Annotated in this window: 209 protein-coding genes, 4 tRNA genes, 3 pseudogenes and 1 riboswitch (2 of these 217 running past the window's edge); of the genes and pseudogenes, 120 read left to right on the top strand and 96 right to left on the bottom strand. The window is 70.7% G+C overall.

The features are described from left to right. Nucleotides 1–1218, top strand: the 3' portion of a protein-coding gene (locus ACWD5F_RS15395) for an MFS transporter (protein ID WP_451254540.1). It extends 672 nt beyond the left edge of the window; 1218 of the gene's 1890 nt are visible here — the last part of the coding sequence; the start codon falls outside the window, past its left edge; its stop codon occupies nt 1216–1218. A gap of 27 nt (nt 1219–1245) precedes the next feature. Here the strand turns inward: ACWD5F_RS15395 and ACWD5F_RS15390 are convergent, their stop codons facing one another. Next, nucleotides 1246–1749 (bottom strand): glutathione peroxidase, encoded by a 504-nt coding sequence (locus tag ACWD5F_RS15390; protein ID WP_451254538.1) that lies wholly within the window; start codon nt 1747–1749, stop codon nt 1246–1248. Between the two features lie 9 nt (nt 1750–1758). After that, entirely contained in the window at nt 1759–2742 is a 984-nt protein-coding gene (locus ACWD5F_RS15385; protein WP_451254536.1) for a helix-turn-helix domain-containing protein, read from the bottom strand. Between the two features lie 71 nt (nt 2743–2813). Here ACWD5F_RS15385 and ACWD5F_RS15380 point away from each other — a divergent pair, with 71 nt between their 5' ends. Further along, a complete protein-coding gene (locus tag ACWD5F_RS15380) occupies nt 2814–4037 on the top strand; it encodes an MFS transporter (protein ID WP_451254535.1) in 1224 nt (407 codons plus the stop codon). Here the strand turns inward: ACWD5F_RS15380 and ACWD5F_RS15375 are convergent. The 4 genes from ACWD5F_RS15375 to ACWD5F_RS15360 all read right to left on the bottom strand — a co-directional run bounded on the left by ACWD5F_RS15375 (nt 3985) and on the right by ACWD5F_RS15360 (nt 7881). After that, nucleotides 3985–5169 (bottom strand): DUF2235 domain-containing protein, encoded by a 1185-nt coding sequence (locus ACWD5F_RS15375; protein WP_451254533.1) that lies wholly within the window; start codon nt 5167–5169, stop codon nt 3985–3987. The genes ACWD5F_RS15380 and ACWD5F_RS15375 overlap by 53 nt on opposite strands. A gap of 200 nt (nt 5170–5369) precedes the next feature. Continuing rightward, on the bottom strand, nt 5370–6299 hold the full coding sequence (locus ACWD5F_RS15370) for an N-acetylmuramoyl-L-alanine amidase (protein WP_451254531.1): 930 nt from the start codon (nt 6297–6299) through the stop codon (nt 5370–5372). Nucleotides 6300–6520: 221 nt separating this feature from the next. Then, nucleotides 6521–7030, bottom strand: a complete 510-nt coding sequence (locus ACWD5F_RS15365; RefSeq protein ID WP_451254529.1) for a hypothetical protein — start codon at nt 7028–7030, stop codon at nt 6521–6523. A 113-nt stretch (nt 7031–7143) separates the two neighbouring features. After that, nucleotides 7144–7881 carry a phosphatase PAP2 family protein gene (locus ACWD5F_RS15360; protein ID WP_451254527.1) on the bottom strand — a complete coding sequence of 246 codons (738 nt, stop codon included), beginning with the start codon at nt 7879–7881 and terminating at the stop codon, nt 7144–7146. 162 nt (nt 7882–8043) lie between these two features. Here ACWD5F_RS15360 and ACWD5F_RS15355 point away from each other — a divergent pair, with 162 nt between their 5' ends. Continuing rightward, nucleotides 8044–8451 carry a BlaI/MecI/CopY family transcriptional regulator gene (locus ACWD5F_RS15355; protein WP_451254525.1) on the top strand — a complete coding sequence of 136 codons (408 nt, stop codon included), beginning with the start codon at nt 8044–8046 and terminating at the stop codon, nt 8449–8451. After that, nucleotides 8448–9407 carry a M56 family metallopeptidase gene (locus ACWD5F_RS15350; protein ID WP_451254524.1) on the top strand — a complete coding sequence of 320 codons (960 nt, stop codon included), beginning with the start codon at nt 8448–8450 and terminating at the stop codon, nt 9405–9407. Before ACWD5F_RS15355 ends, ACWD5F_RS15350 begins: the two co-directional genes overlap by 4 nt. A 400-nt stretch (nt 9408–9807) precedes the next feature. Here the strand turns inward: ACWD5F_RS15350 and ACWD5F_RS15345 are convergent, their stop codons facing one another. Beyond that, on the bottom strand, nt 9808–10386 hold the full coding sequence (locus ACWD5F_RS15345) for a universal stress protein (protein ID WP_451254522.1): 579 nt from the start codon (nt 10384–10386) through the stop codon (nt 9808–9810). Nucleotides 10387–10704: 318 nt separating this feature from the next. Between ACWD5F_RS15345 and ACWD5F_RS15340 the strand changes: the two genes are divergently transcribed. After that, complete coding sequence (locus tag ACWD5F_RS15340) at nt 10705–11106, top strand: SAV_915 family protein (protein WP_451254521.1); 402 nt, start codon at nt 10705–10707, stop codon at nt 11104–11106. Nucleotides 11107–11121: 15 nt separating this feature from the next. Further along, entirely contained in the window at nt 11122–12456 is a 1335-nt protein-coding gene (gene lysA / locus ACWD5F_RS15335) for a diaminopimelate decarboxylase (protein WP_451254519.1), read from the top strand. A gap of 259 nt (nt 12457–12715) precedes the next feature. Here lysA and ACWD5F_RS15330 read toward each other — a convergent pair whose 3' ends face one another. Then, the gene (locus ACWD5F_RS15330; RefSeq protein ID WP_451254517.1) at nt 12716–13657 is read right to left on the bottom strand and encodes an endonuclease/exonuclease/phosphatase family protein; all 942 of its coding nucleotides are present in this window, start codon (nt 13655–13657) and stop codon (nt 12716–12718) included. Nucleotides 13658–13810: 153 nt separating this feature from the next. Between ACWD5F_RS15330 and ACWD5F_RS15325 the strand changes: the two genes are divergently transcribed. The 7 genes from ACWD5F_RS15325 (at nt 13811) to ACWD5F_RS15295 (ending at nt 20701) form a co-directional block, all read left to right on the top strand. Then, on the top strand, nt 13811–14956 hold the full coding sequence (locus ACWD5F_RS15325; protein ID WP_451254515.1) for a DUF475 domain-containing protein: 1146 nt from the start codon (nt 13811–13813) through the stop codon (nt 14954–14956). A 159-nt stretch (nt 14957–15115) separates the two neighbouring features. Continuing rightward, nucleotides 15116–15775, top strand: coding sequence for an O-methyltransferase (locus tag ACWD5F_RS15320; protein ID WP_451254513.1), 660 nt, complete (start codon nt 15116–15118; stop codon nt 15773–15775). 186 nt (nt 15776–15961) lie between these two features. Further along, nucleotides 15962–16690 (top strand): ferritin-like domain-containing protein, encoded by a 729-nt coding sequence (locus ACWD5F_RS15315; RefSeq protein WP_451254511.1) that lies wholly within the window; start codon nt 15962–15964, stop codon nt 16688–16690. Between the two features lie 25 nt (nt 16691–16715). Continuing rightward, a complete protein-coding gene (locus ACWD5F_RS15310) occupies nt 16716–17372 on the top strand; it encodes a class I SAM-dependent methyltransferase (protein WP_451254509.1) in 657 nt (218 codons plus the stop codon). A 467-nt stretch (nt 17373–17839) separates the two neighbouring features. Further along, nucleotides 17840–19099 (top strand): nucleotide sugar dehydrogenase, encoded by a 1260-nt coding sequence (locus ACWD5F_RS15305; RefSeq protein ID WP_451254507.1) that lies wholly within the window; start codon nt 17840–17842, stop codon nt 19097–19099. Between the two features lie 112 nt (nt 19100–19211). Then, nucleotides 19212–19385 (top strand): peptidase, encoded by a 174-nt coding sequence (locus tag ACWD5F_RS15300; RefSeq protein WP_124003915.1) that lies wholly within the window; start codon nt 19212–19214, stop codon nt 19383–19385. Further along, a complete protein-coding gene (locus ACWD5F_RS15295) occupies nt 19382–20701 on the top strand; it encodes a glycosyltransferase family 2 protein (RefSeq protein WP_451254505.1) in 1320 nt (439 codons plus the stop codon). Before ACWD5F_RS15300 ends, ACWD5F_RS15295 begins: the two co-directional genes overlap by 4 nt. A 98-nt stretch (nt 20702–20799) precedes the next feature. Here ACWD5F_RS15295 and ACWD5F_RS15290 read toward each other — a convergent pair whose 3' ends face one another. Further along, entirely contained in the window at nt 20800–21099 is a 300-nt protein-coding gene (locus tag ACWD5F_RS15290) for a hypothetical protein (RefSeq protein ID WP_451254503.1), read from the bottom strand. A 278-nt stretch (nt 21100–21377) separates the two neighbouring features. On the opposite strand from ACWD5F_RS15290, the gene ACWD5F_RS15285 reads away from it, so the two are divergent. From ACWD5F_RS15285 to ACWD5F_RS15275, 3 genes and pseudogenes are all read left to right on the top strand, one after another. Further along, on the top strand, nt 21378–22376 hold the full coding sequence (locus ACWD5F_RS15285) for a LysR family transcriptional regulator (protein ID WP_451254501.1): 999 nt from the start codon (nt 21378–21380) through the stop codon (nt 22374–22376). A 143-nt stretch (nt 22377–22519) separates the two neighbouring features. Next, nucleotides 22520–23260, top strand: coding sequence for a DUF1275 family protein (locus ACWD5F_RS15280; protein ID WP_451254499.1), 741 nt, complete (start codon nt 22520–22522; stop codon nt 23258–23260). Between the two features lie 158 nt (nt 23261–23418). Then, nucleotides 23419–23829: pseudogene (locus tag ACWD5F_RS15275) on the top strand (aquaporin); the annotation flags it as partial. A 62-nt stretch (nt 23830–23891) separates the two neighbouring features. On the opposite strand, the gene ACWD5F_RS15270 reads toward ACWD5F_RS15275, so the two are convergent. Beyond that, nucleotides 23892–24998 (bottom strand): helix-turn-helix domain-containing protein, encoded by a 1107-nt coding sequence (locus ACWD5F_RS15270; protein ID WP_451254498.1) that lies wholly within the window; start codon nt 24996–24998, stop codon nt 23892–23894. Between the two features lie 370 nt (nt 24999–25368). On the opposite strand from ACWD5F_RS15270, the gene ACWD5F_RS15265 reads away from it, so the two are divergent. After that, a complete protein-coding gene (locus ACWD5F_RS15265) occupies nt 25369–25683 on the top strand; it encodes a hypothetical protein (protein WP_401716349.1) in 315 nt (104 codons plus the stop codon). Nucleotides 25684–25746: 63 nt separating this feature from the next. On the opposite strand, the gene ACWD5F_RS15260 is transcribed toward ACWD5F_RS15265, so the two are convergent. Beyond that, nucleotides 25747–25983, bottom strand: a complete 237-nt coding sequence (locus ACWD5F_RS15260) for a cold shock domain-containing protein (protein WP_451254496.1) — start codon at nt 25981–25983, stop codon at nt 25747–25749. A 57-nt stretch (nt 25984–26040) separates the two neighbouring features. Further along, nucleotides 26041–27318: an MFS transporter gene (locus ACWD5F_RS15255; protein WP_451254494.1), complete on the bottom strand. Its 1278-nt coding sequence runs from the start codon at nt 27316–27318 to the stop codon at nt 26041–26043. Nucleotides 27319–27429: 111 nt separating this feature from the next. Here ACWD5F_RS15255 and ACWD5F_RS15250 point away from each other — a divergent pair, with 111 nt between their 5' ends. Then, the gene (locus ACWD5F_RS15250) at nt 27430–28524 is read left to right on the top strand and encodes a DUF5937 family protein (RefSeq protein WP_451254492.1); all 1095 of its coding nucleotides are present in this window, start codon (nt 27430–27432) and stop codon (nt 28522–28524) included. A gap of 75 nt (nt 28525–28599) precedes the next feature. Here the strand turns inward: ACWD5F_RS15250 and ACWD5F_RS15245 are convergent. Together ACWD5F_RS15245 and ACWD5F_RS15240 are read right to left on the bottom strand one after the other, a co-directional pair. Then, nucleotides 28600–28672: transfer RNA gene (locus ACWD5F_RS15245), tRNA-Arg, on the bottom strand. 174 nt (nt 28673–28846) lie between these two features. Further along, complete coding sequence (locus tag ACWD5F_RS15240) at nt 28847–29536, bottom strand: ScbR family autoregulator-binding transcription factor (RefSeq protein ID WP_451254490.1); 690 nt, start codon at nt 29534–29536, stop codon at nt 28847–28849. Nucleotides 29537–29812: 276 nt separating this feature from the next. Between ACWD5F_RS15240 and ACWD5F_RS15235 the strand changes: the two genes are divergently transcribed. Then, the gene (locus tag ACWD5F_RS15235) at nt 29813–30775 is read left to right on the top strand and encodes a ScbA/BarX family gamma-butyrolactone biosynthesis protein (protein ID WP_451254488.1); all 963 of its coding nucleotides are present in this window, start codon (nt 29813–29815) and stop codon (nt 30773–30775) included. On the opposite strand, the gene ACWD5F_RS15230 is transcribed toward ACWD5F_RS15235, so the two are convergent. Continuing rightward, nucleotides 30748–31305, bottom strand: a complete 558-nt coding sequence (locus tag ACWD5F_RS15230) for a TetR family transcriptional regulator (RefSeq protein WP_401716365.1) — start codon at nt 31303–31305, stop codon at nt 30748–30750. The two genes, ACWD5F_RS15235 and ACWD5F_RS15230, sit on opposite strands and share 28 nt — an antisense overlap. Nucleotides 31306–31382: 77 nt before the next feature. Between ACWD5F_RS15230 and ACWD5F_RS15225 the strand changes: the two genes are divergently transcribed. Then, nucleotides 31383–32531 (top strand): acyl-CoA dehydrogenase family protein, encoded by a 1149-nt coding sequence (locus ACWD5F_RS15225; RefSeq protein ID WP_451254486.1) that lies wholly within the window; start codon nt 31383–31385, stop codon nt 32529–32531. Here ACWD5F_RS15225 and ACWD5F_RS15220 read toward each other — a convergent pair. The 7 genes from ACWD5F_RS15220 to ACWD5F_RS15190 form a co-directional block, all read right to left on the bottom strand. After that, nucleotides 32462–32956 carry a MerR family transcriptional regulator gene (locus ACWD5F_RS15220; protein WP_451254484.1) on the bottom strand — a complete coding sequence of 165 codons (495 nt, stop codon included), beginning with the start codon at nt 32954–32956 and terminating at the stop codon, nt 32462–32464. The genes ACWD5F_RS15225 and ACWD5F_RS15220 overlap by 70 nt on opposite strands. Before the next feature lie 20 nt (nt 32957–32976). Beyond that, on the bottom strand, nt 32977–33216 hold the full coding sequence (locus ACWD5F_RS15215) for an acyl-CoA carboxylase subunit epsilon (protein WP_451254482.1): 240 nt from the start codon (nt 33214–33216) through the stop codon (nt 32977–32979). Continuing rightward, entirely contained in the window at nt 33213–34829 is a 1617-nt protein-coding gene (locus ACWD5F_RS15210) for an acyl-CoA carboxylase subunit beta (RefSeq protein WP_451254480.1), read from the bottom strand. Before ACWD5F_RS15210 ends, ACWD5F_RS15215 begins: the two co-directional genes overlap by 4 nt. 145 nt (nt 34830–34974) lie before the next feature. Continuing rightward, nucleotides 34975–36417 (bottom strand): MFS transporter, encoded by a 1443-nt coding sequence (locus tag ACWD5F_RS15205; protein WP_451254478.1) that lies wholly within the window; start codon nt 36415–36417, stop codon nt 34975–34977. A gap of 69 nt (nt 36418–36486) precedes the next feature. Beyond that, complete coding sequence (locus ACWD5F_RS15200; RefSeq protein ID WP_124003895.1) at nt 36487–36717, bottom strand: tautomerase family protein; 231 nt, start codon at nt 36715–36717, stop codon at nt 36487–36489. 79 nt (nt 36718–36796) lie between these two features. Further along, complete coding sequence (locus ACWD5F_RS15195) at nt 36797–37600, bottom strand: SDR family NAD(P)-dependent oxidoreductase (RefSeq protein ID WP_451254475.1); 804 nt, start codon at nt 37598–37600, stop codon at nt 36797–36799. A 281-nt stretch (nt 37601–37881) separates the two neighbouring features. Further along, nucleotides 37882–38484 carry a TetR/AcrR family transcriptional regulator gene (locus ACWD5F_RS15190; RefSeq protein WP_401716384.1) on the bottom strand — a complete coding sequence of 201 codons (603 nt, stop codon included), beginning with the start codon at nt 38482–38484 and terminating at the stop codon, nt 37882–37884. 221 nt (nt 38485–38705) lie between these two features. On the opposite strand from ACWD5F_RS15190, the gene ACWD5F_RS15185 reads away from it, so the two are divergent. From ACWD5F_RS15185 to ACWD5F_RS15170, 4 genes are all read left to right on the top strand, one after another. Further along, on the top strand, nt 38706–39539 hold the full coding sequence (locus ACWD5F_RS15185; RefSeq protein ID WP_451254473.1) for an AfsA-related hotdog domain-containing protein: 834 nt from the start codon (nt 38706–38708) through the stop codon (nt 39537–39539). Nucleotides 39540–39662: 123 nt separating this feature from the next. Next, complete coding sequence (locus ACWD5F_RS15180; protein WP_451254471.1) at nt 39663–40295, top strand: hypothetical protein; 633 nt, start codon at nt 39663–39665, stop codon at nt 40293–40295. A 133-nt stretch (nt 40296–40428) separates the two neighbouring features. Next, the gene (locus tag ACWD5F_RS15175) at nt 40429–41310 is read left to right on the top strand and encodes a hypothetical protein (protein WP_451254470.1); all 882 of its coding nucleotides are present in this window, start codon (nt 40429–40431) and stop codon (nt 41308–41310) included. Nucleotides 41311–41320: 10 nt separating this feature from the next. Then, the gene (locus ACWD5F_RS15170; protein WP_451254468.1) at nt 41321–42427 is read left to right on the top strand and encodes a 3-oxoacyl-ACP synthase III family protein; all 1107 of its coding nucleotides are present in this window, start codon (nt 41321–41323) and stop codon (nt 42425–42427) included. A gap of 270 nt (nt 42428–42697) precedes the next feature. On the opposite strand, the gene ACWD5F_RS15165 is transcribed toward ACWD5F_RS15170, so the two are convergent. The 3 genes from ACWD5F_RS15165 to ACWD5F_RS15155 all read right to left on the bottom strand — a co-directional run bounded on the left by ACWD5F_RS15165 (nt 42698) and on the right by ACWD5F_RS15155 (nt 46581). After that, nucleotides 42698–43504, bottom strand: a complete 807-nt coding sequence (locus tag ACWD5F_RS15165; protein ID WP_451254466.1) for an HAD family hydrolase — start codon at nt 43502–43504, stop codon at nt 42698–42700. Nucleotides 43505–43549: 45 nt separating this feature from the next. After that, nucleotides 43550–45211 (bottom strand): IclR family transcriptional regulator domain-containing protein, encoded by a 1662-nt coding sequence (locus tag ACWD5F_RS15160; protein WP_451254465.1) that lies wholly within the window; start codon nt 45209–45211, stop codon nt 43550–43552. Nucleotides 45212–45285: 74 nt separating this feature from the next. After that, nucleotides 45286–46581, bottom strand: coding sequence for a M6 family metalloprotease domain-containing protein (locus tag ACWD5F_RS15155; protein WP_451254463.1), 1296 nt, complete (start codon nt 46579–46581; stop codon nt 45286–45288). A 291-nt stretch (nt 46582–46872) separates the two neighbouring features. Between ACWD5F_RS15155 and ACWD5F_RS15150 the strand changes: the two genes are divergently transcribed. Together ACWD5F_RS15150 and ACWD5F_RS15145 are read left to right on the top strand one after the other, a co-directional pair. Next, entirely contained in the window at nt 46873–47517 is a 645-nt protein-coding gene (locus tag ACWD5F_RS15150; protein WP_451255099.1) for a TetR/AcrR family transcriptional regulator, read from the top strand. Between the two features lie 204 nt (nt 47518–47721). Continuing rightward, on the top strand, nt 47722–49263 hold the full coding sequence (locus ACWD5F_RS15145; protein ID WP_451254461.1) for an MFS transporter: 1542 nt from the start codon (nt 47722–47724) through the stop codon (nt 49261–49263). 103 nt (nt 49264–49366) lie between these two features. On the opposite strand, the gene ACWD5F_RS15140 is transcribed toward ACWD5F_RS15145, so the two are convergent. Further along, nucleotides 49367–49861, bottom strand: a complete 495-nt coding sequence (locus ACWD5F_RS15140) for a MarR family winged helix-turn-helix transcriptional regulator (protein ID WP_450350011.1) — start codon at nt 49859–49861, stop codon at nt 49367–49369. A gap of 97 nt (nt 49862–49958) precedes the next feature. Between ACWD5F_RS15140 and ACWD5F_RS15135 the strand changes: the two genes are divergently transcribed. Further along, entirely contained in the window at nt 49959–50750 is a 792-nt protein-coding gene (locus ACWD5F_RS15135) for a dioxygenase family protein (protein WP_451254459.1), read from the top strand. Nucleotides 50751–50768: 18 nt separating this feature from the next. On the opposite strand, the gene ACWD5F_RS15130 is transcribed toward ACWD5F_RS15135, so the two are convergent. After that, a complete protein-coding gene (locus ACWD5F_RS15130; RefSeq protein WP_401716415.1) occupies nt 50769–51287 on the bottom strand; it encodes a GNAT family N-acetyltransferase in 519 nt (172 codons plus the stop codon). A 192-nt stretch (nt 51288–51479) separates the two neighbouring features. Between ACWD5F_RS15130 and ACWD5F_RS15125 the strand changes: the two genes are divergently transcribed. Beyond that, nucleotides 51480–52478, top strand: coding sequence for a sigma-70 family RNA polymerase sigma factor (locus ACWD5F_RS15125; RefSeq protein WP_401716417.1), 999 nt, complete (start codon nt 51480–51482; stop codon nt 52476–52478). A gap of 416 nt (nt 52479–52894) precedes the next feature. Beyond that, on the top strand, nt 52895–53674 hold the full coding sequence (locus tag ACWD5F_RS15120; protein WP_451254457.1) for a TetR/AcrR family transcriptional regulator: 780 nt from the start codon (nt 52895–52897) through the stop codon (nt 53672–53674). Between the two features lie 306 nt (nt 53675–53980). On the opposite strand, the gene ACWD5F_RS15115 is transcribed toward ACWD5F_RS15120, so the two are convergent. Then, nucleotides 53981–54946, bottom strand: a complete 966-nt coding sequence (locus tag ACWD5F_RS15115; protein WP_451254455.1) for a helix-turn-helix transcriptional regulator — start codon at nt 54944–54946, stop codon at nt 53981–53983. 62 nt (nt 54947–55008) lie between these two features. Here ACWD5F_RS15115 and ACWD5F_RS15110 point away from each other — a divergent pair, with 62 nt between their 5' ends. From ACWD5F_RS15110 to ACWD5F_RS15085, 6 genes are all read left to right on the top strand, one after another. Beyond that, the gene (locus ACWD5F_RS15110; RefSeq protein WP_451254453.1) at nt 55009–56517 is read left to right on the top strand and encodes an MFS transporter; all 1509 of its coding nucleotides are present in this window, start codon (nt 55009–55011) and stop codon (nt 56515–56517) included. A 1132-nt stretch (nt 56518–57649) separates the two neighbouring features. Continuing rightward, a complete protein-coding gene (locus tag ACWD5F_RS15105; protein ID WP_451254451.1) occupies nt 57650–58399 on the top strand; it encodes a Crp/Fnr family transcriptional regulator in 750 nt (249 codons plus the stop codon). Between the two features lie 261 nt (nt 58400–58660). After that, nucleotides 58661–59422: a DeoR/GlpR family DNA-binding transcription regulator gene (locus ACWD5F_RS15100; protein WP_401716429.1), complete on the top strand. Its 762-nt coding sequence runs from the start codon at nt 58661–58663 to the stop codon at nt 59420–59422. After that, nucleotides 59419–60366, top strand: coding sequence for a 1-phosphofructokinase (pfkB, locus tag ACWD5F_RS15095; protein ID WP_401716432.1), 948 nt, complete (start codon nt 59419–59421; stop codon nt 60364–60366). The genes ACWD5F_RS15100 and pfkB overlap by 4 nt, the downstream gene beginning before the upstream one ends. Nucleotides 60367–60589: 223 nt before the next feature. Then, nucleotides 60590–62647 (top strand): PTS fructose transporter subunit IIABC, encoded by a 2058-nt coding sequence (locus ACWD5F_RS15090; RefSeq protein WP_451254449.1) that lies wholly within the window; start codon nt 60590–60592, stop codon nt 62645–62647. A gap of 83 nt (nt 62648–62730) precedes the next feature. Continuing rightward, complete coding sequence (locus tag ACWD5F_RS15085; protein ID WP_451254447.1) at nt 62731–62988, top strand: hypothetical protein; 258 nt, start codon at nt 62731–62733, stop codon at nt 62986–62988. Between the two features lie 27 nt (nt 62989–63015). On the opposite strand, the gene ACWD5F_RS15080 is transcribed toward ACWD5F_RS15085, so the two are convergent. The 4 genes from ACWD5F_RS15080 to ACWD5F_RS15065 form a co-directional block, all read right to left on the bottom strand. After that, nucleotides 63016–63762 (bottom strand): DUF6227 family protein, encoded by a 747-nt coding sequence (locus tag ACWD5F_RS15080; RefSeq protein WP_451254445.1) that lies wholly within the window; start codon nt 63760–63762, stop codon nt 63016–63018. Between the two features lie 157 nt (nt 63763–63919). Further along, a complete protein-coding gene (locus ACWD5F_RS15075) occupies nt 63920–65149 on the bottom strand; it encodes a L,D-transpeptidase (RefSeq protein ID WP_451254443.1) in 1230 nt (409 codons plus the stop codon). A gap of 224 nt (nt 65150–65373) precedes the next feature. Further along, nucleotides 65374–66402 carry a P1 family peptidase gene (locus ACWD5F_RS15070; protein WP_451254441.1) on the bottom strand — a complete coding sequence of 343 codons (1029 nt, stop codon included), beginning with the start codon at nt 66400–66402 and terminating at the stop codon, nt 65374–65376. Between the two features lie 93 nt (nt 66403–66495). Beyond that, complete coding sequence (locus ACWD5F_RS15065; protein ID WP_401716450.1) at nt 66496–67725, bottom strand: low temperature requirement protein A; 1230 nt, start codon at nt 67723–67725, stop codon at nt 66496–66498. Between the two features lie 77 nt (nt 67726–67802). On the opposite strand from ACWD5F_RS15065, the gene ACWD5F_RS15060 reads away from it, so the two are divergent. Then, complete coding sequence (locus ACWD5F_RS15060; RefSeq protein ID WP_451254439.1) at nt 67803–67991, top strand: hypothetical protein; 189 nt, start codon at nt 67803–67805, stop codon at nt 67989–67991. A gap of 55 nt (nt 67992–68046) precedes the next feature. Here ACWD5F_RS15060 and mscL read toward each other — a convergent pair whose 3' ends face one another. From mscL to ACWD5F_RS15030, 6 genes are all read right to left on the bottom strand, one after another. Beyond that, the gene (gene mscL / locus ACWD5F_RS15055; protein WP_451254437.1) at nt 68047–68511 is read right to left on the bottom strand and encodes a large conductance mechanosensitive channel protein MscL; all 465 of its coding nucleotides are present in this window, start codon (nt 68509–68511) and stop codon (nt 68047–68049) included. A 147-nt stretch (nt 68512–68658) separates the two neighbouring features. After that, nucleotides 68659–69180 (bottom strand): hypothetical protein, encoded by a 522-nt coding sequence (locus ACWD5F_RS15050; RefSeq protein ID WP_451254435.1) that lies wholly within the window; start codon nt 69178–69180, stop codon nt 68659–68661. A gap of 175 nt (nt 69181–69355) precedes the next feature. Next, nucleotides 69356–70189, bottom strand: a complete 834-nt coding sequence (locus tag ACWD5F_RS15045; protein WP_451254434.1) for an S-methyl-5'-thioadenosine phosphorylase — start codon at nt 70187–70189, stop codon at nt 69356–69358. Between the two features lie 121 nt (nt 70190–70310). Then, a complete protein-coding gene (locus ACWD5F_RS15040; RefSeq protein ID WP_451254432.1) occupies nt 70311–70655 on the bottom strand; it encodes an FmdB family zinc ribbon protein in 345 nt (114 codons plus the stop codon). Nucleotides 70656–70722: 67 nt separating this feature from the next. After that, a complete protein-coding gene (locus ACWD5F_RS15035; RefSeq protein ID WP_451254430.1) occupies nt 70723–72015 on the bottom strand; it encodes an MFS transporter in 1293 nt (430 codons plus the stop codon). Between the two features lie 250 nt (nt 72016–72265). Then, nucleotides 72266–73801, bottom strand: coding sequence for a potassium/proton antiporter (locus ACWD5F_RS15030; RefSeq protein WP_451255097.1), 1536 nt, complete (start codon nt 73799–73801; stop codon nt 72266–72268). A gap of 240 nt (nt 73802–74041) precedes the next feature. Between ACWD5F_RS15030 and ACWD5F_RS15025 the strand changes: the two genes are divergently transcribed. Continuing rightward, nucleotides 74042–76798: a penicillin acylase family protein gene (locus tag ACWD5F_RS15025; protein WP_451254428.1), complete on the top strand. Its 2757-nt coding sequence runs from the start codon at nt 74042–74044 to the stop codon at nt 76796–76798. A gap of 98 nt (nt 76799–76896) precedes the next feature. On the opposite strand, the gene ACWD5F_RS15020 is transcribed toward ACWD5F_RS15025, so the two are convergent. Further along, nucleotides 76897–77511 (bottom strand): 5-formyltetrahydrofolate cyclo-ligase, encoded by a 615-nt coding sequence (locus ACWD5F_RS15020; protein ID WP_401716471.1) that lies wholly within the window; start codon nt 77509–77511, stop codon nt 76897–76899. Nucleotides 77512–77605: 94 nt separating this feature from the next. On the opposite strand from ACWD5F_RS15020, the gene galU reads away from it, so the two are divergent. From galU to ACWD5F_RS14985, 7 genes are all read left to right on the top strand, one after another. Continuing rightward, complete coding sequence (gene galU / locus ACWD5F_RS15015) at nt 77606–78508, top strand: UTP--glucose-1-phosphate uridylyltransferase GalU (protein ID WP_124003860.1); 903 nt, start codon at nt 77606–77608, stop codon at nt 78506–78508. A 4-nt stretch (nt 78509–78512) separates the two neighbouring features. After that, the gene (gene glp, locus ACWD5F_RS15010) at nt 78513–79835 is read left to right on the top strand and encodes a molybdotransferase-like divisome protein Glp (protein WP_451254425.1); all 1323 of its coding nucleotides are present in this window, start codon (nt 78513–78515) and stop codon (nt 79833–79835) included. Nucleotides 79836–79965: 130 nt separating this feature from the next. After that, the gene (gene moaC, locus ACWD5F_RS15005) at nt 79966–80445 is read left to right on the top strand and encodes a cyclic pyranopterin monophosphate synthase MoaC (protein ID WP_124003858.1); all 480 of its coding nucleotides are present in this window, start codon (nt 79966–79968) and stop codon (nt 80443–80445) included. Next, on the top strand, nt 80442–80984 hold the full coding sequence (locus tag ACWD5F_RS15000; RefSeq protein WP_451254424.1) for a MogA/MoaB family molybdenum cofactor biosynthesis protein: 543 nt from the start codon (nt 80442–80444) through the stop codon (nt 80982–80984). Before moaC ends, ACWD5F_RS15000 begins: the two co-directional genes overlap by 4 nt. A 20-nt stretch (nt 80985–81004) precedes the next feature. After that, complete coding sequence (locus tag ACWD5F_RS14995; protein WP_401716483.1) at nt 81005–81628, top strand: GNAT family N-acetyltransferase; 624 nt, start codon at nt 81005–81007, stop codon at nt 81626–81628. A gap of 209 nt (nt 81629–81837) precedes the next feature. After that, nucleotides 81838–83124, top strand: a complete 1287-nt coding sequence (gene sepX / locus ACWD5F_RS14990; protein ID WP_451254423.1) for a divisome protein SepX/GlpR — start codon at nt 81838–81840, stop codon at nt 83122–83124. Nucleotides 83125–83248: 124 nt separating this feature from the next. After that, nucleotides 83249–83322: transfer RNA gene (locus ACWD5F_RS14985), tRNA-Ala, on the top strand. 114 nt (nt 83323–83436) lie between these two features. On the opposite strand, the gene ACWD5F_RS14980 is transcribed toward ACWD5F_RS14985, so the two are convergent. The 3 genes from ACWD5F_RS14980 to ACWD5F_RS14970 form a co-directional block, all read right to left on the bottom strand. Further along, complete coding sequence (locus ACWD5F_RS14980) at nt 83437–83892, bottom strand: hypothetical protein (RefSeq protein WP_451254421.1); 456 nt, start codon at nt 83890–83892, stop codon at nt 83437–83439. Nucleotides 83893–83966: 74 nt separating this feature from the next. After that, nucleotides 83967–86546, bottom strand: coding sequence for an ABC transporter permease (locus ACWD5F_RS14975; RefSeq protein WP_451254419.1), 2580 nt, complete (start codon nt 86544–86546; stop codon nt 83967–83969). Beyond that, nucleotides 86540–87277 carry an ABC transporter ATP-binding protein gene (locus ACWD5F_RS14970; protein WP_451254418.1) on the bottom strand — a complete coding sequence of 246 codons (738 nt, stop codon included), beginning with the start codon at nt 87275–87277 and terminating at the stop codon, nt 86540–86542. Before ACWD5F_RS14970 ends, ACWD5F_RS14975 begins: the two co-directional genes overlap by 7 nt. 180 nt (nt 87278–87457) lie before the next feature. Here ACWD5F_RS14970 and ACWD5F_RS14965 point away from each other — a divergent pair, with 180 nt between their 5' ends. Together ACWD5F_RS14965 and ACWD5F_RS14960 are read left to right on the top strand one after the other, a co-directional pair. Further along, nucleotides 87458–88750, top strand: a complete 1293-nt coding sequence (locus ACWD5F_RS14965; RefSeq protein WP_451254416.1) for a sensor histidine kinase — start codon at nt 87458–87460, stop codon at nt 88748–88750. Continuing rightward, on the top strand, nt 88723–89391 hold the full coding sequence (locus ACWD5F_RS14960; RefSeq protein WP_451254414.1) for a response regulator: 669 nt from the start codon (nt 88723–88725) through the stop codon (nt 89389–89391). The genes ACWD5F_RS14965 and ACWD5F_RS14960 overlap by 28 nt, the downstream gene beginning before the upstream one ends. A 6-nt stretch (nt 89392–89397) precedes the next feature. On the opposite strand, the gene ACWD5F_RS14955 is transcribed toward ACWD5F_RS14960, so the two are convergent. Beyond that, nucleotides 89398–89880 carry a GNAT family N-acetyltransferase gene (locus tag ACWD5F_RS14955; RefSeq protein WP_451254412.1) on the bottom strand — a complete coding sequence of 161 codons (483 nt, stop codon included), beginning with the start codon at nt 89878–89880 and terminating at the stop codon, nt 89398–89400. A gap of 70 nt (nt 89881–89950) precedes the next feature. On the opposite strand from ACWD5F_RS14955, the gene ACWD5F_RS14950 reads away from it, so the two are divergent. Then, the gene (locus tag ACWD5F_RS14950; RefSeq protein ID WP_451254410.1) at nt 89951–90754 is read left to right on the top strand and encodes an exodeoxyribonuclease III; all 804 of its coding nucleotides are present in this window, start codon (nt 89951–89953) and stop codon (nt 90752–90754) included. A gap of 44 nt (nt 90755–90798) precedes the next feature. Here ACWD5F_RS14950 and ACWD5F_RS14945 read toward each other — a convergent pair whose 3' ends face one another. The 3 genes from ACWD5F_RS14945 to ACWD5F_RS14935 form a co-directional block, all read right to left on the bottom strand. Beyond that, the gene (locus tag ACWD5F_RS14945; protein WP_451254408.1) at nt 90799–92160 is read right to left on the bottom strand and encodes a recombinase family protein; all 1362 of its coding nucleotides are present in this window, start codon (nt 92158–92160) and stop codon (nt 90799–90801) included. A gap of 149 nt (nt 92161–92309) precedes the next feature. Then, a complete protein-coding gene (locus ACWD5F_RS14940) occupies nt 92310–93137 on the bottom strand; it encodes an SDR family oxidoreductase (protein WP_451254406.1) in 828 nt (275 codons plus the stop codon). Between the two features lie 37 nt (nt 93138–93174). After that, entirely contained in the window at nt 93175–93795 is a 621-nt protein-coding gene (locus ACWD5F_RS14935; protein ID WP_401717002.1) for a MerR family transcriptional regulator, read from the bottom strand. 160 nt (nt 93796–93955) lie between these two features. Here ACWD5F_RS14935 and ACWD5F_RS14930 point away from each other — a divergent pair, with 160 nt between their 5' ends. From ACWD5F_RS14930 to ACWD5F_RS14915, 4 genes are all read left to right on the top strand, one after another. Continuing rightward, nucleotides 93956–95515 (top strand): flavin-containing monooxygenase, encoded by a 1560-nt coding sequence (locus ACWD5F_RS14930; RefSeq protein ID WP_451254404.1) that lies wholly within the window; start codon nt 93956–93958, stop codon nt 95513–95515. Beyond that, nucleotides 95512–96468, top strand: a complete 957-nt coding sequence (locus ACWD5F_RS14925; RefSeq protein WP_451254403.1) for an alpha/beta fold hydrolase — start codon at nt 95512–95514, stop codon at nt 96466–96468. The genes ACWD5F_RS14930 and ACWD5F_RS14925 overlap by 4 nt, the downstream gene beginning before the upstream one ends. Further along, complete coding sequence (locus ACWD5F_RS14920) at nt 96465–97349, top strand: SDR family oxidoreductase (RefSeq protein WP_451254401.1); 885 nt, start codon at nt 96465–96467, stop codon at nt 97347–97349. The genes ACWD5F_RS14925 and ACWD5F_RS14920 overlap by 4 nt, the downstream gene beginning before the upstream one ends. An 88-nt stretch (nt 97350–97437) precedes the next feature. Then, on the top strand, nt 97438–97623 hold the full coding sequence (locus ACWD5F_RS14915; protein ID WP_451254400.1) for a hypothetical protein: 186 nt from the start codon (nt 97438–97440) through the stop codon (nt 97621–97623). A 400-nt stretch (nt 97624–98023) separates the two neighbouring features. On the opposite strand, the gene ACWD5F_RS14910 is transcribed toward ACWD5F_RS14915, so the two are convergent. After that, on the bottom strand, nt 98024–101272 hold the full coding sequence (locus tag ACWD5F_RS14910) for a S41 family peptidase (protein ID WP_451254398.1): 3249 nt from the start codon (nt 101270–101272) through the stop codon (nt 98024–98026). Between the two features lie 202 nt (nt 101273–101474). Between ACWD5F_RS14910 and ACWD5F_RS14905 the strand changes: the two genes are divergently transcribed. From ACWD5F_RS14905 to ACWD5F_RS14895, 3 genes are all read left to right on the top strand, one after another. Beyond that, the gene (locus ACWD5F_RS14905; RefSeq protein ID WP_451254396.1) at nt 101475–102077 is read left to right on the top strand and encodes a TetR/AcrR family transcriptional regulator; all 603 of its coding nucleotides are present in this window, start codon (nt 101475–101477) and stop codon (nt 102075–102077) included. A gap of 159 nt (nt 102078–102236) precedes the next feature. Further along, nucleotides 102237–104459 carry an MMPL family transporter gene (locus ACWD5F_RS14900; RefSeq protein ID WP_451254394.1) on the top strand — a complete coding sequence of 741 codons (2223 nt, stop codon included), beginning with the start codon at nt 102237–102239 and terminating at the stop codon, nt 104457–104459. 162 nt (nt 104460–104621) lie between these two features. Beyond that, nucleotides 104622–105023 carry a hypothetical protein gene (locus ACWD5F_RS14895; protein WP_451254393.1) on the top strand — a complete coding sequence of 134 codons (402 nt, stop codon included), beginning with the start codon at nt 104622–104624 and terminating at the stop codon, nt 105021–105023. Here ACWD5F_RS14895 and ACWD5F_RS14890 read toward each other — a convergent pair. Both ACWD5F_RS14890 and ACWD5F_RS14885 read right to left on the bottom strand, forming a co-directional pair. Beyond that, nucleotides 104990–105945, bottom strand: a pseudogene (locus ACWD5F_RS14890) (protein kinase family protein); the annotation flags it as partial. The gene ACWD5F_RS14895 and the pseudogene ACWD5F_RS14890 overlap by 34 nt on opposite strands. Before the next feature lie 24 nt (nt 105946–105969). Next, nucleotides 105970–106374, bottom strand: a complete 405-nt coding sequence (locus ACWD5F_RS14885) for an ATP-binding protein (protein ID WP_451254391.1) — start codon at nt 106372–106374, stop codon at nt 105970–105972. 137 nt (nt 106375–106511) lie between these two features. Between ACWD5F_RS14885 and ACWD5F_RS14880 the strand changes: the two genes are divergently transcribed. From ACWD5F_RS14880 to ACWD5F_RS14855, 6 genes are read left to right on the top strand one after another with little or no spacing between them, the layout of a single operon-like run. Next, a complete protein-coding gene (locus tag ACWD5F_RS14880) occupies nt 106512–107357 on the top strand; it encodes a helix-turn-helix domain-containing protein (protein WP_451254389.1) in 846 nt (281 codons plus the stop codon). Then, nucleotides 107354–107533, top strand: a complete 180-nt coding sequence (locus ACWD5F_RS14875; protein ID WP_451254387.1) for a DUF397 domain-containing protein — start codon at nt 107354–107356, stop codon at nt 107531–107533. The genes ACWD5F_RS14880 and ACWD5F_RS14875 overlap by 4 nt, the downstream gene beginning before the upstream one ends. Then, the gene (locus ACWD5F_RS14870) at nt 107530–108084 is read left to right on the top strand and encodes a cysteine hydrolase family protein (protein WP_451254385.1); all 555 of its coding nucleotides are present in this window, start codon (nt 107530–107532) and stop codon (nt 108082–108084) included. Before ACWD5F_RS14875 ends, ACWD5F_RS14870 begins: the two co-directional genes overlap by 4 nt. Before the next feature lie 25 nt (nt 108085–108109). Continuing rightward, nucleotides 108110–108628, top strand: coding sequence for a YbaK/EbsC family protein (locus ACWD5F_RS14865; protein WP_451254383.1), 519 nt, complete (start codon nt 108110–108112; stop codon nt 108626–108628). Next, nucleotides 108625–109470 (top strand): EamA family transporter, encoded by an 846-nt coding sequence (locus ACWD5F_RS14860; protein ID WP_451254381.1) that lies wholly within the window; start codon nt 108625–108627, stop codon nt 109468–109470. Before ACWD5F_RS14865 ends, ACWD5F_RS14860 begins: the two co-directional genes overlap by 4 nt. Before the next feature lie 24 nt (nt 109471–109494). Then, nucleotides 109495–109785, top strand: a complete 291-nt coding sequence (locus tag ACWD5F_RS14855) for a hypothetical protein (RefSeq protein ID WP_451254380.1) — start codon at nt 109495–109497, stop codon at nt 109783–109785. Between the two features lie 17 nt (nt 109786–109802). On the opposite strand, the gene ACWD5F_RS14850 is transcribed toward ACWD5F_RS14855, so the two are convergent. Beyond that, on the bottom strand, nt 109803–110837 hold the full coding sequence (locus ACWD5F_RS14850) for a prolyl oligopeptidase family serine peptidase (RefSeq protein WP_451254378.1): 1035 nt from the start codon (nt 110835–110837) through the stop codon (nt 109803–109805). Here ACWD5F_RS14850 and ACWD5F_RS14845 point away from each other — a divergent pair. From ACWD5F_RS14845 to ACWD5F_RS14835, 3 genes are all read left to right on the top strand, one after another. Next, the gene (locus tag ACWD5F_RS14845) at nt 110824–111183 is read left to right on the top strand and encodes a hypothetical protein (RefSeq protein ID WP_451254376.1); all 360 of its coding nucleotides are present in this window, start codon (nt 110824–110826) and stop codon (nt 111181–111183) included. The two genes, ACWD5F_RS14850 and ACWD5F_RS14845, sit on opposite strands and share 14 nt — an antisense overlap. A 131-nt stretch (nt 111184–111314) precedes the next feature. Then, entirely contained in the window at nt 111315–111968 is a 654-nt protein-coding gene (locus ACWD5F_RS14840) for a TetR/AcrR family transcriptional regulator (protein WP_451254374.1), read from the top strand. A 71-nt stretch (nt 111969–112039) separates the two neighbouring features. Then, complete coding sequence (locus ACWD5F_RS14835; RefSeq protein ID WP_451254373.1) at nt 112040–112573, top strand: kinase; 534 nt, start codon at nt 112040–112042, stop codon at nt 112571–112573. Between the two features lie 96 nt (nt 112574–112669). On the opposite strand, the gene ACWD5F_RS14830 is transcribed toward ACWD5F_RS14835, so the two are convergent. Then, entirely contained in the window at nt 112670–113533 is an 864-nt protein-coding gene (locus tag ACWD5F_RS14830; RefSeq protein WP_451254371.1) for an LLM class flavin-dependent oxidoreductase, read from the bottom strand. 251 nt (nt 113534–113784) lie between these two features. On the opposite strand from ACWD5F_RS14830, the gene ACWD5F_RS14825 reads away from it, so the two are divergent. Next, the gene (locus tag ACWD5F_RS14825; RefSeq protein WP_451254369.1) at nt 113785–114492 is read left to right on the top strand and encodes a Clp protease N-terminal domain-containing protein; all 708 of its coding nucleotides are present in this window, start codon (nt 113785–113787) and stop codon (nt 114490–114492) included. A gap of 9 nt (nt 114493–114501) precedes the next feature. On the opposite strand, the gene ACWD5F_RS14820 is transcribed toward ACWD5F_RS14825, so the two are convergent. From ACWD5F_RS14820 to ACWD5F_RS14795, 6 genes are all read right to left on the bottom strand, one after another. Further along, entirely contained in the window at nt 114502–114918 is a 417-nt protein-coding gene (locus ACWD5F_RS14820) for a RidA family protein (protein ID WP_451254367.1), read from the bottom strand. A gap of 64 nt (nt 114919–114982) precedes the next feature. Continuing rightward, nucleotides 114983–116146: a serine hydrolase domain-containing protein gene (locus ACWD5F_RS14815; protein ID WP_451254365.1), complete on the bottom strand. Its 1164-nt coding sequence runs from the start codon at nt 116144–116146 to the stop codon at nt 114983–114985. Between the two features lie 34 nt (nt 116147–116180). Further along, nucleotides 116181–116636 (bottom strand): organic hydroperoxide resistance protein, encoded by a 456-nt coding sequence (locus ACWD5F_RS14810; protein WP_451254364.1) that lies wholly within the window; start codon nt 116634–116636, stop codon nt 116181–116183. Between the two features lie 116 nt (nt 116637–116752). After that, a complete protein-coding gene (locus tag ACWD5F_RS14805) occupies nt 116753–117523 on the bottom strand; it encodes an energy-coupling factor ABC transporter ATP-binding protein (protein ID WP_451254362.1) in 771 nt (256 codons plus the stop codon). Further along, nucleotides 117511–118272 (bottom strand): cobalt ECF transporter T component CbiQ, encoded by a 762-nt coding sequence (gene cbiQ, locus ACWD5F_RS14800; protein ID WP_451254360.1) that lies wholly within the window; start codon nt 118270–118272, stop codon nt 117511–117513. Before cbiQ ends, ACWD5F_RS14805 begins: the two co-directional genes overlap by 13 nt. A gap of 1 nt (nt 118273) precedes the next feature. Beyond that, nucleotides 118274–119338 carry an energy-coupling factor ABC transporter permease gene (locus tag ACWD5F_RS14795; RefSeq protein ID WP_451254358.1) on the bottom strand — a complete coding sequence of 355 codons (1065 nt, stop codon included), beginning with the start codon at nt 119336–119338 and terminating at the stop codon, nt 118274–118276. A 168-nt stretch (nt 119339–119506) separates the two neighbouring features. Here ACWD5F_RS14795 and ACWD5F_RS14790 point away from each other — a divergent pair, with 168 nt between their 5' ends. Next, the gene (locus ACWD5F_RS14790) at nt 119507–119854 is read left to right on the top strand and encodes an SsgA family sporulation/cell division regulator (protein ID WP_451254356.1); all 348 of its coding nucleotides are present in this window, start codon (nt 119507–119509) and stop codon (nt 119852–119854) included. A gap of 73 nt (nt 119855–119927) precedes the next feature. Here the strand turns inward: ACWD5F_RS14790 and ACWD5F_RS14785 are convergent, their stop codons facing one another. Together ACWD5F_RS14785 and ACWD5F_RS14780 are read right to left on the bottom strand one after the other, a co-directional pair. Then, nucleotides 119928–121604 (bottom strand): penicillin-binding transpeptidase domain-containing protein, encoded by a 1677-nt coding sequence (locus ACWD5F_RS14785; protein WP_451254354.1) that lies wholly within the window; start codon nt 121602–121604, stop codon nt 119928–119930. Nucleotides 121605–121722: 118 nt separating this feature from the next. Continuing rightward, nucleotides 121723–123342, bottom strand: coding sequence for a penicillin-binding transpeptidase domain-containing protein (locus ACWD5F_RS14780; protein ID WP_451254352.1), 1620 nt, complete (start codon nt 123340–123342; stop codon nt 121723–121725). Nucleotides 123343–123580: 238 nt separating this feature from the next. Between ACWD5F_RS14780 and ACWD5F_RS14775 the strand changes: the two genes are divergently transcribed. Further along, nucleotides 123581–123934 (top strand): hypothetical protein, encoded by a 354-nt coding sequence (locus tag ACWD5F_RS14775; RefSeq protein ID WP_451254350.1) that lies wholly within the window; start codon nt 123581–123583, stop codon nt 123932–123934. Between the two features lie 13 nt (nt 123935–123947). Here the strand turns inward: ACWD5F_RS14775 and ACWD5F_RS14770 are convergent, their stop codons facing one another. Beyond that, nucleotides 123948–125690: a dolichyl-phosphate-mannose--protein mannosyltransferase gene (locus ACWD5F_RS14770; RefSeq protein ID WP_451254348.1), complete on the bottom strand. Its 1743-nt coding sequence runs from the start codon at nt 125688–125690 to the stop codon at nt 123948–123950. A gap of 86 nt (nt 125691–125776) precedes the next feature. Between ACWD5F_RS14770 and rsmI the strand changes: the two genes are divergently transcribed. The 11 genes from rsmI to ACWD5F_RS14715 all read left to right on the top strand — a co-directional run bounded on the left by rsmI (nt 125777) and on the right by ACWD5F_RS14715 (nt 139924). After that, the gene (rsmI, locus tag ACWD5F_RS14765; RefSeq protein WP_451254346.1) at nt 125777–126634 is read left to right on the top strand and encodes a 16S rRNA (cytidine(1402)-2'-O)-methyltransferase; all 858 of its coding nucleotides are present in this window, start codon (nt 125777–125779) and stop codon (nt 126632–126634) included. 248 nt (nt 126635–126882) lie between these two features. Next, nucleotides 126883–127299 (top strand): hypothetical protein, encoded by a 417-nt coding sequence (locus tag ACWD5F_RS14760; protein ID WP_451254344.1) that lies wholly within the window; start codon nt 126883–126885, stop codon nt 127297–127299. 47 nt (nt 127300–127346) lie between these two features. Further along, nucleotides 127347–128246 (top strand): TatD family hydrolase, encoded by a 900-nt coding sequence (locus ACWD5F_RS14755; protein ID WP_451254342.1) that lies wholly within the window; start codon nt 127347–127349, stop codon nt 128244–128246. A gap of 128 nt (nt 128247–128374) precedes the next feature. Then, nucleotides 128375–129730, top strand: a complete 1356-nt coding sequence (locus ACWD5F_RS14750) for a ubiquitin-like domain-containing protein (RefSeq protein ID WP_451254340.1) — start codon at nt 128375–128377, stop codon at nt 129728–129730. A gap of 107 nt (nt 129731–129837) precedes the next feature. Further along, nucleotides 129838–130830 (top strand): 16S rRNA (adenine(1518)-N(6)/adenine(1519)-N(6))-dimethyltransferase RsmA, encoded by a 993-nt coding sequence (rsmA, locus tag ACWD5F_RS14745; RefSeq protein ID WP_451254338.1) that lies wholly within the window; start codon nt 129838–129840, stop codon nt 130828–130830. After that, complete coding sequence (locus ACWD5F_RS14740) at nt 130827–131744, top strand: 4-(cytidine 5'-diphospho)-2-C-methyl-D-erythritol kinase (protein ID WP_451254336.1); 918 nt, start codon at nt 130827–130829, stop codon at nt 131742–131744. The genes rsmA and ACWD5F_RS14740 overlap by 4 nt, the downstream gene beginning before the upstream one ends. Nucleotides 131745–132116: 372 nt before the next feature. Next, complete coding sequence (locus ACWD5F_RS14735) at nt 132117–133208, top strand: peptidoglycan recognition protein family protein (RefSeq protein WP_451254334.1); 1092 nt, start codon at nt 132117–132119, stop codon at nt 133206–133208. A gap of 71 nt (nt 133209–133279) precedes the next feature. Further along, nucleotides 133280–135082, top strand: a complete 1803-nt coding sequence (locus ACWD5F_RS14730; protein ID WP_401716601.1) for an ABC-F family ATP-binding cassette domain-containing protein — start codon at nt 133280–133282, stop codon at nt 135080–135082. Between the two features lie 189 nt (nt 135083–135271). After that, a complete protein-coding gene (locus ACWD5F_RS14725; protein ID WP_451254331.1) occupies nt 135272–137095 on the top strand; it encodes an outer membrane protein assembly factor BamB family protein in 1824 nt (607 codons plus the stop codon). 58 nt (nt 137096–137153) lie between these two features. Beyond that, nucleotides 137154–138980, top strand: coding sequence for an outer membrane protein assembly factor BamB family protein (locus ACWD5F_RS14720; protein ID WP_451254329.1), 1827 nt, complete (start codon nt 137154–137156; stop codon nt 138978–138980). Nucleotides 138981–139231: 251 nt separating this feature from the next. Continuing rightward, nucleotides 139232–139924: a helix-turn-helix transcriptional regulator gene (locus ACWD5F_RS14715; RefSeq protein ID WP_124003804.1), complete on the top strand. Its 693-nt coding sequence runs from the start codon at nt 139232–139234 to the stop codon at nt 139922–139924. 79 nt (nt 139925–140003) lie between these two features. On the opposite strand, the gene ACWD5F_RS14710 is transcribed toward ACWD5F_RS14715, so the two are convergent. Together ACWD5F_RS14710 and ACWD5F_RS14705 are read right to left on the bottom strand one after the other, a co-directional pair. Next, nucleotides 140004–140318, bottom strand: coding sequence for a hypothetical protein (locus tag ACWD5F_RS14710; RefSeq protein ID WP_451254327.1), 315 nt, complete (start codon nt 140316–140318; stop codon nt 140004–140006). A 21-nt stretch (nt 140319–140339) separates the two neighbouring features. Continuing rightward, nucleotides 140340–142049: a sodium:solute symporter family protein gene (locus ACWD5F_RS14705; protein WP_451254325.1), complete on the bottom strand. Its 1710-nt coding sequence runs from the start codon at nt 142047–142049 to the stop codon at nt 140340–140342. Between the two features lie 125 nt (nt 142050–142174). Between ACWD5F_RS14705 and galT the strand changes: the two genes are divergently transcribed. From galT to galK, 3 genes are read left to right on the top strand one after another with little or no spacing between them, the layout of a single operon-like run. Beyond that, the gene (galT, locus tag ACWD5F_RS14700) at nt 142175–143236 is read left to right on the top strand and encodes a galactose-1-phosphate uridylyltransferase (protein ID WP_401716615.1); all 1062 of its coding nucleotides are present in this window, start codon (nt 142175–142177) and stop codon (nt 143234–143236) included. Then, nucleotides 143233–144198, top strand: coding sequence for a UDP-glucose 4-epimerase GalE (gene galE / locus ACWD5F_RS14695; protein ID WP_401716618.1), 966 nt, complete (start codon nt 143233–143235; stop codon nt 144196–144198). Before galT ends, galE begins: the two co-directional genes overlap by 4 nt. Then, nucleotides 144198–145352, top strand: coding sequence for a galactokinase (gene galK / locus ACWD5F_RS14690; RefSeq protein WP_451254322.1), 1155 nt, complete (start codon nt 144198–144200; stop codon nt 145350–145352). The genes galE and galK overlap by 1 nt, the downstream gene beginning before the upstream one ends. On the opposite strand, the gene ACWD5F_RS14685 is transcribed toward galK, so the two are convergent. Next, nucleotides 145345–145800 carry a GNAT family N-acetyltransferase gene (locus ACWD5F_RS14685; protein ID WP_451255095.1) on the bottom strand — a complete coding sequence of 152 codons (456 nt, stop codon included), beginning with the start codon at nt 145798–145800 and terminating at the stop codon, nt 145345–145347. The two genes, galK and ACWD5F_RS14685, sit on opposite strands and share 8 nt — an antisense overlap. 258 nt (nt 145801–146058) lie before the next feature. On the opposite strand from ACWD5F_RS14685, the gene ACWD5F_RS14680 reads away from it, so the two are divergent. Further along, nucleotides 146059–146832: a LuxR C-terminal-related transcriptional regulator gene (locus ACWD5F_RS14680; protein WP_401716623.1), complete on the top strand. Its 774-nt coding sequence runs from the start codon at nt 146059–146061 to the stop codon at nt 146830–146832. A 52-nt stretch (nt 146833–146884) separates the two neighbouring features. Here ACWD5F_RS14680 and tamR read toward each other — a convergent pair whose 3' ends face one another. After that, nucleotides 146885–147382: a MarR family transcriptional regulator TamR gene (gene tamR / locus ACWD5F_RS14675; RefSeq protein WP_451254320.1), complete on the bottom strand. Its 498-nt coding sequence runs from the start codon at nt 147380–147382 to the stop codon at nt 146885–146887. An 89-nt stretch (nt 147383–147471) separates the two neighbouring features. On the opposite strand from tamR, the gene ACWD5F_RS14670 reads away from it, so the two are divergent. Genes ACWD5F_RS14670 through ACWD5F_RS14660 form a run of 3 tightly spaced genes read left to right on the top strand, consistent with a single transcriptional unit; the run spans nt 147472 to nt 148895 of the window. Next, a complete protein-coding gene (locus tag ACWD5F_RS14670) occupies nt 147472–148284 on the top strand; it encodes a trans-aconitate 2-methyltransferase (RefSeq protein ID WP_451254318.1) in 813 nt (270 codons plus the stop codon). A gap of 2 nt (nt 148285–148286) precedes the next feature. Further along, nucleotides 148287–148715, top strand: coding sequence for a glyoxalase (locus tag ACWD5F_RS14665; RefSeq protein WP_451254316.1), 429 nt, complete (start codon nt 148287–148289; stop codon nt 148713–148715). 6 nt (nt 148716–148721) lie between these two features. Further along, nucleotides 148722–148895, top strand: coding sequence for a CsbD family protein (locus ACWD5F_RS14660; RefSeq protein WP_401716634.1), 174 nt, complete (start codon nt 148722–148724; stop codon nt 148893–148895). A 149-nt stretch (nt 148896–149044) separates the two neighbouring features. On the opposite strand, the gene ACWD5F_RS14655 is transcribed toward ACWD5F_RS14660, so the two are convergent. Both ACWD5F_RS14655 and ACWD5F_RS14650 read right to left on the bottom strand, forming a co-directional pair. Further along, complete coding sequence (locus ACWD5F_RS14655; protein WP_401716637.1) at nt 149045–149722, bottom strand: TetR family transcriptional regulator; 678 nt, start codon at nt 149720–149722, stop codon at nt 149045–149047. Further along, nucleotides 149719–150732 (bottom strand): acyl-CoA desaturase, encoded by a 1014-nt coding sequence (locus ACWD5F_RS14650; RefSeq protein WP_451254313.1) that lies wholly within the window; start codon nt 150730–150732, stop codon nt 149719–149721. Before ACWD5F_RS14650 ends, ACWD5F_RS14655 begins: the two co-directional genes overlap by 4 nt. A gap of 315 nt (nt 150733–151047) precedes the next feature. On the opposite strand from ACWD5F_RS14650, the gene ppc reads away from it, so the two are divergent. Then, a complete protein-coding gene (ppc, locus tag ACWD5F_RS14645; protein ID WP_401716642.1) occupies nt 151048–153789 on the top strand; it encodes a phosphoenolpyruvate carboxylase in 2742 nt (913 codons plus the stop codon). A gap of 79 nt (nt 153790–153868) precedes the next feature. Here the strand turns inward: ppc and ACWD5F_RS14640 are convergent, their stop codons facing one another. From ACWD5F_RS14640 to ACWD5F_RS14615, 6 genes are all read right to left on the bottom strand, one after another. Continuing rightward, on the bottom strand, nt 153869–154363 hold the full coding sequence (locus ACWD5F_RS14640; RefSeq protein WP_451254311.1) for a hypothetical protein: 495 nt from the start codon (nt 154361–154363) through the stop codon (nt 153869–153871). Nucleotides 154364–154427: 64 nt separating this feature from the next. Next, complete coding sequence (pth, locus tag ACWD5F_RS14635; protein WP_451254309.1) at nt 154428–155030, bottom strand: aminoacyl-tRNA hydrolase; 603 nt, start codon at nt 155028–155030, stop codon at nt 154428–154430. Nucleotides 155031–155132: 102 nt separating this feature from the next. Next, nucleotides 155133–155720, bottom strand: coding sequence for a 50S ribosomal protein L25/general stress protein Ctc (locus tag ACWD5F_RS14630; RefSeq protein ID WP_451254307.1), 588 nt, complete (start codon nt 155718–155720; stop codon nt 155133–155135). 201 nt (nt 155721–155921) lie between these two features. Further along, complete coding sequence (locus tag ACWD5F_RS14625) at nt 155922–156902, bottom strand: ribose-phosphate diphosphokinase (RefSeq protein ID WP_124003789.1); 981 nt, start codon at nt 156900–156902, stop codon at nt 155922–155924. A 77-nt stretch (nt 156903–156979) separates the two neighbouring features. Continuing rightward, complete coding sequence (gene glmU, locus ACWD5F_RS14620) at nt 156980–158428, bottom strand: bifunctional UDP-N-acetylglucosamine diphosphorylase/glucosamine-1-phosphate N-acetyltransferase GlmU (RefSeq protein WP_451254306.1); 1449 nt, start codon at nt 158426–158428, stop codon at nt 156980–156982. A 128-nt stretch (nt 158429–158556) separates the two neighbouring features. Next, a tRNA-Gln gene (locus ACWD5F_RS14615) sits at nt 158557–158628 on the bottom strand. Nucleotides 158629–158790: 162 nt separating this feature from the next. Between ACWD5F_RS14615 and ACWD5F_RS14610 the strand changes: the two genes are divergently transcribed. After that, a complete protein-coding gene (locus ACWD5F_RS14610) occupies nt 158791–160092 on the top strand; it encodes a sensor histidine kinase (protein ID WP_451254304.1) in 1302 nt (433 codons plus the stop codon). Nucleotides 160093–160275: 183 nt separating this feature from the next. Here the strand turns inward: ACWD5F_RS14610 and ACWD5F_RS14605 are convergent, their stop codons facing one another. Both ACWD5F_RS14605 and ACWD5F_RS14600 read right to left on the bottom strand, forming a co-directional pair. Further along, complete coding sequence (locus ACWD5F_RS14605; RefSeq protein ID WP_451255093.1) at nt 160276–160767, bottom strand: SUKH-3 domain-containing protein; 492 nt, start codon at nt 160765–160767, stop codon at nt 160276–160278. A gap of 73 nt (nt 160768–160840) precedes the next feature. Then, nucleotides 160841–161470, bottom strand: coding sequence for a YwqJ-related putative deaminase (locus ACWD5F_RS14600; RefSeq protein WP_451254302.1), 630 nt, complete (start codon nt 161468–161470; stop codon nt 160841–160843). Between the two features lie 366 nt (nt 161471–161836). Between ACWD5F_RS14600 and ACWD5F_RS14595 the strand changes: the two genes are divergently transcribed. The 3 genes from ACWD5F_RS14595 to ACWD5F_RS14585 all read left to right on the top strand — a co-directional run bounded on the left by ACWD5F_RS14595 (nt 161837) and on the right by ACWD5F_RS14585 (nt 166947). Continuing rightward, entirely contained in the window at nt 161837–162826 is a 990-nt protein-coding gene (locus ACWD5F_RS14595; RefSeq protein ID WP_451254300.1) for an SMI1/KNR4 family protein, read from the top strand. Nucleotides 162827–162833: 7 nt separating this feature from the next. Further along, nucleotides 162834–165815, top strand: a complete 2982-nt coding sequence (locus tag ACWD5F_RS14590) for an SUKH-4 family immunity protein (RefSeq protein WP_451254298.1) — start codon at nt 162834–162836, stop codon at nt 165813–165815. A 244-nt stretch (nt 165816–166059) separates the two neighbouring features. Further along, a complete protein-coding gene (locus tag ACWD5F_RS14585; RefSeq protein ID WP_451254296.1) occupies nt 166060–166947 on the top strand; it encodes a cellulose-binding protein in 888 nt (295 codons plus the stop codon). A 57-nt stretch (nt 166948–167004) separates the two neighbouring features. On the opposite strand, the gene ACWD5F_RS14580 is transcribed toward ACWD5F_RS14585, so the two are convergent. From ACWD5F_RS14580 to ACWD5F_RS14570, 3 genes are all read right to left on the bottom strand, one after another. After that, a complete protein-coding gene (locus tag ACWD5F_RS14580; RefSeq protein WP_451254294.1) occupies nt 167005–168618 on the bottom strand; it encodes a sodium/solute symporter in 1614 nt (537 codons plus the stop codon). Continuing rightward, nucleotides 168615–169079 carry a DUF485 domain-containing protein gene (locus tag ACWD5F_RS14575; RefSeq protein ID WP_451254292.1) on the bottom strand — a complete coding sequence of 155 codons (465 nt, stop codon included), beginning with the start codon at nt 169077–169079 and terminating at the stop codon, nt 168615–168617. The genes ACWD5F_RS14580 and ACWD5F_RS14575 overlap by 4 nt, the downstream gene beginning before the upstream one ends. 286 nt (nt 169080–169365) lie before the next feature. After that, entirely contained in the window at nt 169366–170778 is a 1413-nt protein-coding gene (locus ACWD5F_RS14570) for an MFS transporter (protein ID WP_451255091.1), read from the bottom strand. Nucleotides 170779–171290: 512 nt separating this feature from the next. On the opposite strand from ACWD5F_RS14570, the gene ACWD5F_RS14565 reads away from it, so the two are divergent. The 3 genes from ACWD5F_RS14565 (at nt 171291) to mfd (ending at nt 178509) form a co-directional block, all read left to right on the top strand. Beyond that, a complete protein-coding gene (locus ACWD5F_RS14565; protein WP_401716673.1) occupies nt 171291–172079 on the top strand; it encodes an ABC transporter ATP-binding protein in 789 nt (262 codons plus the stop codon). Beyond that, a complete protein-coding gene (locus ACWD5F_RS14560) occupies nt 172076–174655 on the top strand; it encodes an ABC transporter permease (RefSeq protein ID WP_451254290.1) in 2580 nt (859 codons plus the stop codon). Before ACWD5F_RS14565 ends, ACWD5F_RS14560 begins: the two co-directional genes overlap by 4 nt. Before the next feature lie 320 nt (nt 174656–174975). Further along, on the top strand, nt 174976–178509 hold the full coding sequence (gene mfd, locus ACWD5F_RS14555) for a transcription-repair coupling factor (RefSeq protein WP_451254288.1): 3534 nt from the start codon (nt 174976–174978) through the stop codon (nt 178507–178509). A gap of 119 nt (nt 178510–178628) precedes the next feature. On the opposite strand, the gene ACWD5F_RS14550 is transcribed toward mfd, so the two are convergent. Beyond that, on the bottom strand, nt 178629–178814 hold the full coding sequence (locus tag ACWD5F_RS14550; RefSeq protein WP_451254286.1) for an antitoxin: 186 nt from the start codon (nt 178812–178814) through the stop codon (nt 178629–178631). A 254-nt stretch (nt 178815–179068) separates the two neighbouring features. Between ACWD5F_RS14550 and ACWD5F_RS14545 the strand changes: the two genes are divergently transcribed. Both ACWD5F_RS14545 and ACWD5F_RS14540 read left to right on the top strand, forming a co-directional pair. After that, nucleotides 179069–179767, top strand: coding sequence for an HNH endonuclease family protein (locus ACWD5F_RS14545; RefSeq protein WP_451255089.1), 699 nt, complete (start codon nt 179069–179071; stop codon nt 179765–179767). A 105-nt stretch (nt 179768–179872) separates the two neighbouring features. Then, a complete protein-coding gene (locus ACWD5F_RS14540) occupies nt 179873–180634 on the top strand; it encodes a GNAT family N-acetyltransferase (RefSeq protein WP_451254284.1) in 762 nt (253 codons plus the stop codon). Between the two features lie 7 nt (nt 180635–180641). Here the strand turns inward: ACWD5F_RS14540 and ACWD5F_RS14535 are convergent, their stop codons facing one another. Further along, nucleotides 180642–181475, bottom strand: coding sequence for a hypothetical protein (locus tag ACWD5F_RS14535; RefSeq protein ID WP_451254282.1), 834 nt, complete (start codon nt 181473–181475; stop codon nt 180642–180644). 192 nt (nt 181476–181667) lie between these two features. Between ACWD5F_RS14535 and ACWD5F_RS14530 the strand changes: the two genes are divergently transcribed. From ACWD5F_RS14530 to ACWD5F_RS14455, 16 genes are all read left to right on the top strand, one after another. Next, nucleotides 181668–183731 carry an N-6 DNA methylase gene (locus tag ACWD5F_RS14530; RefSeq protein WP_451254280.1) on the top strand — a complete coding sequence of 688 codons (2064 nt, stop codon included), beginning with the start codon at nt 181668–181670 and terminating at the stop codon, nt 183729–183731. Nucleotides 183732–183882: 151 nt separating this feature from the next. After that, nucleotides 183883–184506: a hypothetical protein gene (locus ACWD5F_RS14525; protein WP_451254278.1), complete on the top strand. Its 624-nt coding sequence runs from the start codon at nt 183883–183885 to the stop codon at nt 184504–184506. A gap of 38 nt (nt 184507–184544) precedes the next feature. Continuing rightward, nucleotides 184545–186032, top strand: a complete 1488-nt coding sequence (locus tag ACWD5F_RS14520; RefSeq protein ID WP_401717014.1) for a serine/threonine-protein kinase — start codon at nt 184545–184547, stop codon at nt 186030–186032. 179 nt (nt 186033–186211) lie between these two features. Then, nucleotides 186212–187039: a glycoside hydrolase domain-containing protein gene (locus ACWD5F_RS14515; RefSeq protein ID WP_401716697.1), complete on the top strand. Its 828-nt coding sequence runs from the start codon at nt 186212–186214 to the stop codon at nt 187037–187039. A gap of 164 nt (nt 187040–187203) precedes the next feature. Then, the gene (locus tag ACWD5F_RS14510; RefSeq protein ID WP_451254276.1) at nt 187204–187848 is read left to right on the top strand and encodes a SurA N-terminal domain-containing protein; all 645 of its coding nucleotides are present in this window, start codon (nt 187204–187206) and stop codon (nt 187846–187848) included. 161 nt (nt 187849–188009) lie between these two features. Next, on the top strand, nt 188010–189071 hold the full coding sequence (locus ACWD5F_RS14505) for a nucleoside triphosphate pyrophosphohydrolase (protein WP_451254274.1): 1062 nt from the start codon (nt 188010–188012) through the stop codon (nt 189069–189071). Then, entirely contained in the window at nt 189068–190348 is a 1281-nt protein-coding gene (locus tag ACWD5F_RS14500; RefSeq protein WP_451254272.1) for a cytochrome P450 family protein, read from the top strand. The genes ACWD5F_RS14505 and ACWD5F_RS14500 overlap by 4 nt, the downstream gene beginning before the upstream one ends. Before the next feature lie 192 nt (nt 190349–190540). Then, entirely contained in the window at nt 190541–191506 is a 966-nt protein-coding gene (locus ACWD5F_RS14495; RefSeq protein WP_451254270.1) for a transglycosylase family protein, read from the top strand. A 215-nt stretch (nt 191507–191721) separates the two neighbouring features. Further along, nucleotides 191722–191888, top strand: a riboswitch (cyclic di-AMP (ydaO/yuaA leader). A gap of 4 nt (nt 191889–191892) precedes the next feature. Beyond that, on the top strand, nt 191893–192594 hold the full coding sequence (locus ACWD5F_RS14490; RefSeq protein ID WP_451254268.1) for a transglycosylase family protein: 702 nt from the start codon (nt 191893–191895) through the stop codon (nt 192592–192594). Between the two features lie 287 nt (nt 192595–192881). Beyond that, a complete protein-coding gene (gene eno / locus ACWD5F_RS14485) occupies nt 192882–194168 on the top strand; it encodes a phosphopyruvate hydratase (RefSeq protein WP_402358258.1) in 1287 nt (428 codons plus the stop codon). A gap of 127 nt (nt 194169–194295) precedes the next feature. Then, nucleotides 194296–194772, top strand: coding sequence for an FtsB family cell division protein (locus ACWD5F_RS14480; protein ID WP_401716719.1), 477 nt, complete (start codon nt 194296–194298; stop codon nt 194770–194772). Between the two features lie 23 nt (nt 194773–194795). After that, nucleotides 194796–195401 carry a DUF501 domain-containing protein gene (locus tag ACWD5F_RS14475; protein WP_451254265.1) on the top strand — a complete coding sequence of 202 codons (606 nt, stop codon included), beginning with the start codon at nt 194796–194798 and terminating at the stop codon, nt 195399–195401. Further along, nucleotides 195398–196369 carry a Ppx/GppA phosphatase family protein gene (locus ACWD5F_RS14470; RefSeq protein WP_451254263.1) on the top strand — a complete coding sequence of 324 codons (972 nt, stop codon included), beginning with the start codon at nt 195398–195400 and terminating at the stop codon, nt 196367–196369. Before ACWD5F_RS14475 ends, ACWD5F_RS14470 begins: the two co-directional genes overlap by 4 nt. A gap of 72 nt (nt 196370–196441) precedes the next feature. Continuing rightward, nucleotides 196442–197314 (top strand): YwqG family protein, encoded by an 873-nt coding sequence (locus ACWD5F_RS14465; RefSeq protein WP_451254261.1) that lies wholly within the window; start codon nt 196442–196444, stop codon nt 197312–197314. 449 nt (nt 197315–197763) lie between these two features. Continuing rightward, on the top strand, nt 197764–199152 hold the full coding sequence (locus tag ACWD5F_RS14460; protein WP_451254259.1) for an NAD(P)/FAD-dependent oxidoreductase: 1389 nt from the start codon (nt 197764–197766) through the stop codon (nt 199150–199152). A 273-nt stretch (nt 199153–199425) separates the two neighbouring features. Beyond that, nucleotides 199426–200724: a class I SAM-dependent methyltransferase gene (locus tag ACWD5F_RS14455; protein ID WP_451254257.1), complete on the top strand. Its 1299-nt coding sequence runs from the start codon at nt 199426–199428 to the stop codon at nt 200722–200724. Nucleotides 200725–200811: 87 nt separating this feature from the next. On the opposite strand, the gene ACWD5F_RS14450 is transcribed toward ACWD5F_RS14455, so the two are convergent. Then, complete coding sequence (locus ACWD5F_RS14450; RefSeq protein ID WP_451254255.1) at nt 200812–203340, bottom strand: ABC transporter permease; 2529 nt, start codon at nt 203338–203340, stop codon at nt 200812–200814. Continuing rightward, nucleotides 203340–204110 (bottom strand): ABC transporter ATP-binding protein, encoded by a 771-nt coding sequence (locus tag ACWD5F_RS14445; RefSeq protein WP_451254253.1) that lies wholly within the window; start codon nt 204108–204110, stop codon nt 203340–203342. Before ACWD5F_RS14445 ends, ACWD5F_RS14450 begins: the two co-directional genes overlap by 1 nt. Before the next feature lie 460 nt (nt 204111–204570). On the opposite strand from ACWD5F_RS14445, the gene ACWD5F_RS14440 reads away from it, so the two are divergent. Continuing rightward, nucleotides 204571–204654, top strand: a tRNA-Leu gene (locus ACWD5F_RS14440). A 126-nt stretch (nt 204655–204780) separates the two neighbouring features. Here the strand turns inward: ACWD5F_RS14440 and ACWD5F_RS14435 are convergent. The 3 genes from ACWD5F_RS14435 to ACWD5F_RS14425 form a co-directional block, all read right to left on the bottom strand. Next, nucleotides 204781–205203 carry a glycosyl hydrolase gene (locus ACWD5F_RS14435; protein WP_451254251.1) on the bottom strand — a complete coding sequence of 141 codons (423 nt, stop codon included), beginning with the start codon at nt 205201–205203 and terminating at the stop codon, nt 204781–204783. Between the two features lie 142 nt (nt 205204–205345). Next, complete coding sequence (locus tag ACWD5F_RS14430) at nt 205346–205597, bottom strand: hypothetical protein (protein WP_451254249.1); 252 nt, start codon at nt 205595–205597, stop codon at nt 205346–205348. Nucleotides 205598–205780: 183 nt separating this feature from the next. Beyond that, nucleotides 205781–206188 (bottom strand): helix-turn-helix transcriptional regulator, encoded by a 408-nt coding sequence (locus ACWD5F_RS14425; RefSeq protein WP_401716747.1) that lies wholly within the window; start codon nt 206186–206188, stop codon nt 205781–205783. A gap of 232 nt (nt 206189–206420) precedes the next feature. On the opposite strand from ACWD5F_RS14425, the gene ACWD5F_RS14420 reads away from it, so the two are divergent. The 6 genes from ACWD5F_RS14420 to ACWD5F_RS14395 all read left to right on the top strand — a co-directional run bounded on the left by ACWD5F_RS14420 (nt 206421) and on the right by ACWD5F_RS14395 (nt 212373). Continuing rightward, a complete protein-coding gene (locus tag ACWD5F_RS14420; RefSeq protein WP_185146437.1) occupies nt 206421–206636 on the top strand; it encodes a hypothetical protein in 216 nt (71 codons plus the stop codon). Between the two features lie 61 nt (nt 206637–206697). Further along, on the top strand, nt 206698–206916 hold the full coding sequence (locus tag ACWD5F_RS14415; protein WP_124003754.1) for a hypothetical protein: 219 nt from the start codon (nt 206698–206700) through the stop codon (nt 206914–206916). Between the two features lie 122 nt (nt 206917–207038). Then, on the top strand, nt 207039–208952 hold the full coding sequence (locus tag ACWD5F_RS14410) for a hypothetical protein (RefSeq protein WP_451254246.1): 1914 nt from the start codon (nt 207039–207041) through the stop codon (nt 208950–208952). A gap of 292 nt (nt 208953–209244) precedes the next feature. Continuing rightward, entirely contained in the window at nt 209245–209916 is a 672-nt protein-coding gene (locus ACWD5F_RS14405; RefSeq protein WP_451254244.1) for a hypothetical protein, read from the top strand. A 220-nt stretch (nt 209917–210136) separates the two neighbouring features. Beyond that, complete coding sequence (locus ACWD5F_RS14400) at nt 210137–211309, top strand: 4-hydroxybenzoate 3-monooxygenase (RefSeq protein ID WP_451254242.1); 1173 nt, start codon at nt 210137–210139, stop codon at nt 211307–211309. A 176-nt stretch (nt 211310–211485) separates the two neighbouring features. Beyond that, a complete protein-coding gene (locus tag ACWD5F_RS14395) occupies nt 211486–212373 on the top strand; it encodes a Bax inhibitor-1/YccA family protein (protein ID WP_401716759.1) in 888 nt (295 codons plus the stop codon). A gap of 92 nt (nt 212374–212465) precedes the next feature. Here ACWD5F_RS14395 and ACWD5F_RS14390 read toward each other — a convergent pair whose 3' ends face one another. After that, nucleotides 212466–212696, bottom strand: a complete 231-nt coding sequence (locus ACWD5F_RS14390) for a DUF4287 domain-containing protein (protein ID WP_124003749.1) — start codon at nt 212694–212696, stop codon at nt 212466–212468. Nucleotides 212697–212798: 102 nt separating this feature from the next. Between ACWD5F_RS14390 and ACWD5F_RS14385 the strand changes: the two genes are divergently transcribed. Next, nucleotides 212799–213110: a hypothetical protein gene (locus tag ACWD5F_RS14385; RefSeq protein WP_401716762.1), complete on the top strand. Its 312-nt coding sequence runs from the start codon at nt 212799–212801 to the stop codon at nt 213108–213110. Between the two features lie 94 nt (nt 213111–213204). On the opposite strand, the gene ACWD5F_RS14380 is transcribed toward ACWD5F_RS14385, so the two are convergent. From ACWD5F_RS14380 to ACWD5F_RS14370, 3 genes are all read right to left on the bottom strand, one after another. Continuing rightward, on the bottom strand, nt 213205–214008 hold the full coding sequence (locus ACWD5F_RS14380; RefSeq protein WP_451255087.1) for a hypothetical protein: 804 nt from the start codon (nt 214006–214008) through the stop codon (nt 213205–213207). Between the two features lie 280 nt (nt 214009–214288). Next, nucleotides 214289–215509 (bottom strand): acetyl-CoA C-acetyltransferase, encoded by a 1221-nt coding sequence (locus ACWD5F_RS14375; protein WP_451254239.1) that lies wholly within the window; start codon nt 215507–215509, stop codon nt 214289–214291. A gap of 167 nt (nt 215510–215676) precedes the next feature. Further along, nucleotides 215677–216717, bottom strand: coding sequence for an SGNH/GDSL hydrolase family protein (locus ACWD5F_RS14370; protein ID WP_451254237.1), 1041 nt, complete (start codon nt 216715–216717; stop codon nt 215677–215679). Nucleotides 216718–216878: 161 nt separating this feature from the next. Between ACWD5F_RS14370 and ACWD5F_RS14365 the strand changes: the two genes are divergently transcribed. Next, nucleotides 216879–218267 (top strand): cystathionine beta-synthase, encoded by a 1389-nt coding sequence (locus tag ACWD5F_RS14365; RefSeq protein ID WP_124003745.1) that lies wholly within the window; start codon nt 216879–216881, stop codon nt 218265–218267. 516 nt (nt 218268–218783) lie between these two features. Here ACWD5F_RS14365 and ACWD5F_RS14360 read toward each other — a convergent pair. The 8 genes and pseudogenes from ACWD5F_RS14360 to ACWD5F_RS14325 all read right to left on the bottom strand — a co-directional run bounded on the left by ACWD5F_RS14360 (nt 218784) and on the right by ACWD5F_RS14325 (nt 223811). Beyond that, a complete protein-coding gene (locus tag ACWD5F_RS14360) occupies nt 218784–219209 on the bottom strand; it encodes a hypothetical protein (protein ID WP_451255085.1) in 426 nt (141 codons plus the stop codon). Between the two features lie 32 nt (nt 219210–219241). Then, nucleotides 219242–219430 (bottom strand): hypothetical protein, encoded by a 189-nt coding sequence (locus tag ACWD5F_RS14355; RefSeq protein WP_451254235.1) that lies wholly within the window; start codon nt 219428–219430, stop codon nt 219242–219244. Between the two features lie 53 nt (nt 219431–219483). Next, nucleotides 219484–219675 (bottom strand): annotated as a pseudogene (locus ACWD5F_RS14350) (SulP family inorganic anion transporter); the annotation flags it as partial. 25 nt (nt 219676–219700) lie between these two features. Beyond that, nucleotides 219701–220369: a carbonic anhydrase gene (locus ACWD5F_RS14345; RefSeq protein ID WP_451254233.1), complete on the bottom strand. Its 669-nt coding sequence runs from the start codon at nt 220367–220369 to the stop codon at nt 219701–219703. A gap of 131 nt (nt 220370–220500) precedes the next feature. Beyond that, nucleotides 220501–221430, bottom strand: coding sequence for an ABC transporter substrate-binding protein (locus ACWD5F_RS14340; RefSeq protein WP_451254231.1), 930 nt, complete (start codon nt 221428–221430; stop codon nt 220501–220503). Between the two features lie 11 nt (nt 221431–221441). Then, nucleotides 221442–222104, bottom strand: a complete 663-nt coding sequence (locus ACWD5F_RS14335; protein ID WP_451254229.1) for an ABC transporter permease — start codon at nt 222102–222104, stop codon at nt 221442–221444. Nucleotide 222105: 1 nt separating this feature from the next. Then, nucleotides 222106–222747, bottom strand: a complete 642-nt coding sequence (locus ACWD5F_RS14330; protein ID WP_450353650.1) for an ABC transporter permease — start codon at nt 222745–222747, stop codon at nt 222106–222108. Then, a complete protein-coding gene (locus ACWD5F_RS14325; RefSeq protein WP_451254226.1) occupies nt 222744–223811 on the bottom strand; it encodes an ABC transporter ATP-binding protein in 1068 nt (355 codons plus the stop codon). The genes ACWD5F_RS14330 and ACWD5F_RS14325 overlap by 4 nt, the downstream gene beginning before the upstream one ends. Nucleotides 223812–223952: 141 nt before the next feature. Here ACWD5F_RS14325 and ACWD5F_RS14320 point away from each other — a divergent pair, with 141 nt between their 5' ends. Beyond that, nucleotides 223953–224679, top strand: partial view of an aromatic amino acid ammonia-lyase gene (locus ACWD5F_RS14320; protein WP_451254224.1) — the 5' end (the start) only. Its footprint extends 1013 nt past the window's final position; the window shows 727 of its 1740 coding nt (coding positions 1–727); it begins with the start codon at nt 223953–223955; its stop codon lies beyond the right edge, outside the window.

Here is a 224679-nt window from a genome sequence, read left to right as displayed (position 1 = left end):
CTGGCCGCGCTCGCGACCATGGCGTCACCTGTGGCGGGGCTGTTCGTGGGGCTGGTGGCGGTGGCCCTGTTCCTGCAGAAGCGCCGCCCGGGCGCCTGGGCGCTGGGGATCGCGCCGGTCGTGGTCGTGGCGGTCTCGGCCTGGCTGTTCCCGTTCTCGGGCACCCAGCCGATGAAGTTCGCGTCGGTGATCCTGCCCTTCACCTCGGCCGTCCTCGTCTTCACGCTGGTCCCCAAGGAGTGGAAGACGGTCCGGCTGACCTCCGCGGTGTACGGCCTGTCCATCCTCGGTGTGTGGCTGGTCAGTTCGCAGATCGGCTCCAACATCACCCGCCTCGCGATGCTCTTCGCGGGCGTGGCGCTGGTCGCGGCGCTGCCGTTCATGGTGCCGCGCTCCCGCACCTGGTACGTGACCGTGCTGGCGATCGTCGGCTTCACCTTCTGGATCGGCTTCAAGTCGGTCGACGACGTTGTCATCACGACCCCGACCGCGTCCTGGGCGCGCGAGCTGGCGCCGCTGGTGAACGAGCTCCAGGAGGTCGGCGCGGCCAAGGGCCGGGTCGAAGTCGTGCCCGCGGCCTCCCACCGCGAGGCCTCCGCGCTCGCCCCCTACGTCAACCTGGCCCGCGGCTGGAACCGCCAGGCCGACATGGAGCGCAACCCGCTCTTCTACGACGACACCCTCAACTCCGCGAACTACCACGAGTGGCTCCAGCGCTGGGCCGTCCACTTCGTCGTGCTGCCCAAGGACCAGCCCGACGGGGACGGCGGCGCGCGCGAGCGGCAGCTGGTGCAGCGGGGGATGCCGTATCTGAAGCAGATCTGGGGCGACGCCAACTGGCAGCTGTTCCAGGTCACCGACCCGACCCCGCTCGCGGACTCGCCGGCGACCGTCGACCGCGCGGAGCAGGGCGAGCTGACTATCGAGGTCAAGAAGCCGGGGCGGGTCCTGATCCGCGTCCCCTATTCGCCGTGGCTCGGCCTGGTCGACGCCAAGGGCAAGGGCGTGAAGCCGCCGCAGGAGACGCAGGCGTCCAAGCACCGGGAGGAGGGCACGCCGAAGTCGTTCGACAACGTCAACGGCTGTCTGATGCAGACGGAAGAGGACGACAAGGGCGACAAGTGGACGATCCTGGTCGCGCCCAAGGCGGGCACGTACCGGCTGGGGGCCCCGTACCAACTGCCCCGGGGCACCCCATGTCCGGACGAGCTGAAATGACCGCCCACTGAGACCGAGCGGGTCAGGTCAGCCCAGCTGTGCCTGTACAGCCGCCACGACCTCCGCCGAGTCCGGCTCCGTCTTCGGCGAGAAGCGGGCCACGACCTCGCCGTCTCGGCCGATGAGGAACTTCTCGAAGTTCCAGCGGATGTCGCCGGTGTGGCCCTCCGCGTCGGCGAAGCCGGTGAGGCGCTGGTAGAGCGGGTGCCGGCCCTCGCCGTTCACCTCGACCTTCTCGGTCAGCGGGAAGGTCACGCCGTACGTCGCCGAGCAGAACTCGGCGATCTCCTCGGCGCTGCCGGGCTCCTGGCCCATGAACTGGTTGCAGGGCACGCCGAGGACGGTGAAGCCCTGGTCGGCGTACTGCTCCTGGAGCTTCTCCAGGCCCGTGTACTGCGGGGTCAGGCCGCACTTGGAGGCCACGTTGACGATGAGGACCGCCTGGCCTGCGTACTGGGAGAGGTCCGCGGAGCCGCCCTTGAGGGCACCGATCTCGACGTCGAGGGGGGAAGAACCATCTGTAGTCGTCATAAGCGGATGCTAACTCCGCTCGGTGTCGGCCCGGTTCTGGGCCTCCACGAGCACTTCCCCGGCCGCCGCCCGCGAGTACAGCACCGACCGCCCGGCCCGCCGCCGCTCCACCAGTCCCGCGTCCAGCAGCACCTTCAGGTGCCGGCCGACGGAACCGAGACCCTGGCCGGTCACTGCGACCAGTTGGCTCGTGCTCATGGGGGAGTCGAGGCGGACGAGGACGCCCGCGCGGGCCGGGCCGAGCAGGGTGGCCAGGCTGCTGGGCACGGTCCGGTTGCCGGGGTCGGCGAGGGCGCCCGCGCAGGCGTAGACGAGCGCGTAGATCTCGGACTCCTCCCAGGACACCCAGCCGGTCTTCGGGGTGACCGGCATGAAGACCAGTTCGGCGCCGGAGATCTCGCGGGGCGGGTACTCGTGCAGGTTCACCTGGAGCCGGTTCTCCCCGAGCCAGCGCATCCGCCCGGGCCGCAGGGAGTCCAGTACGGCCGCCCAGCCGCCCTGGCTGACCAACGCGGTCCGGGCGACCACGTCCGCCTCCAGCACCCGCCGACGCCGGTCCCAGTCCGGTCGTACGGTCTCGGTCCACACGTACTCCAGGAGCGCGGCGGCGCGGTCGGGGAGGTCGTCGCGGTCCAGTACGGCGGGCAGCGGGCCGGCGAGGGAGACGGCGAGGTGGGCGCGGGCCGCGGCCGGGTCGGCGGACCGTACGCGGGCGACGACCTCCTCGAAGGACTGCCCGTCCTTCGGGGTGGGGGTCATGAAGTCGGCGATCCAGGCCCGGCCCAGGCCCGCCCGTACGAGGTGCGCGGCCACCGGGTCGGCGGCGAGGCGGGCGCGGTAGCCGGGCAGCCGGTCCCGCAGCCAGGCCTGTTCACCTGGGTGCGTGGCCGTGCCCGCGTGCAGCAGTTTCAGGGCCGCGAAGGTCTCGGCGAACGGGGAGACGACGAAGCGGCTGCGGGCGAGCGTGTCCGCGTTGAGCTGCCACCACCCCATGCGCACCCCCCGGTGTTTCGCGTCCGCGCGAAAGAATACGACTCCCGCGCGGACCCCCGCAGACTCCGCCCATGCGCAGCTACCGCGAGCTCTTCCGCACGCCCGAATACACCCCGTTCTTCTTCTCCTTCGCCGCCCAGAACGCGGCTCTGACGATCGGCGGGCTCTCGCTCGCCACCCTGGTCTACCGGGCGACCGACTCACCGCTGCTGTCGGCGGTGAGCATGTTCGGGCCGCAGCTCGCGCAGATGCTGGGGGCGACCTTCTTCCTCTCGGGCGCCGACCGACTGCCCCCACGCGTGACCCTGACCGGCATCAACCTCGCCTTCGCCGGCTGTACGGCGCTGCTCGCGCTGCCGGGCCTGCCGATCGGGGCGATCTTCGGCGTCGTCTTCCTCCAGGGCCTGATCGCCTCGCTCGGCGGCGGGGTGAGCGGCGGGCTGCTCAACGAGATCCTGCCCAAGTCCGGCTATCTGCTGGGGCGTTCGGTGTTCAACATGGTCTCCGGGCTGATGCAGGTGATCGGGTTCGCGACCGGCGGCGCCCTGCTGGCGCTGCTGTCTCCCCGGGTCTGTCTGCTCCTGGCGGCGGCCCTGTACGCCATCGCGGCCCTCGGCATCCGGCTGGGCCTGACCGCCCGGCCGCCGCGGGCCGAGGGACGTCCGTCCGTCGGAGCGACCTGGCGGACCAACGCCCTGCTGTGGTCCTCCCGCCCCCGCCGCCTCACCTACCTGGGCATGTGGCTGCCCAACGGCCTGGTGGTCGGCTGCGAATCCCTCTTCGTCTCCTACGACTCCGGATCCGCCGGTGCGCTGTTCGCGTGCGCGGCGCTGGGCATGTTCGTCGGTGACCTGAGCGTCGGCCGCTTCCTGCCGTCCGCCCTGCGCCCCCGGCTGGCCACCCCGCTGCTGCTGCTCCTGGCCACGCCGTACCTGTTCTTCGCGCTGCGGCCGGGCATGCCCTGGGCCGCCCTCGCCGCGTGCGTCGCCTCCGTAGGCTTCGGCGCGAGCCTCGTCCAGCAGGAACGCCTGATGACCCTGACCCCCGACGAACTCGCGGGCCACGCCCTCGGATTGCGCGGCGCCGGAATGCTGACCATGCAGGGCGTGGCGGCGACGCTGGCGGGCTCGGTGGCCCAACTCACCTCGCCCGCCACGGCGATGACGGTGATGGCGACCGCGTCGATCCTGGTGACCTCGGCCCTGTGGGCGGCCGGCAGGCGCGAGGAACGCCGTCCGTCGGTCACTCCGCCGGAAGGGGAATCCGTTCGACGTGCTGTTCGCCGTACTCCTTGAGATAGGCGTCGAGCCCCGGGGGGTCGTAGGCGGGCCTGTCCTCCCGGTGGCGGCGCAGGGCCGTGTCGGCCAGGTACTCGCGGCCGTCGAGGAGGTTGGTCTTCTTGTCGGCCGCCCGGCCGATGGGACGGTGGAGGGGACGGAAGAGGCGGTACAGGCGGGTCCGGGAGTTGTGCAACTCGCCCAACGGGCTGGGATCCACGGTGAATTGGACGCTGTCGTCCTCGTCCGTGGGGTCCGGGTCCTGATCCATCGTCATCGGCTCCGGCTCGCCCGACTCCGCCCGGTCGGGACCTGCGGAGGTGAACGCGTCGGCCTCGAACTCCAGGCCGTACGCGCGGGCGTGGTCGACCATCCAGTGCAGGGTGATGTCGGACAGGCCCGACTCCGGGTAGCCGCCGCCGACGTCGGTGTGCACCCCGGCGAACCAGACCTGCTTCAGCTCCTGGCCCTTCGCGAATGCGCCGGGCTGCTGGTGCCACAGCGTCGGGGCGAACGCCGAGCGCTGTTCGTCGATGGCGAGGGCGTGGAAGGCGCCGTTCACCCAGCTGCTCAACTCGGTGTCGTGGAAGGACCAGCGGCGGTTGAAGCGGTCGACCAGGCGGCGGAAGAGACGGGGGCCGGGCAGCGCCGGGATGCCGAGGGCGCCGACCGTGTCCCACACGCCTATGAAGCGGATCTCGGTCTCGTACGAGTACGCCCGGCGGAAGAGGGTCGCGGCCACGCTGGTCGGTCTGCTCGCGCGGCTGCGGTACAGGGCCCACGCCTCGCCGATCCGGTCGGCGTGCTCCGGGCGCGGTATGCCGCAGTTGCGGATCAGCCCGGCCAGGCTGCGGGCCGTGAAGGCGCCCCGGCTGAAGCCGAACAGGTAGAGCTGGTCGCCGGGTTGGTAGGTGTGGACGAGGAAGCGGTACGCGTCGAGGACGTTGCGCGAGAGACCCGCGCCGAAGGCGCCGCCCCGCAGCCGCTCGCCGCGCAGGGTGCCGACGCCCTTGCCGTAGTACACCCGTTGCTCGGTGCCCACGGCCGAATGCGGCCGTACCGCCAGGGCCACCTTGGTGACGTTGGTCTTGCACTGCTGGTCGGCGATGTTCCAGGTCCCGTCGCAGCAGACGACCAGATGTTTGGCCATGGAGATGCCTCCTCCGGGTTGCGCTCACTCCGCAGAGCCGTCAGGGCGGTCCCGGGGAGGTCCTTTTCGGACAAGACCCCGAGACCGCCCGGAAGATACAGCGGGAAGATACAGGCGGAAGATGTAGGTGGTGGGGAGAGGGAGTGAGCGGCGCGTGGGCCGAGCGAGGCGGCTGATACCGGTGGCCTGGGCCGCCGGTATCAGGCGACCACGGTGAACAGGCCCGTCGCGTCGCCGAGTTTGCCGAGAGAGATCTTGCCCGGGATGCCGTTCGCGTCGGCGCCCGTGTAGTGCAGGTGGTGCTGCCACTTGGCGTACGCGGCGATCGTGGTGGAGCCGAAGGAGCCGTCGCCGGCGTACGTCTTGGACAAGTAGCCCAGTTTGACCAGCGCCGCCTCGACGAGGTTCGTGCCCGCCAGGTAGCTGACGTGACCCTGCTTGGCGCCGGGGTCGGTCTTCGCGGCCTTGACCAGCCGGGAGAGGTCGACGCGGGGCTTGTTGGCCGTGCCGGGGAGCGGCTTGCCGGGCGTGGACTTGCCGACCGGGAGGGCGAGTTGCTTCTTCACGTCGGCCCGGAAGTCGTCCATGTCGAAGCTGGGGTCGATCTTGCCCGGCTGAAGCTCCTTGTGCCCGGCGACGGACTTCTCCGACCAGCCGTGCGCCCGGCACAGCGCGGCGGCCCACAGCACGGCCTGCCGGTACTGCGCGTCCGGGTAGGGGTCCTTGCCGTTGCCCAGGTTCTCGATCTCCAGGCCGTACAGCACGTCGTTGCCGTCGGCGTTGGCCTGGTCGTCGTGCGGGAGCGACTTCTCCTCGCGCAGCGCGTTCAGTACGTCGAGGTCGACGGAGCCGGCGTGGTTGGCGCGGCCGTGGCCGATCATCCACAGCCCGTCCGTCTTGCCGAGCCAGGAGTGGCACAGCGGACCCGGGAGATCTGCTCTGCCCTTGTAGCAGAGCTCCTTGTCGCCGTGTCCCGCGGTGTGGTGGATCAGCACGCCGATCACCGGACCGAAGGACTTGCCGGTCGCCGCGTCGCGGTTGTGCGTCTTCCAGCCGGCGTGTTCGTGGACGGTGAGTCCCTCGGCCTTTAAGGCGGACAGCGTCTTCGCGGCGGAGAGAGGTGTGGCCATGAGTGGTGTCCTTTCGGGATGTCGGGTCGGTGGATGGAGGTCGTGCGCGTCAAGATCATGCGTACCTGGGCCGTGGGGGGTACCCGGGCCGTGCGTGTCCGGGTTGTGGCCAACCAGGTTCCGCGTCTCGGGATCGTGTGCAAAAGAGGACGCGCGGTTCGGGTCGTTCGTTTCGAGATCGTGCCTTCAGAAGCTGTGAGTTGTGATCAGGATCCCGGAAGTCACGCTCCGTCGGGGGCGATTCGGATAATTCGCCCGCCTTCATCGCCTCCGTCACGCCGGTGGCCCTCATTCCGGTGACGCGTTGTCAGCCACCAGCTCCGGCCCGCCGCCCACAGCACGAGCGCGGCCACGACCGGGCCCCCGAACAGGATCGTCAGACCGGCACCGATGTTCGCCCCGATGACCCCCGCGGTCAGGATCCGCAGCCCCGCCCCGACGATCAGTCCGACGACCGCCAACGGCCCCAGTACTCCCCACCAACGCCGGTCCAGCGCGCCGCTGTTGCCGGCCCGCACCAGCAGCGCCCCGGCCGCCACCACCAGCGCCAGCGCGAGCGCGCCGATCAGCGCGGCCGTGCCGTCCGTGACGGACAGCGGCCGGTAGGCGTGGTCGAGTTCGGACGCCGTGAACCCGTCGGCGTTCTGCTGACCCATCAGTCCCCAAGTCGCCACCGGTACACCGGTGTTCAGGACGACGGCGGCGGTAAGGAGTGCTCCCCGTGTGCTCATACGGCCATGGTGACCGGGCCGTCGGACGCGGTCCTGAGCACGCGTACTCATCCGGAGGCGGCGCGGGCACCTATGGAGGGAGCGGTGACCTCACCTGGACGTGGGTCCACGACTCACCCGGTGGTGCGGATGGCCCTGCCGTCCGTCGTGCCGTCCGTCGCGTGCGCGGTCCCGTCGCCCGGCGGTCCCGTGGTCGTGTCCGATATGAGCCACTCCGGCAGTCGATGGGCCATCACGCAGAGGCAGATCCCCAGCCAGCCGATGGCGAACAGCCAGCCCCCGACGACGTCCGTGAACCAGTGCACCCCGAGATAGACGCGGCTCGCTCCGACCAGCAGGGCCCAGCAGCCGGCCGTCACCGCGAGGGCCCGGCCGCCGCGCGGGGCGCGCAGGGACAGGGCGACCATCAGGAGCCCGGCGGTGATCGCGGCCGTGGTGGTGTGACCCGAGGGGAACGCCCAGCCGGAGGCGTGCGTCGTCGCCCAGTCGGCACGCGGCGGGCGGGCGCGGTGGACGAGGTCCCGCACGCCGTACCGCACGGCCTGGCCCGAGGTGAGACAGACGAGGGCGAGGGCGGCGGCCGTCAGCCGACCGCGCGCGGTCCGGCCCGCGACCATGCCGGCGAGCACGACGAGCAGGTACGGGACGACGCCGGTGCCCGTCGCGGTCACCCCTCGGGCCAGCGCCACCAGGACGTCCGGGCGGTGCCCGACGGACCAGCTCAGCGAGGTGTCGTCGAGCCACAGCGGAGCCCCGTCGCCGCCCACCACGACCATCGCCAGCACACCGAACCCGGTCCAGGCGCCCACGCCGGCGCTGCCCGCGAGCTCGGCGGCGTCCCGGCGGTTCATGACGACGCGAGCTGCGACGATGGAGCTGCGGTTGTGGTCATCGCGTGCACCTTTCCGGTCGACGGGCGGGCGGGCGAACAGACGGACACTTCCGCGCGCCGACTACAATTATGTAGACGGTCTACGCCACTGTAGACGATCTGAGGGTGAGGATCGTTCCCCATGACCGACGAGAAGCCCGACGAGAAGCCCGACGAGAAGGCGTCCCAGGAGAGAGACGAGCGCCGGCCCGCGGGTGAGCTGGAGGCGGCGGTGCTGGCCGCGCTCTGGGCCGCCGGCGCGCCCCTCACCCCGGCGCAGGTCCAGACGGAACTCGCGTCCGGGCTCGCGCGCACGACGGTGACGACGATCCTGTCCCGGCTGCACGAGAAGGGGACGCTGGAGCGGGACCGGCAGGGCCGTGGGTACGCGTACCGGCCGGTTCAGGACCCGCAGGGCCTCACCGCCCTTCGTATGCACAGCGAACTGGACCGGGACAGCGACCGCGAGACCGTGCTCGCCCGCTTCGTCGCGCAGCTCAACCCGGATGACGAGCAGGTGCTGCGCCGGCTGCTGGAGGACGGCGAGTGACGCCCGCGCCGCCGGTGATCCCGCCGCTCCAGGTGCCGCTGCTCCAGGTCCTGTTGCTCCTGGTCCCGCTGCTCCTGCCGTTCGCCGCGCCCCCGCTGGCCCGCCGCGTCCTGGACCGTTGCCCGCCGGTCGCGGCCCTGTGGACCCTGACCGCCTCCGCGCTGCTGCTGGCCGGCGGCACGGTCGCCGCGCTCGGCACGCTCGCGCTCACCGGCCTGCTGAAGATCCCGGCGTTCGCGGCGCTCGGCGAGCTGACCCACCCGCTGCGCACCCCGTCCGTCCGCCTGATCCTCCCGCTCGCGGCCCTGGCCGTCGGTCTGCTCACCGTCGGGGCCCTCACCCTGGGCCGTTCGGTGCTGCGCCAGGTCACCGGCTTCCGCGCGGCCCGTTCCGAGGCCGACCGCAGGCCCGCGGCGGGCGACCTGTGCGTCGTCGACTCACCGCACCCGGACGCGTACGCCCTGCCCGGCCGGCCACAGCGCATCGTCGTGACGACCGGCATGCTGCGCAGCCTGGACGCGGCGGAGCGCGAGGCGCTGTTCGCGCACGAGCGGGCCCACAACGCGGGCCGGCACCACTACTTCCTGGCCGCCGCCGAGCTGACCGCCCACTGCCACCCCGCCCTGCGCCCGGTCCGCGCCGCCATCCGGCTCGCCGCGGAACGGGCCGCCGACGAGGTCGCCGCCGGCGCGGTGGGGGACCGCCGCCTCACGGCCCGGGCCATCGCCCGAGCGGCCCTGGCCTCGGCCGCGCCGCGCTCGTCCGTCCTGCCCGGGATGGCGACGGGCCCGGTCCCGCACCGCGTCACGGCGCTCCTCAGCCCCGTACCCCTCCACGCCCGGACCTGGATCGCCGCGCTCCTCACGACCTGCGCGCTGCTCTCTTCCGGTACGGCGGCGACGGTCGCCCTCCAGGTGCACGAGAACATCGAGATCGCGCAGGGCGAAGCAGGGTGAGGAAGGGCAGGCCGACCGGCTGACGCCGACGCCCCGGCCACACCTCGGCGAGGTGCCCACGCATCCGGCGCCGGGCCGACAGCCCCTGGCCCCGTTCTCACCTGCGCGCCGACGGCTGCCCGTCCGCCCGCGACCGGACCGGCAGGCTCACTCCGCGCCGCCGCCCGGCCCGGCGCCGACGGGACGCGCGCCGTGAGGGCGGCAGGAGGCCTGCCGACCTCGGCGAGGTGCCTACGCATCCGGCACTGGACCGACAGCCCCTGGCCCCGCTCTCACCTGCCCGGCCGACGGCTGCCCGTCCGCCCGCGACCGGACCGGCAGGCTCACTCCGTGCCGCCGCCCGGCCCGGCGCCGACGGGATGCGCGCCGCGCGGGCGGCAGGAGGCCTGACTGCCGGCGTTCACGCGTCCTGCACCGGCCCCCGAGGCCGTCGCGTCAACTGCCCCGCGTCCAGCCGCAGATGCCGGCTGTTGCGGCGGCGCAGGGTCGCCAGGTCGGCCGCCAGCGGGGACGGGGGGACGGCGAGGACCGGGCAGCCGGCGTGGGTGAGGCAGTAGCGGCTCACCGAGGGGGCGAGGAGCCGGTGCAGACGGCCGCGGTGGCCGGCGCCGAGGACCAGGACGTCGGTGTCGCGGTCGGCGATCTCGACCAGGGCCTGGCCGGGGCGGCCGCGGGCGACCAGCGCGTGCAGGGGGACACCCGGGCCGGCCGCGCCGAACATCGTGTCGAGGATGCCGAGGAGTTCCTCCCGGGCGAGCTGCTCGCAGCGCTCCCGCAGCAGCGGCGGGACGGACGAGCGCGCCGCGTGGAACTCGCCGCCGGGCAGCTCCCACGCGATCACCGGCCACAGCTCGGCGCCCCGGCGCGCGGCCTCCTGGGCCGCCCGGCGCAGGGCCGTCAGACTGCCCGGCGAGCCACTCACGCCGGCCACCACACGCACCGCTCCCGGCAGACCGTCACGGGCACCGGAATCAGACATGGCTCACCGCTCCTCGTACACGCGCACCCGGCAGCTGCTGCCCAGGGCCTGTTGCCTGCCTCCATCACACTCCCGCGTGCGCCCTACGACCACCCCGTACGCCGCACTTTGGCGCCCTTCTGACGCCGTGCGCGGTGCCTCCCGGCCGGCCGCGTAAGCAGCACGTCAGCGTCCGGGCGATCTCCGTCAGCATCGCGTCATGAGCTGTCGGCGGGCGGGACAGGGAGGGGGAGTGCGGGCATAGCGTCCTTCGCAGGTCCCGTCCGCCTCCCCGCGGCGGGGCCGTCGCACATCACCCGCGTTCGATGGAGGCATTCCATGACGGAGACCGGCTACGGCGAGGACCCCGAACCCTCCGATCGGTTCCCGGCCGGACCCCTGTACGTCCCGGTCCGGCCGGGTCCGTCGGGGTGCGTGACCCGCATGTTCCGCACCCCGCTCGGTGACCGCACCGCGGTCGGTTTCACCTCCGCGCGGCGACTGACCGCGACCCTCGGCGCGGGCCAGGCGTGGATCAGGCTCGCCGAACCCGCCCTGCGCGCGCTCACCGCGCCCCTCGGCATCACCACCGTCACGGTGGATCCCCAGTTCACGGCACCGGCTTCGGCTCCCGCCCCGGCTCCCGCTCCCGCGTCCACGACCCGGTCCGCGCGGCCGGCGAACCCTGTCGTCCCTGTCGTCCCCGTCGTCCCCGTCGTACTCGCGCTGCGCGTCGGCTGAGAGAGGGCTGTCCCGATGACCACCGTTCACGACCCCGCGGTCGCCGCCCTCGCCGACGATCTGTCGGTCTGGCCCGCCTCCACCACCGAGCCCCACCCCGGCGAACTGTCCGTGGGCGGCGTACCGCTCGCGGAGCTCGCCGACCGCTTCGGCACGCCCGTGTACGTCCTCGACGAGGCCGAGGTGCGCGACCGCTGCCGTACCTATCTGCACGCCTTCCCGGACGCCGAAGTCCTGTACGCGGCCAAGGCGTTCCTGTGCCGGGCGATGGTCCACTGGATCGAGGAGGAGGGCCTCGGTCTCGACGTCTGCTCGGCCGGTGAACTGGAGCTGGCGGTCACCACCGGGTTCCCGCCCGAGCGGATGGTGCTGCACGGCAACGCCAAGTCCCCGCGCGACCTGGAGACGGCCCTGCGCCTCGGTGTCGGCCGCATCGTCATCGACAGTCCGTCGGAGATCGCCAGACTGGCGGCGGCAGTTGGGCCCGGCGGTCACCAGAAGGTCATGGTCCGGGTCGTGCCCGGGGTCAGTGCGGGCGCCCACGAGAAGATCCGCACCGGCACCGACGACCAGAAGTTCGGGCTGTCCATCGCCGACGGGCACGCGCAGCACGCGATCGCCCGCATCCTCGACCAGCCGCAGCTCGAACTCACCGGTCTGCACTGCCACTTGGGCTCGCAGATCACCACGGTCAAGCCGTACCTGGCCGCCGTGCGCCGCGTCGTCGGGCTCATGGCCCGCCTGCACGAGCAGCACGGCCTGGTCCTGCCCGAACTCGACCTCGGCGGCGGCCACGGCATCGCCTACCGCCCCGGCGAACCGGCCCTCGACCTCACCGAACTCTCCCGCCGGGTCCGCGCCGAACTGCACGACGCCTGCGGCGCCGCAGGGCTGCCCGTACCCCGCCTGACCATCGAACCGGGCCGGGCCATCGCCGGACCCGCGGGCATCGCGCTCTACCACGTGCTCGCCGTCAAACGCACCGGCACGCACACCTTCGTGGCCGTGGACGGCGGCATGAGCGACAACCCGCGACCGGCCCTCTACGGCGTCCGCTACGCCCCTCGCCTGATCGGCCGCCGCACCACCACCGACCGCACCCCGGTCACCGTCGTGGGCCGGCACTGCGAGGCCGGCGACACCCTCGCCACCGACGTCGAACTCCCCGCGGACGTACGCCCCGGAGACCTCCTCGCCGTCCCCGTCGCCGGCGCCTACCACCTCTCCATGGCCTCCACCTACAACCTCGTCGGCCGCCCCCCGATCGCCGCGGTCCGCGACGGCCACGCCCGCCTCCTGGTCCGCCGGGAGTCCCTGGACGACATCCGCAGCCGGGACGTGGGCCTGTAGGCGAGGGGAATTCGGTGGGAGTGAGGGGGGATTCGGCTGCGGGCGTCTGATGCGGGCGGCTGAAAATCCCGAGCGGCCGGGACGGGGTCGGCGGCACCCCGGAGCCACGAGCCGCTGGAAGCCCTACGACAACTGGCACGCCGACCTCGCCGGCCTCACCCCCGAACAGCTCCTGAAACGCCGGGACTTCGCCGTTCTCCGTGCCGAGGACGCAGTGGCGCGCCGCGGTGAGCGCCCGACCGGTCTGCCCGTACGCGCCCTAACCGAGTCGTACGCGCCCCACCACCGGAAGGTGATCGCTCCCGGTCGCGTCCAGCGTCGACACCTCCGTCACCTCGACCCCTCTCCCGAGCACCTGGTCGATCCGCGCCACCGGCAGGGAGGCCGGCCAACTGAACGCGAACCCCGAGCCGGGGGCGGTGAGTTGGGAGACGGCGGGGCCGAGCCCACGATCCTGCACGGTGCCGTTGAAGTCGCCGACGACCAGGAGCCGGTCCGCCGGTTCGGCCGCGATCCGGGTCCCGAGCAGCGCCGCGCTCTCGTCCCGCGCCGCCGACGCGAAACCGCCCGCGCCGAGCCGGATCGACGGCAGATGGACGACGTACACCACGATCTCGCCGTCGGGCGCGGCGACCGTGGCCCGCAGACCGCGCTGCCAGCCGTCGGGGAAGCCCGCGGGCCGGATGTCGACGGCCCGCACGTCCGAGAGGGGGTACGCGGACCAGAGCCCGACCGTGCCGCGGACCGCGCGATGGGGATGGGTGGCGCGCAGGACATCCTCGTACGAGGGCCGCGCCGCGGGCGTCAGCTCCTCCACGGCCACCAGCTCGGCGCGCGTGGCGAGCAGCGCCCGGGCGGTGCCGGCGGGGTCGGTGTTGTCGTCGGCCACGTTGTGCTGGACGACGCTCAGGTCGTACGGGCCCGGCGGCACCCACAGTCCGGCGAACAGCCACAGCCAGGCGAGCGTCGGCGGCAGACACGCGACCAGGCCCCACACGGACCGCAGGATCAGCGCGAGGCAGGCGAGCAGCGGTACGGCCACGCCCAGCCACGGCAGGAACGTCTCCAGGGCGCTGCCGAGACGTCCGGGGCGGTTGGGGACCAGGGAGTGCAGGGTCAGGAGGGCGGTGACGGCGACGGCGCAGCCGATCGGCCAGTACTCCCGGCGCCGTACGCGCCTGTGTATCGCTGTGACGGTCACGCGCCCCCTTGCCCAGAGTGTCCGTGCCGGGGGCTCGCCGCGACACCCGGGCGACAGGCGGCCATGATAGACAACGCCGGTGACGGTCAGGGCTGTTCTGTGCCCGGTCCGCGGGCGACCGCACGACAACGGGACAACGGGAAGGGGCAACCGGTGCTTCTGAAGACCTTCCGCTGGTCGTTCGTGGCCACCGCGCTCGGACTGGCCGTAGGAGTGCTGTACGGCGGGTGGACGGCGTTCGGCGTCATCGCGATCCTGACCGTCCTGGAGATCTCGCTGTCGTTCGACAACGCGGTGGTCAACGCCGGGATCCTGAAGAAGATGTCGCCCTTCTGGCAGACGATCTTCCTCACGGTCGGCGTCCTGATCGCCGTCTTCGGCATGCGGCTGCTCTTCCCGGTGGCCATCGTCGCGATCACCGCCAAGAAGAACCCGTACGACGCGGTCAACCTGGCGCTGACCGACAAGGACCAGTACCAGCAGCTCGTCACCGACGCGCACCCGGCGATCGCCGCGTTCGGTGGCATGTTCCTGCTGATGATCTTCCTCGACTTCATCTTCGAGGACCGGGACATCAAGTGGCTGGGCTGGCTGGAGCGCCCGCTCGCCAAGCTCGGCAAGGTCGACATGCTGGCGGTGTGCATCGCCCTGATCGTCCTGCTGATCACCGCGTTCACCTTCGCGACCCATGCCCACCAGCACGGGGGCGGTCACGCCGACAAGGCGCAGACGGTCCTCATCTCCGGCATCGCCGGCCTGATCACGTACATGGTCGTCGGCGGGCTCTCCGGCTTCTTCGAGGACCGCCTGGAGGCGGAGGAGGAGCGCGAGCAGGAGGAGCAGGAGGCGGCCGAGCGGAGCGGGCGGAAGCGGGCGCCGGTGGTACTGGCGGGCCAGGCGGCGTTCTTCATGTTCCTGTACCTCGAGGTCCTGGACGCGTCCTTCTCCTTCGACGGCGTGATCGGCGCGTTCGCCATCACGAACGACATCGTGCTGATGGCGTTGGGTCTGGGCATCGGCGCGATGTACGTCCGTTCGCTGACGGTCTACCTGGTCCGGCAGGGCACGCTCGACGACTACGTGTACCTGGAGCACGGGGCGCACTACGCGATCGGCGCGCTGGCCGTGATCCTCATGGTCACCATCCAGTACCAGATCAACGAGGTCATCACCGGTCTCGTCGGCGTCGTCCTGATCGGCTGGTCCTTCTGGTCCTCGGTGCGGCGCAATTCCGCGCTGGCGGCGGCGGAGGGGGAGCCGGGGGAGCCGGTGGAGGCGGATTCGGCCAAGGTCGGGTAGCGGTCGCGGGTGGTGGCCGCGATCAACACGCGTGTCCCGACGGTGAGTTCCCACGCAAACGGATGAAGTGTGATTGGCCAAGATTCGTCACGCTCTGATTGCATGTGAATGCAGAGCGTAACGATACTTCACCGGTAACTTCACCGTCAGGGAGCCACCATGCGTGACCAGATCGACATGACCCCACCCCTGCTCGACTACGTCCGTGACATCTCCCTGCGCGAGGAACCCGCCCTGCGGCAACTGCGGGAGGACACCGCCGCGTTGCCCAACCGGATCATGCAGATCCTGCCGGAGGAGGCCCAGTTCCTCGCGCTGCTGATCCGGCTCACCGGGGCGCGTGAGGTCCTGGAGATCGGCACCTTCACCGGCTACAGCTCCCTGTGCATGGCCCGCGCCCTGCCCGCCGACGGAACGCTGCTCACCTGCGACGTCAGCGAGGAATGGACGGCGATGGCACGCCACGCGTGGCAGCAGGCGGGGGTGGAGGACCGTATCGAACTGCGCCTCGGCGACGCCGTGGAGACCTTGGACGCGCTGCTCCTGGAACGCGGCCCGGCCGCCTTCGACCTGGTCTTCATCGACGCCAACAAGGCGAACTACCCGCAGTACTACGAGCAGTCCCTCGCCCTCACCCGCCCCGGCGGCCTGATCGTCCTGGACAACACCCTCTGGTCCGGCCGGGTCGCCGACCCCACGCAGCAGGACCCGAACACGGTGGGTGTGCGCGCGGTCAACGAAACCCTGCACGGCGACAAGCGGATCGACCTGGCGATGCTGCCCATGGCGGACGGCATCACCCTGGCCCGGAAGCGCTGAGGCGCAGCCGGGTCTGAACGGGCCGAACTGGTCGAACTGGCCTGACGGGCTGAACTGGCCGGACGGGCCGAGCTGATCAAACTGGTCGAATCGAACTGGGCGGAACGTTTTGATGCCGCCGGGCGTCGTTGCTCTCCAGGACACGAACACGGACACGGTGGTTGTGTCCCGGAGAGGGGACCCGACGTGCGGACCGACGGATTCGCCAAGTGGACACAGCGGTTCGAGGACGAACGGGAGGCGCGGCAGGCCCAGGGCGACCCGGACTGGACACAGGGGGCGACCCTGCACCCGGCGACCTGGTCCAGCGTCCAACGCTTCCAGGTCGGCGAGGACGGCGACGGCGCCAACCTCGTCGCCAAGGCGGACCAGGCGGGCGACGCCGACTACGCCCGGGCGGTCCGCCTCTTCGTGGCCGAGGAACAAAACCACGCCCGCCTCCTGGCCCGCCTCCTCCAGTCCGGCGGCGAACCGACCCTGACCGGCCACTGGACCGACACGGTCTTCGTCCGGCTACGCCGCCTCATGGGCCTGCGCCTGGAACTCCTGGTCCTGATGATCGCGGAGGTGGTGGCCCTCCGTTACTACCGCGCCCTGCGCGACGGCACCGACGACCCGCTCACCTCGTCGGTGGCGTCCCGCATCCTCGCCGACGAGGAACGCCACGTCCCCTTCCACTGCGACCGCCTGCACGAATCGCTGACGGAACTACCCCGCGCAACCCGCCGCCCGGTCATGCTCGCGTGGCGCGTCCTCCTCCTGGCAGTCACCCTGGTGGTAGCGGTGGACCACGGCCGCGCCCTCCACCAACTCCACGTCGGCCGCCTCCGCTTCGTGGCGGACGTCATGACGACGGGGGGTGCGGTCGCCGCCACCGTCCTCGCACCCCACCCGGACGAGTGGTCGACCTCCTGAACGGGGCTCTCGTAGGGTCCCGCCCATGGACTGGCAGAAATGGCACGACGCCTACGACGCCCCCGAATCGCCTCTGGCTCAGCGGCTGTTGACGGTCCAGGGCCGTATCCGCCTGGCCCTGGACGCGTGTCCGCCGGGTCCGCTTCGGGTGGTCAGTCTCTGCGCGGGCCAGGGCCGCGACCTCCTGGGTGTCCTGCCCGCCCACCCCCGTCGTGACGACGTACACGCCCGCCTGGTCGAACTGGACCCGCAGAACACCGAGTCGGCCGCGTCGGCCGCCCGCTCGGCCGGCCTGCACCAGATCGAGACGGTCACCGCCGACGCCGCACTCCTCGACCACTACGCCGGCCTGGCTCCGGCCGACCTCGTCCTGATCTGCGGGCTGTTCGGCAACATCAGGGACTCGGACATCGAGCGCACGATCACCGTCTGCACCCAACTCACCAAGACCGGCGGCCGAGTCATCTGGACCCGCCACCGCAAGACCCCCGACCGGGTCCCACTGATCTGCCGGTGGTTCGAGGAGCGGGGTTTCGCCGGCGAATGGCTCAGCGGCGAGGGGCAGGTCCAGGCGGTGGGGGTGCATCGCTTCGAGGGGAGTCCTGCGCCGCTTCAACTCGGGGTTCGGGTCTTCGAGTTCGTGGGTTACGAGAAACTCCGCACGGCAGGTCCGGCCAATTGAGCACGGATTCCTCCTGGAAGTCCGGTGACTAAACCGTCGACAACCGGCGCGTAGATCTGAACAGCGGAGTGAAGGGCGTGCGCAGGGGGCGCGCGGTGTTCGTGAGTGCACTGGTCTCAATGTCGCGATCTGGAAACAGCCCTTCCGCTTTGCGGCAAACCCTTGAAGTCTTGATCAAGCAAGAGACGGTGCGAGTTGAAGTTCCACGGATGAGGGGGTTCGTGAAGATCACCGGCCGTATTTCGGTCACGTTCAGGCAGGGGGCCTGGACAGGTCGGTGACGCGGTGAGGGTTCGACGTCGGCGTTTGCTGCAACCCGACCGGGATTCAGCCCGACGTTCCCACACCGCTTCAAGCAGTACCCGACGCCGCGACCGGCTGCTTCAGGAACAGTCGGTTCGCATTTCACGGGCGCCGTTTTCCGGTTCGCACATGTTCGCGAGCCGGCTTAAGGGGAGGAAACCACCATGCACGTTTGCGTGCTCGGGCAGGGCTATGTCGGCCTGCCTCTGGCCCTCAGGGCCGCCGAGACCGGACACACCGTGACGGGCTACGAGCCCGACCGGAAACGCTGCGAGAAGCTCGCGGCCGGATCGTCCTACATCGAGGACATCGACTCCGACCGCCTGCAGCGAGTACTGCGTTCGGGCGCGTACATCGCGAGCTCGGACCCGAAGGACCTCAAGGGCTTCGAGGTCGCGGTCATCACCGTGCCGACCCCGCTGACCGACCGCGCGCCGGACCTCAGCTGCGTACGGGAGGCGGGCGCCGTACTCGCCGAGTGGCTGGAACCGGGAGCCACCGTGGTGCTCGAGTCGACCACGCATCCGGGCACCACCCGTGACGTGCTCATCCCGCTGCTGGAGGAGGGCTCCGGCCTGGTCGCCGGGCGGGACTTCCACGTCGGATTCAGTCCCGAGCGCATCGACCCCGGCAACGCGGACTGGCGGTTGGAGAACACACCCAAGATCGTCGCCGGGCTGACCGATGCCTGCCTGCGTCAGGTGAAGGCCTTCTACGACTCGGTCACCGACGTCACCGTCCCGGCATCGGGGCTCGAAGAAGCCGAACTGGCCAAGGTGTTCGAGAACACCTACCGGCACGTCAACATCGCCCTGGTCAACGAGCTCTCCCGGATGGCTCACACACTCGGCGTGGATGTGTGGCACACCTTGGAGCTGGCCGCGACCAAGCCGTTCGGCTTCACCAAGTTCGTACCCGGACCGGGCGTCGGCGGACACTGTCTGCCCATCGACCCCGTCTACCTCAGCCATCACGTCAAGGCGCGGCACGGGCAGACCTTCCGGCTCATCGAGCTGGCTCAGGACATCAACGAAGGCCAGCCCGACTACGTGGTGCGCCGGCTGCAGGACTCGCTCAGCCGTCGCTTCAGCCGCAGCGTGCACGGCGCCCGCATCCTGGCCCTCGGCGCCGCGTACAAGCCGGGAACCGCGGACGCCCGCCAGTCGCCGGCCGTCCAGGTCATCGACCGACTGCGCACCATGGGGGCCGACGTCACTGTCGTAGACCCCTATCTGCCGGACGGTGGCTCCAGGGAGATTCCTTTCGCCACCGCGGAACACGACATGAGCGTCGCCGACTTCGACGCGGTCGTCCTGCTCACCCCGCACGGTGAGTTCGATCTCGCCCGACTCGCCGCCGAGGCCGTCTACGTGCTGGACACCCGAGGCGTCATGGCGACAGCCCCGCACGTCGAGCGGCTCTAGAGCGCGAGAAGGCACAACAGCCGTAGCTCGGCGCCCGCGTGCAGGACATGCGCGGTGCCGTGCCGACCGGCCACGACGTCGAGCGCCCGAGGCGCTCCGGAAAGAGGCAGGCATGTACGGACAGAATGGTGTGGGCGCCGCGATCGGTACGGCCACCGGGGGAGCGGCACTGGCCGCCACCGGCGGTACGGCGCTGGGATGGATCGTGCTGGGAGCCATGCTCCTGGTGATGAGTGGCGTGGCGGTCTTCCGCCTGGCGACCCGCGCCGAGCGGGTGACCGCTTGAGCACTTCATCGCGGATCCGATTCATCGCGGTGACCGCTGTGGTGGTGGCGGCTCTGGCCGCTGCCACCGTGGTGGTGCACCTGCAGTCGAAGAGCCCGATCCTGACGTTCTACTGGTGGCTGGGCATGATGGTGATCGTGCTCTGCCTGGTCTCGTTCCTGAAAGGCAGATCCTTCACCCACCTGCCCGTGGCTCCCGGCCGGACGGTGGCCATCATCCCCGCCTTCGAGGAGCCCACCGAGAACCTGCACCGAACGGTGTGGTCACTGCTGGCCCAGACACATCCGGTGGACGAGATCCACGTGATCGACGACGGCTCGAAGCAACACCCCGTGGAGCCCTTCGAGCACCCGCGGGTCTTCTGGCACCGACAGGAGAACAAGGGCAAGCGCGGCGCCCAGGTCACCGTGCTGCGTCATCTCCAGGCGCGGAACAAGCACTTCGACTTCGTTCTCACCATCGACTCGGACGGCGAGCCCTTCCCGGACGCGCTGGAGCAGCAGCTCCGGGCCATGAGCAATCCGAGGATCCAGGCCACCACCGGGATGATCTACATCCGCAACTTCGAGGAGACCTGGGTCTCCAGGGCCGCCGACATCGACATCGGCACCTCGTGCGTGATGATGCGGTCCTCGCGTTCCATGCTCGGAGCGCTGGAGACCACGTCGGGCGCACTCGCCCTCTACCGGGCCGAGTTGCTGTACGACCACCTGGACGCCTACGAGGTGGAGTGCGGAACGGGCGACGACCGCTGGCTGGCGCTGCGGGCCCTCATGCGCGGTGAGGTCGTGGCCGTCAACGAGGCCGGCGTGATCACCGACATGCCGACCACGCTGAAGAAGACGTACCGGCAACGCCTGCGCTGGGCCCGGTCCTGGTGGTGGATGCTCCCGTTCGTCTACTCCCGGCTCTCCCTGAAACAACTCATCTCACCGACCTTCGGCCTGCTCCAACTCGTCATCACCCCGGTGATGTTGGCCTGGACCCTCGTGATGACGGTGCTGACTCTGGGCGGCCGCTACCACAACCCCGGCGTGGCCCTGGTCTACCTCGCTGTCTATCTCGTCGTCCGATACGGCCAAGCGGGCCTCTACGTACTCATGCGGCCGGACATGACCACCCGCCAGCGGCTGCACTCGTGGCTCGTCGGAACTCCGACCGCGGTCTTCATGAACATCGTGCTGCTGTGCCCCACCCGCTACTGGGCTCTGTTCAAGCTCCGTGACAACGCGTGGCAGTCCCGAGGACTGACGGCCAAGACGGCTCTGCCGAAGGGCCGACACCGCACCGAGGCGCAGGACCTGATGAAGGTGTGAGCGTCGACGACGACGTGCTCGTCGCGCTCAACGGCCCCGACACGCGCCTACACCACGGCCACCGACACCAACCTGCTGCGCGCCCGGCTGGGCGGCGGTCACCAGTAGAAGGAGAACTCCGGAGCAGGAGAGGGGAGTTGCCCGAGGAAGCCGGTGGCCCTCAGTAGCAGCCGTCCAGTGGGTCGAGCGTTCTGTCCAGCTGTCGCGATATGCGGTCGAGGTCCGTAGTCCCCGGCCGCATGCACGATCTTGCCGCCGGCCACCGTCACCAGGGACTCGATGCGGTCGATGAAGGCCTCGCCCTGGAACATCATGCGGTTCTGCACCGAGACGGCTCCGCCCAGCGCCTTGATCCGCTCCAGACTGCGCCGGCTCACCGTCTCCGCGTGGTCGAACAACCACCGTGTCCCGTCCGGGAATCCGCCGTCGTAGGTGGCGTGCAGACGGAAACCCCAGCGGTTGTCGAGCAGGAGTCGGGCCGCCGCTTCGAGGTCCTCCCTTGCACGGGCGCTGAGTTGGGGGCGGGGCTCGGCGAAGTTCTCGAAGTCGGCGGGGGATGGGTCGATGGGTCGTCCGGCGACGCCATCGACGCTGGGCCTGCGACAATGAATCGGTCCAGCACATGGTTCTGCTCATATCGATCTGCGGCAGAGATGAATAGAAGGTCGAGCACGCGATGGACCTGAGGCACCTGAAGTACTTCCTCGCCGTCGCCGAGACCCGCAACTTCACGCAGGCCGCGGCCAGTTGCTACGTCGCCCAGTCCGCGCTCAGCCAGCAGATCGCCCGTCTGGAGAAGGACGTGGGCGCCCGGCTGTTCAGCCGCACCAGCCGTTCCGTACGGCTGACGGCCGCCGGAGAGCTCCTCGAACCCCTCGCCCGCCGCATCCTCGCCGACGTCGACAACGCCCAGGCCGCCCTCGGCGCCCTGTCCGGACTGCGGCGCGGGCGCCTGCGCCTGGGGCTGTTGCAGACGCGGGCCTCCTCGGTCGACCTGGTCGAGGTGATGGCCGACTACCACGCCCGCTACCCGGGCATCGACTTCCACGTGACCAACGCGCCCAGCGCGGAGATGGCCGCCGCGGTCCTGGCCGGGGACCTCGACATCGCCGTAGTGGGCCTCGGTCCGCGCCAAGTCCCGGAAGGGCTCGACCACTTCGTCCTGGATGCCGACCCGCTCGTCCTGGTCGTGCCCGCGGACCACGCCCTCGCCGACGGCGCTGACGTCGTCGTCGACCTCGCCGACCTGCCGGAGAGCCACCAGCTCATCCAGTTCACGCAGGGCAGCGGACTGCGGCGGCAGGTCGAGGCCGCGTTCGCCCGCGCGGGAGTGGAACCGGGTCAGCACTTCCAGGTCGGCCAGATCCAGGACATGGTCCGGCTGGCGGCACGGGGGATCGGCGTGACGGTCGTACCGCGGTCGTCGCTCTTCGGCGGTGACGGCGTGCCGGGCGGGGGCGAGGGCGGGAGCCAAGGCCCGGACCAGGGTGGGAGCCAGGGCTCGGACCGGGGCGCGGGCCCGCTGGCCGGACCGCTGCCCTACGGCGCCCGCGCGCTCCGCATCGCGGACGAGGCGGCGGTGCACACCATCTGCGTGGTCCACGACAGCAAGCGGCTGGCGCCGGCGGGCGCCGCGTTCCTGGAAGTGGTGGAACGGCACGCGGTCAGGGGCTGAGGGCAGGCTCGGCCCGATCGATCGCTCTGGCCGATTGCTGCATCCGTATCCATATGTTGGACGGAACGTTCCCTGTGGAGAGAGGCTCGGAAAGGGCCGGGAGACCGGAACCCAGGAGTCCTCCAGCGAAGGGGAGCAACGCCATGTCTGCCGCTGCCGTACTGCGTGACGCGTGGGCCACGGTCGTCCCCGACAAGGACGACCGACACGGCCCGCTCCCGCCCCTGATGCTCGCGCTGACGGTGGTCACCGGCCTCGTGGACGCCTTCAGCTACCTCGTCCTCGGCCATGTCTTCGTCGCCAACATGACCGGCAACGTCGTCTTCTCCGGCTTCGCGATCGCCGGCGCGGCCGGTTTCTCGCTGGCCGCCTCGCTCGCGGCACTCGCCGCGTTCGCCGCGGGCGCCCTGGCCGGCGGCCGCCTCGCCCGCCGGGTCGGGGCCCACCGAGGCCGCGTACTGCACCTCGCACTCCTCCTGGAGACCACCCTGGTCCTGGCGGCGTACGTCGTCGCGCAGACCACCGCGACCCCTCACACGGGCACCGTCCAGTACACCCTGATCGCCCTCCTCGGCCTCGCCCTGGGCATCCAGAACGCCACCGCCCGCACCCTCGCCGTCCCCGACCTGACCACCACCGTCCTGACCCTCACCATCACCGGAGTCGCCGCGGACAGCCGCCTCGCGGGCGGCAAGGGCGGCAAGGCCGGCCGCCGGATGCTCTCGGCCGGGGCGATGTTCGCCGGAGGCCTCGCGGGCGCCGTCGCCGTCGAACACGGCGGAACGGCCCTGCCCCTGCTCTTCGCCGCGGCGCTGCTGGTGGCGGCGACCATCGCGGCGTTCACGCTGACGCGGTCGGACGCCTCGTGGACGAAGCCGCTGTGACGAAGAACGACGTGCGCGGTACGACGGTGAGGGCGACGGAGAAGGGTTCCGCCCTAGGCCTCAGCCCCGACCCCGACCGCCTCCCCGCACGGCCGACCCACCCCACCTGGCGCCGCACCCTCCACTCCGCCCTCCTCGAACTCACCCTCACCGCACTGATGATGTTCGCCGTGACCACCACGGTCCGCTGGCTGATGGGCACCCTCGACCCGGCCGCCGGCGGCTGGTGGAACACCCCCGAGGGCAGGCTGGTCGCCGTGGCGCCCCTGTCCGGCTACACCGTCACCGCCGTCATGCTCTCGCCCTGGGCCGCGGTCGCCGCGATCGAGGCCGGCACGATGTTCGTCATCGTCATCGTCATTGTCGCCGTCGCGGGAATCGGCATCTCCAGCCGCCGACTTGGCCGCTTCACCCCCTGGGCGGTCGGCACGATGATCGCCACGCAGATCCTCGCCTTCGGCACGTTGACCGGCGGAGTGGCCAACCCGGCACGGGAGTTCGGCCCGGCGGTGTTCGTCGGCGACCTCTCCCTCCTGCCCGTGTACCTGCTCGCGCCGCCGATGGGGGCACTCGCCGCGACCGCGGTGATCAGACGGGTCGGGCGGACGGGACGTATCGAATCCGCAGAGGCTCACTCTTTCGAAGGCGGGAATCCCCAAGGCAGCCAAGGCTGTTCGGCGTCCTCCTCCGAAATCCCGCGCGCCTGCTCGGGGATGACCGTTCCGGTATCCGCGGAAGGCGAGGCAGACGGCCCGGATTCGACGGGCCTCCGCGCATGCCGCCCGATCACCCCGTCGTGACTGTCGTTGATGTTGAAGTCCAGCAGGAGCAGTTCAAGTAGTTCCGTCTCCTCACGGGCCCCCACTTCTTCGAGTCGTTTCTGGACCGCTCGGACGAGCCGTTCAATCTCGATCTTCGCGCGCCGTTCCATGTTCGACCGCTGCGCCTGAGCGAGCTGGACCGCTTGTTCGGCCTCGGCGCGCAGCAGATCGACTTCCTTGAGCATCCGGTCGGTTGCGGCCGCCGCCTTTTCCCGGTGCTCCCGGGCGTTCTCGATGGCGCGTTGTTTGAGCGCGCTCGCCTCCTGCTGCGCTTTGCGGCGGATCGCGTCGGCCCTGTCGTTGGCTTCGAGCGTTATCTGGTCGCGCTCCGAGCGGCCCAACAGCGCGTGCCGGTCCGCCTCGGCACGTGCGTCCCCGAGGATCGACTCGGCCTGCCGTTCCACCGCGGGCAGCCGCTCATGCGCCTGCCGGGTCTGGTCCAGTGCCTCCGCGAGCACCGAGCGCGCCTGGGCCTCAAGAGCCGTGGCCTTGTCTATCCGGGCCGCTGCGGCCTCGGTCGCGGCCTTCGCCTGCGCGATGACGGAATCCGGGTGAAAGGTCAGCGCGAGCAGCCTCTTGTTCTCGAACTCCAGCCTCGCGACCTGGGCTTCAAGAGTGTCTCCGTCGCGCGCGGTGACCGCCTGGAACTCGTCCTCCGCCTCCCGCAGCGCCTTCAGTTGTACGAGCCATGCCGCGTCGTCTCCGCCGAGTGCCTGGACGACGTCACACACAAGGTCGTTGCTCGGCATTCTTTTCGCGTTGAACAACTCCGAGAGCCGGGGCTGGCCATAGCCGGTCAGCTCCGCCAACTCGGTCAGGCTCGGGGAACCGGCCTTCTCACGCAGGGCACGCAACCGCAGCGCGAAGCCTGTCAACGGCCGCCCGTCGTCGGGCAGGGCATTGACCCTGCGCCCCATGAGCCCCCCTTTGCCACGCCTCCTCAGATGGTGGGCCATTCTTCCCGGGCGAGGGCACCGTAATCCACCTGATCCGCATATGTCGGGGCGAGGGGCTATGAGGAAACGATCCCTCAAGATTCTTCCGCGCTGAGCGACGAAGAAGGAAGCGAAGAACGGGAGGAATTGTGTACGCGGTTCCGCCGGCGGCCGGTCGCCGATTGTTCGATGTTTCATCGACTTGAACTATCGCGTTTGGCTGGAAGTTCAGATCCGCCTTCACTGGATATGCCAAGTACAAGTCCAAGCAAAAACCTGACCACTAGCCCAAGCGGAAGCCGAGGCCAAAGCCGAAACCGAACACGGCCGGCAATCAGCACTGGAGCTGCACATGCCTTCTCAGCGTGACACGAAGAAGAGCCCTCCGGGCGGGAACGCAGCCAACTTCACCCGAGAGCGCGATTCCGCCTCGGACGTACGAATCCTGGACGCGGGCCGCCGCAGCGTCTGGCGCCTGGAGGTGCCGGCCCCGCGGCTGCCGGCGATCCCCACCATCACCGCCGTCGGCAGCAGCGGAGGCCTCGCGACCGCCATCGCAACGGGCCACGTCCAGCCCGGCGTTGTCTGGCCCGCCGTCGCCCTCGCCATCGCGGGACTGGCGTACGACATAGCCATCCGCGCGCTCAACAGGCCGCACGAGGCCTGAAGCGGCCCGAAGAAAGGGGCAGCCCAGGAAGACTTCCCGGGCTGCCCTGTTCCGGTACGGAGGTCAGGCGGGCCGAGGCACGATGCTCACCGCGCGATAGTCGTACCCGTCCTGCTTGAAACCGGGAGCCTCCCACGTGAGGTCGACTCGCTGCCCGGGCGACAGCGTGCGGAAGCCCTCCGCCTGGATGTCGGCGAAGTGCCCGAAGCAACCGCCGGGAGTCTCGGGCGAGTCGAGAACGCCCCACCCCTCCTCGTCGCTCCACTCACGGACGACCGCGACCACCGTGGAAGACCGCATGCCCTGCTCCTCATCTTCTCGCTCTGCGCGGCAACCAGTGTGCCCGGAGATACGTGATCACCGCGTCGCGCGGACAACCGCGGCCGCCAGCAGGCTCGTTCCGGCCAGGACACCCCACAACAACCCCGGCCCCACCGTGAGCAGCGCGGTGAGCGCGGCCGGCGCGGCGGCCCGGCCGATGCCGGTGGACAACTGCCAACGGGCGAGCGCCCGACCGCGCGACCGCGCCGGTGTCGTGGCGAGGACGAGCGCCGTGGCACTGCCGGTGTAGAGGATCTCGCCGGCCGTGTAGAGCACCGACACCGCGGCGACGGCCATCGCGCCCGCCCCACCACCGAGCGCGCCCGCCGCCCAGAACCCGAGGTAGGACAGGGCCAGTACGACCCCCGAGGACGCCAGCACCGAACGCCGCGAACGCCGTGCCAGCCACAGCACCACCGGCACCTGGGTGACGATGACCAGCACGGTGTTGGCCACGAAGATGCCCGCCGACCAGGAAGGGGAGGCGTGCAGGTAGGTCACCAGCAGGGCGGGCAGGGCGACTTCGAGAACGTCGTAGCAGAAGGCGTACGGGAGATTGGCGAGGCTGAGGACGGTGACGTGCCGCAACTGCCCACCGTGCATATCGCCTTCGGCGCCGGCACCACCACCGACAGGAGCCGCGTCACCTCGCTCATACCCACCCTCACTTGGTCCGCCGACGGCAACCCGCATCGACCCCACCAACCCCGCCGCCACGAGATACCCGACAACCGTCACCAAGGCCAGGCCCCGCAGCGCACCCGTACCCCCGGCCACCGCAACGGTGGCGATCAACGCCCCCGCTCCCAACCCGGCGTTGCGCAGCGACCGTGCCGCCGCCAGTGCCGCGTCGCGCTGCCGGTCGTCAGTGAGGGCGGCGACCACGGCCGCGTGCGCGGCGGGCCAGGACTGGACGCCGATGCCGAGCAGCACCGCCGCCGCCGTGTAGCCGACCGGCCCGCCGGCCACCAACAGCACGAGGGTCCCCGCAACCCGCACCAGCAGCGTCGCGGCCACCGGCGCCGCGAGGGCTCCGCGGTCGATCCACCGCCCGGTCAGCGGTACGGCGCCCAGCCCCGCCAGCATCCCGACGGACAGCGCGATCCCGGCGTCGCCTGCGCCGAGGTGCAGCACGCCGATCCCGTACAGCAGCAGAAACGGCCGCATCAACCCGGCGGCAAGAGCGTCCACGACAACGGCCGAGGTGTACCGCCCACCGCCGGAAACCCGCAGCAAGGCGACCAGCGTGACAAGCCCCCCGGCCGTGCCCGCACCTCGCCCCGTACCCGTACCCGCACCGGTGTCCGTACTCATGGCCGTCACGATCCCCACCGCCACCACCACCGGGCACGCGGATTGACGATCAGCGCCAATGCGCTTCCCACGGCACGGGCAGGCCGGCCTCCGACTGCAACCATGAAGACCATGAGCGTGACGATCGACATCACGGACCTACCGCCCGAGCAGATCCGCTTCGTACCCTCCCCGCTGGCCGAGCTGACCGCGATGCTGCACGTTCTGTCCGAGCCCAACCACCATCCGGAGCTGCGGGGTTGGGCCACGGCCACCGCCTCCGCGCTCCCGTCCGGCCTGGCCGACCGCCTGCTGGACGCGGAGGCACTGTGGAGATCGGCCCGCGCGGACTTCCTCATCCCCGGCCGCCCCGGAGCGACCCTGGCCGACGAACTGGACGCGGTGGACCGCATCTCGGACGAGGCGTACGCCACGGCGGCACTCACCTCGCAACGCGCGACGGCATCCGCACTCGGAACACCGTCGTCACCGCTCACCGACGAAACAGCCCGCGAACGCGCCCTCGAGGTGGCCCGAGCGGGCGGCCCACGACAAGCGGCCTTCGCGGAGCGGCTGTTGGCGGACCCTCCGGCCGTACGGGCGTGGGTACGCAGACTCCTCCAGGACTGCGAGAAGGCGTTCTTCGCCGGGACTTGGCAACGCACCCGCCCTCACCTGGCGGCAGACGCCCGCCAGAAGACGGACCTGCTGAACAGACAGGGCCCAGAACAAACCCTGGCGGCGGTCTCCAGCGCGATCACCCTGGACACGGCACACCAGCGCCGGCGCATCGTCATCGACAAACTCCAGGACGTCAGCACCGGCACGACCACCGAAACCGGCCTGACCTTCATCCCCAGCGACTTCGGCCGCCCCCACCTGACCATCGTCTTCTCACCCGGCTGGCACCCGGTGGTCCAGTACCCCGCCACCATCCCGGGCCTGACCCACCCCGCACCCCCCGAACTGGTCCAACGCCGCCTGGACGCCCTGGCCCACCCCGTGCGCCTCCGCCTCTGCCGCACCCTGGCCCGCGGCCCCCACACCACAGGCGAACTCGCCGCCTACTGGCAACTCACGCCCCCGGAGGTCTCCCGCCAACTCGCGGTCCTCAAAAAGGCAGGCCTCCTCATCACCCACCGCCGGGGCAGGTACGTCCGCTACGAGTTCGACCTCACCACGGGAGCCCGCCTCGGCACGGACCTCCTGGAGGCCCTCCTGCGCTGACCCCACCCCAGGAAGCGCAACAGAAAGGCCCTCCCGTCCACCGGACGAAAGGGCCCCTGACCAGCTACTTCACTGTGCCCCCGGCAGGATTCGAACCTGCGACACCCGCTTTAGGAGAGCGGTGCTCTATCCCCTGAGCTACGAAGGCGAGGGTGGTGCGGTGGTGGCACGCCGATCTACGGTCATGCCGCCGCCCACAGTGTAGCGGCTGACCATGTGACGACCGGCAAGCCTTTTCCGGCCCGGCACCAACGCCACCGGACCCCGTCCCGGCACCAACGCCACCGGACCCCGGCCCGGACTCCTGCTCCGCCCCCGGCCTTCAGTCCCGCCCCTCCTCCATTCCCGTTCCCGTCCCCGCCCCCGGCACCAACGCCACCAGAATCTCCCGCACCCGCTCCGCGATGTCCGCCCGGTCGTTCAGGACCCAGGAGATGTGCTGGGCGCCGAAGAACGCGGAGACGAGGACGCGGGAGGTGGACTCGGGGGAGGTGCCGGGCGGGAGTTGGGACTGGGACTGGGCCTGGCGGAGCCAGCGGGTGAGGGACTCCGTGTAGCCGAGGTAGGGCATCGGCATCTCTACGCCGATCAGGGAGCGTTCGATCTGGAGGCGGGCGCCGGCCTGGACCATGGTGTCGTCGCGGAAGGCGCGTGCCGTGCGTTCGAGGAGTTCCGCCACCGCCGCCAGCGGGGACAGGCCCGCCTCCTCGACCTCGGTGCCGATGACCCCCAGGAGGTGGTAGAACTCCTCGGCCACGGCCTGGGCGAGAGCCTCCTTGTTGGCGAAGTGGAAGTAGACCGCGCCCTTGGTCACGCCCGCGAGTTCGGCCACGTCGAGGACGGTCACCGCGGGGAAGCCCTTCGTGGCGAACGCCCCCGCCGCCGCGTCGAGGACCTGGCCCCGGGTGCGTACCGCGCGCTCCTGCTTGAGGCCCGTGTCCCGGTTCCGAGGAGAGGCGCCGCGGGGCCCCTGGCCGCTCACGCCGGTACCGGCACCGTCTGTCTTGGCCATCGCGTCCGTCCTCATGTCCTCGTGCACATCCTCAGGGCGTCCTTGAAATATACCTTCGGGAATGTATTGTAAGCGGGCGGCTCGATGAGCAGAAGCGTCGGGCCGGTGTTGCTGTCTGTGTGAATACATTCACTGGGGGTTCAGACCATGCATCAGCCTGCCGCCGTACCGGAAACCAAACCGGTCGTCATACCTGTGCCCGCGCGCACGTCCGCATCCGCACCCGCACCCGCACGCCCACCAGCCCTCAGCTACCTCCAGCCCGTCCCTCGCCACATGGTGCACCGCGCCGCGATCGCCGAGGTCTTCCTCACCGACGCCGTCCGCACCGGCGAGCACAGCTTTCTCGTCGCCGCGCAGTGGCCGCGCGATCACGCGCTCTACTCGCCGGGGAGCGACGGGACGAGCGACCCGCTGCTGTTCATGGAGACCATCCGGCAGGCCCTGGTCTACCTCGCGCACGCCTACTACGACGTGCCGCTCAGCCACCGCTTCATCGGCTTCGGCTCGGAGTTCCGGATCACCGACCCGGCCGCGCTGCGCATCGGTGGGGAGCCGGTGCCCGTGGTGCTGGAAGCCCAGTGGGTGTGGGTGGGGAACCGGCCGCCGAATCGATTCGGCATGCGGTTGGAGGTCGTCCTGACCGTGGGCGGACGGGCGTGCGGGCGCGGGGCGTTGCACGTCGTCGCCGTGGACGACAAGCGGTACGCCATGCTGCGCGGGCGGGGTGCCGTGCCGCGCGGCGCGGAGGTGAGCGCGACCACGCGGGCGCCGCGTCCGGCGAACGGCCGGCCCGTCGAGCGCGTCCACCCCGCCGCCGTGGGCCGCCTGCGCGCCAAGGACAGCGTGCTCGTGCGCGAACGCACCGACGGGCCCTGGCAGTTGCTCGTCGACGTGGAGCACCCGATCTTCTTCGACCACCCAAGTGACCATGTGCCGCTGATGGTTACCTTGGAGGGCTTTCGGCAGCTCGGACATCTGCTGCTGCACGCGGAGGTCGGCGGCCCGCGCGCCCCCGAAGCGGCCGGTGCCCCGCGCGCCCTCCTCGGTATGGAGGTCGACTGCCTGGCCTTCGGGGAGTTGGACCAGCCCATCGACCTGGTGGTGGGGGAGCGGGAGACCGGCCCCGCGGGGGTGCGGTTGACGCTCGACGCCGTACAGGGCGGTACGGCGCTCGCGTCCTGCCGGGCCACCTGGGGTCCCGGCGCCGCTCACCGGGACGTACCGCTCAGCGCCTGACCGTCCGTCGGGAACGCGTCCCACAGATCGCGCACCCGCTCCGCCAGCCCGCGTCGGTCCGGGTCGGGCGCCGTGCAGTAGGCGCCCACCAGGATCACGACGGCGAGGTCGGCGAGGGGCGCGGTCGGTGGGCGCTCTCCCAGGGCGCGCAAGTCGGCCAGGACCTTGGGTGGTCGGGGCGTCGAGTGGATCTCGTCCATCACCAGCCGCAGGGCCGCGTTGACCCGTACGTCCGACTCGATCCGTTCGGCCAGGGCGCAGGTCAGGGTGCGCAGCCGGTCCCTGGCCGGCAGGTCCTCGGCCGTGGTCCGCGCCACCAACTCGTCGACCACCTCGTCCAGATGGGCGGTCAGCGCCTGCGCCAACTGCTCCTTGGAAGCGAAGTGGCCGTACAGCGCGCCCTTGGTGAGCCCGGTGCGGTCCGCCACGTGCTGGAGGTTGGCGCGCGGGTAGCCGTGCCGCAGGAACTCGGCCGCGGCGGCGTCCAGGACGAGTTCGTGGGTTCGGCGCGCGCGTGCCTGCTTCGCCATGGCTGGTCCGTCCCTTCGTCCTTGGTCCCAAAAGAATACCTTCTTGAACGCACTTTTCTGTAGACGGGAGCTGCTCCATGTCCTCGAACCACTCCCTTGATCTCACCGATGGCGTCCTCGTCCTCGCCGCCGAACACGCCCGACTCGCCGACCAGGAAGGGCAGTTGACCGGCGAGGTCGTCACCGCGCTCACCTCCGCCGGTCTCGCCCGGCACTTCGTGCCCCGGCGGTGGGGCGGTACCGAGGGGAGTTTCCTCGGGGCCCTCGAAGACGTCGCGGCCGTCGGCGAGGCCTGCACGTCCGCCGCCTGGGTCGCCATGCTGTGGGCCGCGCACGGGCGGTTCGCCGCGCTGTTGCCCGAGGGGGGACAGCGGGAGGTGTGGGGCGGCTCGCCCGACATACGGATCGCCGCCGCACTCGTGCCGCCGGCCGGGCGGGCCGAACCGGCCGACGGCGGCTGGCGGGTGACCGGCAGCTGGGCGTGCGTGAGCGGGGTCGAACACGCCGAGTGGGTGCTGGTCGCCGCGCCGGAGGCGTACGGCGACGGGGTACGGGTGTGTGCCGTGCCGGGCGATGCCGTGGACGTCGAGGACACCTGGGACGCCACCGGGTTGCGTGGCACCGGGAGTCACACGGCCGTGGTCCGGGACGTCTTCGTCCCGCACCGACGGACCTTCCCGCTCGCCGAGTTGATGCGCGGGAGCGATGCCCCGGAGGCCGCTCGCTGCCATCGCGTCCCCGCTCACCTTCCCGGCGGTCTCCTGTTCTGCGCCCCGGCGCTGGGCGCAGCCCGGCGCGCCGTGGCCGTCTGGTCCCAGTGGGCGGCGGCGAAGGGACCCGGCGGCCGCCCCCACCACGACAGCCCCGCGGTGCGCGAGATGCTCGCCGTGGCCTCGGCCCAAGTCGACGCGGCCGGGCTGCTGTTGGAGCGCGCGGCCCGCCGAGCGGACACCGCTCCCGTCACCGAGGCCCTGGTCGTCGGCAACCGGCGCGACGCCGCCGTCGCCGCGCGGATGCTCGCCGACGCCGTCGACCGGCTCTTCCGTACCGGCGGTGCGCACATCCGTGACGGCTCGGGCGAACTGACCCGGCTGTGGCGGGATGTGCACACCGTCGCCTCGCACGGCGTGCTGCGACTGGAGCCGGTGGCGGACGCCTACGCCTCCGCCGTGCTCGGGGCGGACGCGGCGGAGGCCCGTACGAGGGCTGCCTCCCGCTCCAGGTAGAAGCCGATCTTCCAGTCCAGGTAGCGCAGCGTGGAGTCGTGCTCGCGGGCCTGTCCGCGCAGCAACTCCCGGTGCGCTTCGAGGAGTTCGCGCCGGGCGGCGATGGTGGAGTCGCCCGCCCGGTACAGCTCGGCGTAGTGGTTCATGTCGGCCGGGGACATCCCGGTGCTGCGCAGGTGGTTGAGGAACTCCAGCCAGCGCAGATGCAGCGGGCTGTAGGCGCGCCCGCCGTACGGGTCCTCCGCGGCACCCTCGATCAGGCCCTGGTCCTCGTACCAGCGCAGGGTGTCGGCGTCGAGGCCGCTGATGCGGACGACGTCCTCCAGGGAGAAGGTCTCCGCGAGCGAAGTGACGTACGCGGTCGGGCGGTTGTCGTGGGTCGCCCGCGTGCTCGGGCCCGTGGGTGTGACAGGGGTCGTCTGCATGGTGATCGTGCTCCTCCGGGTCAGTGGTGCCAGGACGTGGCGGCGCGGTGCGGGGTCAGCGTGGGGCGGTGCCAGGTCGGTACGGGCCGGACGGGCGCGGGCTCCTCCGCGGCAGGCGACCGTCGGGCCAGTTCGAGCAGGACGGCGGTGGCGGCGGCCAGTTCCTCCGGGGTCGGGGCGCCGCGCACCACGCGCAGGACGAACTCCTCGTCGAAACCGGCGACTTCGGTCCTCCCGCCGTGCTTCCTCTCGTCGCTCATGTCGGCTGGTTCCCGTGTTTGCGGGAGGGCAGGTCGCGGTGCTTGGTACGGAGCATGGCGAGCGAGCGGATCAGCACCGCGCGGGTGTCGCGCGGGTCGATGACGTCGTCGACCAGACCGCGCTCGGCCGCGTAGTAGGGGTGCATCAGCTCGGACTTGTACTCCGCGATACGCCGGGAGCGGACCGCCTCCGGGTCGGCCGCGGCGGCGATCTCCCGCCGGAAGACGACGTTCGCGGCACCCTCGGCGCCCATCACCGCGATCTCGTTGGTGGGCCAGGCGAGCGCCAGATCGGCGCCGATCGAGCGGGAGTCCATGACGATGTACGCGCCGCCGTACGCCTTGCGCAGCACCAGCAGGATACGCGGGACCGTCGCATTGCAGTACGCGTACAGGAGTTTGGCGCCGTGCCGGATGATGCCGGCGTGCTCCTGCCCCACCCCCGGCAGAAAGCCCGGCACGTCCACCAGCGTCACCAACGGGATGTTGAAGGAGTCGCAGAACTGCACGAACCGCGCGCCCTTCTCGGACGCGGCGATGTCCAACACCCCGGCCGTCGCTGCCGGTTGGTTGGCGACCACACCGACGACATGACCGTCGAGCCGGGCAAGACCGCACACCAGGTTGGCCGCCCAGGACGGCTGCACCTCGAAGAAGTCGCCGTCGTCGACGACCTCCTCGATCACCCGGTGGATGTCGTACGCCTGGTTCGGCTCGGCCGGCACCAGGTCGAGCAGCGCCTCGCAGCGCCGCTCCGGATCGTCCGACGGCGGTTCGTGGGGCGGGAGTTCGCGGTTGTTGGCGGGCAGCAGGGACAGCAGATGGCGTACGTCCTCCAGGCAGGTCGCCTCGTCGTCGTACGCCCCCGCGGCCACCCCGGAGACGCCCGCGTGGACGTCGGCGCCGCCCAGCCCGTTGTGCGTGACCCGCTCGCCGGTCACCGCCTGGACCACGTCCGGGCCGGTGATGAACATCTGCGAGATGCCGCGCACCATGAAGACGAAGTCGGTGAGCGCGGGGGAGTAGGCCGCGCCGCCCGCGCACGGGCCGAGCATCACGCTGAGCTGCGGGATCACGCCGGACGCGGCCACATTGCGGGTGAAGATGCCGCCGTAGCCGGCGAGTGCGCTGACGCCTTCCTGAATGCGGGCGCCGGCCCCGTCGTTGAGGCTGACCAGCGGGGCGCCGGCGGCCAGCGCGAGGTCCATCACCTTGTGGATCTTGGCGGCGTGCGCCTCGCCGAGCGCGCCGCCGAAGATACGGAAGTCATGGGCGTAGACGAAGACGGTACGGCCGTGGACCGTGCCCCAGCCGGTGACCACGCCGTCCGTGTAGGGCCGCTTGGCCTCCAGGCCGAAGCCGGTGGCGCGGTGCCGGCGCAGCGGCTCGATCTCGGTGAACGAACCCTGGTCCAGGAGGAGTTCGACGCGTTCGCGGGCGGTCAGCTTGCCGCGCGCGTGCTGCTGGTCGCTCGCACCCGGGGCCGGACCCTCGTGCGCGAGCCGCCGTATCGACTCCAGTTCGGTGAGGCGGGAGCGGGTTGTCGGGGGCGGGGGTGCGGGTGCGGGTGGAGATGCGGGTGGAGCGAGCGGGCGTTCCTCGGTGACGGTCATGGGTCCAGCATGACGTATTTAAATTCCTTCGTGAAGGTTTTTTAACTCGACTTTGCCGGACCGCTCACGGACCTGCGGACATGCGGATATGCGGACATGCAGAAGCCCCGCGCCCCTTCAGGGGTGCGGGGCTTCTGCCGAGCGGCTACGCCTTACCGCCGGTGGTCGCCTTCGTCATCCGCGGCAGCAACATCGCCGTCACCGCGGCCGTGGTCAGCAACATCACCACGCTGATGACGAAGCTCGTGTCGAAGCCGTGCTGGAAGTGCGCCGGGTTCGCGATCAGCGCGCCGAACGCCGCCACCGCGATGCAACTGCCCACCTGCCGGAAGGTGTTGAGCACGGCGGCCGCCGTACCCGCCCGCTCGCCGTCGATGTTCTCCAGGATCGCCGCCGTCAGCGACGGCACCGCGAGCCCGCCGCCCAGGCCGATCGGGACCAGCAGCAGCACCGGGATCAGGTACGAGGTGGAGGAGGTGACCGTGAGCATCAGCAGCGCACCGGCCGCCATCACCACCTGCCCGATCGCCATGGGCACCCACGCACCCTTGCGGGCCGCGAGCTTGACGCCCGCCATGTTCACCACGGAGATCAGCGCGCACATCGGGATGAACATCGCGCCGGTGCTGATCGGGGAGGCGCCGCGCACCTGCTGGAAGTACATGCCGAGCAGGAAGATGGCGCCGTAGAAGACCGCGTTGATGGTGAAGCCGGCCGCCAGGCAGACCACGACCGTGCGGGACTTGAAGATGCTCAGCGGCACCATGGGGTGCTCGCGGCGGGACTGCGTCAGGACGAAGGCCACCGTGGCGACCGCCGAGAGCGCGAGCGTGCCGAGCACGTCGGGGCTGCTCCAGCCCGCGCGCCCGCCCTCGATCACGGCGTACGTCAGACCGGCGAGCGAGGCCACCACCGACAGCTGGCCGAACAGGTCGACCGGCGCGGCACGGCGGGCGGAGGGGGCGATACGGGTGAGGAGAGCGAGTCCGATCGCGCCCACCGGAAGGTTCAGGTAGAACACCGCGCGCCAGCTCAGCCCGCTCGTGAGCATGCCGCCGATGACCGGTCCGAAGGCGACCGCGACGGAACCCGCGGCCGTCCAGATCGCGATGGCCCGCGCCCGCTTGCCCGGGTCGGAGTACGTCTGCCGGATCAGGGCGAGCGAGGCCGGCACCATCAGCGCGGCGGCTCCGCCCTGCACCATGCGGGCGCCGATCAGCGTGCCCAGGTTGGGTGCGACACCGCAGGCCAGGGACGCCACGGTGAAGGCGGCCAGGCCCCAGGCGTAGGCCCGGCTGGCGCCGATCCGGTCCGAGAAGGTGCCCGCGGAGAGCATGAACGCGGCGAACATCAGGGTGTAGCCGTCGACGATCCACTGGAGATCGGCCATCGAGCCGCGCAGGTCGTGGGAGATGGCGGGCAGCGCCACGTTGACGACCGAGCCGTCGAGGGAGATGACGAAGAAGGCGAGCAGGGCCGCCGCGAGGACGGTGGTGGGGGAGGACGTGCGCGGCGGAGCCGGTTCGCCCGGTACGACCGGGGTCCGGTCGCTCCGGTCGGTCCGCGCGGACCGGGTCAGGATGGCCATGGGAACTCTCCTTGGAAGAGGCCGAGTTGGGGTGGGGGGAGAAGAGAGACAGCAGGTGGGGGAGGGCCGTCAGACCTGGGCCGGCGCGGCCCGGCGGCGGCTGAGTTCGGCGAACTCGGGGTTCGTGCCGAGCACCCCGCCCTCGCCCCAGCGGTTCTGCGGGATCTCCTGGATGAAGACGGTGATCTTGTCGAGGGGGGCACCGATCACGCGGTGCACCGTGGCGGTGAGCTCCTCGATCAGCTCCTGGCACTTCTCGTCGGTCTGGTTCGGCCAGGTGGTCATGTGGAGGATGGGCATGACGAAGCTCCTTGTGGTGTACGGGAGTTGAGGGCCGTGCGGAAGTTGGGGTTGCTGCGCGTCGAGGGGGCGCGGCGGGCTACAGCCCGGCCGAGGCTCCGCCGTCGACGGTGATCGCGGCACCGGTCACGTGCCGGGCGGCGGGGGAGAGCAGGAAGGCGGCGAGCCGGGCCACGTCGGCCGGTTCGGCGAGCGTGCCGAGCGGTGTCCCGTCGGCGACCTGCGCGCTGACCTCCTCGGCGGTGGCGCCGACGCGGTCGCCGATGGCCTTGGCGATCTCGTCCCACAGCGGGGTCCGTACGGCGCCGGGGTCGAGCACGTTGACGCGGATCCCGGCGCGGCCGAGGTCCTTGGAGACGGACTTCGCGAAGGCCGCGATGGCCGCGTTGACCGCGCTGTTCACCGGGAAGAGCGGGTCGGGGTCCTTGCGGAAGACCCCGCTGACCAGCACGACCGAGCCGCCGCCGGCCGCGGTCAGCGGACCGGCCAGCGCCCGCACGAGCCGGACCGCGCCGAGCAGCTTGCCGTTGAACGTGGCCTGCCACATCGCGTCGGTCGTCTCGGCGAGCGGGGCCAGCGGGCCGTCGCCCGCGGTGTGCACCAGCCCGTCCACCCGGCCGAGTTCGCCGACCAGGGCGTCCACGGTGGCGTCGACCTGGGCGGTGTCGTTGATGTCGGTCTCGTACGTCACGAGCCGGCCGGCACCGCCGGTGCGGGCGTCGATCTCGCGCCGGACGCGGTCCAGACGGGCCGCGTCCCGGCCGAGCAGGGCGACGGTGGCATCGGAGCGGGCGAGCTCCTCGACCACGGCGGCGCCCATGCCACCGGTGGCACCGCTGACGACGATGACGGGGGTCTCGGTGACGGGGGCGACGGTCTCCATGGGTTCCTCGATTTCCGGGGCATCGCCCCCAGTTGACGGAACGTCAGATCAACAGGCGCGGTCCGAACGCAGCGGTTCCGGCCTGGTGATGAAGAAGGTAGCCGGGTTCGGGGATCGTCGCAACCATCTAGTTGGTTTTCTGCTGGACCCGCCTCCCGAACGACCCTCCCGGGTAGCCGCCCGCACACCCTCCGAACAGCAAAAAGGGAGCCCGGAACAACCCGAACTCCCTTGCCGGCGAACCGCCTTACCGCGAACCGCCTTACCCGCGGAGCGCCCCGTCAGACCGACCCCTGAAGCACGTTGTCGATGATCGAGTGGCCGTGCGCCACGATGCTGGTGCGCAGCAGCGCCCACCCCGACTCCGTGTCGCCGTCCGGGCCCAGCATCAGCCGGCGCTGCTGGGGCACGATGAACGGCCAGGAGGCGATGCCGACCAGGATGATGAGGACCCGGGCCGCCGCCGAGGGGTCGTCGATGCCGAGGGCGAGGCTGAGCGCGGCCGTCTTGTGGACGTAGTACGCCTCGCGTTCCTTCTCGTCCGGGATCGGTCCCGCGCCGTAGTGCAGACCCTCCCAGGCGAGCAGCCGCACCAGGTCGGACCGGCGGTGGTAGTCGAAGACCTCGCCGACGTAGGAGCGCAGGCCCTCCTCCGTGGTCGGGATCGGCACGACCTCGGACATGTGGGCGTACACCTTGCTCATCACGGCCGCGAACAGGGCTTCCTTGTTGCCGAAGTAGGCATAGATCCGCTGCTTGTTGACGCCGGAGCGCTCGGCGATGCGGTCCACGCGCGCACCCGCCAGACCGTGCTCGGAGAACTCCGCCTGGGCGGCCTCCAGGAGCTTGGCGCGGGTCTGCAGTCCCTTGGGTGTCTCAGCCATGGGGCGAGCGTAGTCCACGGTGAAACCAACTGGATAGTTCTGAAAAACCAACTAGATGGTTGTGTTCTCGTCCGGACTCCTCTACGTTCTTCACATCGGCCCCGCCACACCGGCAGAAACCGGCAGGAAACCGTCATGAGCCGGCAGGTATCGGCATCGATGAAGGCGGCAGGCCTCCGCAAGCGAGAAGCGACAGCTGTATCCCCACCAAGGAGAAACGCATGTCAGCCACAGCGACCCCCCGCACCCTGCTGATCGTCGGCGACCGTTTCGTCGGGTTCGCCGCGCAGGACGACGTCCTCACCGTCACGCAGTTCGTCGAGGAGATGCGCCTCGGCGTGTACTCCTGGGACACCCGGCCGATCCTGGTCCGCGCCGGACAGGGCGTCACCGCCGAGGAGTGGGAGCTCGTCCGCGGCCAGGCCCAACTCCTCGGTCTCGCCGACCGGTTGGACCTCGACTACCGGGCGCCGGCACTCGCCGGGCGCGGTGAGGCGCACAAACACCGAAGCTGCAACACCCTCATAGCAGACCTGCGGCGGGACGGCGAGGACCTGTTCTCCGCGACCCTGCGGGTGCACAACGACAACGAGCTGCTCATCGACCACCAGACCGGCGAACACGTCCAGGGCATGGTCGTCGTCGAGGCCGCCCGTCAGATGTTCCTCGCGGTCAGCGAGCGCTACCACGCCTCCCGGCACCTGGACCGCTCGTACTACTACGTCATCGAGTCGCTGAACACGGACTTCGAGAACTTCCTCTTCCCGGTCGACGCCACCGTCGTCTACCACACGCTCCGCGCCGAGACCGACGACCCGGACCGGCTCTCCTTCGCCGCGGAGATCTCCCTCCACCAGGCCGGCCGCCGCGCCTCGATCACCACGGTGACCTACACGGCCTTCGACAGCCCGGTCATCGAGGCCAAGGAACACCGCCGCGCGCGCCACGCGGTCGAGCACTCGGTGCGTACGGCGACGCAGGCGGCCGTGGCGGCGGGGGCCACGGCGGCGAGCGCGGGCACCAAGACCGGGCAGCCGGTGCTGGTCGGCGCCTGAGCGGATCGGACCGACCGCACAACTCACGGCGTAGACACGTCACTTCACCACGCGCCGGCACACACACCACCACGATCTTCGTCACCCACCACCTCTCAGCAGCACCCACTCAAGGAGACAGCCATGTCCGCTTCCGCTTCCGCCGCCCTCATCACCGCCACCGAGCTCTTCGCCAAGCCCGAGCAGATCGACGCCGTCGCCGAGGCCTGGCAGGCGCACAACGACGCCGCCGGGTTCGCGGGGCGCATTCTCTACCGCGGTCTGGAGAGCAACTCCGTCCTCGAACTCGCCCCGCTGAAGGGCTTCGAGGAGATGGAGGAGCTCCGCGCCGACTGGTGGAAGCTGTGGGAGGCCGTCGGCCCGCTGGGCGAGGGCGACTTCCGCCGCCAGTTCCTTCAGTTCGTCGAGGCGCCCAAGCCGGCCGCGGGGGCGCTGCCCGACACCCGGTACGTGCAGATGCGGCACGTCGAGGTCGTGCCGCGGGTCTACCGGCAGTACCGCGCCTGGCGCGAGAAGACCATCTTCGACGTCGTCCGCACCTCCGAAGAGGTCGTCAGCTTCCAGGCGTTCCACTCGCTGGCCAGCACCGAGCCCGGCGTGATGTTCGTGTCCGGCTTCGACGCGGACCCGGCGACGTACATGGAGGCCTTCACCTCCCCGCGCTACCAGCAGATCGTCCGCGAGGCCGGCGACACGTACATCACCGGAGGCGACAACGGCCTGTACACCCGCATCTACGAGCGCTTCACCGCCTGATACCGGCCGGCTCGCCCAACTCCCCTCCTCCCACGGCCGGTCGCGGAACCCCCTCTGCACTGCGGTGCACCGAGCAAGGCGTCCCGCGGCCGGCCGTTCGTATCGGCTTCGCACCGGCGAAGGAGCACCCGACATGACCATCGCACCCGAACTCACGACTGCCCCCGTGACCCGCACCTACGACCTGAGCGTCACCACCCAGGGCCCCCTCTACCCGCCGAGCGAAATCGTGGACGCGAACGGTGACTTCGTCGTCGTCGGGCGCGTCAACCGGCCCGGCCCGGACGGCGCGACCGTCTCCGAGTGGGGGAGTGCGGTGGTCTCCCCGGACAGCCCGCTGCCCCCGCTCGGCACCAACCTGCCCTACGACGTCGTCCGGGAGCTGGACTTCGCGGACCCGACCGGGCCGGACGCCCAAGTCCAGCTGTACACGTTGCCGTTGCCGTTGCCCTGCAACAACTACCCGATGCTGTTCGCCCCGGAGCAGCGGCCGGACGCGCACGACGTGCGGCGGCCGAGCTATCCGCTGCACGGCGCCCCCATCCCGGATCTGCGGGAGGAGGACGGGCCCAAGGTGCGCGAGCCGATCACGCTGGGCCAATGGGTGAAGGCCCGGGGCCAGTTGGAGGTGCACGTGCCGGCGCACCGGCGGGGCGCCGACTTCTCGTTCGCCTTCACCGGTCTGATCCCCGACAGCCTCTACACGGTGATGTCGCTGCGCGAGCACGACCTCGACCCGGCGGGCCCGACCCGCCCCGGCCCGCTCGGCGTGCCCAACGCGTTCATCAGCGACAGCAACGGCATGGCCCACTACCGCGCCACCCTGCCCAACCCCTTCCCCGCGCCCGGCACCCCGGGAGCCAACCGCGTGATCAACGTGGTCGTGCTGTGGATGAGCTACCAGCAGAACTACGGCGGCGCCATCGGCCACTTCGGCCTCGGTGGCGACATCCACGCCCAGCTGAAGATGCGGGGCCCGAGCTTCGGCGAGTTCACGACGGTTCCGACCACCTGAGGAGAGACCCATGAGCACGAGCACCCCGATCGGCATCATCGCCACCGGCTCCTACCTGCCCGCCACGGTCGTCGACAACGCGGAGGTCGGCGCGGCGGCGGGCGTGAGCGCCGAGTGGATCGAGCACAAGACCGGCATACGACGACGACACCGCGCCGCCCCGCACGAGGCCACCTCGGACCTCGCCGCCCGGGCTGCCCAACGGGCCCTCGAACAGGCCGGACTGACGCCCGATCAGGTGTCGTACGTCGTCGTCGCCACCTCCACCCCCGACCACCCCCAGCCCGCCACCGCGGCCATCGTCACCGACCGCATCGGTGCCCGCCGGGCCGCCGCCTTCGACGTCAACTCGGTGTGCAGCGGCTTCATGTTCGCGCTCACGGCGGCGGACCGGATGCTGCGGGCGGACGTGGCCGACGCGGCCGGTGCCAGGCGCCCGGACCCGAACCGGCCGCCCGCGCAGGGCCCGTACGCCCTGGTCATCGGCGCGGACGTCTACTCCCGCATCCTGGACGAGGGGGACCGCAAGACGGCCATCCTGTTCGGTGACGGCGCCGGCGCGGTGGTCCTCGGTCCGGTGCCCGCCGGGACCGGTTCCCTCGTGACCAGCCTGACCACCCGTGCCGACCAGCACCGGCTGATCAGCGTGCCGGCGGGCGGCAGCAGGCGGCCGGCGTCGGCGGAGACGCTGGCGGAGGGCGCGCACTGGTTCACGATGGACGGGCGCGGTGTGCGGGGCTTCGTGCACGACAACCTGCCCGGCGCGGTCCACGAGTTGCTGGCGAAGGCGGGCGTACCCGGCCGCGCGGTCCGGCACTTCGTCCCGCACCAGGCCAACGGCGTGATGCTCGCCGAGGTCTGGCCCGCCCTCGGCCTGGACGCGGCCCGCATGCACCTGGCCCTCGCCCTGCACGGCAACACGGGTGCCGCGTCCGTCCCGATCACCCTCGATCTCGCCCACCGGCGGGGCCTGTTCACCGAGGGCGACCTCACCGTCCTGTCGGCCTTCGGCGGCGGGATGTCGGTCGGCTCGGCCCTGCTGCGCTGGGCACCGACCCGGCACGCCCGCCCGGCCCGCGTACACACGGCCGCCCCGGTCCTGGTGGGAGCGCACTAGCCGCGACCGGCCCCGAAACAGACGACCGACCGAGAGGTGAGTGAGATGCGACAGCGCAGGATGAGAAAAGTCAGGACCGTGCAGGGTGCGCCCCGGAGGACAACCGTCAACGCCCCGCGGGCGAAGGCACCCCTCCTTCGGCTCGCGGGCGACAGCGAGGACGCCTGGCTGGAACCGCACATCTGCCGGAGCATCGACTGAGCCGGCGCACGCGTGAAGGGACGGAGGATCGGACCTCCGTCCCTTCACGCATGCCGGGCCGACTTCTTGTCAGCGCAGGGGCAGCGCGCACTCTCCCGAGCATCCCTCGGAGTGCTCGTCCCGACCCATCGACCAGCAGGCCAGCGCACAGCCGGAGTTGGCGCCCCGTACGACCGGCTGTGCGGTCCGGCGCGCGAGATGTTCCCGTACCGCCGGGTCGTCGCCGACCGCTCGCGGGTGGCCCACGCAGTCGAGCATCGGGAAGTCCGAGGGGTGGTCGCCGTAGGCGAAGCAGTCGCGCGGGTCGACGCCGGGGTGCTCGGCGAGCAGCCGCAGGACCGCCGCCCGCTTGCCCTCGCCGATCACGGGTTCGGGGACCTCGCCGGTGTAGTGGCCGTCGTGGACGACGGGGGAGGTGCACAACACGTGCCGCGCGCCGACGTGTTCGGCGACCGGGTCGAGGCAGGGCGTGAACGACCCGGAGACGAGGACGACTTCGGCGCCCGCGGCCCGGTGCCGGTCCAGCTCCGCCACGGTCGAAGTGATGAAGAAATCCGGGTCCCGTGAGGCGTGGGCGAACCACTCGCGGCCCAGCGCGGTCATGGTGGCCGCGCTCTCACCGGCGTAGGCGCGGTAGTAGGACCGGTTGACGTCCTCCCGCGCGGCCCCGGCGGTGGACTGCCGGCGCAGTTCCCCGGCGAGTTCCTCGTACCAGCGCGCCCCCGCGTCTGCGTACCGGCGCACGCGCTGGAAGCGGGCGAACTCGAACATGCTCTTGCAGCTGATCAGGGTCTCGTCGACATCGCAGAAGACGAGGTACGCGGGCCGGTGCCGCGGGCCCGTCTCCGTACCTGTCGTATCCACCAGTACCGTCATCGCTCGGACTCCCCCTCCGTCGAGTAACATTCCTTCGCGAAGGTATCAGGTGAGCGGCACCGCCCGGAAGCGCCCCGCGATCCGTACGTCCGCCTCGATGCGGTCGGCGGCGGCGCGCAGGGCGGGCAGGATGTCGTGGACGCACTCCTCGGCGGTGCGGCGGCTGCTGTGCAGGGCGACGTTCACGGCGGCCACGATCTGCCCGCCGCGCTCGCGCACCGGGACCGCGATCGACCGCAGTCCCTCCTCCAGCTCCCCGTCGACCAGGGCGTATCCGTTCGTGCGGACCCGGTCCAGTTCGGCCCGCAGCGCGTCGGGGTCGGTGCGGGTGTGGCGGGTCAGGGGGCGCAACTCGGGGAAGTGGGGCGCGGGTTGGCCCGCCAGGATCACCCGGCCCATCGAGGTGGCGTACGCGGGCAGGCGGGTGCCGATGGTGATGTTGACGCTCATGATGCGGCTGGTGGCGACGCGTGCCGTGTACTGGATCTCGTCGCCGGTGAGGATCGCGAGGGACGCCGACTCGTGGACCTGCGCGGAGAGTTCGGCCAGGTGCGGGGTGGCGATCCCGGGGAGGGCGACACGGGACAGCGGGGGGTAGCCGAGGTTCAGGACGCGCGGGGTGAGGCGGAAGACGCGGTCCTCGGCGGCGATGTAGCCCAGGTGCTCGTAGGTGATGAGGGCGCGGCGGGCGGTGGCGCGGGCGAGCCCGGTGGTCTGGGCGACCTCGGTGAGGGTGAGGGCGGCGCGGCCCTCGCCGAACGCCGTCAGGACGGTCAGTCCGCGGGCGAGCGACTCGATGAACTCCCGGCCCAGTTCCTGCTTGGAGGCGCCGGTCCAGCCGGCCAGTCCGGAGGGGGCCGCGCCGGGCGCGGGCGCCGGTGCCGTGCGCAGTTCCTCCTGCATGTCCGCGACCGCCGCCCGCAGCCTCGGCAGCAGGGTGTCGCGCAGGTCGGCGGCCGTGTGCCGGCTGGTGTGGCTGACCACGCTGACCGCGCAGGCGATCTTCCCGGTGCGGGGGTCGCGTACCGGCATCGAGACCGCGACCAGGCCCGGCTCGATCAGTTCGTCGTCCAACGCCCAGCCGTCCTGGGCGGCTTGGGCCGAGCGCCGCTGGAAGTCCGCCTCCCGGTCGGTGTGTTCGTGGGGCGGCAGGGCCGGGAAGCCGCGGTCCTGCGGGTCCGCCGACCGGCGCGTGCGCCAGGTGCGCCACTCGCGTGCCGTCCACTCCGTCGCGAACAGCGGTCCCGGCGCGGTGCGTTCGGCCGGCAGCAGGTCGCCGATGCGGAAGCTGAGGGACATCGCGCGGCGGCGGGTGGCCTGGTGGATGAAGCGGATGCCGTCGCGGTCGGCGACCGCCAGGGACACCGACTCGTCCAGCTCGTCGGCGAGGGCGTCGGCGCGCGCGTCCAGCAGCGCGGGCAGGCGCAGGGCGGAGAGATAGGCGTTGCCCAGTTCCATCAGACGGGGGGTGAGGATCGCGTCGCGGCCGTCGAGTCGGACGTACCCCATGCGTGCGAGGGTCGCGGTGATGCGGTCGACCGTGGAGCGGGCGAGACCGGTGGCCCGCTCCAGGCCGCTGAGGCTGACCGTGCCGCCGGCCTCGGTCAGCTCCCGCAGCACGGCGATCCCCCTGATCAGGGGCGTGACCGCCTCCTGGGGCACGGCGGAAGCATCGGCAAGGGCATCCAGCGTGCGGTTCGCGGCCATCACATCTCCGGTACGGCAATCAGGGCAGGCCTACCGTAATGCGCCGACCCGTGCGCCCACCGCCCCGCGGTCCGTCACCTGCGGGTGACCCGCACCCGGTAGTCCCCGGCCAGATCGGATCCCGCCACCGTGATCTGGATCCCGCGGCGCGGATCCTTGAAGGTCTCGCCGGGGGTGAAGGGGGCGTCGGAGAGCTCGGCGTTGACGTTGGGGCTGCGGGTGCAGCCGCCGCTGTCGCGCTTGGAGTCGTAGACCGTGACCGGGCCCATGCCGGTGTCCACGTCGGCGTCGACCTTGTAGACCAGGATGCCCGGCCGGCAGACGGTCTCGTCGTTGCCCTCGCGGGTGCGCAGCTCCAGGGCGTAGCCGGTGCGGGTGCCGGTCGGGACGAAGATCAGCTTCGCGCCGCCCGGGCGGGCCAGCGGGGTCAGCGTGTACTCGGTCGTGCCGCGGCTCGCCGCGCAGCCGACCTGCGCGGCGTCCAGCCAGCCCAGCTTCCACTTGTGCCAGCCGAGCAGGTCGTTGTTGGCGCCCCAGTCCTCGCTCATGATGTCCCAGTGCCCGACCGAGCCGCCGCCCTCCTGGGTGTAGAGGTCGGGCAGGCCGAAGACATGGCCGTTCTCGTGGGGGAGCACGCGGTAGCCGGTCTGCGCGTAGGAGCCGGAGCCGTCGTCCTGGCGGGAGTAGACGAAGGAGGCGTTCGCCACCGGGACGCCGTCGGCGACCGGGGCGTCCATGTTCCCGGCGAACGTCACCGACAGGACGGTGTCCAGCGCGGAGGGGCCCGCGTTCGGGGTGACCAGCACATTCAGGAAGTCGTACGAGCGGAAGTCGACGTCCGGGTCGGCGGCGGTCACGATGTCCTGGACCAGGTCGCGGTAGCCGGGGTCGAAGGGCGCGCCGCGCTCTATGCCGTACGCCCGGAAGGACCTGGGCATGCGCAGCCAGTGCGTGATCGGGGTCTCGGGGCGGTAGTCGAGGCGGCCGTAGGAGGCGGCGGTGAACCACTCCTGCGTCTGCGGGAAGAACTCGTGGAAGCGGTCGAGCGCGGTGCCTTTGCCGGGCGCGTCCGAGAAGTCGACCATCAGGGTCAGGGCGCGGACCGTGCCGGTGGAGCGGGAGTAGCCGCCGGGGGTGGGCACGCCCTCCGACATCTGGACGGTGTGGCCGCCGCTGATCATGCAGGGGCCGAAGGCGGCGGAGCGGGCCAGGGCGACCGAGCCGGCGCCGGCCGTCGTGGAGCCGGCCGTGAGGTGCCCGGTGCCGGCCGAGGTGCTGACCGCGAGGGTCAGCGCGGTCACCGACGCGAGGGCGGCCACGCGGCGCGCGGATATCCGACGGCGGAGCGGCTGGGATCGCTCAGGCGGCATGCACGGGCCCTTCGTCCATGGCAGCCGCCGGTCTCTGGCTGCGCCCTTTCGATCACCCTGGGTCGCGGGTCGCGGGGGCGCGCGCTGGAGGAGCCCGAACGGAGGTTTCCGCCCGAAGGGCATGTGACTCAGGTCACAGGAAGTCTTCGTCAGGTCGGGAAATAACCGGGGATCGTTTCCCCGTTTAATCAGGCGTCCGAGCGAAACGGGGACTGCCTCCCCGGATCCCGGGATCCGGCCTCAGAACCCGATCGCAGAACCATCTACTTGAAGGAGTACGCCGTGACCGCCATGACGACCGCGAACCCCGTGCAGCGCAAGGTGCCCCGGCCACGAGCCGACGCCCTGCGCAACCGGGAGCGGATCGTCGCCGCCGCTCGCGAGATGTTCACGGAGTTCGGCCCCGACGTGCCGCTCGACGAGATCGCCCGCAGGGCAGGCGTGGGCAACGCCACGGTGTACCGCAACTTCCCCGACCGCGACGCGCTGGTCCGCGAGGTCGTCTGCTCCGTCATGGACCGGACGAACGAAGCGGCCGAGGCGGCGCTCGCGGAGAACGGGGACGCCTTCGAGGCGCTGGAGCGCTTCGTGCACACGGCCGCCGACGAGCGGGTCACCGCGCTGTGCCCGATGATCTCCAGCACCTTCGATCAGCACCACCCGGATTTGGTGGACGCGCGCGAGCGGTGCGAGGAGCTCATCGGAGAGATCATGAACCGCGCCAAGGCGGCCGGTCAGCTCCGCACCGACGTGGACGTCGGCGACATCATGGTGGCCGTCGCCCAGCTCAGCCGGCCCCTGGCCGGTACGGCGTGCTTCGACGTGGACCGCTTCGTCCACCGCCATCTCCAGCTGTTCCTGGACGGACTGCGGGCCCCGGCCCCCTCCGTGCTGCCGGGTACGGCGATGACCATGGAGGACCTGCGCAGGGTCTGACGACGACAACCGATCAGTCAGGAGTCACGGGGGAGTCTCAACACCGCGAAACGTTCTCCACAGCCGCACAACCGACTCAGTGCCGCGCCGCACCTTCCACAGCGCGTCCGGCACGCCACCGGCCGTCAACGACGAGGGCCGTTCAGGACCACAGTCTTCTTTTCCGTATTTTTTCCGTCCCGAAGTACCGAAGTGGGTACCCCCATGTCTGAAACAGCCACCAAGGCTAACGGCGTGCCGGCGACGTCCGGCGACGCCAACCGCTGGAAGGCGCTCGTCTTCATCGCGCTCGCCCAGCTGATGGTCGTGCTCGACGCGACCATCGTGAACATCGCCCTGCCCTCCGCCCAGCAGGACCTGGGCATATCCGACGGCAACCGGCAGTGGGTCGTCACGGCCTACGCCCTCGCCTTCGGCGGGCTCCTCCTCTTCGGCGGCCGGATCGCCGACCTCTGGGGCCGCAAGCGCGCCTTCGTCGTCGGTCTGACCGGTTTCGCCGCGGCCTCCGCGCTCGGCGGCGCCGCCACCAGCGGCGCCATGATGTTTGGCGCCCGCGCCCTCCAGGGTGTCTTCGGCGCCCTGCTCGCCCCGGCCGCGCTCTCCCTGCTCGCCGTGATGTTCACGGACGCCAAGGAGCGCGCCAAGGCCTTCGGTATCTACGGTGCGATCGCCGGTGGCGGTGGCGCCGTCGGCTTCATCCTCGGCGGTGTGCTGACCGAGTACCTGGACTGGCGCTGGACGTTCTTCGTGAACATCCCCTTCGCCATCGTCGCCGCGCTCGGCGCGTACTTCGTCATCCGTGAGCCCGAGGGCGGCCGCAACCGCAACCCGCTCGACATCCCGGGCGTGCTGCTCTCCACCCTCGGTCTGGTCTCGCTGGTCTACGGCTTCACCCGCGCCGAGTCCAACGGCTGGGGCGACTCCTCGACCGTCGGCCTGTTCATCGCGTCCGCGGTCCTGCTGGTCTCGTTCGTGGTCGTCGAGGCCAAGGTCAAGGCCCCGCTGCTGCCGCTGCGCGTGATCACCGACCGCAACCGCGGCGGGATCTACCTCTCGCTCGGCATCGCCATCATCGCGATGTTCGGCACGTTCCTGTTCCTGACCTACTACCTGCAGGTCGTGAAGGGCTTCACGCCGATCAAGACCGGCTTCGCCTTCCTGCCGATGATCGTCGGCATGATGGTCGGCTCGACCCAGATCGGCACCCGCCTGATGACCCGCCTGCCGGCCCGCCTGCTCATGGGCCCCGGCTTCCTGGTCGCCGCGGTCGGCATGCTCCTGATGACGCAGCTGGAGATCGGGTCCTCGTACGCCTCGATCATCCTGCCCGGCATGCTGCTGCTCGGTCTCGGCATGGGTACGGCGTTCATGCCCGCCATGTCCCTGGCCACCCTGGGCGTCGAGCCCCGGGACGCCGGTGTCGCCTCCGCGATGGTCAACACCTCGCAGCAGGTGGGCGGCGCGATCGGCACGGCCCTGCTGAACACGATCGCCGCGTCCGCGACGACCGCGTACATCAAGGACCACATCGCCGGCGCGGGTACCTCCAAGACCCAGCAGCAGCTCGTCGCGCTGCAGGGCCAGGTGCACGGCTACACCAACGCCATCTGGTTCGCTGTCGGCATGCTGGTGCTGGCCGCGGTGATCGTCTCGGTCCTGGTCACCGCCGGCAAGCAGGGCGGCGGCCCGGTCGCCACCGGTGACGCGGTGGAGGACGAGCTGGCGGTGCCGGTGATCGCCCACTGACGGCGGCCACCCAGGTACCCCTTCGGAAAACTCGTACGTGCGGGGAAGGGGACGCCCCGCACGTACAACCCGGCGGACCTGTCCGGCATGCTGAGCGAGCGGCTCAGCGCAGCCAGGGCAGGTCCGCACCCGCTTCCTTGGGCTGAAGGCCCTCGGCGACGATCTCCATGATGTCGCCGAGGGCCTTCTGCTGCTCGGGGCTCAGCCGCTCGAACACTGCCTGCCGTACGGCCGCCACATGGCCCGGCGCGTTGCGCCCGAGCACCTCGAAACCCTGGTCGGTCAGCACCGCGAACTGGCCCCGTTTGTCCGAGGGACAGTCCTCGCGCCGTACCCAGTCGCTCTTCTCCAGCCGGGCGATCGCGTGCGAGAGCCGGGAGCGGGTGATCTTCGCCATCCTGGCCAGCTCGGTCATCCGCAGCCGCCGCCCCGGCGCCTCGGCGAGCACCACGAGCAGCCCGTAGTAGATGTGCGGCATGCCCGCGTCCCGCTGGAGCTGACGGTCGAGATGGTCTTCGAGGAGCGTGGACGCCTGCATGTAGGCGCGCCAGACACGCTGCTCCTCGGCGGTCAGCCAGCGGGGTTCTTCCGAGTTCATGCACTCCACTGTACGAGAACTCTCCTTGAAGGTTAAACAAATGAGGCGTAACCTCTTCTCGTAGAAGTTGAGAGTTCAAGCATGGGGAGTGACCGTCATGTCCACCGCCGCACCGGAGCGCATGCCCGCCCTCTACCTCAGCCACGGCGCCCCGCCCCTCGCGGACGACCCGATCTGGCCCGGCGAACTCGCCGCCTGGTCCGCCGACCTGCCCCGCCCCAAGGCGATCCTGATGGTCTCCGCCCACTGGGAGGAGGCCCCCCTCGCCCTCGGCGCGGTCGACCCGGTCCCGCTCGTCCACGACTTCTGGGGCTTCCCCGAGCACTACTACCAGGTCCGCTACGACGCTCCCGGCGCCCCCGAACTCGCCGAGTCCGTACGGAAGTTGCTGCGCGCCCCCGGTATCCCCGTGCAGGACGTCCCGGACCGCGGCCTCGACCACGGGGCGTACGTCCCGCTCGTCGAGATGTTCCCGGCCGCCGACATCCCGGTCCTCCAGGTCTCCATGCCGACCCTCGACCCGGTGAAGCTGATGGAGATCGGCCGCAGGCTCGCGCCCCTGCGCGACGAGGGCGTCCTGATCGTCGGCTCCGGCTTCTTCACCCACAACCTGGCCGCGCTGCGGCACACCGGCGGGGGAGTGCCCACCTGGTCCTCCGAGTTCGACGACTGGGGCCGGCGGGCGCTGGAGACGCGGGACTGGGACGGGCTGCTGGACTTCCTGCACAAGGCCCCGGCCGGCCGCTACGCCCACCCGCGCACCGAGCACTTCGCCCCGCTCTTCGTCACCATGGGCGCGGCCGAGGTGACCGGCGAGCTGGACGCGCAGAGGTCGGTGATCGACGGGTTCTGGATGGGGATGGCGAAGCGGTCGGTGCAGTTCGGCTGAGGCGCGGCCGTCCGGTACTTACAGCTCCTTCTCGTACCAGGCGACGTCCCAGTAGCGGCCGAACTTGCGGCCCACCTCCCGGTAGGTGCCGACGTACCGGAACCCGAAGCGTTCATGCAGCCGCGTGGACGCTTCGTTGGGCTGTGCGATGCCCGCGTAGGCGCGGTGCAGGTCCTCGGCCGCCAGGGACTCGAAGAGGGCCTTGTAGAGCAGCGTGCCGATACCGCGGCGGCCCGCGCGCGGGGCGACGTAGACCGTGACCTCCACCGAGGTCGAGTAGGCGGGCTTCGCACGGTAAGGGCCGGATGTGGCGTAGCCCAGAATCTCCTGTGTGTCCGCATCTACGGCAACCTTCAGCCGGTGCGGGCCGTCTTCAGGATGGGAGAGCAACCAAGGGCGGCGCTCTTCCGGAGTGAAGGCAGCGGTATCGAATGTGATGGGCGTCTCACGAACGTAGTGGTTGTAGATGTCGGTGAGGGCTTCGAGGTCTCCCTCGACTCCCGCCCTGACCTGCACTTCTGTACGTTCCGACGACACCGGACCACCTCCGTGGCGGCACAGGGTACTGCATGATCAGAAAAATCGGGGGGCAGGTTGGGAATTCTGTCCGGATTCCAGTCGTTGTTTCCTTCGGATGCAGGGCACCCGAGAAAGGTGCTGAGAGGCACTCGACGGTGAGTGCCGGTGTCCGACAGACCACCCGCCAGCCACCATCGCAAGGGAGCTCGCATGGCAACCCGTGCCGTCGCCCGTCGTAAGTCCGCCTCTGGCGAGACGGCCGACAGGGCAAGCAGTGTTCGCGCCCACGCCGGCGAGATCGCCGACCGTGACCTGGTAGGCATGTACCTCGACGAGATCGCGCGCACACCGCTGCTCGACGCCGCCAAGGAGGTCGAGCTGTCTCAGATCATCGAGGCGGGTGTGTTCGCGCGACAGGTTCTCGAGGGATACGAGGATTCGCAGGCCGAGGCCAGCCGCGAGGAGTTGCAGGCCCTGGTCGACGAGGGAGAGCGCGCCAAGGACGTCTTCATCCGCTCCAACCTCCGCCTGGTCGTGGCCGTGGCCCGTCGCTACCCGCGCAGCGGCCTGCCCCTGCTGGACCTGGTCCAGGAGGGCAACGCGGGCCTGGTGCGCGCGGTGGAGAAGTTCGACTACCGCAAGGGCTTCAAGTTCTCGACGTACGCGACCTGGTGGATCCGCCAGGCGATCACCCGCTCCATCGCCGACCAGTCCCGCACCATCCGGCTCCCCGTCCACCTGGTGGAGGAGCTCGGCCGGATCCGCCGCGTCCAGCGCGAGTTCAACCGCGAGCACGGCCGCGACCCGGAGCCCGCCGAGATCGCCGCCGAGCTGGCGTCCACGCCGGAGCGTGTCGTCGACGTCCTGGACTGGGCCCGCGACCCGGTCTCGCTGAACATGGCGGTGGACGACGAGGGCGAGACCCAGTTCGGCGACCTGCTGGAGGACACCTCCGCGGTCTCCCCCGAGCAGTCCGTCCTGACCCTGCTGCGCAGCGAGGAGCTGGACGACCTGATCGGCCGCCTTGACCCGCGCACGGCGTCCATCATCAAGATGCGCTACGGCATCGACGACGGCCGTGAGCGGACGCTGACCGAGGTCGGCAAGGAGCACGGTCTGACACGTGAGCGCATCCGTCAGATCGAGAAGCACGCACTGCTGGAACTGAAGAAGCTGGCCCGCGACACCGGCTTCGAAGCGGCGGCGTAGGCGGCACGGAGGAGCGCACGTCACCCGGCAGATGCCAGTGGCGTACGACAGCCTCCACCGCGTACGCCGGGTGGCGGAACACCGGCGCAAACATGGCCGTGTTCCGCCGCTTCAAGCCTCCGGGCCCTGGGAACAAGACTTCAGGGCCCAGGAGTTCGGGTCAGGGGACACCGTCCCCGCGACCCCCTTGGACCACGTCCCGACGCACTCCCCCCCGGCGCCGGGACCTTCCCTGAGCCGGGCTTCGGCGCCCTCCCCCCGGGCGCCGGAGCCCGGCTCTTTTTTGCCGTCCGCCGCCGTCCGCTTTTGTCACCCGTCGCGGGGCAGGGCAGAGTGGATGGCGGGGCACCCCGAACCTGAACCCCGGGGTGGCCCGCCGAATGGCAGATTGTGCCACATGGGCATAGCCTGCCGGGGTGAGCAGCTCCACCCCCGCACAGCAGTCCCGCGCGTCCTCGCTGACCGAACGGCGCAAAGCCGCGACCAGGATGGAGATCGCGCGGGCCGCGGCCGGACTGTTCGTACGACACGGACTGCGCGCGACCCGGGCCGAGGACATCGCCCAGGCGGCCGGTATCGCCCCGCGCACCTTCTACCGCTACTTCGCCTCCAAGGAAGAAGCCGTCGCCCCGCTCTACGCGGCGGGCGCCGAGCGCTGGGGCGAGGCGCTGCGCGCGGCCCCCGCCGACCTCTCCGTGCCCGAGGCGCTGGAACACGCGGTACGCCACACCCTGACCCCGGGCGTCGGCGTCTCCGCGGCCTCCTGGGAACTGGTCCGCACCCTCATCCGCCTCACCGACACGAGCCCCGCCCTGCGCAAGGTGTGGGCGGAGGTCTCGCACGACGCGGAGGGAAGACTGGGGGAGGTGCTGGCGGGGCGGCTGGGGATGTTCCCGGCATGGGGTCCCGACGGGGATCCGGTGCGGGGTGAGGGGGGTCCGGTACGGGGTGACGGGGGTCCGGTGCGGGGTGGCGGGGATCCGGGTCGCGGCGCGGACAACGTTGGCAGCGGCCCCGCCCAGGCTCCCGGCCTGCGCTTCGCGGCCGCCGTGGCCAGCGCCGCCGTACGGGTCGCGGTCGAGGGCTGGGCCGCCGGCGAGGCACCCGCGTCGGGGCCGAAGGGACCGGCCGCGATGGCGCTACGGAACCTGGAGGCGCTGCGGGACTTCCCGTGGGCGGACGTGGCGAGGGCGTAGGCCGGCGGCGCGGGGTCCGTGGCTCGGCGGGCGCCGGCGACTTCGGTCGGGCAGGACGGCGATCACAGTCGGGCAGGACGGTGACCTCCGCTGAGCAGGGCGGCGACCTTCTCTGGGCGGGGCGGCGATCACAGCCGGGCAGGGCGGCGACCTCCGCTGGCGGGGACGGCGATCACAGCCGGGTAAGACGGCGACCTCCGCCGGGCAGGACGGCGACCTCCGCTGGGCAGGGTGGCGACCACAGCCGGGCAGGACGGTGACCTCCGCTGGGCAGGGTGGTGGCCTCGGCTGACTCGGGTGGCGGCCTCAGCCGCCCGCCGCTCGAGTCAGCCGGCCACCCAACTCCCGTACGCACTCCGCCAGTTCCGCCGGTTCCTGGACCGTGAACTCGAAGCCCAGCAGGGCGAGCCGGACCGCCAGCCATTCCTTCTTGTCGCCGACCGCGGCGCGCAGCCGGCAGCTGTCGGCGGTGAGGGGTTCGGGCGTGCCCAGCCAACTCGGGAGGTGGGCCGCGACGGACTCGGCGGAGGCGGCGAACGTGACCTCGAAGTCGTACGACTCGTGCTGTCGCTGCATCGAGCGCCGCAGGTACTCCGCCGCGCTCCCCGTGGGCAGCTCCCGCGGAGCGAAGCGCGCGCCGGTCGCGAAGGGGTCGGCGACCCGGTCGACGCGGAAGGTGCGCCAGTCGGCGCGGTCGAGGTCGTAGGCGACGAGGTACCAGCGGCGGCCGGTCGAGACCAGGCGGTAGGGCTCGGTGAGGCGGCGCGACTCGGTACCGTCGGCCGCGCGGTAGGCGAACCGCAGACGCTCGTGCCCGGCCACCGTCGAGGCCATCACGGTCAGCGTCTCGGGTGCGATGCTCGCGCCGTCGCCACTGGTCAGCGGGGTGGTCGCGGCCTGGAGGGTGGAGACGCGGTGACGCAGCCGGGAGGGCAGCACCTGCTCCAGCTTCGCGAGGGCGCGTACGGAGGCCTCGTCGACGCCCTCCAGCGCGTGTCCCGCGCCCGCGCGCAGGCCGACGGCGATGGCCACCGCCTCCTCGTCGTCGAGGACGAGCGGGGGCATCGCCTTGCCCGCGACGAGCCGGTAGCCGCCGTCCGAGCCCAGGGAGGCCTCGACCGGGTAGCCCAGCTCGCGCAGGCGGTCGATGTCGCGGCGGATCGTGCGGCGCGAGACGCCGAGCCGGTCGGCAAGTTCGCCGCCGGGCCACTCGCGGGGCGTCTGGAGGAGGGAGAGGAGTTGAAGGAGCCGGGCCGGGGTGTCCGTCGTCATGAGTTCGAGGATGCCGTAGAACTAGGACACGATCTGACCTAGTGGCCTTCTAAGTTCGTTCCATGACCTCAACGGAGACCACCCCTCTCAGCGTCCAGCCGGCGGTGACGGCAGTACCGGACGACGATGTGCAGCCCGCCCCGGGCGACCGGCGGCGCTGGTTCGCGCTCGCCATCGTGATGACCGCGGCCTTCATGGACCTCGTCGACGTCACGATCGTCAATGTCGCGATCCCGTCGATCCAGCGGGACGCGGGCGCGTCCTTCAGCCAGATCCAGTGGATCACCGCGGGGTACGCGCTCGCGTTCGCCGCGGGACTGATCACGGGCGGCCGGCTCGGTGACATCCACGGCCGCAAGCGGCTGTTCCTCATCGGCATCGGCGGTTTCACGCTCGCCTCCGCGCTGTGCGGCTTCGCCGCGAACCCGGAGATGCTGGTCGCATCGAGGATCCTCCAGGGCGGGATGGCGGCGCTGATGGTGCCGCAGGTGCTGTCGATCGTGCACGCGACCTTCCCGGCGCACGAACGGGGCAAGGTGTTCGGTCTGTTCGGCGCGATCGTCGGACTCGGCGCGGTCTCGGGCCCGCTGCTCGGCGCCCTGCTGACGGAGTGGAACCTCTTCGGCCTCGAATGGCGCCCGATCTTCCTGATCAACCTGCCCGTCGGCATCGCGGGCCTGATCCTCGGCAGCCGCTTCATCACCGAGTCGAAGGCCCCGCGCGCGCTGAAGCTGGACCTGGTGGGCGTCGCCCTGGTCACGCTCGGCCTGCTGATGCTGCTCTACCCGCTCACCCGCGGCGAGGAACTGGGCTGGCCCGCCTGGGGGTTCGTGTCGATGTCCGGCTCGGTCGGCGTCTTCTGGGGGCTGGTGGCGTACGAGAAGAAGAAGGCGGTACGGGACGGCTCCCCGCTCGTCGAACTCTCCCTGTTCAAGGTGAAGAGCTTCGCGGCCGGCATCGCCGTGCAGACCGTCTTCGGCGTCGGTCTCGGCATCTTCTTCCTCGTCTGGACGCTGTACATGCAGATCGGCCTGGGCTGGAGCCCGCTGCGGGCGGGGCTGACCGGAGTGCCGTTCTCGATCGCGGTGTCGGTGGCGGCCGGGATGTCGGTACAGAAGCTGGTGCCGCGGGTCGGCGGGCGCAACGTCCTCCAGGCCGGTGCGCTGGTGATGGCCGCGGGCGTGCTGCTGTACCTCTGGGAGTCCGAGCGGTACGGACTGGCCATCGCCTCCTGGCAGATGGCGCTCCCGCTGGTCGTGATGGGCGCCGGCATGGGCCTGATCTTCGCCCCGCTGACCGATACGATCCTCTCCGAGGTGCCGCGCGAGCACGCCGGTTCGGCGTCCGGGCTCATCAACACCGTTCAGCAGATGGGCAATGCGCTCGGGCTCGGGCTGGTCTCGGTGGTCTTCTTCGGCACGATGGACGACCACCTCACGCCGGAGCGGGTGGGACCGGCGTTCGTGGACGCGTTCCAGGGGGCGCTGGGGTGGGTGGCCGGCGTGATGGGGCTGATCTTCCTGCTGATGTTCGCGTTGCCGGGGCGGGGCGCCAAGAAGGAGGCGCTCTGACCGCCCCGCACGCTTGTTCACTAGTCGACATTTGACGGTGTGTGAGGGCGAACTGCGGATTCCCGTACGGGGATCCGCAGTTCGCGTGGAAACACCGTATTCTCCGTCGACTCGGAGTCGACTCGGATTACCTCTCGAAAAGAAATCCATGAGTCGGTGGCGGGGTCAATTGGACGAGTGGGGGCGATCCGCACCCGCAGAGCCCGGCGGGTGTGTTTCTGGCCGTCGCGGGCGTCGGGTGAGCGGGGGTGTGGTGGCCGAATCTGTTGACTCTTGATCGGTGGACGCCATTTGATAACGCTGTCACGGCCCTGTGAGCTCGGGGTCTTCTCGCCCCTGCATGGATAAAGGGGGTAAAACGTGCGGCGGGATGGGATGGGGTGTCGGCATGTGCGGGGTGCCGTGGTGTCCGTAACGAACCCCCGCGGGCGGGGGTTTCGGCTGGCCGTCCGGTGGCGGGGGCGGACTGCCGCCTGACGGGGAGTGACCAAAAGGCCGTCCGTGGTGTTTACTGGGCAGCGGTCTGATCCCTGGTGGGTCCGGACCTTTCCGGGAGGTCCTGGGGGTGGTGCCCCGGGGCCTCTCGTTTTTGCTTTCGGTTTGCGTGGACGTCATATGCGGCTCACCCGGGAAGGGTTCTGTCGGACCCGTGGGGGTGTGTCGATAACCGGGATCGGCAATTGAGTAAAAGGACTCCGGCTTTCCTGTCCGGATTGCGCGTGATCTTCTGTAACAAAACCCCGTGGCGAGGGGGTCCGCGCCATGATCGATATCTGCCGACGCGCCTCGGAATACACGACTGGCTCTGCACTCGCGGCGAGGGGTAGCTTTATCTCGCTCAACTGTCTCCACCCGCCCGGCCTCACCACCCGGGCGCTGTCGCACCTCTCGGAGAGGGAGCAGGACCCACCACCCGGAACCCCGCTGACCAGTGAGGTTCCAGAGCGCCAACAGAACAGGGATCAACGTCAATGCGCACCGTCAACGACGACGGCGTCATTCCGCCGTCGGGCCGCGGGCACCGCGGTACCTCACCCGTGACACACCGTCACCACAGCGCGCGGCAGGGCGTGTTCGCCGGGACGCGCGCTGCCACGGGCGCCGGAGCGGGGGAGTGAGTCGGGGAGTGAGCATGCCCGCGACCGTCGACACCTCCCGGCCGACCGGCCTCCTCTTAGGCCACGAGGACAAGCCGGAGGGAAGCTTCCTGCAACGCCTGCCCGCCGAGGACTGGCAGACCCTGCTCCAGGCCGGACTGCGCGGCCTCGTCTTCGGCCGGGACGAACTCCTGCCGCTGGGCCCTGACGGCCGGGACGTCTACATCATCTGGGAGGGCGTCGTACGGCAGGACCGCTTCCCGCTGGGGGAAGGGGAAAACGTTCCCACCGTCACCCGGTTCCGGGGCGGCGGCCAGCTGGTCGGCGAGGCCAAGCTCATCACCCCCGGCTCCGGTGTCCGCACCAAGTGCCTGACCAGAACCGTGGCCATACCCTGCCGCGCCCGCCACTTCAACATCCTGATGCGCAGGCGCCCCGAGATCCAACTCGCCCTCCTGTGCAGCCTGGAGGACCGCAGCCGCAGCGACGAACTCGTCTACGCCATGGCCACCCGGCCGCCCCTGGAGCGCATCGGCCGACTGCTGGCGCACCTCGCCGACACCGCGGGCGTCCCCGACCCGCGTACGGGCTGGACCGTCATCAGCGGCCCGGGCCAGAAGGACATCGCCGCCGCCCTCCAGATCGCCATGTCCACCGTGGAGAACGCGATCCGGACCCTGCGCTACCACGGCGCCATCGAGGCGCGGTACCGCCAGTTCATCGTCCACGACGTGGACGCGCTGCGTCAGTTCGCCGCCGGGGCCGACCCGGCGGGCGGGAGCTGACCCCGCCACCGGAAGCAGAGGGTGTCGTGGGGGCCGACCCTTGCCGATCCGCGCCGACCCGCGCCGATCCCCGCCGATCCCCGCCGACCCGCGCCGATCTGCGCCGCCCCTCGCCGCCCCGAGCCGGAGCCGTGCCCGTTTACGTCTGAGTCATGTCCGAACCCGTTTACTTTCCGGAAATCCGGGCGTAGCCTCCGAGTGAAACCACAAGTTCGGGCATTGATCGGACACGGTCAGGCACTCAGTCGGAGGCGAACGGACATGTACGCACCGGAGCGGCAGCAGGAGATCCTCCGGCTCGCCCGTGACGGCGGCCGGGTCGACGTCGTGTCGCTGGCCGAGGAGTTCCAGGTGACGGCGGAGACGATCCGCCGGGACCTGAAGGCCCTCGACCGCGCCGGACTGCTCCGCCGTGTGCACGGCGGTGCCATACCGGCGGGGCGTCTCGACTTCGAGCCCGACCTCGCCGAGCGCGAGAGCACGGCGGCCGACGAGAAGGACCGCCTCGCGAAGGCCGCCGTCGCGGAACTGCCCGGCGAGGGCACGCTGATCCTCGACGCCGGTTCGACCGTGGCGCGGCTGGCCGCCGGCATCCCGCTGGAGGCCTCCCTCACCGTCGTCACGCACAGCCTGCCGATCGCCGCGCGCCTCGCGGACCACCCCGGCATCCAGCTCCACCTCGTCGGGGGGCGCGTGCGCCACCGTACGCGCGCCGCTGTGGACGCCTGGGCGCTGCGGGCGTACGGCGAGATCCGGGCGGACGTCCTGTTCGTGGCGGCCAACGGCTTCTCCGCCGACCACGGCCTGACCACCCCCGACCTCGCCGAGGCCGCGGTCAAGCGCGCGGCGATCGCCGCCGCCCGGCGCGTGGTGCTGCTCGCCGACTCCTCCAAGTACGGCCAGGAGCACTTCGCCCGCTTCGGCGACCTGAGCGACGTGGACCTGCTGATCACCGACAGCGGGCTGAGCCCGGAAGACGCCGCCGACATCGAGCGCGGTGGTACGGAAGTAGTGCGCGCATGATTCTGACGGTCACCCCCAACCCGTCCCTGGACCGCACGTACGAAGTCCCCTCGCTGGACCGTGGCGAGGTCATACGCGCCACCGGTGAACGTATGGACCCGGGTGGCAAGGGCGTCAACGTCTCGCGCGCCGTCGCGGCCGCGGGCCGGCGCACGGTCGCCGTCCTGCCCCTGGGTGGTGCGCCGGGCGCGCTCGTCGCCGACCTGCTCGACGCGCAGGGCATCGAGGTCGCGCCGGTCCCCGTCGCGGGCGCCACCCGCTCGAACATCGCGCTCGCGGAGGCGGACGGGGTGCTCACGAAGATCAACGCGCCGGGGCCCGAACTGTCCGCGGAGGAGCAGGAGTTGCTCCTGGAGACGGTCCGCGCGCAGTCGCGCGACGCGGACTGGATCGCCTGCTGCGGCAGCCTCCCGCGAGGGCTCGCGCCCGCCTGGTACGCCGATGTCGTCGCGCGGGCGCACGCCGGCGGCGCGCGGATCGCCCTGGACACCTCGGGGCCCGCGCTCCTCGCGGCGCTGCGCGAGCGGCCCGACGTGGTGAAGCCGAACGCCGAGGAACTCGCCGAGGCCGTCGGGCGCCCGCTGGCCACGGTGGGCGACGCGATGAAGGCGGCCGAGGAGTTGCGCGAGATGGGCGCACGCGCCGTGCTCGCGAGCCTGGGCGCCGACGGGCAGTTGCTCGTGGACGACTCGGGCGCCTGGTTCGGCAGCGCGCGCGTGGACGTCGTACGCAGCAATGTGGGCGCGGGCGACTCCTCGCTCGCCGGTTTCCTCATCGCCGGCGGCAGCGGCCCCGAGGCCCTCGCCTCCGCGGTCGCGCACGGCGCGGCGGCCGTCCAGCTGCCGGGCAGCGTGATGCCGTCCCCGGGCGACCTGGACCCGGCCGCGGTGACCGTGACGGCGGAGGTTCCCGCGGATCGCGTACTGAGGGAGCCGGTGTCATGAACGCTGCCATGAACCTTCGTACGGCTCCTCGCGACTGTCCTCGCCCCGTTCGGCGCGGTCCTCGTCGCGCCCCTGTGCGACCGGTCCCCGGGCGGCGAGGCGATCCCTTACTCACCGCCCCCGGTCTCCCCCACTCCCCGCTCCCCACAACCCCCCGCACCGCCCCCGTCCCCATACGCGCCCACTCCACTCCCCGGGCGATACGCGAGCGAAGGAGCCCGCGATGAGCGACCTCATCACCGCGGACCTGGTCGACCTCGACCTGTCCGCCGATACCAAGGAAGCCGCGGCACGCGCCCTGGCCGAGCGCATGGTGACCCTGGGCCGGGTGACCGACCTGGAGGGTTTCCTCGCCGACGTCGCCGCGCGTGAGGCGCAGATGCCGACCGGTCTCGACGGCGGCATCGGCATCCCGCACTGCCGCAGCGAGTACGTCACCGAACCGACCCTCGGCTTCGGACGCAGCGCGGCCGGGATCGACTTCGGCGCCCCGGACGGCCCCGCCGACCTGATCTTCCTCATCGCCGCGCCCGCCGGCGCCGACGACGCCCACCTGACGATCCTGTCCTCGCTGGCCCGGCAGCTGATGAACACCGAGTTCACCGACGCGCTGCGGTCGGCGGGCGACGCGGAGGCGGCCGCGGCGCTGATCCGCGGGGACGAGCCCGAGGCCCGGTCCGAGGCCGAGCCCGAGGGCGGCACAGACTCCGTGGCGGCGTCGGTGGCGGCCTCCGCCGACGCCGCCACGGACAGCACACCACCGGCGTCCGACGACGAACGCCCCTTCCGGGTCGTCGCCGTCACCTCCTGCCCGACCGGCATCGCCCATACGTACATGGCGGCCGAGTCCCTGGAGAACGCGGGCCGCGAGGCGGGCATCGAACTCGTCGTCGAGCCGCAGGGCTCGGCCGGCTTCACCCGCCTCGACCCGGCGGTGATCGCGGCGGCGGACGGCGTGATCTTCGCCCACGACGTGCCCGTACGGGAGAAGGAACGCTTCGCCGGCAAGCCGACCGTCGACGTCGGTGTGAAGGCGGGCATCAGCCGCCCCGGCGAGCTGATCTCCGAGGTGCGCGCGAAGGCGGAACGCGGTGAGGTGACGGCCGGTTCGGGCGCCGCGACCCCCGTCGAACGCGGCGGCGACGCGGGCGAGGGCTACGGCTCCAAGCTCCGCAAGTGGCTGATGTCCGGCGTCAGTTACATGGTCCCGTTCGTCGCGGCGGGCGGTCTGCTGATCGCTCTCGGGTTCGCGATCGGCGGCTGGGAGGTCAACAAGGCACCGTCGGTCATGGACCACTTCGCGTGGACCCAGGTGGACAGCTGGGGCGCGCTGCTGTTCCAGATCGGCGGCGTGGCCTTCCAGTTCCTCGTCCCGGTCCTGGCCGGCTACATCGCCTACGGCATGGCCGACCGACCCGGTCTCGTGCCCGGCTTCGTCGGCGGCGCGATCTCCCTCACCATCAACGCGGGCTTCCTCGGCGGTCTGGCCGCCGGTCTGATCGCCGGTGGCGTGGTGATGGCCATCCAGAAGGTCAAGATTCCCGCGGCGGTGCGCGGCATCATGCCGGTCGTGGTGATTCCGCTGATCTCCTCGGCGATCGTCGGCTTCCTGATGTTCGTGGTGATCGGCAAGCCGATCGCCGAGGCCCAGAAGGGGATGACCGACTGGCTGAACGGCCTGTCCGGCGCCAACGCCGTCCTGCTCGGCGCCCTGCTCGGCCTGATGATGTGCTTCGACCTCGGCGGCCCGGTCAACAAGGTCGCGTACACCTTCGCCACCGCGGGCATCGCGGTCGCGAGCCCCAGCGACTCCGCGATGAAGATCATGGCCGCGGTGATGGCCGCGGGTATGGTCCCGCCGCTGGCCATGGCCCTGGCGACGACCGTGCGCGCGAAGCTCTTCACCCCGACCGAGCGCGAGAACGGCAAGGCCGCCTGGGTTCTCGGCGCCTCCTTCATCTCCGAGGGCGCGATCCCGTTCGCCGCGGCCGACCCGCTGCGCGTGATCCCCGCGTCCATGGCGGGCGGCGCGGTCACCGGCGCCCTGTCGATGGCCTTCGACGCCACGCTGCGCGCCCCGCACGGCGGCGTCTTCGTGGTCCCGCTGATCGGCAACCCGTTCCTCTTCCTGATCGCCCTCGCGGCGGGCGTGTGTGTCACGACCGCCCTGGTGGTCGTCCTGAAGGGCATGCGCAAGCCGGCCCCGGGAGCCGTGGCGACGGGCGCCCCGGACGGCAAGGCCGCGCCGGCGGCGGAGAAGAAGCAGCCGGTGGCGGCGTGACCCGCTAAGGGGCAACTGCGCCATCTGCGAGATACATCACGGTCCGGGACCAAAGTCCCGGACCGTGTTGTCTACTGGGGCCCATGGCCGATGAGAGCGTCTCGATCCTCCAGTCACTGGGCGTGGCCCTGCTCGCCTTCGCCACGGTCGTCTGGCTGATCGGCCTGGGCCGCCTGCTGCGCCGCGCCCGCTCCGGCGCCGCCCTCTGGCGCACCGACCCCACCCTGCACGCGCTCCCGCACCAACGCCGAACGGCCCCCCACCTGGAGTCGGTCGAACTGACCCCGGCGGAGAAGGCCGCGTTCGCCGGTCTCGTACGACAGCTCAGCAACGGCGGTTGAGGCCGCCGGCGGGCACTGGGGCGCGGGTCAGGAGACCTGCGCCGCCCGCCGCTCGATCGCGTCGCGGGCCGCGTCCTCGGTGACGTACACCTCGCACATGTGCCGCCCGTCCGGCGTCGCCGTGTGCTCGACCTCCCACAGGGAGACCTCCGCGCCGTCGCACAGCAGGAACGCGTGCTCGTAGAGCGCGAAGCACAACCCGGCGCGCACCGTGCGGCACGGGCGCCCGAAGGCCTGGGTGATCTGGTGCGCGCACGCCATGGTGAGCAGGTCGGCGGTGTCCGCGTCCGGCCGGTCGGTGTTCTCCGCGCGGCGCAGGAGCCGGCGCGCGTGATCCGCCGAGTCGTCCGGCACGTACGCGTGCCGCGGCGTGGGGACCGGCGACAACTGCACCGTCACCGGCAGTTCGAAGTCCGGGGCGTCCGGCGGCAGCGGCAGGCGCGCGGTGGCGGCCCGCAGCTCCTCCTCGTCCACGTACACCTCGTGCTGCGCGGTGTTGTCCGGCGCGGTGTTGTGCACGAGCTCCCAGAGGGTGAGCGCCGAGCCGTCGGCCAGCAGCCAGGTGTGCCGGTACGTCTCGCGGTGCAGGCCGGCGCTGTGGTGCGCGGAGTGCAGTGAACTGTCGTGCGCCAGCGCGCAGTCGAGCCGCCGTATGGTCTCGTCCGGCAGTTCGAAGGAGTTCAGGGCACGGCCGAGGAGCCGTTCGAGATGCTCCTCCGGAGACTCGAACGACTCGGGTGGTTCGTACGCTGCCGTCTCGTACGGAACGCTCAAGGTTTCTCCCGGCGTTGCTGCATGTCACCTTGTGGGTGCATACCGTAGCCCCTCGGTCGGACATCATGTCCGGGAACCGAGAAAACGTACGTCCACAAAACGCGCGGGCCGTGCGGGGAGTTCCCGCACGGCCCGAAGATCCGTCAAAACCCGCCGGTCAGGCGGCACTTCCGGCGGTCCACTCGCTCCACGGCAGGTTCCAGCCGTTGAGTCCGTTGTCCGGCGAGACGGTCTTGTCGGGGGAGTTCTTCACGATCACTACGTCCCCGATGAGCGAATTGTCGTAGAACCACTTGGCGTTCGTCGCGCCTTGCGCGCCCTGCACGTCCGCGAGCCCGACACAGCCGTGGCTGGTGCCCGTCCGGCCGAAGGGCGGGTTGCCCTTGTCGTACCAGTAGTTGCCGTGGATGAACGTCCCCGACGAGGTCAGTCGCATCGCGTGCGGCACGTCCGGGATGTCGTACTCACCGCCGAGCCCGACCGTCCGGCTGTTCATCCGCGTCTGCGTGAACTTCTCGGAGATCACCATCTGCCCGTTGTACGTCGTGTGCTCCGGGCTGCCCGACGAGATCGGGACCGACTTGAGGGTCTGGCCATTGCGTACGACCGTCATGGTCTGTGTGTTGACGTCGACCGTGGAGACCTGCGAGCGCCCGATGGTGAAGGTGACGGTCTTCTTCTGCACCCCGTAGACACCGTTCGCGCCCTGCACGCCGTCCAGGTCGATCTTCATCGTGACCTTGGAGCCGGCCTTCCAGTACTCCTCGGGCCGGAAGTCGAGCCGCTGCGCCCCGAACCAGTGCCCTTCGACCTGCTGTCCGCTGGTCGAGGTGACCGTGATGTGCGACTGCACGGCCTTCGTGTCGCTGATCGCCTTGTCGAAGGTGAACGACACCGGCATCCCGACACCGACCGTGGTCCCGTTGTCCGGCGTGTACGTCCCGATGAAGCTGTTGGCCGAAGAGACCGTCGTGAAGATCGAGTTGGCCGCGGAGGTCTTGCCGCTCGCGTCCTTCGCGGTCGCCGATATCTCGTACTTCGTCCCGCGCTCCAACTGCTCCTTCGGCTTCCAACTGCCGCCGTTCGCCGACAGCAAGCCGTCGACGGCCTGCCCCGACCCCGCGACCGTCATCTTCACGGCGGCCAATTTGCCCCCGCTGACCTTCACTCCGGTCGTGTTGATCGACGCGTTGGTCGAGCCGTCCTTCGCCGAGATGACGATCTTCGCGACGGACGTCCTGACCGCCGTGTCACCGTTCTTGCCACCGCTCCCGGCGTTGGTGTCGGCATTGGCGTCGCCACCGCAGCCGCTGAGGGTGAGGGTGCCGACCACCAGGGCGGCGATGGCCCCCAGTACGCGCCGCGCTGCTATGTCCGGCGTTGTCACGGGCTGCTCCAGGTTCGTGTGATGTGCGTGATCCGCTCCGATGCGTGAACAAAGAGGGACCCCACCCGGGGTGAGGTTCCCCGCGTTCCCCATGAACGCCATCGCGTGACAAAACCCGGACAATCACCGACGCGCTCGCGCCGCACGAGCGGCATGCCGAACGCGCTCAATCTCCTCCTGGAGGCCCTCTCCTTCCCCCTCCCTCCCGCCAGCCCTCCCCGCCGTCACCTCTCCCCGTACAGCTCCTCATACGACGGCCACTCCCCGCCTGCCCCCGTCACCGACTTCGCGGCGCGCACCGCTCGTACGATCGCTCGGGTCACCAGGTCCGCGCCGGCCGCGAGGAGGTCGTTCAGGGCGAGGGGGTTCTCGGCGTCGAGCGGGCGGGCTCCGGTCGCCAGTGTGAACACCGTGTCCCCGTCGTGGAGCAGGTGCACCGGCCGCACCGCGCGGGCGATGCCGTCGTGCGCCGTACCGGCCAGCTTCTGCGCCTGCGCCTTCGACAACTCCGCGTCGGTGGCGACGACGGCGAGCGTGGTGTTGAGCGGGGGACGGGCGTTCTTCGCCTGGGTCTCGGCGAGGCGCCGGCTCGCGGTCTCGTGCACGCCCGCCTCCGGATAGCGCACGCGCCCTTGGAACAACTCCCCGAACAGCACGCCCGTTTCGGGGTCCACCACCGATCCCGCGGCATTGGCCACGACCAGCGCGGCCACCGTCACCCCCGAGTCGAGTACGACGCTCGCGGTACCGATCCCACCCTTCAGCGGTCCTGTCGTGGCCCCGGTGCCGGCACCCACGCATCCCTCCTCCACCCGAGCGCCGGCCGCACTACCTGCCGCCGCCTCGACCGCCGCCCTTCCGGTGGCCGCGTCCGGGCGGGCGGAGAAGTCGCCGCCCCGACCGAGGTCGAAGACGCAGGCGGCGGGGACCACCGGCACGACGTGCGCGGGATCCGGCCCGACGCGCACTCCACGCCTCTGCGCCTCCAGCCACGCCATCACCCCGGACGCCGAGTCGAGCCCGTACGCGCTGCCGCCGGTCAGGACGATCGCGTCGACCCTCTGCACGAGGTTGCGCGGGTCGAGGGCGTCGGTCTCCTTGGTGCCGGGACCGCCACCGCGTACGTCCACGGCGGCCACGGCGCCTCCCTCCGGCGCGAGGACCACGGTGGTGCCCGTCAGCCAACCGTCGCCGATGCGCGTCGCATGACCCACCCGCACACCGGCCACGTCCGTCAATGCGTCAACTGTCATGGGCCCAGTCTCGCCCGGCGTGAGGCGCGGGGGCGTGAGCGGCGTGGGGTGCCCGTATTCGGGGCGCGGGCGCCCGGCGTCCGGGTGCTCCGGTCACACCTCCTGCGTCGCCCCGCGCTCCCCGGCGACCATGCGTGCCGTCAGCGTCACCCCGGTCGCCACCGTCAGCGCGGACACGATGCCGGCCGCGAGTACCGCCCAGTCGCCCAGGAACGTGCAGAGGATCACCAGCAGGGCGGCGGTCGGCAGGACCAACTGCTGGACCGTGCCCACCTTGTAGAACCGCGCGTGCAGCAACCAGACCGTCAGCAGGTACAGCGCCGTCGGCAGTGTCACGGCCGCCGACGCGGCCAGCGTGGAGATGTGCGCCTCGCCGACCGCCTGCTCCACCGCCACCTCCAGACCCGCGCCGATCGCGGCCGCCGACGCGAAGATCACGTAGTGGCCGTAACCCCACAGGAAGGACTGCCGGTTGGAGCGCAGGTGCCCGTGGATGGGCACCACGAAGTAGATCCACCAGGCGGCGAAGATGATCAGCAAGCCACCCGCGGCGATGGGCAGCAGCTCGCCCAGGGCGTCGTTCTCGTCGACACCCGTCTTCACGGCGACGGTGGCCGAGGCGATGGTCTCGCCGAGCACGATGATCGTGAACAGCCCGTACCGCTCGGAGATGTGGTGCGGGTGCCAGGAGGTGGGGTGGTCCTTCTCCGCGTAGAGCGGTACGCACATCTCCAGGATCGCCATCACCAGGAAGACCCAGGCACGGCCGCCCTCGGGCAGGACCAGCAGGCCCAACCAGCCGACCTGGCACAGCAGTACTCCGCCGGCGTACCGCAACGCCGTCGTTCTCTCCGCGCCCTCGCTCGACCGCGCGACCCGCAGCCACTGCGCGCTCATGGCGACCCGCATGATCACATAGCCCAACCAGACGGCCAGGAACTCGTGGTCCTCGAACGCCCGGGACACCCCGGCCGCGAGCACGAGCACTCCGGCGATCTGGATCAGGGTGACGACCCGGTAGAGCACGTCGTCGTTGTCGTACGCCGACGCGAACCAGGTGAAGTTCATCCACGCCCACCAGATGGCGAAGAACACCATCGCGTAGTTGAGGATCCCCTCGCCCGGATGTCCTTCGGCCACGGAGTGCACCAGTTGGATGCCCGCCTGGGCGACGGCCACCACGAAACACAGGTCGAAGAAGAGCTCGAGCGGGGAGGCGACGCGGTGCGCCTCGTCCCGGCCCCGGGCCGTGATCCTGCGCAGGGGTCTGTGGCGTGCGGGGTCGCCGGAGGGCGCCGACGACGGAGTCGAGCTGCTGGTCATGGGTCCAGCACACCAGATAATCGGCGGAAATTCTTGTGAAAGCATTCACAAGTGCACAGGGGTCGTATCCTGGAGACATGACCACTGCCCCCGAGCCTGCCTCGGAGTCGCCCGAGCCGAAACCCTCGCTCGTCTTCGACGACCCGCTGGACCAGCAGTCCTCGGACGACACGGACCGCGGCTGGGGCGAGCGTCCCGGCGCCGACGGCGGCGGCGCGGCGGACCTGAAGCGGTTCCTCGACGAGAAGCCGCCCCACCACATCTGAACCGCGCCGACCGCCGCCCACCAAGCTGCCCGCCGGGCCGGACCGACCCCCGCCGCTACTGCTGCGGGCCGCCGGGCCCGGAGCCGCGCTGCGCGACCAGGGCGTCGCGGATCTCCTTGAGCACCTCCAGCTCGGTCAGCTCGATGACCTCGTGCGTGCCTTCCTTCGCCTTGTCCCGGGCCGCCTGCCGCGCCAGGTACTTGGACATCGGCAGGACCATCAGGAAGTAGACGACGGCCGCCGTGATCACGAAGGTCAGCGTGGCGCCGAGGACCGAGCCCCACATGAGCTGGATGCCCTCGTCGCCCGAGCAACTGTCGCTCAGGCACGAGCTGTAGCTGTCGAGGTTCTTGGTGCCGATCGCCCCGACGAGCGGGTTGATGAGTCCCTTCACCACCGCGTTCACGATGTTGGTGAACGCGGCGCCGATGACCACCGCGACCGCCAGGTCCACGACGTTCCCGCGTGTCAGGAAGGCCTTGAAGCCCTGCCAGACATTCGGATCCTTCTTCTCGCTCACCGCGGGGCCTCTTCTCGCATGCGCCGGTTGTGGAACAAACAGCTCCGCAACCTACGTCAGGGCAAGGTCGCCCTGTCCAATTGGGTAGCTCGAACGAGGGACTTGACAAGCGAGGCAGCAGAAAGCGGACGCCGTGTACGGCCCGGTTCAGCACAGCGTCACCGCCAACCGTGCCGTCGCCCCGGCGCCGGCCAGCCGCGCGGCGAGCGAGCGCGGAACCGACAGCACCACCAGCGCCCCGCTGTCGACCGAACTGTCCAGCGGCTCAGGCACCTTGGTCACCCGCGCCCCGCGTGCGACCACGTGCGCGTCACCGCCCGTCGCCGTCTCCCGCGCGGCGATGACGTCGACCCGGTCGCCGGGCCGCAGGAGCCGGACCGTGGCGCCGTCGGTGATCCGCACCGGCGCGGCCACCATCTCGACGGCACGGTGGTGTCGTACGGGATCCGCCACCGGATGTCCGCGCGCCCGGTCCGTGTGCTGCGGTCCCGCCGCCACCAGCGCGGCCGCTGTCACGGCCAGGCCCGCGGCCAGCGCCCGCCGTCGATGCCGTACCAGCCGCCCCAGTTGATACCGCCCGCCGCGCACCCGCACGGGGGCGAAGTGCGGGACCTCGCAGGTGGCGGGGGTTTCGGTGCGGGGCGGGGGAGAAGGGTGCGTGAAGGACATGGGGGTCACCACCTGCGTCGAGGGATCGGCTTGCGAACCCACGATGGGGCTCTTCGCCGAAGCTCGCCGAGGCCGGTGGACGACCGGCGGGTTGTGGACAACTCCCTCACCCGAACGGGACGTTCCGCACCCTCCAGCTGTCCACAGCCGCACAGTCCTCCGCGCCCGCACCCCGCTACGGCAGCGCGAACCCCGGATCCATCCCGCCCAGGGCCGTCGTGCACAGGCAGTCCCGGTCGTCAGTGGACGGCAGGCCGGCCACCGCGTCGAACAGCACCCCGCGCAGTCGGTCCACGTTTGCCGCGAACACCCGCAGCACCTCGTCGTGCGAGACGCCCTCGCCGGTCTCGGCGCCCGCGTCGAGGTCGGTGACCAGGGTCAACGACGTGTAGCAGAGCTCCAGTTCACGGGCGAGGGACGCTTCCGGGTGGCCGGTCATGCCCACGATCGACCAGCCCTGCGCCTGGTGCCAGAGCGACTCGGCGCGGGTCGAGAAGCGCGGCCCCTCGATCACGACCAGCGTGCCGCCGTCCACCGCCTCCCAGTCCCGTCCACGCGCGGCCTTGAGCGCGGCGGCGCGGCCGGTGGGGCAGTACGGGTCGGCCAGGGACACGTGCACGACGTTCGGCACGTTTCCGTCGGGCAGCGGCAGGCCGTCGAAGTACGTCCCGGCCCGGGACTTCGTACGGTCGACCAGCTGGTCCGGCACGAGCAGCGTGCCCGGTCCGTAGTCGGGGCGCAGGCCGCCCACCGCGCACGGGCCGAGGACCTGGCGCACACCGACCGACCGCAACGCCCACAGGTTGGCCCGGTAGTTGATGCGGTGCGGGGGCAGATGGTGGCCGCGTCCGTGCCGGGGCAGGAAGGCGACCCGACGGCCGGCGACCTCGCCCAGGAAGAGGGAGTCGCTGGGTGGCCCGTACGGGGTGTCCACCTGGACCTCGGTGACGTCCTCCAGGAACGAGTAGAAGCCCGAGCCGCCGATGACACCGATCTCTGCGTTCGCCATGACCAGCACAGTAACCGGCCCCGGCGGCGGGCGGTGAGCCGCTCCGGGAACACCTTCGGGACACCTCCGGGAACACCGAGGACCCTGCCGTCCTACGACGACAGGGTCCTGGGAGCGAGTCCTATGCGGCGGAGCTGCTGCTGGAGGAGCCGGTGCTCGACGACTTCGACTTCGAGTCCGAGGAGGACGAAGAGGAAGAGGACGATGAAGACGACGAGTCACTCGAAGAGGACGACGACGTCGACTTGGACGACGAGCCCGACGACGCCGGCGCGCTGCTCGAAGAGGAGCCGCGGCTGTCGTTGCGGTAGAAACCGGAGCCCTTGAAGACAATGCCGACCGCGGAGAACACCTTCTTCAGGCGGCCACCACAGTTGGGGCACTCGGTGAGGGCGTCATCGGTGAACTTCTGCACCGCCTCGAGGCCCTCGCCGCACTCGGTGCACTGGTACTGGTAAGTGGGCACTGTCTTCCTCCTGGCACTCTCACTCAGTGAGTGCTAACGACGGTCCATAGTGACGTATTCCTGAGGATCAGTCCACCGTCACCGGCACGCGGTGACCGACGCCACGTGCCACGGTCCGGCTGCGGGGCCGCACCGCGAGGCGTGAGCGGAGGGTCAGGAGAGTCGCCAGAGCCAGTATCGTGCCCGCCGCCGGCACCAGGAACCCGGCGCCCGTCCAGAAGCGGTCCTCCAGCTGTCCGGCGAGGGTGACGGCGGCCGCCTGACCGAGCGCGACCGCGCCGGTCAGCCAGGTGAACGCCTCGGTGCGCGCGCCCGCCGGGACCAGGCCCTCGACGAGCGTGTAGCCGGTGATCAGCGCGGGCGCGATGCACATGCCGACGAGCAGGCCCAGGCCGGCCAGGACGAGCACCGAGTGCGCGGCCCACAGCCCGGAGGCCGTGAGGGCGAGCGCGCCGTAGCCGACGACCAGGCGCCGCCGCGGGGCCGTCTTCCACGCGATCGCCCCGCAGACGATGCCGGAGAGCATGTTGCCCGCCGCGAAGACGCCGTACAGGACGCCGTTGAGGCCGGGTTCGCCGATCGACTCCGTGAACGCGGCCAGGGAGACCTGCATACCGCCGAAGACGGTGCCGATGCCCAGGAAGGTCACGATCAGAACGCGCACCCCGGGGATGCTCAGCGCGGAAACGTGCTCCACGCGTGCGTGCCCGCGGACCGCGACCGTGGGCTGGGTGCTCTTCTGCGCCGCGAACAGCAGGCCGCCGATGAGCGTCAGGGCCGCCTCCGTCACCAGGCCGGCGGCCGGGTCGACGGCCGTGCACAGGGCGGTGGCGAGCAGCGGGCCGAAGACGAAGGTCAGCTCGTCGGTGACGGACTCGAAGGCGGCGGCGGTGGTCAGCAGGGGCGAGTCCTGGAGCTTCACGCCCCAGCGGGCGCGCACCATGGGGCCGACCTGCGGCACCGAGGCGCCCGTGGGCACGGCCGCCACGAACAGCGCCCACAGCGGCGCGTGGGCGAGCGCGAGCGCGGTCAGGGTCAGACCGGACACGGTGTGCACGAGTACGCCCGGGAGCAGCACCGTGCGCTGCCCGTAGCGGTCGGCGAGGCGGCCGCTGTAGGGCGCGAACAGGGCCATCGAGACGCCCGTGACGGCCGCGGCGGCGCCTGCGGCGCCGTACGAGCCGGTGGTGTGCTGCACGAGCAGCACGATGGAGATGGTGAGCATCGCGAACGGCTGGCGGGCCGCGAAGCCGGGGAGCAGGAAGGTCCAGGCGCCGCGGGTGCGCAGCAGCTGTCCGTATCCCGGGCGGGTGGGAGCCGGCGAGTTCTCCGACGGCTCGGTGGTGACCGTGGATGCCACGGCCCGTGCCTTTCTGCCACCTGGTAGCGCGCCCGTGCGGGGGCGCCGAGAGCTGTCCTCTTGCGCGGAACTGCGGTAGATGCCGGAGCCCGCTGCCTCCGCCGTGGAGAGCGTTCCGACCGCCATACGGTCGCGCCAGCTCTGCGTCAGGCAGAGTTGGTTCGATCAAAGTCTGCTTGCATTCTACAGGGATCGAAGGCTGACAGGACCAGAGGCCTACAGGATCGAAGGCCCGGCTCGGCGGAGCACGTCACCGCCCCGCGCCCGCCCCGTCCGTGCCCAGCCAGTCCGCCAGCTTGCCGCCGTGGCCCACGGCGCGCAGGCGTCGTTCCGCCGCGTCCCGGACGGGGTCGGTGGCGACGACGAGGAGTTCGTCCCCGTGCCGCAGGACCGTGGTCGGCAGCGGGACAAACGATTTTCCCTCGCGGACGACGAGGGTGACGGCCGCTCCGGCGGGCAGCCGCAGCTCGGCCACCTCGACGCCGTGCATCTTGGAGCCGTCGGGAATGGCGACCGACAGAAGATGCCCGCGCAGTCGCTCCAGAGGCGCCGACTCGATGCCGAGGTCGGCGGCCTCGGCGTCCCCGCCCAGGCGCAGCTTGCGGGCCAGCCAGGGCAGGGTCGGGCCCTGGATCAGGGTGTAGACGACGACCAGGACGAAGACGATGTTGAAGATGCGGCGGCTGGCGTCGACGCCCTCCACCATGGGGATCGTCGCCAGGATGATGGGCACCGCGCCGCGCAGCCCGGCCCAGGACATGAGGGTCTGCTCCTGCCAGGGCACCCGGAACGGCGTCAGGCAGACCACCACGCTCAAGGGCCGCGCCACCATCGTGAGCACCATGCCGATGACGAGGGCGGGCCAGATGTCGTCGCCGAGTTCGTGCGGGGTGACCAGGAGGCCGAGCAGCACGAACATGCCGATCTGTGCGATCCAGCCGAGCCCGTCGGCGAACCCGCGCGTGGCGGGCCAGTGCGGCAGCTTGGCGTTGCCCATCACCATCGAGGCGAGGTAGACGCCCAGGAAGCCGCTGCCGTGCGCCAGCGCGCCACCCGCGTACGCGGTGACGGCGATCGCCATGACGGCGATGGGGTAGAGGCCGGAGGCGGGCAGGGCGACGTGCCGCAGGCCCCAGGCGCCCAGCCAGCCCACCGCGAGGCCGATGGCGGCGCCGATGGCCAGCTCCAGCGCTATCTCACCGATCAGCGCGTACCAGTGGTCGACCGGGCCCGCCGTGGAGAAGGCGACGACCAGGATGACGACGGGGGCGTCGTTGAAGCCGGACTCGGCCTCCAGGGTGCCCGTCACGCGCGCGGGGAGCGGGATCTTGCGCAGCACGGAGAAGACCGCGGCCGCGTCCGTCGAGGAGACGACCGCCCCGATGATGAGCGCCTGGCGCCACTCCAGCCCGATCAGGAAGTGCGCGGCCGACGCCGTGACCCCGACGCTCACCCCGGTGCCGACCAGTGCCAGCGCGGTGGCGGACGGCAGGACGGGCTCGACCTCCTTCCACTTCGTGCCAAGACCGCCCTCGGCGAGGATCACGACCAGGGCCGCGTATCCGATGACCTGGGTCAGTTCGGCGTTGTCGAAGCGGATGTCGCCGATGCCGTCCTGTCCCATGGCGACGCCGATCCCCAGGTACACGAGCAGGCTGGGGAGTCCGCTGCGCGAGGAGATCCGGACCGCGGCCACGGCTACGAGCAGGACGAGCGAGCAGACGAACAGGAGCTGGTTGAGGTGGTGGACAGTCAGCGGCCGTTCCCTTCCCTGGCTCACGCGCATCCCGCGCGGGAGCTCACGTACATAGGACACGAGCCCATGGAGCTCCGCATCCAGGTACTTCGTTACCTTACCTAACTCTTGACGATTCCTTGACACTCGGCGAGGCATGATCGAACGCTCGTCCGCGCTCGTTGCGGACACCGCGTCAAGGGGCTGTGGGCCCTGCGCCTATGGTTGCTCCAGCGCTCAGTCACATGGACCAGCCCGCCTGCCGCTCGCGGAAGGACAGCAAGGACAGCGATGCCCCCCAACACCACCGCCTCAACGGGTCGCAAGGCCCGCAAGTCCGGCAGGAAGAAGGGGCGCAAAGCCCGCCTTGTCGTCCTCGTCCTGGTGCTGGCCATCATCGGAGGCGTCGCCTACGGGGCGTACTGGTCGATCAGTACCGTCCGTGCGTCCTTCCCGCAGACGAAGGGCTCCATCACGCTCGACGGTCTGTCAGGACCCGTCGACGTCAAGCGTGACGGCTACGGCATCCCCCAGATCTACGCCTCCTCCGACGAGGACCTGTTCATGGCGCAGGGCTATGTCCAGGCGCAGGATCGGTTCTACGAGATGGACGTGCGCCGGCACATGACGTCCGGGCGCCTGTCGGAGATGTTCGGCAAGGACCAGGTCAAGGACGACGAGTTCCTGCGCACCATGGGCTGGGACCGGGTCGCCAAGGAGGAGTACGACACCAAGCTGTCGGCCTCCACCAAGAAGTACCTCCAGGCCTACGCCAAGGGAGTCAACGCCTACCTCAAGGGCAAGGACGGCAAGGACATCTCCCTGGAGTACGCCGCCCTGGGCTTCGTCAACGACTACAAGCCCGAGCAGTGGACCCCTGTCGACTCCGTGGCGTGGTTGAAGGCGATGGCCTGGGACCTGCGCGGCAACATGGACGACGAGATCGACCGCGCCCTGATGACCAGCCGGCTCGGCCCCAAGCAGATCAAGGACCTGTACCCGGAGTACCCGTACAGCCGCAACCAGGCGATCGTCCAGGAAGGCCAGTACGACGAGCTCACCCAGACGTTCGAGCAGGGCGACAGCGGCACTTCCGGGACGTCCACGAGCGGTACGACGGGCTCGTCCACCTCGTCGGCGGGTTCGGCCCTGGAGAGCCAGCTCTCGGGCCTCTACGACGTCCTGGACGACGTCCCCACGGCCGTCGGCGTGAACGGCCAGGGCATCGGCTCCAACTCCTGGGTCGTGGCCGGGAAGTACACCATCACCGGCAAACCGCTGCTGGCCAACGACCCGCACCTGTCGGCCTCGCTGCCGTCCGTCTGGTACCAGATGGGCCTGCACTGCCGCACGGTCTCCGCCAAGTGCCAGTACGACGTGACCGGTTACACCTTCTCGGGCATGCCCGGCGTGGTCATCGGCCACAACCAGGACATCGCCTGGGGCATGACCAACTCCGGCGTCGACGTCACCGACCTCTACCTGGAGAAGCTCAGCGGCGACGGCTACCTGTACGACGGCACCGTGAAGCCCTTCAAGTCCCGTACCGAGACCATCAAGGTCGCCGGCGGCGACTCCAAGAAGATCGTCGTCCGCGAGACGAACAACGGGCCCCTGCTGTCCGACCGCAACAGCGAGCTGGTGAAGGTCGGCAAGAAGGCCACCGTCGACACGGCCGCGCCCGACAGAGGCGACGGCTACGGCATCGCCCTGCGCTGGACCGCGCTGGACGCGGGCACCACCATGGACGCCGTCTTCGCCATCGACAAGGCGTCGAACTGGACCGAGTTCCGCTCGGCGGCCGCCAAGTTCGACGTGCCCTCGCAGAACCTCGTCTACGCCGACACCGACAACCACATCGGGTACACGCTGCCCGGACGGATCCCCATCCGGGCGAAGGGCGACGACGGTTCCATCCCCGCGCCGGGCTGGGACTCCAAGTACGAGTGGACCGGCTTCATCAAGCAGGACGAGCTGCCCTACGAGTTCGACCCGGAGCGCGGCTACATCGTCACCGCCAACCAGGCCGTCATCGACCCGGACAAGTACCCCTACACGCTCACCACGGACTGGGGCTACGGCACCCGCAGCCAGCGCATCACCGACCTGATCCAGTCGAAGATCAAGGGCGGCGGCAAGATCTCCACCGACGACATGCGCCAGATGCAGCTGGACAACAGCAGCGAGATCGCCAAGCTGCTCGTGCCCAAGCTGCTGAAGATCAACGTCGACGACAAGGACGTCCGCGAGGCACAGAAGCTGCTGGAGGGCTGGGACTACACCCAGGACGCCGACTCGGCCGCCGCGGCCTACTTCAACTCGGTGTGGCGCAACATCCTCAAGCTCGCCTTCGGCAACAAACTGCCCAAGGAACTGCGCGTCGAGGGCCAGTGCCTGTGGGTCGACCCCGTCAACGGGACCGGCCCCGTGGACGACACCCAGAAGGTCCGCGAGTGCGGTCAGCGCGACGCCGACCAGGCGCAACCCGACGGCGGCGACCGCTGGTTCGAGGTCGTGCGCAACCTCATGAACGACCCCAAGAGCGACTGGTGGACGACACCCAAGGCGGGCACCCGGCAGGGCGCGACCAACAACCGTGACGACCTGTTCAAGCGCGCCCTGATCGACGCCCGCTGGGAGCTGACCTCCAAGCTCGGCAAGGACATCGACACCTGGAGCTGGGGCCGGCTGCACCGCCTGTTCCTGAAGAACCAGACCCTCGGCACCAGCGGTCCCGCGGTCGTGCAGTACATCCTCAACCGCGGCCCCTGGAAGCTCGGCGGCGGCGAGGCGACCGTCAACGCCACCGGGTGGAACGCCGCAGGCGGTTACGGCGTCGTGTGGGTGCCGTCGATGCGCATGGTGGTCAACCTCGATGACCTCGACAAGTCGAAGTGGATCAATCTCACCGGCGCCTCCGGGCACGCCTTCAGCGCGCACTACACCGACCAGACGAGCAAGTGGGTCGACGGTGAACTGCTGCCGTGGTCCTTCTCGGACAAGGCCGTCGACGACAGCACGAGCGACACGCTGGTCCTGAAACCGTGAGCCGCCCGCGGTAAGCGGCCACGACCTCAAAGGGCCCTCCACGCACGCGTGGAGGGCCCTTTGGCGCGTCCCGCAGGACGTCACCCGCCGCTGTCCCGCTACCGGAAGCGGTGCACCGCCGACGGCGTCACCGCGGCATGCACGGGCCGGTCGTGCTCCTCCGCCGGAACACGCTCGACGACCTCCGTGTCGTAGAGGAGCACCACCAGCGCGGGACGGACGTCCGCGCGCTCCAGGCGCGCGAGCACCCGGTCGTACGACCCTCCGCCGCGCCCCAGCCGCATCCCGCGCGCGTCGACCGCGAGGCCGGGCAGCAGCACGGCGTCCGCCTCGGTGACGGCGTGCGGGCCAAGACGTGTGCCGGTGGGCTCGAACAGGGCCATCTTTCCGCCGTGTTGGACCCGGGCGAGGGAGCCCTCGCCGGCGTAGGAGCCCCAGTCCAGGTCGTTGTCCGGCAGGAGCGCGGGGAGCAGCACCCGCACGCCCCGCGCGTGCAGCGCGTCCAGCAGCGCGAGCGTTCCGGGTTCGCTGCCCACGGAGACGTACGCCGCCACCGTGCGCGCGTGCGCCAACTCGGGCAGTTCGAGCGCGCGCGTGGCCAACTCGCCCGCGGATTCCCGCACGTCATCCGCCGTCAACCTGTTCCTCACCGCGAGGAACTCTCGCCGCAACATTTGCTTGCCAGGCTCGGCCGCACGTCCGATGTGACTCACAGGTCGCACCCGTACCCTTCCTAATGTGCTCATATGAGAGCTAATTAACCGGAGCCACAGATTCACTGCAAAGGCACCGGATAAGGTTACGGACATGACTCAGTCGCACCCCAGGATCAGCAAGGCTGTCATTCCCGCAGCCGGCCTCGGCACCCGGTTCCTGCCGGCCACGAAGGCCACTCCCAAGGAGATGCTGCCCGTCGTCGACAAGCCGGCGATCCAGTACGTGGTCGAGGAGGCCGTGTCCGCGGGCCTCGATGACGTCCTCATGATCACGGGGCGCAACAAGCGTCCCCTGGAGGACCACTTCGACCGCAACTACGAGCTCGAGTCCGCCCTTCAGAAGAAGGGTGACGCCAGCCGGCTGGCCAAGGTCCAGGAGTCCAGCGACCTCGCGACCATGCACTACGTGCGCCAGGGCGACCCCAAGGGTCTCGGTCACGCCGTGCTCTGCGCGGCCCCGCACGTCGGTCACGAGCCCTTCGCGGTCCTGCTCGGCGACGACCTGATCGACCCGCGCGACCCGCTGCTCGCGCGCATGGTCGCGGTCCAGGAGCAGCACGGCGGCAGCGTCATCGCCCTCATGGAGGTCGAGCCGGAGCAGATCCACCTCTACGGCTCCGCGGCCGTCGAGCCCACCGCGGACGGCGACGTCGTCAAGGTGACCGGCCTGGTCGAGAAGCCCGACCCGGTGGACGCCCCCTCGAACTACGCGGTCATCGGACGCTACGTCCTCGACCCCCACATCTTCGACATACTGCGCAAGACCGAGCCGGGCCGCGGCGGCGAGATCCAGCTCACCGACGCCCTCCAGCAGCTCGCCCAGGACGAGAAGGTCGGCGGCCCGGTGCACGGCGTCGTCTTCAAGGGCCGCCGCTATGACACCGGCGACCGCGGCGACTATCTGCGTGCCATTGTCAGACTCGCGTGCGAACGTGAAGATCTGGGCCCGGACTTCCGGACCTGGCTTCGCAGTTACGTAGCCGAGGAGATGTAGCGATTTGAGCAGCGCCGCGCCCCGCACCGCCGGCCCGGACCACCTGTGGTCGGTGGAGGAACACCTGGAGGACATCCTCGCCACCGTCCGCCCCCTCGAACCCATCGAGCTGAACCTGCTGGACGCCCAGGGCTGCGTCCTCGTCGAAGACATCACGGTGCCGCTCTCGCTGCCGCCCTTCGACAACAGCTCCATGGACGGGTACGCGGTACGGGTCGCGGATGTCGCGGGCGCGAGCGAGGAGTTCCCCGCCGTCCTGGAGGTCGTCGGCGACGTCGCGGCGGGCCAGGCCGACCTGCTCCACGTGGGCCCCGGCCAGGCCGCCCGCATCATGACCGGCGCCCCGCTGCCGCCCGGCGCCGAGACCGTCGTCCCCGTCGAGTGGACCGACGGAGGCCTCGGCGAAGGACCGGTGACCGGGATGCGCGCCCGCAGCCTGGCCCCCGAGGCCGCCGAGGGCCATGTGCACGTGTACCGGCCGGCCGAGGCACGCGCGCACGTCCGCGCGAAGGGCAGCGACGTGAAGGCCGGGGACCGCGCCCTGGACGCGGGCACCGTCCTCGGCCCCCCGCAGATCGCCCTGCTCGCGGCGATCGGCCGCGGCACGGTCCGCGTGCGCCCGCGTCCACGCGTGGTCGTCATGTCCACCGGCAGCGAACTCGTCCAGCCCGACGAGCAATTGGGCAGCGGCCAGATCTACGACTCCAACAGCTTCGCCCTCACCGCGGCCGCCATCGACGCCGGCGCCATCGCCTACCGGGTGGGCGCCGTCGCCGACGACGCCGAGACCCTGCGCGCCACCATCGAGGACCAACTCGTCCGCGCCGACCTCCTGGTCACCACCGGCGGCGTGAGCGTCGGAGCGTACGACGTCGTCAAGGAAGCGCTGTCCCACGTCGGCGACGAGGACGCGCCGGGCAGCGGCATCGAGTTCCGCAAGCTCGCCATGCAGCCGGGCAAGCCCCAGGGCTTCGGCTCCATCGGCCCCGACCACACCCCGCTGCTCGCCCTGCCGGGCAACCCGGTGTCGTCGTACGTCTCCTTCGAGCTGTTCGCGCGGCCCGCGATCCGCGCGCTCATGGGGCTCGACGACATCCACCGGCCCAGGACCCGGGCCACCCTGACCGCCGGCAAGGCGCTGACCTCGCCGAAGGGGCGCCGGCAGTTCCTGCGGGCCACGTACGCCGACGGCTCGGTGAGCCCGGTCGGCGGCGCCGGATCGCACCTGGTCGCGGCCCTCGCGCACGCCGACGCGCTGATCGTCGTACCCGAGGACGTGGAGTCCGTGGAGCCCGGCAGCGAGGTCGAGGTCGTCCTGCTCGGCTGAGCCCACGCGTGCGTGCCGGTCGAAGAGGCCGTGCTGGTCCGTTGTCCGCGCCGACTTGGCGGTACCGTGTCGCGCACAACAGGCCCGCGCGCCGCATCGCGACGGGCCCGGACCGGGAGCGCCACACGCCATGAGCACGCAGGACCGTCTGACCCACATCGACGACGCGGGTGCCGCCCGCATGGTCGACGTCTCCGGGAAGGACGTGACCGCCCGGACCGCCCGCGCCAGCGGGCGCGTCCTCGTCTCGCCCCGCGTGATCGAGCTGCTGCGCGGTGAGGGCGTCCCGAAGGGCGACGCGCTGGCCACCGCGCGGATCGCGGGGATCATGGGCGCCAAGCGCACACCGGACCTCATCCCGCTCTGTCACCCGTTGTCGGTGTCCGGTGTGAAACTGGACCTGTCGGTCGCGGACGACGCCGTGGAGATCCTGGCCACCGTGAAGACCACGGACCGCACGGGCGTCGAGATGGAGGCGCTCACCGCGGTCTCCGTCGCCGCGCTCACCGTGATCGACATGGTCAAGGCGGTCGACAAGGGAGCGGTCATCACGGACGTGCGCGTGGAGGAGAAGACGGGCGGCAAGTCGGGCGACTGGAGCCGGTCATGAGCCTCGACGCGCCCATAGGCGGTCCCCTTGCCGCGCCCTACAGCGCCCTTGTCGTCACGGCCTCCAACCGGGCCGCGGCCGGGGTCTACGAGGACAAGGGCGGTCCGCTGATCGCCGAGGGACTCAAGGGCCTGGGCTTCGCCGTGGACGGGCCGCGGGTCGTGCCCGACGGCGACCCGGTCGAGGCCGCGCTGCGGGCGGGCACGGAGGCCGGCTTCGACGTGATCGTCACCACCGGCGGCACCGGCATCTCGCCCACCGACCGCACGCCGGAGGCGACCCGCCGGGTGATCGACTACGAGGTGCCGGGCATCGCCGAGGCCGTCCGGGCGTTCGGACGGGAGAAGGTGCCGACCGCCGCGCTCTCCCGGGGACTGGCCGGAGTGGCCGGTCGGACATTGATCGTCAACCTGCCGGGTTCCACCGGCGGGGTGAAGGACGGTCTTGCCGTCCTGGAACCCCTGCTGGTGCACGCCGTCGACCAGATCCGGGGCGGCGACCACCAAAGACCCGGCGTCACCAGTGGGGGTGCGAGCTGAACAGCCCATCCTGGCCCGCCGTGCTGGCGGACGGCGACATCGTCCTGAGGCCGATAAAACTGCGTGACCAGCGCGCCTGGCGCGAGGTCAACCGGCGCAACCGGGACTGGCTGCGCCCCTGGGAGGCGACCATTCCGCCGCCCACGCCCAGCGGGCCCATCGCGCACCGGCCGACCTACCGCCAGATGGTCCGGCATCTGCGGTCCGAGGCGAACTCGGGCCGGATGCTGCCGTTCGTCATCGAGTACCAGGGCCGCCTGGTCGGGCAGTTGACGGTCGCCGGGATCACCTGGGGCTCCATGTGCTCGGGCCATGTCGGCTACTGGGTGGACGAGTCGGTGGCCGGGCGCGGTGTGATGCCGACGTCCGTGGCACTCGTCGTGGACCACTGTTTCCGCACCGTTGGTCTGCACCGCATCGAGGTCTGCATTCGCCCCGAGAACGGACCCAGCCGCCGCGTGGTGGAGAAACTCGGATTCCGCGAGGAGGGGCTCAGGCCGCGTTATCTCCACATCGACGGAGCCTGGCGCGACCATCTCGTCTTCGCGCTCACGGCGGAAGAGGTCCCCGACGGGTTGCTGAACCGCTGGCAGCGGGCACGCTCTCAGCGGAACCCGCAGAACACGCCAGGGAATCCCGGATAGGTCCGGCGATAGACCCGGCGTTAGACCCGGAAATTGAATAAGTGTTCGAAATTGATCGCTCGGCGACCGCCTGAAGGCATTAATTTCGCGCCCTCGGTGGGCTGCTGATCGCATCGGTCACAAAAAAAGTTCGAAATATCAGCCAGATCGTGCGACACACCGGCTCAATTGGCAGATGGCCTCACGCAAACCCCTCTACCGTGTGAGGCGTGAGCAGCAGCGGCCTCATCTACGCAGTCATTGTCGGGGCCTGGGCCGCCTACTTGGTGCCGATGTGGCTCCGTAGGCAGGACGAGCTGAACGAGGCCCGTCCGACGGAACGCTTCAGCACAGCCATCCGGTTGCTGTCCGGACGGGCGGGCATGGAGCGCCGGTACGCCAAGGACCTGCGCGCGCGCTCCACCGAAGAGGGGGAGCCCAGCGCCGACGCTCCGGACGTCGTCACCGACTCGGTGGACGTCCGGGCCTTCGCCATGCCTCCGGCGCGCGCCCAGGTGCGCGCGGACGTGAAGGCGCCGGCGGCAGGCACCGGGTCGGCACAGGCGCAGAGTCCCAAACCCGCCCGTACATCCGGTCCCGCACCGAGTCATACGTCCGCTCCCGCGTCCGGTTCCGCACCGGCGCGCGCGTCCCACTCCGCACCGGCGCCCGCATCCGGCTCCGCGCCGGCGCGCAAGCGCGTCCCGGCCGCCCGGCGTTCGGCCGCGGCCGAGGCGGCCGCCGCGCGCGCCCGGCGTACGAAGGTGCTCGCGCGCCGTCGGCGTACCACCGTGATGCTCTTCCTCGCCTTCACGATGGGCGCGATCGTCGCGGCGGTCGGGGGACTGGCGTTCCTGTGGGCGCCGGGTGTGCCCGCGATACTGCTGAGCGGCTACATCGTGTACCTGCGCTCCCAGGAGCAGCGCCGGTTCACCTACCAGATGGACCGGCGCCGGGCCGAGGCCGCCGCGCAGCGGCTGCGGGAGCGTCAGCGCCAGCCGCGCCGACGGGCCACCGCGGAGGCCGAGGCCGAGTCGCCGGAGGGTGCGCCAGAGCAGGAACTGGATCCCGGCATGTCGGCGCTCGCCGCCGACCGTCGCGCCCTCGTCGAGCAGACCGACCACGCCGAGTGGGTCGACCAGCAGCGCGAGCGCCAGCGGCGGCCCGGACACGGCGACAGCTGGGACCCGGTGCCGGTGCCGCTGCCGACGTACGTGACCGCGCCGGTCGCTCCGCGGGCCACCTCCGACGTGGACCTGGGGGCGCCGGACGCGTGGAGCTCGGCGCGGTCGAGTTCCGTCGCCGGGGGCCAGGAGGCGGAGGCCGGTTCGGGTGCCGAGCCCGGCGCGGACGCCCACCTGGATTCCGCCGACGACCAGGCGGAGACGGAGACGGACGACGAGGGCCGCAGCGACGCCCGCCGGGCCGCGTCCGCGAGGCGTGCGCGGGAGCGCGGGCGTACGCCGCTGTTCGATCAGTACGAGGACGGGGAGCGGCCCCGGGCCGCCAACGAATAGGCCTGCCCGGGGCGCTCGCCCTCCGCATCCGCCCCCGCCCCCACCTGTGCCGCGGCCGTCTGCCGGGCCCGGGAACGGATTTCCAAGCACGCGGACCGGGATGCTAGAGTTTCACTCGTTGCAAGGGCCTGTGGCGCAGTCTGGTAGCGCACCTCGTTCGCATCGAGGGGGTCTGGGGTTCAAATCCCCACAGGTCCACCGCAGCTCAGAGCCCCAACCGGTTTGATCCGGTTGGGGCTCTTTGGTGTCGTACGCGAGTCGTACGGGCGATGCCCCGGACATCCTCGTCGGCGTGCCCGGGGCGGTGTGACCTCAGCAGATGGACATGGTGTTGAAGTCGTACGTCGCCGCGTTCGGGAACGTCCAGATGGTGTTGGAGCTGGCAGGGGCGCGGTACGTGCCCACGTTGGGCCCCGTGAAACGGACTTCGGCTCCGCCCGTCTGGTTGTTGAGCACAGAGAGCGCGTCGATGAAGTTCGAGAGCGACCGCGAACCGCACCTGTACAGATGGAAGATGCTCTGCTTGCCGTCGCCCTGACCGACCGAGACACAGGCGATCCCTGATGCCGCGGCGCAAATCCTGAGCGCCTTGTCAGCATTTTCACCACCGGGTATGTCCCGCTCCACATACTCGCCCGAGTACAGGGGGGAGATCCCCGGCGTCCACGCGGTGGCGGCGGCCTGTGCCGGTGCCTGCGCGGCGAGCGGAAGAAGGAACGCGGCGATCAGCGTCGCGACCGTCGCAGCCGCTCGTTTTCTCAGTCCCATGGGGGCTCCTCTGTGGTCTTGATCGACGACTCGAACCGTAGATCGCACCAGGGACGTCGTGACCCTGACAGCTATCAGGGTGGGTCGGCTCGGGGCGCGAAAGCGGGTGTGCAGCGTCTGCCACGGGCCGTGGCTCGGCGGTGCATCGCGAGAGCCGTCGGGACCAGGGCCGCGAGGACCGCTACCGCCGCGCAGCACGTCGTGGTCAGGGCGAGGGCGGGCCAGGGGAGTCGGAGCGGGGTCCATACCGACTGGCGGGCCAGGGCCGTCCACATGCCGAGCAGGTTCAGGGCGGCCACCAGGACGCCCAGGAACGCGCCCAGTGCCACCGTCGTCAATGACTCCGCCGTGATCAGACGCAGGAGTTGGCCCCTCGTGGCGCCCGTCAGGCGGAGGGTCTCCAGGTCGCGCAGTCGGTCGGCGGTCGCCATGACCAGGGTGTTGGCGAGGGAGATGCCGGTGTAGAGGAGGGCGATCCCGAGGACGAGGAGGAAGCCGAGGCGGGTCGTACGGTCCGTTCCGGCGCCCAGGCCGACCGAGGGGGAGGGAGCTGTGCTTCGTAGCCAATCCGCCCTCGTGAGGACCTCGGCCCCGGTGCCGTCCACCGCCTTCCGCAGTCCCGCCGCCACCTCGCTCGCACTCCCGCCCGCCCGTACCTTCACCTCGACCCGGTCGACGGGAGCGCGCGGGGCGTTGGCCGGGGTCACGTACGCGCCGTTGTCGCCGGTGCCGACCGGCATCACGGCCGCGATGCGCAGGGACTTCCGGGTGCCGTCGCCCAGCCAGACGCTCACGTGCCGGCCCACGGTGTGCCGGGCCCATTCCTCGTTCACGATGATCGAGTCGTCGTCGAGGTCGGTGACGCGGCCGGCGGTCAGCGGCAGGCGCACGGTCGCGGCGAGGGCGTGCGGATCGGCCTCGCGCGCCTGCGACTTGATCAGGGCGACTCCGTCCTCCACGTAGTGGACGGAGGTCGTCGCCGTGGCGGACACGACCGTGTGGGGGACCGTGCGCAGGCGGCGCAGAGTGGTCGGGGTGAAGCCCGTTCCGGATGGTGGGGTGAGGACGAAGTCGGCGACCGTCCGCTCCCGAGCCTCCGTCGCCCGCGCGCCCTCCAGCGTCGCGGTGGCGCCCAGCAGGGAACCGGTCAGGGCCACCGTGACCAGGACGGGGGCCGCGACGGCGGCGGTACGGCGGACACCGGCGGCGGCGCTCTCGCGCACCAGCATGCCGACCGCGCCGGGCAGCCGGACGACCAGCCGGACCAGGGGGCGCACCACCGCGGGTGACAGCAACGCCACCGCAGTGATCAGCAGCATCGGGCGGCTGACGTACGTCTTGCGGTGCAGCAGGTCACCCGGGTCGGTGAGCAGGGCGAACGCCTGCGTGGCGACGGCCGCGAGCAGCAGAGCCGTACCGGACAGGAGGCGGCCGCCGGTCAGGGGCGCGGTGTCCACCGACGCCTCCCGCAGCGCGTCCGCCGGGCTGGTCCGGCCCGCGCGGCGGGACGCGGCCAGCACTCCGCACAGCGAGACCAGTACGCCGGTCCAGAAGGCCAGGTGGTACGGCCAGGTGTGGTCGCCGATCGCGAACCACGCCGGTGCGAGACCGCCGTCGACCACCCGGGACGCCAGATGCGGGGCGGCGTACGCCCCCAGCACGCAACCCGTCGCCGAGGCCGCGACGCCGACCAGCAGCGCCTCCGCGCAGACCGTGCGGCGGAGCTGGGCCGGAGTCGCGCCGGCCAGGCGCAGCAGCCCGAACTCCCGGCGGCGCTGGGCGACCGCGAAGGCGAAGGTGGACGCCACGACGAACACCGACACGAACCCGGTGACCCCGCCGGCCGTGCCGAACAGGGCGTTCAGCGCGGTGAGGGCCTCGGCGTCACGGTCGGGATCGGCGTCCGCGAGGCGCCGTGCGTCGCCGGTGAGCACCCGCGCGCCGGAGCCCGTTGTTCCGCTTGTGCCGGTCACCGCCCGTACACCTGAACCGGTTTCGCCCGCACCGGTCACCACCCGCCGTACCGCCCCCGCGTCGGCGTCCACCACGAGTTGCGTACTCACCGGCGAGAGGCGCGCGGCCCGGGAGTCGGTGTAGAAGAGGGCGTTCTCGAAGGAGCGGGCGCCGACCGTGCCGCCCACGCCGCCCACCTCAACCGTGCCGACCACGTGGACCCGCCCGAAAGCGGTCCACACGTGGCGGCCCACCTCCGTCCAACTCCCGGTCGCCACCACCTCGTCGGCGGCGCGGGGCGCGCGCCCGGCGGTGAGTTCGTACGGGGCGTACGCCGCCGTCGACCACGGGTGGCCGACGAGGTCGCGGGGGCCGTCCGCGGTGGGTACGGCGAAGGCGCGGTCCTCGGTGACCCTGCCCAGGTGGCGCAGGGCGGCGATCGTCCGCGCGGGAACCGGGCGTGGCAGGGCGAGTTGCTCGGTGCGGACGCCGTTCGGAGTGCGGACGCGCAGGGTGTCCTGCCCCTTCACCACCACCTCGGCCGCCGCGAACCGTTCCGGCCGGCGCTCGGGGGCGTCCAGGGACGCGGCGAGGGACTGGCCCATGACGGCGATCAGCGCGACGCCGAGCGCGAGGGCGACGAAGCTGCCGACGAACGTGACCCAACGCGTGCGCAGGGTCTGGACGGTGACCGTCAGCACGGCACGGCCTCCAGCGTCGTCATGCGGGCCGCGATGTCGGCGGCCGGGGCGCCGGCTAGTTCGCCGTGCACGCGGCCGTCCACCAGAAACACCACGCGGTCCGCGTACGACGCGGCGACCGGGTCGTGGGTGACCATCACGATCGTGCGCCCCTCCGTGTCGACCATGGCGCGCAGGAGGGCGAGTACGTCCCTGCCGTTGCGCGAGTCGAGGGCGCCGGTCGGTTCGTCGCCGAACAGGACCTCGGGGCGGGTGATCAAGGCGCGGGCGAGGGCCACGCGTTGCTGCTGGCCGCCGGAGAGTTCGCCGGGGCGGTGCCGGGCGCGGTCGGTGAGGCCGACGCGGGCCAGGGCCGCCCGCACGTCCGCCTTCGGCACGCGGCGGCCGGCCAGGCGCAGCGGGAGGGCCACGTTCTGTTCCGCCGTCAGGGACGGGAGGAGGTTGAAGGCCTGGAAGACGAAGCCGACGCGTGCGCGGCGCAGGAGGGTGAGGCGGTGTTCGGTGAGTGACGTCAGTTCCGTTCCGCCGAGCCGGACCGAGCCCGAGGTGGGGCGGTCCAGGCCCGCCGCGCACTGCAACAGTGTGGACTTGCCCGAGCCGGACGGGCCCATCACGGCGGTGAAGGTGCCCTGCCCGAAGGCGAGCGATACGCCGTCCAGAGCGGTGACTTGGCTCTCTCCCGACCCGAACGTCCGCCGCACGCCTTGTAGTTCGATTGCGCTGGACCGCATCCGACCTTCTTCCCGTATGCCCGCCCGTACGACCGTCGTCGGCAGGTGGGATCAGCGAACCGCGGGACGGGCCGGTCGATCACTGCGGCAGGGACGAGACTTGGGGTAGGGCCAGGCATACCTCCCGGCCTCGCCCAGGACGGATGGCCCGGCGCGCCCGTCGCTCCTACGGTGATCCTCATGACTGTGTGGCGGGCGCTCCGAGGGCGCGGATACCTGTGGTCGGCGTGGCCGTGGCGGGCGTTGGCGTACCTGGGCAGCGGGGCGCTGTTCGGGATCGTCGTCCTCGTGCTGATCGGCTGCGGAGCCGTGCTCGGGGGCGCCCTGGCCGTCGTACTCGTCGGGCTGCCGCTGCTCGGGCTGACCGTGCTGGCCGGGATACCCGTGGCCGCGGTCGAACGGTGGCGGTTGCGGCTGGTCGGGGTCCGTGCGGAGCCCGCCGGGCGGCATCGGGTGCCGGAGCGGGCGGGGTTGGGGGCGTGGCTGTCGACGCGGTTGCGGGAGGCGGCGACCTGGCGGGAGTTGGCGTACGCCGTGCTGGTCGGGGTGGTGCTGTGGCCGGTCGACGCGCTGGTCGTCGTGCTCGCGGTGGGGGTGCCGGGGCAGTTGGTGGCCGCGCCCGTGCTGGTCGGCGTCCAGGGCGAGGCGAAGGTCGTGAAGGTGTGGGCCGTCGACACGCTCCCCGGGGCGTTCGCGGTCGCCGCGCTCGGGGTGGTCCTGCTCGCGGCAGGGGCGTACGCGCTGGGGGTGTTCGCGGGAGCGCGTGCCGAACTCGCGCGTGCCATGGTCGCGCCGCCGGTCCGTGCGGAGGACAGCGTGCGGGTCACCGAACTCGTGCGCTCCCGCGTGCGGTTGGTGGACGCCTTCGAGGCGGAGCGCCGACGGATCGAGCGCGACCTGCACGACGGGGCTCAGCAGCGGCTCGTCGCCCTCACCATGACCCTCGGGCTCGCCCGCCTCGACGTCCCGCCGGGACCGCTCGCCGAGCAACTCGCCAAGGCACACGAGGAGGCCGGACAAGTGCTCGCCGAGCTACGGGAGTTGATTCACGGCATCCATCCCAAGGTGCTCACCGACTACGGGCTGGAGGCCGCCGTCGCCGACGCGGCCGACCGCAGTCCGGTGCCTGTCGACCTCTCCCTGGACCTCGAACTCGGCCTGGACGGGAGGCGGTTGCCCGGGGCGGTCGAGTCCGCCGCGTACTTCGTCGTCTGCGAGGCGCTCGCCAACGTCGCCCGGCACAGTGGGGCGCGCCGGGCCGAGGTGGGTGGGGAGTACGCGGGCGGGCGGCTGGTGCTGCGGATCGGGGACGACGGGCGCGGAGGCGCCTCGCCCGGGGCCGGCAGCGGGCTGACCGGGCTCGCCGACCGGGTGTCGGTGCTCGATGGCAGACTCACCCTGTCCAGCCCGCCGGGCGGACCGACCCTGCTGCGTGTGGAGATCCCTTGCCGGCCGACCGACCGCTCCGGGTAGTCCTCGCCGAGGACAGCGTGCTGCTGCGGGACGGACTGACCGGGCTGCTCACGCGCTTCGGGCACGAGGTCGTCGCGGCCGTCGGTGACGCGGACGCGCTGCTCACGGCGGTGACCGCGCAGGGTCCGGACGGGCCGGACGTGGTCGTGACGGACGTACGCATGCCGCCCGGTTTTCAGGACGAGGGGCTGCACGCGGCGCTCCAACTGCGCGCGGAGCGGCCGGGGTTGCCGGTGCTGGTACTGAGTCAGTACGTGCAACGGGCGTACGCGGCGGAGCTGTTGGACTCCGGGGACGGGACCGGGGTCGGGTATCTGCTCAAGGACCGGGTGGGGCAGGTCGAGCAGTTCGTGGACGCGCTCCGTGACGTGGCGGACGGTGGCACGGTCGTGGACCCCGAGGTGGTACGGCAGTTGCTGCGCCGGCGCCGTGATCCGCTGGCGCGGCTGACCGCGCGGGAGCGGGAGGTGCTGGCGCTGATCGCGGAAGGGAAGTCGAACGGGGCGATCGCGCGGGCGCTGGTGGTGTCGGACGCGGCCGTCGGCAAACACATCGGCAGCATCCTCACCAAGCTGGACCTGCCACCGGCGGACGACGTGCACCGGCGGGTGCTGGCGGTGCTGGCGTATCTCAGGGCGTGAACACCCTTACGGGTTCAGGGGTTTGGCGAAGCACCGGCTGTCCTCGTGGAACCGGTAGTAGCCGAACTTCTCGCACGGCTCGTACCCGCTCGACGTGTACAGGGCGATCGCCTCCGGCTGCTTGGTGCCGGTCTCCAGAACCATCCGTCGCCGCCCCGCCACGCGCGCGTCCTCCTCCAACGCGGCCAGGATGCGCCGGGCGAGCCCCAACCCCCGTGCCCGCTCGACCACGTACATCCGCTTGAGCTCGGCGTCGCCGTCGAGATTGCCCTCGCCGTTGGCGTCCTTGGCGCGCCAGCCGCCGGTGGCGATCGGGCTGTCGTCCTCGTCGTACGCGATGAGGTAGACGCCGTTCGGCGGTTCGAAGTGCGTCGGGTCCATGACGGTGGCGTCGCCGCCGTCGCCGTAGCGGACGTGGTACTCGGCCTGGACCTGGTCGTTCAGCTTCACGGCGTCGGGGTGGTCGAAGGGGACCCGGCGTATATTCATGTCGAAGATCGTACACCTATGCATAGAGTGGGGCATCGGACTGTGTCCAGTGTGCCGGTATCGTTCCGGCGTGCTCACTGTGACCTCCGCCAATGTCAATGGACTGCGTGCCGCCGCGAAGAAGGGCTTCGTGGAGTGGCTCGCCGGGACCTCCGCCGACGTGCTCTGCCTCCAGGAGGTGCGCGCCGAGCCGGAGCAGCTGCCGGAACACGTCCGCACCCCCGACGGCTGGCACGTCGTGCACGCGCCGGCCGCCGCGAAGGGCCGCGCGGGCGTCTCGCTCTACACCCGCCGCGAGCCCGACCGCGTCCGGGTCGGCTTCGGGTCGGCGGAGTTCGACACGAGCGGGCGGTACGTCGAGGCCGACCTGCCCGGTGTGACGGTCGCCTCCCTCTACCTCCCCTCCGGCGAGGTCGGCACCGAGCGCCAGGACGAGAAGGTCCGCTTCATGGACGAGTTCCTGGCCTACCTCAAGGAACTGCGCGAACGCGCCGCCGCCGACGGCCGCGAGGTCGTCGTCTGCGGCGACTGGAACATCGCCCACCAGCCGGCCGACCTCAAGAACTGGCGCGCCAACCAGAAAAGCTCCGGCTTCCTCCCGGAGGAACGCGCGTGGCTGACGCAGGTCTTCGACGCGGGGGACGGGGGGTACGTCGATGTGGTGCGGGCCCTTCACCCGGAGGTCGAGGGGCCGTATTCGTGGTGGTCGTACCGGGGGCGGGCCTTTGAGAACGACTCAGGTTGGAGGATCGACCTCGCCGTAGCGACTCCTGGGCTGGCCAAGCGGGCGGTCAAGGCGTACGTGGAGCGTGCCGCCAGCCACCAGGAACGATGGTCGGACCACGCTCCGGTGACAGCAGTATTCGACCTGTGAGGAGAATGGGGCGGGGCGCACAGGGTTCGCACGCCCCGCTCGTCTCAGCGTCCTAGCTGATGGGGCAGGGAGCCGTCAACGGTGAACGTCAGCCGTGAGGTGTCCGGCCCGACCAGTCGGGCCGGTCCACCGCCGGATCGTCCTTTGCTTACTGTGACCCGAACGCCGTCGTTGAGGAGTTGCTCCCGTGTCACCTCGGCGTTCGTGGCGAACACTTCGCGGTAGCGGCTGACGGTGTAGTCGTCCAGCCAACTGGCGCGGATCGCGGCAGCAGCAGGACAAGTCGTGCCGCGGGCAGCAGCACGGCAGACGTAGTCGCCGTAGGCGTAGGCAGTCCTCGTGGCGAAGTACATGCGGCCTCCACACCCGGCGCAGTGGGCGACTCCGATCAACAGAGAAGTTTCCCGGCGCTTGGGGTGAATCCCGTTCGACCGAGTGTTGAGGACCTCCTGGAGAGTGCCAAATTCTTCCTCCGTGAGCAGAGGAGGGCCGATCAGCACGGAAGCGCCGTCAGCGTCCCGGACCGTCTTCCCCTTGTGCATCCGGTGCCCCATCAGCGCCGGCGTGCGGAGGATTTTGGACAAGCTCCCTGCTGTCCAGCGGAATCGCTCGAAGTCCCGTCCGTGGCGCCGCCCACCCGTGGGGCGCCCTTGAAGTTGGGCGTGGCGATCGCGTGGCACCGGAACGCATGCGGCTTCGAGTTTGCGGGCGATGGCGACGAGGGAAAGGCCCGAGTGCACGTCGTCCACAATCGCGCGTACAACGGTGACGGTCTCCGGGTCAGGAGCGAGACACCAGCCGATACCGGAGGGATGCGGGGCCTTCTTGTACCCGAATGGAACAAGGCCGCCGCCGTATCGGCCCGTCGCACGTAGTACTTGGTGGGCGCTGGTGAGGCGGGCGGAGATGGCACGAGCTTCCTGCTCGGCGGCGTAGGCCAGATTCATGCAGTGGCGGACGGTGTCGCCGTCCGCCTGTGGAGTGACCACGAGCGGCTGTTGTTCCTCGGGCATCCCGAAAACGAGTGTCGTCGCGTGCTTGTGGCCCCACTCGATCAACTCGGACATATGGCCAACGGATCGTACGGCGCGATCCACGTGTGACCACACGATGGCGTCGTATTCGTGCGGGCGCCGCAGCCAGGACGACAGGGAAGGCCTCTCGAAGGGAGAAATCGTGCGCGCGGACACCCCGAGATCTGCCGCTTCGGCGATCAGCGTGAAGCCCAGTTGCTGGGCGCACAGCTGGATTGACGCACGCTGCCTTCCGGGCGAGGTGGTGACTTGGGTCAGGTTGCTGAGACGTACGGCTCCCAGCGCTCGCGGGTGTTCGGTAGAAGTCGAAGTCGGTTGCGACGGCTGAGGACTAGCCTTGGGCATGTCGGCGCTCCATGAAGTGTCGGCCACGCCCCGGGGCTGCTGGAACAGCCGCCGGGGCCTTTTCGATCTCACTGTCGGAGTGCGAACCCGGGTCCGTTTACGTTTTGGGTGAAAGTGCCTCGATGGAGTGAATCAGCGCTGCACGGTCACTTTGGTCTCCGACCTCCGGTACATGCTCAAGCCCCCGTCGCGAGGAACTCACGGGCGCCCCGCAACCTGGTGTGCAGTTTGCGTTGGGTGGCGTGGCTGTCGAGGCGGACGTCGAGCGGGCCGGGGAGCGTGCTGGTGGCGCGCAGGCCTGTGGGGAGTCGGGTGGCGTCCAGTCCGTCGCGTCTGGCGATGAGGGTGCCGAGTTCGTGGCGGCTCATGGGGTCGGCTCCTGCCAGGTGGTGGACGCCGTGTGCGTCCGAGGCCGCGAGTTCCAGCAGGGCGGCGGCCAGATCGGCGACATGGATCGGGCAGCGGACGTCGTCGGTGAACAGGACGCCGTCTCGGGTGCCGGAGGCCAGGTCGTGCACCGCGCGTACGTGTACGGACCGCAGGTCGCCGATGATCAGCGATGTGCGGGCGACGACGGCGTCCGGGTGTACGAGGCGAACTCCCGTTTCCGCTGCGGCCTTTGCCGCGCCGTAGGGGGTGACGGGGTCGGGTGGGCAGGACTCGTCGTAGTGGACGCGGGTGCCCGAGAACACCGCGTCGCTGGACACGTGGACCAGGCGGCAGCCGTGCTTCGCCGTGGCCATCGCCAGTTGGACCGGGCCCTCCGCCGTGATCGCCCAGTCGGGTCCGCCGCTCGTCGCGTTGACGACGAGGCTCGGGCCGACCGCGGCCACCACGGCTGCGACGCGCTCGGCGTCCCGCAGGTCCAGGGCGTGCCAGGTGACGCCCGGAGCGCTGCCGGGCCTGGTCGTGAAGGTCGCGTCCGTCGCGTGGCCGGCCGCTGTCGACCGGCGGACCAGTTCGGCGCCCAGGAACCCGTTGCCTCCGATGATCAAGACTGTCACGTGCCCCCAACCGCCCCCTGTTCAACGGGCGTCGAGTTCAGTCCCGCTTCCGCAACCGCCGGTCCAACGCCAGTGAAAGCTCCGCCTCCACCACGCTTCTTGCCAGGGGGCGCAGGCGTTGGAGGTTTTCTTCCGGGCCGTGGCGTAGGACCAGGGTGGCGAACATCTCGGCCAGGATGTCGACGTGTTCGCGGACCTGTTTGCCCGCGGCCAGGACGTCGGCGAGGGGGATGCCCTCGCGGACCAGGGCGGAGGAGACGTCCAGGAGGCGGCGGCTGATGTGGACGATCTCGTCGCCGTCGGTGCCGAGGTAGCCGAGTTCCATGGCGGCGGCGAGGTTCTCCGTGGTGACCTCGCCCTCGAAGCGGGCGGCGAGTTCCTCGGGGGTGAGGCGGACCGGCTCCTCCTCGGTGGGGCCGCCGACGCCGAGGAGGTCGGCCACGTCCCGTCCGTGGTCGAGGGCGTCGGCGAGTTCCGCGATGCCGTTGAGGGTGTGGCCGCGTTCCAGCAGGGTCGAGATGGTCCGCAGGCGGGCCAGGTGGTGCTCGTCGTACCAGGCGATGCGGCCCTCGCGGCGGGGTGGCCGGATCAGTTTGCGCTCGCGGTAGAAGCGCAGGGTGCGCACGGTGATGCCGGCCTTCTCGGCCAGCTCCTCCATGCGGTACTCGTGTCGTCCCTCGGCCGCTGTCACGTCGTGAGCCTATGTCGTACCGGCGGTAACTTTCCTTCCGCCGACCCCTACCCATGAGTACGGAGCTGCTCTACGCTCCGATTGTGCCAGTGTTCACTGGCAGAGTCGCGCAGGGAAGGGCATCGGCATGGCCGAACAGGAACATGTGCGGGTGGTGGTCGTCGGGTCCGGGTTCGGGGGGCTCGGGGCCGCCGTGCGGCTGCGGCGCGAGGGCATCACCGACTTCGTCGTACTGGAGCGGGCCGGCAGCGTCGGGGGCACCTGGCGGGACAACAGCTATCCGGGGTGCGCCTGCGACGTGCCCTCCCACCTGTACTCCTTCTCCTTCGCCCCGTATCCCGACTGGCCGCGCGCCTTCTCCGGGCAGGAGCACATCCGGAAGTATCTGGAGCACGTCACCGACGTCTTCCACCTGCGGCCCCATCTCCGCTTCAACTCCGAGGTCAAGAAGATGACCTGGGACGGACAGAAGTTGCGCTGGGACATCGAGACCAGTGCCGGGGCCTTGTCCGCCGACGTCGTCGTGTCCGCCACCGGGCCCCTGTCCGACCCCAAGACGCCCGACATCCCGGGGCTCGACTCCTTCCCCGGCGAGGTCTTCCACTCCGCCCGCTGGAACCACGACTACGACCTGCGCGGCAAGCGCGTCGCCGTGGTCGGCACCGGCGCCTCCGCCATCCAGATCGTGCCCGCCATCCAGCCGCGGGTCGGCCGGCTCACCCTCTTCCAGCGCACCCCGCCCTGGGTCATGCCCCGCGCCGACCGCGCCATCAGCGGCGCCGAGCGGGCGCTGCACCGCGCGCTGCCCTTCACCACCAAGGCCCGCCGCGGACTGCTGTGGGGGATCAGGGAGTTGCAGGTCCAGGCCTTCACCAAGCACCCCGAAGAGCTCGGTTTCGTCGAGCAGTTGGCGAAACGGAACATGGCCCGCGCCATCAAGGACCCGGCCCTGCGCGCCAGGCTCACCCCCGACTACCGCATCGGCTGCAAGCGGATCCTGCTGAGCAACACCTACTATCCGGCGCTCGCCCAGCCCAACGTCGACGTCGTCAGCAGTGGGTTGAGCGAAGTGCGCGGCTCCACCCTCGTCGCCGCCGACGGCACCGAGACCGAGGTCGACGCGATCGTCTTCGGTACGGGCTTCCACGTCACCGACATGCCGATCGCCGACCGCGTGGTGGGCGCCGAGGGCAAGACCCTCGCCGAGGCGTGGACCGGCGGGATGGAGGCCCTGCGGGGCGCGTCCGCGGCCGGCTTCCCGAACTGGATGACCATCATCGGGCCCAACACCGGCCTCGGGAACTCCTCGATGATCCTGATGATCGAGTCCCAGCTGAACTACATGGCGGACTACCTACGGCAGTTGGACGTCCTCGGCGGCAAGGCGGCCCTCGACGCCCGGCCCGCCGCGGTGCACGCCTGGAACCGACGCGTGCAGGAGCGGATGGAGCGGTCGGTGTGGAGCACCGGCGGCTGCACCAGCTGGTACCTCGACGCGAACGGCCGCAACACCACCGTCTGGCCGGGTACGACGACCGAGTTCCGGCGGGCCACGCGGCGGGTCGATCTGGCGGAGTACGACGTCGTCCGGCCGTCGGCCGAACCCGCACGGGGTGCTCCCGCCGAGAAGGCGGTCTCCGCCAAGAAGGGCGCCGACAAGGGCCCCAGGAAAGAGGTCTCCGCGTGAGCCGTCTGATGCACGTCACCGCCGGTCCCTACGCCCCGCCCGTCCCCGCACGTGAGGTGACCGCCGTCTCCGCCGACGGCTCCCGGCTCCACGTCGAGCTCCACGGCCCCGAGGACGCCCCCGCCGTCGTGCTCGCGCACGGCTGGACCTGCTCGACCGCCTTCTGGGCGGCCCAGATCCGCGACCTCGCCGTCGATCACCGCGTCATCGCCTACGACCAGCGCGGCCACGGACGCAGCCCGGCGAGCCCGTCCTGCAGTACGGACACCCTCGCCGACGACCTCGAAGCCGTACTGAAGGCGGCCCTCGCGCCCGGCCGACAGGCCGTGATCGCCGGTCACTCCATGGGCGGCATGACGGTGATGGCGGCGGCCACGCGCCCCGCGTTCCGCGAGCACGCCGTCGCCGTCCTGCTGTGCAGCACCGGTTCCTCGCGGCTGGTCGCCGAGTCGACCGTCCTGCCGATCCGGGCGGGGAAGGTGCGGACCTGGCTGACCAAGAAGATCCTCGGCGCGCGGGGACCGCTCGGACCGGTCACGCCACTGTCCCGCCGGATCGTCAAGTACGGGACGATGGGCGCGGGTTCGGCGCCGCACATGGTGGAGGCGGTCGCGCGGATCGTGCTCGCGTGTCCGCCCAAGGCGCGGTACGCGTGGTCGCGGGTGCTGGATCTGCTCGAACTCGACCACGGCGTACGGGAGATCGGCGTCCCGACGGCCGTGCTGTGCGGGACGGCCGACCGGCTGACACCGCCGGTGCACACGCGGGCGCTGGTCGCCGTGCTGCCGAACTGCGTGGGCAGCACGGAGTTGGCGGGGCTCGGGCACATGACGCCCGTCGAGGCGCCGGAGCTGGTGAGCGGGCGGATCCGGGAGCTGGCGACGACGTACGTGACAGCCGGTACCGCCAGGGCAGTTGATACGTCCGACACGGCCACTAAGGAGAGCGCATGAGCAAGGTCGGTCTCGAAGGACAGGTCGCCGTCGTCACCGGAGCGGCGCGGGGCGTCGGGGAGTTGCTCGCCCGCAAGCTGTCCGCGCGCGGGGTGAAGGTGGCGTTGGTCGGCCTTGAGCCGGACGCCCTCAAGCAGGTCTCCGGGCGGCTGCACAGCGACAGCGACCACTGGTTCGCCGACGTCACGGACCACGAGGCGATGGCCCGGGTGGCGCGGGAGGTGAAGGAGCGGTTCGGGAAGATCGACATCGTGGTCGCCAACGCCGGTGTGGCGACGGGCGGTCCGTTCGTCGACTCCGATCCGGACGCCTGGCGGCGGGTGATCGAGGTGAACCTGATCGGGTCGGCGGTGACGGCCCGCGCGTTCCTGCCCCAACTGATGCAGAGCCGGGGCTACTTGCTCCAGATCGCCTCTCTCGCGGCGATGACGCCGGCGCCGATGATGACCGCGTACTGCGCCTCCAAGTCCGGTGTGGAGGCGTACGCGCACAGCCTGCGGGCCGAGGTCGGGTACAAGGGCGTGCGGGTCGGGGTGGGGTATCTGTCCTGGACCGACACCGACATGGTGCGCGGGGCGGACCAGGACGAGGTGATGCGGGAGCTGCGGCAGCGGCTGCCGTGGCCGTCCAACAAGACGTATCCGCTGGGTCCCGCCGTGGACCGGATCGTCGCCGGGATCGAGCGGCGGTCCAGTCATGTGTACGGGCAGTGGTGGCTGCGGGGGATGCAGGGCGTGCGCGGGTATCTGCCGGGGGTCATCGGCACCGTCGGGCAACGGGAGATGAAGCGGTTCGGGTCCCGGTTGGACGGCATGCGCAACGGGCTCGTCGGCGCGGGCGGGACGGCCGACGAGGAGGCCCGCGCTACACACCGTGACTGATCGAAATGCGTGGGTTGTCCCGACGTGTGAATCTGGTCGAGGCCCGGTCAAGGGCCGTTCCCCCCACTCGATACGGGAGTGAACCCACATGGGTATGAAGGACCAGTTCCAGGACAAGTCGCAGGAGTGGCAGGACCAGGCCAAGAAGAAGATGGAGGAAGCCAAGGACGAGGCTTCCGAGAGGTCTTCTCGCCGCGACGAGGAGTCGGAACGGGGTGCTCCGCAGCGTCAGCAGGAGGAGCAGGGCGGTATGGACCAGGACTTCGACTCCTAGGCCGGCTTGTCCTACGGACGTGGGGTGCCCCCTGTGTGTTGGGGCGCCCCACGTTTGCGTTGCTGTGAGGGGTGCGTTGTCGGGTGCGGGCCCGTGGGGGCTGGTCGCGCAGTTCCCCGCGCCCCTAAAAGCAGGGAGCTGCCCTCGCCTCTGGGAGCCTGTGCGGGTTGGTCGCGCCCACGCGGCGGAGCCGCACATCGATACAGCCCCGCGCCCCTAAAAGCAGGGAGCTGCCCTCGCCTCTGCGAGCCTGTGCGGGTTGGTCGCGCCCACGCGGCGGAGCCGCACATCGATACAGCCCCGCGCCCCTAAAAGCAGGGAGCTGCCCTCGCCTCTGGGAGCCTGTGCGGGTTGGTCGCGCCCACGCGGCGGAGCCGCACATCGATACAGCCCCGCGCCCCTAGGGAGTTGACCTCGGCGGCAGTTTTGGACGTGACCTGTCCGGTACCGCTGAATAGTCCGGTGGTGTTGCCGGTGGCCTCGTCTCCAGTAGCTCGACGGCCAGTCGGATCGCGTCGTCGAGTTGGACGTGGCGTCCCTCCGCCCAGTCCAGCGGTGTGCGGAGGACCTCCAGGTCGGGGGTGACGCCGTGGTTCTCCACGCCCCAGCCGTACGCGTCGAACCAGGCCGCGTTCATCGGGACCGTGATGACCGTGCCGTCGCCCAGGCGGTGGCGGCCGGTCATGCCGACGACCCCGCCCCAGGTGCGCTGGCCGACGACCGGGCCCAGCTTGAGCAGCTTGAACGCCGCCGTGATCATGTCGCCGTCGGAGGACGTCGCTTCGTCGGCGAGGGCCACCACCGGGCCCCGGGGGGCGTTTCCCGCGTACGACACCGGTTGCGCGTTGCGGGTCAGGTCCCAGCCGAGGATCACGCGCGTGAGCTTCTCGACCACCAGCTCGCTGATGTGGCCGCCCGCGTTGCCGCGCACGTCGACCAGGAGTGCCGGGCGTGACACCTCCATCCGCAGGTCGCGGTTGAACTGGGCCCAGCCCGAGCCGCCCATGTCGGGGATGTGCAGATAGCCGCAGCGACCGCCGCTCAACTCCCGTACCACCGCCCGGCGTTTGGCCACCCAGTCCTGGTAGCGCAGGGGGCGTTCGTCGAGGAGGGGGACGACGGCGACCCGGCGGGCGCGGCCGGCCTCGCCCTCCGCCGGGGTGAAGGTCAGCTCGACGGTTGTGCCGCCGGCGCCCGCGAGGAGGGGGTACGGGCCGGTCAGCGGGTCCACCGGGCGGCCGTCGACGTGGGTGAGGACCGCGCCCTCGCGGATGCCGGTGCCGGCCAGCGGGGAGCGGGCCTTGGAGTCGGAGGAGTCGCCGGGGAGGATCCGGTGGACGGCCCAACCCTCTTCCCTGCGCACGAAGTTGGCGCCGAGCAGGCCCTGGCGGCGCTGGTAGTGGGGCGGGCCCTCGTTGCGGCGGGCGGGGGTGACGTAGGCGTGGGAGGTGCCCAGTTCGCCGAGGACCTCGCGCAGCAGGTCGGCGAACTCGTCGGGGGAGGCGACCCGTTCGACCAGCGGACGGTACTGGTCGAGGACCGCGTCCCAGTCGATACCGCACATCCCGGGGTCCCAGAAGTAGGCGCGGATGAGGCGGCCGGCCTCCGCGTAGGACTGGCGCCACTCGGCGGGCGGGTCGACCTCGTGCAGGATGCGCCGCAGGTCGATCCAGACCGTGCTGTCGAGGTCGCCGGACTCAGTGGAGGGGACGGCCCGCAGCTCGTCCTCGTCGACCACGACCAGCCGGGTGCCGTCGCCGCTGAGCGCGAACCAGTCGAGGTGGTCGACCAGTTCGGACTTCTTGGCCTTGCTGATGTTGAAGTACTCCAGGGTCGGCCGCCCGCTGGTGTCGTCCGGGTTGGCGAAGGTCTCGCCGAGCGCGCCCGAGATCGGCCAGCGCAGCCAGACCAGGCCGCCGCCCGCGACCGGGTACAGCGCCGAGTACTTGGAGGCGGTGACCGGGAAGGGGGTGACCCGGCTCTCCAGGCCCTCCACCTCGACGGTCACCGCGCCGTCCGCGCCCTCGTCCTCGACGGGGTCCAGGCCACCGGCGGCCGGTCGGCCCTCGGGGCTCAGCGCGAACGGGGAGGGCGTGGCGGAGGAGAGGGGGACCAGGTAGGGGCGGCAGCCGAGCGGGAAGGATAGGTCGCCGGTGTGGACGTCGTAGACCGGGTCGAAGCCGCGCCAGGAGAGGAACGCGAGATAGCGGCCGTCCCTGGTGAAGACTGGGTTCTCGTCCTCGAAGCGGCCGTTGGTCACGTCGACGATCAGCCGCTCGCCGCCCGTGAGTCCCGCGATGCGGGCCATCTTGATCTGGCGCAGGGAGCGGCCGATGCCGGGGTGCGACCAGGTGAGCCAGGCCCCGTCGGGGGAGAAGGCGAGGTCGCGCACCGGCCCGTTGATGGACCGGATCAGCTCGGTGACCTCCCCGTTGGAGTCCTCGGTCGCGTCGATGAGGAGTACGCGGCCGTCGTGGGAGGCGATCGCGAGCCGCTCGCCCTTGGCGTCCGACACCAGTTCCAGGACCCGGCCCAGTTCGCCGGAGGCAAGCCGGCGCGGTTCGCGGTCGCCGCTCGCGCGGGGCAGGGAGGCGATCTCGACCGCGTCCTCGCCCTCGGCGTCGGTGACGTAGGCGACCTGGCCGAGCGAGCCGAGCATCTCCGGGAGCCGGGCCCGTACGCCCGGGGTGTCGGTGATCGTGCGCGCGGGGCCGTCGCGGTGGGTCAGCCAGTACAGGCTGCCGCGGACGACGACGGCGCTCGCGCGGCCCGTCTCGTCGACCGACAGACCGTCGACGTGCTGGGCGGCCGGGACCTGGTACGTGCGCCGGCCCGCGCGCGGCCCGCTGAGCCGTACCTCCAGGCGGCGCGGCTCCGAGCCCGCGGCGAGGTCGTCGACGATCCACAGGTCGCCCGCGCACTGGTACACCACCCGGGTGCCGTCGCTCGCCGCGTGCCGGGCGTAGAAGGCGTCGTGGTCGGTGTGCCGGCGCAGGTCGGAGCCGTCGTGGGCGCAGGAGTAGAGGTTGCCGACGCCCTCGTGGTCGGAGAGGAAGGCGATCCGGCCGCCGACGAACATGGGGGAGTCGAGGTGGCCGCCGAGGTCGGCGAGCAGCCGTTCGCCGTGCAGCCACAGGCGGCCGGTCGCGCCGCCCCGGTAGCGCTTCCAGGCGGCCGGTTCGTGCGGCGGGGTGCCGGTCAGGAGCAGGGTCCTGCGGTCGCCGTCGAGGTCGGCGACCTGGATGTCGGAGACCGGGCCCCAGGGCAGCTTGCGCCCCGGGTCGCCGTCGGTGGCGACCTTGTAGGCCCAGGTGAAGTACGAGAAGGGCTCGCCGTGCGAGGCGACGGCGAGGATCGTGCCGTCCGGGTCCCAGCCGCAGACCTGGGTGTCGGCCGACCCCCAGTGGGTGAGCTGCCGCCCGGGGCCGCCGTCCACCGGCACGACGTGGATCTCGGGCACCAGACTGCGCCAGCTCGTGTACGCGATCTGCCGGCCGTCGGGCGAGAAGCGGGGGTGCCCGGTCTTCGTACGGTCGACGGTCAGCCGCCAGGCGCGCTCCCGGCCGTCGAGCGGGGAGAGCCAGAGGTCGTCCTCGGCCACGAAGCACAACAGATCACCGCTGAGATGAGGCAGGCGCAGATAGCTCACCTCCCCATGCTTTTCCGGGGGATGGGTACCAGCAACTCGTGAACCGGTCCGAACTTTCACAGGCCTCCGTGGCGGGTCCCTCTTACAGATTTTTCACACACGTGACCCAGCACACGTACGAAACGGTTTCGTTTCGCTCGGCTTCGGGGTATCTTCATGGTTGTACGAACGAGTAAGCACGCGGAGTGAGAAGGTGAGAGGCATGACCGAGGTTGTCGCAACGGCGCGTCGCAGTCGGATCACGCCCGAGCGTGAGGCCGAGCTCTACGGAGCCGTTCTCGATCTGCTCCGCGAAGTCGGTTACGACGCCCTGACCATGGACGCCGTCGCCGCCCGCACCCGTTCCAGCAAGGCCACGCTCTACCGCCAGTGGGGCGGCAAGGCCGAGCTGGTGGTGCGAGCCATCAAGCACAGCAAGCCGGAGCACGACGACAGCATCGACACCGGTTCCCTCCGGGGCGATCTGCACGCCTCCATCAAGGTCGACGACGACTGCACCATCGAGAAGAACTCGTCGCTGATGCGGGGCGTCGCCATGGCGATGCACAACAACCCGGATCTGCGCCGCGCCTTCCGGGCGCAGCTGGTCGAGCCGGAGATGAGCGGCTTCAACCTGATGATCCGGCGTGCCATCGACCGGGGCGAGGTCCGCGAGGACTGTCCCGCGCTGGAGTTCGTGGTGCACATGATGGTCGGCGGTTTCGCGACCCGGGCGCTGCTCGAGGACCAGCCGCCCACCCAGGCGTTCCTCGTCTCGTACATCGATGCCGTGGTCCTCCCCGCCCTCGGTGTATCCACCAGCTGATCCCTGTCTGCTCGTCGGCTGACCCCTCCCCGTACCCACTGCACCACCTCAGCACCTGACGTCACCGCTCAAGTCGTCGGGACGATCACCCCTGCCTCCCCGCCGGGTTGATCACCCCTGCCCTGCACCACCACACGACCTGACCGGGAGACCGCCCTCGTGGCCACGATCCTCTACAGACTCGGCCGGTTCGCCTTCAGGCGACGGCACTTCGTCGCCCTGTTCTGGGTGGCACTGCTGACCCTCGTGGGAGTGGGCGCGGCCAGCGCCCCGGCCGCGGGGACGACCTCCTTCTCCGTCCCGGGCACGGAGGCCCAGAAGGCCTTCGACCTGCTGGAACAGCGCTTCCCCGGCACCAGTGCCGACGGCGCGACCGCACGCGTCGTCTTCAAGGCGCCGGCCGGCGAGAAGATCTCCGACTCCGCCAACAAGGCGATCGTGACGAAGGCCGTCGACGACCTGGCCGACGGCTCGGAGGTCACCTCCGTCGCCGACCCGTTCAAGTCGAACGCCGTCAGCAAGAACGGCACGATCGCCTACGCGTCGGTGAGCTACAAGGTCTCCGGCATGGAGCTCAAGGACTCCTCGCGGGACGCCCTGGAGGACACCGCCAAGCAGGCGCAGGACGCCGGGCTGACCGTCGAGGTCGGCGGTGACGCCCTCCAGACCACGCCCGAGACCGGATCCACCGAGATCATCGGCATCGCGGTCGCGGCCGTCGTCCTGGTCATCACCTTCGGCTCGCTGATAGCGGCCGGACTCCCGCTGCTGACCGCCCTCATCGGCGTGGGCATCGGTGTCTCGGCGATCACCGGCCTGGCCAGCGCACTGGACCTCGGCTCGACGACCTCCACCCTCGCGATGATGATCGGCCTCGCGGTCGGCATCGACTACGCCCTGTTCGTCGTCTCCCGCTATCGAGCCGAACTGGCCGACGGCAGAGATCGCGAGGAAGCGGCCGGCAGAGCGGTGGGCACGGCGGGCTCCGCGGTGGTCTTCGCCGGTCTGACGGTGGTCATCGCACTGGTCGGCCTGTCGGTCGTCAACATCCCGATGCTGACGAAGATGGGCGTAGCGGCCGCCGGCACCGTCGCCATCGCGGTCTTCATCGCGCTGACCATGATCCCGGCGCTGCTCGGCTACGCGGGCCGCAAGATCAAGCCGGCCGGTCAGAAGAGCAGGTTCCTGGGCGGGGCGCGCGCGGCCAAGAAGGCCGACAAGCCGAACATGGGCACACGCTGGGCGAGCTTCGTCGTACGCCGTCCGATCGCCGTGCTGCTGCTCGGCGTGGTCGGCCTCGGCGCCGCGGCCATCCCGGCGAGCTCCCTCGAACTGGGCCTGGGCGACGACGGCTCCCAGCCGACGTCCACCACCCAGCGACGGGCCTACGACCTTCTCTCGGACGGCTTCGGCCCCGGCTTCAACGGCCCCCTGATGATCGCGGTCGACGCCAAGGACAGCGACGCTCCCAAGGCGGCGGTGACCGAGGTCCGCGACCGCATCAAGGGCCTGGGAGACGTCCAGTCGGTCAGCCCGGCGAACTTCAACAAGGCCGGCGACACGGCGACGATCACCGTCGTCCCCGACTCCAAGCCCTCGTCGGTGACGACCGAGGACCTGGTGCACTCCATCCGTGACGCGGGCGCCGACATCAAGGCCGACACCGACGCGACGGTGCTGGTCACCGGCACGACGGCGATGAACATCGACGTCTCGCAGAAGCTGAACGACGCGCTGATCCCGTATCTGATCCTGGTGGTCGGCCTCGCCTTCCTCCTGCTGATCGTGGTCTTCCGCTCGATCCTGGTCCCGCTGAAGGCGGCCCTCGGCTTCCTGCTCTCCGTCATGGCGGCGCTCGGCGCGGTGGTCGCGGTCTTCCAGTGGGGCTGGTTCGCGAGCCTGCTGGGCGTGGAGGAGACCGGCCCGGTCATGTCGATGATGCCGATCTTCATGGTCGGCGTGGTCTTCGGCCTCGCGATGGACTACGAGGTCTTCCTCGTGACCCGCATGCGAGAGGCCTACGTCCACGGCGAGAAGGCGAGCCAGGCCGTCGTCACCGGCTTCAAGCACGGCGCGCGGGTCGTCACGGCCGCGGCGGTGATCATGATGGCGGTCTTCGCGGGCTTCATCGGCTCCAGCGAGTCCATGATCAAGATGATCGGCTTCGGCCTCGCGATCGCGGTCTTCTTCGACGCGTTCATCGTGCGGATGGCGATCGTGCCGGCGGTCCTCGCGCTGCTCGGGAAGCGGGCCTGGTGGCTGCCGAAGTGGCTGGACCGGGCACTGCCGAACGTGGACGTGGAGGGCGAGGGCCTGAAGGCGCTGTCCGACGCGGACGCGAAGGCGGATCCGGACGAGAAGAAGGAGCTGGTCCGGGCCTGACCGACCTGGCGATGAGCGGCCTTCCGGGCTTCGGGGTGTAGTGCGCTACACCCCGGGTTCGGGAGGCCGCTCCCTCGTTGCGGGAGGCGCCGGACGGGATCGTGGACAACGGATCGAAGAGATCCGGAACTCCATGTCATCCCTGGTCAGAAAGGCCCTCCGATGCGTTCTTCCCGTTCTCCGCTCGCCGCCGTCAAGAAGTTCGTCGCCGACCTCGTCCTGTGGAGCTGCTTCGTCGGCGGCCTCGCTGCCAGCACGGCCGCGGGTACGGTCCTCGACGGCAACGGCAAGAACATCGCCACGGCCGCCGGAGCGGTGGTCGCGCTCCTCGCCGGCTCACGCATCGCGAAGAAGCCGAGGATCAAGGCGTTCCTGTCCCGCCCCGGCACCCTCTGGTTCCTGTTCCTCTTCAACGGCGGTACCGCGGTCGCCCTGTACTTCACGATGGACGGCATCAAGGGGATCCTGGCCGCCGCGATGATGGGCCTGGTGTCGCTGGGCGCGGCGGGCGGACTGATCGCGGGGCGCCGTCAGCGGGCGGAGGCGGAGGCGGAGTGGGTGTGAGCGGGGCGGACCTCCAGGGCCTGACGGATCTCGGCCGCAGGGAAGGGCGTCCGCTTGCTCTCCGTGAGCAGCCGGCGGTGGAAGTCGTCGAGGACGAGGGCGTGCGGGGCGTGGCGGTCGAGGAGGGCGGCGATGTCCGGAGGGACGGTGCCGCCGGTCGGTGGCCGCCCCGAGGCCCACTCGCGCAGAAAGACCCCGTGCTCCTTCCCGCCCCGCACAGCCTCCGGCACGTGGTGGCGCAGCAGATGGTTGGGCGCGTAACTGCGGTCGTAGACGAGGTGGTCGTCGAGGAACTCGGCCTCCTCCGCGGAGAGTTCGAAGTCGCGACTGAGCGCGAGCCCGAAATCGGCGAAGTAGATCCGCCGGTCGTCGGTGAGCAGATTGGCGAAGTGCGCGTCGAAGTGCACGAACCCGCGTGAGCTCATGAACTCCGTCCCCCGCGACAGGGCGTCCGCCGCCCAGCGGTGGTCGGGGACTTCCGCGAGCCGGTCCGCGAGCGTGCGGGGCAGGTGTTCCAGGAACAGTACGAGACTGAAGTGGGCGCGCCCGATGGCTTCGAGCCGGCGGCGCACCGCGTCGGACCCTTCCCAGTGGGCGACGGTTCCCTCGACCCCGCCGAACGCGTCCGCGAAGTCGGTGGGCGGCTGATCGGGCAGCACCCGCCAGTGGTGGAGCAGCGGGAAACCGGCGCGGTGAGGTGCGTGGCGAGTTCGGGCCAGGAGCCGAAGCCGGCCGACCCGATGCCGTACTGGTGGAAGGTGGGCAGCCCGAAGAGGTTGGTGGTTGACCGCACGTGCACCGGCCCGAGTTCGAGGTCCGTCAGGGGAACTCGCTTCACGAATACGGGAGTTCCGGCGACCTCCATCTCGGACCGTCGCCCCCCGATACCTGAACCGACGACCGGCGCGGCCGCCACGGCATCGGCGGCTCCAGAAGTACGAGGTGATCAGTGCGGGTCAGTATTCACCTCGGCCCACACGGTCTTCCGTGGATACGGCCCCATGGCCACGCCCCATCGATCCGCCAGGGCGTCCACCAGGACGAGACCTCTGCCGGACTCGGCGTTGAGGGTGGTTGAGGCGAGGTGGGGGAGGGCGTCGGCCCGGGTGTCGGTGACCTCGATACGGAGGGTGTTGCCGACGACGTACAGAGTCAGGCGGAAGTCCCGTCCCGGTACGCGACCGTGCGTCACCGCGTTGGCGGCCAGCTCGGCGACGATCTGCGCCGCGGTCTCCGACGGGATTTCCCAGGCGCGGAGTTGTTCGGCGGCGAGGAGCCGGGCGAGGCGGGCGCCTCGGGGGGTGGGGGAGAGGGGGACGGAGAAGTTGCGGATGGTGATTTCTTGATTCATGTCACTCAGAGTGGCCGCGTTTGCTTCTCTGAGTGAGTGGCGGTGCCGGTACGTAGCGTGACTGTCTCGGCTTTGTCCTGCGCTGTCTCGTCAGTCTCGGGGGTTGTACGGGTACGGGTGCGCGATGGAGGTGGGGCATGAACGAGGTTGCGGACGAGGCCGGTTGGGATGTCGAACCGGGGGACGAGATCGAGCCGCTGGTCCAGGCGGTCGGTCGGATGCTCAGGGTTTTCCGGGAGGCGTCGGGAATGCGGGTGGCCGACCTCGCGGAGGCGATGGGCTACGGCGAGGACATGATCCGGAAGATCGAGCGGGGAGTACGGATTCCGAGGCCGGAGTTCCTGGACCGGGCGGATCAACTGCTGGGCGCGCAGGGGCATCTGAGGGCGTTCATGGAGGACATGCAGAAGGCCCGGTACCCGAAGAAGGTGCGGGAGCTGAAGGAGATGGAGGACCGGGCGGTGGAGATGCTGCTGTACAGCAACCATCACATCCACGGCCTGCTCCAGACGCCCGAGTACGGGACGGCCATGTTCGAGAACCGGCAACCGGCTCTCGCCGTGGACGTCATCGAGCGCGAGGTCGCGGCGCGCATGGCCCGTAAGTCCGTCTTCGAGAAGGAGCCCGCCCCGGCGCTCTGCTTCATCCAGGAGCAGGTGACGCTGGAACGCCCTCTGGGTGGCAAAAACGTCTTGCGCCGACAGCTCGAACACCTGCTAGATGTAGGGAGGTTGAGGAACGTCGCATTGCAGGTCATGCCGACCGACCGAGAGGAACACGCTGGGATGCACGGGCAGATGGAGGTGCTCAAATTCCTCGACGGAACGGCGATCGGACGTTCCGAAGGCGCGTTCAACGGGCGCCCGGTGTCCAACCCCAGGGATCTCCGTATCCTTGAGTTGCGCTATGGAATGATCCGGGCCCAGGCTCTCCCCCCGAGGGAGTCGCTGGCCTTCATCGAGCAGGCGCTGGGAGCACTATGAGTACGCCGGAACTCAACTGGTTCAAGAGCAGCCACAGCAGTGGCCCTGAGCCCGGCGATTGCGTCGAGGTGGCCGCTACCCCCACCACGATCCACATCCGCGACTCAAAGTCACCCCAGACCGCTCACCTCACCATCGCCCCCGCCACCTGGACCGACTTCCTGGAGCAGCTGTGACCACTCTGCCCGAACGTCCAAACACCGCTCTGCTGTTGATCGACGTGCAGATCGCCGTCGTGGCCGACGCGTACGAGCGTGACGCGGTCATCGCCAATATCGCCGGACTCGTCGACAGGGCACGGGAGCAAGCCACGCCGGTCGTCTGGGTCCAGCACTCCGACGACAACGTGCCCCAGGGAAGCGACGGCTGGCAGTACGTGCCCGAACTGGCTCGCCGCGAGCCGGAGGCCCTCGTGCACAAGCGCTACGGCGACTCCTTCGAGGACACGAACCTGGAGGACGTCCTCGCGGAGGCCGGCATCGGACACCTGGTCGTGGTCGGCGCGTCCACGGACGCCTGCATCCGGTCCACGATCCACGGAGCCTTCGTACGCGGCTACGACGTCACGCTCGTCGGCGACGCCCACACCACGACGGACCTGAGCCAGTGGGGTGCGCCGCCGCCGGACCAGGTCGTCGCGCACACGAACCTGTACTGGAAGTACCACCAGGCCCCGGGCCGCACCGCGGCGGTGGCCGAGACGAAGGAAATTTCGTTCGGAAAGTGAGCGCACCCGGCACTACCGTGCCCTCATGACCACGACGAACAATCCCGCCGAGGACGAACCCTCCGGAGCCAGCCCCCGATTCGCCGACGCACTGCGGGAATTGGGGCTGGCGGACCTGCTCCCCCGTGTACGCCGCTTCCCGGACGCGACCCGCACCGCGGCCGAGGCCGCCGCGGCGATCGGGTGCGAGTTGAGCGAGATCTGCAAGTCCCTGATCTTCGCGGCGGACGGCGTCCCGGTGCTGGTGCTGATGGACGGTTCGTCGAGGGTGGACCTCGAACGCGTCCGGGAGGAACTGGGCGCCGAGAAGGTCACGCGGGCCAAGGCGGACGTCGTACGGGAGACGACCGGCTATGCCATCGGCGGCGTACCGCCCTTCGGACACCGTACGAAGACGCGCGTACTGGCGGACCGTTCGCTGCTGGAGCACGACGTGGTGTGGGCCGCGGCCGGCAACCCGCACACCGTCTTCCCGATGGAACCCAAGGACCTCGTGACCCACGCCGGCGCGACTCTCGTGGACGTGCGCGAGCGCGACTCGTGACCCCCGTGGTGGCCACGGCCGTCCTGCTGGCCGCGGTCACACACGCCAGTTGGAACGCCATCGCCCACCAGATCACCGACAAACTGGTCGGGTTCACGCTGATCGCGGGCGGCGGGGTACTGATCGGCCTGGTGATGATGCCGTTCGTGCCAGTACCGGCGCGCGCGGCATGGCCGTACCTCCTGGTCTCCGCCGTCATCCACATCGCGTACTTCGTCCTCCTGATGAGGTCGTTCAAGCTGGGCGACTTCGGCCAGGCCTACCCGATCGCCCGCGGCACGGCACCCCTGGTGGTCACCCTCCTCGCCGCCGTCTTCGCCCACGAGGTCCCCAACGGCTGGGCCGCCGCGGGCATCGCCCTCTCCTGCACAGGCCTGACGGGCGTCGCCGTATGGGGCCTGCGCGGCAGCAGCCCCAACTGGCCGGCGATCGGCGCGGCCCTGGCGACGGGACTGACCATCGCCGCGTACACGGTCGTCGACGGCCTGGGCGTCCGCGCCTCGGGCTCCTCCCTCGGCTACATCGCGTGGCTGATGGCGCTGGAGGGCTTGGCGATCCCGACGTACGCGGCCACGCGCTGGCGCGGCGAATTCCTCACGGTCCTACGCCCGTTCGCGGCACTCGGCCTCCTGGGCGCGACCTTGTCCGTCGCCGCGTACGGCTTGGTCCTGTGGGCCCAGACAAAGGCGGAACTGGCACCGATCGCGGCATTGAGAGAATCGTCGATCATCGTCGGCGCGGCCATCGGTGCCGTCTTCTTCAAGGAACGGTTCGGGGTGTCCCGTATCGCGGCCGCGGTGTTGTTGGTGGCGGGGATCGGGCTGATGTTGCGGGCGGGGTAGCGCCCCGGGTGGAGCGGAGTGCTGATGAAGAAGCCCTATTGGCAGTCCTACTGGTACCGCCTGCGCTTTCGTGCCGACAGCGAGCAGTGGGCCGGGTGGCAGGGGCTGGGGGGACCGGAGTTCAGCCAGGTGCCGAACAAGGTGCTGGTGGACTCGTCCCTGGAGGCGTGGGCCACGGCCCTCCTTGAGGAGGCCCGGTGCGAACTCGAGGACCTGCGCGGTGATCTGCTGATCGAGTGCTTCGAGGAACCCGCCCCGAGCGCGGGCACGGAACCCGTGTTCTCCGCCCGGGTGGAACTGGGGCCTCGGCGCTAGCCCACGCCCTGGACCGGCTACTTGAGGTTCTGCTGAAGGAAGTCGACGATGTGCCCCATCGTCTCCTGGGTGGACCAGGGCTGGGCGGCCGAGGTGTCGCCGGTGAAGGACAGGTCGCCGTGGCCCGCGCCGGTGAGGACGTAGCGGGTGCTGTCGATGCCCTTGGCGCGGAGCGCGTTGTGCAGGTTCAGGGTCTGGCTGGGGGAGACCAGGTTGTCCGCACTGCCGTGGAACAGGACGAAGGGCGCGGTCTTGGAGGTGATGTGCGTGCTCGGGTCGGCCGCCGCGATCTGGCTCGTACGGTCCTCGATCGACTTCTTGGTGCCGGGGCCGTAGACCCACTGGGCGGCGGTGTTGCCCGCGGTGTAGTTGGCCTTCTGGGCCGCGGTGTCGTAGTCGGCCGCGAGGGTGGACAGGTCGGCCGGGCCGAACTCGTCGACGACGCCCTGCACGTCACTGCTCTGGTCGAGGTTGTCGCCCACGTCGAAGGACTTGTCCCCGTTGGTGACGCCGGTCATCGCGGCCAGGTAGCCGCCCGCGGACTGGCCCCATACGGCGACGTTGTCGGGGTCGATGTCGTACGTGTCGGCGTTGGCGCGGAGGTAGCGGATCGCGGACTTCACGTCGGCGACGGCGTCCTTGTACGTGGCGCCGTTCGCGACGGTGCGGTACTGGATGCTGGCCACGACATAGCCCTGGTCGGCCACGTACGTGCGCTGGTTCAGGTTGGCGGTGCGGTCCGCCATGCTGAACCCGCCGCCCGTCATGTAGATGACCAGCGGCTTCTTGCCCGACGTGGACGTGGGCACCTGGATGTCCAGCTTGAGGTCGCTCTTCTTGCCGTTCGTGGTCGGCGAGGAGTACGTGATGTCGTTCGTGGTGGTGATCCCGGAGGTCGCGCACTTGATCTGCGCACCCTTGGGATCGATCACGGTGCTCGTGCTGGTGTCCGACTTCTTGATGGTCTTGGCCACGGCGATGCCTCCCGCGTTGCCACCCGTGGTGCCGCCCGTAGTGCCCGTGGTGCCCGTGGCGCCCGTGCTCGATGGCACCGCGCTGGGCGTTCCGCTGGACGTCCCGGTATCACTGCTAGCCGCGGTCGTGGGGCACGCGGCCGTCCGGGCACTCGCGCTGGACGCACTGCCGGACGCATCGCTGGACGCGCTGTCGCCGCCCGAGGAGCAGGCGGCCAGGCTCAGCCATACGGCGACGGTGGCCGCGATGGCGGCGCCGCCCCTCCACGGGCCCGTCCGTGAGCTCTTCCACGAGCCCTGCCCTGAGCCTCTCCCCGAGCCCTTCCCAGAGCCCGGCCGGGACTTCCCCGCGTTCCGCGCCTGCTGCTGCGCCGTCCCGCTGTTTTCGAGCATTTCTCTTCTCCTCGCCGACACGAAACCATGAAACGGAGATCGCATCTCCGTTTCTCTCCGGCTACCGTACCATCAACCGGAGATTGAATCTCCGCTTATACTCGGCAGTGCGATGCGCGGGACAATCCGCCATCACCCGGACCGGAAGGCGAGACGACTGGCATGGCGGAGCCCGCTGGACTCGACAGGCCGCCGCTGCGGCGCGACGCCGAGCTGAACCGTCGCCGCCTGTTGGCCGCCGGCCGTGAGGTGTTCCGCGACCGGGGTCTGACCGCGACCCTCGACGACGTGGCCCGCCACGCGGGGCTCGGCGTGGGGACGGCCTACCGGCACTTCGCGAACAAGGAAGAGCTGGTCGACGCGGTCTTCGAGGACATGATCGACCGTGTCGAGGCGTCCGCCCGCGAAGCCGCCGCCGATCCCGACCCGTGGCACGGGCTGGCGTCCAGCCTGGAGAAGGTGTGCGAACTCCAGGCGCACGACCGGGGGTTGCGGGAGGTCATGCTCGGCACCGGCAAGGCCGCCCAACGGCACGCCCTCGTCGGCCGGCGGGTCAAGCCCCTGGTCGATGTGCTGCTCGCCCGCGCCAAGGAGCAGGGGACGCTGCGCGCCGACGTGGTGCCGCTGGACCTGCCGATGATCCAGCTGATGGTGGCGTCGATCACCGACCGCACCGGAGAGCCCGACCTGTGGCGCCGTTACCTGCGACTCCTGCTGGACGGCATGCGCACGCGACCGGGCGGGACACAACCGCTGCCGCCGGGCCCTGCGTTCGACGGGCCCGAGAGGGGTCTGGGGCCCGGCGAGGCGAGCTGAACGCAGGGGCGACGGCGCCCGCGCTGAATCCAGCGGCACCGGCGCCCCGTTTGGGTAGCCTGCTCGCCGTGATGACGGGCACCGAAGAGACCCGGCTGGTCGTGCTGCGGGGCAACAGCGGTTCGGGCAAGTCGTCCGTCGCCGCCGGGCTGCGGGAGCGGTTCGGCCGTGGCCTGGCGCTGGTCGGCCAGGACACCCTGCGGCGGGACGTACTGCGCGAGCGGGACCGGCCGGGCGCCGCGAACATCGGGCTGATCGGCCTGACCGCGCGCTACGCCCTCGACGCCGGCTTCCATGTCGTGGTGGAGGGCATCCTGTACGCCGACCGGTACGGCGAGATGCTCGCCCGGCTGTGCGCCGACCACCGCGGGCCGACGCACAGCTACTACCTGGACATCCCGTTCGAGGAGACCGTGGCCCGGCACGCCACCAAGCCGATCGCCGCCGAGGTCGGCGAGGCGCAGCTGCGGGACTGGTACCGGCCGCGCGATCTGCTGCCCGGTTCGGTCGAGACCGTCATCGGCGCGGACAGCACCCTCGCCGGGACCGTCGAACGGATCATGCGGGACACGGGGTTGGCCACCCTGCCAGCCGTGGACCGGTGACGCGCCTTTGCGTCAGGTGGCCGCGCAGGTCACGCCCCGTCAGCGTCATGCCCCGGTCGCCGTCACATCCCGGGCACCGTCACGCCCGGTTCGCCGTCACAGCGCGTCCGCCAGTCGGTCCACCTGGTCGGGGTCGACGCCGTAGCAGTAGAGCATCACCTCGTCGGCGCCCAGGTCGGTGAAGGCGGTGATCGTCCCCCGGATCTCCGTCGGGGTCGTGAGCATGCCGGACACCATGCGGTCGGCCATGCCGGTGAAGGCGTAGTACGCGTGCATGTTGGTGCGGGCGTCGTCGATCACGTCGTCCGGACCCAGCGCGACGTTGACCTGCGCGACGATGCGCGGTTCGCCGGCGCGGTCGTACTCCTTCCAGAACCGGCGTGCGGTGTCGAACAGGCCGCCCGCCCAGGAGGGTGCCGCCGCGGCGAGGAAACCGTCGCCCCAGCGCGCGACGCGCTCGATCGCGGCGGGCTGGAAGCCGCCGAAGAGAACCTCGGGGCCGCCGGGCCGGGCGGGCGCGGGACCGATCGGGCCTACGCCCACGCCGGTTCCGTCCTCATCCTCGTACGGCTTTCCCGACCACAACCTCCGCATCACAGCCAGCTGTTCGTCCAGGCGCCGGCCCCGCGTGCGCAGGTCCGTTCCGGCGGCGCGGTGGTCGTCCTCCCGGCCGCCGACGCCCAGGCCGAGGACCAGGCGGCCGCCGGTCATCCGGTCCAGGGTCGAGGCCTGCTTGGCCAGGAGCGCGGTGTCGCGCAGCGGGGCCAGCAGGACCTCGGTCTGGACGCGGACGCGGGAGGTCGCGCCCGCCAGGACGGCGAGGGCGACCAACGGCTCGGGGTTGTCGTAGACGAGACGGTCGAGCAGGCCGACGGTGGTGAAGGGCCCGGCGTCCGCGCGCCGCGCCCAGGTCAGCAGGGCGGCGGGGTCGCCGATGGGCAGGCCGATACCGACGTTCATGAAGGAGCCTCCGAAAGGAAGGGTCGACAAAGTTGCTGCCGCCCCTTCGGCACCTCATCTCGTGGAGGTGGGACGCTCCCGCCCTGCGGCCTGCTTCTGGGGAACGTCTCGTCGAAGTGGCCTCACCCTAGGGCGCCGCGGATCGAGGGAACAACCGGATTTGCGCCCGGCCCCCCTGCCCCCGCCCCGACAGCTCCATCAATCGTCAATTACAGGTTGACGATCCCGAAGCGTCAATTTAAAGTTGACGCATGAGCCCACTCGACATCAGCCTCGCCGACCTGATTGCCCGTCTCGACGAGGAACTCCCCGAATCCGACGAACTGGCCCGCATCAGCGAGGCACGACTGCGCGCCCAGACCCTGTCCGACCTCGGTGACCAGCTCATCGACCACTACGTCAGCAAGGCCAAGCAGGTCGGCGCGTCCTGGACCGAGATCGGCGACGCCATCGGGGTGACCAAGCAGGCCGCCCAACAGCGCCACGCCCCCGGCCCGTTCGAGCGGTTCACCGACCTCAACCGGCACGGCATCGTGCTGGCGCAGGAGGCCGCCCGCACGCACAAGCACGGCTTCATCGGCACCGAACACCTCCTCCTCGGCCTGCTCGGCGAACCGCGCGGCCTGGCCTACGAGGTGCTGGTGGCGCAGGTCGGGTCCGAACAGGGCGTCCGCGCTGCGATCGAGGAGGCGCTGCCGCCGGCCGGGGCGAAGGCGCTGCGCGGTCACATCGCGTTCCGGCCGGAGAGCAAGGAGTCCATCGAGCAGGCCCGCACCGCGGCCACCGACCTCGGCCACGACTGGGTCGGCACGGAACACATGCTGCTCGGCCTGATCCGCGTCGAGGCGAGCCCGGCCGCGCGGATCCTGCGCGACCTCGGCTTCACGTCCGACGAACTCCGCGAGACGATCAGGACCGAGGTCGCCGAACGACTCGCCGCGCGCGGCAAGCAGCAGTAACCGCGCCGCTCAGACCCCCCGTACCGCCACCGCGTCCACCTCGAACAGCATCCCCGGCAACGCGAGGGACGCGACCCCGCTCAGGGTCTGCGCGGGGAGGCGGTCGCCGAAGTGCGTGTGCAGCGCCTTGCCCAGGATCTCCAGCTTCGTGACGTCGTGATCCACGATGAACGTGCCCAGCCGGACCACGTGTTCGAAGCCGAGCCCCACTCCCGCCAGCGCCGACCGCAGTCGCTCGAAGGCCACGTCCACCTGCGCGGCGAAGTCGCCCGGCACGGGTGACCCCGTCGCGTCGGACGCGTACTGCCCGGCGATGAAGACCAGTTCACCGGGTGCCGACACGGCATGGCTGTAGCCGAAGGGCGTGGGGTCGTGGAGCGCGGGCGGGTTGGTGATCGTACGGGCGTCGTCGTCCTTGAGCGTCATGGACGGAGAACATCCCGCGCACCGCCGCCCATTCCAGGGCACCCCTTCTCACAGCCGCCCCCGCCTACGCCGGCAAGGCGCCCCGCACAGCCCGTACCAACGCCTGCGCCCGCGGATCCGCCGTCACGCTCGCCCGGAAACCGTTCGTCACATAGCCGAACGCGAGGCCGGCGTCCGGGTCGGCGAAGCCGAGGGCGCCGCCCCGGCCGGGGTGACCGAAGGAGGCGGGGGACAGGAGCGGGGAGGCCGCGCCGTGCAGCATGTAGCCGAGGCCGAAGCGGGTGGGTACGACGAGTACGCGGTCCGGGCCCGCGGAGCGTTCCGCGCGGGCCAGTTCCATCGTCTCCGGCGTGAACAGCCGCCTCCCGCCGTCCACTTCACCGATCAGGGACGCGTAGAAACGGGCCAGACCGTCCGCCGTCGCGATGCCGTTGGAGGCGGGGAGCATGGCGGCGCGGTACGCCGGGTCGTTCTCGTCGGGGAGCGGGGTGATCGCGGCGAAGGCGCGGGTGGTGAGGGAGTCGGGGTTCGCGTAGGCCTCGGCGACCGCTCGCTTCGGGCGCGTCTTCAAACCCGCCGGCTCCGGGGGCGGGGGCACCTGCGCGACCCGGCCCACGCGCCCGGTCTCCGACTCCGGCAACCCCAGCCACAGCTCCGCGCCGACCGGTCCCGCGATCTCGTCGGCGATCAGCTCGCCCGGCGAACGGCCCGTGATCCGTCGTATCAACTCGCCCGTCAGCCAGCTGTACGTCTGCGCGTGGTACCCGTGGTCCGTGCCCGGCTCCCAGGCCGGTGCCTGGGCCGCGACCGCCTCGGCGCCGAGCACCGGGTCCGCGGCCTGCGCGGGGGTCAGCGGACGGTCGAGGACCGGGACGCCGGCGCGGTGCGCGAGCAGATGCCACACCCGCGTCCGCTCCTTGCCGGCCGCCTTGTACTCCGGCCAGTACTCGCCCACCGGCGCGTCCAGGTCCAGCTCTCCGCGCTGGTGCAGCAGCAGGAGTACGGCGGCGGCGACGCCCTTGGTCGCCGAGCGCACGATCTGCGCGGTGGACGGCTGCCAGGGTCCGGTGCCGTCGACGTCCTTCGTGCCGCCCCACAGGTCGACGACCTTGTGCCCGTTCCGATAGACGACGACGGCCGCGCCCCGGTCCCCGAGCACCTCGAAGTTCCGCGCGAACGCCTCCCTGACCGGCTCGAAGCCCTCGGCCACCACGCCGTTCACGTCCACGCCCGTACTCCTCCGGCCTGCGGGTACTTCCTACTTACCCAAGCAGGATCGTCACGTCGATGTTCCCGCGCGTCGCGTTCGAGTACGGGCACACCTCGTGCGCCGCGTCCACCAGCTTCCCGGCGATGTCCGGGTCCAGGACCGGGAGCGAGACGCTGAGGGCGACCGCGAGACCGTAGCCGCGCTGCTTGTTGGGGCCGATGCCGACCTTCGCGGCGACCGTGGAACCGGTCAGATCGAAGCCCGAGCGGCGGCCGACCATCACCAGCGCGTTGTGGAAGCAGGAGCTGTAGCCGGCCGCGAAGAGCTGTTCCGGGTTGGTGCCGTTGCCGTCGCCGCCCATTTCCGGCGGCATCGCGACCTTCAGCTCGATCTGGCCGTCCTGGCTGGTGACATAGCCGTCCCGGCCACCGTGCGCGGTCGCCTCGGCGACGTACATGATCTTCGTCGGACGGGTGTCCACGGCGACTGCGGCCGCGTCGTCCGTCATGGCCGGCCTCCCCCGGGGCGAGTGTGCGTAGTAGCTGACACGTGCATCCGGCCCAAGGTACTGGCCGGTAGGTCAGCTGGTGTTACCAGGGGGTAGCAACCGCCGGTAACCCGAGGTCAGGGCGCCGCCACCGACCGCGGGTCGAAGCCGAACGGCAGCTCCAGGCGGTGCGCCCGCATCAGGTCCTCGTCCGCGAGCACCTCCGCCGTTTTTCCGTCGGCCGCGATGACGCCCTCGCTCAGGATCAGCGCGCGCGGGCACAGTTCGAGGGCGTACGGCAGGTCGTGCGTGACCATCAGCACCGTGACGTCCAACGAGCGCAGGATGTCGGCGAGTTCGCGGCGCGAGGCCGGGTCGAGGTTGGAGGAGGGCTCGTCCAGGACGAGGATCTCCGGCTCCATGGCGAGCACGGTCGCGACGGCCACCCGGCGGCGCTGGCCGAAGGAGAGGTGGTGCGGGGGGCGGTCCGCGAAGTCGGCCATGCCGACCGACTCCAGGGCCGTACGCACCCGTTCTTCGAGTTCGGGGCCCTTCATGCCGGCCGCCGCCGGGCCGAACGCCACGTCCTCGCGGACCGTCGGCATGAAGAGCTGGTCGTCGGGGTCCTGGAAGACGATGCCGACCCGGCGCCGGATCTCCGCCATGTGCCGCTTGCCGACCGGCAGTCCGGCGACCGTCACCGTCCCGGCGCCGCCCGTGAGGATGCCGTTGAGGTGCAGGACGAGGGTCGTCTTGCCGGCGCCGTTCGGGCCGAGCAGCGCGACCCGTTCGCCGCGTCCGACGGTGAAGTCGACGCCGAACAGGGCCTGATGGCCGTCGGGGTAGGCGTAGGCGAGGCCGGAGACCTCAAGAGAAGCGGGGGAAGCGGTGGTACTCACAGGGTCCATCCCAACACGCAGACGGCCAGGGCCGCGACGGGGAGCGCGAGGGCGTACGACCACTGCGCCCGGGAGGCGGTCACCTCGTCGATGACCGGCATCGAACCGGCGTACCCGCGGCTGATCATCGCCAGGTGCACGCGCTCGCCGCGCTCGTAGGAGCGGATGAACAGCGCGCCCGCCGACTTCGCGAGCACGCCCCACTGCTGGACACCCCGGGCCGCGAAACCCCGGGACTCGCGGGCGATCTTCATCCGCCGCATCTCGTCCGTGATGACATCGCCGTAGCGGATCATGAAGGACGCGATCTGGACGAGCAGCGGCGGGAGCCTCAACCGCTGGAGGCCGAGCAGGAGTTCGCGCAGTTCGGTGGTGGAGGCCAGGAGGACGGAGGCGGCCACGCCGAGCGTGCCCTTGGCCAGCACGTTCCACGCGCCCCACAGCCCGTTGACGCTCAACGACAGGCCCAGGACGTCCACCCGCTCGCCCTCAGCCACGAACGGCAGCAGGACGGCGAACGCGACGAACGGCACCTCGATCAGCAGCCGGCGCAGCACGAAGCCGGCCGGCACGCGCGCGACGTACGCGACGACGCCCAGCAGGACGGCGTACAGGCCGAACGCCCACATCGCCTCGCGCGGGGTGGAGACCACGACCACCACGAAGGCGAGGACGGCGGCGAGCTTGGTGTGCGGCGGCAGCGCGTGCACGGGCGAGTGCCCGTGCCGGTACAGCCGGTGCGCGTGCCCCGCTCCCATGTCAGGCGCTCGTGCTTGCGGTGTTCGTGGGAGTCGCGTCGGGTGTACGCCGGCGGCGCACCGCCCAGAAGACCGCGCTGCCCGCGACGATGGTCACACCTACGCCGAGAACGCCCGCCAGCCCCCCGGACAGGCGGGCGTTCTCGACATCCTTGACGCCGTAGTCGGCGAGGGGGGAGTCGGCCGAGGCGTGCTCCTCGGCCTTCTTGTCGATGCCCTTGTCGGCGGCGACCTTCTCCAGGCCGTCGGGGTTGGAGGAGGCGTAGAAGCTCACGAACCCGGCGAGGACGAGTGAGGTGACCAGACCGGTGATCCACAGCGCGCGCCGGGAGGTGCGCGCCGCGACGGGCGCCGCGGGCGCCGACTCGGGTGCGGGTACGTCGACGAGCGCGCCGTTCACGCGCAGCTTGAGCTTCTGCTCCAGGCCGCGCGCTCCGTACACGAGGTCGGGGCGTACGGCGATCACCGCGCCCACGGTCAGCGCCGTGATCGCCGCCTCGCCGATCCCGATCAGGACGTGCACGCCGATCATGGCGGTCGCGACCTTGCCGATGGCGACGTCCGTGGTGCCGCCGACGGAGTAGAGGAGCGTGAAGGCGACCGCGGCGGCCGGGACCGAGAGGAGCGCGGCGACGAAGGAGGCGACGGTGATCGAGCGCCGCTTGCGGGGCAGTACCTTCACCAGTCCGCGGAAGACCGCGTACGCGACGACCGTTGTGACGATCGCCATGTCGGTGATGTTCACGCCGAGCGCCGTCAGGCCGCCGTCCGCGAAGAGAATGCCCTGCATGAGCAGGACGACGGAGACGCAGAGGACCCCTGTGTAGGGGCCGACGAGTATCGCCGCCAGCGCACCGCCGAGCAGATGGCCGCTTGTTCCGGCCGCTACGGGGAAGTTGAGCATCTGTACGGCAAAGATGAACGCGGCCACCAGACCGGCCAGTGGCGCGGTGCGTTCGTCGAGCTCGCGGCGCGCGCCGCGCAGGCTCACGGCGATGGCACCCGCGGCGACGACACCGGTCACGGCGGAGGTGGGGGCGTTGATGAATCCGTCAGGCACATGCACCGTTCGATAATAGAGGCTTATTGCGAACACTTTGCAAGAGCCAGACGTTCCTGCATCGTGCATGTGAGTTGTTCGACGTCAAGGAGCGAGAACAGGAAAATGTGCGACATTGGAGGAGAAGCGGACGCACAGCTTTCACATAGGTTACGCAGTGTTAGGGGCCGCCCGATGTCTGTAGTCGAACAGTACGCGCGAGCCCATATCGTCACGGACGCCGAGATCCCGGACACCACGACCGTTCCGGTCGTTCTGCGCTACGACCCCGAGGCGGACCCGCGTTCGGTGCGGGTCGATCTGCCGGGGACGGACGAATGGACCTTCTCGCGCGCGCTGCTCGAACAGGGTCTGCGCGCTCCGGCCGGCAGCGGTGAGGTCCGCGTCTGGCCGTGCGGGCGGGTGCAGGCGGTGGTCGAGTTCCACTCGGCCAAGGGCGTCTCCGTGGTGCAGTTCGAGTCGAAGGCCCTGCTGAGGTTCCTGCGGCGCACCTACATGGCGACGGCGCCGGTCAAGAGCTGACCGACGCCCGCGACTTGGGTGGTGCTCAGCCGTCTCGACCTGGTTGGAGCTGAGCCCCCGACTTCGGTGGTGCTCAGCCGCCCATCCGCAGCAGTGCCGCGACGATCGGTCCCGCCGTGTCGCCGCCGTGGCCGCCCGCCTGGACCACGCCGGCCGCGGCGAGATCGCCGCGGTACGCGGTGAACCAGCCGTTCGGCTTCTCCTGGCCGTCGACCTCCGCGGAGCCCGTCTTGGCACCGTAGTTGGGACCCAGGCCCGCCATCGCCTTGGCCGCCGTGCCGTACGCGGCCGTGTACTGCATGACGTCCTTCAGCTCGGCCTGCGTCGTCGACGACATCGTCCGCGAGGCCTTCGCCAGCGTGCGGTTGTCGACCGACGGGGAGACCAGGTACGGCTGGTGGAAGGAGCCGGTCGCCACGGTCGACGCCACCGACGCCATGTTCAGCGGGTTCATCCGCACCCCGCCCTGGCCGATCAGCGAGGCGCCCATCTGCGCGCCGCTCTGCACCGGGACCGCGCCGTCGAAGGTCGGGACACCGATGGCCCAGTTGTTCATGCCGAGTCCGTAGACCTGCTGGGCCTCCTTCGTCAGGTCGCTGTTGGACAGCTTCGGCGCGAAGTTGATGAAGGCGTTGTTGCAGGACGCCCCGAAGCTCATCTTGAACGTGCCCTGCTTGATCTCGGAGTCGGCGTCGTTGTGGAAGGTCCAGCCGGCGAGCTTGTACGTCTTGGGGCACGGGTGCGAGGCGCTCGGCGTGACGAGGTTCTTCTCGAACAGCATCGTCGACGTCACGATCTTCATCGTGGAGCCGGGTGCGAGGGAGCCCTGGAAGGCGACGTTGAAGCCGTGCGAGGTGTTGGCGACGGCCAGGATCTCGCCGGTCGAGGGACGCATCACGACCGCCGACGCCCGTGCCTGCTTGGCGACCTGCTGCTCGGCGGCGGCCTGGAGGGTCGGGCTGAGCGTCGTCTTCACCGAGCCCGGCGTGCCCTTGGCGAGCGTCAGCAGCGTCTTGTCGGACAGCTTGGCCTTCTCGGAGGCCTTGCCGCGCACCACGTCCAGCTCGACGCCCGCCTTGCCGCCGGCGATCTTGCCGAACTTCTCCCGCAGCCCGTCCAACACCGGGCCCAGCGACGGGTACTTGGCGGTGGTCAGCTCGCCGCCGTCACGGTCGTAGGCCTTGATCGGCGGGGTCCCGGACTCGCCGGTGACCAGGGTGTCGCCGTCCTTGAGGTCCGGGTGGACGACGGCGGAGGACCAGTCGACCAGCGGCTTGCCGTCCTCCTTGTTCCGCACGACGGTCAGCGAACTCTCGTACGCCAGCGGCTTGCTGGTGCCCTTGTAGGCCACCGTGCCCTTCACGGAGAAGGGGACCTTGTCGCCGGTGCGGACGCCCGGGGTGAGGGTGACGCCCTCGATGTGGGCGTCCTTGGTGTAGCCGGTGAGCAGGGTGGTGGCGGCCGTCGTGTCGTTGGTGACGGCGGCGGCCTGCGGCACCTTGCCCTGCTGCCAGGAGGTGAGGAAACGGGTGGCCGCGCTGGTGACCTCGGTCGCCGACAGCGGACCGGTCTTGACGTCCTTGTGGTCGGCGGACGAGGACGTGTTGGTGGTCCGGTCGTCGGCCGCCGCCCCGCTCCCGTACAGCGCGTAGACGCCGAAACCGGCGCCGCCGACGACCACGGCGATCATCCCGCCGATCACGGCGGGCTTGGTCTTCCGTCGCTCGGCGACGCGCCTTCTGTTGCCCACAGTTCCCGAATCCTCCGCTGATTCCCCAGGGTCCCCTCAGGGTCCCGGCGGACCCAGCCCTCCCACACCCAACTCAACGACGGTAGCCACCCTAGAGTCCCGTCCTGTACGGGTGACTTCAGCCACCACTCCGTAGCACAGCTGCGACAATCGGGCCGGCCGCGTCGATGCCGTGGCCGCCGTCCTGGGTCATCGCCGCGGCCGCCACGTCGCCCCGGTAGCCGGTGAACCAGCTGTTCGACTTGGACTGTCCGTCGACCTCCGCGGAACCGGTCTTCGCGCCGAAGTCCGGACCCAGGCCCGCCATCACGCCGGCCGCGGTGCCGCTGACCGCGGTGCGGTTCATCATCGAGCGCAACTGCTGGACCGTGTTCGCGGACAGGCCCTTGGCGGTGGCCAGTTGGCGGTCGTCGAGCTCGGGGGAGACGATGATCGGCTGCCGGAAGGCGCCCGTCATCGCGGTCGCCGTCACCGACGCCATGTTCAGCGGGCTCATCTGGACCTGGCCCTGGCCGATCATGTTCGCCGCGGTGTCCGGGCCGCCGGAGGCCGGGACCGAGCCGTCGAAGGACGGGATGCCGCTCTTCCAGTTGTCGCGGCCGAGCCCGAAGCGGTCCTCGGCCTCCTTGGTCAGCGAGTCCACCTTCACCTCGTCCGCGTACTTGATGAACGCGGTGTTGCAGGAGCGGGCGAAGCTGTCGGCGAGCGTCGCGTTCAGGTTCGGGGCCATGCCCTTGAGGTTGTGGAAGGTCTGGCTCTGCCATATCGCGTCGTCCGGGCAGGGCGCCGGGCCGTTCATGCTCGTGATGCCGTTGTCGATGAGTGTGGCCGCGGTGAGGATCTTCATCGTGGAGCCGGGCGCCAACTGGCCCAGGAACGCGGCGTTGAAGCCGTCCGCGCGGTGGTTGGCGACCGCGAGGACCTCGCCGGTGCTCGGCTTGACGGCCACCACGGACGACTCCGCGTACTTCTTCACCGCGGTCTCGGCCGCCGCCTGCGCGCTCGCCCTCAGCGTGGTCCGCAACTCGCCGGGCTTGCCCTTGGAGAGGGTGAGCAGCGAGGTGTCGGCGGACCCCTCGACGTCGTGATGGATCGACAGCTCGACCCCGGGCGTACCGCCCGCGCTGTCGCCGTACTTGGCGCGCAACTCGTCGAGGATCGGCCCGAGGGACGGATACTTCTCGGCGGTGAGGACGGTCCCGTCCCGGTCCACGGCCTCGATGGGCGGGTTGGCGGCCTCGCCGGTGACCAGCGTGTCGCCCTTCTTCAACTGCGGATGCAGGACGGACGGCTGCCAGTCGACGAGCGCGCGCCCGGTGGTCTTCCCTCGCACGACGGTCAGTTGGCTCTTGTACGCGAGCGGCTTGGACTTCCCCCCGTACGACACCGTGGCCTTGACGGAGTACGGCACGGTGGCGCCGGTCGCGGCGCCCGGCGTGATCTTCACGTGGGTGATGTGCGCGTCGGTGCCGTAGGCGGTCAACAACGGCTCCGCGCCCACGTCGTTGTTCGTGTACGTGGCCGCCTTCGCCCCGTCGCCCTTCTCCCACGCGGCGAAGAACTTGGCCGACGCGTCCTTGACCTCCCCGGCACTGGGCGGCCCGGTCTTCACGGCCGCGGCCCCGGACCCCTCGTCCCCGCTCACCGCGTTGACGATGTTGTACGCCCCGTACCCGGCCCCACCCACCATCACGGCGAACACCCCGCCTATGACGGCGGTCTTGACCCCCCGGCCCATGAAACGTTCCCCTCCCCGTGAGCCCTTCCCCCCCGTCCCCAGGATCTTCTGAACACGTTCAGAAAGGGCTGTCCATCCTCGCACTGTATGCGAGACGGGGGGTTGCTGTGACCCAAGTTTTCGTTTGTTGTCGAAGAGGGGGTGGGGGAACTCGGTGGCTGTCGACGCCACCTCGCCGGTAGCGTCCGGTCTCCCTACCCGCCGTACCGGCGGTTCCCGGTTTCAGAGAGCGACGCACATGACCAGCCGCCGAGCAACCACCACCCTGTGGCGCCCCACCGGCCCCAAGGAGCTGGACCTGGTCCGCGAGCTGGACTGGCGCGCGTGGCCACCTCGGCTGCCCGAGCAGCCGATCTTCTACCCGGTCCTCGACGAGGACTACGCGATCAAGATCGCGCGGGACTGGAACGTGAAGCACGACGGTGCCGGCTTCGTCACCCGGTTCGAGGTCGACTCGGAGTTCCTGGGCCGGTATCCCGTCCAGCAGGCCGGCGGGCGCACGATCCTCGAGCTCTGGGTTCCGGCCGAGGAACTCGAGGACTTCAACGCTCACATCGTGGGCGCGATCCAGGTGGTCCACGAGTTCCGCTGAAGCCCCCGCCCGCCTAGACCCACGTATCCAGCCACATCCGCGACCGCCAGTTGTCGATCGGGATCGCCGTGCCCGTGTACAGGGGCCAGAAGTAGATGAAGTTCCACGCGATCAGCAGCACCAGCACCCCCGCCCCCGTGGCCCCCGCCACCCGGCGGGTGTCGCTCGAGCCCGGTGGGCCGATGATCGCGCCCAGGAGCATGGCCACCGCCAGGCAGAGGAACGGGACGAAGACGATGGCGTAGAAGAAGAAGATCGTGCGCTCCTGGTACATGAACCAGGGGAGGTAGCCCGCCGCGACGCCGCAGGCGATGGCGCCGGCCCGCCAGTCGCGGCGGAAGAACCAGCGCCACAGGACGTAGGCGAGGGCGAAACAGGCCGCCCACCAGAGGAGGGGGGTGCCCAGCGCCAGCACCTCGCGGGCGCACTTCTCGCCTGCGTCCGACGGGCAGCCGTCCTTGCCGGGGGAGGGGGACTCGTAGAAGTACGAGACCGGGCGGCCGTCGACCAGCCAGCTCCACGGGTTGGACATGTACGTGTGGGGTGACGAGAGGCCTACGTGGAACTCGTAGACCTCGTGCTCGTAGTGCCACAGGCTGCGCAGCCAGTCGGGCAGGAAGGTCCAGTTGCCGCCCTTGCCGTCGGTGGCGGCCCAGTTGCGGAAGTAGCCGCCGGAACCGTTCGTGGGGGAGAGGATCCAGCCGATCCAGGACGTCAGGTAGACCGCGATCGCCACCGGGACCGTGGCCAGGAACGTGAGGCCCGTGTCGCGGCGCAGGACCGCGCTGTACGGGTGGCGGGCGCCCGCGACCTTGCGGGAGCCGGCGTCCCAGAGGAGGGCCATCACGCAGAACGCGGCCAGGATGTAGAGGGCGTTCCACTTGGTGCCGAGGGCGAGGCCGAGCGTGAGGCCGGCCATCCAGCGCCACGGGCGCCAGCCGAAGCGGGTCGTCTCCGCGACGTGCGCGTCCGGGCGGGCCCTGCCGTCGGCGTCCAGAGGGAGCGCCGCGGCCAGTTTCTCGCGCGCCCTGTCCCTGTCGATCAGCAGGCAGCCGAACGCGGACAGGACGAAGAACATCAGCACGCCGTCCAGCAGCGACGTGCGGCTCATCACGAACGCCAGGCCGTCCACCGCCATCAGCGCGCCCGCGAGACAGCCGAGGAACGTGGAGCGGAACAGACGGCGGCCGATGCGGCAGAGGATGAGGATGGAGAGGGTGCCCAGGAGCGCGGTCATGAAGCGCCAGCCGAACGGGTCGAAGCCGAAGATCAGCTCGCCCAGGCCGATGACGTACTTGCCGACCGGCGGGTGCACCACGTACGCCGCGTCCGCCGGGACCGTGACGTGCCCGTTCGTCGAGAGGATCAGGTCGTTGGCGTTCTTGTCCCAGTTGACCTCGAAGCCGCGGTGGACGAGCGCCCAGGCGTCCTTGGCGTAGTACGTCTCGTCGAATATCACCGCCTTCGGGCTGCCCAGGTTCCAGAACCGCAGCACGCCCGCCATCAGCGTGACCAGCAGCGGGCCGCCCCAGCCGGACCAGCGGGCGATGCGCTCCGCGAGCGCCGGCGGTACGCCGAGCACCTGCCACAGCCGCGGGCTGGGCTGGACGTACGGCGGTACGAGCCGCTCGCGCACGTCGGTTTCTCCGGCCCCCGGCTGGTAGCCGAAACGGCGCAGCCGCTGCTGCCACGAGGGCTGCTGGTCTTGCGGGGGCCTGCCCGGCAGGGTGTCCGTGGAGGACGCGGTACTGGTCACCGCGCCATCGTAGGGAACAGCGCTGTGTGAGTCCCGTGCATGGCCGGATGCGTCCGCATCGGAACGCGGCTGGGAGGATGGACGGCGTGACTGGAATCCTCGTTCTCGCAGGCACCCCCATCGGCGACACCGCGGACGCGCCGCCCCGGCTCGCCGCCGAACTGGCCGGTGCCGACGTCGTCGCCGCCGAGGACACCCGGCGGCTGCGGCGGCTGACCCAGGCACTCGGCGTCACGCCCAAGGGGCGGATCGTGTCGTACTTCGAGGGCAACGAATCGGCCCGTACGCCCGAACTGGTCGACGAACTCGTGGGCGGCGCACGGGTGTTGCTCGTCACGGACGCCGGGATGCCGTCGGTGTCCGACCCCGGCTACCGGCTGGTCGCCGCCGCCGTCGAGCAGGACATCCGTGTCACCGCCGTACCGGGACCGTCCGCCGTGCTCACCGCGCTCGCGCTGTCCGGGCTGCCCGTGGACCGGTTCTGCTTCGAGGGGTTCCTGCCCCGGAAGGCGGGCGAGCGGCTGACCCGGCTGCGCGAGGTCGCCGACGAGCGGCGCACCCTCGTCTACTTCGAGGCCCCGCACCGGCTCGACGACACCCTCGCCGCGATGGCCGAGGTGTTCGGCGCCGAGCGGCGGGCCGCCGTCTGCCGGGAGCTGACCAAGACGTACGAGGAGGTCAAGCGGGGCGGGCTGGCGGAGCTGGCCGCGTGGGCCGCCGAGGGCGTGCGGGGCGAGATCACCGTCGTCGTCGAGGGCGCGCCGGAGAAGGGACCCGAGGAGCTCGACGCGGCCGAGCTGGTGCGCCGGGTGCGGGTGCGCGAGGAGGCGGGGGAGCGGCGCAAGGAGGCCATCGTGGCGGTCGCGGCGGAGGCCGGGCTGCCCAAGCGGGAGGTTTTCGACGCGGTTGTGGCTGCGAAGAACGCCGCTTCCGCAAGCTCCTGACGGGGCCTGCGTGACGCGGCTCATACCCGCTCTGAGCAGGGCGCATATCGTCTGAGCGCGCGCCCCACGGGCAGGCAAAGCCAGCAGGGGCGATGGCAAAGTCCGGCCGGTGCGCGAGGCCGGTTTGGCAAGGAAAGTCCAAATCGGCTCCAACACTCGACAGGCCTGCTGCATTCGTGCCGGTGGAGGCGTCCACTGGGTTGTGGGGACGCATCCGTCCCTGTGCCCAGCGGACAAGAGGAGCTGGCATGAGCGAGATCTCAGGACAGAACGGCGGCCGCGGTGCGGCGACCGCGGTGGTCCACGAGTCGTATTCCTTCGCCTGCATGCGCTGTGGGCACGGCTGGGAGCAGTCGTACGAGATAGAGCACCACAAGGACACCGAGGGCCACCAGTACGTCACGTACGTGGCCGGTGGCCGGGTCGTGCCCTCCCCGCTGAGCAGGCCCTCGTGCGTGCAGTGCGACGGCCATGTCGTACGGATCATGCGGCCCGGGCAGGTCTCCTCGGTGCACAAGGCGGCGGCGCACCGTCAGGCGCCGGTGACCGCGTCCCTGGCGGCGCCCGAGGCCGAGATCGCCGAGCTGCCCGCGCAGGCCGACGGCGAGCGGCACCACTGGCATCTGTCGGATCTCCTGCACCCGTTCCAGCGCAAGGCGAGCTGAGCGAAATCGGAGCGCGTGACGGCATGCCCCTTTCGTAGGATCGGGGCATGCCTTCCCCTTCTTCCAGCTCTTCCGGCACCTCCGCCAAGAACGCCGCCCCGCCGCTCCCGGAACCCCTCCGGGTGCCCGTCGCCGACTCCCACACCCACCTGGACATGCAGTCCGGCACGGTCGAGGAGGGCCTCGCGAAGGCCGCGTCGGTCGGGGTGACGACGGTCGTGCAGGTCGGCTGCGACATCAAGGGCTCGCGGTGGGCCGCCAAGACGGCCGCCGCGTACGAGAACGTCCACGCGACCGTCGCCCTGCACCCCAACGAGGCCCCGCGCATCGTTCACGGCGACCCCGACGGCTGGTCGAGACAGGGCGCCCGCGTTCCGGGAGGCGAGGAAGCGCTCGACGAGGCGCTCGCCGAGATCGACCGCCTGGCCGGACTCCCGCAGGTCAAGGGCGTCGGCGAGACCGGCCTCGACTACTACCGCACCGGGCCCGAGGGCAAGGAGGCGCAGGAGCGCTCGTTCCGCGCCCACATCGAGATCGCCAAACGGCACGCCAAGGCCCTCGTCATCCACGACCGCGAGGCCCACGCGGACGTGCTGCGCATCCTCAAGGAGGAGGGCGCCCCCGAGCGGACCGTCTTCCACTGCTACTCCGGCGACGCCGAGATGGCGGACGTCTGCGCCCGCGCCGGCTACTTCATGTCCTTCGCCGGCAACGTCACCTACAAGAACGCCCAGAATCTGCGGGACGCCGTGGCCGTGGCCCCCCTGGAGCTGCTCCTGGTGGAGACGGACGCGCCCTTCCTGACGCCGGTGCCCCACCGCGGCAGGCCCAACGCCCCGTACCTCATCCCGGTCACCGTGCGCGCGCTGGCCGCCGTGCGCGGCATCGACGAGGACACGCTGGCGACGGCCCTGGCGGCGAACACGGCACGCGCGTTCGGTTACTGAGGTCTTCCGAGGCTGCCGAACCGCTCGAACACCACTTTGAGTAGTCGCGTCGCTTTGGAGAGTGACGAATGCTCCGCTAGGTTCTGGGGGCCCTTTCCGGACCCCTCCGGCCACTGGAGCGTGTCGGCGTGAGCAACTCGAAGTACCAGACGTACGAGCCGTACGGCGCTGAGCCGCGCAGTGACCTGCACACCGCGGAGACGCTGGCCTATGGCGTGTACGCGGCGCCGGACACGTACGAGGACAGGCCCAGGGACGGATACGAGGACACGTACCGGCCGGCGTACGAGGCACCCGCGCCGACCGTGCCGGCCGAACCGCTCGAACCGACGCTGCCCCGGCAGGCGGGGCGGGCCGAGCGCCGACGCAAGGGGCGGTACACCGAGCGCCCGGACAGCGCGATGCGCCGGCTGCTGCCGCAGGCGCTGGTCGTCGCGTTCCTCGCCGGCGGCACCACCGCCTTCGTCGCCGAGGACAAGGCGATCGAGCTGAGCGTCGACGGCAAGCCGCACATGCTGCACACCTTCGCCGACGACGTGACCGAACTGCTCGCCGAGGAGGGCGTCGACGTCGGCGCGCACGACGTGGTGGCGCCCGCCCCCGGCACGGAATTGACCAGCGGCGACGAGGTCGCGGTGCACTACGGGCGCCCGGTCCGGCTCACCCTCGACGGCCAGCGGCGCGAGGTGTGGACGACGGCACACACGGTCGACGGGGCGCTCAAGCAGCTGGGGGTGCGCGCGGAGGGCGCGTACCTGTCCATCTCGCGCTCCCAGCCCATCGGACGCGCCGGTCTCGAACTCCACGTGCGCACCGAGCGCTCGGTCACCGTCATGGCCGACGGCCGCGCCCGCACCGTCCGCACCAACGCGGCGACCGTCGGCGAGGTCATCGGGGAGTCCGGGATCACCCTGCACGACCAGGACACCACGTCCGTCCCGCAGGACAGCTTCCCGCGCGACGGGCAGACGGTCACCGTGCTGCGGATCACCGGGACGAAGGAGGTCCGCGAGGAGCCGATCCCGTTCGAGGTGCAGCGCACGGAGGACGCCTCGCTGTTCAAGGGCACGGAGGTCGTCGAACAGGCGGGGGTGCCGGGTCTGCGCCGGGTGACGTACGCCCTGCGCACGGTCAACGGCGTGAAGCAGAAGCCGCGCAGGACCGACGACGAGGTGGTGCGCCGGCCGCGCAAGCAGCTCGTGAAGGTCGGCACCAAGCCGCTGCCGACGTCCGTGGGCGGGGCCGACGGCCTCAACTGGAACGGCCTCGCGACCTGCGAGTCCGGCGGCCGCCCGAACGCGGTCGACCCGTCGGGCACGTACGGCGGCCTCTACCAGTTCGACACCCGCACCTGGCAAGGCCTCGGCGGCAGCGGCCGCCCCCAGGACGCCCCGGCGGCCGAGCAGACATTCCGCGCAAAGAAGCTGTACGTCCGCCGGGGCGCGAGCCCATGGCCACACTGCGGGGCGCGCCTGCACGGGTAAGACGGGGGGTGTGGGGGGGGGCTCGCCCCCCCCACAAGGGGCGCGGGGAACTGCGCGACCAGCCACGACGGCGCGGCAGCCGAATACGGCCCCGTACCCTAGGTCCCGTGAGCAGCACCCCCACCCCCGACGCCCTCCTCGGCCCCGCAGACATCCGCGACCTGGCGGCAGCCCTAGGCGTACGCCCCACCAAACAACGCGGCCAGAACTTCGTGATCGACGCCAACACGGTCCGTCGCATCGTCCGCACCGCCGAAGTCCGCCCCGAAGACGTGGTCGTAGAGGTAGGTCCCGGCCTCGGCTCGCTCACCCTCGCGCTGCTGGAGGCCGCCGACCGCGTCACCGCCGTGGAGATCGACGACGTACTGGCAAGCGCCCTACCCGCCACCGTCACGGCCCGCATGCCGGAGCGCGCCGACCGCTTCGCCCTGGTCCACTCGGACGCCATGCACATCACCGACCTCCCCGGCCCCCCACCGACCGCACTGGTCGCGAACCTGCCGTACAACGTCGCCGTGCCCGTCCTGCTGCACATGCTCGACACCTTCCCGACCATCGAGCGCACCCTCGTGATGGTCCAGGCGGAGGTCGCCGACCGGCTCGCCGCCCCGCCCGGTTCGAAGGTGTACGGCGTGCCGTCCGTGAAGGCCAACTGGTACGCCGAGGTCAAGCGCGCCGGCTCCATCGGCCGCAAGGTCTTCTGGCCCGCCCCGAACGTGGACAGCGGCCTGGTCGCCCTCGTGCGCAGGACCGAGCCGGTCAAGACGACGGCCTCCAAGCGCGAGGTCTTCGCGGTGGTCGACGCGGCCTTCGCCCAGCGCCGCAAGACCCTGCGGGCGGCGCTCGCCGGGTGGGCGGGCTCGGCCGCGGCGGCGGAGACGGCGCTGGTGGCGGCGGGAGTGTCTCCGCAGGCCCGCGGGGAGTCGCTGACGGTCGAGGAGTTCGCGCGGATCGCGGAGAACAAGGCGGACGGCGCCGAGAACAAGGTCGACAGCGCCGAGACTCGGGCGGGCAGCGCCGAGAGCCAGGCGGGCAGCGCCGAGCATCAAGTGGGCAGCACCTCCTCCGACCCCGCCTCGCCCAAGGAGCCCGGTAAGTGAGCGTCACCGTCCGCGTCCCCGCCAAGGTCAACGTCCAGCTCGCGGTGGGGGCGGCCCGGCCCGACGGGTTCCACGACCTGGCCAACGTCTTCCTCGCGGTCGGCCTGTACGACGAGGTCACGGCCACGCCGGCCGACGAACTGTGCATCACCTGCACCGGACCGGACGCCGACCAGGTGCCGCTGGACCGGACGAACCTCGCCGCCCGCGCGGCGATCGCGCTCGCCGGACGACGGGGCATCGATCCCGCCGTGCACCTCCACATCGCCAAGGACATCCCGGTCGCCGGCGGCATGGCGGGCGGAAGCGCCGACGGCGCGGGCGCGCTCGTGGCGTGCGACGCGCTGTGGGGCACCCGGGCCCCGCGCGAGGAACTGCTCGACATCTGCGCCGAGTTGGGCAGCGATGTGCCGTTCAGTCTGGTGGGCGGGGCCGCGCTCGGCACCGGGCGGGGGGAGAAGCTGACGGCGCTGGAGGTCGGCGGCACCTTCCACTGGGTGTTCGCGATGGCGGAACGCGGGCTGTCGACCCCGGCCGTCTTCCGGGAGTTCGACCGGCTGGGGGAGGGCACCGACATCCCCGAACCCGTGGCCTCCCGCGCACTCCTCGACGCGCTCGCCAAGGGCGACCCGGACGCGCTCGCCGCCGCCGTCTCCAACGACCTGCAGCCCGCCGCGCTCTCCCTCTTCCCCGAACTCGCCGACACCCTCGCCGCAGGCCGCACCGCCGGCGCCCTCGCCACCCTGGTCTCCGGCTCGGGCCCGACGACGGCGTTCCTCACCCGCGACCCCGAGTCCGCGGCCAAGGTGGCGGCGGCGCTGGAGAGTTCGGGCACGTGCCGGAAGGTACGGGTGACGTCGGGACCGGCGACGGGGGCGACGGTCCTGGGAGTTGACCAGGTCGCGGCCTCCTGAACGGCCCCGACCGGGCGACCGCGCCCGCTGTTTGACCTTCACCTTGGGGCAGCCCACAGCATCTGTGGGACCGGGCGACGTGCCCGGTCCAAGGAGGAGCGACGGGCATGCGCTTCGAGTTGCACGAGCTCCGTTCCCGGGAGCTCATCCGGCAGGCCGACGAACACCGGCTCGTCCAACAGGTCAGGAAATCCGGGTCGGTTCGTCCCGCACCACGATCCATGCCGTGGCGCGGATCTTCGCCCTATCTCCACAGGGAAGTACGGCGTCTGTGGTGCAGGTGGGTCGGACGGGGTGGATAGGGTCGTCGACACTTCCAGCGCCCGCGTCCACGCGGGCCCCCCGGAGCGAACTCCCCGAAGGGCCACGCACGTGTCCGAACCCCCCACCCCCGCCCACCGCAGGAAGCGTCATCTCTCCCGGCGCGGTGTGATCGGTACCGCCGCCGCCGTGGCCGGTGGTGCCGCGCTCACGCCCGCGGTCTTCGCGGCCACCGAGTCCGGGGAGACCGAGGCCGACTCCGGTACGCAGCCCGAGTCGTTCCCGGCGACGCGGTCCGCCGCCTCGACCGGCACCGGCACGGCGACGACCGCGTTCGCCGCGACCTACGTCGGTGTCCGCTGGAGCGGCGCTCCGGACGGGGCCGGGATCCGCTTCCCGGGCGACGCGAACTGGCAGACCCTGGGCGGCGGTTGCGCGTCCGTCGACGACGGCGGTACGGCCCTGGTCCCGTCCGGCGGCGCCACGGCGTACGCGCTGAAGGCACCGGACGCCACGACGGAGCTGCGCTCGCTCGCGATCGACACCACGGGCGGCCCGGACCGCGCCTTCGAGGTGCCGACGGAGGCCACGCGCGTGCGGGGCGTGCAGTACCTGTCCCGGCCCGCGTGGGGCGCCGACGAGTCGAAGCGGTACAAGGACGGCAAGGTCAACTCGCCCGAGGCGTACTACGCGTTGCAGGCGATCACCGTCCACCACACGGACACCCCGAACAACGACCCCGACCCGGCGGCGACCGTCCGCGCGATCTACGAGTACCACGCGGTCACCCTCGACTGGGGCGACATCGGCTACCACTTCCTGATCGACGAGGACGGCACGGTCTACGAGGGCCGCTACTCCGGCGACGACGGCGTCCCCGCCTTCGACCCCGACGGCAAGGTGGTCACCGCCTTCCACACCGCCGGCTTCAACTCCGGCAACCTCGGCATCGCCCTGATCGGCACCCTCGTCGACCAGGCCCCGACCGACGCGGCCAAGGCCTCGCTGACCCGCCTGATCAAGGCCGTCGCCCGCTTCAAGGGCCTCGACCCGCTGGCGAAGATCACGTACACCAACCCGGTCAACGGCGTGCAGAAGGACAACGAGACGGTCAGCGGCCACCGCGACTGGCTCCAGACGGACTGCCCCGGGCAGACGATGTACGACCTCTTGGCCGAGGTCAGGACGGCAGCGGCCTCCTGACCTGCGTGGATCGTCGGCCGCCCGGTGCGCATTAGGCTGGGTGGCTGACCATCCCCCCTGTCAGGAGCGAAATGGCCGTCAACCTGGTCAATGTCGAGAACGTCAGCAAGGTGTACGGCACCCGTGCCCTGCTCGACGGTGTCTCGCTCGGTGTCTCCGAAGGGGACCGGATCGGGGTCGTGGGGCGCAACGGTGACGGCAAGACCACGCTGATCCGGATGCTCGCCAAGCTGGAGGAGGCCGACACCGGACGCGTCACCCACTCCGGCGGGCTGCGGTTCGACGTGCTCACCCAGCACGACTCGCTCGACCCCACGGCGACCGTCCGTCACGAGGTCATCCGGGACATGGCCGACCACGAGTGGGCGGGCAACGCCAAGATCCGTGACGTACTCACCGGACTCTTCGGCGGGCTCGACATGCCGGGCTTCCCGCAGGGCCTGGACACCGTCATCGCGCCCCTCTCCGGCGGCGAGCGGCGCCGTATCGCGCTCGCGAAGCTGCTGATCGAGGACCAGGACCTGATCATCCTGGACGAGCCCACCAACCACCTCGACGTCGAGGGCATCTCCTGGCTCGCCCGCCATCTGCGCGAGCGCCGCTCGGCGCTCGTCTGCGTGACCCACGACCGGTGGTTTTTGGACCAGGTCTGCACGCGCATGTGGGACGTGCAGAAGGGCGATGTCTTCGAGTACGAGGGCGGCTACTCCGACTACGTCTTCGCGCGGGCCGAGCGCGAGCGGATCGCCGCCACCGAGGAGACCAAGCGGCAGAACCTGGTCCGCAAGGAGCTGGCCTGGCTGCGCCGCGGCGCCCCCGCCCGGACCTCCAAGCCGCGCTTCCGCGTCGAGGCCGCCAACGAGCTGATCGCGGACGTGCCGCCGCCCCGGGACAGCAGCGAGCTGATGAAGTTCGCCTCCTCGCGGCTGGGCAGGACGGTGTTCGACCTGGAGGACGTGACCGTCCAGGCCGGCCCCAAGGTGCTGCTGAAGCACGTGACGTGGCACCTCGGCCCCGGCGACCGGATCGGCCTGGTCGGCGTCAACGGCGCCGGAAAGACCTCCCTGCTGCGGGCCATGGCCGAGGCCGCCCGCAGTGACGGCGACACCCAGCCCGCGGCCGGCAAGGTCGTCGTGGGCAAGACGGTCAAGCTGGCCTACCTCTCCCAGGAAGTGGCCGAACTCAAGCCCACCCTGCGGGTGTTGGAGGCCGTCCAGCAGGTCCGTGAGCGCGTCGACCTCGGCAAGGGGCGCGAGATGACCGCCGGGCAGCTGTGCGAGACGTTCGGCTTCAACAAGGAGAAGCAGTGGACGCCGGTGGGGGACCTGTCGGGTGGTGAGCGGCGCCGGCTCCAGCTGCTGCGGCTGCTCATGGACGAGCCCAACGTCCTCTTCCTCGACGAGCCGACCAACGACCTCGACATCGAGACGCTGACCCAGTTGGAGGATCTTCTCGACGGCTGGCCCGGCTCGATGATCGTCATCTCCCACGACCGGTTCTTCGTCGAACGCACCACCGACCGGGTCTTCGCGCTCCTCGGTGACGCCACCCTGCGGATGCTGCCGCGCGGCATCGACGAGTACCTGGAGCGGCGCAAGCGGATGGAGGAGGCGGTCGCCGCCGCGGCGCCGGTGACAGTGAAGCCCGTCGCCGAGAAGAGCGCCGCCGACCAGCGGGCCGCGAAGAAGGAACTCCAGAAGATCGAGCGGCAGTTGGACAAGGTCTCCGAGCGGGAGACCAAGCTGCACGCGCAGATCGCCGAGCACGCCACCGACTTCGCGAAAGTGGCCGAACTGGACGCCGAACTCCGCGATCTCGCCGGGCAGCGCGAGGAACTGGAGCTGCGCTGGCTGGATCTCGCCGAGGACGCGTGAAGGGTGAGTGAAGGCGCGTAACAGCGGCATCACGGGCCGGTTCTCCCTTGGGAACAGGGGTTGAACCGGCTCGATGCTTTGTCGGTGGCGAGTGATAGAAAGAGCCGTCTGAGAACTTTCTGAGGACGACTCCGGGCCCGACACAGCCCGGGGTGGCTAAAAATCAGTGAACGAGGGGGAGACGCGCTGATGACTCAGCCGCCGGACCAGCCGCAGCAGCCACCGCAGCCGCCGCAAGGGGCGTTCGGCGCGCCGCCACCCCAGATGCAGCCGCCTCAGACGCCTCCGCCCCCGCAGGGCCCGCCCCAGACCCCGCCGCCTCCGCAGGGCCCGCCGTCCGCCGCGCCCCAGCCCGGTTACGGCTACCCGCAGGCACCCCAGCAGCCCGGCCCCTACGGCCAGCCGGGCCCGTACGCGCAGCCCGGCCAGTACGCCCAACAGCCGGGCCCCTACGGTCAGCCCGGTCCCTACGGCCAGCCGCAGCAGCCGGGTCCCTACGGAGCCCAGCCGGGGTACGGCTATCCGCCGCAGCCCCAGTACCCGGGCGGTCCCGGCATGCCGCCGCCGCCCGCCGGCGGCTCCCGCAACCCCTTCAAGGGCAGGCCGGGGCTCGCCGTCGGGGCGGCCGTCGTCGCGCTCGCCCTCATCGGTGGCGTGGTCTTCGCCGTCACCAGTGGCGGTGACGACAACAAGGACAAGAAGCCGGTCGCCCAGAAGAGCGACGACGCGAAGCCGTCCGCGTCCACCCCGGTCAACCCCGGTGACGGCAGCGGTGACGGCGGGGCCGACCCCGAGGACCTCAACTCCGGCCGCAAGTCGGGCGAGTCGAAGGTCCTCTGGTACAAGGAGGCGCCGAACGCGCCCGGTTCCGGCGCCGACGCACCCGGCCTGTGGATCACCGACAAGACGGTGGTGAAGGCGGCGTACAAGCAGGTCTTCGCCTACAACGTCGGTGACGGCAACCCCACGTGGGACGCGCTCACGTTCCCGCAGAAGATCTGCGCGGTCACCCCGCAGAAGACGGCCGACGACAAGGTCGTGGTGGCCTACGAGAGCGGCACCAGCGACCGGGCCGAGTGCAACAAGCTCCAGCAGATCGACCTGAACACCGGCGCCAAGGGCTGGAGCGGCACGCTCGCCGACGGCGCCCTGTTCGACAGCACCATCACCATCAGCATGTCCATCACCGGCAAGACGCTGATGGTGGGTCGTTCGCAGTCCGGGGTGGCCTTCGACGTCGGCACCGGCAAGAAGCTGTTCGACAAGACGAAGTACGGCAACGCCTGCTTCCCGACCGCCTTCGCGGGCGGCGGCCGGCTGCTCTCCGTCGCCTCCTGCGACGCCACGGGGAACAACGAGCACGACGAGATGCAGGAGTTGGACCCGAAGACCGGCAAGGTCAGGTGGACCCAGAAGTTCGACAAGGGCTGGCGGGTCGCGCGGACGTACTCCGTGGACCCGGTCGTGGTCTACAGCACCAACGAGGACAAGAAGGCCTGGAACATCTCCACCTTCAACTCCAACGGCACCTTCCGCTCGCAGGTCAGCTTCGACGAGGACTTCGCGCCCTCGTGCGGCTGGGCGATCCTCCAGCGCGACCTTCAGGGCTGCCAGGGCGTGGCGGTCGACTCCACCACGCTCTACCTGCCGACCGAGGCCTCCGGCGGGCCGAACGACGTCGTCGCGATCAACCTGGCGACCGGCAAGGAGAAGTGGCGCGTCAAGTCCCCGGCGGACGAGTCGATGCTGCCGCTGCGCACCGAGGGCGGCAAGCTCCTCGCGTACGTGGAGCCGTCGTACGCCGCCGGCGGTCAGGTCGTGTCGATCCCCACCGGCGGCTCGTCGCACAAGCCGGTCAAGCTGTTGCAGAACCCGGCGAGCACGGCCGGCATCGAGAGCGGCTTCTACTCCAAGATCTTCGACTGGGTCGACGGGCGTTTCTATCTCGCGACCACACGGCTGTCCGGGAACGACGACACGAAGGAGAAGTTGATGCTCGCCTACGGCAAGTGACGCCTCCTTCCGTTCGCCCGCCACCCGCCGCCGTCCCCGTCCCCGAGGTACTCACGCCATGACCCAGCCGCCGCCCCCGCCGCCCAACGAGCCACCGCAGCAGCCCGGTTTCGGCCCGCCGCAGGACCAGCCGCAGCAGCCGCCCCAGCAGCCGCCGGGCTACGGCTACCCGCAGGCGCCGCCGCCCCAGGCCCCGCCGGCCGCGCCCCCGCAGCAGCCCGGCTTCGGCGCCCCGCAGGCACCCCAGCCGCCGCAGCAGCCGGGGTACGGCTACCCGGGCCAGCAGCCCAACCCGTACGCCCAGCAGCCCAGTCCGTACGGCCAGACGCCCAACCCCTACGGCCAGCAGCCCGGTTACGGCTATCCGCAGCCGACCACCGTGCCGCTGCACCCGCAGCCGGGGCAGCCGGGCGGCGGCCGGAAGGTCAACGCGCAGGTGGCGATCATCGTGTCGGCGGTCGTGGCGATCGCGCTGATCGTCGGCGGCGGGATCTGGTACTCCTCGTCCGGCAAGAACGACGACAAGAACGACAAGCAGGACAAGCAGGCGAGTTCGGCCGGCCCCACCGGCGGCAAGGACGACAAGGGCGACACCGGCGGCACGTCCACCGGCGGCGAGGAGAAGGTGCCCGCGAACACCGCCTCCCAGGTCCTCTTCCAGGTCCCCGAGCCCGAGGTCGCCAAGGGCGTCAACAGCGTGGCCGTGAACGGCTCCTGGCTGACCGACAAGGCGTACGTCAAGAGCGGCGTCGCCGAGATCGACGGCTACGACCCCGACAAGGGCACCAAGCTCTGGACCATCAAGCTGCCCGGCCCGGTCTGCCAGTCCAGCAAGCACGCCACCGACAGCGGGCTGACGGCGATCGTCTACGAGCCCGCCATGCCGACCAAGGCCGAGCCCGCGCACGGCTGCAGCCAGGTCGCGGCCCTTGACCTCGGCGCCGGCAAGAAGCTGTGGACCAAGACGGTCAAGACCGGTGACACGGCGATCAACTTCGACAACGTCACCGTCAGCGCGAACACCGTCGCGGTCGGCGGCACCAGCGGCGGCGGCGCGTTCGACCTCACCACCGGCAAGTCCCTGTGGGCGCCCAAGCCGACCGACACCTGCTACGACGCCGGGTACGCCGGCGGCGAGAAGCTGGTCGCGGTGCGCAAGTGCGGCGCGTACGGCCAGCGGCAGCTGCACATCCAGACCATCGACCCGAAGTCCGGGAAGGTGATCTCGGAGTACAAGATGTCCGACGGCATCGAGTACGCGGCCGTCGTGTCCACGAACCCGCTGGTGGTGGCCGCCGACGTCGGCGACACCGCGGGCGACGGCAGCGGCATCTCGGACTTCTTCTCCATCGACAACAAGACCGGCAAGCTGCGCACCCGCATCTCGGCGCCGGGCGACCAGTACGCGGCCAAGTGCGACGGCATCTCCCGGATCGAGAACTGCTCCGGTCTCGCGGTCGGCAACGACCGGCTGTACGTGCCGACCGAGGAGCACGACAGCGGCGGCGAGAAGGGCCAGAGCAACGAGGTCGTCGTCTTCGACCTCGCCACCGGCAAGCAGACCGGGCAGCGCGGCGACGCGGGCGACGGCTACACCATCACCCCGCTGCGCATGGACGGCGCCAACCTCATCGCGTACAAGCGCCCGCCCTACGACAAGGGCGGCCAGATCGTCAGCCTCGACGGCGGCACCTTCAAGGAGACCAAGCTGCTGGAGAACCCGGCGACGGACTCGGTGCGCGACGCCGAGTCGCGGATGCTGCCGGAGTACTCCGAGATCATCTACCGGCAGGGTCACCTCTACATGTCCGCGGTCTACGCCGACTCCTCGTCCACCGCGGGCGACAAGGAGTATCTGGCGCTCGCCTTCGGCACCAGCGGCTGAACCCGCGGCTGATCCACGTCCGTTCCGTGACGGCCCCGTCCCTGCTCAGGGGCGGGGCCGTGCGCGTACCGCTCATCACCCTCGAATGAGTGGAAAGCCAGAAAATCCGTCGATCCAGGGCACTTCTCACCAGTAGGGGGAGCGCAACGTCGAACAAGCGTGTAGCTTCCGGGGTCATGGAGGGCGGGGGAGCCGGAGGGGGGCTTCCGTGCGTCCATGGGGATCCATTGGGGGGACTGGGGGGTTGCTCGATGGGAGTGCGGCTGATGGTGGTCGACGACCACCGATTGCTCGCCGAGGCGTTGGCCTCGGCGCTCAAGCTGCGGGGACACCGAGTGCTGGCCGCGGCGGCACCCGCCGCCGGTGCGGCGGAGCTGGTGATCAGCCGGGCACCGGAGGTGTGCCTGCTGGGGACGGCCACACCGGCCGAGCCGGGCATGTTCGACCCGGTGGTGCGGATCAAACGGGAGCGCCCGCAGGTGGCGGTCCTGGTCCTGGGCCCGGTACCGAGCCCACGCGGCATCGCCGCGGCCTTCGCGGCCGGGGCCTCCGGCTACGTACGCCATGACGAACGCATCGAGGGCGTGGAACGGGCGATCATGAAGGCGCGGGCGGGTGAGGCGGCGGTCGCGCCACAGCTCCTCCAAGGCGCCTTCAGCGAACTCCTCAACCCGGCGGCCCAGCCCGACGACGAGGGCCAGCGCCTGCTCCAGATGCTCACCCCGAGGGAGGTCGAGGTCCTGGTCCGGGTGGCCGACGGCGAGGACACCCGCCTGATCGCCGCCGGCATGGGCATCGCCCCCTCCACGGCCCGCACCCACGTGCAGAGGGTCCTGATGAAGCTGGGGGTGGGTTCGAGGCTGGAGGCGGCGGCCTTGGCGGCGAGGACGGGACTTCTGGACAGGGCGGGCCCACTGAACAACTCAGCAGGCCCGGACCTGTAAGCCGGCGGCAACTGCAGCCGACCCAGGGGCGCGGGGAACTGCGCGACCAGCCACAGCGCACCCGCGCCCGGCAACCGGTCTAAGCCCCCTCGTCCTTCTCCTCCGCGATCTCCACCGGAGGCACCGGCCGAAGCTTCACCCAACCCAGGAAGAAGATGCCGAGCAGCAGCATCGCAATCCCGGTCCACAGATTGATGTTGATCCCCTCGGACTTGTCCAGCGACGAGTCCGACGGATTGATCCCGGCGATCGTGACGATCACGCCGTAGACGACGAACAGCCCGCCGATGATCAACCGCAGGTCGAACAGCCGAGAGGCCGTCGTCGACTTGCCCTCCAACTCGCTGACCTCGCGCTGAAGATCGTGCTCTGAGCGTCCTGAGTGTTCAGACATGGTCTCTCAATCCTCCCGCGACTAGAACGAGAACGGGATGTAGCAGAGGGCCGCCAGGATCACGGCACCCCAACCGAGCAGTGCGGGCCGGCGATACCACGCGTCGTCACCCTCGGCGGGAGCCTCCGTCATGCCCGGCGAGGTCGTGCCGTAGACCAGCCCCTGGAGCTCTTCGGCCGGCTTGGGCTGCGTGAACAGGGACACGATGAACATGACCACCGCACCGGCCACGAAGCCGGCGATCGCGGAGACGAAGTTGGCGCCCTGGTCGGAGGGGATGGAGATGATCCCCTGCTTGTAGATCCAGAAGTAGTTCACCATCGCGGTCACCGTGCCCGCGAGCAGCCCCCAGAAGCCGGACTTCGGGGTGGCCCGCTTCCAGAACATGCCGACGATGAAGACGACGAACATCGGCACGTTGAAGAAGGAGAACAGGGTCTGGAGGTAGCTCATGATGTTGGAGAAGGACGACGCCAGGAACGCCGTGCCGACCGAGGCCGCCACACCGATCACCGTGATGAGCCGGCCGAAGCGGACGTAGTACGCGTCCTCGCGGTCCGTGACGACGTACTTGCCCCAGATGTCGGTGGTGAACACCGTGTTGAAGGACGACACGTTGGCCGCCATACCGGCCATGAACGCGGCGAGCAGACCGGTCACCGCGATGCCGAGGACGCCGTTGGGCAGCAACTGCTCCATCAGGTAAGGGATCGCGTCGTTGTACTGGAGGTCCGAGCCGCTGGTGCCGATCTTCGGGACGAGCGCCGCGGCCACCAGGCCCGGGATCATCACCAGGAACACGATGAAGACCTTCGGGTACGCGGCGATCAGCGGGGTGCGCCGGGCCGCGGACAGGTTCTTCGCGGACAGCGCGCGCTGCACCTCGGCGAAGTTGGTCGTCCAGTAGCCGAAGGACAGCACGAAGCCAAGGCCCAGCACGATGGTCAGCCAGTTCGCGCCGAGCGGGTTGGCGCTGCCGATGCCGGTGCCGCCCCACGCGGTGGTGAAGTTGTGGCCGTGGCTCGCGTCGAGCTTGTCGGTCAGGCCGCCCCAGCCGCCGACCTTCTTCAGGCCGAGCACGACGAGCGGGATGAGCGCGGCCAGGATCACGAAGAACTGAAGCACCTCGTTGTAGATCGCGGACGAGAGGCCGCCGAGGGTGATGTACGCCAGCACGAAGAAGCCGGCGACGAGGATCGCGACCCACTGCGGCCAGCCCAGCAGCGCCTCGACCACGATCGCGAGGGCGTACAGGTTCACACCGGCGATCAGGATGGCCGCGAAGGCGAACAGGATCGAACTCAGCAGGTGTGCGGCCTTGTCGAAGCGCAGCAGCAGCATCTCGGGGACCGAGCGGACCTTGCTGCCGTAGTAGAAGGGCATCATCACCAGGCCGAGGAAGACCATGGCCGGGATGGCGCCGATCCAGTACCAGTGCACGGTGTACGCGCCGTACTGCGCGCTGTTGGCCGCCATGCCGAGGATCTCGGTGGCGGCGAGGTTCGCCGAGATGAATGCGAGACCGGTGATCCATGCGGGCAGCGATCGACCGGAGAGGAAGAAGTCGAGGCTGGTCTTGACCGAACGCCGGGCGGCGAAGCCGATGCCGAGCACCACGACGAAGTAGATGCCGAGGATCAGATAGTCGAGCCAGTTGGTGGGGAGTCGCAGCTCGGCTGCCAGTTGCACAGTCGTATGGGTGGACTCGGGGGCATATGTGGGGTTCTGCACCCAGTAATTCAACACGTTCGTTGTCTCACCTTGATTGATTGTGATGTTGACTGAGGTGGTGAGTTGTGTTTTGGTGTGTTCGGTTCTGTTTGGTGGTTGGCTGGCTCGAACAACGGGAGTCCGCAGTGAAGAAGACCTCGACCCGGCTGGCCGACGGTCGCGAGTTGATTTATTACGATCTGCGCGATGACACCGTGCGGGACGCCGTGGACCGTCGCCCGCTGGAGCCGACGGTCACGTCCTCCGAGATCCGCCGCGATCCACTGCTCGGCGACTCCATCGCCGTCGCCTCGCACCGCCAGGGCCGCACGTATCACCCGCCGGCCGACGAGTGCCCGTTGTGTCCCTCGCGGGACGGCCGGCTGAGCGAGATCCCCGACTCCTCGTACGACGTCGTGGTGTTCGAGAACCGTTTCCCCTCGCTGGCCGGCGACTCCGGGCGCTGCGAGGTCGTGTGCTTCACCTCCGACCACAACGCCTCCTTCGCCGACCTGAGCGTGGAGCAGGCGGCGCTGGTGCTGGACGCGTGGACGGACCGCACGTCGGAGCTGTCGCATCTCCCCTCCGTGGAGCAGGTGTTCTGTTTCGAGAACCGCGGCGAGGAGATCGGCGTGACGCTCGGTCACCCGCACGGCCAGATCTACGCCTACCCCTTCATCACCCCCCGCACCGCGCTGATGCTGCGTCAACTCGCGCAGCACAAAAAGGCGAGCGGCGGGGAGAACCTCTTCGACACCGTCCTGAAGCGTGAACTCTCCGGCGAGCGGGTCGTCCTGGAGAGTGAACACTGGGCCGCCTTCGTGCCGTACGCGGCGCACTGGCCCTACGAGGTCCACCTGTATCCCAAGCGCCGGGTGCCCGATCTGCTCGGTCTGGACGAGGAGGCGCGCACAGAGTTCCCCCAGGTCTATCTGGAACTCTTGGGGCGCTTCGACCGGATCTTCGGCGAAGGTGAACCGCCCACGCCCTACATCTCGGGCTGGCACCAGGCGCCGTTCGGCGCGCTCGCGGAGTTCGACGGCGTCAGCCGGGACGACTTCGCGCTGCATCTGGAGCTTTTCACCATCCGCCGCACCTCCGGCAAGCTGAAGTTCCTCGCGGGCTCCGAGTCCGGCATGAGCGTGTTCATCAACGACGTGCCGCCGGAGCGCGCGGCCCAGCGTCTGCGAGAGGTAGCGAGTTCATGAGCAAGTACTTGGTCACCGGTGGCGCGGGGTACGTCGGCAGCGTGGTCGCCCGGCATCTGCTGGAGGCGGGCCACGAGGTCACCGTCCTCGACAACCTGTCCACCGGTTTCCGCGAGGGCGTCCCGGCCGGGGCGACCTTCGTCGAGGGCGACATCCGTGACGCCGCCAAGTGGCTCGACTCCTCCTACGAGGGCGTGCTGCACTTCGCCGCCTTCTCCCAGGTCGGCGAGTCGGTCGTGAAGCCCGAGAAGTACTGGGAGAACAACGTCGGCGGCTCCATGGCGCTGCTCGGCGCGATGCGCGAGGCCGGCGTGCGCAAGCTGGTCTTCTCCTCCACCGCGGCCACCTACGGCGAGCCGACCGAGGTCCCGATCGTCGAGACGGCACCCACCGCCCCGACCAACCCCTACGGCGCCTCCAAGCTCGCCGTCGACCACATGATCACCGGCGAGGCGGCGGCCCACGGCCTGGGCGCGGTCTCGCTGCGCTACTTCAACGTGGCGGGCGCGTACGGCGCGCAGGGCGAGCGGCACGACCCCGAGTCGCACCTCATCCCGCTGGTCCTCCAGGTCGCCCAGGGCCGGCGCGAGGCCATCTCGGTCTTCGGCGACGACTACCCGACGCCCGACGGCACCTGCGTGCGCGACTACATCCACGTCGCCGACCTGGCCGAGGCGCACCTGCTCGCGCTGACCGCCGCCACCCCCGGCGAGCACCTCATCTGCAACCTGGGCAACGGCGAGGGCTTCTCGGTCCGCCAGGTCATCGAGACCGTCCGCCAGGTCACCGGGCACCCGATCCCCGAGGTGGTGGCCCCGCGCCGGGGCGGCGACCCGGCGTCGCTGGTGGCCTCGGCGCAGACCGCCCGCGAGAAGCTGGGCTGGCAGCCGTCCCGCGCGGACCTCGCGGGTATCGTCGCGGACGCCTGGGAGTTCGCGCAGCAGATCGCAAGGGAGCAGTAGTGGGGGCAGAGCAGGTCCGTGAGGACTTCGTCGGGCTGTACGGGACCGAGCCGGAGGGCGTCTGGGCGGCGCCGGGCCGGGTCAACCTGATCGGCGAGCACACCGACTACAACGACGGCTTCGTGATGCCGTTCGCGCTGCCGCACACCGCGGTGGCCGCCGTCTCACGCCGCACGGACGGGGTGCTGCGCCTGCACTCCGCGGACGTCGAGAGCGGGGTCGTCGAGCTGTCCCTGGACGCCCTGGTGCCCGAGAACGACCGCGACTGGACGGCGTACCCCTCGGGTGTCGTCTGGGCGCTGCGCGAGGCCGGGCACCCGGTCACCGGCGCCGACATCCATCTGGCCTCGACGGTCCCGGCGGGCGCGGGCCTGTCGTCGTCGGCGGCCCTGGAGGTCGTCGTCGCCCTCGCGCTCAACGACCTGTACGAACTGGGTCTCAAGGGCTGGCAGTTGGCCCGGCTGTGCCAGCGCGCGGAGAACGTCTACGTCGGTGCGCCGGTCGGCATCATGGACCAGACCGCGTCCGCGTGCTGCGAGGAGGGCCACGCCCTGTTCCTCGACACCCGGGACCTGTCGCAGAAGCAGATCCCCTTCGACCTCGCGGCCGAGGGCATGCGCCTGCTGGTCGTCGACACCCGGGTCAAGCACTCGCACAGCGAGGGCGAGTACGGCAAGCGGCGCGCGGGCTGCGAGAAGGGCGCGGCGCTGCTCGGCGTGGACGCCCTGCGGGACATCCCGTACGACGAGCTCGACGCGGCCCTGGCCCGGCTCGGTGACGACGAGGAAGTGGTCCGGCTGGTCCGGCACGTCGTCACGGAGGACGAGCGGGTGGAGCGGGTGGTCGCGCTCCTGGAGGCGGGGGACACCCGCGCGATCGGGCCGGTGCTGGTCGCCGGTCACGCCTCGCTGCGCGACGACTTCCAGGTCTCCTGCCCGGAGCTGGACCTCGTCGTCGACACCGCCGTCGCCACCGGCGCGCTCGGCGCCCGGATGACCGGCGGCGGCTTCGGCGGCTCGGCGATCGTCCTTGCGGAGACCGCCGACGTGGACACGATCACCAAGGCCGTCGAAGAGGCCTTCGCCACGGCCGGGTTCCTCGCGCCGCGGGTGTTCGAGGCGGTGCCCTCGCCGGGCGCGCGCCGGCTCAGCTGAGCCGCTTGGTCAAGGTGTACTCGGTGATCCCCGGCGGATAGTCGGGGATCACGCACACCACCTCGTAGCCGTGTTTCTTGTAGAACTCCGGCGCCTGGAAGTCCCACGTCTCCAGCCGGGCCGACCCGCAGCCCCGCTCCTCGCGCGCGACGCGCTCCGCCGTCTCCAGGAGCCGGGAGCCGAGCCCCGCGCCGCGGTGGCGGTCGTCGACCCACAAGTACGCCACGTGCAGCCAGCTCGTCCAGGTGTGGCCGACCAGGCCGCCGGCGAGGCCGTCCGCCTCGTCCAATGCCCAGACATGGAGCGGAAGTTCACGTTCCGCGGGGGTTCCGCGCAGTGCGCGCAGCACCGGTGAGGCGGCCGTGTTGGTGTCCCGGAGTCGGGAACGGAGAAGATCGCGTCGGGCCCTGTCGATTTCTGTCTCAAGACGAAACATGCGGCTCACCATAAACGCGCTGGCCAACCAGTTCTGCAAATTACCTTCCGCTCCCGCCCCCCAGCCGTACCCTGATGAACGGCACCGGTGGGGGCCGGTGCTGATCAGGGGGCGAGACAAGTCGGGTACGGCACCCGAAGTGGGGGTAGCAGTTCACGCATGGCGGCGGCCGTGCACAGCCATCGCGCTTCGGGCGTCGTACCTGCGCCCGTGTCGTCTCCCGACGATGGGGTATCCCCTGCTCTTCGAGAGCTTGGGGAAGGGGGTTTCGTGGTTCGCATCCGTGTCCTGGTCGTCGACGACCATCGCATCTTCGCCGAGTCGCTCGCCGCGGCACTGGCCGCAGAGCCCGATGTCGACGTCTCCGCCGCCGGCAGCGGTCCTGCGGCGCTGCGCAGTCTGGAGCGCGCCGCCGCCGAGGGGCGCCGCTACGACGTGCTGCTCGTCGACTCGGACCTGGGGGGCAACGTGCCGGGCGTCCGGCCCGCGGTGCCGCTCCAGGAAGCCGGCGAGGACGGGCTGGTCGACGGGATATCGCTCGTCGCCGGCGTCCGCACCGCCCAGCCGGGCGTCCGGATCGTCGTCCTGGCCGAGAAGGACGATCCCCGGCGGGCCGCACTGGCCCTGCAGGCCGGGGCGTCGGGATGGGTGGCGAAGGACTGCTCGCTGTCCCGCCTCCTCACGGTCATCCGGGGGGTGCTGCGCGACGAGACGCATCTGCCGCCGGCCCTGCTCACGGGTGTCCTGCGGGAACTCACGGCGGCGCGCAAGCACCGCACCGAGAGCGAGCGGCTGGTGGAGTCCCTCACGCCGAGGGAGCGCGAAGTGCTGCGCTGCATGGTCGCCGGCCTGGGCCGCAAGGCCGTCGCCGAGCGCCTGTTCCTCTCCCCGCACACCGTCCGCACCCACATGCAGAACGTCCTGGGCAAACTCGGCGTCCACTCCACCCTCGCCGCGGTCGCGCTCGCGCGCAGGGCGGGAGTAGGTCCGGTCGACCTGGAACCGACGGCACGCATCGGGGCGGAGGAGACCCACACGGCCTGACCGGGACCCTGTGCCCGACCGGGGCCAGGGTCTTCAAGGCTCAACGCTCGGCTCAGCCCGGGATGTTGTCGAACGGGGCCGTCAGTTGGCGTAGGAGGCTTGCCAGTTCGCCGCGTTGGGCTCGGGAGAGCTCCGCGAGGATCGCGCGTTCCTGGGCGAGCAGGCCGGCCAGGGCCTGGTCCGCGCGGTCCTGGCCCTCCTCGGTCAGCCGGACCAGCACCCCGCGCCGGTCGCTCGGGTCGGGCAGCCGCTCCACCAGGCCCTTCTTGGCCAGCCGGTCGATGCGGTTGGTCATCGTGCCCGAGGTGACCAGAGTCTGCGTCAGCAACTGGCCCGGGGAGAGCTGATACGGCGTCCCCGCGCGCCTGAGCGCGGTCAGCACGTCGAACTCCCAGGGCTCCAGGCTGTGTTCGGCGAAGGCCAGCCGGCGCGCCCGATCCAGGTGCCGCGCCAGCCTGCTCACCCGGCTGAGTACTTCCAGCGGCTCCACGTCGAGGTCCGGACGCTCCCGGCGCCACGCTGCGACCAGCCGATCGACCTCGTCCTCCATGACGATCAGTGTAGTGGTTGTGTCGACATGAAGTCTCTTGAAGTCGAGTCTCTTGACATCAAGATATATGGGCGGGGAAGGTGGACCTCATGACCACTCCCACCTGGGATCCCGCCCAGTACCTGCGCCACGCCGACCACCGCGCCCGCCCCTTCACCGACCTCCTCGCCCGCATCCCGGACCCGCCGTCCTCCGCACCCCGCGTCGCCGACCTCGGCTGCGGCCCCGGCAACATGACCGCCCTGCTCGCCGAGCGCTGGCCGGCCGCGCACATCGTCGGCTACGACAACTCGCCCGAAATGCTCGACAAGGCCCTCGTGGAGTACGAGGGCCAGACACCCGGCGGCGGCCGCCTGGACTTCTCCTACGCCGACGTCCGCACCTGGGCGCCCGAGGGCACGTACGACCTGATCGTCAGCAACGCCACCTTCCAGTGGGTCCCCGGGCACGTCGACCGCTTCGCCGAATGGATCGCCGCCCTCGCCCCCGGCGGCACCTTCGCCTTCCAGGTCCCCGGCAACTTCTCGGCCCCCAGCCACCAGTTGATGCGCGACCTGGCCCACTCCGCCCCCTTCCGCGACCGCCTCGCCGAGACCCTCCGCCACGACGACGCCGTGCTCGCACCGGAGACCTACCTGGAGCGGCTGACCGCGCTCGGCGCCTCGGCCGACGTCTGGGAGACGACGTACGTCCATCTCCTGACCGGTGAGGACCCGGTGCTGGACTGGGTCAAGGGGACCGGGCTGCGGCCGGTGCTCACCGCTCTCGCCGACGACCCGGCCGCCCGGGACGAGTTCCTCGCCGCCTACCGGGCCGCCCTGCGCGAGGCGTATCCGGCGACCGCGCACGGCACCCCGTTCCCCTTCCGCCGTATCTTCGCGGTCGCCCGCAAGGCGGACTGACCGTGCTCGCCGCCGTCGACCACGTCCAGCTCGCCGCCCCGCCCGGCTCCGAGGAACTGCTGCGCGGCTTCTACGCCGACGTCCTCGGCATGACCGAGATCCCCAAGCCGCCGGTGCTCGCGGCGCGGGGCGGGTGCTGGTTCGCGGCCGGGGCGGTGCAGCTGCACCTGGGGATCGAGGCCGACTTCAGGCCCGCCAGGAAGGCGCACCCGGGGTTGCGGGTCACCGGCATCGAGGCGTACGCGGCCCGGCTGGTGGCGTACGGAGTGGCGGTGACCTGGGACGACGACCTCCCGGGGCACCTGCGCTTCTACGCGGACGACCCGGTCGGCAACCGGCTGGAGTTCCTTGAGCCGCGGGATCGAGGTTTGCCGAAGGGCTCGGCGGACACCCGGAGTGCGACACCGGAATCCGACCGATCTTTGGAGTGATGAACGGTGGCTGAAGAGGAAAAGGGCAAGGCCAAGGCCGAGCAGATGAAGGGCAAGGCCAAGGAGACCGTCGGCCGTGCCGTCGGCAACGAGCGGCTGACCGCCGAGGGCCGCGCCGAGCAGGCCAAGGGCGACGCCCGCCAGGCCAAGGAGAAGGTCAAGGACGTCTTCAAGGACTGACGTGCTCGGGCGCCGATGCGGTCGAGCACTGCAAGGCCGGCGCCGGGGAAACAAGGCGGGCCCCTGCCTGGGACGGCAGGGGCCCGCCTTCTCGCGTGCGCCTTTTTTCTGCGTGCCTTTTTCTGCGCGCGGCCGGTGCGCGCAGCCGGTCAGCTCTTGCGGCGCCCTATCAGATGCGGCTTCGCCTCCAGGCCGTCCAGGCCGTGCCAGGCCAGGTTGACCAGATGGGCGGCGACCTCCGCCTTCTTCGGGCGGCGGACGTCCAGCCACCACTGGCCGGTCAGCGCGACCATGCCGACCAGGGCCTGCGCGTAGAGGGGAGCCAGCTTGGAGTCGAAGCCGCGGTTCTTGAACTCGCGGCCCAGGATGTCCTCGACCTGCGTCGCGATGTCCGAGATCAGGGACGCGAAGGAACCCGTCGACTGCGGGATGGGGGAGTCGCGGACCAGGATGCGGAAGCCGTCCGTGTACTCCTCGATGTAGTCCAGGAGCGCGAAGGCGGCCTGCTCGCACAGTTCGCGGGGGTGGCCCGCGGTGAGGGAGCTGGTCACCATGTCCAGGAGGCGGCGCATCTCGCGGTCCACGACCACCGCGTACAGGCCCTCCTTGCCGCCGAAGTGCTCGTACACCACCGGCTTGGAGACCCCGGCCTTCGCCGCGATCTCCTCCACCGACGTGCCCTCGAAGCCCTTCTCGGCGAACAGGGTGCGGCCGATCTCCAGCAGCTGCTGGCGACGCTCGGCACCCGTCATCCGGGTGCGGCGGGCACGCCGCGGCTTTTCATTGCTCGGGGTGCTGCTGGAGTCGGTCGCCACGGCGTCAATCATGCCGCCTCGGCGGTTTCCCTCCCGCGCCGGGAGCCGTCCTGGTCGGTGTTCCGGCGGGAATCGATACGCGAGCGTGACGGCCAGCGCACGTCGTAGGCCCAGCCGAGCTGCTCGCACCAGCGGATGATGCGCGCCGAGGAGTCCACCTGGCCGCGCATCACACCGTGCCGCGCGGAGGTCGGGTCGGCATGGTGCAGGTTGTGCCAGGACTCACCGCAGGACAGCACCGCGAGCCACCACACGTTGCCCGAGCGGTCCCGCGACTTGAAGGGCCGCTTGCCGACCGCGTGGCAGATCGAGTTGATCGACCAGGTGACGTGGTGCAGCAGCGCCACCCGCACGAGGGAACCCCAGAAGAAGCCGGTGAAGGCGCCCCACCAGGACATCGTCACCAGACCGCCGATCAAGGCGGGCAGGGCCAGCGAGAGCATCGTCCAGTAGATGAACTGCCGGGAGATCGTGCGGATCGCCGTGTCCTTGATCAGATCCGGCGCGTACTTGTCCTGCGGGGTCCGCTCCTCGTCGAACATCCAGGCGATGTGCGCCCACCACAGGCCCTTCATCAGCGCGGGCAGCGTCTCGCCGAAGCGCCACGGGGAGTGCGGGTCGCCCTCCGCGTCGGAGAACTTGTGGTGCTTGCGGTGGTCGGCCACCCAGCGCACCAGCGGCCCCTCCACCGCCATCGAACCGGCGATGGCGAGCGCGATCCGCAGCGGGCGCTTGGCCTTGAAGGAACCGTGGGTGAAGTAGCGGTGGAAACCGATCGTCACGCCGTGGCAGCCGAGGTAGTAGAAGAAGACGAGCAGCCCGAGGTCGAGCCAGCTCACACCGCCCCAGCTCCAGGCCAGGGGCACCGCTGCGAGAAGGGCCACGAAGGGTACGACGATGAAGAGGAGAAGCGCGAGCTGCTCGACCGTCCCCTTCTTCTCACCGCCGAGGGTCGCTGGGGGGAGTGGGGTGTCGTTGTTCGCCTTCGGGGCGTCGTCGATCACATCGGAACTTGTGGACATGGTGGCGTCCCCTGTGGGGTCGATGGTGGAGAGGCGGTGCCGGGACGGCAACGGGAACCTTGCCCGGGCTCCGTTACGACAGTCCCTACGGTTCCGTAACCTACGGCATCGTAAGTATGGCAGTGGATGGCCGGGCGGCAAGGAGCCCGACAGTCTGCGCGTCCGCATGGACACCTATCCTTGGAGTCGGTCGGACAGCGCGGTCCGCTCTGATTCCTTCCCGGATGTCAGGGCCGTATGCGGCAGCTCGCCGCACGGCCCCGGTCGGCCGGGTTCCCTCCCGGACGAGCTTCAACACTGCAAGGAGCCGCACCTGTGAGCAGTGCCGACGACCTGACTACGAGCACCACCTCGACCAGCAGCGAGCTGCGCGCCGACATCAGGCGGCTGGGCGACCTGCTCGGCGAGACCCTCGTCCGGCAGGAGGGCCCCGAGCTCCTGGAGCTGGTCGAGAAGGTCCGCCGCCTCACCCGCGAGGACGGCGAGGCCGCCGCCGAGCTGCTGCGAGGCATCGAACTGGAGACCGCGGCCAAGCTGGTGCGCGCCTTCTCCACCTACTTCCACCTGGCCAACGTCACCGAGCAGGTGCACCGGGGCCGCGAGCTGCGTGCCCGGCGCGCCGCCGAGGGCGGTCTGCTGGCCCGTACCGCCGACCGTCTCAAGGACGCCGATCCCGAGCACCTGCGCCAGACCGTCGGCAACCTGAACGTGCGGCCGGTGTTCACGGCCCACCCCACGGAGGCCGCCCGCCGGTCCGTCCTCAACAAGCTCCGGCGCATCGCCGCGCTCCTGGAGACCCCGGTCATCGAGGCCGACCGCCGCCGCTACGACACGCGGCTGGCCGAGAACATCGACCTGGTCTGGCAGACCGACGAACTGCGCGTGGTACGCCCCGAGCCGGCCGACGAGGCCCGCAACGCGATCTACTACCTCGACGAACTGCACGCCGGCGCCGTCGGCGACGTACTGGAGGACCTCACCGCCGAGCTGGAGCGCGTCGGCGTCCAGCTCCCCGACGCCACCCGGCCGCTGACCTTCGGCACCTGGATCGGCGGCGACCGCGACGGCAACCCGAACGTCACCCCGCAGGTGACCTGGGACGTCCTGATCCTCCAGCACGAGCACGGCATCAACGACGCCCTGGAGCAGATCGACGAGCTGCGCGGCTTCCTGTCCAACTCCATCCGCTACACGGGCGCGACCGACGAGCTCCTGGACTCGCTCGGCACCGACCTCCAGCGGCTGCCCGAGATCAGCCCCCGCTACAAGCGGCTGAACGCGGAGGAGCCCTACCGGCTCAAGGCCACCTGCATCCGGCAGAAGCTGGAGAACACCAAGCAGCGCCTGGCCAAGGGCACCCCGCACCAGCCCGGCCGCGACTACCTCGGCACCGGCGAGCTGCTCACCGACCTCACGCTCATCCAGACCTCGCTGCGCGAGCACCGCGGCGGCCTGTTCGCCGACGGCCGGATGAACCGCACCATCCGCACCCTGGCCGCCTTCGGCCTCCAGCTCGCCACCATGGACGTGCGCGAGCACGCCGACGCCCACCACCACGCCCTCGGCCAGCTCTTCGACCGGCTCGGCGAGGAGTCCTGGCGGTACGCCGACATGCCCCGCGAGTACCGGGGCAAGCTGCTCGCCAAGGAGCTGCGGTCGAGGCGGCCGCTGGCCCCGACCCCGGCGCCGGTGGACGCGGCCGGCGAGAAGACCCTCGGTGTCTTCCAGACCGTGAAGCGGGCCCTCGAGGTGTTCGGGCCCGAGGTCGTCGAGTCGTACATCATCTCCATGTGCCAGGGCGCCGACGACGTGTTCGCCGCCGCCGTGCTGGCCCGCGAGGCCGGACTGCTCGACCTGCACGCCGGGTGGGCGAAGATCGGCATCGTGCCGCTGCTGGAGACCACGGACGAGCTCAAGGCCGCCGACACGATCCTGGAGGACATGCTCTCCGACCCGTCCTACCGGCGTCTGGTGGCGCTGCGGGGCGATGTCCAGGAGGTCATGCTCGGCTACTCGGACTCGTCGAAGTTCGGTGGCATCACGACGTCGCAGTGGGAGATCCACCGCGCCCAGCGGCGCCTGCGTGACGTCGCCCACCGCTACGGCGTACGCCTGCGGCTCTTCCACGGCCGCGGCGGGACCGTCGGCCGCGGCGGCGGCCCCTCGCACGACGCGATCCTCGCGCAGCCGTGGGGCACGCTGGAGGGCGAGATCAAGGTGACCGAGCAGGGCGAGGTCATCTCCGACAAGTACCTCGTGCCGTCGCTGGCCCGGGAGAACCTGGAGCTGACCGTCGCGGCCACCCTCCAGGCGTCCGCCCTGCACACCTCGCCCCGCCAGTCCGACGAGGCGCTCGCCCGCTGGGACGCGGCCATGGACGTGGTCAGCGACGCCGCCCACGCGGCCTACCGCAGGCTGGTCGAGGACCCGGACCTGCCGACGTACTTCCTCGCGTCCACGCCGGTGGACCAGCTCGCCGATCTGCACCTGGGCTCGCGGCCCTCCCGTCGCCCCGGCTCGGGCGTCTCGCTCGACGGACTGCGCGCGATCCCGTGGGTGTTCGGCTGGACCCAGTCCCGGCAGATCGTGCCCGGCTGGTTCGGTGTGGGTTCAGGGCTGAAGGCGCTGCGCGAAGCGGGTCTCGACACCGTGCTCGACGAGATGCACGAGCAGTGGCACTTCTTCCGCAACTTCATCTCCAACGTCGAGATGACGCTGGCCAAGACGGACCTGCGGATCGCCCAGCACTACGTCGACACGCTCGTCCCGGACGAGTTGAAGCACGTCTTCGACACGATCAGGGCCGAGCACGAGCTGACCGTCACCGAGGTGCTGCGGGTCACCGGCGAGACCGAACTCCTCGACGCCACCCCGGTGTTGAAGCAGACGTTCACCATCCGTGACGCCTACCTGGACCCGATCTCCTACCTCCAGGTGACCCTGCTCAAGCGCCAGCGTGACGCGGCGGCCGCCGGCCGTACCCCGGACCCGCTGCTGGCCCGGGCCCTCCTGCTCACGGTCAACGGCGTCGCCGCGGGCCTGCGCAACACGGGCTGAGCCACTCGGACATGACGGTGCCCCCGGGATCCGTACGATCCCGGGGGCACCGCCGTTCCTGGACGCGTCCGTACGTCGGTCACTGGACGGCGATGAACGTGGCCGTCAGCAGTGCCGCTCCCGAGCCCGCCAGCACCCAGCCCAGCCGGATCCGGCCGAGGCCGCCGGCCACCACGACGGACGCGAGCAGCAGCGCGCCGCCCAGCGGTACCCACGCGTACAGGACGCCCGCGAGCCCGCACCGGAAGACCTCGTCCGTGCCGGGCTTCACGACCACCGTGTAGGAATGGCCCTTCTGCACGGCGACGGTCTTCTCCATGACGACGTGCGAGCGCGGCTCCGAGCCCGCGGAGACCGGCGTGTAGGCACCGGTGCAGGTGTCCCCGTCGCACCGCGCGACCTCGACCGTGCCCTGCTCGCGCCCCTTGGTGAGCATCACGTACTGGGCGCTGCCCCACGACGCCCACACACCGGCGACCATGATCAGCACCGCGATCGTCCCCATCGCCGCGAGCCGCCCGAACCGCAGCGCGGCGACCGGCGTCTTGCGGGAGGTGGCGGCTGTGGCGGGCATGGCCGGGATCATTGGCCATGGCCCTGCGCGCGGTCAACTCGGGTCGGCCCGGGCGGGCGACAAGTCAGGAGTTGTACGTGCTTTGCGCCCGCTCGAGACCTTCGAGGACCAGCGCCTCGGCCGCGTCGGTCGCGCGGTCGACCAGGTAGTCCAGTTCCTTGCGCTCGGTGCCGGAGAAGTCCTTCAGCACGAAGTCGGCGACCTGCATCCGCCCCGGCGGCCGGCCGATCCCGAACCGCACCCGGTGGTAGTCGGGACCCATCGCCTTCGTCATCGACTTCAGCCCGTTGTGGCCGTTGTCCCCGCCGCCCAGCTTCAGCCGCAGGGTCCCGTAGTCGATGTCCAGTTCGTCGTGCACGGCCACGACGTTGACCAGGGGCACCTTGTAGAAGTCGCGCAGCGCGTTCACCGGGCCGCCCGACAGGTTCATGTACGACATCGGCTTCGCCAGGATCACCCGCCGGTTGGCCGGCCCCGGAGGCCCGATCCGCCCCTCGACGACCTGCGCCTGCGCCTTGCCGGCCCGCTTGAACTTCCCCCCGATCCGCTCCGCCAGCAGATCGGCCACCATGAAGCCCACGTTGTGCCGATTCCTCGCGTACTCCGGGCCTGGATTCCCGAGCCCCACGATCAGCCAGGGGGCATTGGCGTCGGTCGTCACGTCCATGTCTCCATTGCTGTGCTTTTCGGTGGACACCCCCGAACCCCCGGCAGCCGGCCGCTGCCCCCAAAGGGAACAGCGGCCGGCGAAACGGTGATGAGGTGAGGATCAGGCCTCGGTCGACTCGCCCTCGGCGTCGTCCGCAGCGGCCTCTTCCGCCTGGGCGGCCAGGACCTGGAGGACGACCGCGTCCTCGTCGATGGCCAGGACGGTGCCGGCCGGGAGCGGGATGTCCTTGGCGGCGATGGAGGCGCCGGCCTCCAGGCCCGCGATGGAGACGGTGACCGACTCGGGGATGTTGGTGGCCTCGGCCTCGACGGTCAGCGTGCTCAGCACGTGCTCGAGGAGGTAGGCGCCCGGGGCCAGCTCGCCCTCGGTGTGGACGTAGACCTCGACGGTGACCTTCTCGCCGCGCTTCACGAGGAGCAGGTCGACGTGCTCGAGGTAGCCCTTGACGGCGTCACGCTGGACGGCCTTCGGGATCGCGAGCTCGGTCTTGCCCTCGATGTCCAGGGAGAGCAGGACGTTCGGGGTGCGCAGGGCGAGCAGCAGCTCGTGGCCCGGCAGGGTGATGTGGACCGGGTCGACACCGTGGCCGTAGACCACGCCGGGGACCTTCTTGTCACGGCGGATGCGGCGGGCGGCGCCCTTGCCGAACTCGGTGCGGGTCTCGGCGGCGAGCTTGACCTCGGACATGTTCACTCCTCGTAGAAAGACTTGATAAGCCTGGGGCAGGTGGTCACCCGGCCGAACATCGGCCTGCTACGAAGAGCGCGTCGATAACGGACCGCCGAACCCTGGAACGGGTACGGCCTCCCTCGCCGAGCAACTGGGTCAGCGTACTCGGCGGGGAGGCCGTAGCAGAAATCGATCTACGACGATCCGCGGCTCAGGGGCCTACTGCTCGTCGAACAGGCTCGTCACCGAGCCGTCCTCGAAGACCTCGCGCACCGCGCTCGCGATCGTCGGCGCGATCGACAGCACGGTGATCTTGTCGAGGTCCTGGCTCAGCTCACCCGGCGTCGGCAGGGTGTCGGTGAGGATGAACTCGCTCACCCGGGAGTTCTTCAGCCGGTCCGCGGCGGGCCCGGAGAGCACGCCGTGCGTGGCCGTCACGATGACGTCCTCCGCGCCGTGCGCGAACAGCGCGTCCGCGGCGGCGCAGATCGTGCCGCCGGTGTCGATCATGTCGTCGACGAGCACGCAGACCCGGCCCTCGACCTCGCCGACCACCTCGTGCACGGTGACCTGGTTGGCGACGTCCTTGTCCCGGCGCTTGTGCACGATGGCGAGGGGGGCGCCGAGGCGGTCGCACCAGCGGTCGGCCACGCGGACGCGGCCGGCGTCCGGGGAGACGACCGTCAGCTTGTCCTTGTCGACCTTGCGGCCCACGTAGTCCGCGAGCAGCGGCAGCGCGAAGAGATGGTCGACCGGGCCGTCGAAGAAGCCCTGGATCTGGTCGGTGTGCAGGTCGACGGTGAGGATGCGGTGCGCACCCGCCGTCTTCATGAGGTCCGCGACCAGACGCGCCGAGATGGGCTCGCGGCCGCGGTGCTTCTTGTCCTGCCGGGCATAGCCGTAGAAGGGCACGATCACCGTGATGGAGCGGGCCGAGGCCCGCTTCAGCGCGTCGATCATGATCAGCTGCTCCATGATCCACTGGTTGATCGGAGCCGTGTGGCTCTGGATCACGAAGCAGTCCGCGCCGCGCACCGACTCCTCGAAACGGACGTAGATCTCGCCGTTCGCGAAGTCGAAGGCCTTGGTCGGGACGACCCCGACACCCAGCTGCTGGGCGACCTCCTTGGCAAGCTCGGGGTGGGCGCGGCCGGAGAAGAACATCATCTTCTTCTCGCCGGTCGTCTTGATCCCGGTCACAGCACTGTCTCCTCAGAGGTTCATCAACTGGGTGTGCGTTTATCACGGTACGCCGTGTTCGACGCACCCGTTTCCGGTCAGTCTTCGCTCTCGCCCTGGCCCGAGGCCGCCTCGGCCGCCTTCGCCGCCGCGCTCCCCGGACGCTTGCGGGCCACCCAACCCTCGATATTCCGCTGCTGGCCCCGGGCCACGGCCAGCGAACCGGGCGGTACGTCCTTCGTGATCACGGACCCGGCGGCGGTGTACGCGCCGTCCCCGACCGTGACAGGCGCCACAAACATGTTGTCCGAACCGGTCCGGCAGTGCGAGCCCACGGTGGTGTGGTGCTTGTCCTGTCCGTCGTAGTTCACGAACACGCTGGCCGCGCCGATGTTGCTGTACTCGCCGATCGTCGCGTCGCCCACGTAGGAGAGGTGCGGGATCTTCGAGCCCTCCCCGATGGAGGCGTTCTTCGTCTCGACGTACGTCCCGATCTTGCCCTTGGCGCCGAGCCGGGTGCCGGGCCGGAGATAGGCGAACGGGCCCACGGACGCGTTCGCGCCGATGTGCGAGGAGTAGGAGACGGTGTTGTCCACCCGCGCCCCCGCCTCGACCCGGGTGTCCGTCAGCCGGCTGTTGGGGCCGACCTCCGCGCCCTCGCCGAGATGCGTGGAGCCGTGCAGCTCGGTGCCGGGGTGCACGATCGCGTCCTGCTCGAAGGTGACGGTGACGTCGATCCAGGTCGTCGCGGGGTCGACGACGCTCACCCCGCCGAGCATGGCGGCGGTCAGCAGCCGGTCGTTGAGGATCCGCCGGGCCTGCGCCAGCTGCACCCGGTTGTTGATCCCGGCGATCTCCCGGTGGTCCCCGGCGACGGAGGCCCCGACCCGGTGCCCGGCCTCCCGCAGGATCCCGAGCACGTCCGTCAGGTACTCCTCGCCCTGGCTGTTGTCCGTGCGCACCTTCTTCAGCGCGTCCGCCAGCAGCTGCCCGTCGAACGCGAACACCCCGGAGTTGATCTCCCGGATCGCCCGCTGCGCCTCGCTCGCGTCCTTGTGCTCGACGATCTCGACGACGGCACCGGTGACGTCGTCCCGCACGATCCGCCCGTAGCCGGTGGCGTCCGGGACCTCGGCGGTCAGCACGGTGACGGCGTTGCCGTCCGCGGAGTGCGTCGCGGCGAGCCGGCGCAGGGTCTCGCCGGTCAGCAGCGGGGTGTCCCCGCACACGACCACGACGGTCCCGTCCACGGAACCGCCGAGCTCCTCGAGGCCGATCCGTACGGCGTGCCCGGTGCCGTTCTGCTCCGCCTGTACGGCGGTGTGCACGGCGGGGTCGATCACGCCGAGATGCGCGGTGACCTTCTCGCGTGCGTGCCCGACGACCACGACGAGGTTCTCCGGCGCCAACTCACGTGCGGCGGCGAGCACATGGCCCACCAGGGAACGGCCGCAGATCTCATGGAGGACCTTGGGTGTGGCCGACTTCATACGGGTGCCCTCACCCGCTGCGAGAACGACGACGGCTGCCGGGCGAATGGCGCTCACGGGGTTGCCCTTCGGCTGTGGATGAGGTGGGGACATCCGAAGGATACCGGGGCGTTTCATGGGGGACATGAGAGTGGGCCCTGACAGTGCTGTCAGGGCCCGAAGTGCGTTGCTGGATGCGGGTGTTGCTCCCCCGCCAGGACTCGAACCCGGACAAATGGCACCAAAAGCCACTGTGCTGCCAATTACACCACGGGGGAATGAGCACGACGGGAGCGGATGTCCGGCCGGGCTGCCTGGTGGCGGCTCCTACTATGCCGTACCGACCGCCCTCGACGCGACGGGTCTTCGTCCGTGCCGGGTCCTCGCCCCGCCGTCGAAACTCATCGAAAAGCGAGCGGTGGCGCCCGTAGGCTGGAGGCATGACCACGACGGGGGAAGAACACACCACGGGCCGGGGAGGGCCGTGGTGGTGGACCAGGTGGCGCAGTGCCGTACTGGACGTCGGGCTGGCCGTGGCGTCCGCGGTGGAGTGTGCGTTCGAGGGGATCCACTTCGCACGGGACGCGGGGATCCCGCTCGCCGCGGGGATCGTGTTCGGGGTGCTGGCCGGTTCGGCGCTGCTGTTCCGGCGGAAGTGGCCGATCGCCGTCGTGCTGGTGGCGATCGCGATCACACCGGCCCAGATGGGCTACCTGATGGGCATCGTCGGCCTCTACACGCTGGCCGCCTCGGAGCTGCCGCGCCGGATCATCGCCTCGCTGGCCGGGATGTCGCTGGTCGGGATGCTGATCGTGATGTTCGTGCGGGTCCGCCAGGACATGGCGCGGGGGGACCTGGACCTCGGCGACTGGTTCGTGCCGTTCGCCGCCATCACCACCGCGATCGGGATGACCGCGCCGCCGCTGCTGCTCGGGCTGTACGTCGGGGCGCGGCGGCGGCTGATGGAGAGCCTGCGCGAGCGGGCGGACAGCCTCGAGCGCGAGTTGCAGCTGCTGGCCGAGCGGGCGGAGGAGCGGGCCGAGTGGGCCCGCAACGAGGAGCGGACCCGGATCGCGCGGGACATGCACGACGTCGTCGCGCACCGGGTGAGCCTGATGGTCGTGCACGCGGCGGCCCTCCAGGCGGTGGCGCGGAAGGACCCGGAGAAGGCCGTCAGGAACGCCGTGCTCGTCGGCGACATGGGCCGCCAGGCGCTCACCGAACTCCGCGAGATGCTCGGCGTGCTGCGCAGCGGGGAGGGTTCCCGGCGCCCGGAACCGACGGTGCCGTTGGCGGCGGTGGGGGTCGCGGCCGCGGTGGCCGCGTCGCGCTTCGCGGACGACGGTGAGGGGCCCTGTCTCGAGGAACTGGACGAACTGATCGGGCAGTCGGCCGCGGCGGGGATGGTCGTGGATCTGTCGGTGGAGGGGGATGTTCGGCTCTACGCGGCGGAGGTCGAGGAGACGGCGTACCGGGTCGTGCAGGAGGCGTTGACGAACGTCCATAAGCATGCGGCCGGTGCGAAGACGCATGTCCGCTTGGCCCACCGGGTTTCCGAGATCGCCATGCAGGTCGAGAACGAGTCTCCGCCGGAGGTCTCGTCGGCCTCCTCGGCGCGGTTGCCTTCCGGCGGTAACGGGTTGGTCGGCATGAAGGAGCGGGTGACTGCTCTGGGCGGTGTTTTTGTGTCCGGGCCCACGGATGCGGGGGGCTATCGGGTTTCGGCGGTCATTCCGGCGTAGCGGTGGCCTTCCGGGGGTGCGTGTTTTCGGTTGTCGGGCGGCTGCGGGTTCGTGGGGGCTGGTCGCGCAGTTCCCCGCGCCCCTGAGGTGTTGTGGGGCCGGCGATTCCACAGTTCCCGGCGTTCCTGGGAGCCTTGCAGGGACGGCGATTTCCAGTGCTGTCGGGACAGGTCCTGCTGTCGGTCAGGCTGTCGTCAGGCGTGGGGGGTCTATCCCCGTGACCAGGGTCGTCAAGGCCTGGTCGATCGTGAGGCCCAGGTACCAGTCGCCGGTGTGGTCCAGGGCGTAGACGCGGCCTTCCATGTCCATGGCCAGGAGGGCCTGGGTGTCCGTCTCGGTGCCCAGGGGGGTGACCTCGGTGTCGAGGGCGCGGCCGAGGTCGCCGAGGGTGCGGGCCATGTGGAGGCCGTGCAGCGGGTCGAGGTGGACGGCTGCGGGGGCGATCTGGCGGCCCGGCCCCGTCGGCTTGATGTGCAGGCCGCCGAACTCCGCCCAGGCCTCGACGGCGGCGGGGAAGACGGCGTGGCGATGGCCGGCCGGCGACTCGTGCTCGCGCAGAGCGTCGGCCCAGAACTCGGCCTGTTTTATGTCCCAGCGCCCGGGCTGCCACCCCGCTGCGCGCAGCGCTGCGTCGAGGGGGACGGCGAATCTCGTGGAGGTGCGGTCGGCGTGCATCTGCCCTTCGTTCGTCGAGGTCATGGGTGGGCGCCGACGGGCGCCGTGGTGCGGGGGGTGAGGGAGAGAGGAGTCAGTCGTCGGCCGCCGCCGGGTCGACGACGCGGACGCCGAAATGCGCGCTGAGCGCGGCGCACGCGCGGCACGGGGCGGCGAAGCTGCCGTGCAGGGGGTCACCGTCCTCGCGGATGCGGCGCGCGGTGAGCTTGGACTGCTTCAGGGCCCGCCGGGCCTCGCCGTTGGTCAGCGGCTTGCGGGCGGCGCGCTTGCTGCGTTCGGCGTCGACGGCGGATATGTGCCGGGAGATCAGGATCGTCTCGGCGCACCGGCCGGTGAAACGGTCGCGCTGGGCGCTGGTGAGGGTGTCCAGGAAGTCCTGGACGAGCGGGTGCAGCTCGGGCGGCTGATCGCCCCGGGCGGCCGTGCCGGTGAGGGTGGCGCCGCGGACCGAGAGCGCGGCGGCGACGGTCGGGAGTATGCCGTCACGCCGGTGGTGCAGGGCGGGCGTGTGGTCGCCCTCGGCGCTCCAGCCGACCCGTGGATCGCCGGACCCGCCGGTGCGCGGATCGCCGTACGCGTCACCGTGCCGGTCCCCGTACGCACCACCGCGAAAGTCGCCCGCCCGGCCGGTCCCGGAACCGCCGGACGGTCTCCCGCCGGGGTCCGTATGCGGACCCGTCTGTGTCGCGTTCATGATCGTCATCCCCTCCCGAGCATCCCCCCGGAGCACACAGAGTGCCAAATTCCGTGGCTGGTGCGGAAGCTGGGGCCACACGACACGCCCGGGTTTGGGCGGGCAGTCACGGCGCTGTGACGGCCGGTCACGGAAGCGGAGGGCGGCTGACCGGCGCCCGGTGACCGGTGCGGTCGTACCGCATAGGCTGTCCGCACCGCGTCCGTGCGGTCGACGCCCGGTGCCACACGGCGGTCGGCGCGCGGTTCGGGCGCGGTGAGGTCGAGACGGAAGTCCAGACGGACGTCGAGACGGACGAGACAGTCGATACGGGGCGTAATGGACGGCCGGACCGGTCATCGCGCGCCGTACAGAGTGCCGCAGGGGGCAACCGCCATGACGACAGGTCGGCTCGGGCAAGCCGCGCCACCGAACGCGGCCTACGCCGGGCAGGTCGTGCATTTCCCGGATCCGGTCCGGGCGGCCCGTCACCCCAGGGGGGTGCGGGTGGACGAGCACGGATACCCCGACTTCTCCGCCTACGCGCGTGCCGCTGCGGAGATCGCCGATCCGCCGGAGGGTTTCGGGGTCGACGAACTGCGCCTGACGGACTACGTGTCGGCGAACGCGGCCCTGGCCGCCTCCGGGCACGAACTGTGGGACACGGTGCCCGCGGTGGCCACCCCGCACGGCTGGACCTGGCACCACGTGCGCGGCGGCCGACGCCTCGAACTGGTCCCGGTCGAGGTGAAGGCGCTGCTGCGGCACCACGGCGGCATCGCCACGGGCAACGTCGACCAGAACAAGCGCGGCACGCGCCCGCTCCAGGAGACCCGCCCCACCCACTTCGGGCTGCCGAAGTCGGGGGTGGCGGTGACGGAGGCGCAGGTGCAGGGCGTCGAGGAGGACCTCGGCTACCGGCTGCCGGGCGCCTACCGCTCGTTCCTGAAGGCGGCGGGCGGCTGCGCGCCGGTGGGCACGGCGCTCGACGCCGACCTCGGCCTGCTGATCGACCAGCCCTTCTTCACGGTCCGCGAGGAGGCGGCGGTCAACGACCTCGTCTACGTGAACAAGTGCCTGCGCGACCATCTCACCAAGGACTACCTGTGCGTCGCCTTCGTCCAGGGCGGCCTGCTCGCGGTGAAGGTGAAGGGCGAACGGATCGGTTCGGTCTGGTTCTGCGCCTACGACGACGCCCGCGACGTCGATCCCTCGTGGCCGCCGGCCGACCGCGTGGCGCGGCTGCTGCTGCCGTGCGGCGAGGACTTCGACACGTTCCTCTCCCGACTCGCGGGCTCTCCGCCGGAGTTGGAGACCGTGGCGAACCTGATGGTGGACGGCGGTTTCGCGCAGGCGGTGCCGACGGCGGCTTCGGTGGGGGAGTGACTTCTCGATGGTGACGTTCGCGCAGGCGCAGGAGCGCGCGGAGGAATGGATCAACGGCGATCTGCCGGCGTACCAGCATCGCGAGGTGCGGGTACGGGAGTTCGAGCTCGGCTTCGTGGTGTGGGCCGAGGACCGCGCCGACGGACCGCGCTCGGACGGCGGCGCGCAGCGGCTGGTGATCGCCCGGGACAGCGGCGAGGCCACCCTGTGGCCCGCGCTGCCGGTGGGCGAGGTCGTCCGCCGCTACGAGGAGGAGTACGGCCGCCCGGACGAGCCCACGGATGCCGTGCCGGCGGCTTCGGCGCGGGTGGATCTGAACCAGACGTCCTTCCTGCTGAGCCCGCCGGAGTGGTTGCAGGAGGCGGCGGACAAGCTGGGGATCCAGGACCGACGGGGTACCTCCGGCGGTTCTGCGGCGAGTGCCGGTGCCGGTGCTGCTTCGGGTGCGGCTTCCGGTGGAGGGGCGTTGCCCGAGACGCAGGCGGGGGTTCCGGTGGGGGCGACTCCCGCTCCGCAGGCGCCTGTTGGGCCGGGTGCGTCCGGCGGCTCGGGGTGGCCCGAGGCCGGAGGCGGTGCGGGGGTGCCCGACGGGGGCACTCCCTGGGCCGGGACCGACACCAACGCCGATGGAGGCGAGGACCGTTCGGTACCGCTGCCGGCGACGGTCTTCGCACCGCCGTTGAGCGACTCGAACGACACGCCTCCCGACGCCCAGACCGCACTGATGTCGGGCGGCAGCCAGCTGCCACCGACGGCGGAGGAACGGGCACTTGACGGTTCGGTTCGGCCGGGTGCGTCGGGAGCTGCCGGCGGGCGGGGAGCGACGCCGCCGCCGTCGGCCCCGCCGGCCGGTTCGTCGTACGGGTATCCGCAGGGTGCGGCCGGTCCGGGCGCGCCGGGGACGCCACCGCCCGCGCAGAGCGGTTCCTCCTACGGCTTCCCGCAGGGCGCCCCCAACTCGCCCGGAGCGCAGGGGACTTCGCAGTCCGGGCCGGGTGCGTCTTCTTACGGCTATCCGCTGGGCGCGCCGAGTGCGCCGCAGTCGTCGGGCGGTTCTGGTGCGCCGGGTGCGCCGGGGACGCCGTCGGCTGGGCCGGGTGGTTCTTCTTACGGTTATCCGCAGGGTGCTCCCGGTGCGCCGCAGCCGCCTGCCGGGCCCGGTGTGCCGGCGGCGCCCGTCGCGCCTCCGGATGCCGGGGACATCGCGGATGCCGCCACGAGCAAGGCCGGGCCTCCGCCGCGGCGGGCGCGGGGTGCGGGGAGCAACCCGCCGCCTCCACCGAGCGCCCCCGGGACACCGGGCGCGCGGCCGGGGAGTACGCCTCCGCCGCCCGCGCCGGGGCCCGGTGCGCCGGCCGGTGGGTACGTCCCGACGCAGATGGTGTCGTCGCTCGGTCCCGAGGGGCCGGGGGCAGCGCAGGGTGGTCCGGGTGCGCCCGGTCCGTCCGGCGCGCCGCAGGCTCCGGGTGCCCCTCACCCGCCCGGTGCGCCGAACCCGCCCGGCGGCACCCCGCCCGGTGGTGTCCACCAGGCCGCCACGATGTTCGCCGACCCCGGTCGGCCGGGCCCGGGTGGAGGCGCGCCGCAGCCTCCGGGCGCCCCTGGTGTCCCGAACTCGCCCGGCGCGCAAGCAGGTCCGGGCGCCCCGGGCATGCCCGGAGCCCCTGGCGTACCGCAGTCTCCAGGCGCACCCGGCGCACCCGGCGCTCCAGGCAGTCCTGGTGCTCCCGGTGGTTCCGGCGCACCCGCGTTCCCCGGTGCGCCGCAGGCACCCGGTGCCCCCGGCATGCCCGGTGGGCCCGGTCCGCAGGGCTCCGCAGGGGGCGCGCGAGGTGCCGTGCACCACGCGGAGACCGTGTTGTCGGCGCCGCCCGTCGGCGGACCCGGCGCGCCGCCTCCGCCGCAGGCTCCCGGCGCGCCCGGTGTGCCGCCCGGCGCTCCCCAGCCGCCGATGCCCCCGGCCGGGCAGGCGCCCGGTCAGCCCCCGGCGTACGGCTATCCGCAGCCGCAAGGGCAGCCGACCGTGGGCCCCGGCTACCAGGCCGTGCTGCGCTACCGCGCGCAGGACGGCTCCGAGCAGCAGGTGATCCGGCGGTCGGCGCCGGGCACCCCGCACCCCGAGTGGCAGATCTTCCACGAGCTGCGCGGCATGAACGTGCCGCCGGACCAAGTACTGGAACTGCACACGGAGTTGGAGTCCTGCGAGCTGCCGGGCGCGTACTGCGCGCGGATGATCCGGGAGCAGTGGCCGCAGGCGCGGATCGCGAGCATCGCCCCGTACGGCACGGATCACGCGAGCCGGCAACAGGGCATGCACCAACTGCTCGCGCACCAGGGCGAGTTGCACCAGGTCGCCGACGGTCCCGCGCGCCCGGCGCCGGTGCGTGCGCCGTTGCCTCCGGTGCAGTCGGCGCCGCCGATCCCGCCGGAGGCGATCGCGCAGGAGCTGGCGGCGGCGTTCGGGCCGGGGGTGTTCCGGTTCGAGCAGGCGGCCGTGTCCCGACAGGGCGTACCGCCGGTCGTGGCGCACTCGCTGGTCGCGGCGGGGCTGCCGATGGACCTGGGCCCGTTCTTCTGGGCGCAGGCCCAGCCGGGGCGGCCGGTGCCGACGCTGGCCGAGCTGGCGCAGGAGCGCGGGGTGCGGCCGGCGCCGGACGCGGGCTCGTACCTCGTGATGGGCAGCGACTTCGGCAAGGCGATCTGCGTGCAGTACGGGACGGCCAACATCGTGGCGGTCCCCGTGGAGGCGGGACCCGGTGGAGGGTCCGTGCCGCCGCAGTTCGTGAACACGGGTCTGCCCGAGTTCCAGCGCTGCCTCGGGCTGCTCGGGCGGATGTGGCGGCTGCGGTACGGGCTGAACCAGGAGCAGGCGGGCCGCTGGACCGTCGACTTCCAGGCCCAGCTGGCCTCCCTCGACCCGGCGTCGCTCGGATCGCCGGAGAGCTGGTGGTCGGTCCTGCTGGAGCAGATGTGGGACGGACTGCTGTGAGGCACCGCCGCCACTGAGCGAGGCCGAGGGGCCGGGCCGGTCACAGCGACCGCCCGGCCCCTTTGCGTTTCCCCGTCCCCGTCCCCGTCTCCGCCCTCGTCCCATTTCTGTCCCTGTTCGGGTACATACGCGTACTGACCGTGACCTGTGCGCGGAGTGTCGCGTTATGAACACTTCCGTCCGATACCTCAGGATGTGCGGAACATCATCATTTCGCGTCCGTTCGGCGGAGAGGGGTTCCAGGATGAGCAGCGCAGCGGTCCCGACCCACGGTTTCGTGGCCGTACGAGGGCGCGGTTACCGCCCCGAACAGGTCGACGCGTACGCGGTCGCGATCTCCCGCGACCGGGACGCGGCATGGGAGCGGGCCGCCCGCCTCACCGTGCTCGCCCGGGAGATGGAGGAGGAGACGGCCCGGCTGCGGGAGACCGTGGCACAGCTCGCGCCGCAGACCTACGAGACCCTCGGGGAGCGCGCGCGGCGCCTGTTCGAGCTCGGGCAGGAGGAGGGCGCGGCCGTACGGGAGGGCGCACGCCAGGAGGCGCGGCGCCTCATGGACGAGGCGCAGGAGTACGCGACCGGCGTGCACGACGCGGCCCGGGCGCACGCCGACGACGTACGCGCCGAGGCCGACGAACGGGCCCGCCACCGGCTGCTCGCCGGGCAGGCCGAGGCCGACGAGATCCGGATCTCCGCCCGGCGCGAGGTGAAGGAGGGGCGTGGTGAAGCCCTCGCCGCGCTCCGCGAAGTGCGCCTGCGCACCGCCGGAATGCTCGCCGAGCAGACCAAGGAGCAGGACGAACGATGGGCCGAGGCGGAGCGCGAGGCGGCCGAGCGCGAGGCCGGCCTGGACGCGGGCGAGGCCGAACGGGTGGCCCGCGCCGAGGCGTCGCTCTCCGAGGCGAAGCGGGCGTTCGCGGAGGCCGAGGAGTCGGCTCGCCGTTGCCAGGAGGAGGCCCACACCCGTGCCGCCGAGATCCTCGCCGAGGCCCGCGCCCGCGAGGAACGCACCGCCCGCGAGACGGAACGCGTCCTGCGCGAACACGGCGAGCGCTGGGACGACGTACAGGCCCAGATGGACTACGTACGCAGCAGCCTCACGGCATTGACGGGCTCGGCGTCGGGGGAGTGACGGGACGCTGAGGGGGGCGTGCCGGGTGCGGACGCGGTCCCCGGCGTCAAGGGCGCGTCAGCCGCCCCTCCGTACAGCGCCCGCCAGGATCCACCCCTCCACCGCCTCGTACTGCCGGCGTTCCTCCTCCGCCGTGCGCCGTCCGGACAGGACCGAGCCCAGCCAGCCGAAGGCGAAGCCGAGGGGAATGGTGACCAGGCCTGTCGTCGTGAACGGGAACCAGTTGATGTCGAATTCCGGGAACGCCGAAGTGGGGGAGCCCGAGACCAGGTTGGTGCCCGGCATCAGGAGCAGGACCGCCGTGGTGCCGCCGATCAGCGTGCAGAGCAGGCCCGTTCGGGTGTAGCGGCGCCAGAAGAGGCTGTAGACCAGGGCGGGCGCGATGGCGGAGGCGCCGAGGCAGAAGGACAGGGTCACCAGGGGTTGCAGGCTGCGGTGTTGGACCAGTGTGGCCAGCAGGATCGCCGGGACGCCCACCGCCAGCGCCGACATCCGGGCCAGCGTCATCTCTCGGCGGGCCGTCATCTCCCGTGCGCGCGCGGCGAACACGTCGTGGGCGAGGGAGTTGGCGCAGGCGAGGATCATGCCGGCGACGGAGGCCAGGAGCGTCAGGAAGATCGCCGCGGTGACCGTGGTGAACAGGAACGTTTCCGCGGTGGAGACGTCCGGGCCGAAGGCCGCGCGTGAGCCCAGCAGATAGGCCGTGTTGCCCTGCGGGTCCGCCTGCGCGATCGCCGCGCGCCCGATCAGTGCCGTCGCGCCGAACCCGACCACCGTGACGACGAGCACGAACAGCACCACCGCCGACACCGCCCACGACATCGACCGCCGTACCTGCCGCGCGCTGGAGGCGGTGTACATGCGCATGGTGATGTGCGGCAGCACGGCTCCGCCCAGGACGACCGTCAACTGCGAGACGATCATGTCCAGTCGGGGCTGGGAACCGCCCGCGAACTGCAGCCCCGAGTGCAGGAACGACGAGCCCACCCCGCTCTGCGCGGCGGCCGCGTCGAAGAGCGTGCCAGGATTCCAGTCGAAACGCTTCAGCACGAGTACGGCGATCACGGCACCGGACCCGAGCAGCATCACGATCTTCAGGATCTGGATGAGCGCGGTGCCCTTCATCCCGCCGATCGCCGCGTAACTGATCATCAGCGCGCCGAGGCCGATGATGCACGCGGTCTTCAGGGAGTCGCCGGAGAAGCCGAGGATGAAGGCCAACAGCTGTCCCGTGCCCGCGAGTTGGACCAGCATCAGCGGCAGCAGCGCGGCGATGGTCACCACGCACGCGGTCATCCGCACGCCCCGCCCCGGCATCCGCCGTGCGAGTGCGTCGCCCATCGTGAAGCGCCCCGCGTTCCGCAGGGGTTCGGCCAGCAGGAACATCAGCAGCATCAGCGACAGCGCGGTGCTGAGGGCGAGCACGATCCCGTCGTAGCCGCACAGGGCGATGACACCGCCGGTGCCCAGCACGCTCGCCGCGGAGATGTAGTCGCCGGCGATCGCGAGGCCGTTGCGCAGCGGGGAGAGGGAGCCGTAGCCGGTGTAGAACTCGTCGAGGTCGTCGCGGTCCGGGCCGGTCATCACGCACAGCAGCAGCGTGATCGTGGCGATGGCGGTGAACGCGACCAGGGACATGGCCTGCGCGTTCCCGCTGAAACCGTCGGTCATCGGGCCGCCTCCCGCTTGGCGTCCAGCGCGGACTCCTTGCGTATGCGGTCCGCGATCGGGTCGACGTACCGGCGGGCCGTGCGCTCGTACAGCACGATCGCCAGCCAGGTCACGGGGATCTGGAGCAGCGCGAGCAGCAGTCCGGTCGGCAGGCCGTCGGTGACGGTGCTCGTCATGACCGAGGGCGCGAAGGCCGACAGGATCAGGAAGAGCGTGAAGTAACCGAGCGCGGCCAGACTCGCGGTGCGCCGCTGCCAGCGGTACGCGCTGCGCAGCACCCGCAGATCACTGTGGTGCCCGAGCGGCGGACGCTCGGGGCGGCGCCGCCTGGCGGGTTCGGGCGGGTCGAGGGGCGGCTGCCAGGGGTACGTGGCGTCGTAGGACGGGGACGAGTCGTGCCGGGGATGAGACGAGTCGTGCCGGGGGTAAGGCGGATGCGACGGGGACGGGTCGTAGGACATCCCGGTCTCCTTGCGTGGCTCGGGTCCGTGGCGGCGGACCGCAGGGAGGTGGGCGGAGGGAGTGAGGCGTAGGGAGGTGAGCGGGGGTGGGGAGCGGGCGGAGCCACGCACGCTACTCGTCGGTACCGGCGATGCGCGAGGGTTTCACCAAACTGATTGGTCGGTACGCGCTTACTTCGCTGACCTGCGGTGTTACCCGCGTTAACTCATACCTTTGGGCGCCCTGAGACCTTTACAGGCCCTCCGTATCCGTCCCCTTTTTCGCCGCCGGGTCGCCCCCGGACCCTCACTCCTTCAGCACCGGAAACCGCCTCGGCGCCATGAACAGCAGCACCAGGAACGCGAGTGCCGCCGCACCGCCCGCGCCCAGATACACCGCGTGCACCGCGTCCGCGACCGCCCGCCGTGTCGCCTCCGGGACCGCGCCCGCGTCCAGGCCCCGCGTCACCGAGTCCAGGTCGCTCGCGCCGCCGAGCCGTGCGGCCAGCACCCCGTTGGCGATCGCGCCGAAGACCGAGGCGCCGATGGTCTGGCCGGTCTGCCGGCAGAAGAGGACCGAGGCCGTCGTCGTGCCGCGTTCCGACCAGCCGACGGTCGACTGGACGCCGACGATCAGCGGGAGTTGGAACAGGCCGAGGGCCGCGCCGAGCAGGAGCATCAGGAGGGTCGGCTGCCAGGCCGAGCCCGGGTAGGGGAGGAAGGGGAACGCGAAGAGGACCAGCGTCGCCGTGCCGATGCCGATCATCGCGGTGTTGCGGAAACCGATCCGCCGGTAGACGTGCTGGCTCAGCGCCGCCGACACCGGCCAGGTCAACGTCCAGACGGACAGCACGAATCCGGCGGCCACCGGCGCGAGCCCGAGCACCGACTGCGCGTACGTCGGCAGGAACACCGTCGGCGCGACCATGAGCAACCCCAGTGCGCCCAGGGCGAGATTGACCGCCGCGATCGTGCGGCGCCGCCACACCCACCCGGGGATGATCGGCTCGGCCGCCCGGCGCTCGACCAGGACCACGACGGCGACCAGCGCAAGTCCCGTACCGAACAAGGCGATTGAGGGTGCCGACAGCCACGGCCAGGCCACCCCGCCCTGCACCAGCGCCGTGATCAGGACGCCGCCGCACGCGAACACCGCCAGCGCGCCCGCCCAGTCCACGCGCGGGCGTCGGACCGACTCCCGTGCGGGTTCGTGCAGATGACGGACGATCAGCCACAACGCCACCGCGCCGACCGGGAGGTTGACCAGGAAGATCCAGCGCCAGCCGGCGTAGGCCGCGAGCAGTCCGCCGATGCCGGGGCCCGCGACCGCCGACACCGCCCAGACCGTGGAGAGCTTGGACTGGATCTTGGGGCGGTCCTTGAGCGGGTAGAGGTCGGCCGCCAGCGTCTGGACCGTGCCCTGCAACGCCCCGCCGCCCAGGCCCTGGACGATGCGGAACGCGATCAGGGCGGCCATGTTCCAGGCCGCCGCGCACAGCAGCGAACCGAGCAGGAAGAGGGCCGCGCCCACGATCAGCACCGGCTTGCGGCCGAAGGTGTCCGACAGCTTGCCGTAGACCGGGAGCGTCACCGTCACCGCGAGCAGATAGCCGGAGAAGAGCCAGGAGAAGTAGGTGAAGCCGCCGAGGTCGCCGACGATCTGCGGGACGGCGGTCGAGACGATCGTGGAGTCGAGGGCCGCGAGGGCCATGGCGAGCATCAGCGCGGCGACGACGGCGCCTCGTCTGCGCGTGCCCTGCGCAGGCTGGCCGGCCACCGAAGCCCGTATGTCCGTGTCCCCCTGGTCCACGTGATTCCTTTCCCCTTGCATCTATCTGCCGTCGGACAGCTTCCCACTTGACCCTGACGTGGCGGGAGGGTGCAAGGTCGGGCGGACCGGTGGGTGGACCGAACCCCTAGATCGACTCCACCCGGCGGTGGACTGCCCCTAAGGGTTCCTCCGTACAACGGACAGGGGCGGGTTCGTACCCGTGGAGGAGGAGACCGGCTCCGCGCGTCCTTAACCTGGCTTTATGCCGCTGGGGAGCGGTGCCGGAGCGGTGATGGGGTGGTTCACCGAACCGGCGGGGGTGGGGTTTTCCCCCGTAGAAGAGGGTGCTGGGCACCAGCGCGCCGGACCCCTCTTCGACGACAGACTCATGGACGTACCGCTTCGAACAGCTCATTCGCAGGCTGCCGGACGCTTTGGCAGCCCGATATAGGAGACAAAACATGACTTCGGCCGTAACCATTCCCAGGCACGGGGGCACTGGAGGGCGTACGGCCGTTGCCGCCAGGGCTCGCCAGGTCGTCAAGGCGTACGGGTCCGGGGAGACCCGGGTCGTCGCCCTCGACCACGTCGACGTGGACATCGCGCGGGGCCAGTTCACCGCGATCATGGGGCCCTCGGGCTCCGGCAAGTCCACGCTGATGCACTGCCTCGCCGGGCTCGACAACGTCACCGGCGGGCAGATCTACCTCGACGAGACCGAGATCACCGGGCTGAAGGACAAGAAGCTCACGCGGCTGCGCCGGGACCGGATCGGGTTCATCTTCCAGGCCTTCAACCTGCTGCCGACGCTGAACGCGATCGAGAACATCACGCTCCCGATGGACATCGCGGGCCGCAAGCCCGACAAGCAGTGGCTGGCGCAGGTGGTCGACACCGTGGGTCTGAGCGACCGGCTCAGGCACCGGCCCTCGCAGCTGTCCGGCGGTCAGCAGCAACGCGTCGCCGTGGCCCGCGCGTTGGCCGCCAGGCCCGAGATCATCTTCGGCGACGAGCCGACCGGAAACCTCGACTCCCGTGCCGGAGCGGAGGTGTTGGGCTTCCTGCGGCGTTCCGTCGACGAGCTGGGCCAGACCATCGTCATCGTCACGCACGACCCGGTCGCCGCCTCCTACGCGGACCGCGTGCTGTACCTCGCCGACGGCCGGATCGTCGACGAGATGTACAAGCCGACCGCCGAGGCCGTCCTGGACCGCATGAAGGACTTCGACGCCCGGGGGCGTACGTCATGACCGTGCTCAAGACCTCGATGCGCAACTTCTTCGCGCACAAGGGCCGGATGGCCCTCTCGGCGGTCGCCGTGCTGCTGTCGGTCGCGTTCGTGTGCGGGACGCTCGTGTTCACCGACACGATGAACACGACCTTCGACAAGCTGTTCGCGGCCACCTCCTCCGATGTCACCGTCAGCGCCAAGGGCGCCTCGGACAGCGGGGAGACGACCTCCGGCAACGGCAAGCCGCCGGTCATGCCGGCCTCCGTGCTCGCCAAGGTGAAGGCGGCCGACGGCGTCAAGTCGGCGGAGGGGACCGTCTTCTCCACCTCCGTCACCGTCGTCGACGACAAGAAGGACAACCTCTCGCCCTCCAGCGGCGCCCCGACCATCGTCGGCAGCTGGAACAGCAACGACGCCCGCACCATGAAGATCACCGAGGGTTCGGCGCCGAAGGGCTCCGGCCAGGTCATGGTCGACGCCGACACCGCCGACAAGCACCACCTCAAGCTCGGTGACGAGATCGGCGTGATCAGCGCGGTCGGCAACTTCGACGCCAGGATCTCCGGCATCGCCGACTTCCAGATCACCAACCCCGGCGCGGCGATCTTCTACCTCGACACGAAGACCGCGCAGTCGACGCTGGTCGGCGAGCCGAACGTGTACACCAACGTCAATGTCACGGCCGCGTCCGGTGTCACCGACGCGCAGCTCAAGCAGAACGTGGCCGCCGAACTCGGCGGCGCCTACAAGGTGCAGACCGCCAAGGAGACCGCCGACGCCAACCAGAAGGACGTCGAGTCCTTCATGAACGTCATGAAGTACGCGATGCTCGGCTTCGCCGGGATCGCCTTCCTCGTCGGCATCTTCCTGATCATCAACACCTTCTCGATGCTGGTCGCCCAGCGCACCCGTGAGATCGGCCTGATGCGGGCCGTCGGCTCCAGCCGCGGGCAGGTCAACCGGTCCGTGCTGGTGGAGGCGCTGCTGCTCGGTGTCTTCGGTTCGATCCTCGGCGTCGGCGCGGGCGTCGGCATCGCGGTCGGCCTGATGAAGCTCATGAGCAAGCTCGGCATCCAGCTCTCGACCAGCGATCTGACCGTCGCCTGGACGACTCCGACGATCGGCCTCCTGCTGGGTGTCGTCGTCACCGTCTTCGCCGCGTATCTGCCCGCCCGCCGGGCCGGCAAGGTCTCCCCGATGGCCGCGCTGCGCGACGCCGGCGCTCCGGCCGACGCCAAGGCCGGCTGGATCCGGGCCGTGCTGGGTCTGCTGCTGACCGGCGGAGGCGGCTACAGCCTCTACGTGGCCGCGTCCGCGAAAAAGGCGAGCGAGGGTTCGCTCTGGCTCGGCCTCGGCGTGGTGCTCACCCTGATCGGCTTCGTCGTCATCGGCCCGCTGCTGGTCGGCGGCATGGTGCGGGTGCTGGGCGCGGTCCTGCTGCGGATCTTCGGCCCGGTCGGACGGATGGCCGAGCGCAACGCACTGCGCAACCCGCGCCGTACGGGGGCCACGGGCGCCGCCCTGATGATCGGGCTCGCGCTGGTCGCCTGCCTGTCGGTGGTCGGCTCCTCCATGGTGGCCTCCGCCTCGGACCAGCTCGACAAGACCGTCGGCACGGACTTCATCATCCAGAGCGACAGCGGGCAGCTGATCACCCCGCAGGCCGTGAAGGCGGTCAAGGACACGCCGGGTCTTGCCCGGGTCAGCGAGTACAAGGAGGCCGAGGCCGACTACACGACCCCGGACGGCAAGACGCTCAAGAACACCGACGTCACGGCGGCCTCGCCGACGTACGCGGAGGACCTGCGTGTCAAGACGGTCGCGGGCAAGCTGAAGGACGCCTATCTGCCGGACTCGATGTCGGTGCACGAGAAGTTCGCCAAGGCGCACGACATCCACCTCGGCTCGAAGATCAAGATGGCCTTCAAGGACGGCGCCACCGCCAGCCTGACGGTCCGGGCCATCACCAGCAACGACGGTCTGATCGACGCGGGCTCCAAGTACATGTCGATCGCCACGCTCGCCAAGTACGTGCCGGCCGACAAGATGCCGCTCGACAGCCTGGTCTTCGCCACCGCCAAGGACGGACAGCAGGACGCCGCGTACACGTCGCTGAAGTCGGCGATGCACGACTACCCGCAGTACAAGGTGCGCGACCAGACCGACTACAAGCAGGCCCTGAAGGACCAGATCGGCCAGCTCCTGAACATGATCTACGGCCTGCTGGCCCTCGCGATCATCGTCGCGATCCTCGGTGTCGTGAACACCCTGGCCCTCTCGGTGGTCGAGCGGACCCGAGAGATCGGCCTGATGCGGGCCATCGGCCTCTCGCGCCGCCAGCTGCGCCGCATGATCCGCCTGGAGTCGGTCGTCATCGCCCTCTTCGGTGCCCTGCTCGGCCTCGGTCTGGGCATGGGCTGGGGCGCCACCGCCCAGAAACTCCTCGCCCTGGAGGGCCTCAAGGTCCTCGACATCCCCTGGCCGACGATCATCGCGGTCTTCGCCGGCTCGGCCTTCGTGGGCCTGATCGCCGCCCTGATCCCGGCGTTCCGGGCAGGCCGGATGAACGTCCTGAACGCGATCGCCACGGAGTAGGGGACAGGGGTCCCGGAAAGCACGGGACCACAGGGACACGGGGGACACGGGGGACAAAGCCACCGCATACGGGGGTTGCGGGGGAGGGCCCGGCGCCGAAGAGTCTTGGGGGACTCGACGGCGCCGGGCCGCTGTCATGCCCGTGATCCGGAACCCCTGCGAGAAACCCCGGCCCCCGTGCGCTGAGCACGCCGTATTCACTCCGCCGAGTGACACCGCCCCCGGCGACGTACCCTGGAGAACCCCCGGCCCGCTGTGCGTGTCGGGTCCTTCGTGTTGCCCACCCCCCTCGGACCACCCCCGGACGGAAGCACTCCTTCATGAGCCTGCACGGTCTGCTCGATGCTGTTGTCAAGGACACCGCTCTCGCGGAAGCGATCGCGGCGGCCGCCGGCGGCAACCGCATGCACGTCGACCTGGTCGGTCCGCCCGCGGCCCGGCCGCTGGCCGTCGCCGCCCTGGCCCGGGAGACCGGCCGCCCGGTGCTGGCGGTGACCGCGACGGGGCGTGAGGCGGAGGATCTCGCGGCCGCCCTGCGGTCGCTGCTGCCGGCCGACGGGGTGGTGGAGTACCCGTCCTGGGAGACGCTCCCGCACGAGCGGCTCAGCCCGCGCAGCGACACCGTGGGCCGTCGCCTCGCCGTCCTGCGCCGGCTGACCCACCCCCGGCCCGACGACCCCGAGACGGGCCCGGTGTCGGTCGTCGTCGCGCCGGTACGGTCCGTGCTGCAACCGCAGGTCAAGGGGCTGGGAGAGCTGGAGCCGGTCGCCCTGCGGACGGGGCAGACCGCCGATCTGAACGCGATCGTCGACGCTCTCGGCGCCGCCGCCTACGCGCGCGTGGAGCTGGTCGAGAAGCGCGGCGAGTTCGCCGTACGCGGTGGAATCCTGGACGTCTTCCCGCCCACCGAGGAACACCCCCTGCGCATCGAGTTCTGGGGCGACGACGTCGAGGAGATCCGCTACTTCAAGGTCGCCGACCAGCGGTCCCTCGAAGTCGCCGCGCACGGACTGTGGGCCCCGCCCTGCCGTGAACTCCTGTTGACGGAAGACGTCCGCACGCGCGCGCGTGCCCTCGCCGAACAGCACCCCGAGCTGGGCGAACTGCTCGGCAAGATCGCCGAGGGCATCGCCGTGGAGGGCATGGAGTCCCTCGCCCCGGTCCTCGTCGACGACATGGAGCTGCTGCTCGACGTGCTGCCCAAGGGCGCCATGGCCGTCGTGTGCGACCCGGAGCGGGTACGCACGCGTGCCGCCGATCTCGTCGCGACCTCGCAGGAGTTCCTCCAGGCCTCCTGGGCGGCCACCGCCGGTGGCGGCGAGGCCCCGATCGACGTCGGCGCGGCCTCCCTGTGGTCCATCGCGGACGTCCGGGACCGGGCGCGCGAGCTGGACATCATGTGGTGGTCCGTCTCCCCCTTCGCCGCCGACGAAGAGCTCGACGCGGACACCCTCAAGCTCGGCATGCACGCGCCCGAGACCTACCGTGGCGACACCGCCAAGGCGCTTGCCGACACCAAGGGCTGGCTCGCCGACGGCTGGCGCACGGTCTACGTGACCGAGGCGCACGGCCCCGCCGCCCGCACGGTCGAGGTGCTCGGCGGCGAGGGCATCGCGGCCCGCCTCGACAGCACCGGGCTCACGGACCTGGAGCCGTCCGTCGTGCACGTGGCGTGCGGCTCGATCGACTACGGCTTCGTCGACCCGGCGCTGAGACTCGCCGTGCTCACCGAGACCGACCTGTCCGGCCAGAAGGCGGCCGGCAAGGACGGCACGAGGATGCCGGCCCGCCGCCGCAAGACGATCGACCCGCTCAGCCTGGAGGCCGGCGACTACATCGTCCACGAGCAGCACGGCGTCGGCCGCTACATCGAGATGGTCCAGCGGACCGTCCAGAGCGCCACCCGCGAGTACCTGGTGGTGGAGTACGCGCCCGCCAAGCGCGGCCAGCCCGGCGACCGCCTCTACATCCCCACCGACCAGCTGGAACAGATCACCAAGTACGTCGGCGGCGAGGCCCCCACCCTGCACCGCCTCGGCGGCGCCGACTGGACCAAGACCAAGGCGCGCGCCAAGAAGGCCGTCAAGGAGATCGCGGCCGACCTGATCAAGCTCTACAGCGCCCGCATGGCCGCCCCCGGACACACCTTCGGCCCGGACACGCCCTGGCAGCGCGAGCTGGAGGACGCCTTCCCCTATGTGGAGACGCCCGACCAGCTGACCACCATCGCCGAGGTCAAGGACGACATGGAGAAGTCGGTCCCGATGGACCGCCTGATCTGCGGCGACGTCGGCTACGGCAAGACCGAGATCGCGGTCCGCGCCGCCTTCAAGGCCGTCCAGGACGGCAAGCAGGTCGCCGTCCTCGTCCCCACCACCCTGCTGGTGCAGCAGCACTTCGGGACCTTCTCCGAGCGCTACTCCCAATTCCCGGTCAACGTACGGGCGTTGTCCCGCTTCCAGACCGACACCGAGGCGAAGGCGACCCTGGAGGGCCTGCGCGAGGGCTCGGTGGACGTCGTCATCGGCACCCACCGGCTGTTCTCCTCCGAGACCAAGTTCAAGGACCTGGGCCTGGTCATCGTCGACGAGGAACAGCGCTTCGGCGTCGAGCACAAGGAGCAGCTGAAGAAGCTGCGCGCCAACGTCGACGTACTGACGATGTCCGCCACCCCCATCCCCAGGACCCTGGAGATGGCGGTGACCGGCATCCGCGAGATGTCCACGATCACCACCCCGCCCGAGGAGCGCCACCCGGTCCTCACCTTCGTCGGCCCCTACGAGGAGAAGCAGATCGGCGCGGCCGTCCGCCGTGAACTCCTGCGCGAGGGCCAGGTCTTCTACATCCACAACCGCGTCGAGTCCATCGACCGCGCCGCCGCCCGGCTGCGCGAGATCATCCCCGAGGCGCGGATCGCCACCGCCCACGGCCAGATGTCGGAGACGGCCCTCGAACAGGTCGTCGTCGACTTCTGGGAGAAGCGGTACGACGTCCTCGTCTCGACCACGATCGTCGAGTCCGGCATCGACATCTCCAACGCCAACACCCTGATCGTGGAGCGCGGCGACAACTTCGGCCTCTCCCAACTCCACCAGCTGCGCGGCCGGGTGGGCCGCGGCCGCGAGCGCGGGTACGCCTACTTCCTGTATCCGCCGGAGAAGCCGCTGACCGAGACCGCGCACGAGCGGCTCGCCACCATCGCCCAGCACACCGAGATGGGCGCGGGCATGTACGTGGCCATGAAGGACCTCGAGATCCGGGGCGCGGGCAACCTGTTGGGCGGCGAGCAGTCCGGGCACATCGCGGGCGTCGGCTTCGACCTGTACGTCCGCATGGTCGGCGAGGCGGTCGCGGACTACCGCGCCTCCCTGGAGGGCGGGGTCGAGGAGGAGCCGTTCCTGGAGGTCAAGATCGAGCTCCCGGTCGACGCGCACGTCCCGCACGACTACGCCCCCGGCGAGCGCCTGCGCCTCCAGGCCTACCGCTCCATCGCCTCCGCCACCACGGAGGAGGACATCAAGTCCGTACGCGAGGAACTCACCGACCGCTACGGCAAGTTGCCCGAGCCCGTGGAGAACCTGCTCCTGGTGGCCGGCCTGCGCATGCTCGCCCGCGCGTGCGGCGTCGGGGAGATCGTCCTTCAGGGCACCAACATCCGCTTCGCACCGGTGGAGTTGCGCGAGTCCCAGGAACTGCGCCTCAAGCGCCTGTACCCCGGGACCGTCATCAAGCCGACGGCCCACCAGGTGCTGGTGCCGCGGCCGAAGACGGCGAAGATCGGCGGAAAGCCGTTGGTCGGGCGGGAGTTGCTCGGCTGGGTGGGCGAGTTCCTGACGTCGATCCTGGGGTCGTAGGCCGGTCGCCTGAGCCGTACCGGAAGCCGTCGGCGTAACAAGCGGAGGCCGCCCGCGGGGACGAACGTCCCGCGGGCGGCCTCCGGTCGGCTCTGCGACTCCTCCGTGGGCCTGCCGGCCTACGGCTGGTCGGGCCTGTCGCGGTCCATGCCGAGGGCGCCCTCGATCTTCTGCTGCCCTTGGTCGACCTGGCTCTCGTACTTGTTGCCGGTCTTCTCGTTGACCTTCTTCTCCGCCATGTCGGACATGTCCTTGGCCTTGTCCTGCGCCTGGCGGTTGCTCCTGAACCTGTCGAGGATGCCCATCCAGAGCTCCTTCCGGAGGTGACTCACCGTCGACGATACGTCCGAAATGTGCGAAGCGCACACTGTGGACACAAATGGTCTGGACCTCCCGAACGACCCTGTGCGCCCGCTCGCTACGGTGTGCACCAACAAGTAGTGGGAAGACGCCTGTTGCAGGGTCGGGACGCTCCTTGCGGAGCGAGGTCGAAGGGGAGGGGCGCACTGTGAGGCGTCTGAGGGGCGGGACCGCGGCTGTCGCCGTGCTGGTGATCGGTATGGGCGGCCTGGCCGGGTGCAAGGACATGACGACCGGAGCCCCGGGACCGGAACAGTCCACGGGCAGCGACGCGGGCGGTGGTGGCGGGGGCGGCGGTGCCGCGCTCACGGCCGCGAAGGCACTGACCGTCAAGGGGCGTGCGCCCAAGACCGGTTACGACCGGGACAGGTTCGGCAGCGCCTGGGCGGACACCGACTCCAACAGCTGCGACACCCGCGACGACATCCTCAAACGGGACCTGGCGGACGTGAAGTTCAGCGACGGCGACTGCAAGGTGTCGTACGGCGTCCTGGAGAAGGACCCCTACTCCGGCAAGCACGTCGTCTACCAGCGCGGGCGCAGCCTGGTCGACATCGACCACGTCGTGCCTCTGTCCGACGCCTGGCAGAAGGGCGCCAAGTACTGGGACAGCCGCAAGCGCATAGCCCTCGCCAACGACCCGCTGAACCTCATAGCGGTCGACTCCTCCACCAACCGTTCCAAGGGCGACGGCGACGCGGCCACCTGGCTGCCGCCCAACAAGTCCTACCGCTGCACGTACGTCGCCGCGCAGGTCGCCGTGAAGAAGAAGTACGAGCTGTGGGTGACGGCCGCCGAGAAGTCCGCGATGGAGAAGGTGCTCAGCACGTGCTCGGGGCAGAAGCTGCCGTCCGGGGGCAACCCGACGGAGGCGCCCGCGCGGTTCACCTCGGGCTGAGGGGACGGTTCGGGTGCGGTGAGCGCCGGTTCCCGGCGGGTTCGCTCGGCGCCAAGGGTGTACAAATAGGTTTCCGGGGACGGGCCCCGCGCCTACGGTGACCGTATGGAGCTGAAGGTGTCCAGCCTCGCCGAGCGCCCCGACCTGGTCCGGAAGGTCTACGCGATGGCCGACAGCTGGCCGGAGTTCGTCCGCCACGACGGCGTGGGCGACGCCTGCTACGGGCGCCTCGCCGTCGACTTCGCGGAGTACACCCTCGCCGCCGAGGACGAACGCGGCGAGGTCGTCGCCTACGCCTACAGCGTCCCCTTCGCGCTGCGCACCGAGGACCGCGGCGGCACCGAGGGGCCCGGCGAACTGCCCGCCCGTGGCTGGGACCAGGTCCTCCTGTGGGCCTTCTCCGACCTGCGCCACGGCGTCCGCCCCGACACGGTCAGCGCGATCGCGATCGTCGTCGCCCCGAGCGTCCAGGGCCGCGGGCTGTCCGCCCGGATGCTCTCCGCGCTGCGCGACACCGCCCGCGCCCACGGCTTCACCGAGGTCGTCGCCCCGGTCCGCCCCAGCGCCAAACACCTCGAACCGCACACCCCCATCGAGGAGTACGCCCGTCGCGTGCGGTCCGACGGGCTGCCCCACGACCCCTGGCTGCGCGTCCACGCCCGGGCCGGCGCCACGATCGAGCGCGTGGCCCCGGCCTCGATGACCGTCTCCGGTTCCCTGGAGCAGTGGCGCGAGTGGACCGGGCTGCCCTTCGACACCCGGGGCGACGTGGAGGTGCCGGGCGCGCTGGTGCCGGTGCACTGCGAGCCGGAGCGCGGGTACGCGGCGTACGTCGAGCCCAACGTGTGGGTGCGGCACGGTTTGTGACGGATCGTCAGGTGGTCTGTGAGCCCAGCGCGTCCAGGTCCAGGATCTCTCCCGTGGGCTTGGTCACGGTGAGCGGCTTGTCGTAGTCGCCGAAGGTGAGCGTGCCGGTGTCCTTGCCGGTGCTGACCATCCGGAGCAGATACGGCTTGCCCTCGGCGGCGACGTACAGCGTGTACCGGTCCTTGCCGTCCTTCAGTTTCAGTACGACCGCCTTCGCGCCGTCGACCTCGGCCGTGCCGGCGCGGGTCGCGCTGGAGGCGGCGGTGGCGGTGGCGTCCGGCGAGGCGCTGCCGCCCGAACCGGCGTCCTCGGCACCTTCGAGCACCGTGTCCAGGTCGCAGAAGCCCGCGATGTCCTCGGAGTCCGCGCCCGTGGCGGAGGTCTTGGCCCACTTCCCGCCCAGCATCGAGACCATCTCGTCGACGGTCTCCTTGGACTCGGTCTTGCTCTGCTCGCGCAGGAATGCCTCGTCGTACTTCATGTAGATGGTGTCGCCGGTCTTGATCAGCTCCATGCCGCCCGAAGTGCCCATGCCGAAGGTGCCCGTGCACTCGTTCTTCGTGCTGAGTGACATGTCGACGTGGATCCTGCCGCCGGCGTCCTCGTCCTCGACGTCGCCCTTCAGGTGCACCGACGAGGCGCCGGTGGTGGCCTTCATCGAGCGGTCGGCGATCTCCAGAGCGCTGAGACCGGCGAAGGGGTCGGCGGGCTTGGTGGTCTTGCCGGCCTTGGGGGCCGAGCTGCTCTTGCCGTCCACCGTGTCCTTGCCGGACTGGCAGGCGGTGAGTGCCGCGGTGGCGGCGGTGGCGAGGACGAGAGCGGTAAGCGCCTTGCGAGACATGTGGATTCCCCCCGGAGTTACGGTTCGCTGCGTCAATGAGACCAAAGCTTGTGAACCGAGTCAACACGATTCACGTCTTCGGATGAGTACACGTCCGTGAACCGATGGATGCAGCATTCGTCGCTATGCTCGGGATCACACGCGAACGCGGGGTGCGGACGCGCAGGTGAAGCCACGAGGGGGAGCCGCCCGGTGCAGGACAACGCGACTGAGGTGACCGCCGCCGGGATCGCCCGGCTCGCCGGCGTCGGCCGTGCCGCCGTCAGCAACTGGCGCCGCCGCCACGCCGACTTCCCCAAACCGGTCGGCGGCTCGGAGACCAGTCCGTCCTTCGCGCTCGCCGAGGTCGAGGCGTGGCTGCGCAAGCAGGGCAAACTCGCCGAGGTCCCGCTGCGGGAGCGCGTCTGGCAGCAGCTCGCCGGCCACCCGGAGGGTCCCCTCACCGCCCTCACCCACGCCGGTTGCGCCTTGCTGCTCCTCCACGACCGCCCCACGGTGTGGCTGGAGGCGAGCGCGGGCTCGGACGAGCGGCTCGCGGCGATGCTGCCGGGGGCACTGGAGGGGGTGCTGGTGCCGAGGTTCGAGGCGGGGGGTGCGAAGGGCGCTTCGGCGAAGGGGGTTTCCGTGAAGGGTGCCGTGCACACCCCCACCGGCCCCGAACTCCTCCCCTCCGCCCCTCTTTTGCGCGGTGTCGCCGAGCTGGCCGCGGAGACGGGGGCCAGGGACACCTTCGAGTTCCTGCTCGGCCGGCACCTCGACGCCAACCCGCGCCAGTACACGCTCACCCCCGGCGAACTCGCCGCCCTCATGGTCGAGTTGGCCGGCCCCGCCCGCACCCTCCTCGACCCCGCCTGCGGCACCGGCGCCCTGCTGCGCGCCGTCGGCACCGGCCCCGCCCAGGAGCTGTACGCCCAGGACAGCGCACCCGAACTCGCCGCGCTCACGGCGCTGCGGCTCGCGCTGCAGGCGCGCGTCACCGTGCGCGCCGCCGCCGGTGACACCCTGCGCGCCGACGCCTACCCCGACCTGCGCGCCGACGCGGTCCTGTGCCACCCGCCGTTCAACGAGCGCAACTGGGGCCACGACGAACTCGCCTACGACGCCCGCTGGGAGTACGGCTTCCCGGCCCGCAACGAGTCCGAGCTGGCCTGGGTGCAGCACGCGGTGGCCCGGCTCGCCGACGGCGGCACCGCCGTCCTGCTGATGCCGCCGGCCACCGCCTCCCGCCGCTCGGGCCGCCGCATCCGCGCCGACCTGCTGCGCCGCGGCGCGCTGCGTGCCGTGATCGCCCTGCCGATCGGCGCGGCACCCCCGTACAACATCCCGCTCCACCTGTGGGTGCTGCGGCGGCCCGGGAAGGCGCCCGTGCAGCCGGAGGTGTTGCTCGTCGACACCGGGCAGTACGCCGGCGAGGGACGCGGCGGGCCCGACTGGCGGGAGGTGCGCGACGCCGTCCTGGACGCCTGGCGGGCCTTCGACCTGGCCGGCACCCTCCAGGAACGTCCGGGTGTGGCCCGCGCGCTGCCGGTCATCGAACTCCTCGACGACGACGTCGACCTGGCCCCGGCCCGCCACCTCCCGCCCCCGACCGCGGCGGACGGCGCCGACGCGCTCACCGCCGTACGCGAACGCCTCGGCGAGACCCTCCGGTTGACCGCCGACCTCACCCCGCCGCCCACGGAGGCGGCGCGGCTCGCGCGCTGGCCGCTGACCACCGTCGGTGAACTCGCGCGCGGGGGAGCCGTGGTGATGCGCAGCGGCGGAAACGGTGGCCACGCGCGCGTGCCCGTCCTCACCGACCACGACGTCCTCGCCGGCACGGCACCCTCCGGGACGCTGCCCGAGAGCGACGAGGAGGCGGTGCTGACGGAGCCGGGCGACGTGGTGCTGCCGGTGCTCGGCGGGGGCTCGGTGGCGCGCGTGGTCGACGACGTGACGCGGGGCGCCGCCCTGGGGCGCAACCTCGTGCTCCTGCGCCCCGATCCGGCGGCGCTCGACCCGTGGTTCCTCGCGGGCTTCCTGCGCGGCACCGCCAACAACCGCCAGGCCAGCAGCTACGCGTCCACGGCCACGCGGCTGGACGTGCGCCGGCTCCAGCTGCCCCGGCTCCCGCTGGACGAACAGCGGCGCTACGGCGCGCGGTTCCGCGCCCTCGACGACTTCGACCGGGCGCTCAGGAACGCGGGCCGGCTGGGGGAGCAGCTCGTGCGCGGGATGTACGACGGGTTGACGGACGGGACGGTGGCGCCGGACTGAGCCGCCGGGCCGAGTGCCGGACCGAAGCGCCGGGCCGGGACGTGGTCGTATGAATTGATCAGCACGACAACGGTTCGGTACAACCCGGACCGCATGTCGGTGTGGGCCTATACGCTCGAACCCCACATCGATTACGGGCCCGGGAGCAGTCATGTACGGCCACGGCGCGGTGCCGCCCGCCCGCAGCGACAGCAACGTCGTCACTCTGCGTGTGATGTTCGCCGCGATCGGCACTCTCTGCTGCGGGATCCTCGCCTGTGTTCCGCTGTTCCGGGTGGCCTTCCTGCGCGGGCGGAAGGTCGACTGGGCGCTGGCCTGGGCGAGCCTGCCGGTGTCCATCGGCTGTTTCGCCGTGGTCGGCTCGCTGCCGGAGAGCGACCACAGGACCGACATCGCCATGGGGGCGGTGATCCTCCTGGGCCTGTTCAGCAGCGTCTACTTCCTCGTGGCGGACATCAGGTTCCACCAGCAGCAGCGGCAGCCCGGGTACGGCTACCCGCCCCAGGGCCCCACCGTGCAGTCCGGGTACGGCTATCCGCAGCCCACGACGCCGTTCGGCACCACGCCCGTGCCGCAGCCGCCCCTGCACCAGACCCAGATGCCGCAGCCGCCCCAGCACCACACCCCGCCGCAGCACACCCCGGTACCGCCGCCCCCGCCCCAGCGCCCCGCGCCCGCCCGCATCGACCAGGTGCGCGCCGAACTCGACGAACTCAGCGACTACCTGCGCAGGCACGACGGCCACCAGGACGGGAACCACGAGGGCGGAAGGTGACCGCGGCGGAAGGCCGGGTCGTCGCCTCCCGCTACGCCCTGTCCACGCTCATCGGACAGGGCGGCATGGGCCAGGTCTGGACGGCCTACGACCAACGGCTCGACCGGCGCGTGGCGGTGAAGCTGCTGCGCCCCGACAAGGTCGCGGGCCAGGACGCCGACGAACTGCGCCGCCGGTTCGTGCGCGAGTGCCGGGTGACCGCGCAGGTCGACCACCCCGGCCTGGTCACGGTGCACGACGCGGGCAGCGAGGGCGAGGAGCTGTTCCTCGTCATGCAGTACATCGACGGCGCCGACCTCTCCGACCACCTCGCCGAGCACGACCCGTACCCGTGGCAGTGGGCGGTCACCGTCGCCGCGCAACTGTGCGCGGTGCTGAGCGCCGTGCACGCCGTCCCGATCGTCCACCGCGACCTCAAGCCGCGCAACGTGATGGTGAAGCAGGACGGCACGGTCACCGTGCTCGACCTCGGCGTCGCCTCCGTCATGGACGCCGACACCACCCGCCTCACCCACACCGGCACCCCCATCGGCTCGCCCGCCTACATGGCGCCCGAGCAGGCGATGGGCGGCGCGGTCGGCCCGTACACCGACCTGTACGCGCTCGGTGTGGTGCTGCACGAACTCCTCAGCGGCGACGTCCCGTTCGCCGGCTCCACCGCCCTCGGCGTGCTCCACCGGCACCTGTACGAGCCCCCGCTGCCCGTGCGCCGGGTCCGCCCCGAGGTGCCGGAGCCGCTCGAAGCCCTCGTCCTGCGCCTGCTCGCCAAGGACCCGCAGCACCGGCCCGCGTCCGCGCAGGAGGTGTACGAGCAGCTGGCGCCGCTGCTGCCCGCGCGCGGGATGCCCTCGGGGGCGCCGCTGGACCCCACACGTCCGTTCCTGCGCCCGCACGCCCCCTGGCCGGACCGCGCGCGCACGCCCGCGCCCCAGCCCGCCCCGGTCGCCTCGTCCGGCGCCGAGAAGCCCGACGTGGCGCGGGCCGTCGACGAGGTCAAACGCCTGCTGGGCGAGGGCCGCATCACCCAGGCCGTCGACATCCTCGGCGCGATCCTGCCCACGGCGGCCGAACAGCACGGCGAGCACTCCCCGGTCGTCCGCACCCTGCGCAAGCAGTACGCGGCCACCCTCATGGACGACGGCCAGTTCCGGCGCGCGCTGCCCGAACTGCGCCGCCTCGCCGACGAACGCGCCACCGAGGCCGGCCACGCCGACCCCCAGTCGCTCCGGTTCCGCTACGAGGCCGCCCAGTGCCTGGAGTCGCTCGGCGAACCGGCGGCGGCACTCGCCGAGTACCGCGCGCTGCTGCCGTACTACGAGAACCAGTACGTCGCCGGCGACCCGGAGTTGGCCCACGACGTGCGCCGGCGCATCGGCCACCTCCTGCTCGCCCTCGGCGACCGCGGCGCCGCCCACGACACGCTCGCGCGCCTCCTGCACGACGTGGAGCGGCTGCGCGGCCCCGGACACCCGCTCGCGGTGGACATCCGGCGGACGCTGGAGTGGCTGGGGCAGGTGCGCGGCTAGTTTTTGCCCTGCACGGGGAGAGACTTGTGTTCCTCAAGGGGCGGGGTTTCCCGAACACTTGGGCGTCGCGGGATAGGTTGCGGTTCGTTTTTCGCCAGACAGTTCGCCAAGCAGTTCGCCAGACGGAGCGCCCTCCTCTTTAAAGAGGGCGCCGACGCACAACCAGGGGTGGGGTATTCATGGCCGGCCATCGGCAGTCCAGGAAGCGCAGATACATCACGTGGGCCGTCGCCGGCACAGCCGTCGTCGCGGGGGCCGGACTCGCCGCGCAGAGCTCCATGGCCGCCACGACCTGGCCCGCGCAGAAGACGTACACCGGCCGGGCCTTCGACACCTGCGCCGCGCCCTCCCTCTCCGCGATGAAGGCCTGGAAGGGCGGCCTCTACGGCGCCGCCGCCGTCTACATCGGCGGCAAGAACCGAGGCTGCGCCCAAGCGAACCTCACCGCGTCCTGGGTGAAGTCGGTCAGCGCGGTCGGCTGGAAACTCATCCCCCTCTACGTGGGCGCCCAGCCGTCCTGCCAGACCGGCTCCAGCCCCGAGAAGCTCACCGCCGCCACCGCCGCCTCCCTGGGCACCAAGGACGCGACGGACGCGGTCGCCAAGGCGTCGGCGCTCGGCATGAAGGCCGGCAGCCCGATCTTCCTGGACATGGAGTCGTACGACATCACCAACAAGGCGTGCAACGACGCCGTGCTCACCTATGTGCGCTCCTTCGACAAGACCCTGCACGCGAAGACGTACCGCGCCGGCTACTACGGCTTCACCAGCTCCAGCGCGAAGGCGATCGCCAACGCCACCGACAAGACGGACCTGCCGGGCAACCTCTGGTACGCCCTGTGGGACAAGCAGAACACCACCACCAAGGACTGGCCGTTCGGGGCGAGCCAGTTCACCGGGCACAGCCGCGGTCACCAGTACATGGTCAACAGCAAGGAGACGCGCGGCGGTTACACGATCACCGTGGACCGCGACGCGTGGGACGGCCCGGTGGCCATCACGGGCTGATCCCGACCCTCTCGGGCCGGTCCCCACAGAGCCCGTCGGGCGCGGCGGTGCCCGAAGTCCTGGTGAATCGTTGGTCGAATGGGTTGGCCACAGCCGACCCACTGCCTACCATCGATCACCGCAAGACTTTGTGCACCGTCGCACAATCTCCTCGGGAGGCTTCCTTGCACCGCCGCCGTCGCACCGCGCTCCTGTTCACCGCCGTGATCGCCGCGGCCCCGCTCCTCACCGCCTGCGGGAGCGACGCGCATCCCGGCGCCGCGGCCGTCGTCGGCGGCCAGCGGATCACCGTCGCGCAATTGGAGAACCGGGTGGGCGAGGTGCGCTCGGCGCAGCGCGCGGCCGTGTCGGACGACGCCCAGTACAAGCAGGCGGTCGCGCAGACCGGCAGCCTCACCCGCGACACCCTGCACGGCATGGTCCTGGACCGGGTGCTGCACCGCGCCGCCCAGGACGAGGACGTCACCGTCTCCCGGCACGAGATCCAGCAGATGCGCACCGGCCTGGAACAGCAGGTCGGCGGCTCCAAGGCGCTGGAGACGGCCTGGCTGCAGCAGTACGGCGTCGCCCCGGCCCGCCTCGACGACAACCTCCGCCTCCAGCTGGAGGCCCAGAAACTCGCCCAGGCCCTCGGCACCGACACCAGCAAGCCGGCCTTCTGGAACGCCCTGTCCAAGGCGTCCAAGGAACTCCACGTCGACCTCAACCCGCGCTACGGCACCTGGGACGTCCAGAAGAGCAGCCGCGTCGACGCGAAGACTCCGTGGGTACGCGAGGTGACGGCACCGGCGACGCAGGGGACGGCGTGAGCCGGGGGCGTTGAGCGGCGGCCGGTGAACAACGGGCAGAAGCAGAAGGAACGGTACGGCGGCGTCGACAGGCGCCGCCTCGTCGGCTGATGATCCGATGATCCCTCCCGCCCTGTGGATATCTCGCGGAGACCGTCGTCGCGGTGCGTTAGCTTCGAACCGTGAACGCAACCAGCTTCGACGCCGCTTCCGACCAGGCCCCGGGCACGCCCCCGGCCCCCGGCCGCATCGTCCTCCTCACCACCAGCCACCGCGTCGCGCCCGGCCTCCTGTCCTGGCCCGCCTGGCAGGCCCTGCACGCCGCCGACCGGGTGCTGTGCGCGGACGGCGCCCACCCGCAGCTGCCGTATCTGCGTGAGGCCGGAACAGCGGTCGACGAGGTGTCCCCGAGTGCCGAGGAGCTGGTCGACGCGTGCGCCGGTGGGCGGACCGTGGTCGTCGTCGCCACCGGCGAGGGCGAACCGGCCCTCACCGACGGCCTCGCCCGGCTCGCCGGCTCCGGCCGCGTCCACATGCCCGACCTCGAGCTGCTCCCCGCCTCCTACGACCTGCCGGGCGCCCGTCTCCTCGACCTCGTCCAGGTCATGGACCGCGTCCGCGCCGAGTGCCCCTGGACCTCCCGGCAGACGCACAAGGGCCTGGCGAAGTACGCCATCGAGGAGGCCTACGAACTCGTCGAGGCGATCGAGGACGGCGACCGGGACGAGCTGCGCGAGGAGCTCGGGGACGTCCTGCTCCAGGTCGTCTTCCACGCGCGGATCGCCGAGGAGGACCCGGAGACCCCCTTCTCCGTCGACGACGTGGCCGCCGGCATCGTCACCAAGCTCATCCACCGCCACCCGCACGTCTTCGGCGACGAGACGGCCTCCACGCCCGAGGAGGTCGCGGAGCACTGGCTGCGCACGAAGGCCACGGAGAAGCGGCGCACCTCGGTGACGGACGGCATCCCCCTCGGCCAGCCGAGCCTCGCCCTCGCCTCGAAACTGGCGTCCCGCGTCCGCACGGCGGGCCTGGAGGTCCCGCTGCCCGCTGCGGACGGCATCGGGTACGAACTGCTCACGCTGGCGGTCCGCGCCGAGGCGGACGGCGTCGACCCGGAGGCGGCCCTGCGAGCTGCGGCACGCGCGTACCGGGACGCGGTGCGGGACGTGGAGGCGTCGGGACGGCAGGAAGAGGTCTCGGACGCGGACGCGGACGCGGACAAGGGGGACGACGAGGAGTGACCGACCAGCCGGACCGACCCCACGTGTCGACCACCCAACCCGACCTCTTCACCTGGGAGTTCGCCACCGACCCCTACCCCGCCTACGCCTGGCTCCGGGAGCACGCGCCCGTGCACCGCACGCGGTTGCCCAGCGGCGTGGAGGCATGGCTGGTGACCCGTTACGCCGATGCCAAGCAGGCCCTCGCCGAGCCGCGGCTCTCCAAGAACCCGGCGCATCACGACGAACCCGCCCACGCCAAGGGCAAGACGGGTATCCCCGGTGAGCGCAACGCCGAGTTGACGACCCATCTGCTCAACATCGACCCGCCGGACCACACCCGGCTGCGTCGGCTGGTCAGCAAGGCGTTCACGCCCCGCCGGGTCGCCGAGTTCACCCCCCGCGTCCAGGAACTCGCCGACGACCTCCTCGACCGGTTCGCCGAGAAGGGCTCCGCGGACCTCATCCACGAGTTCGCCTTCCCGCTCCCCATCTACGCGATCTGCGACCTGCTCGGCGTCCCGCGCGAGGACCAGGACGACTTCCGGGACTGGGCGGGGATGATGATCCGGCACGGGGGAGGGCCGCGGGGCGGGGTCGCGCGGTCCGTGAAGAAGATGCGTGGGTATCTCCTCGACCTCATTCACAAGAAGCGCGCGGCCCTGCCGGCCGAGCCCGCGCCCGGCGAGGACCTCATCTCCGGCCTCATCCGCGCCTCGGACGAGGGCGAGCACCTCACCGAGAACGAGGCCGCGGCAATGGCGTTCATCCTGCTCTTCGCCGGCTTCGAGACCACCGTCAACCTGATCGGCAACGGCACCTACGCCCTGCTCACCCACCCCGAGCAGCGCACCCGCCTCCAGGACTCCCTGGCCGCCGGCGAACGCGGTCTGTTGGCGACCGGCGTGGAGGAACTCCTGCGCTACGACGGCCCGGTGGAGCTGGCGACCTGGCGGTTCGCCACGCAACCCCTCACCGTGGGCGGGCAGGACATCGCGGCCGGCGACCCCGTTCTCGTCGTCCTCGCGGCGGCGGACCGGGATCCGGAGCGGTTCACCGAGCCGGACACCCTCGACCTCTCCCGCCGGGACAACCAGCATCTGGGGTACGGCCACGGCATCCACTACTGCCTCGGCGCGCCGCTCGCCCGACTGGAGGGGCAGACCGCGCTGGCCACGCTGCTGACCCGGCTGCCGGACCTCCGACTCGCCGCGGATCCGGCCGAGTTGAGATGGCGCGGGGGACTCATCATGCGCGGACTGCGCACGCTGCCCGTCGAGTTCACGCCACCCGGGTGACCGGATCGTCACCGCGCAGGTGCACGTGTCCACCTGCACAAACGTGACACGCATTCAACTCTGTGATCTTCACGTGATCTACGCGGCATTAACTTGTGACAAGCAATGGACTGCCTATACGTTCACCGTTCAAGTGCGGTGCCCAGCACCACGCGTCGCACTCGTCACCGCTCTCTTCTGAAAGGCCCCCGCATGCTCTCCGGGAACGGTCGTCACCGTCGCCCCCGCCAGGCTCCGGCCCTCCTCGTCGCGGCCGGCGTGACGGGCTCCGCCATCGCCATCCCGCTTCTCGGCGCGGTGAGCGCCAGCGCTGCCGACGGCACCACCTGGGACAAGGTGGCGAACTGCGAGACCGGCGGCTCCTGGAGCCAGAACGACGGGACCGGTTTCTACGGCGGGCTCAAGCTCTCGCAGGACGACTGGGAGCAGTACGGCGGTCTCGACTACGCCTCGCGCCCCGACCTGGCCAGCCGCAACCAGCAGATAGCCGTCGCCGAGAAGATCCTGGACGACCAGGGCGTGGGCGCGTTCCACACCTGCGGGCTGACCACGGGGCTGTCGAAGGACGACGGGTCGGCCGACATCGACACCGGGATCCTGGACGACTCGTCCGACTCCTCCTCGGACTCCTCGGACGGTTCCGGCTCCACCGGCCTGTCCAACACGCCCGGCGGTACGTCCGACGACTCGTCCTCGACGGACTCGTCCACGTCACCGTCGGCCTCGCCTGACTCTTCGTCCGATTCCTCGACCAACTCTGACGAATCGGACGATTACCTCTCGCCCTCCGACTCCCCGTCCGAGCCGACCGCGAGCGGTTCACAGGGAAGCGACAGCTCGTCGACAGATCGGGCGAAGGGTGACGACTCGGACAAGTCCGAGCAGGCCGTGGGCTCTTGGAGCCTGGTCGACACCGGCGCGGTCGGCTCCGGCAAGCATCGTGGCGCCAGTGCCGACGAGAACACGGTCGCCAGTGACACAGAAGGGTCCGCGCAGGGGTCGTACACCGTCCATGGCGGTGACACTCTCGCCTCCATCGCCGACTCCCTTGGCCTGGACGGCGGGTGGCGGGCGCTCTACGCCGAGAACAAGCAGGCCATCGGCGCCGACCCGAACGACATCGCGGCCGGTCAGACCCTGAGGCTTCCTGGCGAATAGGGGCGGACAGGGGCTGAACGGGGCGAAAAGCGACGGGAGTTAACGACGGTCTTCGGACTGAATGTCCGGTTTGGTGAAAGTGTGGGATGACTCTCAGATGCCCTGATCGTCTTTGAGTTTCCGCGGAATCCGTGTCTACGGTCATCACCGTTCGTCAACACGGACCCCGAATGCCGCAACGCCGAATCCTGCCAGCGGCCGTAGGGAACAGTCGTCGCTTCACAGCGCCGTAGGCAGGAGCGGGGGACCCAGGTAAGTGCCGGGCCCGGCAGACAGTGCCGGACCGGCTTGGGGTGAAGTCGTGCGCCGAGAGGCGCGCGGCCGGGCAACTCACACGGCCCGAACCCGACAGCTCACCTCGCAGGCGTCGGTGAGGGGATCTCCGCATGCTGTTTTCCAGCAAGGGCAAGCACCGCCGTCCGTCCAAGGCCACCCGCGTCGCCACGCTCGCCGGCGTGACCGGTGTCGCCATCGCCGCCCCGCTCATGGCGGCCGGCAACGCCTCCGCCGCCACCGCGTCCGAGTGGGACACGGTCGCCAGCTGCGAGTCCGGCGGCAACTGGTCCATCAACACCGGCAACGGCTACTACGGCGGTCTGCAGTTCTCCGCCTCCACGTGGGCCGCCTACGGCGGTACCCAGTACGCGTCGCAGGCCAACCAGGCCAGCAAGGCGCAGCAGATCACCGTCGCCGAGAAGGTGCTGGCCTCCCAGGGCAAGGGTGCCTGGCCGGTCTGCGGCACGGGCCTGTCCGGTGCCGCGTACAACGGCGGCAGCTCGTCGAGCTCCTCCAGCTCCTCGAACTCGTCCAGCTCTTCGAGCAGCGACGCCGGCACCCGCTCGAACGACTCGACGAGCACCTCCCGCTCCGCCGACCGTCCGGCCGCGAAGAAGACCGTCACCACCCCGACCGGCAAGAAGGTCAAGAAGGGCGACGGCGAGTACAAGGTCGTCAAGGGCGACACCCTCAGCACGATCGCCGAGAAGCACAAGGTCAAGGGCGGCTGGGAGAAGCTGTTCAAGCTGAACAAGGACATCGTCGAGGACGCCGACCTGATCTACCCGGGTCAGCAGCTGCACCTCAAGTGACAGAGACCTGGTAGCCGAACCACAGCGGCCTGACAGACGTGTCCCCCACCATGGAGGTCACGTGAGGGCCTCCCCCGTCCCCACGGGCTCCCCGCTCCGGTGCGTGTTCCCCCGTACGCACCGGGGCGGGGTTCTTTTTGCCCGCCTGCTTTGTTCCGTTCGGAAACAATTTACTCTCGGTTCTGTCCAAGGGGCGGCCCATCGGCTGGCTGTTCGTCCCGGGACGGTTAGGCTCGGTCCCGCAGAGCCATCGCGGCCCGCGTAGCCGCGTCACATTGAAGAAGGAGATGCTCGTGCCGTCCATCGACGTCGTCGTAGCCCGGGAAATCCTGGACTCCCGAGGCAACCCCACGGTCGAGGTCGAGGTCGGCCTCGACGACGGCAGCACGGGTCGTGCCGCCGTCCCCTCCGGCGCCTCCACGGGCGCCTTCGAGGCCATCGAGCTGCGTGACGGTGACCCCAACCGCTACCAGGGCAAGGGTGTCGAGAAGGCCGTCCTCGCCGTCATCGAGCAGATCGGCCCGGAGCTGGTCGGCTACGACGCCACCGAGCAGCGCCTGATCGACCAGGCGATGTTCGACCTGGACGCCACCGACAACAAGGGCTCGCTCGGCGCCAACGCCATCCTCGGCGTCTCCCTCGCCGTCGCGCACGCCGCCTCCGAGGCCTCCGACCTCCCCCTCTTCCGCTACCTGGGCGGCCCGAACGCGCACCTGCTGCCCGTTCCGATGATGAACATCCTGAACGGCGGGTCGCACGCCGACTCGAACGTGGACATCCAGGAGTTCATGATCGCCCCGATCGGCGCGGAGTCCTTCTCCGAGGCGCTGCGCTGGGGCGCCGAGGTCTACCACACCCTCAAGAAGGTCCTGAAGAGCAAGGGCCTGTCCACCGGCCTCGGCGACGAGGGCGGCTTCGCCCCGAACCTGGACTCCAACCGTGCCGCGCTCGACCTCATCCTCGAGGCCATCAAGCAGGCCGGTTACATCCCCGGCGAGCAGATCGCGCTCGCGCTCGACGTCGCCGCGTCCGAGTTCTACAAGGACGGCAAGTACGAGTTCGAGGGCAAGTCCCGCTCGGCCGCCGAGATGACCGAGTACTACGAGGAGCTCGTGGCGGCCTACCCGCTCGTCTCCGTCGAGGACCCGCTGTACGAGGACGACTGGGCCGGCTGGAAGGTCCTCACCGACCGCCTCGGCGACAAGGTGCAGATCGTCGGCGACGACCTGTTCGTCACCAACCCGGAGCGTCTGGCCCGCGGCATCGAGGACGGCGCGGCCAACGCGCTGCTCGTCAAGGTGAACCAGATCGGCTCGCTCACCGAGACCCTGGACGCCGTCGAGCTGGCCCAGCGCAACGGCTTCAAGTGCATGATGTCCCACCGCTCCGGCGAGACCGAGGACGTCACCATCGCCGACCTCGCCGTCGCCACCAACTGCGGCCAGATCAAGACCGGCGCCCCGGCCCGCTCCGAGCGCGTCGCCAAGTACAACCAGCTGCTGCGCATCGAGGAGATCCTCGACGACGCGGCGGTGTACGCGGGGCGCTCCGCGTTCCCGCGCTTCAAGGGCTGATCCGCAGAGCCAAGGGCAAGGGCTGCGCCGTACAGGGTCAAGCCCGAGCCAGTCGTACGTACGTCCCCGTACTCGGTCCCGTACCGTGTGCGGGGACGTACGCGCGTGTGAAAGGGGAGGCGGAGACATGGCCGTCAAGGACCGGGACCGTTTCTCCACCACCACCCGGATCCGGCTGCTCGGCGAGCAGACCGCCGCGCGGGTCTACCGCTCGCAGACCAAGCGCCAGGCCCGCCGCTCCCGGCTCACCGGCCGCGCGGCCCTGCTCGCGCTCGTCGTCTGCACGCTGGTCGTGGCGCTCGCCTACCCGATAAGGCAGTACGTCTCCCAGCGCGCCGAGGTCGCTGATCTGCAGCGGCAGAGGCAGCAGGCCAAGGAGCGGGTCGAGCAGCTGCGCGACCTCAAGGCGCGCTGGCAGGACGACGCGTACGCCGAGCAGCAGATCCGGCAGCGGCTGCACTACGTCATGCCCGGGGAGACCGGTTACGTCGTGATCGACCCGGACCTGACCAAGCAGTCGCGCGCCGACCTGGGGGCGGCCGACCGCCCCTGGTACTCGAACGTCTGGGACGGGGTCGACAAGTCCGACGCCTCCGACCAGTGACCTGACCAGAGAGACATTCCGCAGTGGAAACCCCTCCGCCGACCACCCCGCGCACCGAGCCCACCGACGCGGACGTGGCGGCCTTCGAGCAGCAGCTCGGCCGTCCGCCGCGCGGGCTGCGCGCCATCGCCCACCGTTGCCCGTGCGGTCAGCCCGACGTGGTGGAGACGGCCCCCCGCCTCCCCGACGGCACGCCCTTCCCGACGACGTACTACCTGACGTGCCCGCGCGCCGCCTCGGCGATCGGCACGCTGGAGGCGAACGGCGTCATGAAGGAGATGACGGCCCGTCTGGAGACGGACCCCGAACTGGCCGCCGCGTATCGCGCCGCCCACGAGGACTACATCGCCCGCCGCGACGCCATCGAGGTCCTGGAGGGCTTCCCGAGCGCGGGCGGCATGCCGGACCGGGTGAAGTGCCTGCACGTCCTGGTGGGGCACTCCCTGGCCGCGGGCCCCGGTGTGAACCCGCTGGGGGACGAGGCGATCGCGATGCTGCCGGAGTGGTGGCGGAAGGGTCCGTGTGTCACCGTGCCCGGGCCGCCGACGGGCGAGGGCTGGCAGACGGAGACGAGCGAGGACGGCAGCGGGTACTTCGCGTTCAAGCCCGTCGAGGAGGACGGCCGGTGACCCGCGTCGCCGCCATCGACTGCGGTACGAACTCCATCCGGCTCCTCGTCGCGGACGTCAACCCGGAGACCGGTGAACTGGTCGACCTGGACCGGCGCATGACCATCGTGCGGCTCGGCCAGGGCGTGGACCGCACCGGACGGCTCGCCCCCGAAGCGCTGGAGCGCACCTTCGCGGCCTGCCGTGACTACGCGGCGGTCATCAAGGAGCACGGCGCCGACCGACTGCGGTTCGTGGCGACGTCGGCCACGCGGGACGCCGCCAACCGGGACGACTTCGTGCGCGGGGTCCTCGACATCCTCGGCGTCGAGCCCGAGGTGGTCTCCGGCGACCAGGAGGCGGCGCTCTCCTTCACGGGCGCGACCGCGGAACTCGCCGGCCGCGACGACCTCGCCAAGCCCTACCTGGTCGTGGACATCGGCGGTGGCTCGACGGAGTTCGTGGTCGGCGACGACCGGGTCCGCGCGGCCCGCTCCGTGGACATCGGCTGCGTCCGCATGACCGAGCGCCACCTCGTCCACGACGGCGCGGTGACGGACCCGCCCACTCCGGACCAGATCACGGCGATGCGGGCGGACATCGAGGCCGCCCTGGACCTCGCCGAGCGGACGGTCCCCCTGCGCGAGGCCCGCACCCTGGTCGGCCTGGCCGGCTCGGTCACGACGATCTCGGCCATCGCCCAGAACCTCCCCGAGTACGACTCGCAGGCCATCCACCACTCCCGTGTCTCCTACGACCGCGTCCGCGAGATCACGGAGTCCCTGCTGACCTCCACCCACGCCGAACGCGCGACCATCCCCTCCATGCACCCGGGCCGGGTCGACGTCATCGGGGCGGGCGCCCTCGTGCTGCTCTCGATCATGGAGCGGACCGGGGCGACGGAGGTCGTGGTGAGCGAACACGACATTCTGGACGGGATCGCGTTCCTGGCGGCAGGGGAGTCCGAGGCCGGCGCGCAGAGGGACTGAACCGGGCCGTCGTATCACCGGCCGTGGGTCCCGGCGGCATGGATGTCAGTGCCGACCGGGACCATGGTCGTCATGACCGATGAGCGATACGCCCGCCTGGCGGCCGATCACCTCTCCGCCGACCTCGCCGACCGATGGACGGCCCTCCTGCGTCCGTGCGCCCGCCTGCACCCGGCCGCGCCCGACGAGCAGCCCGTCGCCGTCCTCGGCGGCACGCCGGAGCTGCCGCCCGGGACGGCCTGGCCCGAGTGGCCGGGCCACGGCCCGCTGTCCTTCGTCGCGTCGGTGCGCTGCGCGGCACTACCGCGCGAGGCCCTGACGACCGGCTTCCCCCAGGACGGCACCCTGCTCTTCTTCTACTTCGAGTACGACGGTGAGGCCGACGGCGACGAGGGGCCGTTCGTCTCCGTGGACGACCCCGAGTCGTGGGTCGGGGCCCAGGTCCTGTACGTCCCGGAAGGCACACCGGTCCGTCCGGCGGATGTACCGAAGGAGCTGGATCCTTACCCGCGTACGCCCCTCGTCGCGGAGACGGAGCTGAGCGCTCCCGATCTCTGGCTGCCCCAGGCCCGGCAGGCGCTGCTCGGTGACGGTGGAGAGTGGCCGGATCACTTCCGCGAGACCCCCGTCGAACTCCGCTCGTTCCGCCGCGCGTTCGAACGCCTGCGCGGCCACATGGGTCACCAGATAGGCGGCCACGCCGTCCCCGTGCAGGGCCCGGTGGAGTACGAGATCGCGGACGCGCACCTCGGCCCGGGCCAACACACCTGGGGCGACCCCCTCCTGGACGAGGAAGCCGCCCGCTGGGTCGTCCTCGCCCAGTTCGACAGCGACACCGACGCGGAGATGGAGTGGGGGGACGCGGGCACCCTCTACTGGCTGATCCGTCACGAGGACCTGACGGCATCCCGCTTCGACCGGGTTCGGCTGGTCGTGCAGTGCTAGGGCGGTGGAGCCGAACCGCACTCCACTGAGCATCCGGCACCCCCGATGAGCAGCCCGGAGAGCCATCAAAGAGCCCTCAGGGCCTCCCTCCGTGACCCCCCGCCGGGAAAGTTCGTGAAGTTCTTCACAAGGAATTCGGCCCTGTCGGAGCAGGAAAAGGGGCCGGTTGGCCCTTCCGGGGGCCCGGTGGGGTGTTGAACGTGTTCAGGAGTGTGTGTCGAGGGGGTGTCGGGGGTGTGTCGGCGGGGCGGCCGGAGAGGGGGCGGCGGGGCCGTCGGAGACTCAGAGCGGCAGCTCACACGGCATTGACAACGGGTCGTACCGGGCGAGGGTTCCGTCCTGGCGGGGTGACCTGGATCATGGCGGCCGCGGAGAATAGCACACACCCTCCACAAGCTTGTGAAGGGGCGCACGAGCTACCCCCCTGAGGCAGGTGGATACTCGATGGCATGAGCACCACGGAGCGTCCCAGGATCCTCGTAGTAGGCGGTGGGTACGTAGGCCTGTACGCAGCTCGGCGCATTCTCAAGAAGATGCGCTACGGCGAGGCGACCGTCACGGTCGTCGACCCCCGGTCGTACATGACCTACCAGCCCTTCCTCCCCGAAACCGCCGCCGGCAACATCTCCCCGCGCCACGTCGTCGTCCCGTTGCGACGCGTGCTGCCGAAGGCGGAGGTTCTCACCGGCCGGGTCACCAGCATCGACCAGGACCGCAAGGTCGCCTCGATCGCCCCCCTCGTCGGTGAGGCGTACGAGCTGCCCTTCGACTACCTGGTGATCGCGCTCGGCGCGGTCTCCCGGACCTTCCCGATCCCCGGCCTCGCCGAGCAGGGCATCGGCATGAAGGGCATCGAGGAGGCCATCGGCCTGCGCAACCACGTGCTCGAGCAGCTGGACAAGGCCGACTCCACCACCGACGAGGAGATCCGCCGCAAGGCGCTCACCTTCGTCTTCATCGGCGGCGGGTTCGCCGGTGCGGAGACCATCGGTGAGGTCGAGGACCTGGCCCGCGACGCGGCCAAGTACTACAAGAACGTGTCCCGCGAGGACATGCGCTTCATCCTCGTCGACGCCGCGGACAAGATCCTGCCCGAGGTCGGCCCCAAGCTCGGCCAGTACGGCAAGGAGCACCTGGAGAGCCGCGGTGTGGAGATCTACCTCTCCACCTCGATGGACTCCTGCGTCGACGGGCACGTCGTGCTGAAGAACGGACTCGAGGTCGACTCCAACACCGTCGTGTGGACCGCCGGTGTGAAGCCGAACCCGGCGCTGGCCCGCTACGGCCTGCCGCTCGGCCCCCGTGGTCACGTCGACTGCGCCCCGACCCTCCAGGTCCAGGGCACCGACTACATCTGGGCCGCCGGCGACAACGCCCAGGTCCCCGACATCGCCGCCCGCAAGGCCGGTGTCGAGAACGCCTGGTGCCCGCCGAACGCCCAGCACGCGCTGCGTCAGGCCAAGGTCCTCGGTGACAACGTGATGTCCGGCCTGCGGGGCTTCCCGCAGAAGGACTACTCGCACGCCAACAAGGGTGCGGTGGCCGGTCTCGGCCTCCACAAGGGCGTCGCGATGATCGTCATGGGCAAGGTGAAGATCAAGGTCAAGGGCCGTCTCGCCTGGTACATGCACCGCGGCTACCACGGTCTGGCCATGCCGACCTGGAACCGCAAGATCCGCGTCTTCGCCGACTGGACCCTGGGCATGTTCCTCAAGCGCGAGGTCGTCGCCCTCGGCGCCATGGAGAACCCCCGCGAGGAGTTCTACGAGGCCGCCAAGCCCGCTCCGCGGCCCGCCGCCGCGGCCGAGCCGGAGAAGTCCGAGGCCAAGGCCTCCTGACCCGCCCCGGCCGCCGGACAACGGCTTGGACCGCAGCAACCGAACGAACCGAAGGGCCTTCCGCCATCCGTGGTGCGGGAGGCCCTTCGGCATGCCCGGACCACAGGCCCTTCGGCAGTCCGGCGAACCGCCCCACGGCCCGCCCGCACTCCATGTACGTGGCAGCTACAGCCATTTTGCCCAGTCGTAACGCACCTGGGGGACTGCGCAGTCGCCCTGTTGGTGTTTACGTAGTGACTGGTCATTTCGGTATCGCTTGTCATGGAGGTCGCCATGGCCGACGCCGCGCTGCGGCTGAAGAGCCTCGTCGAACAACTGATTGGGGTCCCGCTCCCGGTGCGCATCCGCGCCTGGGACGGGTCGCAGGCGGGGCCGCCGGGCGCGCCCACGCTGGTCGTACGCAACCGGCGTGCCGTGCGCCGGCTGCTGTGGAAACCGGGCGAACTGGGGCTCGCCCGCGCCTGGGTCGCCGGCGACCTGGACATCGAAGGAGACCTCTACGCCGCCCTCGCGCAGATCGCCGGGCTGGTGTGGGAGCGCGGGGAGGACGCCAGGACGCTCGCGCAGGCGGTGCGCGACCCGGAGGTACGGGCCGCCGCCCGAGGGCTCGTGAAGCTCGCCGGGCTGCCGCTGCCGCCCGCCCCGCCCCGGGAGGAGATCCGCAGATCCCGCTCCCATCTGCACACCAAGCGCAGCGACAGACGCGCCATCAGCCACCACTACGACGTCGGCAACGACTTCTACGAGATCGTCCTCGGCCCCTCGATGGTGTACTCGTGCGCCTACTGGGAGTCCTCCGAGGCGGACGCCACCCTTGAGGACGCCCAGCGCGACAAGCTCGAACTCGTCTGCCGCAAGCTGGATCTGACGCCCGGTCAGCGGCTGCTCGACGTCGGCTGCGGCTGGGGCTCCATGGCCGTGCACGCCGCCCGCGAGCACGGCGTGAGCGTCGTCGGCATCACCCTCTCCCAGGAACAGGCCGCGTACGCCCGCAAGCGCGTCGCGGATGAGGGGCTGACCGACCGGGTGGAGATCCGGGTGCAGGACTACCGGGACGTCGCCGACGGACCCTACGACGCCATCTCCTCCATCGGCATGGCCGAACACGTGGGCGCGGAGCGGTACTTGGAGTATGGCCGGGACCTCTACCGGCTGCTCAAACCCGGCGGCCGGCTGCTCAACCACCAGATCGCTCGCCGGCCGCAGAGCGACGAATCGGCGTACAACCTCGACGGGTTCATCGACGCGTACGTCTTCCCGGACGGCGAGCTCGCCCCGATCGGCTCCACCGTCACGCAGTTGGAGCGGGCCGGGTTCGAGGTGCGGGACGTCGAGTCGATCCGCGAGCACTACGCGCTCACCCTGCGCCGCTGGGTCGCCAACCTGGAGGCGGAGTGGGGGCGGGCGGTCAAGCTGACCAGCGCCGGGCGCGCCCGCGTCTGGCGGCTGTACATGGCCGCCAGCGCCCTCGCGTTCGAGCGCAACCGCATCGGCGTCAACCAGGTGCTGGCGGTGCGCACCCCCGAGACCGGGCGGTCGGGGCTGCCGTTGCGGGCGCGCACCTGGAACTGAACCGCCCACGCCTGCCCGGCACTTGAACGAGGAGGGGCTCCGCTGCCACCCGGCAGCGGAGCCCCTCCTCGTTCGACATCCCTACCGCTACTCCGACTTGATCGCCGCCAGCATGTTCATCCTGGCCGCCCGGCGGGCCGGCCACAGCGCGGCCAGGATGCCGACCGTCGCCGCAAGGAGCAGGAAGATCGCCATCCTGGTCCAGGGCAGGACCAGTTCGTACGTCGCCATCTTCGCGCCGAGGAGTTCGCCGGCCGCCCAGCCGAAGAACACGCCCAGGCCGATGCCGAGCACACCGCCGAACAGGGAGATGACCAGGGACTCCAGGCGCACCATGCGCTTGATGGCCTTGCGGTCCAGGCCGATCGCGCGCAGCATGCCGATCTCCTGCGAGCGCTCGAAGACCGACATCGCCAGGGTGTTGATGACCCCGAGGACGGCCACGATGACCGCCATGGCGAGCAGGCCGTAGAGCATGTTCAGCATCAGCGTGAAGATCTTCGCGATGTCGTCGGACAGGTCCTGCTTGCTCTGCACCTTGATGGCCGGGTTGGCGCCCAGGGCCTTCTCCAGCTTGTCCTTCGTCGAACCGGAGGCGCCGTCGGCGGTCTTCACCAGGATCTGCATGTCGCCCGGGTCGGTCAGGTGCGGGGTGAGGACCTTGTTGTCGAGCATGATGCCCTCGATCAGCTCGTTGCCCTCGTAGACCCCGGCCACCGTCAGCTGCTGCGCCTTGCCGTCCTCGTAGTGCACCGTGAAGTCCGAACCGGCCTTCCAGCCATAGGACTTGGCGGTGTCGTCGTCGACGACGACCTGGTCGCCGCCGACCTTGAAGGAGCCGCTGTCGACCTTCAGGTCGGTCAGCTCGCCGATCGCGGAGCCGTTGACGCCGGTCAGGAACTCGGTCGTGCCGTCGATGCGCGCCGGGGAGTTGCGCAGCGGGCTGGTGGACTTGACGCCCGCGGTGGAGTTCAGCTTCTTGTCGACGTCCGGCGACAGCTCGTTGCCGTTGGCCATGGAGACGATGTAGTCGGCGCTGATCGCGGCCGAGGCCATCTTGTCGATCGACTTCTGCAGGCTGCCGGCGACCACCGTCATGCCGGTGATCAGGGTGAGCCCGATCATCAGCGCCGAGGCGGTGGCGGCCGTACGGCGCGGGTTGCGCACCGAGTTCTGGCGGGCCAGCTTGCCCGAGATGCCGAAGATCCGCAGGACCGGTGCCGTCGCCGCGATCAGCGGGCGGGACAGCAGCGGGGTCAGGATGAACACGCCGATGATCAGCAGCACCGCGCCGAAGCCCATGGGGGCCTGGCCGTCCGAGCCGTCCATCGCCGTGGCGGCCAGGACGGTCGCGACGCCCGCGCCGCTGAACAGCGCGCCCAACGTGTTGCGCAGCACAAGGGACTTGGTCGTCGCCTTCGCGTGCACGCTGCTCATCGCGGCCACGGGCGGGATCTTCGCCGCCCGGCGGCCCGGCAGCCACGCGGCCAGCATGGTGATGACGACGCCGACCAGGAGGGCGGCCACGATCGTGCCGGGGGAGATGACCAGCGGGCCGTCCGGGACGGTCGCGCCGAAGGAGTTCATCAGGGAACGCAGGCCGGCGCCGATGCCGATGCCCGCGACCAGTCCGGTCACGCCGGCGACCACGCCGACCACGAACGCCTCGATCAGCACCGAGCGCGTGACCTGCCGGCGGGAGGCGCCGACCGCGCGCAGCAGCGCCAGTTCCTTGGTGCGCTGGGCGACCAGCATGGTGAAGGTGTTGGCGATGATGAACGTGCCGACGAAGAGCGCGATACCGGCGAAGACCAGCAGGCCCTGCTTGAGGCCGCTCATCGAGGAGGCGATCTGCTCGGCCTGGTCGTCGGCGAGCTTCTTGCCGGTCTCGGTCTCCACGAGCTTGGCCGGCAGCGCCTTGTCCAGCGCGGACTTCAGCGCCGCCTGGGAGGTGCCGGAAGCCGCCTTCACGTCGATCTCGTCGAACGTGCCGGGCTTGCCGAAGAGGGTCTGCGCGGTGGCGGTGTCGTAGAGGGCGAGGCTGCCGCCCGCAGCGACGTTGCCGTCGTCGGTGGTGAAGACGCCGGTGATCTTCGGGGTGAGGACCGGGCCGTCGACGGAGATGCGGATGGTGTCGCCGACCTTGTAGCCGGCCCGCTTCGCGGTCTCCGCGTCGATGGCGACCTGGTCCTTGCCGTGCGGGGCCGTGCCGGACGTCAGCGGGTAGCGGGGGTCCTTGTCGCCCCAGTAGTTGCCGCCCTGCGACTGGAAGCCGCCGCCGATGAGCTTGCCGTCCTTGTCGGCGATGGCGGTGAAGCCGGTGACGACGCCGATGGCGTTCGCGGCACCGGGCACCTCGGCCGCGGTGTCGAGCTGAGCCTTCGTCAGCTCGGGCGTCTTGTTGATCGTATTGCCCGTGTCCTTCTGGGACTTGGGCGTCACGGCGACGTCGACCTGGTCGAAGCCCTTGGCCGAGCTGTTCTGGAAGGCGTCGGAGATGGTGTTGGTGAAGACCAGGGTCCCGGACACGAACGCGACGCCGAGCATGACGGCGAGGACGGTCATCAGGAGGCGGGCCTTGTGCGCGAGTACGTTGCGCAGGGCGGTGCGGAACATCAGCTCGTGCGGCCCTTCGCGTCGAACTGCTTCATGAAGTCGAGGACCGCTTCGGAGCTCGGCTGGTACAGCTCGTCGACCAGGCGGCCGTCGGCCAGGAAGACCACCCGGTCCGCGTAGGCCGCGGCCACCGGGTCGTGGGTGACCATGACGACGGTCTGGCCCAGCTCCCGTACGGAGTTGCGCAGGAAGCCGAGCACCTCCGCGCCGGAGCGGGAGTCGAGGTTTCCGGTCGGCTCGTCGCCGAAGATGATGTCGGGGCGGGAGGCCAACGCGCGGGCCACGGCGACGCGTTGCTGCTGGCCGCCGGAGAGCTGCGAGGGGCGGTGGCTGAGCCGGTCCGCCAGGCCCACCATCTTGATGACGGTGTCCAGCCACTGCTTGTCGGGCTTGCGGCCCGCGATGTCCATCGGGAGCGTGATGTTCTCGAGGGCGGTCAGCGTCGGCAGCAGGTTGAACGCCTGGAAGATGAAGCCGATCTTGTCGCGGCGCAGCTTGGTCAGCGCCTTGTCCTTCAGCGAGCCCAGCTCGGTCTCGCCGATGCGCACGGATCCGGAGGAGAAGGAGTCGAGGCCGGCCACGCAGTGCATCAGCGTGGACTTGCCCGACCCGGAGGGGCCCATGATCGCGGTGAACTCGGCCTGCCGGAACTCGACGGAGACCCGGTCGAGGGCGACCACCTGGGTCTCGCCCTGTCCGTAGATCTTCGACAGATCCGTGGCGCGCGCGGCCACGGTGGTGGTCCGGCCGGCGACGGGTGTGGTGGTCACGGGAGGCTCTCCTCGAGAGGACGACGTGTGAAGGGGACGTCTCTCATCCTGGTTGCCTGATGTGCCCGTGTAGTCAGCCGCTGTTCCGGTTCCGAAGGCAGACTCGGGAGGGACCCGGGGTCCTCGAGTCATACCTGGGGATGACGGTCACCCCCGAGAGGGTCCGTCGAAGGGACTCGTCGACCGGCCCACGCAGAGAACGCGGAAGCGCCTGCGCCGAGAACGCGGAAGCGCTTGCGTCAAGAACCGGTGGAGCACCCTCGTTCGGGCGGTGAAATTCCGTCATTCCGCATACGCCCCCGGATCTTGCACGCAAGGCTATTGGCATGTGCGGATGGCCCGTTCCAGTGGCTGATGCACCCTCAGGCATCAATAAAATAAGACAACATGGATCCACCGCCCCGCTGTTGGAGGGAAGCATCCCGATAGGCTCGGAACCTCGACGCGGAGCCCATGGCCTGCCCGGATGGTGGAATGCAGACACGGCGAGCTTAAACCTCGCTGCCCCTTCGCGGGCGTGCCGGTTCAAGTCCGGCTCCGGGCACCTCCATGCCCACGCGACGACATCCGACGCGTGGGCGCTCACCCTTTCAGGGGTATTTTCGGCGTCAATCCTTATTGACGTCGGTGTCAACCCTTGAAGGGTCGGTCGGACCCGGCAGAGGCAGGCCTAGTACCAGCCGGTGCAGGTGATCGCCGTGCCGTCACCCGAGTCGCCGCAGGCCCGCATCAGCTTGCCGTTCGAGTCGCGCCAGGCCTCGGTGTGGACGCTGGTGCCGGCGTCGACCCGGCGGATGCCCAGCTGCGGCTCCCAGGTGCGGCCGCCGTCGCTGCTGCGGTCCACCCAGACGTGCATGCCGACGAAGCCGTTGGTGACCCGGCCCCAGGCGCAGGTGTTGGTCCCGGAGCCGTTGTACCTCAGCTCGAAGAGCTGGCCCCTGGCGCCGGTCGCCGAGCGGGCGGTTCCGGTCACCACGTTGGTGTTGCAGCCGTCCGCGGCGCTGGCGGTGGTGCCGGCGCCGGACATGGCGAGCAGTCCGGTGGTCATCGCCAGCGCCGAGACCGTGGCCGCGACCTTCTTGTTCACGCGCATTCTCTGTCGTTCCCCCTTGCGAGCCCTGAGGCTCATGCGGTCGATGACGGAAGTCTCGACCGGGGGAGCGGGGTGCGACCATCCTGGACAACAGAGGTTGACCGGCCGGCGAAACGCCTGCTAGTGCCTGCCGGCGCCGACGTCAGCCCTGGTAGACGGTCAGCACCGCGCCGCCCATCTCCACCCGGCGCCCCGCCCGCATTCCGTCCCTGCGCAGGGTGCGCAGGCAGGTGTGGAAGAGGGCCAGCTCGTCGGCGTCCAGGATCGCGGCGGCGAGGTCCACGAGATCGGCGACCGACTCCTCGGTGAGCTCGTCGGGCAGTTCGCCGGAGAGCAGGACGACCGACTCGCCCGCGGGACCGCGGACCACGGCCGTGGCCGGTCCGCCGTGCACGAACAACACATTTCCCCCCGGACAGGCGCTGGAGCCCGTGGTCGTGCGGCTCTCGCTCCTCGGGCAGGACGAGAGACTAGCGGGGGATCTCGGTGGTTTCGGGCGCAGTTGAATTCTTTTTCCGACTTGACGGAAGTGGGACCCACCCGGGTCGTCGAACGGCGCCGCAGGCTCCGGGAGCGGTCACTTCTCCGGTGCGCGGGGGGTGGAGCGGTCGAGCAGGGACTCGACGAGGGCGGCCACATGGCGGCGGTCGTCGGCCGACAGCTGCTGGACGCTGGCGATGAGCAGGTCGACCTCGGGGTCGGCGGAGCCGGCGGCCGTGCCGGTGGCGTCCGAGCCGGCGGGCGGGCCGTACACATGGATGCCGCAGGCCTCGGCGGCGGCGCGGCGCACGGTGTCCAACGGCAGTTCCAGGCCCTTGGACAGGCCTTCCAGGGTGGCCGACTGGGGCATGCGGACCACGCGCTCGGTGGTGGCCAGGTGGTGGACGGTGGAGCGCGGGACGCCACCGCGGCGCGCCACGTCACCGTAGGACCAGCCTCTTCGGTCGAGGCGCTCGCGGATCAACTGCTGCAGTGCGTTGGCCACTGGTGCGTCACTTCCTGCTTGCCGCTCACTGGATCCGTGCATGTCGGAGGCGATTCTACGGGCGGGTGTACGGGCCGCCGAAAGAGTGATTCCCCGAACGGGTTGCGGAGCGTGTCCCCGAGGGCCTAGTGTCCAATCTCGTTGGACAGCACGTCCGACCAGATTGGACAGAGTCTGGGGGGAACCTGACTCCGTCCGATCGGAACTGCTTATCCCTGAGGGGGAACTGATCATGATGGACGCCCACGAGCTTGAGGCCGAGTCTGCCGAGCTGCTGCCGGGCCGCGAGGCCCTCGGAAAGCTGAAGTTCAGCTTCAACCGGACCACGAACGTCACCAAGCACGTCGCCAACATCGAGGCGGCCAACCAGTCCGCCGCCGTCAACGACCACTCCTCGTGGTCGGCGGCCGACTCCGGCGCCGCGCAGAACATCACGGTCAAGCAGTAGCGCTCGCGCTCCACCTCGAGCAGAACCCGACATCCACCGACATTCCGAGAGGACATCCATCATGAGCATGGACATGCACGAGCTCGACACCGAGTCCGCGGAGCTGCTGCCGGGCCGTGAGGCGCTGGGCAAGCTGAAGTTCAGCTTCAACCGCACCACGAACGTCACCAAGCACGTCGCCAACATCTCGGCGTCCAACGAGTCGCTGGCCCTCAACGACCACTCCGCGTACTCGGTGGCGTCGTCCTCGGCCGCGCAGAACATCACCGTCACTCAGTAGCGGTACGGCCACGGGGGCGGACCGCACGTTGCCTGCGAGGCGGTCCGCCCCCGTGGCGTTTCAACCGGGGGGAACCCGCCGCATCCGGGGGGACGCGGCGCGGACTTGGGGGGAGAACCACAATGACGGTGCTCGGAGACGGGCCCACGGCGCTGTACGGCACCGGGCCCGTGCCCGGTCCGGGCGGCCGCCCGGTGACCTACGAACAGGTCGCCACGGGCAGCGTGCCGGTCGTCGGACAGTCGCTGGTACCGCGGCTGAGCGCGGGGTTGCAGCTGCACGGCGAGTACCAGGGCTCGGGTTTCACCGAGCCCAAGTACATCGCCCGTCGGGGGGACGGGCAGGTCGTGCAGCTGTCCCGGCTGCTGTACCTGGTGGCGTCGAGCGTGGACGGCGTCCGCGACATCGAGACGATCGCCTACCGGGTCAGCGCGCGCTTCGGCCGCGAGGTCAGCGGCGAGAACGTCCGCTACCTAGTGGAGAAGAAGCTCGAACCGCTGGGTGTGACGGTCCCCGACGGTCAGGAGGACGACGAGGTCGACGCCCCGCGCTCCGACCTGCTGCTCGCCCTCAAGGGCCACCGGGTGATCTTCAACGAGCGGCGTACGGCGGCCATCGCGAGCGTCTTCACCTGGCTGCACCGGCCGCCGGTCGTCGCGGTCGTGCTGCTGGCGGCCGTCGTCATGGACGTATGGCTGTTCGGCTTCTTCGGGGCGATCGAGCCGGTGCTCGAAGTCCTCGACCAGCCGGTGCTCATCCTGGTCGTGTTCGTCCTCACCGTGGCCTCGCTCGTCTTCCACGAGTTCGGCCACGCCTCCGCGTGCAGATACGGCGGTGCCCGGCCCGGCTGCATCGGGTGCGGGCTGTTCCTGATCTGGCCGTCGATGTACACCGACGTCACCGACGTCTACCGGATCGGGCGGGCGGGGCGGCTCCGCACCGACCTGGGCGGGGTGTACTTCAACGTCGTCTTCATGCTCGCCATGGCCGGGGCGTACTTCGCGACGGGGCAGCCGTTCTTTCTCGCGGCGGTCTACCTGGGCCACTTCGAGATCCTGGAGCAGCTGATCCCGGCCGTCCGGCTGGACGGCTACTACATCCTGGGCGACCTCGCCGGCGTGCCCGACCTCTTCGGCAAGATCAAGCCGATCCTGCTGAGCCTGCTGCCCGGGGCGAAGGGGCGGGCGGCCCGCAAGGAGGTCGCCGGACTGAAGAGGTCGACCCGGCGCATCGTCTCCACCTGGGTGCTGACCATGGTGCCGCTGCTCATCGGCGAGCTGGGGTACGCGCTGTGGAACCTGCCGCGGATCCTCGCCACGATGACGCGGTCGCTGACCGAGCAACTCGTGGGCACCGGTTCGGCGTACGCCGACGGGAAGTTCGTGGAGGCGCTCGTCGGGACGCTCGGCTGCCTCATGCTGCTGTTCCCGATGGCCGGAATCGTCTATCTGTCCGTGAAGATGGGCGGCCGTCTGGTCCGCACCGCGAAGAAGTCCACGGCCGGCCGCCCGCGCCTGCGCATCGCCGTCTGCGCACTGGCGCTGACCGGCCTGGCGGGCCTCAGCTACGCGTGGACCTCGGGGATCGCGCCCCAGCCGCTGCCGAAGCGTCCGCCCATCGCGCCGATCCTGCAACCCGGGGTCTCCACGCAGGAGCCCGAGCCCCGCAACGCCTCGACCTCCGACGGAAGCGCTTCGAACGGCCCCTCGGACAGCGCCGGTTCGGCATCGCCGTCGACACCGGGCGCGAGCGCGGGCCCGGGCGCCGACCCGTCGCCGGGCGCGTCCGGGAGTACGGCCGCCTCGACGTCCGGCTCCCCGTCCGCACCGGCGTCGGCCCCGTCGTCCGGCCAGGCCTCCCCGAACCCGGCGGGTCCCAGTCAGGCCCCTTCGCAGGGCGAACCGGAACCGTCGTCCCCGGGCTCGGGCGGCGAACCCTCCACCCCTGAACCCACCCCGACCCCCTCGGAAAGCGTCCAGCCCACCCCGTCCGACGCCCCCTCGACCCCGCCGGCCAGCGATCCGCCGGCGTCCTGAGGGGGCGTCAAGCAGCGGCGGGGGCACGGCCGATGGACCGACGGCGACGGAACTCCGCCCGTGCGGCGGGCCGTTCGGCTCCGGCCGACAGCGAGAGCCGACAGCGAGAGCCGACGACGGGCGCCGGCCGGGAGGCAAGGCCCCGGGGGCGCGGTCCGGGTCGGCCGGAGACCGCGGGGCCGGCAGGGCAAGTCGGCGGTCCGGCAGGCGAGTTGCGCGGCTGGTTCTGGTCCCGGGCGCGAGACGCGCGCCCGGAAGTCCGTACGGACGATTCATTCAGCGAGGAGATGCCTTGAACAGCCATCGAAAAACCCGTACTCCAAGTCCACTCACCCGGCGAGCCGTCCGGTTCGGGCTGTTCGCCGCCGGGATCGCCGGCGCGGCGACCGCGGTACCGGCGCAGGCCGCGACCGGGACGACGCACTTCGCGTTCGCCGAGGACCATGTGTTCACGCAGGCCAACCGGGCCCACCACACCCAGGCGAAGGACTCCTTCACCGTCCGGCAGTTCGGCACGACGAAGGCCGCCGCCGTACGCAACCAGGCCAACGCGGCCTCGGTGGGCTGCTCCGTCGACGACCACTGCCGCTCGGTGGCGCTGTCCTTCCAGATCGTCACCATCGCCGGCGAGCAGACGCGGCTGAACGCCGTGAACCTCAGTGACGCCGCCAACAAGGAGTGCACCGGCTGCCAGACCCTGGCCGGCGCCTACCAGTTCGTGGTCTCCACGCCCAAGGCGTTCGCTCTCGACGCCGGCTCCAAGCGGCAACTCGCCGACATCCACCGCCGGTTGGACACGCTGACCCGGTCCAAGCTGCCCGCGGCCGAGCTGAAGACCCAGGCCGACGCCCTGGCCGCCGAGGTCACCGGCGTCCTCAAGAATGCCGTCGCGCACGCCCCGAAGGGCGAGGAGAAGCCCGACGTCACCATGCACCGCCACCTGGACGGCTGGCCGGGTCGCTGACCGCACCGCCGCCGTCCGGCCGAGCCGGTCGCCCCGCCCGAGATCGCCCCTTCGCGGGCAGGGGGACCGGCCACGGTCGGGTCCGCCGACACCGACGCGGACCGTTGACATCGGGAGAGCCTCGGCGCACACTCGGAGTGATCGAGTGAATAAAACTTCACTGTACGAACACTCGCGAACTCGTCGGCCGCACAGAGGCCCGCCCCGAAGGGAACGCCCGATGCGTACCACCGTCGGCATCATCGGAGCCGGCCCCGCCGGTCTCCTCCTCGCCCGCCTGCTGCACCGCGCCGGCATCGACTCGGTCGTCCTCGAAAGCCGCGACCGCGCCTACGTCGAGCAGCGCCAGCGCGCCGGGATCCTGGAGCAGGGCACGGTGGACGTGCTGCGTGCGGCCGGCGCGGGCGAGCGCATGGACCGCGAGGGACTGCGCCACGACGGCATCGAGCTGCGGTACGCCAGGAAGCGCCACCGCGTCGACTTCCCCGGCCTCACCGGCGGCCGGTCCGTGACCGTCTACGCCCAGACCGAGGTCTGCAAGGACCTCATCGCCCTCCAGCTCAAGGAGGGCGGCCCGCTGCTGTTCGGGGCGGAGGCGCTGAGTGTCGAGGGGGCCGAGGGCGAGCGGCCGCTCGTCGTGTTCCGGTACGAGGGGCGCGAGGACGTCCTCGACTGCGACTACGTCGTCGGCTGCGACGGCTCCTGGGGCGTGGCCCGGAAGGCGATCCCCGCCGAACTGACCCGCGTGTTCGAGCGGACGTACCCCTTCGGCTGGCTCGGCATCCTCGCCGACGTACCGCCCTCGCACGACGAGCTGGTCTACGCCCGGCACGACCGCGGCTTCGCCCTGCTGTCCATGCGCTCCCCGTCCGTCTCCCGCCTCTACCTCCAGGTCCCCGACGGCACGGACGCCGAGACGTGGAGCGACGACGAGATCTGGGCGGAACTGGAGCGCCGCTTCGAGACCGCCGACGACTGGCGCCTCGAGCGCGGCCCGATCACCCAGAAGTCCGTCACCCCCATGCGGTCCCACGTCCACGAGCCCATGCGGCACGGCCGGCTCTTCCTCGCCGGCGACGCGGCGCACATCGTGCCGCCGACCGGCGCCAAGGGGCTCAACCTGGCCGTCGGTGACGTCGTGACCTTCGCGCGCGCACTGACGTACAAGAAGGAGACCGGCTCCGAGGACCTCCTCGACGCCTACTCGGCGACCTGCCTGCGCCGTGTGTGGCAGGCCGAGCGGTTCTCGTACGACATGACGACCATGCTGCACCGCGCCCCCGACGCCACTCCCTTCGACGATCGGCTGCAGCTCGCGCGGCTGGAGCGGATCGCGTCGTCCCGGGCCGCCGAGACCGACCTGGCCGAGGGATACACGGGCTTCGCCCTATAACTTCTCTGTCCCAGGTCTGTCATGATCGGGCCTCCCGTGGTGGCGGGAATCACCCGGCCACGTAGCGTGTTGCGCAGCACGAGCAGGGAAAGATCCTCCCCAAGCAGTAGGGTCAATCCTTTGCCTACCTATTACTCTTGAGCCAAGGCCCACGAAGGTGGCCATGGAGGAGTGAAATGAGGAGCAGAAACCCGGTCTTCTCGCGACGGGGGTTCAGCCGCGACAACGGCTACGCGGGCTTCAACGCCTCGCCGCAGGCCGGGGGTCCCGCTGTCGGCACGCAGGCCAACCCGTACGCGCAGGGGAACCCCTACGCGAACAACCCGTACGCCCAGACTGACCTGCAGAACGGCGCGCCGCCGCAGGCGCCGGCCACCACCGGCCGGATGACCATGGACGACGTGGTCCTGCGCACGGCGACCACGCTCGGCACCCTGGTCGTGACGGCCGCCCTGGCCTGGGCGCTGCTCCCGGTCGACGACGCCAACATCAACCGGTCCTACGGGATCGGCATCGGCGCCGCGCTGATCGGCATGGTGCTGGCGTTCGTCCAGTCCTTCAAGCGCAAGGCCTCGCCCGCGCTGATCCTGTCGTACGCCGCGTTCGAGGGCGTGTTCCTCGGGGTCGTCTCCAGCGTCGTCGACAACCGCATCGCGAGCGGCGCGGCCATGCAGGCCGTGATCGGCACGATGGCGGTGTTCGCCGGTGTCCTGATCGCCTACCGGGCGGGCTGGATCCGGGTCAACCGCCGCTTCTACGGTTTCGTGATGGCGGCCGCGCTCGGCTTCATCCTGCTGATGGTCGTCAACATGCTGTTCGCCGTCTTCGGCGGCGGTGACGGCCTCGGCTTCCGCAGCGGCCCGCTCGGCATCGTGTTCGGCGTCATCGGCATCCTGCTCGGCGCGTGCTTCCTCGCGCTGGACTTCAAGCAGGTCGAGGACGGCATCGCGTACGGCGCCCCGAAGGAAGAGGCGTGGCTCGCCGCGTTCGGTCTCACGCTGACGCTGGTGTGGATCTACCTCGAGTTCCTGCGGCTGATCGCGATCCTCAACAGCAACGACTAGTCACCGACGGTCGTGCGCTAGTCACGGCACAGGTCGCAGCAAAGGGCCCCGGGTTCGCTCCCGGGGCCCTTTGGCGTGGTCCAGGTGCGCGCCTAGAGGAATTTGCGCGCGGCCCTCCTCAGGTCGTACTCGTGGATGAGCGCCTTCGCGTGGCCGTACGCGAGGTTGTGTTCGTGGCGGAGCCAGCTGACCTTTTCCTCGAAGCGGAAGAGGGCGGGGCCTTCGTCGACGGTGCGGAGCCAGTCGGACACTTCACGACCGGTGCAGTGAGGGATGCGGGCGAGCATGTTGCGGTGGGTCTCCTGGGAGAACACTTGGGACATCGGCGCCTCCGGACGCAAAGGGGATGTAAGCCGGTCCTTCACGTCACCGTGCCTGAGCGTTGGCGTGTTGGCAACAGTGCGGCGCCGCGTACGCTCGGTCCCGTGGTTGATACGACGCCTTTGACGCGAGCCGTGGATCACTTCGCCGACCGGCTGCGGGCGGCTCCGCAGAGCCGGTTGCAGAGAAGCGGTGCGGCGGAGGCGCTGGCGCTGGCCAGGGAGTTGGCACTGCGTGCCCAGCGCATTGAGGATCCCGCGTGTGTGCCTCGGGAGATGCCGGATGCGGGGATGTTCGCCGCGGCCGATCAAATCACCGTCGCCGTGCATGATTTGGCCCTCGTGCTTTCGGACGAGGGCCAGGTTGAGGAAGCGGTTCGGTTGGTCGAGGAGGCGCAGAAGAGGGCGGGGGTCTGAGGTTCGTTGGCGGGTGCGACGCCGTCGTGGCTTGTCGCGCAGTTCCCCGCGCCCCTTAGGGCGCGGCCCTCGCCGGAGTTTGAAGGCGACGCCCCTACAGGGACGCTATGACCCGGTCCGCCAGGATGTAGACGTTCTCCTCGCCGCACGCGAACGTCAACGTGTACGCGCCCGAGACTCCCGAACCGCCCAGCAGGATCGGGGTTTCGCCGGTGCGGAGGGCGGCGGAGAGACGTTCCGCCGTCTCGCGGTGGCCCGGGGTCATGCAGAGGGTCGTGCCGTCGGCGAAGACGTAGACGTCGAGCGTGCCCAGCGGGCCCGGGCGGACGTCGGCCAGTTCGACCTGGGACGCGGCCAGTTCCTCGAGCGTGGCGACCGTGCGTTCGTGGTCGTTCACCACCGGTGACTGGACCGGTACGAAGTCCGGGTGGGAGGGGTGACGGCGGCGGGCCGCGGCCAGTTCGGGGGAGTCGCCGGCGAACGTGCCGTCCAGGGACGTGCCGCCCGCGAACTCGTCCGCGTCGGCGCCGGCCTCGGTCACCGACTCCAGCGGCTCGAGGCCCACGAAGTCGCTCTGGCGGGGCAGGAACAGCTCGCTGTCCGGCAGGCCCAGCAGGGTCGGCGCATCGCCGTCACGGGCCTCCTGGGCGGCCCAGAAGGCACGCGCCTCGGCCAGTTCACGCTCACGTTCCTCGGCGAGCGCCTCCGCGACGGCGGCGCGTATCTCGTCGGCCTCGGCCGAGAGGCGGGCGGCGGGCACGAATCCGCGCGCGGTGCTGTGCTCCGCGAGCTGGGTGTGCAGGACCGCGACCTCACGGCGCAGCACCAAGAGGATGCGCAGCACGGCGACGCCCACGGCGCCGGTGGCGACCGTGGTGAGCAGCAAAGCGATCGGCATAGCGCTCACTGACGTACTCCCGGTTCAAAGTCGACCCCCGACTTCCTACATCAGCTTGAAGGGCGGACTGACCAGCTGTCAGTGCGTAACGTCACGAAACGGACAGGACTTTGGGCCTGGGGTTTGGTGCTGTAACGGCTCTGACCTGCGGAAAACCCTCCACTTGGGAGATAGGTCACATCCTGGGGGAGATTGGATCACAAAACGGCCCGGAGCCCGGCGAATTCCCGGACTCCGGGCCAGAGGCTCACCGTTGGTGCCTCGGCGGTTACGGAGCGGTTCAGCTCAGGCGCTCGATGACCATCGCCATGCCCTGGCCGCCGCCGACGCACATCGTCTCCAGACCGAACTGCTTGTCGTGGAACTGGAGGGAGTTGATCAGCGTGCCGGTGATGCGGGCGCCGGTCATGCCGAAGGGGTGGCCGACGGCGATCGCGCCGCCGTTCACGTTCAGCTTCTCCAGCGGGATGTTCAGGTCGCGGTAGGAGGGGATCACCTGGGCGGCGAACGCCTCGTTGATCTCGACCAGATCGATGTCGTCGATGGTGAGACCGGCGCGGCGCAGCGCCTGGTTGGACGCGTCGACCGGGCCCAGGCCCATGATCTCGGGGGACAGGCCCGAGACGCCGGTGGAGACGATGCGGGCGAGCGGGGTCAGACCGAGCTCGCGGGCCTTGGTGTCGCTCATGATGACGACCGCGGCGGCGCCGTCGTTGAGCGGGCAGCAGTTGCCGGCGGTGACGAAGCCGTCGGGGCGGAAGACCGGCTTCAGGCCCTGGACGGCCTCCAGGGTGACGCCGGCGCGCGGGCCGTCGTCCTTGCTGACGACCGTGCCGTCGGGGGTGGTGACCGGGGTGATCTCGCGCTCCCAGAAGCCGTTCTTGATGGCTTCCTCGGCGAGGTTCTGCGAACGGACCCCGAACTCGTCCATGTCCTGGCGGGTGACGCCCTTGAGGCGGGCCAGGTTCTCGGCGGTCTGGCCCATCGCGATGTACGGGTCGGGGACCAGATCGTCCTCGCGCGGGTCGTGCCAGCTGTCGGCGCCCTGCTCGGCGACCTGGGCGGTGCGGGCCTCGGCCTCGGCGAACAGCGGGTTGTGCGTGTCCAGGAGGCTGTCGGAGTTGCCCTTGACGAAGCGGGAGACCATCTCGACACCGGCCGAGATGAAGACGTCGCCCTCGCCGGCCTTGATGGCGTGCAGTGCCATGCGGCTGGTCTGGAGCGAGGAGGAACAGTAACGGGTGATCGTGCAGCCCGGCAGGTGGTCCATGCCCATCTGTACGGCGACGATCCGGCCGAGGTTGAAGCCCTGCTCGCCACCGGGGAGGCCGCAGCCGAGCATCAGGTCCTCGATGTCCTTCGGGTCCAGCTCGGGGACCTTGGCGAGGGCGGCCTGGATGATCGTGGCGGTGAGGTCGTCGGGCCGCAGGTCCTTGAGGGAGCCCTTGAAAGCGCGGCCGATGGGGGATCGGGCGGTCGAGACGATGACTGCTTCGGGCATCACGGCTCCATTGGCGAATGGGAAGCGGGCAGGGCTTCTTTGGAAGTTACCCGTACGTACGGTCAGGGTCACGGGTGGCGCGGTGTGACCCTGACCGCAGTTTCCAAGCGCTTGCTTTTCGGTGGGTCATCCCGGAGCCAGGATTCAGGCAGCAGCCACATGGAAGGTCACGGAGTCACCCGTGCAGAAGGAGCAGAGCTCGCCTCCGGTGCCGGTTCGTGCACCCTGCGCCTCTTGCGCCGCTTGAGCAGTGCCCACGGACCCCGCGGGCCCGTTGGCATCGCCGCCGTGACCTCCGTACCGGCCTCCGACGCGGCCTCCGCGGCTGCTCGGGCCACCGGCAGGAAGCCCTCGCGGCGGGAGACGTCCGGGCGTTCCTCCTCGGCCGGCCACAGGCCCAGGGTCGCGCAGACCGTCGGGAGGACGGCCATCGCGGCGGTGGCGTAGCCCTCGGCGGAGGGGTGGTAGTGGTCCGGGCCGAACAGCTCACGCGGGTTCGCCTCGAACTCGGGGCCCAGCAGGTCGCCCAGCGACACCGTGCGCCCGCCCTGCTCGACCGTGCCGATGGTCTGCGCCGCCGCCAGCTGACGGGAGGCGCGGCGGGCCAGCCAGCGCAGGGGCTGCTGGACCTGCTCCACCGTCCCGAGGTCGGGACAGGTGCCGACGACCACCTCGGCGCCGGCCGTGCGCAGCCGGCGGACCGCGGCCGAGAGATGGCGGACCGAGCGGGTGGCCGGCATGTGATGGGTGACGTCGTTCGCGCCGATCATGATCACGCAGACGTCCGGCACCCGGGTCGGGTCCGCCAGGACCAGCGCCACCTGGCGGTCCAGGTCGTCGGAGGTCGCGCCGGGCAGGGCCACGTTGTGCAGGGTCACCTGGCGTTCGGCGACCGCCGCGAGGCCCGAGGCCAGCAGCGCGCCCGGGGTCTGCCCGGCCCGGTGCACGCCCTGGCCCGCGGCCGTGGAGTCACCCAGCATGGTCAGGCGCAGCGGCGGTTCGTCGGGGACCGTGTACGCCGTTCCGTACCGGCCGTCCGCCACCGGGACGCGCCCGCTCGTGCCGTTGCCCACCTGTCGCTTGGCCATCTGCACCTCGGCCAGCAGCAGACCGACGGCGGCCGCGCCGGCCAGCCCGATCCCGCCACCGCCGTAGGCCGCGCCGGCCGCGATCCGCCGGGCCACCCGGGCCCTCGACATTCTCGTCATGCGTCGCCGCCACCTCCTCTTGGTCGTACACCCACTCCTTGCCCCGTACAGACGGTCCGCCAATCTCAACGGGGAGTGAACGCCCGCTCTTCGTCAGCTGCGGGCCTTAGGCTGGCGGAACCAATGACGACCAGTCCTTATGCAAGCAACCGGAGACAACGGTGCATTTCCACGACTCGATGATCAGCCTCGTCGGCAACACCCCGCTGCTGAGGCTCAACAGCGTGACCAAGGGCATCCAGGCGACCGTTCTGGCCAAGGTCGAGTACTTCAACCCGGGCGGCTCCGTGAAGGACCGCATCGCCCTGCGCATGATCGAGGCCGCGGAGAAGAGCGGGGAGCTTCAGCCCGGCGGCACGATCGTCGAGCCCACCAGCGGCAACACCGGCGTCGGGCTCGCCATCGTGGCCCAGCAGAAGGGGTACCACTGCATCTTCGTGTGCCCCGACAAGGTGAGCACCGACAAGATCAACGTCCTGCGCGCGTACGGCGCCGAGGTCGTCGTCTGCCCCACGGCCGTGGACCCCGAGCACCCCGACTCCTACTACAACGTCTCCGACCGGCTGGTCCGCGAGACGCCGGGCGCGTGGAAGCCGGACCAGTACTCCAACCCCAACAACCCGCTCTCCCACTACCACTCGACCGGCCCTGAGCTGTGGGAGCAGACGGACGGGCGGATCACCCACTTCGTCGCGGGCGTCGGCACCGGCGGCACCATCTCCGGCACCGGGCGCTATCTGAAGGACGCCAGCGAGGGCCGGGTGCAGGTCGTGGGCGCCGACCCGGAGGGCTCCGTGTACTCCGGCGGCTCCGGGCGGCCGTACCTCGTCGAGGGCGTGGGCGAGGACTTCTGGCCCACCGCCTACGACCGGACCGTCGCCGACGAGATCGTCGCCGTGTCCGACAAGGACTCCTTCCAGATGACCCGCCGCCTCGCCAAGGAGGAGGGGCTGCTGGTCGGCGGCTCCTGCGGGATGGCCGTCGTGGCGGCGCTGCGGGTCGCGGAGCGGCTGGGCCCGGACGACGTCGTCGTCGTACTGCTGCCGGACAGTGGTCGCGGGTACCTCAGCAAGATCTTCAACGACGAGTGGATGGCCGACTACGGCTTCCTTGAGGACGAGGGCCCCAGCGCGCGCGTCGCCGACGTCCTCAGCGACAAGGAGCACGGCGCGATCCCCTCCCTCGTGCACATGCACCCCGAGGAGACCGTCGGCCAGGCCATCGAGGTGCTGCGCGAGTACGGCGTCTCGCAGATGCCGGTCGTGAAGCCGGGCGCCGGTCACCCGGACGTCATGGCCGCGGAGGTCGTGGGGTCGGTGGTCGAACGGGAGCTGCTGGACGCGCTGTTCAGCAAGCGGGCCTCGCTGGAGGACCCGCTGGAGAAGCACATGTCCGCTCCGCTGCCTCAGGTCGGCTCCGGTGAGCCGGTCGGCGACCTGATGTCCGTGCTCGGCGACGCCGACGCGGCGATGGTCCTCTTCGACGGGCGGCCCACCGGAGTGATCAGCCGGCAGGACCTGCTGGCCTTCCTCGCCAAGGGCGGGAAGTAGCGGAAACGTCCGGTGAACGGGGCGTGACGGAGGCGAAGTTGCGGTGGCCGGCCCCGGGGTGGTCCTCGGGGCGGACTCCGAAGCGGACTTCGGGGCGGACTTCTCGGAAGTGGTACGAGGGCGTCACGTCCGCGCAGCACACGCTTAACACGGGTCCGGCACATTAGTGGGTGTCGGCAGGGCGGGAGCGGCTCCCCGCCTCGGCCGACACCAAAACGTCCAAGGACCTCCGGAGCGGCTCCCGGACCTCCATGGACGCTGGATGTGGCCCGGGCCTGACCCGACCACGTCCCTCGCGGGGACCGCCGTCGTCCCGCCCCCCGGCAACGGGGGTGCGGCGGTCCCCGCGACAATCTTTTCGGCGGGGTGCAGTGGCCCTCGCTTTGATGCTCACCCGGCGTTGATGCCGGGGGCTGCCGCCCCCAGACCCCCGCTTTCGGCCTGGACGGCCTCGTCCTCAAACGCCGGACGGGCTGAAAGACACAGACGCCGGCCGGGGCTCAGCAGGCCCGCCCCTCAGTCCTCCCAGTCGTTCGCGTCCTTCTTGTTGCGCCTGCGGCCGAACAGGTCCGGGTTCACTCGCAGGGCCTGGAAGGCGTTGACGCCCACGATGCCGGCCCAGGTGACGAGGAGGCCGGGGAGGTGGGCCACTCCGCCGCCGATCCCCGAGAGGGGAATCGCGAGGACCAGGGAGACGATGCCGAAGCCGAAACGCTCGCCGAAGGAGTCCGTCGACTTCGAGGCCCGGGAGCCCCGGGCGACCACCATCTGCTGCTCGGCCAGCTGCCGGCGCACCCGGCGCTCCACCGCCCCGTCGATGCGCTGGTCGACCTTCTCCAGGAAGGAGTCGACCAGCGCGGACTCGTAGTCCTCGCCCAGCTCCCGGCGGGCCTGCAGAGTGGCGTTGAGTTCCTTTTTGAGCTCGGCGTCCCGCGCGTCCATCATGGTCTCCATTCCCGTCATGGGAAACCACGTTAAGGAGCCGCGGCGCCCGCCGCACTGGGGATAGCCCCCCTGTTGGAATTCGGGTTCGCAGCGACCACCCCCAGGGACTCCAGGACCTTGCGGTGACCGTGCTCGACGCCCGTGATGCGGACCTCGATACCCCGGCCGCGCAGATCCCCCACCGCGTCCTTCAGCGACGGCGCACCCGTCGCGTCCACCGCCGTGAGCCCGGACAGCCGCAGGTCGACCGCGCTGACGCCGTCCACGTCGGCGAGCCCGCGACGATCGCGGTGATGAGGCCGGCGGTCGCGCCGAGGCCGGACGTGACTCCGAAACCGAGGGCCAGGGGGAGGGCCACGACCGCGACCGTGAGGCCGCACAGGAGGTCGCGGCGCGGGGCGCGGGTCATGGTGCGGAGGTCGGCGTGGGTGGGCAGGACGGAGAGCACGCCGTTCATGGGCATGGGCTTCTTCGTGTGGGGGGGAGGGCTATGGCAGCAGGGACACGAGGCCCGTGTCGAGGTCGAAGCGTGCCGCCGCCACCTGCGCGGAGGTGAAGGCCGGGTCGGCGCGGATCGCGTCCCGTACCCAGGCGGTGTGGGCCCGCATGGTGTGCTCGGCCCAGTCGCCGGGCAGGGCGCGGGTGCGGCGCGCGGCCGGGGCGATCTCGTCCACCAGCAGTTCCAGGTGGCCCGGGACATCGGCGCCGGAGCGCAGCTGGTCGAGGGTCGCCGCCACCGCCCCGCAGCGCTCGTGGCCGAGCACCAGCACCAGAGGGATGCCCAGTTCCTCGACGCCGTACTGGATGGACGCGAGCACCGCCTCGTCCAGCACCTGGCCGGCCGTCCTTATGCACAGCAGGTCGCCGAGGCCCTGGTCGAAGACCAGCTCCGGCGGTACCCGGGAGTCGATGCAGCCGACGATCACCGCGAACGGGTGCTGTGCGGCGGCCAGTTGGTGGCGCAGCGGACGGCTCTCGTGCGGGTGGTGGGAGTGGCCGGTGGCGTAGCGCCGGTTGCCGGCGAGCAGGTCGGCCAGGGCGGTCCGGGCGGTGGGCTGGTGGGCGGGGGTCTTCGGGGCGGGGGCCGCCGACGCGGGGGCGGCGGCCAGTGCGCCGACGGCGGTGGCCGTCAGGAAGGCCCTGCGGTTGGAGGCCATGACGCATCCTCAGGGGTTGTGCTGATAGCGCCCGTTCACTGTACGCACGCGATCAGTCACCCTGAGTGCCCGTTTAACGACGCTTGATTGATTCGTCGTCAGATCATCGCCCCCGGCATACCCCTCCTTGATCAGGCCAGGCCGTGCTGCTTCGCGTACGCGTTCGCGACGTCCTCCGGGTCCTTCTTGTCCTTGTCCACCTGGCGGTTGAGCTCGGTGAGCTGGGCCGTGGTCAGCACGTTGCCGAGGCGGGCGAGGGCCTTGCGGACGGTGGAGTCGGCCTTGCGGTCGGCGATGAGCGGGACGATGTGCTGGCCGGGGATGAGGTTCTTGGGGTCCGACAGCACCACCCAGTCGTTGGCCACGATGTCGGTGTCGGTGGTGAAGAGGTTCGCCACGTCCACGTCGCCCTTCTTCAGGGCGCCCTTGACCAGCGGCCCGGAGGAGTCGAGCGACTTGAACTCCTTGAACTCCACCCCGTAGACGTCCTTCAGGCCGACCACGCCCACCTGGCGCTTCTTCACCTCGGGCGCCGCGCCGATGACGAGCTTGCCGTTCTGCTTCTTGAGGTCGGCCAGCGAGGTCAGGCCGTATTTCCGGGCCGTCTCCCGGGTGACGACGAAGGCGTCGGAGTCCTCGGCCATGCCGTACGGCAGGACCTGGAGGCCGGCGGGCAGCGCGATGGCGAGGGCGTTCTGCATCGCGCCCTCCTCGGTCGCCGTCGCCTTGGGGTCCAGGTAGTGCAGCAGGGCGCCCTGGTACTCGGGGAGCAGGTCGATGTCGCCGCCCTTGAGGGCGGGGATGAGGATCTCCCGGGTGCCGAGGTTGGGGCGGACCTTGGTCTTCACGCCGGCCGACTCCAGGACGGCCGCGTACAGGTAGCCGAGCACCTGGTTCTCGGTGAAGTTGGCGGTCCCGATGGTGACTCCGCTCTTGCTGGAGCCGCCGCCACCGCTGGTGGAGCCCTGGCTGTCGAGGGAGGTGATGCCGCCCGCGCAGGCGGACAGGATGGGGACGGAGGCGACCGCGAAGAGGCCGCCGAGGACGGTACGACGATTCATTTCGGTGATCCCTACGCGGTGCGGTGGCGGAAGAGGAAGCGCTGGAGGCCGGACAGGCCCAGGTCGAGGACGACGGCCACGACGGCTACGAGCACCGCCCCGCCGAGCACCTGGACGAGGTCGCGCTGGGCGAGTCCGTCGAAGACGTACCGGCCCAGGCCGCCGAAGGAGACGTACGCGGCGATCGTGGCGGTGGCGACCACCTGGATGAGCGCAAGGCGCAGGCCCGTCATGATCAGGGGGAGCGCGAGCGGCAACTCGACCTGGAACAGCACCTGGTGGCCGCGCATGCCCTGGCCGCGGGCCGCGTCCTTGATCTCCGGGTCGACGGCGGTCATGCCGGCGTAGGTGTTGGTGACGATCGAGGGGACCGCGAGGGCGACCAGGGCCACGTAGACCGGCAGCATCGACAGGCCGCCGGCCAGGAAGACCAGGACGACCAGGCCGACGGTCGGCAGGGCGCGGCCGAAGGAAGCGAGGTTGATCGCGACGAAGGCGCCCTTGCCGGTGTGGCCGATCAGCAGGCCCAGCGGGAGGCCGATCGCGGCCGCGATGAGCGTGGCGAGCAGCGAGTACTGGAGATGCTCGGCGAGGCGGTGGGCGATGCCGTCGGAACCGGCCCAACTCGCCCCGCTGGTCAGCCAGTCGCCGAGGTTCTTGAAGAGTTCGTACATCTCAGGCTCGCCTCCTGCGCCACGGGGTCAGGACGTACTGGAGGGCGACCAGCAGCGCGTCCGCGACCACCGCGAGCAGGATCGTGAGGACCACGCCCACGATCACCGGGGTCGGGAAGTTGCGCTGGAAGCCGTCGGTGAAGAGCTGGCCGAGGCCGCCGTCGCCGATGTAGGTCGCGACCGAGACCAGCGAGATGGACATCACGGTCGCGATCCGGACGCCCGCCATGATCACGGGCAGGGCCAGCGGGAACTCGACCGTGAGGAGCGTGCGCAGCGGGCGTGTGCCCATCGCCTTCGCCGCCTCCTTGGTCTTCGTGGGGACCGAGTCGAGGCCCTCGACCGTGTTCCGCAGCAGCACGACCAGCGTGTAGACGGTCAGGCCGATCACCGTGGTGGTGCGGGTCAGACCGCTGATCGGCAGCAGGAGCACGAAGATCGCGATCGACGGGATCGTGAACAGCACGTTCGACAGGCCCAGCAGGAAGCCGCGCAGGGGGCGGACCCGGTGGGCGACGACCGCGAGCGGGAGCGAGATCAGCAGTCCGAAGAAGACGGCGGACAGCGCGGCCTGGAGGTGGGAGACCGTGAGGCTGGTGAGGTCGTCGGTGTGGTCGCCTATCCACGACCAGTCGATGGTCATGCGGCGACCTCCGTCCCGGGCTCGGTGCGGGTGCGGGCCGCGGTGTGTGCCCGGCCCGCGTGCTCGTGGATGTCGTCGCGGGCGGAGACGCCGGTGAGCACGCCCGCCGCGTCGACGCGGGCTATCAGGCCGGTGGGGGAGGCGATCGACTCGTCGAGCGCGGCGAGCAGCGAATCGCCGTCGCGCAGCGGTCGTACGGGAATCTCGGCGCCGTCGGTGTCCTTCGGCGCCCAGTGCAGCGGCTTGCGTGCCTCGTCGAGTACGAGGGTCCAGGCGCCGCCCTCCGGTGCCGGGCCCTGCGGGACGTCGGCGAGGGTCTGCAGCGAGAGCAGCTTCAGGCCGCGCTCGGCGCCGAGGAAGTCGGCCACGAAGTCGTCGGCCGGGCGGGCGAGGAGTTCGGCGGGTGCCGCGCACTGCACGAGGTGGCCGCCGGTGCGGAAGATCGCGATGCGGTCGCCCAGCCGGACGGCCTCGTCGACGTCGTGCGTGACGAAGACGATGGTCTTGTTCAACTCCTTCTGAAGGCGCAGGAGTTCGTCCTGGAGCTGGGTGCGGACCACCGGGTCGACGGCGCCGAAGGGCTCGTCCATCAGGAGTACCGGCGGGTCGGCGGCCAGGGCGCGGGCGACGCCGACGCGCTGCTGCTGGCCGCCGGAGAGCTGGTGCGGGTAGCGCCGGCCGGACTCGGCGGTCAGACCGACCGTCCCCAGCAGTTCGGCGGCGCGGGCCCTGGCTTTTCGGCGGCCGTGGCCGAGCAGCAGGGGCACGGTGGCGATGTTGTCCAGCACCGTGCGGTGCGGGAAGAGGCCGGCCTGCTGGATGACGTACCCGATGGAGCGGCGCAGTTCGGCCGCGTCCTGTCGGGTGACGTCCTTGCCCCCGACCCGGATCGTGCCCGACGTCGGCTCTACCATCCGGTTGACCATCCGCAGAGTGGTCGTCTTGCCGCAACCGGAGGATCCGACGAGGACGGTCACGCCGCCTTCCGGGATCTCCAGGGAGAGATCGTGGACTGCTGTCGTGCCGTTGGGGAAGCGCTTGTGGACCGCATCGAACTGGATCATGAGTTGTCCCTTGCCCGGCTGTATAACGTCATGCAGAGTTCTTGGTGTCTGAATAGGTTGTCAACGGGTTGGTGTTAATCCGAGGTAACGGATGACCGAAAGGCAAGATCAGATGTCCTGATTGAGGGGAGTTTGAGCTTTATGTCGTCTCGGATCGTGGACACGCCGACGGGCGCGTCGGTCGGCTCGGCGGTCGGCCACACCGGCCTGGTGGTCCTCGACGGCGTCGGGCTCGGGATCGAGGACGTCGTCCGCCTCGCCGACGGAGCCGCCCGGCCGGTGCCCGGCACCGACGCGATGAAGCGGGCGGGGGAGTCCTGGGACGCCGCCCGGCAGATCGCCGCCACCGGACGCGTCTACGGCCGCTCGACCGGCGTGGGCGCCAACCGGAACGAGGACGTGCCCACCGAGGCCGCCGCCGAGCACGGCCTGCGCCTGCTGCGCAGCCACGCCGGCGCCATTGGCGACGAACTGCCCGCCCGCCAGGTCCGCGCGATGCTCGCCGTCCGCGCCAACCAGATCCTCGCGGGCGGCGCCGGCCTGCGCCCCACGGTCGTCACCGCACTGTGCGAGGCCCTGGAGAACGGCGTCTACCCACTGGTCAACGAGTTCGGCTCGGTGGGCACGGGCGACATCGCGGCGCTCGCACAGATGGGGCTGGCGCTGGCGGGGGAGCACCCTTGGCGGGGTGGGTCACCAGGTGGCGCGGCGGGTGGAAACGGTGTCGGGCCCTCGGCGGGCGCCGGGGCCGGAGCGGAGACCGCCGGCGCACCGGGCGATGCTCGCGGTCGACGGGGCGCCGCCGCCGGGGCGGAGATCGCCGGCGTGCGGAGTGATGCTCGCGGGGGGTCGGGCGCGGGGGTGCGTG

The sequence above is a fragment of the Streptomyces sp. NPDC002499 genome (assembly GCF_053595415.1).
The sequence above is the reverse complement of the archived record's forward strand: the minus strand, read 5'-3'. Positions and strand labels throughout refer to the sequence as shown.

Excerpts from the sequence above, each read along its gene's own strand:
- ACWD5F_RS15390 (WP_451254538.1), bottom strand. The coding sequence starts at position 1,749 with ATGACGACTACAGATGGTTCTTCCCCCCTCGACGTCGAGATCGGTGCC.
- ACWD5F_RS15385 (WP_451254536.1), bottom strand. The coding sequence starts at position 2,742 with ATGGGGTGGTGGCAGCTCAACGCGGACACGCTCGCCCGCAGCCGCTTC.
- ACWD5F_RS15380 (WP_451254535.1), top strand. The coding sequence starts at position 2,814 with ATGCGCAGCTACCGCGAGCTCTTCCGCACGCCCGAATACACCCCGTTC.
- ACWD5F_RS15375 (WP_451254533.1), bottom strand. The coding sequence starts at position 5,169 with ATGGCCAAACATCTGGTCGTCTGCTGCGACGGGACCTGGAACATCGCC.
- ACWD5F_RS15370 (WP_451254531.1), bottom strand. The coding sequence starts at position 6,299 with ATGGCCACACCTCTCTCCGCCGCGAAGACGCTGTCCGCCTTAAAGGCC.
- ACWD5F_RS15365 (WP_451254529.1), bottom strand. The coding sequence starts at position 7,030 with ATGAGCACACGGGGAGCACTCCTTACCGCCGCCGTCGTCCTGAACACC.
- ACWD5F_RS15360 (WP_451254527.1), bottom strand. The coding sequence starts at position 7,881 with ATGAACCGCCGGGACGCCGCCGAGCTCGCGGGCAGCGCCGGCGTGGGC.
- ACWD5F_RS15355 (WP_451254525.1), top strand. The coding sequence starts at position 8,044 with ATGACCGACGAGAAGCCCGACGAGAAGCCCGACGAGAAGGCGTCCCAG.
- ACWD5F_RS15345 (WP_451254522.1), bottom strand. The coding sequence starts at position 10,386 with ATGTCTGATTCCGGTGCCCGTGACGGTCTGCCGGGAGCGGTGCGTGTG.
- ACWD5F_RS15340 (WP_451254521.1), top strand. The coding sequence starts at position 10,705 with ATGACGGAGACCGGCTACGGCGAGGACCCCGAACCCTCCGATCGGTTC.
- lysA (WP_451254519.1), top strand. The coding sequence starts at position 11,122 with ATGACCACCGTTCACGACCCCGCGGTCGCCGCCCTCGCCGACGATCTG.
- ACWD5F_RS15320 (WP_451254513.1), top strand. The coding sequence starts at position 15,116 with ATGCGTGACCAGATCGACATGACCCCACCCCTGCTCGACTACGTCCGT.
- ACWD5F_RS15310 (WP_451254509.1), top strand. The coding sequence starts at position 16,716 with ATGGACTGGCAGAAATGGCACGACGCCTACGACGCCCCCGAATCGCCT.
- ACWD5F_RS15305 (WP_451254507.1), top strand. The coding sequence starts at position 17,840 with ATGCACGTTTGCGTGCTCGGGCAGGGCTATGTCGGCCTGCCTCTGGCC.
- ACWD5F_RS15300 (WP_124003915.1), top strand. The coding sequence starts at position 19,212 with ATGTACGGACAGAATGGTGTGGGCGCCGCGATCGGTACGGCCACCGGG.
- ACWD5F_RS15285 (WP_451254501.1), top strand. The coding sequence starts at position 21,378 with ATGGACCTGAGGCACCTGAAGTACTTCCTCGCCGTCGCCGAGACCCGC.
- ACWD5F_RS15280 (WP_451254499.1), top strand. The coding sequence starts at position 22,520 with ATGTCTGCCGCTGCCGTACTGCGTGACGCGTGGGCCACGGTCGTCCCC.
- ACWD5F_RS15270 (WP_451254498.1), bottom strand. The coding sequence starts at position 24,998 with ATGGGGCGCAGGGTCAATGCCCTGCCCGACGACGGGCGGCCGTTGACA.
- ACWD5F_RS15265 (WP_401716349.1), top strand. The coding sequence starts at position 25,369 with ATGCCTTCTCAGCGTGACACGAAGAAGAGCCCTCCGGGCGGGAACGCA.
- ACWD5F_RS15260 (WP_451254496.1), bottom strand. The coding sequence starts at position 25,983 with ATGCGGTCTTCCACGGTGGTCGCGGTCGTCCGTGAGTGGAGCGACGAG.
- ACWD5F_RS15255 (WP_451254494.1), bottom strand. The coding sequence starts at position 27,318 with ATGAGTACGGACACCGGTGCGGGTACGGGTACGGGGCGAGGTGCGGGC.
- ACWD5F_RS15250 (WP_451254492.1), top strand. The coding sequence starts at position 27,430 with ATGAGCGTGACGATCGACATCACGGACCTACCGCCCGAGCAGATCCGC.
- ACWD5F_RS15240 (WP_451254490.1), bottom strand. The coding sequence starts at position 29,536 with ATGGCCAAGACAGACGGTGCCGGTACCGGCGTGAGCGGCCAGGGGCCC.
- ACWD5F_RS15235 (WP_451254488.1), top strand. The coding sequence starts at position 29,813 with ATGGTGCACCGCGCCGCGATCGCCGAGGTCTTCCTCACCGACGCCGTC.
- ACWD5F_RS15230 (WP_401716365.1), bottom strand. The coding sequence starts at position 31,305 with ATGGCGAAGCAGGCACGCGCGCGCCGAACCCACGAACTCGTCCTGGAC.
- ACWD5F_RS15225 (WP_451254486.1), top strand. The coding sequence starts at position 31,383 with ATGTCCTCGAACCACTCCCTTGATCTCACCGATGGCGTCCTCGTCCTC.
- ACWD5F_RS15220 (WP_451254484.1), bottom strand. The coding sequence starts at position 32,956 with ATGCAGACGACCCCTGTCACACCCACGGGCCCGAGCACGCGGGCGACC.
- ACWD5F_RS15215 (WP_451254482.1), bottom strand. The coding sequence starts at position 33,216 with ATGAGCGACGAGAGGAAGCACGGCGGGAGGACCGAAGTCGCCGGTTTC.
- ACWD5F_RS15210 (WP_451254480.1), bottom strand. The coding sequence starts at position 34,829 with ATGACCGTCACCGAGGAACGCCCGCTCGCTCCACCCGCATCTCCACCC.
- ACWD5F_RS15205 (WP_451254478.1), bottom strand. The coding sequence starts at position 36,417 with ATGGCCATCCTGACCCGGTCCGCGCGGACCGACCGGAGCGACCGGACC.
- ACWD5F_RS15200 (WP_124003895.1), bottom strand. The coding sequence starts at position 36,717 with ATGCCCATCCTCCACATGACCACCTGGCCGAACCAGACCGACGAGAAG.
- ACWD5F_RS15195 (WP_451254475.1), bottom strand. The coding sequence starts at position 37,600 with ATGGAGACCGTCGCCCCCGTCACCGAGACCCCCGTCATCGTCGTCAGC.
- ACWD5F_RS15190 (WP_401716384.1), bottom strand. The coding sequence starts at position 38,484 with ATGGCTGAGACACCCAAGGGACTGCAGACCCGCGCCAAGCTCCTGGAG.
- ACWD5F_RS15185 (WP_451254473.1), top strand. The coding sequence starts at position 38,706 with ATGTCAGCCACAGCGACCCCCCGCACCCTGCTGATCGTCGGCGACCGT.
- ACWD5F_RS15180 (WP_451254471.1), top strand. The coding sequence starts at position 39,663 with ATGTCCGCTTCCGCTTCCGCCGCCCTCATCACCGCCACCGAGCTCTTC.
- ACWD5F_RS15175 (WP_451254470.1), top strand. The coding sequence starts at position 40,429 with ATGACCATCGCACCCGAACTCACGACTGCCCCCGTGACCCGCACCTAC.
- ACWD5F_RS15170 (WP_451254468.1), top strand. The coding sequence starts at position 41,321 with ATGAGCACGAGCACCCCGATCGGCATCATCGCCACCGGCTCCTACCTG.
- ACWD5F_RS15165 (WP_451254466.1), bottom strand. The coding sequence starts at position 43,504 with ATGACGGTACTGGTGGATACGACAGGTACGGAGACGGGCCCGCGGCAC.
- ACWD5F_RS15160 (WP_451254465.1), bottom strand. The coding sequence starts at position 45,211 with ATGGCCGCGAACCGCACGCTGGATGCCCTTGCCGATGCTTCCGCCGTG.
- ACWD5F_RS15155 (WP_451254463.1), bottom strand. The coding sequence starts at position 46,581 with ATGCCGCCTGAGCGATCCCAGCCGCTCCGCCGTCGGATATCCGCGCGC.
- ACWD5F_RS15150 (WP_451255099.1), top strand. The coding sequence starts at position 46,873 with ATGACGACCGCGAACCCCGTGCAGCGCAAGGTGCCCCGGCCACGAGCC.
- ACWD5F_RS15145 (WP_451254461.1), top strand. The coding sequence starts at position 47,722 with ATGTCTGAAACAGCCACCAAGGCTAACGGCGTGCCGGCGACGTCCGGC.
- ACWD5F_RS15140 (WP_450350011.1), bottom strand. The coding sequence starts at position 49,861 with ATGAACTCGGAAGAACCCCGCTGGCTGACCGCCGAGGAGCAGCGTGTC.
- ACWD5F_RS15135 (WP_451254459.1), top strand. The coding sequence starts at position 49,959 with ATGTCCACCGCCGCACCGGAGCGCATGCCCGCCCTCTACCTCAGCCAC.
- ACWD5F_RS15125 (WP_401716417.1), top strand. The coding sequence starts at position 51,480 with ATGGCAACCCGTGCCGTCGCCCGTCGTAAGTCCGCCTCTGGCGAGACG.
- ACWD5F_RS15115 (WP_451254455.1), bottom strand. The coding sequence starts at position 54,946 with ATGACGACGGACACCCCGGCCCGGCTCCTTCAACTCCTCTCCCTCCTC.
- ACWD5F_RS15110 (WP_451254453.1), top strand. The coding sequence starts at position 55,009 with ATGACCTCAACGGAGACCACCCCTCTCAGCGTCCAGCCGGCGGTGACG.
- ACWD5F_RS15105 (WP_451254451.1), top strand. The coding sequence starts at position 57,650 with ATGCCCGCGACCGTCGACACCTCCCGGCCGACCGGCCTCCTCTTAGGC.
- ACWD5F_RS15100 (WP_401716429.1), top strand. The coding sequence starts at position 58,661 with ATGTACGCACCGGAGCGGCAGCAGGAGATCCTCCGGCTCGCCCGTGAC.
- pfkB (WP_401716432.1), top strand. The coding sequence starts at position 59,419 with ATGATTCTGACGGTCACCCCCAACCCGTCCCTGGACCGCACGTACGAA.
- ACWD5F_RS15090 (WP_451254449.1), top strand. The coding sequence starts at position 60,590 with ATGAGCGACCTCATCACCGCGGACCTGGTCGACCTCGACCTGTCCGCC.
- ACWD5F_RS15085 (WP_451254447.1), top strand. The coding sequence starts at position 62,731 with ATGGCCGATGAGAGCGTCTCGATCCTCCAGTCACTGGGCGTGGCCCTG.
- ACWD5F_RS15070 (WP_451254441.1), bottom strand. The coding sequence starts at position 66,402 with ATGACAGTTGACGCATTGACGGACGTGGCCGGTGTGCGGGTGGGTCAT.
- ACWD5F_RS15065 (WP_401716450.1), bottom strand. The coding sequence starts at position 67,725 with ATGACCAGCAGCTCGACTCCGTCGTCGGCGCCCTCCGGCGACCCCGCA.
- ACWD5F_RS15060 (WP_451254439.1), top strand. The coding sequence starts at position 67,803 with ATGACCACTGCCCCCGAGCCTGCCTCGGAGTCGCCCGAGCCGAAACCC.
- ACWD5F_RS15050 (WP_451254435.1), bottom strand. The coding sequence starts at position 69,180 with ATGTCCTTCACGCACCCTTCTCCCCCGCCCCGCACCGAAACCCCCGCC.
- ACWD5F_RS15045 (WP_451254434.1), bottom strand. The coding sequence starts at position 70,189 with ATGGCGAACGCAGAGATCGGTGTCATCGGCGGCTCGGGCTTCTACTCG.
- ACWD5F_RS15030 (WP_451255097.1), bottom strand. The coding sequence starts at position 73,801 with ATGCGCGTGAGCCAGGGAAGGGAACGGCCGCTGACTGTCCACCACCTC.
- ACWD5F_RS15025 (WP_451254428.1), top strand. The coding sequence starts at position 74,042 with ATGCCCCCCAACACCACCGCCTCAACGGGTCGCAAGGCCCGCAAGTCC.
- galU (WP_124003860.1), top strand. The coding sequence starts at position 77,606 with ATGACTCAGTCGCACCCCAGGATCAGCAAGGCTGTCATTCCCGCAGCC.
- moaC (WP_124003858.1), top strand. The coding sequence starts at position 79,966 with ATGAGCACGCAGGACCGTCTGACCCACATCGACGACGCGGGTGCCGCC.
- ACWD5F_RS15000 (WP_451254424.1), top strand. The coding sequence starts at position 80,442 with ATGAGCCTCGACGCGCCCATAGGCGGTCCCCTTGCCGCGCCCTACAGC.
- ACWD5F_RS14980 (WP_451254421.1), bottom strand. The coding sequence starts at position 83,892 with ATGGGACTGAGAAAACGAGCGGCTGCGACGGTCGCGACGCTGATCGCC.
- ACWD5F_RS14970 (WP_451254418.1), bottom strand. The coding sequence starts at position 87,277 with ATGCGGTCCAGCGCAATCGAACTACAAGGCGTGCGGCGGACGTTCGGG.
- ACWD5F_RS14965 (WP_451254416.1), top strand. The coding sequence starts at position 87,458 with ATGACTGTGTGGCGGGCGCTCCGAGGGCGCGGATACCTGTGGTCGGCG.
- ACWD5F_RS14955 (WP_451254412.1), bottom strand. The coding sequence starts at position 89,880 with ATGAATATACGCCGGGTCCCCTTCGACCACCCCGACGCCGTGAAGCTG.
- ACWD5F_RS14935 (WP_401717002.1), bottom strand. The coding sequence starts at position 93,795 with ATGGAGGAGCTGGCCGAGAAGGCCGGCATCACCGTGCGCACCCTGCGC.
- ACWD5F_RS14930 (WP_451254404.1), top strand. The coding sequence starts at position 93,956 with ATGGCCGAACAGGAACATGTGCGGGTGGTGGTCGTCGGGTCCGGGTTC.
- ACWD5F_RS14920 (WP_451254401.1), top strand. The coding sequence starts at position 96,465 with ATGAGCAAGGTCGGTCTCGAAGGACAGGTCGCCGTCGTCACCGGAGCG.
- ACWD5F_RS14915 (WP_451254400.1), top strand. The coding sequence starts at position 97,438 with ATGGGTATGAAGGACCAGTTCCAGGACAAGTCGCAGGAGTGGCAGGAC.
- ACWD5F_RS14905 (WP_451254396.1), top strand. The coding sequence starts at position 101,475 with ATGACCGAGGTTGTCGCAACGGCGCGTCGCAGTCGGATCACGCCCGAG.
- ACWD5F_RS14895 (WP_451254393.1), top strand. The coding sequence starts at position 104,622 with ATGCGTTCTTCCCGTTCTCCGCTCGCCGCCGTCAAGAAGTTCGTCGCC.
- ACWD5F_RS14885 (WP_451254391.1), bottom strand. The coding sequence starts at position 106,374 with ATGAATCAAGAAATCACCATCCGCAACTTCTCCGTCCCCCTCTCCCCC.
- ACWD5F_RS14880 (WP_451254389.1), top strand. The coding sequence starts at position 106,512 with ATGAACGAGGTTGCGGACGAGGCCGGTTGGGATGTCGAACCGGGGGAC.
- ACWD5F_RS14875 (WP_451254387.1), top strand. The coding sequence starts at position 107,354 with ATGAGTACGCCGGAACTCAACTGGTTCAAGAGCAGCCACAGCAGTGGC.
- ACWD5F_RS14865 (WP_451254383.1), top strand. The coding sequence starts at position 108,110 with ATGACCACGACGAACAATCCCGCCGAGGACGAACCCTCCGGAGCCAGC.
- ACWD5F_RS14855 (WP_451254380.1), top strand. The coding sequence starts at position 109,495 with ATGAAGAAGCCCTATTGGCAGTCCTACTGGTACCGCCTGCGCTTTCGT.
- ACWD5F_RS14840 (WP_451254374.1), top strand. The coding sequence starts at position 111,315 with ATGGCGGAGCCCGCTGGACTCGACAGGCCGCCGCTGCGGCGCGACGCC.
- ACWD5F_RS14835 (WP_451254373.1), top strand. The coding sequence starts at position 112,040 with ATGACGGGCACCGAAGAGACCCGGCTGGTCGTGCTGCGGGGCAACAGC.
- ACWD5F_RS14830 (WP_451254371.1), bottom strand. The coding sequence starts at position 113,533 with ATGAACGTCGGTATCGGCCTGCCCATCGGCGACCCCGCCGCCCTGCTG.
- ACWD5F_RS14825 (WP_451254369.1), top strand. The coding sequence starts at position 113,785 with ATGAGCCCACTCGACATCAGCCTCGCCGACCTGATTGCCCGTCTCGAC.
- ACWD5F_RS14820 (WP_451254367.1), bottom strand. The coding sequence starts at position 114,918 with ATGACGCTCAAGGACGACGACGCCCGTACGATCACCAACCCGCCCGCG.
- ACWD5F_RS14810 (WP_451254364.1), bottom strand. The coding sequence starts at position 116,636 with ATGACGGACGACGCGGCCGCAGTCGCCGTGGACACCCGTCCGACGAAG.
- ACWD5F_RS14805 (WP_451254362.1), bottom strand. The coding sequence starts at position 117,523 with ATGGACCCTGTGAGTACCACCGCTTCCCCCGCTTCTCTTGAGGTCTCC.
- cbiQ (WP_451254360.1), bottom strand. The coding sequence starts at position 118,272 with ATGGGAGCGGGGCACGCGCACCGGCTGTACCGGCACGGGCACTCGCCC.
- ACWD5F_RS14790 (WP_451254356.1), top strand. The coding sequence starts at position 119,507 with ATGTCTGTAGTCGAACAGTACGCGCGAGCCCATATCGTCACGGACGCC.
- ACWD5F_RS14780 (WP_451254352.1), bottom strand. The coding sequence starts at position 123,342 with ATGGGCCGGGGGGTCAAGACCGCCGTCATAGGCGGGGTGTTCGCCGTG.
- ACWD5F_RS14775 (WP_451254350.1), top strand. The coding sequence starts at position 123,581 with ATGACCAGCCGCCGAGCAACCACCACCCTGTGGCGCCCCACCGGCCCC.
- ACWD5F_RS14760 (WP_451254344.1), top strand. The coding sequence starts at position 126,883 with ATGAGCGAGATCTCAGGACAGAACGGCGGCCGCGGTGCGGCGACCGCG.
- ACWD5F_RS14755 (WP_451254342.1), top strand. The coding sequence starts at position 127,347 with ATGCCTTCCCCTTCTTCCAGCTCTTCCGGCACCTCCGCCAAGAACGCC.
- ACWD5F_RS14730 (WP_401716601.1), top strand. The coding sequence starts at position 133,280 with ATGGCCGTCAACCTGGTCAATGTCGAGAACGTCAGCAAGGTGTACGGC.
- ACWD5F_RS14725 (WP_451254331.1), top strand. The coding sequence starts at position 135,272 with ATGACTCAGCCGCCGGACCAGCCGCAGCAGCCACCGCAGCCGCCGCAA.
- ACWD5F_RS14720 (WP_451254329.1), top strand. The coding sequence starts at position 137,154 with ATGACCCAGCCGCCGCCCCCGCCGCCCAACGAGCCACCGCAGCAGCCC.
- ACWD5F_RS14715 (WP_124003804.1), top strand. The coding sequence starts at position 139,232 with ATGGGAGTGCGGCTGATGGTGGTCGACGACCACCGATTGCTCGCCGAG.
- ACWD5F_RS14710 (WP_451254327.1), bottom strand. The coding sequence starts at position 140,318 with ATGTCTGAACACTCAGGACGCTCAGAGCACGATCTTCAGCGCGAGGTC.
- galE (WP_401716618.1), top strand. The coding sequence starts at position 143,233 with ATGAGCAAGTACTTGGTCACCGGTGGCGCGGGGTACGTCGGCAGCGTG.
- ACWD5F_RS14685 (WP_451255095.1), bottom strand. The coding sequence starts at position 145,800 with ATGGTGAGCCGCATGTTTCGTCTTGAGACAGAAATCGACAGGGCCCGA.
- tamR (WP_451254320.1), bottom strand. The coding sequence starts at position 147,382 with ATGGAGGACGAGGTCGATCGGCTGGTCGCAGCGTGGCGCCGGGAGCGT.
- ACWD5F_RS14670 (WP_451254318.1), top strand. The coding sequence starts at position 147,472 with ATGACCACTCCCACCTGGGATCCCGCCCAGTACCTGCGCCACGCCGAC.
- ACWD5F_RS14655 (WP_401716637.1), bottom strand. The coding sequence starts at position 149,722 with ATGATTGACGCCGTGGCGACCGACTCCAGCAGCACCCCGAGCAATGAA.
- ACWD5F_RS14650 (WP_451254313.1), bottom strand. The coding sequence starts at position 150,732 with ATGTCCACAAGTTCCGATGTGATCGACGACGCCCCGAAGGCGAACAAC.
- ACWD5F_RS14640 (WP_451254311.1), bottom strand. The coding sequence starts at position 154,363 with ATGCCCGCCACAGCCGCCACCTCCCGCAAGACGCCGGTCGCCGCGCTG.
- pth (WP_451254309.1), bottom strand. The coding sequence starts at position 155,030 with ATGGACGTGACGACCGACGCCAATGCCCCCTGGCTGATCGTGGGGCTC.
- ACWD5F_RS14630 (WP_451254307.1), bottom strand. The coding sequence starts at position 155,720 with ATGTCCGAGGTCAAGCTCGCCGCCGAGACCCGCACCGAGTTCGGCAAG.
- ACWD5F_RS14610 (WP_451254304.1), top strand. The coding sequence starts at position 158,791 with ATGACCACGACGGGGGAAGAACACACCACGGGCCGGGGAGGGCCGTGG.
- ACWD5F_RS14605 (WP_451255093.1), bottom strand. The coding sequence starts at position 160,767 with ATGCACGCCGACCGCACCTCCACGAGATTCGCCGTCCCCCTCGACGCA.
- ACWD5F_RS14600 (WP_451254302.1), bottom strand. The coding sequence starts at position 161,470 with ATGACGATCATGAACGCGACACAGACGGGTCCGCATACGGACCCCGGC.
- ACWD5F_RS14595 (WP_451254300.1), top strand. The coding sequence starts at position 161,837 with ATGACGACAGGTCGGCTCGGGCAAGCCGCGCCACCGAACGCGGCCTAC.
- ACWD5F_RS14590 (WP_451254298.1), top strand. The coding sequence starts at position 162,834 with ATGGTGACGTTCGCGCAGGCGCAGGAGCGCGCGGAGGAATGGATCAAC.
- ACWD5F_RS14585 (WP_451254296.1), top strand. The coding sequence starts at position 166,060 with ATGAGCAGCGCAGCGGTCCCGACCCACGGTTTCGTGGCCGTACGAGGG.
- ACWD5F_RS14580 (WP_451254294.1), bottom strand. The coding sequence starts at position 168,618 with ATGACCGACGGTTTCAGCGGGAACGCGCAGGCCATGTCCCTGGTCGCG.
- ACWD5F_RS14575 (WP_451254292.1), bottom strand. The coding sequence starts at position 169,079 with ATGTCCTACGACCCGTCCCCGTCGCATCCGCCTTACCCCCGGCACGAC.
- ACWD5F_RS14570 (WP_451255091.1), bottom strand. The coding sequence starts at position 170,778 with ATGCTCGCCATGGCCCTCGCGGCCCTCGACTCCACGATCGTCTCGACC.
- ACWD5F_RS14565 (WP_401716673.1), top strand. The coding sequence starts at position 171,291 with ATGACTTCGGCCGTAACCATTCCCAGGCACGGGGGCACTGGAGGGCGT.
- ACWD5F_RS14560 (WP_451254290.1), top strand. The coding sequence starts at position 172,076 with ATGACCGTGCTCAAGACCTCGATGCGCAACTTCTTCGCGCACAAGGGC.
- mfd (WP_451254288.1), top strand. The coding sequence starts at position 174,976 with ATGAGCCTGCACGGTCTGCTCGATGCTGTTGTCAAGGACACCGCTCTC.
- ACWD5F_RS14550 (WP_451254286.1), bottom strand. The coding sequence starts at position 178,814 with ATGGGCATCCTCGACAGGTTCAGGAGCAACCGCCAGGCGCAGGACAAG.
- ACWD5F_RS14545 (WP_451255089.1), top strand. The coding sequence starts at position 179,069 with ATGGGCGGCCTGGCCGGGTGCAAGGACATGACGACCGGAGCCCCGGGA.
- ACWD5F_RS14540 (WP_451254284.1), top strand. The coding sequence starts at position 179,873 with ATGGAGCTGAAGGTGTCCAGCCTCGCCGAGCGCCCCGACCTGGTCCGG.
- ACWD5F_RS14535 (WP_451254282.1), bottom strand. The coding sequence starts at position 181,475 with ATGTCTCGCAAGGCGCTTACCGCTCTCGTCCTCGCCACCGCCGCCACC.
- ACWD5F_RS14525 (WP_451254278.1), top strand. The coding sequence starts at position 183,883 with ATGTACGGCCACGGCGCGGTGCCGCCCGCCCGCAGCGACAGCAACGTC.
- ACWD5F_RS14515 (WP_401716697.1), top strand. The coding sequence starts at position 186,212 with ATGGCCGGCCATCGGCAGTCCAGGAAGCGCAGATACATCACGTGGGCC.
- ACWD5F_RS14495 (WP_451254270.1), top strand. The coding sequence starts at position 190,541 with ATGCTCTCCGGGAACGGTCGTCACCGTCGCCCCCGCCAGGCTCCGGCC.
- ACWD5F_RS14490 (WP_451254268.1), top strand. The coding sequence starts at position 191,893 with ATGCTGTTTTCCAGCAAGGGCAAGCACCGCCGTCCGTCCAAGGCCACC.
- eno (WP_402358258.1), top strand. The coding sequence starts at position 192,882 with ATGCTCGTGCCGTCCATCGACGTCGTCGTAGCCCGGGAAATCCTGGAC.
- ACWD5F_RS14480 (WP_401716719.1), top strand. The coding sequence starts at position 194,296 with ATGGCCGTCAAGGACCGGGACCGTTTCTCCACCACCACCCGGATCCGG.
- ACWD5F_RS14465 (WP_451254261.1), top strand. The coding sequence starts at position 196,442 with ATGACCGATGAGCGATACGCCCGCCTGGCGGCCGATCACCTCTCCGCC.
- ACWD5F_RS14460 (WP_451254259.1), top strand. The coding sequence starts at position 197,764 with ATGAGCACCACGGAGCGTCCCAGGATCCTCGTAGTAGGCGGTGGGTAC.
- ACWD5F_RS14455 (WP_451254257.1), top strand. The coding sequence starts at position 199,426 with ATGGCCGACGCCGCGCTGCGGCTGAAGAGCCTCGTCGAACAACTGATT.
- ACWD5F_RS14450 (WP_451254255.1), bottom strand. The coding sequence starts at position 203,340 with ATGTTCCGCACCGCCCTGCGCAACGTACTCGCGCACAAGGCCCGCCTC.
- ACWD5F_RS14435 (WP_451254251.1), bottom strand. The coding sequence starts at position 205,203 with ATGCGCGTGAACAAGAAGGTCGCGGCCACGGTCTCGGCGCTGGCGATG.
- ACWD5F_RS14420 (WP_185146437.1), top strand. The coding sequence starts at position 206,421 with ATGATGGACGCCCACGAGCTTGAGGCCGAGTCTGCCGAGCTGCTGCCG.
- ACWD5F_RS14415 (WP_124003754.1), top strand. The coding sequence starts at position 206,698 with ATGAGCATGGACATGCACGAGCTCGACACCGAGTCCGCGGAGCTGCTG.
- ACWD5F_RS14410 (WP_451254246.1), top strand. The coding sequence starts at position 207,039 with ATGACGGTGCTCGGAGACGGGCCCACGGCGCTGTACGGCACCGGGCCC.
- ACWD5F_RS14400 (WP_451254242.1), top strand. The coding sequence starts at position 210,137 with ATGCGTACCACCGTCGGCATCATCGGAGCCGGCCCCGCCGGTCTCCTC.
- ACWD5F_RS14395 (WP_401716759.1), top strand. The coding sequence starts at position 211,486 with ATGAGGAGCAGAAACCCGGTCTTCTCGCGACGGGGGTTCAGCCGCGAC.
- ACWD5F_RS14390 (WP_124003749.1), bottom strand. The coding sequence starts at position 212,696 with ATGTCCCAAGTGTTCTCCCAGGAGACCCACCGCAACATGCTCGCCCGC.
- ACWD5F_RS14380 (WP_451255087.1), bottom strand. The coding sequence starts at position 214,008 with ATGCCGATCGCTTTGCTGCTCACCACGGTCGCCACCGGCGCCGTGGGC.
- ACWD5F_RS14375 (WP_451254239.1), bottom strand. The coding sequence starts at position 215,509 with ATGCCCGAAGCAGTCATCGTCTCGACCGCCCGATCCCCCATCGGCCGC.
- ACWD5F_RS14370 (WP_451254237.1), bottom strand. The coding sequence starts at position 216,717 with ATGACGAGAATGTCGAGGGCCCGGGTGGCCCGGCGGATCGCGGCCGGC.
- ACWD5F_RS14360 (WP_451255085.1), bottom strand. The coding sequence starts at position 219,209 with ATGGACGCGCGGGACGCCGAGCTCAAAAAGGAACTCAACGCCACTCTG.
- ACWD5F_RS14345 (WP_451254233.1), bottom strand. The coding sequence starts at position 220,369 with ATGGCCTCCAACCGCAGGGCCTTCCTGACGGCCACCGCCGTCGGCGCA.
- ACWD5F_RS14340 (WP_451254231.1), bottom strand. The coding sequence starts at position 221,430 with ATGAATCGTCGTACCGTCCTCGGCGGCCTCTTCGCGGTCGCCTCCGTC.
- ACWD5F_RS14335 (WP_451254229.1), bottom strand. The coding sequence starts at position 222,104 with ATGTACGAACTCTTCAAGAACCTCGGCGACTGGCTGACCAGCGGGGCG.
- ACWD5F_RS14330 (WP_450353650.1), bottom strand. The coding sequence starts at position 222,747 with ATGACCATCGACTGGTCGTGGATAGGCGACCACACCGACGACCTCACC.
- ACWD5F_RS14325 (WP_451254226.1), bottom strand. The coding sequence starts at position 223,811 with ATGATCCAGTTCGATGCGGTCCACAAGCGCTTCCCCAACGGCACGACA.